This window comes from Pseudomonas sp. BE134, assembly GCF_031456105.1.
Classification (GTDB): domain Bacteria; phylum Pseudomonadota; class Gammaproteobacteria; order Pseudomonadales; family Pseudomonadaceae; genus Aquipseudomonas.
In genome coordinates, this window is the sequence record NZ_JAVDUA010000002.1 from 55,173 (window position 1) to 283,776 (window position 228,604).

Annotated in this window: 206 protein-coding genes, 1 other RNA gene and 7 pseudogenes (1 of these 214 running past the window's edge); 92 read left to right on the top strand and 122 right to left on the bottom strand. The window is 59.6% G+C overall.

Annotated features, from left to right (window positions below; all coding sequences use genetic code 11):
- Positions 1-16: 16 nt before the first annotated feature.
- Positions 17-397 (bottom strand): DUF423 domain-containing protein, encoded by a 381-nt coding sequence (locus J2Y56_RS02320; protein ID WP_007945513.1) that lies wholly within the window; start codon positions 395-397, stop codon positions 17-19.
- 74 nt (positions 398-471) lie between these two features.
- Between J2Y56_RS02320 and mtgA the strand changes: the two genes are divergently transcribed.
- Positions 472-1,194 carry a monofunctional biosynthetic peptidoglycan transglycosylase gene (gene mtgA / locus J2Y56_RS02325; RefSeq protein ID WP_007945514.1) on the top strand — a complete coding sequence of 241 codons (723 nt, stop codon included), beginning with the start codon at positions 472-474 and terminating at the stop codon, positions 1,192-1,194.
- A gap of 189 nt (positions 1,195-1,383) precedes the next feature.
- Here mtgA and rpoH read toward each other — a convergent pair whose 3' ends face one another.
- From rpoH to ftsY, 4 genes are all read right to left on the bottom strand, one after another.
- A complete protein-coding gene (gene rpoH, locus J2Y56_RS02335; protein ID WP_007897890.1) occupies positions 1,384-2,238 on the bottom strand; it encodes an RNA polymerase sigma factor RpoH in 855 nt (284 codons plus the stop codon).
- A gap of 114 nt (positions 2,239-2,352) precedes the next feature.
- On the bottom strand, positions 2,353-3,375 hold the full coding sequence (gene ftsX, locus J2Y56_RS02340) for a permease-like cell division protein FtsX (protein ID WP_007945515.1): 1,023 nt from the start codon (positions 3,373-3,375) through the stop codon (positions 2,353-2,355).
- Positions 3,372-4,043: a cell division ATP-binding protein FtsE gene (gene ftsE / locus J2Y56_RS02345; protein ID WP_007945516.1), complete on the bottom strand. Its 672-nt coding sequence runs from the start codon at positions 4,041-4,043 to the stop codon at positions 3,372-3,374. The genes ftsX and ftsE overlap by 4 nt, the downstream gene beginning before the upstream one ends.
- Complete coding sequence (gene ftsY, locus J2Y56_RS02350; RefSeq protein WP_310348449.1) at positions 4,040-5,629, bottom strand: signal recognition particle-docking protein FtsY; 1,590 nt, start codon at positions 5,627-5,629, stop codon at positions 4,040-4,042. Before ftsY ends, ftsE begins: the two co-directional genes overlap by 4 nt.
- A gap of 343 nt (positions 5,630-5,972) precedes the next feature.
- Here ftsY and J2Y56_RS02355 point away from each other — a divergent pair, with 343 nt between their 5' ends.
- The 6 genes from J2Y56_RS02355 to J2Y56_RS02380 all read left to right on the top strand — a co-directional run bounded on the left by J2Y56_RS02355 (position 5,973) and on the right by J2Y56_RS02380 (position 13,429).
- Positions 5,973-7,328 carry a pitrilysin family protein gene (locus J2Y56_RS02355; RefSeq protein WP_007945518.1) on the top strand — a complete coding sequence of 452 codons (1,356 nt, stop codon included), beginning with the start codon at positions 5,973-5,975 and terminating at the stop codon, positions 7,326-7,328.
- Complete coding sequence (locus J2Y56_RS02360; protein WP_310348450.1) at positions 7,321-8,811, top strand: pitrilysin family protein; 1,491 nt, start codon at positions 7,321-7,323, stop codon at positions 8,809-8,811. Before J2Y56_RS02355 ends, J2Y56_RS02360 begins: the two co-directional genes overlap by 8 nt.
- On the top strand, positions 8,811-9,419 hold the full coding sequence (rsmD, locus tag J2Y56_RS02365) for a 16S rRNA (guanine(966)-N(2))-methyltransferase RsmD (protein ID WP_007945521.1): 609 nt from the start codon (positions 8,811-8,813) through the stop codon (positions 9,417-9,419). The genes J2Y56_RS02360 and rsmD overlap by 1 nt, the downstream gene beginning before the upstream one ends.
- A gap of 124 nt (positions 9,420-9,543) precedes the next feature.
- The gene (locus tag J2Y56_RS02370; protein ID WP_310348458.1) at positions 9,544-10,881 is read left to right on the top strand and encodes a pitrilysin family protein; all 1,338 of its coding nucleotides are present in this window, start codon (positions 9,544-9,546) and stop codon (positions 10,879-10,881) included.
- Complete coding sequence (locus J2Y56_RS02375; RefSeq protein WP_310348460.1) at positions 10,878-12,356, top strand: pitrilysin family protein; 1,479 nt, start codon at positions 10,878-10,880, stop codon at positions 12,354-12,356. Before J2Y56_RS02370 ends, J2Y56_RS02375 begins: the two co-directional genes overlap by 4 nt.
- Positions 12,357-12,430: 74 nt before the next feature.
- Positions 12,431-13,429: a hydrolase gene (locus J2Y56_RS02380; RefSeq protein WP_007945524.1), complete on the top strand. Its 999-nt coding sequence runs from the start codon at positions 12,431-12,433 to the stop codon at positions 13,427-13,429.
- Positions 13,430-13,491: 62 nt separating this feature from the next.
- Here J2Y56_RS02380 and J2Y56_RS02385 read toward each other — a convergent pair whose 3' ends face one another.
- Positions 13,492-14,346: a sulfurtransferase gene (locus J2Y56_RS02385; RefSeq protein ID WP_007945525.1), complete on the bottom strand. Its 855-nt coding sequence runs from the start codon at positions 14,344-14,346 to the stop codon at positions 13,492-13,494.
- A 33-nt stretch (positions 14,347-14,379) separates the two neighbouring features.
- Complete coding sequence (locus J2Y56_RS02390; protein WP_007945526.1) at positions 14,380-15,051, bottom strand: TetR/AcrR family transcriptional regulator; 672 nt, start codon at positions 15,049-15,051, stop codon at positions 14,380-14,382.
- A 146-nt stretch (positions 15,052-15,197) separates the two neighbouring features.
- On the opposite strand from J2Y56_RS02390, the gene J2Y56_RS02395 reads away from it, so the two are divergent.
- The 5 genes from J2Y56_RS02395 to J2Y56_RS02415 all read left to right on the top strand — a co-directional run bounded on the left by J2Y56_RS02395 (position 15,198) and on the right by J2Y56_RS02415 (position 19,908).
- Positions 15,198-16,628, top strand: a complete 1,431-nt coding sequence (locus tag J2Y56_RS02395; protein ID WP_310333461.1) for a coniferyl aldehyde dehydrogenase — start codon at positions 15,198-15,200, stop codon at positions 16,626-16,628.
- Between the two features lie 28 nt (positions 16,629-16,656).
- Positions 16,657-17,202, top strand: a complete 546-nt coding sequence (locus J2Y56_RS02400) for a hypothetical protein (protein ID WP_007945528.1) — start codon at positions 16,657-16,659, stop codon at positions 17,200-17,202.
- Positions 17,203-17,326: 124 nt separating this feature from the next.
- Entirely contained in the window at positions 17,327-18,922 is a 1,596-nt protein-coding gene (locus J2Y56_RS02405; protein WP_310348465.1) for a GMC family oxidoreductase, read from the top strand.
- 115 nt (positions 18,923-19,037) lie between these two features.
- The gene (gene coaD, locus J2Y56_RS02410; RefSeq protein WP_007945531.1) at positions 19,038-19,517 is read left to right on the top strand and encodes a pantetheine-phosphate adenylyltransferase; all 480 of its coding nucleotides are present in this window, start codon (positions 19,038-19,040) and stop codon (positions 19,515-19,517) included.
- A gap of 139 nt (positions 19,518-19,656) precedes the next feature.
- Positions 19,657-19,908 (top strand): YfhL family 4Fe-4S dicluster ferredoxin, encoded by a 252-nt coding sequence (locus J2Y56_RS02415; RefSeq protein WP_007945532.1) that lies wholly within the window; start codon positions 19,657-19,659, stop codon positions 19,906-19,908.
- A gap of 122 nt (positions 19,909-20,030) precedes the next feature.
- Here J2Y56_RS02415 and mutM read toward each other — a convergent pair whose 3' ends face one another.
- Both mutM and J2Y56_RS02425 read right to left on the bottom strand, forming a co-directional pair.
- Positions 20,031-20,843, bottom strand: coding sequence for a bifunctional DNA-formamidopyrimidine glycosylase/DNA-(apurinic or apyrimidinic site) lyase (mutM, locus tag J2Y56_RS02420; protein ID WP_310348468.1), 813 nt, complete (start codon positions 20,841-20,843; stop codon positions 20,031-20,033).
- A 28-nt stretch (positions 20,844-20,871) separates the two neighbouring features.
- Complete coding sequence (locus tag J2Y56_RS02425; RefSeq protein ID WP_177323427.1) at positions 20,872-21,687, bottom strand: HDOD domain-containing protein; 816 nt, start codon at positions 21,685-21,687, stop codon at positions 20,872-20,874.
- A 230-nt stretch (positions 21,688-21,917) separates the two neighbouring features.
- On the opposite strand from J2Y56_RS02425, the gene J2Y56_RS02430 reads away from it, so the two are divergent.
- The 5 genes from J2Y56_RS02430 to ilvD all read left to right on the top strand — a co-directional run bounded on the left by J2Y56_RS02430 (position 21,918) and on the right by ilvD (position 28,896).
- Positions 21,918-23,114, top strand: coding sequence for a class I SAM-dependent rRNA methyltransferase (locus J2Y56_RS02430; RefSeq protein WP_007945535.1), 1,197 nt, complete (start codon positions 21,918-21,920; stop codon positions 23,112-23,114).
- Positions 23,115-23,538: 424 nt separating this feature from the next.
- Positions 23,539-24,618 carry a SagB family peptide dehydrogenase gene (locus J2Y56_RS02435; protein WP_007945536.1) on the top strand — a complete coding sequence of 360 codons (1,080 nt, stop codon included), beginning with the start codon at positions 23,539-23,541 and terminating at the stop codon, positions 24,616-24,618.
- The gene (locus J2Y56_RS02440) at positions 24,615-25,592 is read left to right on the top strand and encodes a diiron oxygenase (protein WP_007945537.1); all 978 of its coding nucleotides are present in this window, start codon (positions 24,615-24,617) and stop codon (positions 25,590-25,592) included. Before J2Y56_RS02435 ends, J2Y56_RS02440 begins: the two co-directional genes overlap by 4 nt.
- Complete coding sequence (locus J2Y56_RS02445) at positions 25,585-26,796, top strand: multidrug effflux MFS transporter (protein ID WP_310348472.1); 1,212 nt, start codon at positions 25,585-25,587, stop codon at positions 26,794-26,796. Before J2Y56_RS02440 ends, J2Y56_RS02445 begins: the two co-directional genes overlap by 8 nt.
- A 258-nt stretch (positions 26,797-27,054) precedes the next feature.
- Positions 27,055-28,896 (top strand): dihydroxy-acid dehydratase, encoded by a 1,842-nt coding sequence (ilvD, locus tag J2Y56_RS02450; RefSeq protein WP_007945541.1) that lies wholly within the window; start codon positions 27,055-27,057, stop codon positions 28,894-28,896.
- Between the two features lie 86 nt (positions 28,897-28,982).
- On the opposite strand, the gene J2Y56_RS02455 is transcribed toward ilvD, so the two are convergent.
- Positions 28,983-30,038 carry a haloacid dehalogenase-like hydrolase gene (locus J2Y56_RS02455; protein ID WP_310348651.1) on the bottom strand — a complete coding sequence of 352 codons (1,056 nt, stop codon included), beginning with the start codon at positions 30,036-30,038 and terminating at the stop codon, positions 28,983-28,985.
- Positions 30,039-30,295: 257 nt separating this feature from the next.
- Between J2Y56_RS02455 and J2Y56_RS02460 the strand changes: the two genes are divergently transcribed.
- Positions 30,296-31,687: an L-cystine transporter gene (locus J2Y56_RS02460; RefSeq protein WP_310348475.1), complete on the top strand. Its 1,392-nt coding sequence runs from the start codon at positions 30,296-30,298 to the stop codon at positions 31,685-31,687.
- A 122-nt stretch (positions 31,688-31,809) separates the two neighbouring features.
- Here the strand turns inward: J2Y56_RS02460 and J2Y56_RS02465 are convergent, their stop codons facing one another.
- Positions 31,810-32,322, bottom strand: coding sequence for a dihydrofolate reductase (locus tag J2Y56_RS02465; protein WP_007945544.1), 513 nt, complete (start codon positions 32,320-32,322; stop codon positions 31,810-31,812).
- Positions 32,323-32,407: 85 nt separating this feature from the next.
- On the opposite strand from J2Y56_RS02465, the gene J2Y56_RS02470 reads away from it, so the two are divergent.
- On the top strand, positions 32,408-33,787 hold the full coding sequence (locus tag J2Y56_RS02470) for a DUF2868 domain-containing protein (RefSeq protein ID WP_310333457.1): 1,380 nt from the start codon (positions 32,408-32,410) through the stop codon (positions 33,785-33,787).
- Positions 33,780-35,156: a GTPase/DUF3482 domain-containing protein gene (locus J2Y56_RS02475; RefSeq protein WP_310348477.1), complete on the top strand. Its 1,377-nt coding sequence runs from the start codon at positions 33,780-33,782 to the stop codon at positions 35,154-35,156. Before J2Y56_RS02470 ends, J2Y56_RS02475 begins: the two co-directional genes overlap by 8 nt.
- Positions 35,157-35,497: 341 nt before the next feature.
- Here the strand turns inward: J2Y56_RS02475 and J2Y56_RS02480 are convergent, their stop codons facing one another.
- The 8 genes from J2Y56_RS02480 to J2Y56_RS02515 all read right to left on the bottom strand — a co-directional run bounded on the left by J2Y56_RS02480 (position 35,498) and on the right by J2Y56_RS02515 (position 45,075).
- A complete protein-coding gene (locus J2Y56_RS02480) occupies positions 35,498-35,923 on the bottom strand; it encodes a hypothetical protein (protein WP_007945547.1) in 426 nt (141 codons plus the stop codon).
- A gap of 85 nt (positions 35,924-36,008) precedes the next feature.
- On the bottom strand, positions 36,009-36,575 hold the full coding sequence (locus tag J2Y56_RS02485) for a phosphonate degradation HD-domain oxygenase (protein ID WP_007945548.1): 567 nt from the start codon (positions 36,573-36,575) through the stop codon (positions 36,009-36,011).
- The gene (locus J2Y56_RS02490; protein ID WP_033049201.1) at positions 36,575-37,708 is read right to left on the bottom strand and encodes a TIGR03364 family FAD-dependent oxidoreductase; all 1,134 of its coding nucleotides are present in this window, start codon (positions 37,706-37,708) and stop codon (positions 36,575-36,577) included. Before J2Y56_RS02490 ends, J2Y56_RS02485 begins: the two co-directional genes overlap by 1 nt.
- A gap of 126 nt (positions 37,709-37,834) precedes the next feature.
- Positions 37,835-38,860: a putative 2-aminoethylphosphonate ABC transporter substrate-binding protein gene (locus J2Y56_RS02495; RefSeq protein WP_007945550.1), complete on the bottom strand. Its 1,026-nt coding sequence runs from the start codon at positions 38,858-38,860 to the stop codon at positions 37,835-37,837.
- Positions 38,861-38,911: 51 nt separating this feature from the next.
- On the bottom strand, positions 38,912-40,636 hold the full coding sequence (locus J2Y56_RS02500; protein ID WP_310333452.1) for a putative 2-aminoethylphosphonate ABC transporter permease subunit: 1,725 nt from the start codon (positions 40,634-40,636) through the stop codon (positions 38,912-38,914).
- Positions 40,636-41,712 (bottom strand): putative 2-aminoethylphosphonate ABC transporter ATP-binding protein, encoded by a 1,077-nt coding sequence (locus J2Y56_RS02505; protein WP_007945552.1) that lies wholly within the window; start codon positions 41,710-41,712, stop codon positions 40,636-40,638. The genes J2Y56_RS02500 and J2Y56_RS02505 overlap by 1 nt, the downstream gene beginning before the upstream one ends.
- A 221-nt stretch (positions 41,713-41,933) precedes the next feature.
- Positions 41,934-42,797, bottom strand: a complete 864-nt coding sequence (locus J2Y56_RS02510) for a LysR family transcriptional regulator (RefSeq protein WP_150781271.1) — start codon at positions 42,795-42,797, stop codon at positions 41,934-41,936.
- A 16-nt stretch (positions 42,798-42,813) separates the two neighbouring features.
- Complete coding sequence (locus J2Y56_RS02515; RefSeq protein ID WP_310348488.1) at positions 42,814-45,075, bottom strand: heavy metal translocating P-type ATPase; 2,262 nt, start codon at positions 45,073-45,075, stop codon at positions 42,814-42,816.
- A gap of 85 nt (positions 45,076-45,160) precedes the next feature.
- Here J2Y56_RS02515 and cadR point away from each other — a divergent pair, with 85 nt between their 5' ends.
- Positions 45,161-45,610 carry a Cd(II)/Pb(II)-responsive transcriptional regulator gene (cadR, locus tag J2Y56_RS02520; RefSeq protein ID WP_007945555.1) on the top strand — a complete coding sequence of 150 codons (450 nt, stop codon included), beginning with the start codon at positions 45,161-45,163 and terminating at the stop codon, positions 45,608-45,610.
- Positions 45,611-45,733: 123 nt separating this feature from the next.
- On the opposite strand, the gene J2Y56_RS02525 is transcribed toward cadR, so the two are convergent.
- The 3 genes from J2Y56_RS02525 to J2Y56_RS02535 all read right to left on the bottom strand — a co-directional run bounded on the left by J2Y56_RS02525 (position 45,734) and on the right by J2Y56_RS02535 (position 48,422).
- Complete coding sequence (locus tag J2Y56_RS02525; RefSeq protein WP_310348490.1) at positions 45,734-46,705, bottom strand: thymidylate synthase; 972 nt, start codon at positions 46,703-46,705, stop codon at positions 45,734-45,736.
- Positions 46,706-46,752: 47 nt separating this feature from the next.
- A complete protein-coding gene (gene lgt / locus J2Y56_RS02530) occupies positions 46,753-47,559 on the bottom strand; it encodes a prolipoprotein diacylglyceryl transferase (protein ID WP_007945558.1) in 807 nt (268 codons plus the stop codon).
- An 80-nt stretch (positions 47,560-47,639) separates the two neighbouring features.
- Positions 47,640-48,422 carry a sulfite exporter TauE/SafE family protein gene (locus J2Y56_RS02535; protein ID WP_007945559.1) on the bottom strand — a complete coding sequence of 261 codons (783 nt, stop codon included), beginning with the start codon at positions 48,420-48,422 and terminating at the stop codon, positions 47,640-47,642.
- 133 nt (positions 48,423-48,555) lie between these two features.
- On the opposite strand from J2Y56_RS02535, the gene J2Y56_RS02540 reads away from it, so the two are divergent.
- Positions 48,556-49,302, top strand: a complete 747-nt coding sequence (locus J2Y56_RS02540) for an NRDE family protein (RefSeq protein ID WP_310333448.1) — start codon at positions 48,556-48,558, stop codon at positions 49,300-49,302.
- Between the two features lie 114 nt (positions 49,303-49,416).
- On the opposite strand, the gene ptsP is transcribed toward J2Y56_RS02540, so the two are convergent.
- On the bottom strand, positions 49,417-51,696 hold the full coding sequence (gene ptsP / locus J2Y56_RS02545) for a phosphoenolpyruvate--protein phosphotransferase (RefSeq protein WP_007945561.1): 2,280 nt from the start codon (positions 51,694-51,696) through the stop codon (positions 49,417-49,419).
- A gap of 22 nt (positions 51,697-51,718) precedes the next feature.
- Entirely contained in the window at positions 51,719-52,198 is a 480-nt protein-coding gene (locus tag J2Y56_RS02550; protein WP_007945562.1) for an RNA pyrophosphohydrolase, read from the bottom strand.
- Positions 52,199-52,341: 143 nt separating this feature from the next.
- On the opposite strand from J2Y56_RS02550, the gene J2Y56_RS02555 reads away from it, so the two are divergent.
- The gene (locus tag J2Y56_RS02555; RefSeq protein WP_007945563.1) at positions 52,342-52,998 is read left to right on the top strand and encodes an HAD family phosphatase; all 657 of its coding nucleotides are present in this window, start codon (positions 52,342-52,344) and stop codon (positions 52,996-52,998) included.
- Positions 52,999-53,115: 117 nt separating this feature from the next.
- Here the strand turns inward: J2Y56_RS02555 and J2Y56_RS02560 are convergent, their stop codons facing one another.
- Together J2Y56_RS02560 and ilvA are read right to left on the bottom strand one after the other, a co-directional pair.
- Positions 53,116-53,541, bottom strand: a complete 426-nt coding sequence (locus J2Y56_RS02560; protein ID WP_310348494.1) for a DUF2269 family protein — start codon at positions 53,539-53,541, stop codon at positions 53,116-53,118.
- A 39-nt stretch (positions 53,542-53,580) separates the two neighbouring features.
- Positions 53,581-55,095 carry a threonine ammonia-lyase, biosynthetic gene (gene ilvA, locus J2Y56_RS02565; protein WP_007945566.1) on the bottom strand — a complete coding sequence of 505 codons (1,515 nt, stop codon included), beginning with the start codon at positions 55,093-55,095 and terminating at the stop codon, positions 53,581-53,583.
- 145 nt (positions 55,096-55,240) lie between these two features.
- Between ilvA and rpiA the strand changes: the two genes are divergently transcribed.
- Positions 55,241-55,915: a ribose-5-phosphate isomerase RpiA gene (rpiA, locus tag J2Y56_RS02570; RefSeq protein ID WP_007945567.1), complete on the top strand. Its 675-nt coding sequence runs from the start codon at positions 55,241-55,243 to the stop codon at positions 55,913-55,915.
- 157 nt (positions 55,916-56,072) lie between these two features.
- Here rpiA and J2Y56_RS02575 read toward each other — a convergent pair whose 3' ends face one another.
- The 4 genes from J2Y56_RS02575 to J2Y56_RS02590 form a co-directional block, all read right to left on the bottom strand.
- On the bottom strand, positions 56,073-56,990 hold the full coding sequence (locus J2Y56_RS02575) for an SdiA-regulated domain-containing protein (RefSeq protein ID WP_007945569.1): 918 nt from the start codon (positions 56,988-56,990) through the stop codon (positions 56,073-56,075).
- A 105-nt stretch (positions 56,991-57,095) separates the two neighbouring features.
- Positions 57,096-58,025 (bottom strand): SdiA-regulated domain-containing protein, encoded by a 930-nt coding sequence (locus tag J2Y56_RS02580; protein ID WP_007945570.1) that lies wholly within the window; start codon positions 58,023-58,025, stop codon positions 57,096-57,098.
- Between the two features lie 252 nt (positions 58,026-58,277).
- Positions 58,278-58,943, bottom strand: a complete 666-nt coding sequence (locus tag J2Y56_RS02585; protein WP_007945571.1) for a fumarylacetoacetate hydrolase family protein — start codon at positions 58,941-58,943, stop codon at positions 58,278-58,280.
- Positions 58,944-58,979: 36 nt separating this feature from the next.
- A complete protein-coding gene (locus J2Y56_RS02590) occupies positions 58,980-60,374 on the bottom strand; it encodes an FAD-binding oxidoreductase (RefSeq protein WP_033049202.1) in 1,395 nt (464 codons plus the stop codon).
- Positions 60,375-60,578: 204 nt separating this feature from the next.
- Between J2Y56_RS02590 and serA the strand changes: the two genes are divergently transcribed.
- Complete coding sequence (serA, locus tag J2Y56_RS02595) at positions 60,579-61,808, top strand: phosphoglycerate dehydrogenase (RefSeq protein ID WP_007945573.1); 1,230 nt, start codon at positions 60,579-60,581, stop codon at positions 61,806-61,808.
- A 116-nt stretch (positions 61,809-61,924) separates the two neighbouring features.
- On the opposite strand, the gene J2Y56_RS02600 is transcribed toward serA, so the two are convergent.
- Positions 61,925-62,350, bottom strand: coding sequence for a DUF4399 domain-containing protein (locus J2Y56_RS02600; RefSeq protein ID WP_310348499.1), 426 nt, complete (start codon positions 62,348-62,350; stop codon positions 61,925-61,927).
- Between the two features lie 135 nt (positions 62,351-62,485).
- Between J2Y56_RS02600 and J2Y56_RS02605 the strand changes: the two genes are divergently transcribed.
- Positions 62,486-63,070 (top strand): transporter substrate-binding domain-containing protein, encoded by a 585-nt coding sequence (locus J2Y56_RS02605; RefSeq protein WP_007945576.1) that lies wholly within the window; start codon positions 62,486-62,488, stop codon positions 63,068-63,070.
- Between the two features lie 123 nt (positions 63,071-63,193).
- On the opposite strand, the gene J2Y56_RS02610 is transcribed toward J2Y56_RS02605, so the two are convergent.
- Together J2Y56_RS02610 and J2Y56_RS02615 are read right to left on the bottom strand one after the other, a co-directional pair.
- Positions 63,194-63,679 (bottom strand): DUF523 domain-containing protein, encoded by a 486-nt coding sequence (locus J2Y56_RS02610; protein WP_310348500.1) that lies wholly within the window; start codon positions 63,677-63,679, stop codon positions 63,194-63,196.
- Positions 63,680-63,681: 2 nt separating this feature from the next.
- Complete coding sequence (locus J2Y56_RS02615; protein ID WP_310348502.1) at positions 63,682-64,314, bottom strand: 2OG-Fe(II) oxygenase; 633 nt, start codon at positions 64,312-64,314, stop codon at positions 63,682-63,684.
- A gap of 108 nt (positions 64,315-64,422) precedes the next feature.
- Here J2Y56_RS02615 and J2Y56_RS02620 point away from each other — a divergent pair, with 108 nt between their 5' ends.
- The gene (locus tag J2Y56_RS02620; RefSeq protein ID WP_007945579.1) at positions 64,423-65,175 is read left to right on the top strand and encodes a DUF2059 domain-containing protein; all 753 of its coding nucleotides are present in this window, start codon (positions 64,423-64,425) and stop codon (positions 65,173-65,175) included.
- 104 nt (positions 65,176-65,279) lie between these two features.
- Here the strand turns inward: J2Y56_RS02620 and J2Y56_RS02625 are convergent, their stop codons facing one another.
- Complete coding sequence (locus J2Y56_RS02625; RefSeq protein ID WP_310348504.1) at positions 65,280-66,227, bottom strand: alpha/beta hydrolase; 948 nt, start codon at positions 66,225-66,227, stop codon at positions 65,280-65,282.
- A gap of 97 nt (positions 66,228-66,324) precedes the next feature.
- Here J2Y56_RS02625 and J2Y56_RS02630 point away from each other — a divergent pair, with 97 nt between their 5' ends.
- Positions 66,325-66,903 (top strand): DUF6436 domain-containing protein, encoded by a 579-nt coding sequence (locus tag J2Y56_RS02630; protein ID WP_310333439.1) that lies wholly within the window; start codon positions 66,325-66,327, stop codon positions 66,901-66,903.
- Between the two features lie 103 nt (positions 66,904-67,006).
- On the top strand, positions 67,007-69,418 hold the full coding sequence (locus tag J2Y56_RS02635) for a penicillin acylase family protein (RefSeq protein ID WP_310333438.1): 2,412 nt from the start codon (positions 67,007-67,009) through the stop codon (positions 69,416-69,418).
- Positions 69,419-69,530: 112 nt separating this feature from the next.
- On the opposite strand, the gene J2Y56_RS02640 is transcribed toward J2Y56_RS02635, so the two are convergent.
- Complete coding sequence (locus J2Y56_RS02640; RefSeq protein WP_310348507.1) at positions 69,531-70,496, bottom strand: DJ-1/PfpI family protein; 966 nt, start codon at positions 70,494-70,496, stop codon at positions 69,531-69,533.
- Positions 70,497-71,037: 541 nt separating this feature from the next.
- Between J2Y56_RS02640 and J2Y56_RS02645 the strand changes: the two are divergent.
- A pseudogene (locus J2Y56_RS02645) lies at positions 71,038-71,151 on the top strand (phosphohydrolase); the annotation flags it as partial.
- 149 nt (positions 71,152-71,300) lie between these two features.
- Here the strand turns inward: J2Y56_RS02645 and J2Y56_RS02650 are convergent.
- From J2Y56_RS02650 to J2Y56_RS02685, 8 genes and pseudogenes are all read right to left on the bottom strand, one after another.
- Positions 71,301-72,191, bottom strand: a complete 891-nt coding sequence (locus tag J2Y56_RS02650; protein ID WP_007942484.1) for an ABC transporter permease subunit — start codon at positions 72,189-72,191, stop codon at positions 71,301-71,303.
- Positions 72,191-73,108: an ABC transporter permease subunit gene (locus J2Y56_RS02655; protein WP_007942483.1), complete on the bottom strand. Its 918-nt coding sequence runs from the start codon at positions 73,106-73,108 to the stop codon at positions 72,191-72,193. The genes J2Y56_RS02650 and J2Y56_RS02655 overlap by 1 nt, the downstream gene beginning before the upstream one ends.
- Entirely contained in the window at positions 73,105-74,247 is a 1,143-nt protein-coding gene (locus J2Y56_RS02660; protein ID WP_007942482.1) for an ABC transporter ATP-binding protein, read from the bottom strand. Before J2Y56_RS02660 ends, J2Y56_RS02655 begins: the two co-directional genes overlap by 4 nt.
- 73 nt (positions 74,248-74,320) lie before the next feature.
- Positions 74,321-75,418, bottom strand: coding sequence for a polyamine ABC transporter substrate-binding protein (locus J2Y56_RS02665; RefSeq protein WP_310348510.1), 1,098 nt, complete (start codon positions 75,416-75,418; stop codon positions 74,321-74,323).
- Positions 75,419-75,657: 239 nt separating this feature from the next.
- Positions 75,658-76,755, bottom strand: coding sequence for a polyamine ABC transporter substrate-binding protein (locus J2Y56_RS02670; protein ID WP_033048635.1), 1,098 nt, complete (start codon positions 76,753-76,755; stop codon positions 75,658-75,660).
- Positions 76,756-76,936: 181 nt separating this feature from the next.
- Entirely contained in the window at positions 76,937-78,301 is a 1,365-nt protein-coding gene (locus tag J2Y56_RS02675; protein ID WP_007942477.1) for an aspartate aminotransferase family protein, read from the bottom strand.
- Between the two features lie 59 nt (positions 78,302-78,360).
- The gene (locus J2Y56_RS02680) at positions 78,361-79,719 is read right to left on the bottom strand and encodes a glutamine synthetase family protein (protein WP_007942476.1); all 1,359 of its coding nucleotides are present in this window, start codon (positions 79,717-79,719) and stop codon (positions 78,361-78,363) included.
- Between the two features lie 125 nt (positions 79,720-79,844).
- A pseudogene (locus tag J2Y56_RS02685) lies at positions 79,845-80,111 on the bottom strand (gamma-glutamyl-gamma-aminobutyrate hydrolase family protein); the annotation flags it as partial.
- A gap of 278 nt (positions 80,112-80,389) precedes the next feature.
- Between J2Y56_RS02685 and J2Y56_RS02690 the strand changes: the two are divergent.
- Complete coding sequence (locus J2Y56_RS02690) at positions 80,390-81,766, top strand: glutamine synthetase family protein (RefSeq protein WP_007942475.1); 1,377 nt, start codon at positions 80,390-80,392, stop codon at positions 81,764-81,766.
- Between the two features lie 227 nt (positions 81,767-81,993).
- Complete coding sequence (locus J2Y56_RS02695) at positions 81,994-82,629, top strand: TetR/AcrR family transcriptional regulator (RefSeq protein WP_310333433.1); 636 nt, start codon at positions 81,994-81,996, stop codon at positions 82,627-82,629.
- A gap of 127 nt (positions 82,630-82,756) precedes the next feature.
- On the opposite strand, the gene J2Y56_RS02700 is transcribed toward J2Y56_RS02695, so the two are convergent.
- The 9 genes from J2Y56_RS02700 to J2Y56_RS02740 form a co-directional block, all read right to left on the bottom strand.
- Positions 82,757-82,972, bottom strand: a complete 216-nt coding sequence (locus J2Y56_RS02700) for a molybdopterin-binding protein (RefSeq protein ID WP_007942473.1) — start codon at positions 82,970-82,972, stop codon at positions 82,757-82,759.
- 46 nt (positions 82,973-83,018) lie between these two features.
- Positions 83,019-83,825: an aliphatic sulfonates ABC transporter ATP-binding protein gene (ssuB, locus tag J2Y56_RS02705; RefSeq protein WP_007942472.1), complete on the bottom strand. Its 807-nt coding sequence runs from the start codon at positions 83,823-83,825 to the stop codon at positions 83,019-83,021.
- Positions 83,822-84,604, bottom strand: a complete 783-nt coding sequence (gene ssuC, locus J2Y56_RS02710; protein ID WP_007942471.1) for an aliphatic sulfonate ABC transporter permease SsuC — start codon at positions 84,602-84,604, stop codon at positions 83,822-83,824. Before ssuC ends, ssuB begins: the two co-directional genes overlap by 4 nt.
- Before the next feature lie 8 nt (positions 84,605-84,612).
- Positions 84,613-85,761 (bottom strand): FMNH2-dependent alkanesulfonate monooxygenase, encoded by a 1,149-nt coding sequence (gene ssuD / locus J2Y56_RS02715; protein WP_077431082.1) that lies wholly within the window; start codon positions 85,759-85,761, stop codon positions 84,613-84,615.
- A 25-nt stretch (positions 85,762-85,786) separates the two neighbouring features.
- A complete protein-coding gene (locus tag J2Y56_RS02720; protein ID WP_310348513.1) occupies positions 85,787-86,767 on the bottom strand; it encodes a sulfonate ABC transporter substrate-binding protein in 981 nt (326 codons plus the stop codon).
- Between the two features lie 89 nt (positions 86,768-86,856).
- Positions 86,857-87,450 carry an NADPH-dependent FMN reductase gene (gene ssuE, locus J2Y56_RS02725; RefSeq protein ID WP_007942468.1) on the bottom strand — a complete coding sequence of 198 codons (594 nt, stop codon included), beginning with the start codon at positions 87,448-87,450 and terminating at the stop codon, positions 86,857-86,859.
- A gap of 307 nt (positions 87,451-87,757) precedes the next feature.
- Complete coding sequence (locus J2Y56_RS02730; protein WP_007942467.1) at positions 87,758-88,396, bottom strand: peroxiredoxin; 639 nt, start codon at positions 88,394-88,396, stop codon at positions 87,758-87,760.
- A 290-nt stretch (positions 88,397-88,686) separates the two neighbouring features.
- Positions 88,687-90,027, bottom strand: a complete 1,341-nt coding sequence (locus J2Y56_RS02735) for an OprD family porin (protein ID WP_007942465.1) — start codon at positions 90,025-90,027, stop codon at positions 88,687-88,689.
- Positions 90,028-90,434: 407 nt separating this feature from the next.
- The gene (locus J2Y56_RS02740; protein WP_007942464.1) at positions 90,435-91,763 is read right to left on the bottom strand and encodes an OprD family porin; all 1,329 of its coding nucleotides are present in this window, start codon (positions 91,761-91,763) and stop codon (positions 90,435-90,437) included.
- 362 nt (positions 91,764-92,125) lie between these two features.
- Here J2Y56_RS02740 and tauA point away from each other — a divergent pair, with 362 nt between their 5' ends.
- Complete coding sequence (tauA, locus tag J2Y56_RS02745; RefSeq protein ID WP_007942461.1) at positions 92,126-93,115, top strand: taurine ABC transporter substrate-binding protein; 990 nt, start codon at positions 92,126-92,128, stop codon at positions 93,113-93,115.
- A 122-nt stretch (positions 93,116-93,237) separates the two neighbouring features.
- Here tauA and argA read toward each other — a convergent pair whose 3' ends face one another.
- Entirely contained in the window at positions 93,238-94,536 is a 1,299-nt protein-coding gene (gene argA, locus J2Y56_RS02750; protein WP_007942459.1) for an amino-acid N-acetyltransferase, read from the bottom strand.
- A gap of 34 nt (positions 94,537-94,570) precedes the next feature.
- On the opposite strand from argA, the gene J2Y56_RS02755 reads away from it, so the two are divergent.
- Positions 94,571-94,816: a hypothetical protein gene (locus tag J2Y56_RS02755; RefSeq protein ID WP_007942458.1), complete on the top strand. Its 246-nt coding sequence runs from the start codon at positions 94,571-94,573 to the stop codon at positions 94,814-94,816.
- Here J2Y56_RS02755 and argE read toward each other — a convergent pair.
- Positions 94,809-95,960 carry an acetylornithine deacetylase gene (argE, locus tag J2Y56_RS02760; RefSeq protein ID WP_310348518.1) on the bottom strand — a complete coding sequence of 384 codons (1,152 nt, stop codon included), beginning with the start codon at positions 95,958-95,960 and terminating at the stop codon, positions 94,809-94,811. The two genes, J2Y56_RS02755 and argE, sit on opposite strands and share 8 nt — an antisense overlap.
- Positions 95,961-96,116: 156 nt before the next feature.
- On the opposite strand from argE, the gene J2Y56_RS02765 reads away from it, so the two are divergent.
- On the top strand, positions 96,117-97,484 hold the full coding sequence (locus J2Y56_RS02765) for a CYTH domain-containing protein (RefSeq protein WP_310348522.1): 1,368 nt from the start codon (positions 96,117-96,119) through the stop codon (positions 97,482-97,484).
- Between the two features lie 97 nt (positions 97,485-97,581).
- On the opposite strand, the gene J2Y56_RS02770 is transcribed toward J2Y56_RS02765, so the two are convergent.
- Positions 97,582-98,046: an Lrp/AsnC family transcriptional regulator gene (locus tag J2Y56_RS02770; protein WP_007942454.1), complete on the bottom strand. Its 465-nt coding sequence runs from the start codon at positions 98,044-98,046 to the stop codon at positions 97,582-97,584.
- 126 nt (positions 98,047-98,172) lie between these two features.
- Here J2Y56_RS02770 and J2Y56_RS02775 point away from each other — a divergent pair, with 126 nt between their 5' ends.
- The 3 genes from J2Y56_RS02775 to J2Y56_RS02785 all read left to right on the top strand — a co-directional run bounded on the left by J2Y56_RS02775 (position 98,173) and on the right by J2Y56_RS02785 (position 100,779).
- Positions 98,173-98,511 (top strand): hypothetical protein, encoded by a 339-nt coding sequence (locus J2Y56_RS02775; protein ID WP_310348524.1) that lies wholly within the window; start codon positions 98,173-98,175, stop codon positions 98,509-98,511.
- A gap of 89 nt (positions 98,512-98,600) precedes the next feature.
- A complete protein-coding gene (locus J2Y56_RS02780) occupies positions 98,601-100,385 on the top strand; it encodes an ATPase, T2SS/T4P/T4SS family (RefSeq protein ID WP_310348527.1) in 1,785 nt (594 codons plus the stop codon).
- Positions 100,386-100,458: 73 nt separating this feature from the next.
- A complete protein-coding gene (locus J2Y56_RS02785) occupies positions 100,459-100,779 on the top strand; it encodes a DUF2388 domain-containing protein (RefSeq protein ID WP_310333427.1) in 321 nt (106 codons plus the stop codon).
- Between the two features lie 176 nt (positions 100,780-100,955).
- Here the strand turns inward: J2Y56_RS02785 and gcvP are convergent, their stop codons facing one another.
- Positions 100,956-103,829, bottom strand: a complete 2,874-nt coding sequence (gene gcvP / locus J2Y56_RS02790; RefSeq protein ID WP_310333426.1) for an aminomethyl-transferring glycine dehydrogenase — start codon at positions 103,827-103,829, stop codon at positions 100,956-100,958.
- Between the two features lie 33 nt (positions 103,830-103,862).
- Here gcvP and J2Y56_RS02795 point away from each other — a divergent pair, with 33 nt between their 5' ends.
- Complete coding sequence (locus J2Y56_RS02795) at positions 103,863-105,122, top strand: DegT/DnrJ/EryC1/StrS family aminotransferase (RefSeq protein WP_405046838.1); 1,260 nt, start codon at positions 103,863-103,865, stop codon at positions 105,120-105,122.
- Positions 105,123-105,235: 113 nt separating this feature from the next.
- Here the strand turns inward: J2Y56_RS02795 and gcvH are convergent, their stop codons facing one another.
- The 9 genes from gcvH to J2Y56_RS02840 form a co-directional block, all read right to left on the bottom strand.
- On the bottom strand, positions 105,236-105,619 hold the full coding sequence (gcvH, locus tag J2Y56_RS02800; RefSeq protein WP_310333424.1) for a glycine cleavage system protein GcvH: 384 nt from the start codon (positions 105,617-105,619) through the stop codon (positions 105,236-105,238).
- A gap of 51 nt (positions 105,620-105,670) precedes the next feature.
- Positions 105,671-106,753, bottom strand: a complete 1,083-nt coding sequence (gcvT, locus tag J2Y56_RS02805; protein WP_007942445.1) for a glycine cleavage system aminomethyltransferase GcvT — start codon at positions 106,751-106,753, stop codon at positions 105,671-105,673.
- A gap of 156 nt (positions 106,754-106,909) precedes the next feature.
- A complete protein-coding gene (locus J2Y56_RS02810; protein ID WP_310348531.1) occupies positions 106,910-108,526 on the bottom strand; it encodes an iron ABC transporter permease in 1,617 nt (538 codons plus the stop codon).
- Between the two features lie 141 nt (positions 108,527-108,667).
- Positions 108,668-109,669 carry an extracellular solute-binding protein gene (locus J2Y56_RS02815; protein ID WP_007942443.1) on the bottom strand — a complete coding sequence of 334 codons (1,002 nt, stop codon included), beginning with the start codon at positions 109,667-109,669 and terminating at the stop codon, positions 108,668-108,670.
- Positions 109,670-109,832: 163 nt separating this feature from the next.
- A complete protein-coding gene (locus tag J2Y56_RS02820; protein ID WP_162830869.1) occupies positions 109,833-111,050 on the bottom strand; it encodes a 2-octaprenyl-3-methyl-6-methoxy-1,4-benzoquinol hydroxylase in 1,218 nt (405 codons plus the stop codon).
- Between the two features lie 9 nt (positions 111,051-111,059).
- Complete coding sequence (locus tag J2Y56_RS02825) at positions 111,060-111,269, bottom strand: hypothetical protein (RefSeq protein WP_081502720.1); 210 nt, start codon at positions 111,267-111,269, stop codon at positions 111,060-111,062.
- Positions 111,262-112,449 carry a 2-octaprenyl-6-methoxyphenyl hydroxylase gene (gene ubiH / locus J2Y56_RS02830; protein ID WP_310348535.1) on the bottom strand — a complete coding sequence of 396 codons (1,188 nt, stop codon included), beginning with the start codon at positions 112,447-112,449 and terminating at the stop codon, positions 111,262-111,264. The genes J2Y56_RS02825 and ubiH overlap by 8 nt, the downstream gene beginning before the upstream one ends.
- The gene (pepP, locus tag J2Y56_RS02835; RefSeq protein ID WP_150780111.1) at positions 112,446-113,780 is read right to left on the bottom strand and encodes a Xaa-Pro aminopeptidase; all 1,335 of its coding nucleotides are present in this window, start codon (positions 113,778-113,780) and stop codon (positions 112,446-112,448) included. Before pepP ends, ubiH begins: the two co-directional genes overlap by 4 nt.
- Positions 113,781-113,807: 27 nt before the next feature.
- Positions 113,808-114,368, bottom strand: a complete 561-nt coding sequence (locus tag J2Y56_RS02840) for a YecA family protein (protein ID WP_007942438.1) — start codon at positions 114,366-114,368, stop codon at positions 113,808-113,810.
- Between the two features lie 126 nt (positions 114,369-114,494).
- Here J2Y56_RS02840 and J2Y56_RS02845 point away from each other — a divergent pair, with 126 nt between their 5' ends.
- The 4 genes from J2Y56_RS02845 to J2Y56_RS02860 all read left to right on the top strand — a co-directional run bounded on the left by J2Y56_RS02845 (position 114,495) and on the right by J2Y56_RS02860 (position 115,919).
- Positions 114,495-114,704, top strand: a complete 210-nt coding sequence (locus J2Y56_RS02845; protein ID WP_007942437.1) for a TIGR02449 family protein — start codon at positions 114,495-114,497, stop codon at positions 114,702-114,704.
- Positions 114,701-115,018 carry a cell division protein ZapA gene (locus tag J2Y56_RS02850; RefSeq protein ID WP_007942435.1) on the top strand — a complete coding sequence of 106 codons (318 nt, stop codon included), beginning with the start codon at positions 114,701-114,703 and terminating at the stop codon, positions 115,016-115,018. The genes J2Y56_RS02845 and J2Y56_RS02850 overlap by 4 nt, the downstream gene beginning before the upstream one ends.
- 30 nt (positions 115,019-115,048) lie before the next feature.
- Positions 115,049-115,227: non-coding RNA, 6S RNA (gene ssrS, locus J2Y56_RS02855), on the top strand.
- Between the two features lie 86 nt (positions 115,228-115,313).
- Complete coding sequence (locus J2Y56_RS02860) at positions 115,314-115,919, top strand: 5-formyltetrahydrofolate cyclo-ligase (protein WP_310348540.1); 606 nt, start codon at positions 115,314-115,316, stop codon at positions 115,917-115,919.
- 35 nt (positions 115,920-115,954) lie between these two features.
- Here J2Y56_RS02860 and J2Y56_RS02865 read toward each other — a convergent pair whose 3' ends face one another.
- Positions 115,955-116,107, bottom strand: coding sequence for a hypothetical protein (locus J2Y56_RS02865; RefSeq protein WP_007942433.1), 153 nt, complete (start codon positions 116,105-116,107; stop codon positions 115,955-115,957).
- Between the two features lie 200 nt (positions 116,108-116,307).
- On the opposite strand from J2Y56_RS02865, the gene J2Y56_RS02870 reads away from it, so the two are divergent.
- Positions 116,308-116,760, top strand: coding sequence for an EVE domain-containing protein (locus J2Y56_RS02870; RefSeq protein ID WP_310348544.1), 453 nt, complete (start codon positions 116,308-116,310; stop codon positions 116,758-116,760).
- Between the two features lie 140 nt (positions 116,761-116,900).
- Here J2Y56_RS02870 and J2Y56_RS02875 read toward each other — a convergent pair whose 3' ends face one another.
- Entirely contained in the window at positions 116,901-117,308 is a 408-nt protein-coding gene (locus J2Y56_RS02875; protein ID WP_310348546.1) for a flagellar basal body-associated protein FliL, read from the bottom strand.
- A gap of 150 nt (positions 117,309-117,458) precedes the next feature.
- On the opposite strand from J2Y56_RS02875, the gene J2Y56_RS02880 reads away from it, so the two are divergent.
- A complete protein-coding gene (locus tag J2Y56_RS02880) occupies positions 117,459-118,436 on the top strand; it encodes an NADPH:quinone oxidoreductase family protein (protein WP_007942428.1) in 978 nt (325 codons plus the stop codon).
- Between the two features lie 51 nt (positions 118,437-118,487).
- Here J2Y56_RS02880 and J2Y56_RS02885 read toward each other — a convergent pair whose 3' ends face one another.
- Positions 118,488-119,102, bottom strand: a complete 615-nt coding sequence (locus J2Y56_RS02885) for an energy transducer TonB (RefSeq protein WP_310348548.1) — start codon at positions 119,100-119,102, stop codon at positions 118,488-118,490.
- Positions 119,103-119,429: 327 nt separating this feature from the next.
- Here J2Y56_RS02885 and glpT point away from each other — a divergent pair, with 327 nt between their 5' ends.
- Positions 119,430-120,782 carry a glycerol-3-phosphate transporter gene (gene glpT / locus J2Y56_RS02890; RefSeq protein WP_310348554.1) on the top strand — a complete coding sequence of 451 codons (1,353 nt, stop codon included), beginning with the start codon at positions 119,430-119,432 and terminating at the stop codon, positions 120,780-120,782.
- On the opposite strand, the gene J2Y56_RS02895 is transcribed toward glpT, so the two are convergent.
- The 7 genes from J2Y56_RS02895 to J2Y56_RS02925 form a co-directional block, all read right to left on the bottom strand.
- On the bottom strand, positions 120,755-121,426 hold the full coding sequence (locus tag J2Y56_RS02895; protein ID WP_310333417.1) for a gamma-glutamylcyclotransferase: 672 nt from the start codon (positions 121,424-121,426) through the stop codon (positions 120,755-120,757). The two genes, glpT and J2Y56_RS02895, sit on opposite strands and share 28 nt — an antisense overlap.
- A 221-nt stretch (positions 121,427-121,647) precedes the next feature.
- Positions 121,648-122,616, bottom strand: coding sequence for a CDP-6-deoxy-delta-3,4-glucoseen reductase (locus tag J2Y56_RS02900; protein ID WP_310348555.1), 969 nt, complete (start codon positions 122,614-122,616; stop codon positions 121,648-121,650).
- The gene (ubiD, locus tag J2Y56_RS02905; RefSeq protein ID WP_007942423.1) at positions 122,616-124,082 is read right to left on the bottom strand and encodes a 4-hydroxy-3-polyprenylbenzoate decarboxylase; all 1,467 of its coding nucleotides are present in this window, start codon (positions 124,080-124,082) and stop codon (positions 122,616-122,618) included. Before ubiD ends, J2Y56_RS02900 begins: the two co-directional genes overlap by 1 nt.
- A gap of 69 nt (positions 124,083-124,151) precedes the next feature.
- Complete coding sequence (locus tag J2Y56_RS02910; RefSeq protein WP_310348557.1) at positions 124,152-126,155, bottom strand: acyltransferase family protein; 2,004 nt, start codon at positions 126,153-126,155, stop codon at positions 124,152-124,154.
- Positions 126,156-126,341: 186 nt separating this feature from the next.
- Positions 126,342-127,601 (bottom strand): transcription termination factor Rho, encoded by a 1,260-nt coding sequence (gene rho, locus J2Y56_RS02915; RefSeq protein WP_007942421.1) that lies wholly within the window; start codon positions 127,599-127,601, stop codon positions 126,342-126,344.
- A 247-nt stretch (positions 127,602-127,848) separates the two neighbouring features.
- Positions 127,849-128,178 (bottom strand): thioredoxin TrxA, encoded by a 330-nt coding sequence (trxA, locus tag J2Y56_RS02920; RefSeq protein ID WP_003206727.1) that lies wholly within the window; start codon positions 128,176-128,178, stop codon positions 127,849-127,851.
- Between the two features lie 120 nt (positions 128,179-128,298).
- The gene (locus J2Y56_RS02925) at positions 128,299-129,006 is read right to left on the bottom strand and encodes a FadR/GntR family transcriptional regulator (RefSeq protein WP_310348561.1); all 708 of its coding nucleotides are present in this window, start codon (positions 129,004-129,006) and stop codon (positions 128,299-128,301) included.
- A 256-nt stretch (positions 129,007-129,262) separates the two neighbouring features.
- Here J2Y56_RS02925 and J2Y56_RS02930 point away from each other — a divergent pair, with 256 nt between their 5' ends.
- The 5 genes from J2Y56_RS02930 (at position 129,263) to ppx (ending at position 133,794) form a co-directional block, all read left to right on the top strand.
- Positions 129,263-130,048: a transporter substrate-binding domain-containing protein gene (locus tag J2Y56_RS02930; RefSeq protein WP_007942415.1), complete on the top strand. Its 786-nt coding sequence runs from the start codon at positions 129,263-129,265 to the stop codon at positions 130,046-130,048.
- Between the two features lie 22 nt (positions 130,049-130,070).
- Positions 130,071-130,739, top strand: coding sequence for an amino acid ABC transporter permease (locus tag J2Y56_RS02935; protein WP_007942414.1), 669 nt, complete (start codon positions 130,071-130,073; stop codon positions 130,737-130,739).
- Entirely contained in the window at positions 130,736-131,386 is a 651-nt protein-coding gene (locus J2Y56_RS02940; RefSeq protein ID WP_007942413.1) for an amino acid ABC transporter permease, read from the top strand. The genes J2Y56_RS02935 and J2Y56_RS02940 overlap by 4 nt, the downstream gene beginning before the upstream one ends.
- Positions 131,373-132,110, top strand: coding sequence for an amino acid ABC transporter ATP-binding protein (locus tag J2Y56_RS02945; protein WP_007942412.1), 738 nt, complete (start codon positions 131,373-131,375; stop codon positions 132,108-132,110). The genes J2Y56_RS02940 and J2Y56_RS02945 overlap by 14 nt, the downstream gene beginning before the upstream one ends.
- Before the next feature lie 181 nt (positions 132,111-132,291).
- Positions 132,292-133,794 carry an exopolyphosphatase gene (ppx, locus tag J2Y56_RS02950; RefSeq protein ID WP_310333412.1) on the top strand — a complete coding sequence of 501 codons (1,503 nt, stop codon included), beginning with the start codon at positions 132,292-132,294 and terminating at the stop codon, positions 133,792-133,794.
- A gap of 100 nt (positions 133,795-133,894) precedes the next feature.
- On the opposite strand, the gene ppk1 is transcribed toward ppx, so the two are convergent.
- On the bottom strand, positions 133,895-136,117 hold the full coding sequence (gene ppk1, locus J2Y56_RS02955) for a polyphosphate kinase 1 (RefSeq protein WP_007942408.1): 2,223 nt from the start codon (positions 136,115-136,117) through the stop codon (positions 133,895-133,897).
- A gap of 18 nt (positions 136,118-136,135) precedes the next feature.
- On the bottom strand, positions 136,136-137,149 hold the full coding sequence (gene hemB / locus J2Y56_RS02960; protein ID WP_007942407.1) for a porphobilinogen synthase: 1,014 nt from the start codon (positions 137,147-137,149) through the stop codon (positions 136,136-136,138).
- Positions 137,150-137,356: 207 nt separating this feature from the next.
- Between hemB and J2Y56_RS02965 the strand changes: the two genes are divergently transcribed.
- The gene (locus tag J2Y56_RS02965) at positions 137,357-137,989 is read left to right on the top strand and encodes a DedA family protein (protein WP_007942406.1); all 633 of its coding nucleotides are present in this window, start codon (positions 137,357-137,359) and stop codon (positions 137,987-137,989) included.
- Here the strand turns inward: J2Y56_RS02965 and J2Y56_RS02970 are convergent.
- Positions 137,970-138,804 (bottom strand): annotated as a pseudogene (locus J2Y56_RS02970) (sterol desaturase family protein); the annotation flags it as partial. The gene J2Y56_RS02965 and the pseudogene J2Y56_RS02970 overlap by 20 nt on opposite strands.
- Positions 138,805-138,931: 127 nt before the next feature.
- On the opposite strand from J2Y56_RS02970, the gene elbB reads away from it, so the two are divergent.
- Positions 138,932-139,600 (top strand): isoprenoid biosynthesis glyoxalase ElbB, encoded by a 669-nt coding sequence (gene elbB, locus J2Y56_RS02975; RefSeq protein WP_007942403.1) that lies wholly within the window; start codon positions 138,932-138,934, stop codon positions 139,598-139,600.
- A gap of 28 nt (positions 139,601-139,628) precedes the next feature.
- On the opposite strand, the gene J2Y56_RS02980 is transcribed toward elbB, so the two are convergent.
- From J2Y56_RS02980 to J2Y56_RS03000, 5 genes are all read right to left on the bottom strand, one after another.
- Positions 139,629-140,084, bottom strand: a complete 456-nt coding sequence (locus J2Y56_RS02980; protein WP_027926433.1) for a YaiI/YqxD family protein — start codon at positions 140,082-140,084, stop codon at positions 139,629-139,631.
- 107 nt (positions 140,085-140,191) lie between these two features.
- Positions 140,192-142,090 carry an FTR1 family protein gene (locus J2Y56_RS02985; RefSeq protein ID WP_310348563.1) on the bottom strand — a complete coding sequence of 633 codons (1,899 nt, stop codon included), beginning with the start codon at positions 142,088-142,090 and terminating at the stop codon, positions 140,192-140,194.
- Between the two features lie 150 nt (positions 142,091-142,240).
- The gene (locus J2Y56_RS02990; protein WP_310348565.1) at positions 142,241-142,873 is read right to left on the bottom strand and encodes a LysE family transporter; all 633 of its coding nucleotides are present in this window, start codon (positions 142,871-142,873) and stop codon (positions 142,241-142,243) included.
- A gap of 139 nt (positions 142,874-143,012) precedes the next feature.
- The gene (locus J2Y56_RS02995; protein WP_007942399.1) at positions 143,013-143,594 is read right to left on the bottom strand and encodes a mechanosensitive ion channel family protein; all 582 of its coding nucleotides are present in this window, start codon (positions 143,592-143,594) and stop codon (positions 143,013-143,015) included.
- A complete protein-coding gene (locus J2Y56_RS03000) occupies positions 143,594-145,504 on the bottom strand; it encodes an ATP-binding cassette domain-containing protein (RefSeq protein ID WP_310348566.1) in 1,911 nt (636 codons plus the stop codon). The genes J2Y56_RS02995 and J2Y56_RS03000 overlap by 1 nt, the downstream gene beginning before the upstream one ends.
- A gap of 50 nt (positions 145,505-145,554) precedes the next feature.
- Between J2Y56_RS03000 and J2Y56_RS03005 the strand changes: the two genes are divergently transcribed.
- A complete protein-coding gene (locus J2Y56_RS03005; protein ID WP_310348567.1) occupies positions 145,555-146,019 on the top strand; it encodes a TIGR02444 family protein in 465 nt (154 codons plus the stop codon).
- Here the strand turns inward: J2Y56_RS03005 and J2Y56_RS03010 are convergent.
- Complete coding sequence (locus J2Y56_RS03010; protein ID WP_310348568.1) at positions 146,016-147,125, bottom strand: AlgP family protein; 1,110 nt, start codon at positions 147,123-147,125, stop codon at positions 146,016-146,018. The two genes, J2Y56_RS03005 and J2Y56_RS03010, sit on opposite strands and share 4 nt — an antisense overlap.
- 192 nt (positions 147,126-147,317) lie before the next feature.
- Between J2Y56_RS03010 and J2Y56_RS03015 the strand changes: the two genes are divergently transcribed.
- Positions 147,318-147,983: an FKBP-type peptidyl-prolyl cis-trans isomerase gene (locus J2Y56_RS03015; RefSeq protein ID WP_310333408.1), complete on the top strand. Its 666-nt coding sequence runs from the start codon at positions 147,318-147,320 to the stop codon at positions 147,981-147,983.
- Between the two features lie 58 nt (positions 147,984-148,041).
- Here J2Y56_RS03015 and J2Y56_RS03020 read toward each other — a convergent pair whose 3' ends face one another.
- The 8 genes and pseudogenes from J2Y56_RS03020 to J2Y56_RS28400 all read right to left on the bottom strand — a co-directional run.
- On the bottom strand, positions 148,042-148,500 hold the full coding sequence (locus tag J2Y56_RS03020; RefSeq protein ID WP_033048628.1) for an Rsd/AlgQ family anti-sigma factor: 459 nt from the start codon (positions 148,498-148,500) through the stop codon (positions 148,042-148,044).
- A 177-nt stretch (positions 148,501-148,677) separates the two neighbouring features.
- On the bottom strand, positions 148,678-149,229 hold the full coding sequence (locus J2Y56_RS03025) for a disulfide bond formation protein B (protein ID WP_310348572.1): 552 nt from the start codon (positions 149,227-149,229) through the stop codon (positions 148,678-148,680).
- A gap of 415 nt (positions 149,230-149,644) precedes the next feature.
- Entirely contained in the window at positions 149,645-150,883 is a 1,239-nt protein-coding gene (locus J2Y56_RS03030) for a heme biosynthesis protein HemY (protein WP_310348574.1), read from the bottom strand.
- Positions 150,880-152,034, bottom strand: coding sequence for a uroporphyrinogen-III C-methyltransferase (locus tag J2Y56_RS03035; RefSeq protein ID WP_310348575.1), 1,155 nt, complete (start codon positions 152,032-152,034; stop codon positions 150,880-150,882). Before J2Y56_RS03035 ends, J2Y56_RS03030 begins: the two co-directional genes overlap by 4 nt.
- A gap of 16 nt (positions 152,035-152,050) precedes the next feature.
- Positions 152,051-152,818: a uroporphyrinogen-III synthase gene (locus J2Y56_RS03040; protein ID WP_310348578.1), complete on the bottom strand. Its 768-nt coding sequence runs from the start codon at positions 152,816-152,818 to the stop codon at positions 152,051-152,053.
- Entirely contained in the window at positions 152,815-153,756 is a 942-nt protein-coding gene (hemC, locus tag J2Y56_RS03045) for a hydroxymethylbilane synthase (RefSeq protein WP_007942386.1), read from the bottom strand. The genes J2Y56_RS03040 and hemC overlap by 4 nt, the downstream gene beginning before the upstream one ends.
- A gap of 137 nt (positions 153,757-153,893) precedes the next feature.
- Positions 153,894-154,640 carry a LytTR family DNA-binding domain-containing protein gene (locus tag J2Y56_RS03050; protein ID WP_007942384.1) on the bottom strand — a complete coding sequence of 249 codons (747 nt, stop codon included), beginning with the start codon at positions 154,638-154,640 and terminating at the stop codon, positions 153,894-153,896.
- Positions 154,637-154,753: pseudogene (locus tag J2Y56_RS28400) on the bottom strand (sensor histidine kinase); the annotation flags it as partial. The pseudogene J2Y56_RS28400 and the gene J2Y56_RS03050, both read right to left, overlap by 4 nt.
- A gap of 347 nt (positions 154,754-155,100) precedes the next feature.
- Here J2Y56_RS28400 and argH point away from each other — a divergent pair.
- A complete protein-coding gene (gene argH / locus J2Y56_RS03055) occupies positions 155,101-156,495 on the top strand; it encodes an argininosuccinate lyase (RefSeq protein ID WP_007942383.1) in 1,395 nt (464 codons plus the stop codon).
- A 104-nt stretch (positions 156,496-156,599) separates the two neighbouring features.
- Here argH and J2Y56_RS03060 read toward each other — a convergent pair whose 3' ends face one another.
- Positions 156,600-157,259: a glutathione S-transferase family protein gene (locus tag J2Y56_RS03060; RefSeq protein WP_007942382.1), complete on the bottom strand. Its 660-nt coding sequence runs from the start codon at positions 157,257-157,259 to the stop codon at positions 156,600-156,602.
- A gap of 124 nt (positions 157,260-157,383) precedes the next feature.
- Here J2Y56_RS03060 and J2Y56_RS03065 point away from each other — a divergent pair, with 124 nt between their 5' ends.
- From J2Y56_RS03065 to J2Y56_RS03075, 3 genes are all read left to right on the top strand, one after another.
- Entirely contained in the window at positions 157,384-157,668 is a 285-nt protein-coding gene (locus tag J2Y56_RS03065; protein ID WP_007894899.1) for a hypothetical protein, read from the top strand.
- A 217-nt stretch (positions 157,669-157,885) separates the two neighbouring features.
- A complete protein-coding gene (locus J2Y56_RS03070; protein WP_007942381.1) occupies positions 157,886-158,131 on the top strand; it encodes a TIGR02647 family protein in 246 nt (81 codons plus the stop codon).
- Positions 158,132-158,322: 191 nt separating this feature from the next.
- On the top strand, positions 158,323-161,166 hold the full coding sequence (locus J2Y56_RS03075; RefSeq protein ID WP_310348582.1) for a class I adenylate cyclase: 2,844 nt from the start codon (positions 158,323-158,325) through the stop codon (positions 161,164-161,166).
- Positions 161,167-161,172: 6 nt separating this feature from the next.
- Here the strand turns inward: J2Y56_RS03075 and rnk are convergent, their stop codons facing one another.
- The 3 genes from rnk to cyaY all read right to left on the bottom strand — a co-directional run bounded on the left by rnk (position 161,173) and on the right by cyaY (position 162,327).
- Entirely contained in the window at positions 161,173-161,583 is a 411-nt protein-coding gene (rnk, locus tag J2Y56_RS03080) for a nucleoside diphosphate kinase regulator (RefSeq protein WP_310348584.1), read from the bottom strand.
- A 188-nt stretch (positions 161,584-161,771) separates the two neighbouring features.
- Positions 161,772-161,990: a DUF1289 domain-containing protein gene (locus J2Y56_RS03085; RefSeq protein WP_310348585.1), complete on the bottom strand. Its 219-nt coding sequence runs from the start codon at positions 161,988-161,990 to the stop codon at positions 161,772-161,774.
- A 4-nt stretch (positions 161,991-161,994) separates the two neighbouring features.
- Positions 161,995-162,327: an iron donor protein CyaY gene (gene cyaY, locus J2Y56_RS03090; protein ID WP_310333403.1), complete on the bottom strand. Its 333-nt coding sequence runs from the start codon at positions 162,325-162,327 to the stop codon at positions 161,995-161,997.
- A 334-nt stretch (positions 162,328-162,661) separates the two neighbouring features.
- Here cyaY and J2Y56_RS03095 point away from each other — a divergent pair, with 334 nt between their 5' ends.
- Genes J2Y56_RS03095 through J2Y56_RS03120 form a run of 6 tightly spaced genes read left to right on the top strand, consistent with a single transcriptional unit; the run spans position 162,662 to position 167,281 of the window.
- Positions 162,662-162,847: an LPS translocon maturation chaperone LptM gene (locus J2Y56_RS03095; protein ID WP_007942377.1), complete on the top strand. Its 186-nt coding sequence runs from the start codon at positions 162,662-162,664 to the stop codon at positions 162,845-162,847.
- 9 nt (positions 162,848-162,856) lie between these two features.
- On the top strand, positions 162,857-164,104 hold the full coding sequence (gene lysA / locus J2Y56_RS03100; RefSeq protein WP_007942375.1) for a diaminopimelate decarboxylase: 1,248 nt from the start codon (positions 162,857-162,859) through the stop codon (positions 164,102-164,104).
- A 4-nt stretch (positions 164,105-164,108) separates the two neighbouring features.
- Positions 164,109-164,939, top strand: coding sequence for a diaminopimelate epimerase (gene dapF, locus J2Y56_RS03105; RefSeq protein WP_310348589.1), 831 nt, complete (start codon positions 164,109-164,111; stop codon positions 164,937-164,939).
- Positions 164,940-164,952: 13 nt separating this feature from the next.
- A complete protein-coding gene (locus J2Y56_RS03110) occupies positions 164,953-165,678 on the top strand; it encodes a DUF484 family protein (RefSeq protein WP_310348592.1) in 726 nt (241 codons plus the stop codon).
- 2 nt (positions 165,679-165,680) lie between these two features.
- Positions 165,681-166,580, top strand: coding sequence for a tyrosine recombinase XerC (xerC, locus tag J2Y56_RS03115; RefSeq protein WP_007942372.1), 900 nt, complete (start codon positions 165,681-165,683; stop codon positions 166,578-166,580).
- Positions 166,577-167,281, top strand: coding sequence for an HAD family hydrolase (locus J2Y56_RS03120; RefSeq protein WP_007942371.1), 705 nt, complete (start codon positions 166,577-166,579; stop codon positions 167,279-167,281). Before xerC ends, J2Y56_RS03120 begins: the two co-directional genes overlap by 4 nt.
- 108 nt (positions 167,282-167,389) lie before the next feature.
- Here J2Y56_RS03120 and sutA read toward each other — a convergent pair whose 3' ends face one another.
- The 4 genes from sutA to glnK all read right to left on the bottom strand — a co-directional run bounded on the left by sutA (position 167,390) and on the right by glnK (position 170,165).
- Positions 167,390-167,713 (bottom strand): transcriptional regulator SutA, encoded by a 324-nt coding sequence (gene sutA / locus J2Y56_RS03125; protein ID WP_007942370.1) that lies wholly within the window; start codon positions 167,711-167,713, stop codon positions 167,390-167,392.
- Between the two features lie 102 nt (positions 167,714-167,815).
- On the bottom strand, positions 167,816-168,241 hold the full coding sequence (locus tag J2Y56_RS03130) for a secondary thiamine-phosphate synthase enzyme YjbQ (protein ID WP_007942369.1): 426 nt from the start codon (positions 168,239-168,241) through the stop codon (positions 167,816-167,818).
- Positions 168,242-168,453: 212 nt separating this feature from the next.
- A complete protein-coding gene (locus J2Y56_RS03135; protein WP_007942367.1) occupies positions 168,454-169,791 on the bottom strand; it encodes an ammonium transporter in 1,338 nt (445 codons plus the stop codon).
- Between the two features lie 35 nt (positions 169,792-169,826).
- Positions 169,827-170,165 (bottom strand): P-II family nitrogen regulator, encoded by a 339-nt coding sequence (glnK, locus tag J2Y56_RS03140; RefSeq protein ID WP_002555808.1) that lies wholly within the window; start codon positions 170,163-170,165, stop codon positions 169,827-169,829.
- A 421-nt stretch (positions 170,166-170,586) separates the two neighbouring features.
- Between glnK and J2Y56_RS03145 the strand changes: the two genes are divergently transcribed.
- Entirely contained in the window at positions 170,587-170,847 is a 261-nt protein-coding gene (locus J2Y56_RS03145) for an accessory factor UbiK family protein (protein ID WP_007942366.1), read from the top strand.
- A gap of 218 nt (positions 170,848-171,065) precedes the next feature.
- Positions 171,066-171,758 (top strand): annotated as a pseudogene (locus tag J2Y56_RS03150) (ATP-binding protein); the annotation flags it as partial.
- A 6-nt stretch (positions 171,759-171,764) separates the two neighbouring features.
- Here the strand turns inward: J2Y56_RS03150 and J2Y56_RS03155 are convergent.
- Positions 171,765-172,976 (bottom strand): aldose 1-epimerase family protein, encoded by a 1,212-nt coding sequence (locus tag J2Y56_RS03155; RefSeq protein ID WP_310348595.1) that lies wholly within the window; start codon positions 172,974-172,976, stop codon positions 171,765-171,767.
- A 265-nt stretch (positions 172,977-173,241) separates the two neighbouring features.
- Between J2Y56_RS03155 and J2Y56_RS03160 the strand changes: the two genes are divergently transcribed.
- The 11 genes and pseudogenes from J2Y56_RS03160 (at position 173,242) to J2Y56_RS03210 (ending at position 189,739) form a co-directional block, all read left to right on the top strand.
- Positions 173,242-174,630: an SrfA family protein gene (locus J2Y56_RS03160; RefSeq protein ID WP_310348598.1), complete on the top strand. Its 1,389-nt coding sequence runs from the start codon at positions 173,242-173,244 to the stop codon at positions 174,628-174,630.
- 6 nt (positions 174,631-174,636) lie between these two features.
- Positions 174,637-177,702, top strand: coding sequence for a virulence factor SrfB (locus J2Y56_RS03165; protein ID WP_310348600.1), 3,066 nt, complete (start codon positions 174,637-174,639; stop codon positions 177,700-177,702).
- Complete coding sequence (locus tag J2Y56_RS03170) at positions 177,699-180,410, top strand: virulence factor SrfC family protein (protein ID WP_310348602.1); 2,712 nt, start codon at positions 177,699-177,701, stop codon at positions 180,408-180,410. Before J2Y56_RS03165 ends, J2Y56_RS03170 begins: the two co-directional genes overlap by 4 nt.
- A 3-nt stretch (positions 180,411-180,413) precedes the next feature.
- Positions 180,414-181,436, top strand: a complete 1,023-nt coding sequence (locus tag J2Y56_RS03175; protein WP_310348604.1) for a hypothetical protein — start codon at positions 180,414-180,416, stop codon at positions 181,434-181,436.
- 11 nt (positions 181,437-181,447) lie between these two features.
- The gene (locus tag J2Y56_RS03180) at positions 181,448-183,427 is read left to right on the top strand and encodes a vWA domain-containing protein (RefSeq protein WP_405046839.1); all 1,980 of its coding nucleotides are present in this window, start codon (positions 181,448-181,450) and stop codon (positions 183,425-183,427) included.
- Between the two features lie 85 nt (positions 183,428-183,512).
- Positions 183,513-184,139 (top strand): annotated as a pseudogene (locus J2Y56_RS03185) (ABC transporter ATP-binding protein); the annotation flags it as partial.
- A complete protein-coding gene (locus J2Y56_RS03190; protein WP_007942351.1) occupies positions 184,123-185,346 on the top strand; it encodes an ABC transporter permease in 1,224 nt (407 codons plus the stop codon). The pseudogene J2Y56_RS03185 and the gene J2Y56_RS03190, both read left to right, overlap by 17 nt.
- Positions 185,336-186,880: an SUMF1/EgtB/PvdO family nonheme iron enzyme gene (locus tag J2Y56_RS03195; RefSeq protein WP_007942350.1), complete on the top strand. Its 1,545-nt coding sequence runs from the start codon at positions 185,336-185,338 to the stop codon at positions 186,878-186,880. The genes J2Y56_RS03190 and J2Y56_RS03195 overlap by 11 nt, the downstream gene beginning before the upstream one ends.
- Positions 186,881-186,927: 47 nt before the next feature.
- Complete coding sequence (locus J2Y56_RS03200; RefSeq protein WP_310348609.1) at positions 186,928-187,659, top strand: hypothetical protein; 732 nt, start codon at positions 186,928-186,930, stop codon at positions 187,657-187,659.
- Between the two features lie 4 nt (positions 187,660-187,663).
- Positions 187,664-188,170, top strand: coding sequence for a hypothetical protein (locus J2Y56_RS03205; protein WP_033048626.1), 507 nt, complete (start codon positions 187,664-187,666; stop codon positions 188,168-188,170).
- Between the two features lie 57 nt (positions 188,171-188,227).
- Entirely contained in the window at positions 188,228-189,739 is a 1,512-nt protein-coding gene (locus J2Y56_RS03210) for a VWA domain-containing protein (RefSeq protein ID WP_310348613.1), read from the top strand.
- Between the two features lie 58 nt (positions 189,740-189,797).
- On the opposite strand, the gene J2Y56_RS03215 is transcribed toward J2Y56_RS03210, so the two are convergent.
- Together J2Y56_RS03215 and J2Y56_RS03220 are read right to left on the bottom strand one after the other, a co-directional pair.
- On the bottom strand, positions 189,798-191,774 hold the full coding sequence (locus tag J2Y56_RS03215; protein WP_310348615.1) for a methyl-accepting chemotaxis protein: 1,977 nt from the start codon (positions 191,772-191,774) through the stop codon (positions 189,798-189,800).
- A gap of 186 nt (positions 191,775-191,960) precedes the next feature.
- Positions 191,961-192,881, bottom strand: a complete 921-nt coding sequence (locus J2Y56_RS03220; protein ID WP_310333383.1) for a LysR substrate-binding domain-containing protein — start codon at positions 192,879-192,881, stop codon at positions 191,961-191,963.
- A 158-nt stretch (positions 192,882-193,039) separates the two neighbouring features.
- On the opposite strand from J2Y56_RS03220, the gene J2Y56_RS03225 reads away from it, so the two are divergent.
- Complete coding sequence (locus J2Y56_RS03225) at positions 193,040-194,437, top strand: NorM family multidrug efflux MATE transporter (protein ID WP_310333382.1); 1,398 nt, start codon at positions 193,040-193,042, stop codon at positions 194,435-194,437.
- 106 nt (positions 194,438-194,543) lie between these two features.
- Here the strand turns inward: J2Y56_RS03225 and J2Y56_RS03230 are convergent, their stop codons facing one another.
- Complete coding sequence (locus tag J2Y56_RS03230; RefSeq protein WP_310333381.1) at positions 194,544-196,217, bottom strand: bifunctional diguanylate cyclase/phosphodiesterase; 1,674 nt, start codon at positions 196,215-196,217, stop codon at positions 194,544-194,546.
- Between the two features lie 264 nt (positions 196,218-196,481).
- Between J2Y56_RS03230 and rep the strand changes: the two genes are divergently transcribed.
- On the top strand, positions 196,482-198,491 hold the full coding sequence (gene rep / locus J2Y56_RS03235) for a DNA helicase Rep (RefSeq protein WP_310348619.1): 2,010 nt from the start codon (positions 196,482-196,484) through the stop codon (positions 198,489-198,491).
- Positions 198,492-198,560: 69 nt separating this feature from the next.
- Positions 198,561-199,133: a xanthine phosphoribosyltransferase gene (locus tag J2Y56_RS03240; protein WP_027926370.1), complete on the top strand. Its 573-nt coding sequence runs from the start codon at positions 198,561-198,563 to the stop codon at positions 199,131-199,133.
- A gap of 127 nt (positions 199,134-199,260) precedes the next feature.
- Here J2Y56_RS03240 and J2Y56_RS03245 read toward each other — a convergent pair whose 3' ends face one another.
- The 7 genes from J2Y56_RS03245 to dadA all read right to left on the bottom strand — a co-directional run bounded on the left by J2Y56_RS03245 (position 199,261) and on the right by dadA (position 207,226).
- Positions 199,261-201,183, bottom strand: a complete 1,923-nt coding sequence (locus tag J2Y56_RS03245) for an acetyl-CoA hydrolase/transferase C-terminal domain-containing protein (protein ID WP_310348621.1) — start codon at positions 201,181-201,183, stop codon at positions 199,261-199,263.
- 179 nt (positions 201,184-201,362) lie between these two features.
- A complete protein-coding gene (gene ltrA / locus J2Y56_RS03250; protein WP_310348624.1) occupies positions 201,363-202,679 on the bottom strand; it encodes a group II intron reverse transcriptase/maturase in 1,317 nt (438 codons plus the stop codon).
- A 471-nt stretch (positions 202,680-203,150) separates the two neighbouring features.
- A complete protein-coding gene (locus J2Y56_RS03255; RefSeq protein ID WP_033049513.1) occupies positions 203,151-203,564 on the bottom strand; it encodes a cytochrome c5 family protein in 414 nt (137 codons plus the stop codon).
- A 184-nt stretch (positions 203,565-203,748) separates the two neighbouring features.
- A complete protein-coding gene (locus tag J2Y56_RS03260) occupies positions 203,749-204,297 on the bottom strand; it encodes a cupin domain-containing protein (protein WP_007947433.1) in 549 nt (182 codons plus the stop codon).
- Positions 204,298-204,425: 128 nt separating this feature from the next.
- A complete protein-coding gene (gene alr / locus J2Y56_RS03265) occupies positions 204,426-205,499 on the bottom strand; it encodes an alanine racemase (protein ID WP_007947434.1) in 1,074 nt (357 codons plus the stop codon).
- A 97-nt stretch (positions 205,500-205,596) separates the two neighbouring features.
- The gene (locus J2Y56_RS03270; RefSeq protein ID WP_150780172.1) at positions 205,597-205,950 is read right to left on the bottom strand and encodes a RidA family protein; all 354 of its coding nucleotides are present in this window, start codon (positions 205,948-205,950) and stop codon (positions 205,597-205,599) included.
- The gene (dadA, locus tag J2Y56_RS03275; protein ID WP_150780173.1) at positions 205,922-207,226 is read right to left on the bottom strand and encodes a D-amino acid dehydrogenase; all 1,305 of its coding nucleotides are present in this window, start codon (positions 207,224-207,226) and stop codon (positions 205,922-205,924) included. The genes J2Y56_RS03270 and dadA overlap by 29 nt, the downstream gene beginning before the upstream one ends.
- A gap of 156 nt (positions 207,227-207,382) precedes the next feature.
- On the opposite strand from dadA, the gene J2Y56_RS03280 reads away from it, so the two are divergent.
- Entirely contained in the window at positions 207,383-207,871 is a 489-nt protein-coding gene (locus J2Y56_RS03280; protein WP_003177284.1) for an Lrp/AsnC ligand binding domain-containing protein, read from the top strand.
- Positions 207,872-207,877: 6 nt separating this feature from the next.
- On the opposite strand, the gene J2Y56_RS03285 is transcribed toward J2Y56_RS03280, so the two are convergent.
- The gene (locus J2Y56_RS03285; protein ID WP_007947437.1) at positions 207,878-208,231 is read right to left on the bottom strand and encodes a YkgJ family cysteine cluster protein; all 354 of its coding nucleotides are present in this window, start codon (positions 208,229-208,231) and stop codon (positions 207,878-207,880) included.
- A 147-nt stretch (positions 208,232-208,378) separates the two neighbouring features.
- Between J2Y56_RS03285 and J2Y56_RS03290 the strand changes: the two genes are divergently transcribed.
- Entirely contained in the window at positions 208,379-209,692 is a 1,314-nt protein-coding gene (locus J2Y56_RS03290; protein WP_310348629.1) for an FAD-binding oxidoreductase, read from the top strand.
- Positions 209,693-209,818: 126 nt separating this feature from the next.
- On the opposite strand, the gene J2Y56_RS03295 is transcribed toward J2Y56_RS03290, so the two are convergent.
- Positions 209,819-210,064, bottom strand: a complete 246-nt coding sequence (locus J2Y56_RS03295) for a DUF1127 domain-containing protein (protein ID WP_150780175.1) — start codon at positions 210,062-210,064, stop codon at positions 209,819-209,821.
- Positions 210,065-210,243: 179 nt separating this feature from the next.
- Between J2Y56_RS03295 and J2Y56_RS03300 the strand changes: the two genes are divergently transcribed.
- Together J2Y56_RS03300 and J2Y56_RS03305 are read left to right on the top strand one after the other, a co-directional pair.
- Positions 210,244-211,665, top strand: a complete 1,422-nt coding sequence (locus J2Y56_RS03300; protein WP_007947440.1) for a PLP-dependent aminotransferase family protein — start codon at positions 210,244-210,246, stop codon at positions 211,663-211,665.
- A 60-nt stretch (positions 211,666-211,725) separates the two neighbouring features.
- Complete coding sequence (locus tag J2Y56_RS03305) at positions 211,726-213,294, top strand: phospholipase D family protein (protein WP_310348634.1); 1,569 nt, start codon at positions 211,726-211,728, stop codon at positions 213,292-213,294.
- Between the two features lie 131 nt (positions 213,295-213,425).
- Here J2Y56_RS03305 and J2Y56_RS03310 read toward each other — a convergent pair whose 3' ends face one another.
- Together J2Y56_RS03310 and J2Y56_RS03315 are read right to left on the bottom strand one after the other, a co-directional pair.
- Positions 213,426-214,568, bottom strand: a complete 1,143-nt coding sequence (locus J2Y56_RS03310; protein WP_007947442.1) for an MFS transporter — start codon at positions 214,566-214,568, stop codon at positions 213,426-213,428.
- Positions 214,569-214,745: 177 nt separating this feature from the next.
- Positions 214,746-216,239: an aldehyde dehydrogenase gene (locus J2Y56_RS03315; protein WP_007947443.1), complete on the bottom strand. Its 1,494-nt coding sequence runs from the start codon at positions 216,237-216,239 to the stop codon at positions 214,746-214,748.
- A 226-nt stretch (positions 216,240-216,465) separates the two neighbouring features.
- On the opposite strand from J2Y56_RS03315, the gene J2Y56_RS03320 reads away from it, so the two are divergent.
- Positions 216,466-216,828: a cupin domain-containing protein gene (locus J2Y56_RS03320; RefSeq protein WP_007947444.1), complete on the top strand. Its 363-nt coding sequence runs from the start codon at positions 216,466-216,468 to the stop codon at positions 216,826-216,828.
- Positions 216,829-217,005: 177 nt separating this feature from the next.
- Here J2Y56_RS03320 and rpmG read toward each other — a convergent pair whose 3' ends face one another.
- Entirely contained in the window at positions 217,006-217,161 is a 156-nt protein-coding gene (gene rpmG, locus J2Y56_RS03325) for a 50S ribosomal protein L33 (protein WP_007894709.1), read from the bottom strand.
- 11 nt (positions 217,162-217,172) lie between these two features.
- Positions 217,173-217,406 carry a 50S ribosomal protein L28 gene (gene rpmB, locus J2Y56_RS03330; RefSeq protein WP_007894701.1) on the bottom strand — a complete coding sequence of 78 codons (234 nt, stop codon included), beginning with the start codon at positions 217,404-217,406 and terminating at the stop codon, positions 217,173-217,175.
- Between the two features lie 445 nt (positions 217,407-217,851).
- Here rpmB and J2Y56_RS03335 point away from each other — a divergent pair, with 445 nt between their 5' ends.
- Positions 217,852-219,444, top strand: coding sequence for an ABC transporter substrate-binding protein (locus J2Y56_RS03335; RefSeq protein WP_310333372.1), 1,593 nt, complete (start codon positions 217,852-217,854; stop codon positions 219,442-219,444).
- Between the two features lie 73 nt (positions 219,445-219,517).
- Here the strand turns inward: J2Y56_RS03335 and radC are convergent, their stop codons facing one another.
- Positions 219,518-220,192, bottom strand: coding sequence for a DNA repair protein RadC (gene radC / locus J2Y56_RS03340; RefSeq protein ID WP_150780181.1), 675 nt, complete (start codon positions 220,190-220,192; stop codon positions 219,518-219,520).
- Between the two features lie 136 nt (positions 220,193-220,328).
- Between radC and coaBC the strand changes: the two genes are divergently transcribed.
- The 4 genes and pseudogenes from coaBC (at position 220,329) to argB (ending at position 224,542) form a co-directional block, all read left to right on the top strand.
- Positions 220,329-221,537 carry a bifunctional phosphopantothenoylcysteine decarboxylase/phosphopantothenate--cysteine ligase CoaBC gene (gene coaBC / locus J2Y56_RS03345; RefSeq protein WP_310348655.1) on the top strand — a complete coding sequence of 403 codons (1,209 nt, stop codon included), beginning with the start codon at positions 220,329-220,331 and terminating at the stop codon, positions 221,535-221,537.
- 5 nt (positions 221,538-221,542) lie between these two features.
- On the top strand, positions 221,543-221,998 hold the full coding sequence (gene dut / locus J2Y56_RS03350; protein ID WP_007943127.1) for a dUTP diphosphatase: 456 nt from the start codon (positions 221,543-221,545) through the stop codon (positions 221,996-221,998).
- 236 nt (positions 221,999-222,234) lie between these two features.
- Positions 222,235-223,611, top strand: a pseudogene (locus J2Y56_RS03355) (phosphomannomutase/phosphoglucomutase); the annotation flags it as partial.
- Positions 223,612-223,636: 25 nt separating this feature from the next.
- Entirely contained in the window at positions 223,637-224,542 is a 906-nt protein-coding gene (gene argB, locus J2Y56_RS03360) for an acetylglutamate kinase (RefSeq protein WP_007943125.1), read from the top strand.
- A 79-nt stretch (positions 224,543-224,621) separates the two neighbouring features.
- Here argB and pyrE read toward each other — a convergent pair whose 3' ends face one another.
- A complete protein-coding gene (pyrE, locus tag J2Y56_RS03365; protein WP_007943124.1) occupies positions 224,622-225,266 on the bottom strand; it encodes an orotate phosphoribosyltransferase in 645 nt (214 codons plus the stop codon).
- An 82-nt stretch (positions 225,267-225,348) separates the two neighbouring features.
- On the opposite strand from pyrE, the gene J2Y56_RS03370 reads away from it, so the two are divergent.
- Positions 225,349-226,128: an exodeoxyribonuclease III gene (locus J2Y56_RS03370; RefSeq protein ID WP_007934608.1), complete on the top strand. Its 780-nt coding sequence runs from the start codon at positions 225,349-225,351 to the stop codon at positions 226,126-226,128.
- Positions 226,129-226,231: 103 nt separating this feature from the next.
- On the opposite strand, the gene gltS is transcribed toward J2Y56_RS03370, so the two are convergent.
- The 3 genes from gltS to rph all read right to left on the bottom strand — a co-directional run.
- Entirely contained in the window at positions 226,232-227,440 is a 1,209-nt protein-coding gene (gene gltS, locus J2Y56_RS03375) for a sodium/glutamate symporter (protein WP_310348635.1), read from the bottom strand.
- Between the two features lie 396 nt (positions 227,441-227,836).
- Positions 227,837-228,205, bottom strand: a complete 369-nt coding sequence (locus J2Y56_RS03380; RefSeq protein WP_007943121.1) for a DUF4870 domain-containing protein — start codon at positions 228,203-228,205, stop codon at positions 227,837-227,839.
- 28 nt (positions 228,206-228,233) lie between these two features.
- On the bottom strand, positions 228,234-228,604 hold the 3' portion of the coding sequence (rph, locus tag J2Y56_RS03385; RefSeq protein ID WP_007943120.1) for a ribonuclease PH. 352 nt of this gene lie beyond the right edge of the window; only the last 371 of its 723 coding nucleotides appear in the window; the start codon falls outside the window, past its right edge — the gene reads right to left on this strand; the stop codon is at positions 228,234-228,236.

Genomic DNA, 228,604 nt, shown 5'->3' on the forward strand with positions numbered 1-228,604 from the left:
AGGTCAGCAACAAGCGTCAAGCGGTAAGCGGCAAGCGCCAGGCGGCAAGGCCCAGGCAAAGCCAGCCGATCAGGAATGCCAAACCACCAAAAGGTGTGACGATTCCGAGTTTGCTGACACCGGTCAGGGTCAGCAAGTACAGGCTGCCGGAGAACAGCAGGATACCAATGGCAAACGAGGCGCCTGCCCACGTGACCAGACGCCCTGGAATCTGCGTAGCCAGCAGCGCCACGCCCAGCAATGCCAGGGTGTGCACCAGTTGGTAGGTGACGCCCGTGTGGAAAATCGCCAGGTACTCGGGGGTCAGGCGGTTTTTCAGGCCATGAGCGGCGAACGCGCCGAGGGCAACGCCGGTGAAACCGAAGAAAGCGGCCAGCATCAAAAAGCCACGCAGCATGAAAAACTCCAGTCAGACTCGATCAACAGGGTCTGTATAATGGCCCGCTCAACGGGTTCGGCCAAGCCATCTCTATGCTGCGTATATATTTGCGTCGATTCACAAAGGCCGTGCTCTGGTTCGCCGGTGGCAGCGTATTGCTGGTGCTGATCTTTCGCTTTGTGCCGCCGCCGGGAACAGCGTTGATGGTCGAGCGCAAGATCGAATCCTGGTTCGACGGCGAGCCGATTGATCTGCAGCGCACCTGGAAGCCGTGGGATGAAATCTCCGACGACCTGAAACTCGCGGTGATTGCGGGTGAAGATCAGAAATTCCCGGAGCACTGGGGTTTTGACTTCCACGCGATTCAGGCGGCACTGGCTCACAACGAACTGGGCGGATCGATTCGCGGTGCCAGCACACTGAGCCAGCAAGTCTCGAAGAATCTGTTCCTGTGGTCTGGCCGCAGTTGGTTGCGCAAAGGTCTGGAGGCCTGGTTTACCGCGCTGATCGAAGTGATCTGGCCTAAGCAGCGGATTCTTGAGGTGTATCTCAACAGCGTTGAGTGGGATGACGGGGTGTTTGGGGCAGAGGCTGCGGCACGGCATCACTTCGGTGTGAGTGCTAAAAGTCTGAGCCGTCAGCAATCGAGCTTGCTGGCCGCCGTCTTGCCCAACCCGCGAGTGTGGAGCGCGAGCCATCCGACCAACTACGTCGCACGACGGGCCGGGTGGATTCGGCGGCAGATGAGTCAGTTGGGTGGGGAAAGCTATCTGGTTGGCCTCAACGATTCGCGCCGGGCACCTTGGTCCCAGTAACACCGCAAATCCCCTGTGGGAGCGAGCCTGCTCGCGAAAGCGGTGTATCAGTCAACATTTATGCTGAATGACACACCGCTTTCGCGAGCAAGCCCGCTCCCACATTAGTTTTGTGGTGTTGCAGAAAACCGGGCACAAACAAAAACGCCCCGATCAATGATCGGGGCGTTTTTTATGCCGGTTCGCAGGTTATGCCGCTATCGACAACTTGAGCTTGTTCATCGCGCTCTTCTCAAGCTGACGGATACGCTCGGCCGACACGTTGTACTTCTGCGCCAGATCGTGCAGCGTGGCTTTCTCTTCAGCCAACCAGCGCTGATAAAGGATGTCACGGCTGCGGTCGTCCAGCACTTCCAGTGCTTCGTGCAGGTTGTGGTTGGAGTTGTCGCTCCAGTCAGCATCTTCCAGTTGACGGGCCGGGTCGTACCGGTGGTCTTCCAGATAGTTGGCTGGCGACTGGAAAGCACTGTCGTCGTCCGCTTCCGCGGCCGGGTCGAAGGCCATGTCATGGCCGGTCAGGCGACTTTCCATCTCTCGCACTTCCCGCGGCTCTACGCCGAGGCTTTCCGCCACACGGTGGACTTCCTCGTTGTTCAACCACGCCAGACGCTTCTTCTGGCTGCGCAGGTTGAAGAACAACTTGCGCTGGGCCTTGGTGGTCGCGACTTTCACGATGCGCCAGTTGCGCAGGATAAACTCGTGGATTTCCGCCTTGATCCAGTGCACCGCGAACGAAACCAGACGCACACCCATTTCCGGGTTGAAGCGCTTGACCGCCTTCATCAGGCCGACGTTGCCTTCCTGGATCAGGTCAGCCTGAGCCAGGCCATAACCGGAATAGCTACGGGCGATATGTACGACAAAACGCAGGTGGGCGAGCACCATCTGCCGAGCCGCCCCCAAATCCTGCTCATAATAGAGACTCTCGGCCAGTTCACGCTCCTGCTCCGGCGTCAGCAATGGAATGCTGTTCACGGTGTGCACATAGGCCTCCAGGTTCGCACCCGGGACCAGAGCATATGCAGGTTGCAAAGAATTGGTCATACGAAAAAACCTCCCACTTTTACAAACTCGTGCAGTTCAGCACTGCGAAAATTGACCGGAAACCGAAAAACAAGTTCCCATAAACGCTGAAAGGTCAATACGAGCAAAATGATGCTACTTAGGCGCAAGCTCCCTCAGGTGGCGTGCGACTGCAATCCATGCACCGATATACCCCAACAGCACCGCGCCAAGCAAGAGAGACAGACCGTCGGCAACTGGCACTCCGGCCAGCGCAAAATCACTGCCGTACAAACCGGCCAGTCCAACCACGGCGTCGTTCAGCCAGTTCAAGCCAAACGCCAATACACCCCAGGACAGCATCCCCGCACCGAAGCCATAAAGCGCGCCCATGTACAAAAAGGGCCTGCGCACATAGCTGTCCGTGCCGCCGACGAGTTTAATCACTTCTATCTCTGTGCGGCGGTTTTCAATATGAAGACGAATGGTATTGCCTATCACCAAAAGTAATGCAGAAACCAGCAGCACGGTCAGACCGAAGACAAAACGGTCGCCCAGCTTGAGGATGGCGGCCAGACGCTCGACCCAGACTAGATCAAGTTGCGCCTGTTGTACCTTCGGCAGCTCGGAAAGTTTTTGTCTTAATGCTTCAAGCGCGAGCTTGTCGACCTCCTTCGGGGTCACCAGAACCACGCCCGGCAACGGGTTTTCCGGCAATTCCTTGAGCGCATCGCCCAAACCGGACTGCTGCTGAAATTCCTCCAGCGCTTGGTCGCGACCGACATATTGCGCATCAGCGACGCCTGGCATGCCTTTGATCTGCTCGCGCAGCGACTCGCCCTCAGCAGGGCTGGCCTCCAATTGCAGGTACAGGGAAATTTGCGCCGCACGCTGCCAGGAGCCGCCAAGCCGCTCGACGTTGCTCAGCAAAAGTGACAGGCCCATCGGCAAACTCAGCGCAACGGCCATCACCATGCAGGTGAAAAAACTGCCGATCGGCTGTTTTCCCAGGCGACGCAAGCTATCCAGAAGGCTCGCACGGTGGCTTTCGACCCAGGCGCGGAACAACGTGGCGAAGTCCGGGCCGTCGTCATCGTCGTGTTTTTTCTTCTGCGGTTGCGGATCGGCAGCTTTCGGGGCTACACGTTCGGAAACTTTGGGGCTGCGTGTCGCGCTCATTCGGCAGCCTCCCCGTCGCCAATCAATCGACCACGTTGCAGCGTCAGCATGCGGTGACGCATACGGGCGATCAGCGCCAGGTCGTGACTGGCGATCAGCACACTGGTGCCCAGGCGATTGATGTCTTCGAACACGCCCATGATTTCAGCGGCCAGACGCGGGTCGAGGTTACCGGTCGGTTCGTCCGCCAGCAGCAAGGCCGGCCGATGAACGATGGCGCGGGCGATGCCGACGCGCTGTTGCTGACCGGTGGACAAGTCACCCGGGTACAAATCGGTTTTGTCCGAAAGCGCCACGCGCTCAAGGGCCGAATCCACGCGTTTGACGATCTCGGCCTTCGACAGGCCAAGGATCTGCAAGGGTAGCGCAACGTTGTTGAACACCGTGCGATCGAACAACAACTGGTGATTCTGGAACACCACGCCGATCTGCCGGCGAAGATAAGGAATCTGCGCGCTGCTGATGGTCGCGAGGTCCTGGCCGGCCAACAGCAATTTGCCAGTGGTTGGACGCTCCATCGCCAGCAGCAGTCGCAACAAGGTGCTTTTACCTGCGCCGGAATGCCCGGTTACAAACAAGAATTCGCCCCGACGGACTCGAAAGCTCAGCTCATGCAAGCCGACGTGACCGTTCGGGTAGCGTTTACCGACCTGTTCGAAACGAATCATGAACGCTCCCGCTCGGCAAACAATGCCTGGACAAAGGGTTCTGCTTCAAAAGTACGCAAATCGTCGATGCCTTCACCGACGCCGATGTAGCGAATCGGCAGGCCAAACTGCTTGGCCAGGGCGAAAATCACCCCACCCTTGGCGGTGCCGTCGAGCTTGGTCAGCGCCAGGCCAGTCAGTTCGACGGTCTGGTTGAATTGTTTGGCCTGGTTGATGGCGTTCTGGCCGGTGCCGGCATCGAGTACCAATAGCACTTCGTGCGGCGCGTCGGCATCGAGCTTGCCGATGACCCGGCGAACTTTTTTCAGCTCTTCCATCAAGTTGTCTTTGGTGTGCAGACGACCGGCGGTGTCGGCAATCAGTACATCGATGCCACGGGCCTTGGCCGCCTGAACGGCGTCAAAGATAACCGATGCCGAGTCGGCGCCGGTGTGCTGGGCGATGACCGGGATCTTGTTGCGCTCACCCCAGACCTGCAATTGCTCGACCGCTGCTGCGCGGAAGGTGTCACCGGCCGCGAGCATGACTTTCTTGCCTTCGAGTTGCAGCTTCTTCGCCAGTTTGCCGATGGTGGTGGTCTTGCCGGCGCCGTTGACGCCCACCACGAGAATCACGAAGGGCTTATTCTGCGAGGTGATTTTCAGCGGTTGCTCGACTGGCTTGAGCATGGCGGCCAGTTCGGCTTGCAGGGATTTGTACAGTGCATCGGCATCGGCCAGTTCCTTGCGCGCGACCTTTTGGGTCAGGCGCTGGATAATGACTGACGTTGCTTCGACGCCAACGTCGGCGGTCAGCAGACGGGTTTCGAGGTCTTCAAGCAGTTCGTCATCGATGGCCTTTCTGCCCAGAAACAGGCTGGCCATGCCTTCACCGATGCTGGCGCTGGTCTTGGACAGGCCTTGCTTGAGGCGGGCGAAGAAACCGGTTTTGGATTCTTCTGTACGCGGCGGTTCGTCGGGCGTTTCGACGGATGCGACGACAGGTGCTGGTGCTGGTGCTTGCACAACCGGAGCAACCGGAGCAACCGGAGCAACCGGAGCAACCGGAGCAATGAAAGCAGGAACCACAGGTTCTGCAACAACCGGTTTAGGCTCGGCCACAACGACTGGCGCAGCAACCGGCTCAAGCTCAGCCACGACGACTGGCGCTACAACCGGTTCAGGCGCAGCCACCACGACTGGCGCTACAACCGGCTCAACCACATGAACCTGAACGGGCTCAGGCACAAACGCGGCCGGAGCAGGAATCGGCGGCGTAATGTGCGGCGCCAATTCATCTTCAACGAGTGCCACTGGCTCTTCGGCCACCGGCAGCGTCAACCAGGGTTCGGCAATCGGTGTCAGTGAGGCCTTGGCAACGACTTCGGCGACAGGATCAGGCTCGACAACGGGTTGCAGCGCCGGCTCGGCGATGGGCAACACAATTGGCGCGAGCTCTTCATCTATAACCGGCGCCGGCGTGGGCTCAGGAAGTGGCTGTGGCTGTTCGACGACGGGTTCCTGCGGCTTTTTGCGCAGCCATCCGAACAGGCTTTTCTTCTCGCCAGCCGCAGCTGGGGCTTTCTTGTCGTCGTTGGAACCAAACATGGAGGACGGCTATCTCACGGTAGCGACGCGCCAAAGGCGCCCCGGCAAATAAATATTCGATGCAGAACAGACTGCGATTGACCCAGCTTGTTCACGCGCAACATTTTGTCGAGGTGCAAATCGCAACTCAAAGGTCGACTAATTCGAAGGACTGGAACGGCATCGTCGGCGAAAACACAGAGTTTAGCTGTCAAACTCAAAGCGTGCGCCGCAAACCCAAACAACCTGCAGACCGATCAAAGGCCTGATAGGCGTGGCCGCCAGTAAAACGGACCGTTATCCTAGCACCCTCTCGCCCGCTGACGCTAAGACCAAGCGGGCAGCCCAACAGGTTTAAAAACGAATGAATGCTCTAGCCCGCCGCGCTGCAGGCCTGCTGCTCAGCACAGTTTGTCTGCCATTTTCAGCCTTCGCTGCCGACCCACAACCCACCCACGAATTCACTCTCGATAACGGCCTGAAGGTTATCGTGCGCGAAGACCATCGTGCGCCGGTGGTGGTTTCCCAGGTCTGGTACAAGGTCGGTTCCAGCTACGAAACACCGGGTCAGACCGGTCTTTCCCATGCCCTCGAACACATGATGTTCAAAGGCAGCGAGAAAGTCGGCCCCGGTGAAGCCTCGCTGATCCTGCGCGATCTCGGCGCTGAAGAGAACGCATTCACCAGCGACGACTTCACGGCTTACTATCAGGTGCTGGCCCGCGATCGTCTGGGTGTGGCCTTCGAACTGGAAGCAGACCGCATGGCCAGCCTGCGTTTGCCGGCTGACGAGTTCGCCCGCGAAATCGAAGTCATTAAAGAAGAACGTCGCCTGCGCACCGACGACAAGCCGATGTCCAAGGCCTACGAACGCTTCAAGGCGATGGCATACCCGGCCAGTGGTTACCACACGCCGACCATCGGCTGGATGGTCGACCTGGACCGCATGAAAGTCGAAGAACTGCGCCACTGGTATCAATCCTGGTACGCGCCGAACAACGCCACGCTGGTGGTGGTCGGTGACGTCACCCCGGACGAGGTCAAAGCCTTGGCCCAGCGTTACTTCGGCCCCATCGCCAAACGCGATGTTCCCCCGGCGAAAATTCCGCTGGAACTGGCCGAACCTGGCGAACGCCTCATCACCCTGCATGTGCAAACCCAATTGCCGAGCCTGATGCTGGGCTTCAACGTGCCGAGCATCGCCACCTCCGAAGACAAACGCTCGGTAAACGCCTTGCGCCTGATCTCGGCCCTGCTCGACGGCGGTTACAGCGGTCGCATCCCGACGCAACTGGAACGTGGTGAAGAACTGGTGTCTGGCGGCTCGTCAAGCTATGACGCCTACACCCGCGGCGACAGCCTGTTCACCTTGTCGGCTTCACCCAACACCCAGAAAAACAAAACCATGGCCCAGGCTGAAGCCGGTCTGTGGAAGCTACTCGAACAGCTGAAATCCACCCCACCGTCCGCCGAAGAGCTGGAACGCGTGAGGGCTCAAGTGATTGCCGGCCTGGTCTTCCAGCGCGACTCGATCACCAGCCAGGCCACTTCCATCGGCCAACTGGAAACGGTCGGCCTGTCGTGGAAGCTGATGGACACTGAACTTGCCGACCTGCAAAGCGTAACGCCGCAAGACATCCAGAATGCCGCCAAGCTGTATTTCACCCGCGAACGTCTCAGCGTCGCCCATGTACTGCCACTGGAGACGACTCATGAGTGAGCGTAAAAAACCACGTCTGGCCTTGGTCGGCTTGATCGCTGTCGCACTGATCGGCTCTGCGACTTTCTACCTGTCCCGAAGCAGTGACTCCAAGGCCAGCGAAGCACTGGACAAAGCCAAGTCCAGCCAGAAGCTGCAATCGCTGGCAGAACTTGACGGCAAGGCACCGAGCCACCGCGCCCTTGACGTACAGACCTGGACCACCGCCGAAGGCGCCAAGGTGATGTTCGTCGAAGCCCGCGAACTGCCGATGTTCGACATGCGCCTGATCTTCGCCGCCGGCAGCAGCCAGGATGGCGAGGCAGCGGGCCTTGCCATGTTGACCAACGCGATGCTCAACGAAGGGGTGGCCGGCAAAGATGCCGGCGCCATCGCCGAAGGCTTCGAAGGCCTGGGTGCTGACTTTGGCAACGGTGCGTTCAAAGACATGGCGCTGGTTTCCTTGCGTAGCCTCAGCGCCGCGGACAAGCGTGAGCCGGCCCTGAAGTTGTTCTCTGAAGTCATTGGCAAACCAACCTTCCCGGCCGACTCCTTTGCACGCATCAAGAACCAGATGCTTGCCGGTTTCGAATACCAGAAGCAAAACCCCGGCAAACTGGCGAGTCTGGAGCTGATGAACCGTTTGTACGGCGATCACCCTTACGCGCATGCCAGTGACGGTACGGCGAAATCCGTCCCGGCGATCACCCAGGCTCAGTTAAAGGCATTCCACGAGAAAGCCTATGCAGCTGGCAACGTGGTGATTGCACTGGTCGGTGACCTGTCCCGCGCCGAGGCCGAGGCGATTGCCGCGCAGGTCTCCAGCGCACTGCCAAAAGGCCCGGCACTGGCGAAGATCGCACCGCCGGAAGAACCCAAAGCCAGCGTCGGCCACATCGAGTTCCCGTCCAAGCAAACCAACCTGATGCTCGCGCAACTGGGCATCGACCGTGACGATCCAGACTACGCCGCCCTGTCCATGGGCAACCAGATCCTCGGCGGCGGTGGCTTCGGCACCCGCCTGATGAGCGAAGTGCGCGAGAAACGTGGCCTGGCATACGGCGTGTACTCGGGTTTCACCCCGATGCAGGCGCGCGGCCCGTTCATGATCAACCTGCAGACCCGCGCCGAAATGAGCGAAGGCACGCTGAAACTGGTGCAGGACGTGCTGGCCGACTACCTTAAAACCGGCCCGACACAAAAAGAACTCGATGACGCCAAGCGTGAACTGGCCGGCAGCTTCCCGCTGTCCACAGCCAGCAACGCCGATATCGTCGGCCAGTTGGGCGCCATGGGCTTCTACAACCTGCCGCTTAGCTATCTGGATGATTTCATGCGCCAGTCCCAGAGCCTGACCGTCGAACAAGTCAAAACCGCACTGAACAAACACTTGAGCACGGATAAAATGGTCATCGTCAGCGCTGGCCCGACCGTGCCACAAAAGCCGTTACCGGCCCCATCTGATAAACCTGCCGAGCAGCCGCTCGGGGTTCCGGAGCATTAATGGCCACGCGTCCAAAAAAACCTGTTCACAACGTTCATAACGGCGTGAATCAACTGCGCATCATTGGCGGCGAATGGGGCAGCCGAAAGCTGAGCTTCCCGGATGCCCCGGGCTTGCGCCCGACACCAGACCGGGTGCGTGAAACCCTGTTCAACTGGCTCGCGCCTTATGTCGCGGGCGCCAAGGTGCTGGACCCGTTCGCCGGCAGCGGCGCACTGTTTCTGGAAGCCCTGTCCCGTGGCGCCGCCATGGGCCAGGCGCTGGACGCCAGCAACATCGCGGTCGCCAGCATCAAGGAACATCTGGGCACACTGCGCTGCACCACCGGCCAGATCCAGACCGCCGATGCCCTGCGCTACCTGGAAACCCAGACAGCCACTGCCTACGACCTGGTGTTCCTCGACCCGCCGTTCAACCAGAACCTGTTGCCGAGCGTCTGCACCCTGCTGGAAGAGCGTCAGTGGCTGGCCGACGAGGCCTGGATCTACACTGAAAGCGAAAACGCGCCGTCGTCACTCGGTTTGCCAGGCAACTGGCGGCTGCACCGGGAGCAGAAATCCGGGCGGGTTTACTATGCGTTGTGGCAACGCAACCCGCTGGAGAGCTGAAACCGTCATAGCCCCATGGTCTGAAACAACGAATCAAGTGCGATAAATAGTTACCGCCAACAGCCTCGTCCAAATCTCCACAGTGGTTTACGCAATCCCCGTAAACCACTGAGGATAGACACGGATGAATATCTCACGCAGAAGGCTGCTGCTCTTTTCCTGGTTAGTGCCCTTCACGGCACTGGCCGAACCCGTACAACCGACGCACGAATTCACGTTGAACAACGGACTGAAAGTTGTGGTGCGCGAGGACCATCGCGCGCCCGTGGTGACCTCGCAACTCTGGATCAAGGTCGGCTCCAGCGATGAACCGCCAGGGCAATCCGGACTGTCCCACGCTCTGGAACACATGCTCTACAAAGGCAGCAGCAAGGTCTGCGCTGGCGAAGCTTCGGCCATACTGAACAGACTTGGCGCGTCGGAAAACGCGTTTACCGACAAGGATGTGACCACCTATCACCAGACTTTACAGCCCTATCAATTAGGCGTCGCTTTCGAGTTGATGGCCGACATGATGTCAACCGCCCTCCTGCGCGCCGAGGATTTCATTCCGGAACTGGCCGTCATTCAGGAAGAGCGCAGGTTGTACGAGGATGAGCCAAATGCGACCGCACAGGAACGTCTTACGAGCATCGCCTTACCTGCCAGCAGCTATGGCGCACCGGTCGTCGGCTGGATGCACGACTTGCAGCGCCTCAAAGTCGATGATCTGCATCATTGGTACCAGACCCGCTACGCACCCGCAAACGCCACGCTCATCATTGTCGGTGACGTCACACTGGAACAGGTAAAGACCCTCGCGGAGCGTTACTTCGGCGGACTTCCCGCCAAGACCTTTGTCACCACAAGAAAGTCGCTGGAACTGGCTGAACCCGGAGAGCGAAAAATCATCCTGCACCAGGCGATACCTGCGCCTCGATTGATAATGTCGTTCAACGTCCCGAGCCTGACCACCGCCGAAAACCGTCGCACCGCGCACGCGTTGCGGCTACTCGACACTTTGCTGGCCGGCTCGAACAGCGGGCGTCTGACTAAACAGCTGCAATTCACCGACAGGCTGTTCTCCAGCACTTCGTCCAATTACAACCCGCTGTATCGCGGCGACAGTCTTTTCACCCTCAACGCCCAACTCAACGCACCAAGCACCGTCAACCTTGATGAGGCACAAGCGCGGATCTGGGCGCTGCTCGACGAGCTCAAGGCCACACCGCCCGACAGCGTCGAACTGGAACGCGCCCGCACCCGACTGATCGCCCGGCAAATCTATGACCGCGATTCCATCACCAATCAGGGGTATCAACTCGGCGCGCTTGAGAGTATCGGGCAGTCCTGGCGACTGGTGGACGAGGATGCCAATGAACTGAAACAGGTGACCCCGGCAGACATTCAGCATGCCGCACAGACGTACCTGACCCGCCAACGCCTGAGCATCGCCCATGTCCTCGTGGAGAAAAACCCATGAATAAGTTCACCTGGGTGACACTATGGTTATTAGCACTGGCCGGCCTCCAAGGCAGCCTGGCGTTCGCCGACGCCGAACCGCAGCAAACCTCTGTTGTTCAACCCCCACGCCTGCAATCCCTGGCAGAGCTGGACGAGCAGGCAAAAACCTCTCGCCCCCTGAAAATCAACGGCTGGAAATCGCTGTTCGGCGGTAAGGTGTTGTTTATCCGCACCCCTGAGCTGCCGATGCTCGACCTGCATGTGAGTTTTCCTGCCGGCAGCACGCAAGATGGTGTGCACCCCGGCCTGGCGGCAGCAACGTTCAGCCTGCTCAATGAAGGCGTGCCGGGCAAGGACCTGCCAGCGATCCTGGAAACCTTTGATAGCCTCGGTGCAAAACTCGGTATGAGCATCGATCCGGACCGGGCCTCATTTTCCCTACGCACCCTGGCGGCCACAGAAAAGCGTGATCCGGCACTGTTGCTGTTTACCCAGATACTTGGCCAGCCCCTGCTGACCGACGAATCGTTGTCCAGCGTCAAAAAAGAACTGACCCATATCCTCAAGACCCAGCAGCAGGATCCCGCATCACAAATCACCCACGCCATGAATGAGCTGCTGATGCCGGGAAACCCGTACGCCCAACCGATTTACGGTACGGAAAAAAGTGTGGCCGCACTCTCCCGGGAACAGATCCAGGCGTTCCATCGACAAGCCTATACCGCGTCCAACGTATTAATCACATTGGTCGGGGACCTGACACTGGAACAAGCCCAAGCGATGAGTCTGCAAGTTTTCAACGCGCTGCCCGCCGGCTCCGAAATGGCAGGAGCGATGCCGATCTCGCGTCGACAGGGCGACACGAAGTCACGTCATATCGAGCACCCCCTGAGCCAGACGCACATCCAGCTGGGGCAGACGGGTGTGACACGACAGCATCCCGATTACTTGGCATTGTCCGTGGCCCACATGATTTTCGGTGGGCAAAACCCATCTTCCCGACTGATGAAGGAGCTCAGAGAGAAGCGCGGGCTGACCTATGCCGTGCAATTGCAGTCGACCTTTTGGAAGGGCGGCAGCGCTGCCGTCATCAGCCTGAAAACCAGTCCACAGTTCAGCGAGGGCGCAGTGAAGCTGGTGCAGTCAATGTATCGCGAGTACTTGCAAACGGGTCCGACCCAGCAGGAACTCGACGACACCCTGCGCCAGCTGCGCATCAGCACCGCGTTGAACAGCGCCAGCAACGCCCAGATTCTTTCCCGACTGGTCGCTATCAACCAGAACGACTTGCCACTTGACCTGAACTTCTCAGTCGAGCAAGCCCAAGGGTTGACCGTTGCACAAATCAAAGGAGCCTTGAACAAACACTTCGATGCGAACCAATGGTCGGTCGTGACAGTAGGTCCGACCGTGGAGCAACGGCCTTTGCCTCTGCCTGCCAGTGAGGTGCCACAGAGCATGTGTCGCGCCGAGACGGGGTTTGTGGCAAGTTAGTTTCTTTAGAAACAGGTGGCAGGGCCAAACGTATCAGCCCTGTCACCGACAGTTTTACCCTTTAGAGAAACATCGTGCTCCAGTCCAGTGAACGCTTCACCCCGGCCTTTGGCCTGGGCAACCCGCACTTGCAAACCTTGTGGGGACCGCTATGGCGCAAAACCACACATATTGAACGCGAGCGTGAACGCTTGTGGCTCGATGACGGCGACTTTCTCGACCTCGACTGGCATGGTCCACACAGCGCGACGGCACCGTTGGTGCTGGTGCTGCACGGGCTGACGGGGTCGTCGAATTCACCTTATGTGGCCGGTGTGCAAAAGGCACTCGCCGCCCAAGGCTGGGCCAGTGTCGCGCTGAACTGGCGCGGCTGTTCGGGCGAGCCGAACCTGTTGGCACGCAGCTACCATTCCGGTGCCAGTGAAGACCTCGCCGAAGCCATCAGGCACCTGCGGGCCAAACGCCCGTTAGCGCCGCTGTACGTAGTGGGCTATTCCCTGGGTGGCAATATTTTGCTCAAGCACCTGGGCGAATCAGGCAGTGACAGTGGCGTGGCCGGTGCGGTGGCCGTCTCGGTACCGTTTCGCCTCGACCACTGCGCCGATCGTATCGGCCTGGGTTTTTCCAGGGTCTACCAGGCGCATTTCATGCGCGAGATGCTCGCCTACATCAAGAACAAACAACGCCAGTTCCAGCATGACGGACGCGAAGAGGGCCTGGCGGCGTTGGCGGCGCTCGGTTCGCTGGAAAACATGCGCACCTTCTGGGATTTCGATGGCCGGGTCACGGCACCGTTAAATGGTTTTATCGATGCCGAGGATTACTATCGTCGCGCGTCGAGCCGTTATTTCCTGGGGGAGATTCGCACACCAACCCTGATCATTCAGGCGGCGGACGATCCCTTCGTCTTCCCCCACAGCCTGCCGCAAACCGACGAACTGTCTGCCTGCACGCAACTCGAGTTACAAACCAAAGGTGGGCATGTCGGCTTCGTCGATGGCTCGTTCAGGCAACCGGGTTATTACCTGGAACGGCGCATCCCGCAGTGGCTGGCCGCCGTGGGGCACAGGTAGCCGATCAGGGCAAGAAATGGGTACGACTGTGGGAGCGAGCCAGCTCCCACAGGGTTTAGCAATTACTCACCGGTGGCGATGCCACGCGCAGGATCGTTGATCCACTCGCTCCACGACCCGGCATACAACGAACCCAACGGATACCCCGCCAGGCACAGAGCGAACAGGTTATGGCAAGCCGTCACACCTGAACCGCAATACGCCACCAGATCGCTCGGCGAACGATCACCGAGTTTCGCGGTAAATCGCTGCTTGAGCTGATCGGCCGGGAGGAAGCACCCGTCACTCCCCAAGTTGTCGGTAAACGCCGCACATTGCGCCCCCGGAATGTGCCCGGCAATCGGATCGATCGGCTCCACTTCACCTTTGAAACGCGGCAAGGCACGGGCATCCAGCAAGGTCAGCGCAGGTTGGCCGAGACGCTGCTGAAGCTGCTGGGCGCTCAAGATCAACGCATTGTCAGGTGTTCCGGTGAAGGTGCCGCGTTTGTTGTCGCACGCATCCAGACTCAGCGGCAAACCTGCCGCGTGCCAGGCCTTGAGCCCGCCATCCAGAATAAACACGCCGTCACGCTTGCCCAGCCACGCCAGCAACCACCAGGCCCGCGCCGGGTAGGCACCCGGGCCGTCATCGTACAAAACCACCTCGCTATCAGCGTTGATGCCCCAGGCTTGCAGGCGTTCGATCAACGTTTCAGCGTCAGGCAGCGGATGACGCCCCGTCACGCCCTTGACCACCTGCCCACTCAAATCACGCTCAAGATCGGCAAACTTCGACCCGGCGATGTGCCCTTCGGCATAGCTGCGCTGGCCATAATCCGGGTCATCGAGGGCAAAACGACAATCCAGAATCACCAATCCCGGCTCATCCTTTTTCAGGTCCAGTGCTTGCGGGCTGATCAGTTGCGCAATGGGCATAGCGGGCTCCTGTGACTAAGTCGGTTTTTAATCCTACTGCACTTCTTCAAGGGCTTGGGCCAGCGGCACGTAAAACTCTTCGTACAGCGCGTTCACTGCATCGCGAGACTGATCCGTCACGAAACCGGCCTCAAGCACCAGCACCTGATACACGCCCCGTTTGATGGCTTGTTCACTCAGGTGATTGGAGTTTTCCCGCGTGGTGCACAGAAACCGCACCCAGGACGTCAGGATGATCCACGCGTTGAGCGTCAGGGACTCAATCTGCACCTTGTCCATTTGCAGGATGCCGGCTTCGACGAAAGCCGCGTAGATGTGCGTGCCATGGATCAGGCAACGCTGGGAAAACCGCCGATAACGGGCGGCGAGTTCCGGATCGCTGTCGAGCAAGTGTTCGAGATCACGGTGCAAAAACCGGTAGCGCCACATGGCCGCCAGCAGTTCCTGAAGGTAGAAGCGCTTGTCGTCCACCGTGGACGCACGCCCCTGAGGTGGGCGCAGGAAGCTGTCCACCAGGCTTTCGTACTCACTGAACAGCACGGCGATGATCGCCTGCTTGTTAGGGAAGTGGTAGTACAGGTTGCCTGGGGAAATTTCCATATGGGCAGCAATGTGGTTGGTGCTGATACTGCGCTCACCTTGCTGATTGAACAGCTCCAGGCTGTTCTGCACGATGCGCTCGCTGGTTTTGATCCGAGGGGCCATGGCTTGAGCTTAAATTCAGAGTGCGATGAGGGGCATCTTACGACCTATCGACGAGCGGATAAAACAACGCTGTTACAGGATGCCATTTGACTTTCTAGAGTATAGACTCTAAAAAGGCCTTCATAACAACTAATCCGGAGCCGACAATGACTGCTGACATCGCCTACCTTCAGAACCTGAATCAGCCTCTGGAAGAACTGCAAACGCTGTTCGACGCACAACGCGCCGCTTACGCCGCCAACCCGATGCCGCCGGCCGCCCAGCGCCAGCAATGGCTCAAAGCATTGCGCGACCTGTTGAACAGTGAACGTCAGGCGTTGATCGAGGCGATCAGCCAGGATTTCAGCCACCGCAGCGCCGATGAAACCCTGCTCGCCGAAATAATGCCCAGCCTGCACGGCATTCATTACGCCAGCCAGCGCCTCAAAGGCTGGATGAAGGACTCGCGGCGCAAGGTGGGCATCGCTTTTCAGCCGGCGGCGGCCAAAGTTGTCTACCAACCGTTGGGCGTGGTCGGCGTGATCGTGCCCTGGAACTATCCGCTGTACCTGGCCATCGGCCCGTTGGTGGGTGCGCTGTCGGCCGGTAATCGGGTGATGCTCAAGCTCAGCGAATCAACCCCGGCCACCGGTTTACTGCTCAAGGAGCTGCTCGCGCGGGTCTTCCCTCAAGACCTGGTCTGCGTCGTATTGGGAGAAGCCGATGTCGGCGTAGCGTTCTCTCGCCTGCCTTTCGATCATCTGCTGTTCACCGGTGCCACCAGCATCGGCAAACACGTGATGCGTGCGGCGGCCGAGAACCTCACCCCGGTGACCCTCGAACTCGGCGGCAAGTCCCCGGCCATCGTGTCCCAGGATGTGCCACTCAAAGACGCCGCCGAACGTATCGCCTTCGGCAAAACCCTGAACGCCGGGCAAACCTGCGTAGCCCCGGATTACGTACTGGTGCCGCAAGACCGTGTGGACGGTTTCATCGACGCTTATCGCCAGGTGATTCGCGGTTTTTATCCGACACTTACTGACAACCCGGACTACACCGCCATCATCAACGAGCGGCAACTGGCGCGTCTCAACGGCTACATCAGCGATGCCACCAGCAAAGGTGCGCAGTTGATTCCGCTGTTCGATCAGGGCCAGGGCCGGCGCATGAGTCACAGCCTGCTGCTCAACGTCACCGACGACATGACGGTGATGCAGGACGAAATCTTCGGCCCCCTGCTGCCCATCGTGCCGTACAAGAATCTGGACGAGGCGTTTGCCTACATCAACCAACGCCCTCGCCCACTGGCGCTGTATTACTTCGGCTACGACAAGCGCGAACAGAACCGCGTGCTCCACGAAACCCATTCCGGGGGTGTCTGCCTCAATGACACCCTGCTGCACGTCGCTCAGGACGACATGCCGTTTGGTGGCATCGGCGCCTCGGGCATGGGCCATTACCACGGCCACGAAGGCTTCCTGACCTTCAGCAAGGCCAAAGGTGTGTTGATCAAACAGCGCTTTAACGCATCGAAGCTGATCTACCCGCCGTACGGAAAGTCCATTCAGAAACTGATCCAGAAGCTGTTTATCCGCTAACGATCATCACCACCGGGTAACAACAATAATGAACCCAAGCTTGACCGACACACCCGCGCTGTCACGGCGCGGCCTGCTGAAATTCAGCCTCGGCGCGAGTGCATTTCTGGCCACGGCCGGATTGGGCGCGAGCCTCAGCGGCTGCTCGTCGAGCACTCCGGCGACCGGCTTCGCGATTCTGCGCAGCGGCGACCTGCTGTTTTTGCGCGCACTGATCCCGGTGATGCTCGAGGGCGCTGTCGCGGCCGAGAAAATGCCGGCATCGGTCGACCAGACCTTGCACAGCCTGGATAACAGCCTGAATCACCTGTCACCGGAAATGCTCAAGCTGACCCAGCAATTATTCGATGTGCTGGGGATGGCCGTGACTCGCGGACCGCTGACCGGGATCTGGGGTAGCTGGGAAAACGCCAACGCCAGTGAAGTCCGGCACTTCCTTGATCGATGGGAAAACAGCTCGTTGAGCTTGTTGCGCATGGGGCATAGCTCGTTACTGCAACTGGTGATGATGGCGTGGTACAGCCGGGCCGAATCGTGGGTGCATTGCGGGTATCCCGGACCGCCTACGGTCTGAAACCGAGTCGACCCATCGCGGGTAAGCCCGTTCCCACAGGGGATCGCGTCCCCCTGTGGGAGCGAGCCTGCTCGCGATGGCGCCCGGAAGAACACTCCAAAAATAACAACTAGAGAACCTGAGAATGCCTGTACCCGATCCGTTCCGAGAAGGCCTGTCCCGTGGCTGGAAAACCTACAATGGCTCGCAACTGACCCAAGACCTGACCCTCGAAGCGGACGTGGCGATCATCGGCAGCGGCGCTGGCGGCGGCACCACGGCTGAAATCCTCAGCGCGGCCGGCTACAAGGTGCTGCTGATCGAAGAAGGCCCGCTCAAGACCAGCAGCGACTTCAAGATGCTCGAAGACCAGGCCTACTCCAGCCTCTACCAGGAAGGTATCGGGCGCATGAGCAAGGATGGCGCGATCACCATCCTTCAGGGCCGGGCGGTGGGCGGCACCACGCTGATCAACTGGACGTCGAGCTTTCGCTCGCCAGCCCCGACGCTCGAACACTGGGCCAAGGAGCACGATGTCAAAGGCCACACGCCAGCCGAAATGGCGCCGTGGTTCGAGAAAATGGAACAACGTCTCGGCGTCGCACCGTGGATGGTGCCACCCAACGCCAACAACGACGTGATCCGCAAAGGCTGTGAAAAACTCGGCTACAGCTGGCACGTCATCCCGCGCAACGTGCGCGGTTGCTGGAACCTCGGCTATTGCGGCATGGGCTGCCCGACCAACGCCAAGCAATCGATGCTGGTCACGACCATTCCGGCAACGCTGGAAAAAGGCGGCGAGCTGTTGTATCTGACCCGCGCGGAAAAACTGTCGATCAAGGACGGCAAAGTCACCGGTTTGCACTGCGTGGCGATGGACGACCGTTGCGTCGCGCCGACCGGCCGCACGATCACGGTCAAGGCACGCCATTACGTCCTGGCCGGCGGCGGGATCAACAGCCCGGGGCTGCTCCTGCGTTCTGATGCACCGGATCCGCACAAGCGCCTGGGCAAACGCACGTTCCTGCATTTGGTAAACATGTCCGCCGGGCTGTTCGACGAGGTGATCAACCCGTTCTACGGCGCGCCGCAGTCAATCTATTCCGACCATTTCCAATGGCAGGACGGCGCTACCGGCAAGATGGCCTACAAACTCGAAGTCCCGCCGCTGCACCCGGCACTGGCGACAACCCTGCTCGGCGGTTTCGGCAAGGAAAACGCCCAGCACATGGAGCACCTGCCCCACACCCACGCCATGCTCGCGTTGCTGCGCGACGGGTTCCATCCCGACAGCCCCGGCGGCAGCGTCGAACTGCGCAGCGACAATACGCCAGTGCTCGACTATCAAGTCTCGCCCTATGTCTGGGACGGCTTGCGCCGAGCTTTCCACAGCATGGCCGAGATCCAGTTCGCCGGTGGCGCCAAAGCGGTGATGCCGATGCACGCCGATGCTCGCTACGTGAAAACCCTGGCCGAAGCGCGCACGCTGATCGATGGCTTGAGCCTTGAGTTGTACCGCACACGCTTGGGCAGCGCCCACGTGATGGGCGGTTGTGCGATGGGTGAAGACCCGAAAAACGCCGTCACCGACAGCCTCGGCCGTCATCACCAGCTCAGCAATCTGTCGGTCCATGATGGCTCGCTGTTTCCCACCAGCATTGGCGCAAACCCGCAACTGTCGATCTATGGGCTGACGGCGCAACTGGCCACTTCCCTGGCCGAACGTTTGAAAAACCCATGAAAAGGGAGAATATTCTTATCGTCTATAGTGCTTTCTTACCCAACAGGCGACTTGGCCGACCGGGAAGGCTGCGATACCATCCGACTCCCCAACGGACTCCCGCCAGGACGACGCGATGAACCGAGTGTTGTACCCAGGTACCTTCGACCCTATTACCAAGGGCCATGGCGACTTGGTCGAACGCGCCGCGCGCCTGTTCGATCATGTCATCATTGCCGTTGCCGCCAGCCCCAAGAAAAACCCGCTGTTTCCTCTGGAACAACGTGTGGAGCTGGCCCGCGAGGTCACTAAACATCTGCCGAACGTTGAAGTTGTCGGTTTCTCGACGCTGCTCGCCCACTTCGCCAAAGAGAAGAATGCCAACGTGTTCTTGCGTGGTTTGCGCGCGGTGTCGGACTTCGAATACGAATTCCAGCTGGCCAACATGAACCGCCAGCTGGCGCCGGATGTGGAAAGCCTTTTTCTCACACCGTCCGAGCGTTATTCGTTCATTTCCTCGACGCTGGTCCGTGAAATCGCAGCGCTTGGCGGCGATATCACCAAGTTCGTCCACCCTGCGGTGGCCGACGCCCTCACCGAACGTTTTAAGAAATAAAGCCGGGCACCGTCTGTAGGAGCTGGCGTAGCCTGCGATCCGCAAAACGTCGCGCCCGCGTGCACTGCGGGCGCCAATGCGGCACAATTGTGCGCATTGGTTTATTGCGCCCGGGCCTGCCGCCCTGGCTGGAGTTAGCATGTCCCTGATCATCACCGACGATTGCATCAACTGCGACGTCTGCGAACCCGAGTGCCCGAACGCCGCCATTTCCCAAGGCGAAGAGATCTACGTGATCGACCCGAACCTGTGCACGCAGTGTGTCGGCCACTACGACGAACCTCAGTGCCAGCAAGTGTGCCCGGTGGATTGCATTCCACTGGACGAAGCGCATCCAGAGACTGAAGACGAGTTGATGGAGAAGTACCGGAAGATTACCGGTAAGGCTTGAGATTTTTGCTGCCTGTCTTAGCTCCCACAGGGGATTTGTGAACGACGCAAGCCCAATGTGGGAGCGAGCCTGCTCGCGATGACGTCATCAGCCACGCCGAACATTTAACTGGTTACCGCGCTTCAGCTCTGACAGCGAGGACAAAAGACGCTCGCACGCTGCCCGAGTTTCACATCCCGCAGGTCTGTGCCGCAGACCTTGCAGGGCTGATGGCCTCGGCCGTACACGAACAGTTCCTGCTGGAAGTAACCCGGCTGACCGTCACCGCCGATAAAGTCGCGCAACGTGGTACCGCCGCGCTCGATGGCAGCGGCCAGGATGCGTTTGATCTCGATCGCCAGTTTCAAATAACGCGCCCGGGAAATGCTCTTGGCTTCGCGGCGCGGATCGATACCGGCGGCGAACAGCGCTTCGGTCGCGTAGATATTGCCGACGCCCACCACCACCGCGTTATCCATGATGAACGGCTTGACCGCCATGGAGCGCCCGCGAGACTGCTGGAACAAGCGCTCGCCGTCGAACAGGTCGGTCAACGGCTCCGGTCCCAGGCGAATCAGCAACTCGTGGTTATATGGGTCGAGACTCCAGAGCATCGCACCAAACCGACGCGGGTCGGTGTAGCGCAGCGCCAGGCCGGACTCCAGTTCGATGTCTACATGCTCATGCTTGGCCGCCGGCAGACCGGCTTCCACCAGCCGCAAATTCCCCGACATGCCCAAATGGCTGATCAGCGTGCCGACTTCGGCATTGATCAACAAGTACTTCGCACGCCGTTCCACCAGCACGATGCGCTGTCCGGAAAGCCGCACATCAAGGTCTTCCGGAATCGGCCAGCGCAAGCGCCGGTCCCGTACGATCACCCGGCTGACCCGTTGGCCTTCCAGGTGCGGCGCAATTCCGCGGCGGGTGGTTTCGACTTCTGGCAGTTCAGGCATGGGGCACTCGAATCAGGCTATCCAACGCTCAGCGATGAGTGCCAAGGTCACGAATCGTTTGCTTGAGCGTCTCGAAGTCATAGTCCGAGAGGCCGACATAATCGAGCACCAGATGCCCGATGCTGTTCCATTCGTGATCTTCGGCCTGGTTGCCCAATACCCGATAGGACGCACAAATGTGTTCGGCCATCTTCAGAATCGCCAGCAGGTTCTTGAGCTGGGCATTGCGCGACGACTCATCGCTGAAGATCGCCAACGCGTTATGGTGATTGGCGATAGCGGCGGTCACATGATCCGGCAGGCGCCAGGACTTGGCGGTGTAATATCCCACCACGGCATGGTTGGTATTGAACGCCCGGTTCTCGGTGTCCACCACCCGGCATTCGGCACTGGCGTTAGCATACGCCTGTTCCAGAACCGTCATGTATTGGGGGAAACGCTGAAGCATCAACGGCACACCGCAATCGTGGAACAACCCCAGGGCGTACGCTTCATCACCGGCCTGAGCGCCAATGCGCTTGGCCAGGGTCAGGCAGGTCATCGCCACGTCTTGAGCCGTGTCCCAGAAACGGTTCAAAGTGACAATGGTGTCGTCATTCATCTCGCCCTTGATCGACTGCGCGTTGATCAGGTTGATGATTGAGCGGCTGCCCAGCAGATTCACCGCACGCTGGATCGAGGCGATCTTGTTGCTCAAGCCGTAATACGGCGAGTTGACGATCTTCAGCAACGCGCCAGAGAGGCCCGGGTCTTGGGAGATCAGCTTCGCGATCACTTCCAGGTCCGGGTCGGGCATGTACTGCTCCATCTGCAAATCCACCATGATTTGCGGCTGGGCGGGCACGCTGATGCCTTGCAGGGACTGTTGAATCTGTTCGGTCGTCAGCTCTTGGGACATAGGTACACACTCTGGGCCAGGCGCAGATTCTAGCTTCTAAAAGTTGGATCCGACACCTTGGGCCACACATCTGCTGAAGTTTCATCCATCCCCACGGCTGTCACCGCATGTCTATCCGCCAAACCGTGGCCTTGCGCAACACGCTATACTCCCGCTCTTTTTTCCGGAGCGACGTCATGTCCCTGCCTAGCCTGCGCCTTAAAGCCAACGCCGACCGTCGCCTGCGAAACGGCCACTTGTGGGTCTACAGCAACGAAATCGATGTAGCCGCCACGCCTTTGCACGGTTTCAAGGCCGGTGACCAGGCGATCCTCGAAGCGGCTGGCGGCAAGCCGCTGGGCATCGTTGCCATGAGCCCGAACAACCTGATCTGCGCCCGCCTGTTGTCGCGCGACATCAAGTTGCCGCTGGACAAGTCGTTGCTCGTTCACCGCATCAACGTCGCCCTGTCGCTGCGCGATCGCCTGTTCGACAAGCCGTTCTATCGCCTGGTCTACGGTGACTCCGACCTGCTGCCAGGCCTGGTGGTCGACCGTTTCGGTGACATCCTGGTGGTGCAGATCGCTTCGGCGACCATGGAAGCCCATAAAGAAGACGTGATCGCCGCGTTGACCCAAGTGCTCAAGCCAAGCGGCATTCTGTTCAAGAATGACTCCGCCGCCCGTGATGCCGAAGGCCTCAACCGTTACGTCGAAACCGTGTTCGGCCTGGTGCCGGAGTGGGTGGCGCTGGAAGAAAACGGCGTCAAATTTGAAGCACCCGTCATGCAAGGCCAGAAAACCGGCTGGTTCTACGACCACCGCATGAACCGCGCACGCCTGGCCCCGTATGCCAAAGGCAAACGCGTATTGGACCTCTACAGCTATATCGGTGGCTGGGGTGTGCAAGCCGCCGCGTTTGGCGCCAGTGAAGTGTTCTGCGTCGACGCTTCCGCGTTCGCCCTCGACGGCGTCGAGCGTAACGCCGCGCTGAACGGTTTCGCCGACAAAATGACCTGCATCGAAGGCGACGTGTTCGAAGCCCTGAAAGAGCTGAAAGCCAGCGAAGAACGTTTCGACGTGATCGTGGCCGACCCTCCGGCATTCATCAAACGCAAGAAAGACATGAAGAACGGTGAAGGCGCCTACCGTCGCCTGAATGAGCAAGCCATGCGCCTGCTCAGCAAGGACGGCATCCTGGTGAGCGCTTCGTGCTCGATGCACCTGCCCGAAGACGACCTGCAAAACATCCTGCTGACCAGCGCCCGCCACCTGGACCGCAATATCCAGTTGCTGGAGCGTGGCGCTCAGGGCCCGGACCACCCGGTTCACCCTGCCATCGCCGAGACTCGCTACATCAAAAGCATCACCTGCCGCCTGCTGCCAAACAGCTGATCACGCCGGCTTGACGGGGAGCCGATCGGCTCCCAGTTCTATCATCCGACATTCAATGTCAAAACTTCCTACACTTGCAGCCCTTGAGACTTGCAGGACATTTCTCTGTGTTTTTTATTTTAGAGAATATGCCTTACAAAGTTTATTCAGCCCCTCGATTGATCCGACAAAATTACTAGAACTTTCCTACTCAATCTCTCCTTGATAAGGACTCATTAGCAACTATGATTGAGTTGTCACACAGGAGTGACGCTCACTATCAACGAAAAGGAGTTCCAAACATGAAAGCAATTACTCTGGAAGCTAACAACATCGCCAACCTGGCTTTTCTGGTTGCACCCAAAGCCCGCTAAGTAAATGAAGCGCTGGGGAGTGCCGGCTACCCAGCGTTCTCTATGGAAAATCCCAGAGTGAACCGCCTACCATGCAGATAAACCCTTATCTCTTCATGCTTCCTCGCACGCCTGGTCTAATAGTTTGGGATTACAAAAATCATAAACAGTATGAACTGGACCTTGAGCATTCAACCCGGCTTGCAGAACTCATCAACAAACCGAACAGATTCAATAATAGAAACAGCATAGATATACAACTTCTTGAAGCAGGAATACTCACCACATATACACCTCCTATAATTGAGTGGGGCTGGGATGACCTGTCGAAAATATTCCATATCGGCACCAAGAACATCCCCTGCCAACATACCCCGCAAGATATTCATGAATGGTCCAGAGAGTATCTGAACCATTGCAGCGAAGTCCTGGCCACAACGACCCCGGACACGCGACTGGCGGAAAGCCTGGCAGGCGAACTGATTACGCTGCCGAAACCTGCATGCCTGCCGCAAGGCTCTCTGGCAAATACCCTGATCAACCGGAAAACCTGCCGAACCTTCACCGGGGATTCCCTCTCACTTGAAGGGGTCAGCACACTGCTCTACTTGTCCCTGGGCTACTTGCGAGAACGGGAAGATGACGTCGATGAAAGCGTTGCCGAAGGACTTGGCGCCCGGCGTACCAGTCCATCCGGGGGTGGGTTGAACGCCTGTGAGGGGTTCCTTCTTGTACAAAATGTCAGCGGCCTGAAACCCGGGTTCTATGCCTACCATCCCACCGAACATGCGTTGAGCTTCGTCAACCCACTGCCAAGCAGGCCGTTGGGGCAACTGCTGTGCGGGCAACACTTCATCAATAACTTGCCAGTCGGGCTGTTCATCACCAGTCGATTCGACAAGCTGTGGTGGAAGTATGAACACTCGCGCGCCTATCGAATGGCCTACGTTGAAGCCGGGCATATTTCCCAGACCTTCCAGTTGGTGGCCACCTCACTCGGATTGAACACCTGGCTGACCGGTGCGCTGACGGACGATCAGGTCGAAACGCTGCTGGGTCTCAATGACAGCGCAGAACAGCCTTTGTTTTTTGTCGGTTGCGGCAAGAGCAACGGCGACGTGATGTGCAAGGAGCTCAAAGCGCTGCTGAGCCCTCAGGACTCGCAACCATGACCGGTCCACTGATTGACCAGTCATCGCTTCCCGCCAGCTGGGCCGAGCGTTTCACCCTCGGCGACTGGGATAACCGGGCCGCCGTGCGAACCAGCAGGCACACCTATGTATTACCGCAGGATGTTGAACAGCAGCTGGAAACCCGACACTGGTTTCCACCAGCCTTCCTGCCGTATCTGAATCACCCGGCAGTCAAAGAAGCCGGTCGGGCAATCTCGCATCGCCTGTCGGCCAATCATCTGGTGTATTTCCTCGACTACACCACCTTGCTCGAACACCGCATCGTCAACCGATCTGTCGAAACCATCGTCCATGGCGAACTCGGCGTGTGCGTACCCCAACGCATGAAAAAGGCCGCGCTGCAGCTGTACACCGACGAGGGGTATCACGCCTTGTTTTCCAATAACCTCGCCGAACAGGTTGTAGCTCACTACGGCTTGGTCGATCGACCGGTCATGCCGCAGCGAATCACCCGACTGAACACCCTGCTCGACCGCACACCCGACAGGTACAAGCCACTGGCCTGGTTTCTCACCGGTTTCGTTTCCGAGACGATCATCGCCAAGGATCTGCTCGACATCTGTCGTGACGCGTTGGTGTGCGGCGTTCAGGAAATGCTCAGGGACCACCTCGCCGACGAGGCACGGCACAGTCGCTATTTTTCCGAAGTCTTCCACCATCTATGGCTACACCTGAACAGCGCACAACGCCTGTTCTGCGCCGGACTGTTGCCAGAGATCATTCGGGTGTTCTTTGAGGTTGATGAGCGTTGGCTGCGGGCAAGCTTTCGCAGCGTCGGCCTCAGGGAGTCAGCCTGCGCGGACATCATCGAAGGGCTATCGGACGCACAAGCCTGCTTGCAACGCGCCCGTTCGGGCGCCAGCGCCACGCTGAGCGCCCTGAACAAATCCGGGTTTTTCGATCTGCCTTTCAACCGGCAACTCTTCACCAAGGCAGGGCTATTCGATGAATGAAGGAAACGATACAGCCCATGGTAAAAAACATCGGACCATGTTCATTCTGTTGATGACCATGACGCTGCTTGGGGTTTTCCCCCTCGATGTGGTACTGCCGTCTTTTCCCGATCTGGCTGACTACTTTCAGACCTCGCCATCCGCAATTGCCCTGTCTGTCAGCGTGTTCGTCATCGGTCTGGCATTGGCTGTGGTGCTGGTCGGGCCATTGTCGGATAGATGGGGCCGCAAGAAGCTGCTGCTGGGAGGCATTGCTATCGCGACAATTGGAGCGACTGGTTGCATGGTCGCCAGCGACTACCGCTGGTTTTTGTTCTTCCGCGTGATTCAGGCGATTGGCTGCGGATCATTTTCATTGTCACAGGCGCTGATACAAGACCTTTTTGCCGGTCGAGAACGCGAGCGCATCAGGATCTGGATGGTGACGGCTGGCGGAGTGTTCATTTCAATTTCGCCACTTCTGGGAACCTGGCTGCAATCGTGCTTTGGCTGGCAAGGCAGTTTTTATGTATTCATTGCACTGGCGGTTATTGCCTGGCTAGGCGCCTACCGGCTAATCAAGGAAATCCCGTCTGCCCACAGAGCGCTACACAAGGGATTTTTCAGTGCTTATTGGCGCCTGTGTTCGGATGTACGCTTCATGGGCTACTGGTTGATTTCGGCCCTGGGCTTCGCCTGTCATTTTTCGTTCATCGTTACTTCGCCCATCATTTTCATGGAACGTCTGGCGCTTTCGCCGTATGAGTTCGCCTGGACATTGTTGCTGTATGGCGTGGCCTATGTATTCGGCGGAGTATTAGCCAGCGTGCTACATCGATACCTGCAAGCCAACACCCAGATCATTATCGGCCTGGGCCTGATTGCGGTTTCAGGCGGGGTGATGCTGTGGCTGAATCGCCAGTTCGGTCTTTCTGCGGCGACGGTGTTGATCTCCATGCTGATTTGCACCATCGGCACCACCATTGCCAGGCCAATCGCCAACTCCAAAGCCATGAGTTTCTACCCGGAAAATGCCGGGGCCTCCACCTCGGTCGGGGGCATGCTGATTTTCATGTTCGGCGGTGTAACCAGCTCGGTAATCAATCTGATGCCCGAAAACCTGACCACGACTCTGGCTCTGGGCTTTCTGACACTGAGCATTGCCGGGCTTGGAGTGAACGCAGTGATCAATCACAAGACTCAACAGGCACTCAGTACCGGGTGAAACGTGCCAGTCGTCATTCCGCACGCTCCGTCTGCACTGGATCAACGCTTCCCGGCATTCCCTCCTGACGCCAGCCGTGTAGAATCGCGACATTCATCGCCAGTCATCCCCCGGCGGGTTTATGAGCTCAAGCTGAAGCGCGCGGCGATCCCGCAAAGTTATCGGCAACTTCCGGACACACGGCCATTTCTGAGTGTTCCAGACGTCAATAGAAGCTCACTTCCCTTTTGATACCTGATTAGCCGCCCGGAGTGCTTCATGCCTGATTACCGCTCGAAAACATCCACCCACGGCCGCAACATGGCCGGTGCCCGCGCACTGTGGCGCGCCACGGGGATGAAAGATGACGACTTCAAAAAGCCGATCATCGCCATTGCCAACTCGTTCACCCAGTTCGTACCGGGCCACGTCCACCTCAAGGACCTGGGCCAACTAGTCGCCCGCGAAATCGAACGCGCCGGTGGTGTTGCCAAAGAATTCAACACCATCGCAGTGGATGACGGCATTGCCATGGGCCACGACGGCATGCTGTATTCGCTGCCGAGTCGCGAAATCATCGCCGACTCCGTCGAGTACATGGTCAACGCCCACTGCGCCGACGCCATTGTCTGTATCTCCAACTGCGACAAGATCACCCCTGGCATGTTGATGGCGTCCCTGCGCCTGAACATCCCGGTGATCTTCGTCTCCGGCGGCCCGATGGAAGCCGGCAAGACCAAACTGGCCAGCCACGGTCTCGACCTCGTCGACGCCATGGTGATCGCCGCCGACTCCAGCGCTTCTGACGAGAAAGTTGCTGAGTACGAGCGCAGCGCGTGCCCGACGTGCGGTTCGTGCTCCGGCATGTTCACCGCCAACTCGATGAACTGCCTGGTCGAGGCCCTGGGCCTGGCATTGCCGGGCAACGGTTCGACCCTGGCCACCCACAGCGACCGCGAGCAATTGTTCCTGCAAGCCGGGCGCACCATTGTCGAGCTGTGCAAGCGTTACTACGGCGAAAACGACGAGTCGGTACTGCCGCGCAACATTGCCAACTTCAAGGCGTTCGAAAACGCCATGACGCTGGACATTGCCATGGGCGGCTCCACCAACACCATCCTGCACTTGCTGGCCGCGGCCCAGGAAGCCGAGATCGATTTCGACCTGCGCGACATCGACCGTCTGTCCCGTCACGTACCGCAACTGTGCAAAGTCGCGCCGAACATCCAGAAGTACCACATGGAAGACGTGCACCGTGCCGGCGGGATCTTCAGCATCCTCGGCTCGCTGGCCCGTGGCGGCCTGCTGCACACCGACCTGCCGACTGTGCACAGCAAGACGCTGGCCGAGGGCATCGCCAAGTGGGACATCACCCAGACCGACGACGAAGCCGTGCATCACTTCTTCAAGGCCGGCCCGGCAGGCATTCCGACGCAAACCGCGTTCAGCCAGTCGACCCGTTGGGAAACCCTGGACGACGACCGTGAAAACGGCTGCATCCGCAGTGTCGAGCACGCTTACTCGAAAGAAGGCGGCCTGGCCGTTCTCTACGGCAACATCGCGCTGGATGGCTGTGTGGTGAAAACCGCGGGCGTCGACGAATCGATCCACGTCTTCGAAGGCAACGCGAAGATCTTCGAAAGTCAGGACAGCGCCGTGCGCGGCATCCTTGCTGACGAAGTGAAGGCCGGCGACATCGTGATCATTCGTTACGAAGGCCCGAAAGGCGGCCCGGGCATGCAGGAAATGCTGTACCCGACTTCCTACCTGAAATCCAAAGGCCTGGGCAAAGCCTGCGCCCTGCTCACCGACGGCCGTTTCTCCGGCGGCACCTCGGGCTTGTCCATCGGCCACGCTTCGCCAGAAGCAGCGGCTGGCGGCGCAATTGGTCTGGTGCAGGACGGCGACAAAGTGCTGATCGACATTCCGAACCGCTCGATCAACCTGTTGATCAGCGACGAAGAAATGGCTGGGCGCCGTGCCGAGCAGGATCAGAAAGGCTGGAAGCCCGTGGAAAAACGTCCACGCAAGGTGACCACCGCACTGAAAGCCTACGCCCTGCTGGCGACCAGCGCCGACAAGGGTGCGGTGCGTAACAAGGCGATGCTCGACGGGCTGTAAGCGTCAATCGCAGAAATAAAAATGCCCCGCCAAGTGCGGGGCTGATCGTTCCCACGCTCCCGCGTGGGAACGATCAGCTTCAGTGCTTACTGAATCTCTTCCGGCTTGACGATCACCCAGTTCTTGTCCGCCGTGACTTCCAGCCCTTCCTGGGCCTGGACCGCAGCGTTCTTGGCCATCATGCCGTTAATCTGAGTCATGTATTTGTCTTTGCGGTTGACCCACAAGTGGATGCCGCCCTTTTTCACGTCGACGCTGTGGAACAGCATGTAACCGTCGCTGCTCGGGGTGTCGCCACCGACCAGCACCGGTTTTTTCCACTGATCGATGTAGGTCAGGATTGCCGCTTGTTTACCAGCCATCCAGGTCGCCGGGGTCCACAGGTACGGGGTCAATTCGAGGCCAAGGTTAGCCTTCTCGTCATACTTGCCCGCAGTGATCTGTTTGCGCGCGGTGGTCAGTTCGCCGGACTTCGGGTCCTTGAGCAACAAGCTCACGCCGATGACGTTCTGTGGTTTGACGTTGTAGCCGTACTTGGGATCGGAGGCGACCATACGCACCAACTCTTCAGAGGCGGCGGTCATCACGTAGACCTCGATGCCGTTCTCCATCAGTTTGTTGTACAACTCAGTCTGGCCGGTGAAGACTTTCGGCGGGTTAACGTCGAGTTTTTTGACGACGTCGCCTTCGTAATAAGTGGTGGGCACTGGTTTGCCGGACGCCATCAATTCGTCGACATAACCTTTGAGTTCCTTGAGCGTGAAACCAGAGAACACTTGGGCGACCCAGGGGTAGCACACCATGTCGTCGAGTTCGCAGAGGCGGTAGTAGTAGCTGAACAGACTTTCCTTGTGGTCGGCGGTGTCTTTGAACGGAATCAGTTTCAGAGAGGGGTCGAGTTTGTCGCGGGTGATCAGGCCCTTGTTTTCCATGAACGGCAGCAACGACTCTTCCAGGTCGTAGCGGTAACTGGTGTTGTCCATGTCGAACACCGCGTAGTTACCTTTGTTGGCGTTGGCGGCAATCATTGCGTCCAGCGCCTTGGCCTGATCGGCCGGCCAGTGTTTCAAGTCGGTGGCGAATACCTGGCCGGCAAGGCCCAGGCAAAGTGCGGCAGCCAGTAATTTCGGTACTAATTTCATCGACATGCTTCTCCTTATTAAACGTCCCTGAATTTGGAAGACATCCACGCTAACAAATAAGTGTGACACTCCTCGTCTGCCAGCGACCGCTACCGTACCCATCACGCCAACTGCATCCCTGACAGCGACACCGGCTTATTCCAAAAACGACAGACACCCTCTGTTTTTGATATTAATTCATTAGATATCAAGCTGTTAGGCTTGCCGGCTCGCGGCTGCCCCGGAAGGTAGCTGGCACATGTCTGATCGGAGTGTTTATGAATCTGCCGCTGATCCTCAATCTGCTGGTGTTCCTTGCCCTGCTGTTTGGCCTGGCACAAACCCGTCACTCCACCTGGAGCCTGGCGAAAAAAGTCCTGCTCGCGCTGGTGCTGGGCGTGGTGTTTGGTGTGGCGCTCCACACCGTTTACGGCACCGGCAATCCGGTATTGAAAGCCTCGATCAGCTGGTTCGATCTGGTGGGCAACGGTTACGTGCAGTTGCTGCAAATGATCGTGATTCCACTGGTGTTCGCCTCGATCCTCAGCGCCGTGGCCCGCCTGCACAACGCGTCGTCCCTGGGCAAGATCAGCTTCCTGACCATGGGCACACTGCTGTTCACCACCACCCTGGCGGCGTTGATCGGCATCGGTTTGACCAACCTGTTTGGCTTGACCGCTGAAGGCCTGGTGGCCGGCACTCAGGAACTGGCGCGCCTGCAAACCATCCAGTCCGACTATGCCGGCAAGGTCGCCGACCTCAACGTGCCGCAACTGCTGCTCTCATTCATTCCGCAAAACCCGTATGCCGATCTGGCTCGCGCCAAGCCGACCTCAATCATCAGCGTGGTTATTTTTGCAGCGTTCCTCGGGGTCGCTGCGCTGCAATTGCTGAAGGATGACATCGAGAAAGGTCAGAAAGTGATCAACGCCATCGACACCCTGCAAGCCTGGGTAATGCGTCTGGTGCGCCTGGTGATGAAACTCACCCCGTACGGTGTACTGGCGCTGATGACCAAAGTGGTCGCCGGCTCCAACCTCCAGGACATCATCAAGCTCGGCAGTTTTGTGGTGGTGTCCTACCTCGGTCTGGGCCTGATGTTTGTGGTTCACGGCGTGTTGGTGTCGGCGGCCGGGATCAACCCGCTGCGGTTCTTCCGCAAGGTCTGGCCGGTGCTGACGTTTGCCTTCACCAGCCGCTCCAGCGCCGCGACGATTCCGCTGAGCATCGAAGCGCAGACCAGCCGTTTGGGCATCCCTCAGTCCATCGCCAGTTTCGCCGCATCGTTCGGCGCAACCATTGGCCAGAATGGCTGTGCGGGCCTGTACCCGGCGATGTTGGCGGTGATGGTGGCGCCGACCGTGGGTATCAACCCGATGGACCCGCTGTGGATTGCAACGCTGGTGGCGATTGTGACGCTGAGCTCGGCCGGTGTAGCAGGCGTGGGCGGTGGCGCGACGTTTGCCGCACTGATCGTGCTGCCGGCGATGGGCTTGCCGGTGTCACTGGTGGCGTTGCTGATTTCGGTCGAGCCGCTGATTGATATGGGGCGTACGGCGCTGAATGTCAGTGGTTCGATGACGGCCGGGGCGATTACCAGCCAGATCATGCAGCAGACGGATAAAGAACTTCTGGGTGCGGATGAGCATTCGGAGTTGGTTCACGCTTAAATTCTTTAGCGTCTGATCTGGCCTCATCGCCAGCAGGCTGGCTCCCACAGGGGATTTGGGGGATTACACAATCTGTGTTTCACCTCAAACTCACTGTGGGAGCCAGCCTGCTGGCGATGCTTTTAGGCTTTTTCCCAGACTTCGAAATTGTACGCCGGCTTATCGCCTTCAGCCGGATTCGCCACATTCGACACCAGTTTCCACTGGTTCAAATCAAACTCCGGAAACCACGCATCCCCCTCCGGGCTCAGCGCCACGCGCGTCAGGTACAACCGGTCCGCCTGAGCCATCCCCTGCGCATACAACTGCGCGCCGCCAATCAGCATCAGTTCATCGACGCCCTGCTCTTTTGCCCAGGCTTCGGCGCGAACCACGGCGGCCTCCAGCGACGGATAGACTTCCGCGCCTTCCAGCACCAGATCGAGCTGACGGCTGACCACGATGTTCAACCGCCCCGGCAGCGGTCGTCCGAGGGAATCCCAGGTGTTGCGACCCATGATGATCGGCTTGCCGAGGGTGGTGGCCTTGAAGTATTTGAAGTCCCCCGGCAAGTGCCAGGGCATGCTGTTGTCGACGCCGATCACGCGGTTTTCACCGAGGGCTGCGATCAGGCTGAGGGGGAGTGATTTAGTCATGCCGACGAGGATACCAGAGCCATCCGTACCCCGATAAGCGCCACAGCGGTTATGCTCACAGCTCAATGGAGCGACGGGATGGCGCGTGACTGAACTGACTGGATTGCAAAACCTCTGGCTGACCGAAACCGTACGCCTGCGTGAAGAACACGCCGGCCCCCTGGAAGATCTGGAAGCCAACCGACTGGCCCGCAGCGCCGGCGGTGACCTGCCGACACGGATTCAACGTCGGGCCATTTGGCTGGCCGAACGCGATGGTTTGGCCAGCGCCCTCCAGCACTGGCTGCAAGGCGCGCGGTTGGCGCTGATCGTGCTGGCAGTGCTGGCGGTGGTCAGCGGCGCCGGTCTGGCCTTTGCCGCGATGGGCGACGGACAGTTCCCGGTGAACGTGTTCTGGGCCTTGGGCAGCCTGCTCGGGCTGAACCTGATTCTGTTGCTGAGCTGGGCGCTGGGCCTGCTCTTCGCCGGCGAACAGGGCGCCACCCTCGGGCGCTTATGGTTGTGGCTCAGCGAAAAACTCGCCCGCGATGCCAAAGCCGCACAACTCGCCCCGGCCCTGCTGTTGTTGCTACAACGACAGAAACTCAATCGCTGGGCCATCGGCACGTTGGTCAACGGCCTGTGGCTGCTGGCAATGCTCAGCGCCCTGGCGATTCTGCTGACGTTGATGGCCACCCGGCGCTACGGCTTCGTCTGGGAAACCACTATTTTGAGCGCTGACACTTTCGTCGCCATGACTCAGGCCCTCGGCGCGCTGCCGGCCTTGATCGGCTTCAGCGTACCCACCGTGGAGATGATCCGCGCCAGCGGCGACGCTGCGCTGAACATCGAAAGTGCCCGTCAGGCCTGGGCCGCCTGGCTGGTGGGTGTCCTGCTGATCTACGGGGTACTGCCGCGTCTGCTACTGATGTTGTTTTGCCAGTGGCGCTGGAAAACCGGCCAAGCGAAATTGCATCTGGACCTGAACCTGCCCGGCTATGCGCAACTGCGCGAACGATTGATGCCCACTAGCGAACGCCTGGGTATCAACGATGCAGCACCGGAGAAACTCCATCGTGTGGAAGGCGGTGTCACTGATCAGCAAAGCGACGGTGCCCTGCTGGTCGCCATCGAACTGGATGACCAACGCCCATGGCCGCCGCAACTGCCGAAAACCGTGGGCAACGCCGGCGTTCTCGACAGCCGTGAATCGCGCAATCGACTCCTCGAACAATTGAGCCGCTTTCCACCCGCGCGCCTGGCCATCGCTTGCGACCCACGTCGCTCGCCGGACCGTGGCAGCCTGGCGCTGATCGCCGAACTGGCGCGCAATGCCGCGGCCACCCGCGTCTGGCTGTTGCAAGCACCACCTGGCGAAGCGCTGGATGCCGAACGGCTGGGCGACTGGCATATAGCGCTGCAAAACCTGGAGCTGCCGTTCGCCGATTGCGCACCGCTGAACTGGCTGGAGAGCGGTCATGACTAATGCCTGGAAGGCACCGTTGAAGCTGGCCGTGGTCGGCCACACCAACGTCGGCAAAACTTCATTGCTGCGCACGTTAACCCGTGATGTCGGTTTCGGCGAAGTGTCCCATCGCCCCAGCACCACGCGCCACGTCGAAGGCGCGCGCTTGTCGGTGGATGGCGAGCCGTTACTCGACCTCTATGACACGCCCGGCCTGGAAGACGCCATCGCCCTGCTCGACTACCTCGAACGCCTGGAGCGTCCGGGCGAGCGCCTCGACGGCCCGGCACGCCTGGGCAGATTCCTTGAGGGCAGTGAAGCCCGGCAGCGCTTTGAGCAGGAAGCCAAAGTGTTGCGGCAACTGCTCACCTGCGACGCCGGCCTCTACGTGATCGATGCCCGCGAACCGGTGCTGGCCAAGTACCGCGACGAACTGGAAGTGCTGGCCAGTTGCGGCAAGCCGCTGCTACCGGTGCTGAATTTCGTCAGCAGCGCCAACCACCGCGAACCGGATTGGCGCGAAGCGTTGGCGCGTCTGGGCTTGCATGCCCTCGTGCGTTTCGACAGCGTCGCCCCGCCGGAAGATGGCGAACGTCGCCTCTATGAAAGCCTGGCCCTGTTGCTGGAAAACTCCCGTGAACAGCTTGAGCGATTGATCGCCGATCAACAGGCTCAGCGCCTGGCCCGTCAGCAAAGCGCGGGGCGGCTGATTGCCGAGTTGCTGATTGATTGCGCCGCCTGCCGGCGCAGCGTGGCCAGCGATGCGGAGCAGGAACAGCACGCCATCAGCGAACTGCACAAAGCCGTGCGCCAGCGCGAACAACGTTGCGTTGAGGCGCTGCTCAAGCTTTACGCGTTTCGCCCGCAAGATGCAGCGGCCAGTGATCTGCCGCTGCTCGATGGCCGTTGGGGCGATGATCTGTTCAACCCGGAAACCCTGAAACAGCTCGGTGTGCGGGTCGGCAGCGGGATCGCCGCCGGCGCAGCAGCCGGGGCCGGAGTCGACTTGCTGGTGGGCGGTCTGACCCTCGGTGCGGCAGCATTGGCCGGCGCGATTGCCGGCGGCGCACTGCAAACCGCGCGCAGCTATGGCAGTCGGTTAATGGGCAAGATCAAAGGCCAACGAGAGCTGACCATCGATGACAGCGTGCTGAGGCTGTTGGCATTGCGTCAGCGCCAACTGCTCCAGGCGCTGAACGCGCGCGGGCACGCGGCAATGGACAGCATTCAGGTCGCCACGCCGCAGGACAAGACCTGGCGCGAAGGCAAGTTGCCCGAAGCCCTGAACAAGGCTCGGGCGCATCCGCAGTGGTCCTCGCTCAACCCGCAGTCAAAGCTGAATCAGGGGGAAAGGCAGGAGCAGATTGAGGTGTTGGCGCAGCAGTTGTAGAGCTTGAGGCTTTGCGGTGATCCTGCTGATCCCTTCGCGGGCAAGCCCGCTCCCACAAGGGCAACGGTGAACTTGTGGGAGCGGGCTTGCCCTAATGCCAGTCAGTTAAGCCAAACCGCACTTTGTAGCAGCTGGCGAAGCCTGCGTTCGGCTGCGTAGCAGTCGTGAAACCTGAGTTTGCGGTCTTCCTGAAACACCGCATCGCCTGATTTCACGACTGCTGCGTCCGAACGCGGCCCGAGCCGAACGCAGGCTTCGCCAGCTGCTACGTACAGTGTTATGGCTTAACTGATCGGCATTAGGGCTTGCCCGCGATGGCCTTCATTCGGTCTAAAGCCCGATCACCACCAGCCAACTTTCAAAAACTCGCGCACCAATGCACTGACCCGGCTTCGATCCGTGCGATTCGCCCGGCCATCGTTGTCCACGTCTGTACTCAACACCACCGAGTACACCCCGTCGTTATCAAGGTCGTGAACAGCCGCTTTATAGGCAATTTGCGCCCCTTCATGGAAGTGCAGCCTCACCGTTTCGGGGGTGCCATCGGCGCTGGGGTTTTGCGAGAAGATGCGCAAATGCCGCACCTCGCTTTCGCCAGCGTTGTACCAGGCACATTTCAAATAGGTTGTGCCCAATCGCTTCAACCTGTGCAGGTCCGCTTGCGTGGCTTCGCGCTGTAGCTGTTCATCCTCATAAAAGTGGACGTGCAAGGTATCCGGCTGGCCTTGACCGCTTTGATCCTGTGCGATGACTTTGAGATAACGCATCCATGCGCTCCTGTCGAAAAGTTCAGCCTGGACCTGATCGACTCTACGGTCCATACCCCCAATTCGCTATCGCACGTGGGGCAAGTCAACACACTTCGCGGGACAACAGACCCGCAGCCTTGCGCTTCAAGATGTCGAGATCAGTGAGCGGCACGTGCGTTTCCTTGGCCAACTCATCCCACTGACGCATGCGCAAACTGACCTCACACAGAGGATCCTGCTCGAAGGCTTCAGCCTCGGCAGCATTCATAACGCCGCCCTGATATTCCAGCGTGCGCCGGCTGGCTTCGCTCAATCGTGCGTAGTACCCGGGTTCCTTCAACGTCAGATAACGCTTGGCCTGCACGTGGTATTCCACCAGTCGAGCCATGCGCTCGCTGAACCCAGCGCGGCGCAAGTAGTCGGCGCCCAGCCGTTCGTGGCTGACCACGCCGAAGCCGCCCATATTCTCGGCGCTTTCTTCGCAGATGTGCCCGATGTCATGGAAGAACGCGGCCAGCACCACTTCATCGTCGAAGCCTTCGGCCATCGCCCGTTGCGCGGCTTGGGACATATGTTCGACCTGTGACACCGGCTCGCCGATGTAGTCGCTGTCGCCAAAGCGTTCATACAGACCGAACACCTCGGCGATCACCTGTGCGGGGTTGCCCATCAACGCTCTCCCAACAAAGTCGCCACATTGCGTTCAGCCATCGCCGGTCCGACGCTCATGCCGACGCCAGTGTGCATCAGTACAACGCTCACACCCGGCATCGGTCGCAGTAAGGAGAATGGCCCCGGCCCCCGTGATCCATAAACACCCTGCCAGCGCTCAACCACTTGCACCTTGCAGCCCAACGTCTGCTCGGCCAATTCAATCATCCAGTCGTCCACTTGCTCGGCGTTGAACGGCGAGGGATCGCTGCCGTAGTGGTGAGAGTCGCCGATGATCAATTCGCCATAGGGTGTCGGGCTGATCAGCAAGTGAATACCGTTGTCATGCAGATGCGGCTCGTCTCGCAGAATCTGCGCCTGCACCGCCGCCGCTTCCGGCAGATCGGCAAAGGCGCCGTAGTGCACGCAACTCAAACCGGTGAGCAACGCATGTTGCAGATTGAGGTTGATCTGGGGGCGGGCGCGGAGCATTTGCAGGCGGCAGATTTGCGGGTTGAGCGCGGCAATCGGCTCGGCCAGCAACGTCTGATAATCGTGGCCGGAGCACACGATGATCTGCTCGGCGCTGAAGGTGCCGGCAGTGCTGTGCAAGCGGCCCGGCTCGACGTCGCGGACCAGCGTCGAAAAGTGAAAAGTGACGCCGAGTTCGCGGCGCAGGTAGTCGATCAACGCCGCAATCGCCTCGCGGGAATACAGTTGCTGATCGTCCATCCCGTGCAATGCAGCGCGGTGATGGCTGAACTGGCCGCCGTACAGATCACGCAATGCAGCACCGCGCAGCAGCTCGACGCGGTAACCGTGTTCCACAGCGCGGCCGGCGCAAAACGCCTCAAGCAGATGTTCTTCCGCTTCGGTGCGAGCGAACAGGTACGAACCGTTGCGCTTGAGTTGCAGGCCGGCGAGTTGCGCCCATTGGCCCCAGATCTCACGGCTAGCCTTGGCCAGTTCGAGCATCGGGCCCGGCGGCTGACCAGTAACGAGCGCCTGACCGAAGTTGCGCACCGAGGCGCCCAGGGGCGTTTCGCTGCGTTCGAAAACCGTGACGTTGAGACCGCGTCGGGCGGCGGCGTAAGCGTGGGACAGGCCGAGGATGCCGGCGCCGACGATCAGCATGTCGTTGTGTTGTGTCATGAAGTTACCCCAATGATCGTTCCCACGCTCCGCGTGGGCATGATTCCCGTGACGCTCTGCGTCACAGTGGACGCAGAGCGTCCATGGCTGCATTCCCACGCGGAGCGTGGGAACGATCGGTGTCAGTTACTTGGCAGCCACTTTCTCGGACTTGCCGTCATAGCGCTTGCGCCATTCGGTCAGGATCTCGTCGCGGTTTTTCGAGGCCCAGGCGAAGTCGTTCTTGATCAAGCGCTGCTCATAGTCAGCCGGCAATTCGGTCTGCGGTTTGGCGATACCTGGCTGAGCCAGCACAGCGAAGTTCTCTTTGTACAACTCCATCGCCGCCGGGCTTGCCGAGAAGTCAGCGAGTTTCTTCGCCGCGTCTTCATGCGGCGTGCCCTTGATCACGGCAGTCGCTTCGATCTCCCAGCCCAGGCCTTCTTTCGGCAGGATGATGTCCAGCGGCGCGCCCTGGCGCTTGAGCTGAACGGCGGGGTATTCAAAGGAAATACCGATCGGGAATTCGCCAGCAGCCGCCAGTTTGCAAGGCTTGGAGCCGGAGTGAACGTACTGGCCGATGTTCTGGTGCAAACCGTCCATGTACGCCCAGCCCTGCTGCTCGCCGAAGGTTTGCAGCCAGGCGCTGACATCGAGGAAACCGGTGCCGGACGAAGCCGGGTTGGGCATGACGATCTTGCCTTTGTACTCAGGCTTGGTCAGGTCCTGCCAGCTGACCGGTTTGGTCAGGCCCTGCTTCTCAGCTTCGACGGTGTTGAAGCAAATGGTCGCGGCCCAGACGTCCATGCCGACCCAGGCTGGCGGATTGGCGGGGTCGCGGTAGTTGCCACCGATTTTACCGAGGTCCTTCGGCGCGTAACTTTGCAGCATGCCTTGCTGGTCGAGAATCGCCAGGCTCGAAGCGGCCAGGCCCCAGACGGCGTCGGCTTGCGGGCGGGCTTTTTCGGCCAGCAGTTTGGCGGTGATGATGCCGGTGGAATCGCGCACCCACTTGATCTCGACGTCCGGGTTGGCCTTTTCGAAGGCTTCTTTGTAGGTCTTCAGTTGTTCGGCTTCGAGGGCGGTGTACACCGTCAACTCGGTTGGCGCCGCAAAGGCGTTCAGGCTGAAAGCAGTGAGGACAGCAGCGGCCAGGGCCATAGGCTTGAACATGATCTTTTCCTGTTTTTGAGTTGAAGGGCTTTCGGTTTTAGGAGCAGCGAATCAATTGCCGGGCGCCGTTTGCCGCCAGGCCTGGGAGCGACGCAACAAACCGCGCGAAGCCCAGGCCAGCAGCAGGGACACACCCGCAGAGGTGATCAGAATCAGGGTCGACATCGCTGCCGCACCGCCGACATTGCCGGCGTCATCCATGTTCAGCACCGCCACCGCCGCGAGGATGGTGTCGGGGCTGTAGAGGAAGATCGCTGCCGAGACGGTGGTCATGGCCGAGACGAACAGGTAGCGCACGATGTCCAGCAACGCCGGCAGGCAGATCGGCACGGTGACCCGCAGGTAGTGCCGATACAGCGGCGCCTTGAGCGACAGCGCGGCGGCTTCGAACTCAGCGTCGAGCTGACGCAACGCGGTGGTCGCGGTCATCTGCGCGGTGGTCAAATAGTGAGCAATGGTGCAGACCACCAGCAGGGTCATGGTCCCGTAGAGCACATGCAACGGGTTGCCGCTGAGGTTGAAAAAGAAGACATAACCCAGGCCCAGCACCAGACCCGGCACCGCCATCGGTACGAAACTGAGCATGCGCAAGCTCAGATTCAGTCCGCGCTGAGCTTTGGTTTTTTCCATCAGGTAAGCGCCGGTGAAGATCAGCACGCTGCCGATCAACGCTGTGCACAGGGCCATCTTCACGCTGTTGCCATAGGCCAGCCAGCCGCCACCCGCCGTGTCGTTGAACTGGTAATGGTTGAGCGACAGCGACAGGTTGTACGGCCAGAACTTGACCAGCGAGGAGAACACCGCCATGCCGAACACCAGCAGCAACGCCGCGCAGATCAGCAACACGATAGCCAGGTAGCAGCCGTCGCGCAGTTTCGAGGCCGCTGGTTTGAACACTTGGGCACGGCCGCTCATGGAGTCGCCATGACGTCGGCGCAACCACGCATCGACGCCGAAGCTGAACAGCGCCGGCAACAACAGGACCATGCCGATCAACGCGCCGCGACCGAACTGCTGCTGACCGACTACGGCCTTGTAGGCTTCCAGCGCCAGCACTTGATAGTCACCACCGACCACCACGGGCACACCGAAGTCGGTGATGGTCAGGGTGAACACCAGGCAGAACGCAGCGAACACGGCCTGACGGGTCGCCGGCCAGGTGATGCTGCGAAAGGCTTTGGCAGGACTGGCGCCCATGCTGGAGGCGGCATCGAACAGTCGCGCATCCGCCAGGGACAGCGCCGACAGAACAATCATCAAGGCATGTGGGAAGGTGTAGATCACCTCACCGAGCACAATGCCCCAAAAGCCGTAAATATTGTCCGAGAGCAGACCGCGCAATAGGCCCTGATTGCCGAACAGGTAAACCAGCGCAATACCCGGCAGCATCGACGGCGCCATCAATGGCAGCAGCGAAATCCCGCGCCAGATGCCCTTGCCGGGAATCAATGTGCGTTGCAGGGCGTAGGCAAACAGATAGGCCAGCGGTACGACAATCGCCGCGACACTGAGGGAAACCTTGAGGCTGTTACCCAGCAACCAGTGGAAATTCTCGCTGGTCACCAACTCCCGCGCGGCCACCAGACCACCACCCTGCCCGGCCTCCGAACTGAACCCGCGCCAGAAGATCGCCAGCAATGGCATCAACACGGCGACGCCGAGCAACACCAGCAACAGGACTTTGCCGCCGACCACGAACACCCGGTCGCCGATTTCAGCGCGGGAGGTCTGCCGGACCTGCTTGTGCGGTATCGGCAGCGCGAGGTTCGCGCTCATCAGGCAAACACCTGCAGGCTGCGCGGCGGCAAGGCGACCATGATCTGCTGGGCGCCGAGGCGCGGCATGGCTTCCGGCGCCAGTTCAGCCAACAACGGGTGACCCGGCAATTGGTCGAGTTCGAAACTCATGCGGCAACGGTTGCCGAGGAAAGTGATTTCGCGAACCTTGGCCGCAAACAGGTTTTCTTCATGCACCAGCGGGTTGACGTTGATCGCTTCCGGGCGGCAGAACAAACGGCCCGACGCAGTTTTCGCGCTGCCATCGGCCAGACGCATGTTCAGCCCGCCGACCTGGGCGTGGCTGTCGCTGCTGCGCTGGAACGGCAGCCAGTTGCCCTGGCCGACGAACTCCGCCACAAAGGGTGTTGCCGGACGGTCGTAGATTTCCTGCGGTGTGGCGTACTGCTCGACCTTGCCGTTGTTCATCACGGCGATGCGGTCGGCCATCAGCATGGCCTCGTCCTGATTGTGCGTGACCATCAGGGTGGTGATGCCGAGGTTGCGCTGCAATTGGCGCAACTCGGTGCACAGATGCTCGCGAACCCGGGCGTCGAGCGCCGACATCGGTTCGTCCAGCAGCAGTAACGAAGGCGCTGGTGCCAGGGCCCGCGCCAGGGCGACGCGTTGCTGTTGGCCACCAGACAGTTGGCCGGGGTACTTTTTCTCACTGCCGAGCAGGCCGACCAGTTCCAGCATCTGACCGACACGCTTGCGCACTTCGTCACGACCGCTGCCCGCGAGGCCGTAGGCAATGTTCGCTTCGACGGTGAGATTGGGGAACAGCGCGTAGGACTGGAAGAGAATGCCGTAGTCCCGCGCCTGAGGGGCCAGATGGGAAACGTCACGATCCCCCAGGTACAACTCACCGCTGTCCTGCTTTTCCAGACCGGCAATGCAGCGCAGCAAGGTGGTTTTGCCACAACCCGACGGGCCCAGCAGGCACACCAGCTCCCCCGCCGCCACGTCGAGGGAAACGTTATCCAGCGCGGTAAAGGCGCCAAAGCGTTTCTGCACGCCGCGCACCTTCATCGGGGCGCCGGGGTTGGTCAGGGCAGTTGCGATCGAATGGTTCATGGACAGGCCTCATCAAGCAGATGAAGGCCATCCTAGGGATGTAATGAGTCCGTCATGTGGCAGTGAGGCAAAAATGGCTGATAGTGGTATTCGAGGATTTTGGTTCACCGCTGATCGTTCCCACGCTCTGCGTGGGAATGCCTCTTCGGACGCTCCGCGTTCGGCTCTTGGGACGCAGAGCGTCCCGGGCTGCATTCCCACGCAAAGCGTGGGAACGATCATCAGGCCGGGGCCATTTCCTGCGCCAACCCGAGAAACGCCGCCGGCAGCCGCGCCCCTTTGCGCTCCTTGAGGCAATACAGGTACTCAGGAATCTGCGGCGCATTTTCGATGGTCAGCACCCGCAGTTGCGGATCGTGCGGTACTTCCTGCCGGGCAATGATGCTGATGCCGATGTTGCGCAGCACCGCCTCCCGGATCGATTCACGGCTGCCAATCTCCAGTAACGGCCCGAAACTCACCCCGGCGCTATCCAACAACTCTTCGGTCAATCGGCGAGTGGTCGAACCCGACTCCCGCATCAACAACGTATGCCCGGCCAGCGCACTGAGCGGCACATGGTCATGAACCGCCAACGGATGATTGCGATGCACGGCCAGCACCAGCGGATCGCTGCCGAGCACCCGGCGAATCAGTCGCGCATCGTCGAGCAATTGCGACGACGCCGCGACATCGACCCGATAATCCTCCAGCGCTTCGAGCACTTGCTGGGAGTTGCCGATTTCTACCGACACTTCCACCTGTGGCAAGCGCTCGCGGAAGGTCTTCACCAGATCAAGGATGTAATACGGCGCCGTGGCCGCGATGCGCAACGTGCCCTGGACCTGACCACTGTTGCGCAGGAAAAACTCTATGTCGGATTCCTGTTGTAACAACGCCTTGACCATCGGCAGCAGCCGCGCGCCTTCATCGCTGACGCTGAGGCGGCGGCCGCCCCGGTAGAACAGTTCAACCGAGTACTGGCTTTCCAGGTTGCGGATTTGCGTCGTCACCGTGGGCTGGCTCAGGCCGAGCTTTTTCGCCGCCAGGGTAATGCTGCCCAGGCGGGCCACCATGTAAAACGCCTTCAACTCGGCACTCAGCACACCCGTTCCTCATCGCTTATTTACGCAACAGGCGCAAACCGTTGAACACCACCAACAGGCTCACGCCCATGTCGGCAAACACCGCCATCCACATGGTGGCGATCCCGGCAAAGGTTACCCCAAGAAAGATCGCCTTGATGACCAAAGCGAGGGCGATGTTCTGTTTCAGGATGCTGGAGGTCTGCCGCGACAAGCGGATGAACGCCGGAATCTTGCGCAGATCGTCGTCCATCAGCGCGACATCGGCGGTTTCGATGGCGGTATCGGTGCCGGCGGCGGCCATGGCAAAACCGATTTCGGCCCGGGCCAGTGCCGGTGCGTCGTTGATGCCGTCACCCACCATGCCGACGTGATGGCCCTGTGCATAAAGGGCCTCGATGGCTTGCAGTTTGTCGGTTGGCAGCAGGTCGCCCTTGGCCTCGTCGATGCCGACTTGCGCGGCAATCGCCTGCGCGGTGTGGACGTTGTCGCCGGTAAGCATCAGGGTCTTGATGCCCAGTTCGTGCAATTGCTGGATCGCCTCGCGGCTGGAGTCCTTGACCGTGTCCGCCACGGCGAACAACGCCAACGGGCCTGATTTGTCGAGCAACAACACCACAGATTTGCCCTGTTTTTCCAGCGCGAACAGCTTCTCTTCCAGTGCCGGCGAGCAGAGTCTTAGTTCTTCAACCAGCCGATGATTGCCCAAGTGGTAAGTCTGGCCATTAATGTCGCCACGCACCCCGCGACCGGCCAGCGCTTCGAAGTTATCCACAACGAGTGGCGCGGATTGTTTATCCACAGCAGCATTGGCGATGGCGAGCGACACCGGGTGATCCGAACGACCGGCCAGCGCCGCCGCAATCGCCGGAGCGCTTTGATCGGCAGTCGGATCGAGGGACAAATAATCGGTCTGCACCGGTTTGCCGTGGGTGATCGTGCCGGTCTTGTCCAGAGCCAGGTAATCGAGCTTGTAACCGCCCTCCAGATAGACGCCGCCCTTCACCAGAATCCCTTTACGCGCTGCCGCCGCGAGACCGCTGACGATGGTTACCGGAGTGGAAATCACCAGCGCACACGGGCAAGCGACCACCAGTAACACCAGCGCACGGTAGATCCAGTCGAACCAGACTGCGCCCATGAACAGCGGTGGAATCACGGCCACCGCAAGGGCCAGGATGAATACCGTTGGCGTGTAGATTTTCGAGAAGCTGTCGACGAAACGCTGAGTTGGCGCCCGCGCGCCTTGCGCCTGTTCGACGGCATGGATGATCCGCGCCAGCGTCGAGTTGTTGGCCGCGGCGGTCACGGCAAATTCCAGAGACCCAGCCTGATTGATGGTTCCGGCGAACACTTTGTCTCCGAGCGTTTTTTCCACCGGCAGGCTTTCGCCAGTGATCGGCGCCTGATCGATGGTTGAGCTACCGGACACGACTTCACCGTCCAGACCAATCCGCTCACCGGGACGTACCCGCACCCGTGCACCGAGCTCGATGGTGTTGACGTCCTGCTCGACCCAGCGGCCATCGGCTTGCTGCACCGTGGCCTGTTCCGGGGTCATCTGCATCAAGCCGCTGATAGCATTGCGCGCACGGTCCAGGGATTTGGCCTCGATCAACTCGGCCACAGTGAACAGGAACATCACCATCGCCGCTTCCGGCCACTGCCCGATCAGGATCGCGCCGGTCACCGCGATGCTCATCAGCGCGTTGATGTTCAGGTTGAGGTTTTTAAGGGCAATCCAGCCCTTTTTGTACGTGCTCAGCCCGCCACTGAGAATCGAAACCAGCGCAATGATCGCCACCACCCAATTGGGCGCGGCATTAGTGAAGTGGATCACTTCGGCAGCCAGCGCCCCCACGCCGGACAGCGCCAGTGGCCACCACGGTTTTTTCTCCGGCGCTGGAGCGGGCGCTTCAATGCCTTCCTCCATCGGCTCGGCAACCATGCCCAGCGACTTGATCGCCTCGATGATCGGCGCGGTACTCGGCAGGTCGTGGGTCACGCCCAACACCCGGTTGATCAGGTTGAATTCCAGCTGCTGCACACCCGCGAGCTTGCCGAGTTTGTTCTGGATCAGCGTCTGCTCGGTCGGGCAGTCCATCGCGTCAATGCGGAAACTGCTCAGCCGTGCACCGGCCGTTGGCGTTTCACTCAACTTGATCAGCGACGGTGCCGCCACTTTGGCAGAACAGCAGGAATCACCGTGGCCGCCATGCTCATGCTTCTGCACAGGCTGCAGCTTGTGGCTGTGATCGTGCTCAGCCTTAGGGATGTGGGTGTGTTGGGAGTCGCTCATCAGGTCGCGTCCATAAAGGTGCCTGTTGCCAAGTAAAGCCCCTGTAGCCACTATAGGGTCAAGCACCTATTGGGAGATTGTCGTCATGAAGATCGGAGAACTGGCCCGACTCACCGACTGCGCCGTGGAAACCATCCGTTATTACGAGCGCGAAAACCTGCTGCCAGAACCGGCCCGCAGCGACGGCAACTACCGCGTCTACACCCAGGCCCACGCCGAACGCCTGACCTTCATCCGCAACTGCCGCACCCTCGACATGACGCTGGAAGAAATCCGTAGCTTGCTGGCCTTGCGCGACAGTCCGCAGGATCAGTGTGAAAGCGTGAATGCGCTGATCGACGAACACATCCACCATGTCAAGGCGCGGATCGATGGGTTACTGGCATTGCAGACACAGTTACTCGACCTGCGCCAACGCTGTGGCGAAGGGCCGGAGATTGATCAGTGCGGGATTTTGCAGCGGCTGGAAGTGAGTGGCGGGGTTGTGGCGACGGAGGTTGAGCATTCGCATGTCGGCCGCAGTCACGGCCATTAGCGTTCAATGATCGTTCCCACGCTCTGCGTGGGAATGAATCCCGTGACGCTCTGCGTCACAGTGGACGCGGAGCGTCCATAGAGGCATTCCCACGCGGAGCGTGGGAACGATCGAGACCGCGTATCAAACCGCCATCGGCGCGGTCATCGGCGCGTGGTGCTGATAACCCTCAAGCGAGAAATCGCCCGGCTCGATCAGCTCCAGCCACTCCGGCTGATAAACACCGGTCTTGGCAAACTCCGGCACACGATCACTGATCACCAGTTTCGGCATCGGGAACGGCTCGCGCTTGAGCTGTTCATTGAGCATGTTCAAGTGGTTTTCGTAGACGTGCGCGTCACCGATGAAATAGGTGAACCAGCGCGGCGTATAACCGGTCAGGCGACCGATCAGGCTCAGCAGTGCGGCGCCTTCGGTGAGGTTGAACGGCGTGCCCAGGCCCAGGTCGTTGGAGCGGATGTAAAGGGTCAGGGAAATTTCCTTGGTCTCGACATTCGGGTGGAACTGGTACAGCAGGTGGCACGGTGGCAAAGCCATTTCATCGAGCTGGGCGACGTTCCAGCCGTGGAACAGGATGCGGCGGCTGCCCGGGTCCTTGATGATGGTGTCGACGCACTGACGGATCTGGTCAATCGCCTTGTACAGCACCACATAAGCCTGACCGTCTTCTTCGCCTTCCGCGATCTGGCGGTAGCCCTGGCTCAGCGTCTGCTCGATGGCGGCCTGGTTGCTGACCGGGATCTGCTTGTACGCCGGCCACTTGCGCCATTGCACGCCGTAGATCTCGCCGAGGTCGTCTTCGCCCTGGCGGAACGGGTTGGCCAGCCATTGGGCATTTTCGTTGGCGTTCTGATCCCAGACCTTGCAGCCCAGCGCACGGAATTCGGCGGCGTTGTTTACCCCACGCAGAAAACCACACATCTCGCCGATGGCCGATTTAAAGGCCATCTTGCGGGTGGTGATCGCCGGGAACCCTTCCTTCAGGTCATACCGCAGCATCGCACCGGGAAAGCTGATGGTGTTCACGCCGGTGCGGTTGGCTTGCTTGGTGCCGTTCTTGATGACGTGGGCGACCAGTTCGAGATATTGCTTCATGAGTTACCTGTGTCCTTGAACCCGGGGCCCAAGCCCCGGGATCGAATTTATACTGCCGTCGCGGGTGCCGCCGGGGCGCGGTGATACGCCAGCCAGATCAGAAACAGCCCGCCGACTATCATCGGTACGCAGAGCACTTGACCCATGGTCAGCCAGTTCCAGGCCAGATAGCCCAGTTGCGCGTCCGGTACGCGGACGAATTCGACGATGAAGCGGAAGATGCCATAGAACAGCGCAAACATCCCGGACACCGCCATGGTTGGCCGCGGCTTGCGCGAAAATAGCCAGAGAATGGCGAACAGCGCCACGCCTTCGAGCGCGAACTGATACAGCTGCGACGGATGACGCGCCAGCTGTGCCGGATCGGTCGGGAAGACCATCGCCCATGGCACGTCAGTGGCCTTGCCCCACAACTCGGCGTTGATGAAGTTACCAATGCGTCCGGCACCCAGGCCAATCGGCACCATGGGCGCGACGAAGTCCATCAGCTGGAAGAACGACTTGTTGTTCTTTTTACCAAACCACAGCGCCGCCAGCATTACGCCGATGAAGCCGCCGTGGAACGACATACCGCCCTTCCACACTTCGAAAATCAGCGCCGGGCTCGCCAGGTAGGCGTGCAGATCGTAGAACAGCACATAACCCAGACGGCCGCCGACAATGACGCCCATCGACATCCAGAAGACCATGTCGGAGAGTTTCTCTTTGGTCCAGGTCGGGTCGAACCGGTTCAACCGGCGGGACGCCAGCAGCCAGGCGCCGCCAATGCCGATCAGGTACATCAAACCGTACCAGTGGATTTTCAGCGGACCGATGGCCAGGGCCACCGGATCGATCTGCGGGTAAGGCAGCATTGCGACTCCTCGTTAGAGTTGAAACCAAAATTCCCGGGCGACGCTGCCACCTCAGGATTAAGCCAGGATTGCGCTGTGCGTCAGAACAAGAAATTCAGGCCAACGCAGAACAGCAAAGCGGCAAACAGTCTTTTCAGCAACTTCGGCGACAGCCTGTGAGCCAGTCGCGCACCGAAGCGGGCGAAGACCATGCTGGTCAGGGCAATGCCCAACAGCGCCGGCAAATAAACAAAACCGAGACTATGGGCCGGCAACAATGGATCGTGCCAGCCCAGAATCATGAAACTTAATGCACTGGCCAATGCGATGGGCAGACCGCAGGCCGATGAGGTGGCCACCGCTTGCTGCATCGGCACACTGCGCCAGGTCAGAAACGGCACGGTCAATGAGCCACCGCCAATCCCGAAAATCGCCGAGGCCCAGCCAATCACGCTGCCGGCCACGGTCAGACCGAGTTTGCCCGGTACCGTTCGGCTGGCTTTGGGTTTGACATCCAGCGCCAGTTGCGCGGCGATGACCAGGGCGAATACGCCAATGATCTTTTGCAAGTTCGGGCCGGAGATCGCTTCGGCCGTCAGCGCGCCGAAACCGGCGCCGATCAGAATACCAACGGTCATCCAGACGAAAATCGGCCAACGCACCGCACCACGACGTTGGTGTTCGCGGACAGCGTTGATCGACGTAAAGATAATCGTCGCCAGGGACGTGCCGACCGCCAAGTGGGTCAGGATCGACGTGTCAAAGCCCTGCAAAGTGAAACTGAATACCAACACGGGGACGATGATGATCCCGCCACCCACCCCGAACAGCCCGGCCAACACGCCTGCGCAGGCGCCCAGCGCCAGATAGAGCAGAAATTCCATGCCTGCATCCTACTCTTCACCCAAAACCGGAGCGGCATGGTAACGGATGCATGGCCTCGGGCTCCACTGGATGGCGATGGATACCCGCGCGATGTCTGCGTAGAGTGGGCAAAAAACACACAAGGACCACCTTATGTGCCTGATTGTCTTCGCCTGGCGGCCCGGCCACGCCCAGCCCCTGATCGTGGCCGCCAACCGCGACGAATTCTATGCCCGCCCGAGCCTGCCGCTGGCGCAATGGCCCGAAGCGCCACAGGTGTATGCCGGCCGCGACCAGGAAGCCGGCGGCACCTGGCTCGGCATCGGTGCCAACGGGCGCTTCGCCGCATTGACCAACATCCGTGACCCGCATCAACCGCCGTCGCGCAAATCGCGGGGGGAGCTGGTGGCTGGATATTTGTTGGGCGACCAACCGATTGATGACTATTTGAACGACGTTGTCGCACGTTCGCTGGAATATGCCGGGTTTAATTTGTTGATCGGCAATGCCAACGAGCTGTGGCATTTCAATGCGCGGGAGTCCGAGGCAGTGATGCTGGCACCCGGGGTTTATGGGCTGTCGAATGCAGGGCTGAATACACCGTGGCCCAAATTGCTCAAGGCGCGGGCGGCGCTGGAAGAAGTGCTGGGGGATCCACAGCCTCAGGCTTTGCTGGCGTTACTGGCGGACTCGCAGGCGGCGCCGTTTGCCGAACTGCCAGACACCGGGGTTGGCCTGGCCACCGAGACGTTGTTGTCGAGTGTGTTTATTGCCAGCCAGAGTTATGGGACGCGGGCGAGTACGGCGCTGATTGTTCAGGCGGACGGGACGCGGCATATGGTCGAAAGGAGTTTCGGGCCGTATGGCGGGCATTTAGGGGAAGTGGAGATCAGGGTTTAGTTTTGTGTTGTCTGGACTGGCCCCATCGCGAGCAGGCTCGCTCCCACATTGGATTTGTGATCGACACATATCCCCTGTGGGAGCGAGCCTGCTCGCGATGAGGCCAGTGCTGGTTTAGAGGGTTTTGACCGAAGCCGGGTTGATCATCCGCGCCAACCCAAGATTCTTCAGCGCCAGTTGCAGCGAGCTGTGGATAACTTGCGGGTTGTCGATGGTCATCAGCTCCGCGAGCAAATCCTTGGCCTTGCTCAGGTTGATCTGACGCAGCATCCACTTCACTTTTGGCAGGTTGGTGGCGTTCATCGACAGGCTGTCAAAACCCATCGCCATCAACAACACCGCCGCTGCCGGGTCACCGGCCATTTCACCGCAGATGCTTACAGGCTTGCCTTCGGCATGGGCGTCACGCACCACGTTCTGCAACGCCTGAAGCACCGCCGGGTGCAGGTAGTCGTAAAGGTCGGCCACCCGTGGGTTGTTACGGTCCACGGCCAGCAGGTACTGGGTCAGGTCGTTGGAGCCGACCGACAGGAAGTCCACTTGCCGCGCCAGCTCCTTGGTCTGATACACCGCCGCCGGAATCTCGATCATCACGCCAATCGGCGGCATCGGCACGTCGGTGCCTTCGTCGCGGACTTCGCCCCAGGCCCGGTGGATCAGGTGCAGGGCTTCTTCGAGTTCGTGGGTGCCGGAGATCATCGGCAGCAGAATCCGCAGGTTGTTCAAGCCTTCGCTGGCCTTGAGCATGGCGCGGGTCTGGACCAGGAAAATTTCCGGGTGGTCGAGGGTGACGCGAATCCCGCGCCAGCCGAGGAACGGGTTGTCTTCCTTGATCGGGAAGTAAGACAACGCCTTGTCGCCGCCGATGTCCAGGCTGCGCATGGTGACCGGCTGCGGGTGGAACGCGGCGAGCTGCTCGCGGTAGATCGCCAACTGCTCCTTTTCGCTCGGAAACCTCTGGTTGATCATGAACGGCACTTCGGTGCGGTACAGACCCACCCCTTCAGCGCCGCGCTTCTGCGCCCGCGCCACGTCTGCCAGCAGGCCGGTGTTGACCCATAGCGGCATGCGGTGGCCATCAAGGGTCACGCACGGCAAATCGCGCAGTGCATCCAGCCCGAGGGCCAGTTGTTTTTCTTCCTCGACCACTTCGGCGAACTGCTTGCGCAGCACTTCGCTCGGGTTGGTGTAGACCTCGCCGTGGTAGCCGTCGACGATCATCTGGATGCCGTCGACTTTCGAATACGGCAAGTCGACCAGGCCCATCACCGTCGGGATACCCATGGCGCGCGCCAGGATGGCCACATGGGAGTTGCCGGAACCGAGTACCGATACCAGGCCAACCAGCTTGCCTTCGGGAACCTCGCCGAGCATCGCCGGCGTCAGTTCTTCGCTGACCAGAATGGTGTTGTCGGGATATACCAGGGTTTGCTGACGCTCTTCCTGCAAATAGGCGAGCAAGCGGCGACCGAGGTCTTTGACGTCCGAGGCGCGCTCACGCAGGTAGGCGTCGTCCATCAATTCGAAACGGTTGACGTGATCGGTGACCACCTGACGCAATGCGCCCTGGGCCCACTGACCGGTCTTGATCACGGTGGTGACTTCGTTGCCCAGCGCGGCATCGTCGAGCATCATCAGGTAGACGTCGAACAAGGCGCGCTCTTCCGGGCGCAACTGCGTAGCGAGCTTGGTCGACAGCGCGCGCATGTCGGCGCGCACGCCCTCGATGGCGGTCTTGAACAGCCCGAGCTCAGCTTCGATGTCGACGATGGTCTTGTCCGGCACCACGTCCAGATCGGCGGGAGGCAGCATGACCACCGCGGTACCGACCGCCGCACCCGGCGAACCCGGGACGCCGACGAACTTGGCTTCCTGAATGCCCTTGCCCTGACGACCCAGGCCCCGGATCGAACCGGTGGCTTCGGCGTGGGCGATTACGCCGGCGAGCTGCGCGCTCATGGTCACGAGGAAGGCTTCTTCGCCTTCATCGAACTGGCGGCGTTCTTTTTGCTGAATGACCAACACGCCGACGACGCGACGGTGGTGAATGATTGGTGCCCCGAGGAAGGAGGCGTAGCGCTCTTCACCGGTCTCGGCAAAGTAACGGTAGCGCGGGTGATCCGCGGCGTTTTCGAGGTTCAGGGGTTCTTCACGCGTGCCGACCAGGCCGACGAGACCTTCATTGGGTGCCATGCTGACTTTGCCGATCGAGCGCTTGTTCAAGCCCTCGGTGGCCATCAGCACGAAGCGGTTGGTCTCAGGGTCCAGCAGGTAGACCGAGCAGACCTGGCTGCCCATGGCCTCTTTGACGCGCAACACAATAATCCCCAACGCCGCCTTGAGATCCTTGGCGGAGTTAACTTCCTGGACGATCTTGCGCAGCGTATTGAGCATGGCTCGGGGTCGAACTCCGTCGTCAGTCGCGCGTTAAAAGGCGCGGGGCAAGCTCTTTGAGAGCGCGTCGATACACCTCGCGCTTGAATGTCACCACCTGGCCCAACGGATACCAATAGCTGACCCAGCGCCAGCCATCGAATTCCGGTTTACCGGTCAAATCCATCCGCACCCGCTGCTCGTTGGAGATCAGGCGCAGGAGAAACCATTTCTGTTTCTGGCCGATGCACAGCGGTTGGCTGTGGGTACGGACCAGACGTTGCGGCAAACGATAGCGCAACCAGCCCCGGGTGCAGGCGAGAATTTCAACATCTTCGCGCTCAAGACCCACTTCTTCATTCAACTCGCGGTACAAGGCGTCTTCCGGCGTCTCCTGGGGGTTGATCCCACCCTGAGGAAACTGCCACGCGTCTTGATTGATACGGCGAGCCCATAGCACCTGTCCGGCATCATTCGTGAGAATGATCCCGACATTGGGGCGGAAACCATCGGGGTCGATCACGGCAACAACCTCGCAAACGCATGTCGCCGCATTGTTCCACAAAGGTTGTGAAAGCAGCAACGCGCCGACCGACCTTATGTGCACTCTTGTGAAAAGTCCGTATTCTGGGCGCCTTTCTACAGACTTTTCAGCGAGTAACTGCAATGCGCCTGGCTTTATTCGACTTGGACAACACTCTTCTGGGCGGCGACAGTGACCACGCCTGGGGCGATTACCTGTGTGAGCGCGGCTTTCTCGACGCCGTTGCCTACAAGGCACGCAACGACGAGTTTTATCAGGACTACCTGGCTGGCAAGCTGGATAACGACGCTTACCTGAACTTCTGCCTGGAAGTCCTCGGCCGTACCGAGATGGCCGTGCTGGATCAATGGCACCTCGATTACATGCGTGATTGCATCGAGCCGATTGTGTTGCCGCAAGCCATCGAATTACTGGCCAAACACCGCGAAGCCGGCGACAAACTGGTGATCATCACCGCGACCAACCGCTTTGTGACCGGACCGATTGCCCAGCGCCTGGGTGTTGAGACCTTGATTGCCACCGAGTGCGAAATGGTCGATGGTCGATATACCGGGCGCAGTACCGATGTTCCGTGCTTCCGGGAAGGCAAGGTGACGCGATTAAATCGTTGGCTGGAAGAGACGGGGTACTCGCTGGAGGACAGCTATTTCTATAGCGACTCGATGAATGATCTGCCGTTGTTGGAGCAGGTTACACATGCGGTGGCGGTCGATCCTGATCAAAATCTGCGCGCTGAAGCCGAGAAACGTGGCTGGCCGGTGATTAGTCTGCGCGACTGATATCGCCTGTAGCAGCTGCCGAGGCACGAGGCTGCGTTGCGGTCAGCAGGACCGCCCATGGGGCCGCTTCGCAGCCCATCGCAGCCTCGTACCTCGGCAGCTGCTACAGATTCCGCGCTAAACAGGCTTGGCACCCATCAACCCAGCAATAGCGATAAAGCAGACAAAACTGAACAACGCCAAGGCGAAGGTAAATTTACCCACGCCCGCCGGTGCCTTGCGCAGCTTATTCAGGCGCACCAACAGCCAGAACCACGCCAGCGCCGCCACCGTATAAAGCACACTCGAAGCCAGCAACCACGTCTGCCCCAAAGACCAGCCCACCAGATGCACCATCCACCAACCCGTGAACGGCAGGCTCAGCAGCGCCAGGCCCATCAACAGCCAGATAAACACTCGCGGTCGCTGCAAGGTACGGCTCGTCGCCGTCGCGTCGCCATTGCGCCGCGTGCGCCAGACCCAGACCCCCAGGCCCAGCGCGCCGATCAGCAACACCACCGTTGCAAGCATGTGCGCCGCTTTCAGGGCCGTTAACGTTTCCATTGTCCGATTTCCTTATGACCTGCCCATCAGCGTAGCCACTCAGCCAAGAAACAGCTGATAAGCCGGATTGTCGCTTTCGTCCCAGTATGGGTAACCGATTTCTTCCAGCGCTGCCGGCACCAGATGACGTTCGTCATGTGGCACTTGCAGGCCCGCGACGACTCGACCATCCGCAGCGCCATGGTTGCGGTAGTGGAACATTGAGATGTTCCAGCGCCCGCCCAACTTATTGAGGAAGTTGAACAGCGCACCCGGACGCTCCGGGAATTCGAAGCGCAGGATCACTTCATCGACCACGTGGGCCGCACGACCGCCGACCATGTGGCGGATGTGCAGTTTGGCCAGTTCGTTGTCGGTCAGGTCCAGCACCGGGAAGCCTTGTTCGGTCAGGCTCGCCAGTAGCGCACTGCGCGGATCGGTTTCGGGGTGCGTCTGCACGCCCACGAAGATGTGCGCTTCGCTGCCGGTGTTGTAGCGGTAGTTGAATTCAGTGATCTGGCGCTTGCCGATGGCCTCGCAGAACGCCTTGAAGCTGCCCGGCTTCTCGGGAATGGTCACGGCGATGATTGCCTCGCGCCCCTCACCCAGCTCGGCGCGTTCGGCGACGTGGCGCAATCGGTCGAAGTTGACATTGGCGCCGGAGTCGATGGCCACAAAGGTGTGACCGGTGACGCCGTGTTGTTCGACGTATTTCTTGATCCCGGCCACACCCAGCGCGCCGGCCGGTTCAGTGATCGAGCGGGTATCGTCGTAGATATCCTTGATTGCCGCACAGATCTCGTCAGTGCTGACAGTGATCACTTCATCCACATATTCTTTGCAGATGTCGAAAGTGTGCTGGCCGATCTGCGCCACCGCAACGCCGTCAGCGAAGAGGCCCACGGTCGGTAAAACCACGCGCTCGCCTGCCGCCATGGCGGCTTGCAGGCAGTTGGAATCGTCCGGCTCGACGCCGATGATCTTGATTTCCGGGCGCAGGTATTTCACATAGGCCGCGATGCCGGCGATCAGCCCGCCGCCGCCCACCGGAACGAAAATCGCATCCAGACGCCCCGGGTGCTGGCGCAGAATCTCCATCGCCACCGTGCCCTGCCCGGCAATGGTGTGGGGATCGTCGTAAGGGTGGATGTAGACGTAGCCTTTTTCGTCGACCAGTTTCAGCGAGTAGGCCAAAGCCTCCGGGAACGAATCCCCGTGCAGCACCACTTTGCCGCCGCGTGAGCGCACGCCTTCGACTTTGATTTCCGGGGTGGTCTTGGGCATGACGATGGTCGCTTTCACGCCCAATACTTTCGCCGCCAGGGCCAAGCCTTGCGCATGATTGCCAGCCGAAGCCGTTACCACGCCGCGAGCGCGTTCTTCATCGCTCAACTGAGTCAGCTTGTTGTAAGCGCCGCGAATCTTGAACGAGAACACGGGCTGCAAGTCTTCGCGCTTGAGCCAGATACTGTTGCCCAGCCGCTCGGAGAGCTGGCGGGCAGTCTGCAATGGGGTTTCTACGGCAACGTCATAAACGCGCGAGGTGAGGATCTTTTTGACGTACTGTTCGAGCATCGGAAAGCATCACTGAGCGGGTTGGGCAGGGCCAAGGAGTCTAACCCGGCTTTCAGCTGTACGACCACACGAATACAGCGGTTTTAGCCCCGCTTAGGGCTATAATGCCGGCCTTTCGTTCCCTCCCCGGCATCTCGGAGCCCGCATGAACCAGGATCAACTCAAACAGGCAGTGGCTCAGGCCGCCGTCGACTTCATCCTCCCGAAACTCGACGACAAGAGCATCGTCGGGGTCGGCACCGGTTCCACTGCCAACTGCTTCATTGACGCCCTGGCCAAGCACAAAGGCGCGTTCGACGGCGCGGTCGCCAGCTCCGAAGCCACTGCCGCTCGCCTCAAGGGCCACGGCATTCCGGTGTATGAGCTGAACACCGTCAGCGACCTGGAGTTCTACGTCGACGGTGCCGATGAAAGCGACGAACACCTGAACCTGATCAAGGGCGGCGGCGCAGCCCTGACCCGCGAGAAGATTGTCGCCGCCGTGGCCAAGACTTTCATCTGCATCGCCGATGCCAGCAAACTGGTGCCGGTGCTCGGCGAGTTTCCGCTGCCGGTCGAAGTGATCCCGATGGCCCGCAGCCACGTAGCCCGCGAGCTGGTGAAGCTGGGCGGCGACCCGGTTTATCGCGAAGGCGTGCTGACCGACAACGGCAACATCATCCTCGACGTGTTCAACATGCAGATCACCAACCCGGTCGAACTGGAAAGCCAGATCAACGCGATTGTTGGCGTGGTCACCAACGGTCTGTTCGCGGCACGCCCGGCGGATCTACTGTTGTTGGGCACCGGCGAAGGCGTAAAAACCCTGCGCGCCAAATAAACCATATACAACACAAAACCTGTGGGAGCGAGCCTGCTCGCGATGGGGTCGTGTCAGTCGACAGAGATGTTGAATGGCAGACCGCTATCGCGAGCAGGCTCGCTCCCACAGTGGTTTTGCGGTGAACCCACTATCTGCGTATGGCACCGATCATGGGTCAAGGTTGTGTGGGTTTTTTGAAGACGTAGAACAGGTTCGGCTCGCTGACGAGGTACATCGTGCCATCGTCATCCATGGCGATGCCTTCCGCCTGCGGCACGGTCTTTTGCAGGCCCTGGCGCCCTTTTCTTAGTGACATTGTGCTCAACGGGCGCCCATCCACATCCAGCTCCAGAATCAACCGCGACTCGTCAGACAGCGCCAGCAAATGGCCGCTGCGCTCGTCGTATTGCAGACTCGACAGGTCTCGCACGAACATCCCGGCGTCGCGCCTGGGGTTGTTCACCACGTGTACGGTGTAGGACTTCTCCGGGTTGTAATGGGGGAAGCCCTTCACTTCGTAGATCAGCATCGGATCGCGCTCCTTGGCAACGAACAAGCGCTTGCCCACCGAATCGTAAGCCAACCCTTCAAATCCTTTGTTACGGGCCACGTGTACGCCAAGGGTCATCTGCTCGGCGTCCGCCCCATCGAGGAAGGTGGTGTCCTGCTCCAGATGAATCTTGATCAGTCGCTGCTCGCTCTCATCCGTGATGACGTAGGTGTCGGGACTGATAAATTCCACCGCCTCCGGGTCGCCGAAGCCAATCAACGCCACACGCCGCAAGATCTTGCCCTCCAGGGACAGCTCGATCAGCTCGGAGTTTTTGTTGGTGACGGTGAACAGGCTTTTGCGCACCGGATCGAACGTCAGCGCCGAGACGTTATCGTCCAGCCCGTCGATCACCCGTGCTTCGATGTCCACCCGATATTGATCCAGGCCGATGGATACACTGCTCTGCGGTTGCCAAAGGGTATAGAGATTGAACCAGGCCCGTTCGAACAGGCGCATGTATTGGGCGACGGCTACCAGCACGATCAGCGCAATCACCGACAGAATCAAAACGAGGGGTTTGGGACGGGCAAGTCGGCGCATTCAGGCAAGCTCGAAAACAAAAACAGGCGGATGAAATATCACGCCTGTATGAATTCAAGCTTAATGGCCAGTGGCTTTCGACGACAACTGCGCGATTGTTGCGGCCTAATTCTGCTTTTCGAAGCGATAGAACAGATTCGGCTCACTGACCATGTACAAGTTGCCCGCTTCGTCCATGGTCACGCCTTCGGCCCGTGGAATGGTTTTCTTCAGGCCATTAAAGCCGCTGAGCAAGGTCATGAAGCTGACCTGCTCGCCCTTCTCGTTCAGCTCCAACAACAAGTGGGAGTCGGCAGACAGCGCCAGGGTGTGGCCGGTACGCGGATCGATGGCCAGGGCCGACAGATTACGCATATCCAGTTTGTCACTGAGCAGTTTCTGCTTGTCGCCCTTTAACATCGGGCTACCGTCGCTTTTCCAGCTGAACAACGCTGGCGGGCGCTCCTCGCCGAGCAGGATCTGCTGATTGCGCGGGTCATAGACAATCGCTTCGAAGGCCTTGTTCTGGTCCTTCGAAGGGCCGAGGTCGTATTTCGGAAAGTCGGCGATGTTCAGCTCGCGAGTGTCGGCATCGACCTTGACGATGGACAGGATGTGCTCACGCTCATCAACAATGGCCAGCAGGCCATTGCCCAGCACGGTCACGCCTTCGGGGTTGCTCCAGCCCACCAGTGGCATCTTGCGCAACACCTCGCCCTGCAACGACAACTCGACCAGGAACGGATTTTTACCCATCACCGAAAACAGGGTTTTGGTTTGCGGATCGTAAGACAGGTCCGAGGCTTCGTCCTTTTCCATGCCCGGCAGCAGCTTGGCATCGATCACTGCCCGGTAATCCGGCAACCAGACGCTGGCCTGACGCTCGGCCTGGCTTTCGAAACGCTCATGTAACCAGAGCAGGCCGCGGTCATCCCAATGCATCGCAAAGGCAACGCCGTAGGCAATGGCAGCAACCAGTAACAGCCAGGAATACCAACGCAAGGCGAAGCGCGAACGGCGGGCAGTTTTGAAAGCAGGCAGCGGTGGGGTGGCCATTAAGGGATGCGTTCCAGAAATTCAGGCTAGGGGTAATAGCATAATTGGGACCGGCTCAGACGCCGCAAGCGCCGGAATTATCCAGAGAAAATGTGAAAAAAACGGGAAATGGCGGGATTACCTGAACCATGATCGTTCCCACGCTCTGCGTGGGAATGCATCCCGTGACGCTCCGCGTCACATCCAAAAATGGACGCAGAGCGTCCATGGCGGCATTCCCACGCAGAGCGTGGGAACGATCACCTGGGTAAATCAGCGCACGCTGCTGGTGAAGCGGCTTGCGCCTGGCAGTTCGATCACCAGCTCATCACCGACATTCAACGGACCAACACCCACCGGCGTGCCGGTCAGGATTACGTCGCCGGCCTGCAGCGAGAAGCAACCGGCCATGTGCTGGATCATCGGCACGATCGGGTTGAGCATCGCGCTGCTGTTGCCATCCTGACGCACTTCACCGTTGATGGTCAGGCGGATGCCGATGTCGGTCAGGTCAGCAAAGGTGCTGCCGGACACGAACGGGGCGATCACCGCCGCGCCGTCGAAAGACTTGGCGATTTCCCATGGCAAGCCTTTGGATTTCAGCTCGGCCTGCTTGTCACGCAGCGTCAGGTCCAGCGCCGGGGCGAAACCGGAGATCGCATCCAGCACTTCTTCGCGGCTTGGCTTGGTCGACAACGGTTTGCCGATCAACACGGCGATTTCCGCTTCGTAATGCACCGAGCCGCGCTCGGTTGGAATGGCAAAACCGCCTTCCAGCGGCACCACGCAACTGCCCGGCTTAATAAACAGCAGCGGTTCGGTAGGCACCGGGTTGTCCAGTTCCTTGGCGTGTTCGGCGTAGTTGCGGCCGATGCACACCACTTTCCCCAGCGGGAAATGAATACGCGTACCGTCGACATACTGGTGCTGATAGCTCATTACCGACTCCTGGTTCGTGCTCTTAACATTCGAAAATCAAACAGCAAAGATCTTGCCCGGGTTCATGATGCCGTTCGGGTCGAACACCGCTTTGACTGCTTTCATGTACTCGATCTCAACCGGGGAACGGCTGTAGGTCAAATAATCACGCTTGGTCATGCCCACGCCGTGTTCGGCGGAAATCGAACCGTTGTACTTCTCGACGGTTTCGAACACCCACTTGTTGACGGTCGCGCACTTGGCGAAGAACTCGTCCTTGCTCAGGTTATCCGGCTTGAGGATGTTCAAGTGCAGGTTGCCGTCACCAATGTGGCCGAACCAGACGATTTCGAAGTCCGGGTAATGTTCGCCGACGATCGCGTCGATTTCCTTGAGAAATGCCGGGACTTTCGACACGGTGACCGAAATGTCGTTTTTGTACGGCGTCCAGTGGGAAATGGTTTCGGAGATGTACTCGCGCAGCTTCCAGAGGTTCTGCAACTGGGTTTCGCTCTGGCTCATCACGCCGTCCAGTACCCAGCCCTGCTCGACGCAGTGCTCGAAGGTTTCCAGGGCGTGGTTGGCCACTTCTTCGGTGGTCGCTTCGAATTCCAGAAGCGCGTAGAACGGGCAATCGGTTTCGAAGGGGGCCGGGACATCTCCGCGCGCCATGACTTTGGCCAAGGCTTTATCGGAGAAGAATTCGAAGGCAGTCAGGTCGAGCTTGCTCTGGAACGCGTGCAATACCGGCATGATCGAGTCGAAATCGGTGGTACCAAGGACCATGGCGGTGAGGTTTTTCGGCGCACGGTCCAGACGCATGGTCGCTTCAACCACGAAACCGAGGGTCCCTTCAGCGCCGATGAACAGCTGGCGCATGTCGTAGCCGGTGGCGTTCTTGATCAGGTCGCGGTTCAGTTCCAGCAGGTCACCCTTGCCGGTCACGACTTTCATGCCTGCCACCCAGTTGCGGGTCATGCCGTAGCGAATGACCTTGATCCCGCCGGCATTGGTGCCGATATTGCCGCCAATCTGGCTTGAACCTGCCGAAGCGAAGTCCACCGGGTAGTACAGGCCTTTTTCTTCGGCGACGTTTTGCAAATGCTCGGTGACCACGCCCGGCTGACAAACGGCGGTGCGGTCAGTGAGGTTCACGTCGAGAATCTGGTTCATGTAGTCAAACGACACGACCACTTCGCCATTGGCGGCCACCGCAGCGGCGGAAAGCCCGGTACGACCGCCGGATGGCACCAGCGCCACCTTGTGTTCATTGGCCCAACGGACAATAGCCTGGACCTGCTCGGTGGTCTTCGGGAACACGATGGCGGTCGGGGCCGGGGCGAAATGCTTGGTCCAATCCTTACCGTAAGCATTCAGGGAGTCGGCATCGGTCAGCACCTTGCCAGGCTCAACCAGGGTCTTCAGCTCTTCAATCAAGGCGGGATTGGTCATCGACAGAACTCTCGAACAATTCATGGTCATCCTGAGAACGCTTCACGTCGCAGGAATGAGTGTTTAGCGGGGTGCATATGCTAGCATAACGACCCCGCAGCATAGTGCCCAACGGCCAATCTGCGGTGACGGCCTTTTTGCCGTCCGGGTCAGCGTCTGCTGGCTATTTCCTGCCATTTTTCTCCGGGATACAGGTTTACGCAGATGAGCAAGACTTCTCTCGATAAGAGCAAGATCAAGTTCCTTCTTCTCGAAGGCGTCCACCAATCGGCTGTCGACGTTCTCAAGTCGGCGGGCTACACCAGCATCGAGTACCTCACCGGTTCTCTGCCGGAAGCCCAGCTGAAGGAAAAGATCGCTGATGCGCACTTCATCGGCATTCGCTCCCGCACTCAACTGACCGAAGAGATTTTCGATCATGCGAAGAAGCTGGTCGCTGTCGGCTGTTTCTGCATCGGCACCAACCAGGTTGACCTGAACGCTGCTCGCGAACGCGGCATCGCGGTGTTCAACGCCCCGTACTCCAACACCCGCTCCGTTGCCGAGCTGGTACTGGCCGAAGCGATCCTGTTGCTGCGCGGCATCCCTGAGAAGAACGCTTCCTGCCACCGTGGCGGCTGGATCAAGAGCGCGGCCAACTCCTTCGAGATCCGTGGCAAGAAGCTGGGCATCGTCGGTTACGGCTCGATCGGTACTCAACTGTCGGTCCTGGCTGAAGGCCTGGGCATGCAGGTGTACTTCTACGACACCGTGACCAAGCTGCCACTGGGTAACGCCACCCAGGTCGGCAACCTGCACGAGCTGCTGGGCATGTCCGACATCGTCACCCTGCACGTTCCGGAAACCGCTGCGACCCAGTGGATGATCGGCGAGAAGGAAATCCGCGCCATCAAGAAGGGCGGCATCCTGATCAACGCCGCTCGCGGCACCGTGGTCGAACTGCAATCCCTGGCGGATGCGATCAAGGACAAGCACCTGATCGGCGCGGCCATCGACGTATTCCCGGTGGAGCCTCGCTCCAACGAAGAAGAGTTCGAAAGCCCGCTGCGTGGCCTGGACAATGTGATCCTGACCCCGCACATCGGTGGTTCCACCGCTGAAGCGCAAGCCAACATCGGTCTGGAAGTGGCAGAAAAACTGGTCAAGTACAGCGACAACGGTACCTCCGTATCGTCGGTGAACTTCCCGGAAGTGGCCCTGCCGGCTCACCCTGGCAAGCACCGTCTGCTGCACATCCACGAGAACATTCCGGGTGTGATGAGCGAGATCAACAAGGTCTTCGCCGAAAACGGTATCAACATCTCCGGTCAGTTCCTGCAGACCAACGAGAAAGTCGGCTACGTCGTTATCGACGTCGACGCCGACTACTCGGAAATCGCCCAAGAGAAACTGCAGCACATCAACGGCACCATTCGTTGCCGAGTGTTGTTCTAAAAGCAGCTATAAGCGGCAAGCTTCAAGCGGCAAGTGAGTTCGCTTTTGCTTTAACTTGAGGCTTATAGCTTGAAGCTTGTAGCTGTAAAAAAGGGAGCCCCGTGGGGCTCCCTTTTTTATTTAACATTGACGGTGATCTTCTCCGACACGATCGGTGGATCAAACGGCATGTGGTTGCTGTCGCCCAGCTCCAGCTGCAAGGTGTGCTTGCCCGGGGTCAGCGTTACTTCGCCCTGGGTTTGCGCATTGCCGAAGTGCATGTGGTTGGCATCTTTGGGGATCGGCACACCGGCGGCCGGCAGTTCATCGACATCGATCAGCAAGTGGTGATGGCCGGTGTTCTTGGTGGTGTCGCCCGCGGGCGCAAGCGCAATGTTCTCGACGGCGAACTTGACGACGACGGTTTGCGGAACCGTAGCATCGTCCTTGGGAGAAACGATGGATACTTCAGCACCGGCTGGGGCCGGCGTAGCAGCACTGGCCAGTACCGAAACACCCATTAGCAGGCCAGCCAAAGCAGCACGAGACATAAACGTTTTCATTCTCTTCTCCAGTTTTTCCGTAAAATCCGCGTGACCATGACAACTTCATGGTCAATCGTTGTCGAAGGCTCTCGACAACCATAGCAAAGCGATCCTGAATCAGAGCATCGCGATAATGAATTCAAAGGAGTGACCATGCGTTTTCTGCCTGGGCTGATCTGCTTGCTACCCCTTCTGAGCCCTTTGGCTCATGCCGAACTGATTGATGACATAAACGACCGCGGCGAACTGCGTATTGCGCTGGAGGCCAATACACCGCCCTTCAATTTCAAGGATGAAGGCAAACTCACCGGGTTCGAAGTCGAGCTGGGTCAACTGCTGGCCAGCGAACTCGATGTCCGGGCCGACTTCGTCGTCACCGATTCGGGCGATCTATTGACCGGCGTAGAAAGCGGCAAGTACGACGTCGCCATCAATCACATAGCAATGACCCCGGATCTGAAAGATCGTTTCGATTTCAGCGAGCCTTACATTCAAACCAATACGCAATTGCTCGCGCAGAAAGATGAACCGCGCTCAATGCTTCTGGTGCAGTCTTTGACAGCCGAGAAGCCAAACGCCGCCTCACCCGTGAGCCTGGCGATTCCGTTTCAGAAAGGTAACCCGGCGTTTCATGCCAGCCTGGAAAACGCGCTGCAGCGGATCAAGGACGATGGCCGGATGGCAGCGCTGGAGAAGAAGTGGTTTGCGGCGGATGCGAGCGTGGCGCCGAAACCATAATTTCAGGCTGAATGAACAACCCTGTGGGAGCGAGCCTGCTCGCGATAGCGGTAGGCCAGTCAACAAAGAGGTTGAATGTTAGTCCGCTATCGCGAGCAGGCTCGCTCCCACAGGGGTTCAGTGTCAGTCGAAAGAACCCAGTGCTGCCGCCGCTTCGGGCAACTCCAGTTCGCTGAACACCTGCACGCCATGGCGCTTGAGCAACGCCGCCGTCACACCTTCGCCACTGACCTTCACGCCACTGAAGCTTCCGTCATACGTCAGCAAATTCCCGCAGGACGGGCTGTTGGCCTTGAGCACGGCGATGCGAATGCCGTGCTTTTGCACCAACTCCAGTGCCTGACAAGCCCCCGACAGAAACTCGGCACTGACATCCTCGCCTTTGGTGGTGATCACACGGGCGTGACCATCCAGCACTTCACCACCCTGCCCGCCGGGAATTTCCGCCGCGGCCCTGGGCGTCGGCAAGCCGCCGGCCACCTCAGGGCACAACGGCACGACCCGGCCTTCATCCAGCCACTGCTGAAGCTGATCGAAAGGCCCGCTGGCCCCGCCGTCGTAACGGACGCGGTGGCCCAGCAAGCATCGGCTTACCAGAATCTTTTGCATGATCAGAACGGCTCGTTACCCCGACGCCGGAACCAGCCGGTCAAGGACAGGCGATCCCGGGTGGCGGGCAGGACTTCGTGGGGCACTTCGCCCGACAGGAACACCACCAGGCATCCGCCGGTGGGCACGACATCGTATTGAACGCCTTCATCCAGATACATGCGCAACTGACCGCCGTGCTCGGGCAGCCAGGCGTCATTGAGGTACACCACCGCCGACACCATGCGCCGGTCGTCATCGCGGAAACGGTCGACGTGCTTAAGGTAGAACGCGCCAGGCGGGTACAGCGCGAAATGGCTTTCGAAATCTTCCAGGCCCAGAAACAAACTGCGGTTCATCGCTTCGCGCAGGCTGTCCATCAATGCCAGGTAGCTGTCGCATGCTTCGGCCTGACCGGGATCAATCCACTGGATATGGTCGCCACGAATCCCCTCGCGAACCTCCGACGAAGGGCCTCGACCCACGGCGGCTGGGGCCAGTTCACCCTCGGCTGCACGTTTACGGCACTCAGCCGCCAGCGCTCGGGTCAGATCCTGAGGAAGGAAAATATTCTGTTGCGACCAGCCGCATGCAACCAGGTCGTCAACGATACGTAACAGCAGCGGGTGATCCGAGGGTATTTGCATGCCGCGCATAGTATTCCTGTGCCTGAAAATCCGACAGAGCCACGCAGCGGGTTGATACGAATTCTCGACAAGTGCGGATGCCGCACGGAGAATAGTCGGCTGCTGACAGGAGTCCCTATGCGCCGGTTGCTTTTTTCACTGTTGATGTTCTGCGTTTTGCCCGCTTGGGCAGACGGCCACGACCAGTTGTATAAAGTCGCCGGCTGGCCAGAGCAACGCGCGCATTTCAACGACGCGCTCACGGCCGCACAACAACGCTACGAGAGCAGCCTGCCACCTGCGGTGTTTCAAGCGTTGGTCACCAACAGCAATCAGCGTTTCGCTGCCCAGTCCGTCGATCAGCGCGCCGAAGCACAATTGCGCAAGAGCCTGGCCGACCCAAAACCTGCACTGACCTTCTTCCAATCGCCCTTGGGCAAAAAAGTCGTGGCTGCCGAACTGTTGGCAACCCGGCGCGACCAATTGGCGAAAAACGCCAAGGGCCTACCGAAGATGCAGGCCAGTGACAGCCGTCAACTGATCATCGGCCACCTGGCCCAGGCGCTGCCCGCTCGAGAGGCGGGGGCTGAAGTCAGTCTCGCGATTGCCGGCGTCGCGGCCGACAGCCTCAGTTCAATGATCCCCGGCCTGCTGGGTGGCGGTCAGGCGCAAGGGATGTTGAACGGCCAGCGTCAGCGCCTGATGGACCAGATCGGCAGCGACCTGAACAACACGTTGCTCTATGTCTATCGCGACCTCTCGGATGACGAACTGGAAGAGTTCGCCACGTTTGCCGAATCCACCGAGGGCCAGGCTTATTACCAGGCGGCGCTGGCGGCGATTCGGGCGGGGTTGGCGGTAGGGCAAAGCACTTCGAACCTCAGCCAATAATTTTCGGCGCATGTGAATACCCCTTCGCGAGCAGGCTCGCTCCCACAGTTGAAATGCATTCCTCTGTGGGAGTGAGCCTGCCCGCGATGAGGCCATCAAAGCCACTAAACATTCCGGCCTTTGATCCGCTTGGTCAAAAACCCGAAATACTCCTCGCGCATCACCAGCGTCTCATTCGCCAGATGATGCCGCGCCTGCGGCAACATCAACACCTGAGGCCGATCGAACTTGGCCTTCAATACCCCAAGGTTATGCTCCCAATCCACCGTCATGTCTGCCTGTCCCTGCACGATCAGCGGCCGGCGCGGGCTGTTGGGGGCGGCCTCGATTTGCTTGATCCAGCGCGCCAACGCCCCGACCCACGCCGTTGGCAGACGCTGCGGCTGCAAAGGATCAGCTTGCAGGAACGGCAAGAAATCAGGGTCGTTGGAGTTTTCGCTAAAGCGCCGGGCGATGGCTTTGACGAACGGTTTGAGCAGGTAATAACTGAGCTTTGACCAACCCCAGGCACGCGGCCTGACCAAGGGCGACAGCAGGATGACCTGGCCTTGCGCGGGGCTGTTCGCACCTTGATTGAGTACATGATCGATCACGATCGCCCCGCCCGTGCTCTGCCCGCACAGGTGCCACGGTTGCGGCAGATCGATGGACAACGCCTCGGCGAACAAGCCTTCCAACGTGTCCTGATACTCGGCGAATTCCTTGATGCTCGCTCGCTCGCCGCTGGACAGACCATGCCCCGGCAGGTCACAGGCAATCACGGCAAAACCCTGATCCAGCGCCCACTCGATCACATGGCGATAGAGCCCGGTGTGATCGTAGAACCCGTGGAACATAAACAACGTCGCCTTCGCCCGCTCCGGCAACCAGAACTGACTGACCAATTCATAGCCATCGATCTCGAAACGCCCCAGGCCTGCGCGCAGCGTACGACCCGGAAAATCCAGGCCGTAAAAGCGTTGATACGCCATGGCCTCGGTCGACAGCGCTTGCCGTTCGGCCAATGGCCGCAGGCTGGCGCGCAAATGATCGGGGGCAAAAGTGGCTGACATGAAGGATTCCAGAGCGTTAAACAGACTTTATAGGCCTGCGATATTCATCTGTCGCAGCAAGCATGGCAAGCTAGCCGGCCTTCGAGGATTCAAACCCATGCGTCCGGCCTACCGCACCCCACTGCTTGCCAGCCTGCTCGCCCTCGTGTGCGCCGGCGCTTTGTGGGCCGCGTATGACTGGTTTCAAGGGCGTTACTTGCGCGCGTTCAGCGAACACACTGCGGTGTTTTCCGGCGACCCTTTGCGTCTGCCCGCAGAACTCGCCGGCCCCGGCGCCATCCGCCTGGTGCACTTCTGGGATCCGGCCTGCCCATGCAACGTCGGCAATCAACAACACTTGAGCGAACTGGTTGAGCGCTATGTGCCCCAGGGCATCGAGTTTTACGCCGTGCAAAAACCCGGCAGTCATGGCCAGCTTCCCGCCACGCTGAGCCGCCTGAAAACCATCAATGTGCTGCCGGGCGCCGAACAGATTCCGGCCAGCCCGGCCGTGGCAATCTGGGACCGCAGCGGCAACCTGGCCTATTTCGGTCCGTATAGCGAAGGCCTGACCTGCAATTCGAACAACAGCTTCATCGAACCCATTCTGCAAGCGCTGAGCGAAGGGCGCGCGGTGAGCGCAACCCATACACTGGCCATCGGCTGTTACTGCCCTTGGCCGGTGGACGTGAAGTAAGGCATTCCAGACTTTTGCAGGACCGCGACGCCCGACACAGAAGGTCTGTGTTACATGTTTGCAGCCCACACGGGCGGCAATCCAACAAGAACAAGGAGTCACCATGAAACGCGTCCTGACCGTACTTGCCTCGCTGGTCGTCGTGCTCGCCATCGGGGTCGGCGGCTACGTATACAGCAAGCAGCCGACGCGCCAGGGCCAGGTGGAGTTGCAGCGCCTGCAAGGTTCGGTGACGGTGCGCTATGACGAGCGCGGCGTACCGCATATCCGCGCGGAAAACGAAGCGGACCTCTACCGCACCCTCGGCTATGTACAGGCCCAGGACCGCCTGTTCCAGATGGAGGCCATGCGGCGTCTGGCCCGTGGTGAACTGGCGGAAATCCTCGGCCCGAAACTGATCGACACCGACAAACTGTTCCGCAGCCTGCGCATCCGCGAACGTGCCGCGAGCTACGTGGCCGCGCTGGATCGGCAATCGCCGGCATGGAAGGGCCTGGAAGCCTATCTGGACGGCATCAATCAATATCAGGACACGCATGCGGCGCCCGCCGAGTTCGACGTGCTGGGCATCCACAAGCGCCCGTTCACGGCCGAAGACAGCATCAGCGTCGCCGGTTACATGGCGTACAGCTTTGCCGCAGCGTTTCGCACCGAACCCTTGCTGACGTTTGTGCGCGACCGATTGGGCGCCGACTACCTGAACATCTTCGAGCTCGACTGGCAGCCCAAAGGCGTGCTGGCCAAGGGGCCCTCCAAATCGGCATCGGCGCTGTCCGCCGCTGACTGGAAGGACCTGAACGCCCTCGCCCGCCTGAGCGAACAGGCGCTGGCCGACAATGGCCTGCCACAGTTCGAGGGCAGCAACGCCTGGGTGATTGCCGGCAACCGCACGAAAAGCGCCAAGCCACTGCTGGCAGGCGATCCGCATATTCGCTTTGCCGCGCCGGCAGTCTGGTACGAGGCGCAACTCTCGGCGCCGGGCTTTGAGCTCTACGGCCACCATCAGGCGTTGGTGCCGTTTGCATTTTTGGGCCACAACCAGGATTTCGGCTGGAGCCTGACCATGTTCCAGAATGACGATCTGGACCTGATCGCCGAGAAGACCAACCCGGACAACCCCAATCAGGTCTGGTATCACGGTAACTGGGTGGACATGGTCAACACCGAGCAGCAGATCGCCGTGAAGGGTCAGGAAGCGGTCAAGCTGACGCTGCGTCAATCGCCCCACGGCCCGATCATCAACGACGCACTCGGCACGGCGGCCGGCAAGACGCCGGTGGCCATGTGGTGGGCGTTCCTTGAAACACCGAACCCGATTCTCGAAGGCTTCTACCAGCTCAACCGCGCCGACACGCTGGCCAAGGCTCGCACCGCGGCCGCCAAGGTCCAGGCGCCGGGGTTGAACATTGTCTACGCCAACGCCAAGGGCGACATCGGCTGGTGGGCTTCGGCGCTGCTGCCTAAACGCGCGCCCGGGTCGAAGCCCGGTTTCATCCTCGACGGCAGCACCAATCAGGCGGACAAGGAAGGCTTCCACCCGTTCAGCGCCAACCCGCAGGAAGAAAACCCGGCACGCGGCTACATCGTCTCGGCCAACTTCCAGCCCCTGTCGCCGACCGGCATGGAAATTCCCGGCTACTACAACCTCGCCGATCGCGGTCAGCAGCTCAATCACCAGCTCAGCGACAAAAATGTGAAATGGGACATCGACGCCAGCAAGAAGCTGCAACTGGGCACCACCACTGCCTACGGTCCCCGTCTGTTGGCGCCATTGTTGCCGGTGATGCGTGAAGTCGTGAGCGATCCCGCCGAACTCAAACAGGTGGAACAATTGGCGCAATGGAAAGGCGACTACCCGCTCGACTCCACCAGCGCCACGCTGTTCAACCAGTTCCTGTTCAACTTGGCTGACGCAACGATGCACGATGAGCTGGGGAATGATTTCTTCGAGACCTTGCTCTCGACCCGGGTGATCGACGCCGCACTGCCACGGTTGGCTGCCACGCCTGATTCACCGTGGTGGGACAATCGCAACACCCTCGACAAGGAAACCCGGGGCGATACGGTCAAGGTGGCCTGGCAGGCAAGCATGGCCCACCTCAAGACCACCCTGGGTACGGATTCGGCGCAGTGGCAATGGGGAAAGGCGCATACCCTGACCCATGGCCATCCACTGGGCATGCAAAAACCGCTGGATCGGGTCTTCAACGTCGGGCCGTTCGCCGCACCCGGTACGCATGAAGTGCCGAACAACCTCTCGGCCAAAATCGGTCCGGCGCCCTGGCCAGTGACCTACGGCCCGTCGACGCGGCGTCTGGTCGACTTTGCCGACCCGGCTCACAGCCTCACCATCAACCCGGTCGGTCAGAGCGGCGTACCGTTCGACAGTCACTACGATGACCAAGCCGAGGCGTATGTCGAAGGGGTTTACTTTGAGGCGCATTTCAACGACGAAGAAGTCACGGCCAATACCCACAGCACGTTGAAGTTTTTGCCGGCGCGGGCTGCGCCCTAGATCTTCGGCGACTGGACGACCGCTTTCGCGAGCAGGCTCGCTCCCACATTGGATCGAGTCTGTCTGAGCAACTCGGTCATCTGTGGGAGCGAGCCTGCTCGCGAAGGGGCCTTCAAACCATTGCGGAAAAATTCCGCCTGAACTGCCACGGCGTCACCCCCAGCCTTCGATTGAAAACAGTACGCATGTGCTGGGCATCACGAAACCCACATTGATAAGCGACGGTCTTGAGCGGCGAATGCGTGCTCTCCAGCAGCACTCGCGCCGCGTCCACCCTCGCCCGCTCGACGAACTCCGCCGGGGTGATTTTTGCTTCCTTGGCAAACACCCGGGAAAAGTTGCGCGTGCTCATGTTGGCCGCATACGCCAGGTCAGCGAGGGCCAGGTCGCCGGTGAGGTTGGCCAACACATAGAGCTGAACCATCGCCACCACAGAAGTGGGTTCGGCGTGGGGCATGAGAAACGGGCTGAACTGAGATTGCCCGCCCGAACGCTGAGTGAACACCACCAGACGCTTGGCCACGTTTAGCGCAACGTCCGGCCCGTGGTCCCTGGCCAGTAAATACAACGACAAGTCGATCCCCGCGGTGACACCGGCCGAGGTATAGAGCTCGCCGTCCTGCACGTACAAGCGATCCGCCTCGACCCGGGTCGACGGACACATGTGTGCCAGCGCGGCAGCGTCGCCCCAGTGGGTCGTCACGGTTCGTCCATCCAGCAGTCCGGCCCGGGCGAGTATGAACGCGCCGTTGCAGATTGAGCCGAAGCGTTGCGCCCGGGCGCAGGCACCCCGCAGCCAGGCATCGAACGCGCCGCCAAAATCCATGAACGGCAACTGCGGCCCACCGGCCACCAGCAGCAAGTCATACGCCTCCAGCGCTTCACTGAAATGCGCGTGAGCATTGAGCGACAAACCGTTGGAACACGACATCACCCCGCGCCCGACGCCAATCACCTCCAATCGATAGTGGTCTTGCGGTTCGAGGAAGCGATTGGCTTCAGAAAACACATCCATGGGACCGGTGACGTCGAGGGACTGAACGCCGGAGAAGATCACGATGGCGATGGTTTTACTCATGGAAACAAACGCCCTCTATGGGTTGATGCCGCTGCTATGGCAAACACAAAACCTGTGGGAGCCGGGCTTGCCCTAATGCCAGTCAGTTAAGCCAAACCGCACTTTGTAGCAGCTGGCGAAGCCTGCGTTCGGCTCGGGCCGCGTTCGGACGTAGCAGTCGTGAAACCTGAGTTTGCGGTCTTCCTGAAACACCGCATCGCCTGATTTCACGACTGCTGCGTCCGAACGCGGCCCGAGCCGAACGCAGGCTTCGCCAGCTGCTACGTACAGTGTTATGGCTTAACTGATCGGCATTAGGGCTTGCCCGCGATGGCGGAGTGTCAGTCACCACACATGTCGGCTGGAAGACTGCCATCGCGGGCAAGCCCGGCTCCCACATGGACTGTGCACAACCTGCGACGTCATCAAACTTAGCCAATCCCCGCACAACAAGCGAGGTTGGCGCGATATGCAGGTTCATTGGCAAGGATCGCAGCCATGCGATCGATTGTCCGCTGTAAGGGTCAGGCACAGACTTTGTCCATCAGCGCCGCCACGGTGCAAGCCGGACACCACCTTCGGCACGGTGAATGCGGATGTGCTGGTGGACAGTCTGGCGGGGTTCAAGCCGATGAACTTCGTCGAGTTCATCCGCAAATCCCCTTGGTTGACATGAAGCCACAGGGGATTGGGGTTACTGATCGTTCCTACGCTCTGCGTGGGAATGCAGCCCGGGACGCTCCGCGTCCCATCCAGAGCCGAACGCGGAGCGTCCGAGGAAGCATTCCCACGCGGAGCGTGGGAACGATCAACCCAACATTGCGTTTAAGCCGCTTCCGGCGCCTGCGCGCGGCGCACGTCCGGTTGTTTCCAGGAGTCGGCAGCGCTTTCCTCGATGGCTTGCTGAATCGCACGCTTGCGGCTTTCTTCGGCGCGGCGGCTGAAGAACCAGACCAGGAAGGTCACGATCGACACCGCCAGCAGAATCAGGCTGGCCACGGCGTTGATCTCAGGCTTGACGCCCAGACGCACCGCCGAGAACACTTCCATCGGCAAGGTCGTGGAACCCGGCCCCGACACGAAGCTCGCCAGCACCAGGTCATCCAGCGACAGGGCGAACGACATCATGCCGCCCGCCGCCAGCGACGGTGCAATCATCGGGATGGTGATCAGGAAGAACACCTTCCACGGCCGTGCACCGAGGTCCATGGCCGCCTCTTCGATGGACAGGTCCAGCTCACGTAAACGTGCCGACACCACCACCGCCACATACGCCGCACAGAAGGTCGTATGCGCGATCCAGATAGTGATGATGCCGCGTTCCTGTGGCCAACCGATCATCTGCGCCATGGCCACGAACAGCAGCAACAGCGAAAGACCGGTGATCACTTCCGGCATCACCAGCGGCGCGGTCACCAAACCACCGAACAGCGTGCGACCCTTGAAGTGAGTGATACGGGTCAGCACGAACGCCGCCAGCGTACCGAGCGCGACCGCTGCAATCGCCGTATAGCAGGCAATTTCCAGCGAGCGCACCACCGAGCCCATCAGTTGCGTGTTATCGAGCAGGCCGACGTACCACTTGATCGACCAGCCGCCCCACACTGTCACCAGTTTCGAGGCGTTGAACGAATAGATCACCAGGATCAGCATCGGGGCGTAGATAAACAGCAGGCCGAATACCAGCATCAGGCTGGAGAATCTGAAGCGCTTCATTATTTGCCCTCCATTTCTTTGGCCTGACTACGGTTGAACAGGATGATCGGCACAATCAGGATCGCCAGCATCACCACCGCCAGGGCGGATGCCACCGGCCAGTCGCGGTTATTGAAGAACTCTTGCCACAGCACTTTACCGATCATCAGGGTTTCCGGACCGCCGAGCAGTTCCGGGATCACGAACTCGCCCACCACCGGAATGAACACCAGCATGCAGCCGGCGATGATGCCGTTCTTGGACAGCGGAATGGTGATCTTCCAGAAGCTGTTGAAGGTGCTCGAACCAAGGTCGGAGGCGGCTTCCAGCAAACTGTTGTCGTGCTTCACCAGGTTGGCGTAAAGCGGCAGGATCATGAACGGCAGATAGGAGTAAACGACACCAATGTAGACGGCGAGGTTGGTATTGAGGATCTGTAGTGGTTCATCAATCCAGCCCATGCTCATCAGGAAACCGTTGAGCAGACCGTTGTTGCTGAGGATGCCCATCCACGCATACACGCGGATCAGGATCGCGGTCCAGGTCGGCATCATGATCAGCAGCACCAGCACCGTTTGCATCTCTTTACGGGCACTGGCGATGGCGTAGGCCATGGGGTAACCGATCAGCAGGCAAAGGACGGTGCTGATCAGCGCCATCTTCAACGAGCCGAGGTAGGCTGCGATGTACAACTCGTCGTCGCCGAGCATCGCGTAGTTGCCGAGGTTGAGCAGCAACTGCAATTTCTGTTCGGCGAAGCTGTAGATTTCGGTGTACGGCGGAATGGCGACGTCGGCTTCGGCGAAGCTGATCTTCAAGACGATGAAGAACGGCAACATGAAGAACATGAACAGCCAGATGAACGGAACCCCGATGACCAACTGGCGGCCACCGGGAATTATTCGATTGAGGCGGCGTTTGAATTTGCGCATGTTCATGAGCGAAGTACCACGCCGCTGTCGTCTTCCCAGTACACGTAAACCTGGTCACCCCAGGTTGGACGCGCGCCACGGCGCTCGGCGTTGGCGACGAACGACTGGACGATCTTGCCGCTTGGCAATTCGACGTAGAACACCGAGTGACCGCCGAGGTAGGCAATGTCGTGCACCTTGCCGCTGGACCAGTTGTATTCGCAGGTCGGCTGCGTCGGCGTCACCAGCAGTTTTTCCGGACGGATCGCGTAGGTCACGGATTTGTCCTGCACCGAGGTGCTGATGCCGTGGCCCACATAGATCTGGCGGTCCAGGTCCTTGCAGGTGATGGTCGCGTGACCTTCGGCGTCGTCGATCACTTCACCGTCGAAGATGTTGACGTTGCCGATGAACTCGCAGACCAGGCGGCTGGTCGGAGTTTCGTAGATGTCGATCGGGCTGCCGATCTGGGCGATCCAGCCCAGGTGCATGATCGCGATGCGCTCGGCCATGGTCATGGCCTCTTCCTGGTCGTGGGTCACCATGACGCAGGTTACGCCGACGCGCTCGATGATCTCGACCAGCTCAAGCTGCATCTGCGAACGCAGCTTTTTGTCCAGCGCACCCATCGGTTCATCGAGCAGCAACAGCTTCGGTCGCTTGGCCAGCGAACGCGCCAGTGCCACACGTTGACGCTGGCCACCGGACAACTGATGCGGCTTGCGCTTGGCGAACTGGCTCATCTGCACCAGCTTGAGCATGTCGGCCACACGCGCGTCGACTTCAGACGCGGGCAACTTGTCCTGCTTGAGGCCGAACGCGATGTTCTGCGCCACGGTCATGTGCGGGAACAAGGCATATGACTGGAACATCATGTTGATCGGCCGCTCGTACGGCGGCATGTCGGTGATGTCGACGCCGTCGAGGAAAATGCGCCCTTCGGTCGGTCGTTCGAAGCCGGCAAGCATCCGCAGCAGAGTGGATTTGCCCGAACCCGAGCCGCCGAGCAGGGCGAAAATCTCGCCTTTCTTGATTTCCAGGGACACATCGTCCACGGCAATCGTCTCGTCGAACTTTTTCGTGACCCGGTCGATTTTGACCAACACCTGTTTAGGTGTCTGGTCGCCCTCGAGGGCTTTCTTATAGGCGCCGGAGGCAACTGCCATTTACGAAACTCCCAGAAAAAAAGAGTGCAGTTCGCTCAAGGTGAGCCAACCTTGGATAGTTTGAGCCCTGAAGCTATTTACCCGACTTGACCTTGGTCCAGCTGCGGGTCATCAAACGTTGAATGTTTGGTGGTAACTCGATTGACACGTAGGTCTTGTCGAGGACTGCTTGCGGTGGATAGACCGACTCGTCGGTGCGGATGGACTGTTCCATCAGTTTGTCCGAGCCGGGGTTGGGGTTCGCATAGCCAACAGAATCGCTGACCTGTGCGATCACCTCGGGTTTCAACAAATAGTTGATGAAGGCGTGTGCCTCTTTGACGTTGGCCGAATCCTTTGGAATCGCCAGCATGTCGAACCACAGCGCACCACCCTCTTTGGGAATGGTGTAGGCAACATTGACGCCTTTGCCGGCTTCTTCCGCACGGGCCTTGGCCTGGAACATGTCACCGGAGAAACCGATGGCGATGCAGATGTCGCCATTGGCCAGATCCGCGATGTACTTGGACGAATGGAAGTACGTCACATAAGGCCGCACCGCCAGCAACTTGGCTTCAGCTTTTTTGTAATCTTCGGGGTTGGTGCTGTTGGCGTTCAGGCCCATGTAGTTGAGGACCGTCGGCATCATTTCATCGGCAGAATCGAGGAACGCTACGCCACAGCTTTGGAGCTTCTTGATGTTCTCCGGTTCAAACAGCACGCTCCATGAATCGATCGAATCGACACCCAGCACCGCCTTGATCTTGTCGACGTTGTAACCGATGCCGTTAGTGCCCCACAGATAGGGCACTGCGTACTGATTACCCGGATCGTTTTGCTCCAGACGCTTGAGCAGCACCGGATCAAGGTTGGAATAGTTGGTCAGCTTGGACTTGTCGAGTTTCTGGAAAGCACCCGCCTTTATCTGCTTGCCGAGGAAGTGGTTGGACGGCACGACCACGTCGTAACCGGTACGCCCGGCCAGCAACTTGCCTTCGAGCGTTTCGTTGGAATCGAAGACGTCATAAACCGGCTTGATGCCGGTCTCTTTCTGGAAATCCGCCAGGGTGGTCGGGCCGATGTAATCCGACCAGTTATAAATATGCACAGTGCCGGCGGCCTGGACACTAACGGCAAGCGTCAGCCCGGCGCCAATCAGCATGGCATTGCGAAACAAAGAAAAAACTGGCAAGTGGAGGTCCTCTAAAATGAGTTGGGCTCAAGTTGCCCCGCGTTACATGACAGCCATGGCTGCCCGGCAACAAAACCGGCGCGCAACTTACCCTCGAAAAACCGTTCCAGCAAACTTTATGAAGTTCTGTGGCAGCTGCCGCAGGCTGCGTTCAACTGCGAAGCCTTTGTGCTGTTGAAAAAGCGGAGGCCCTTCGGACCTCAACGCAGCCTTCGGCAGCTGCTACAGAGTTTTACTTCTTATTTACCGGACTTGATCTTGGTCCAGCTGCGAGTCAGCAGACGCTGGGTCGCGGCCGGCAAGTCGGCAATTGCGTACAGCTTGGCGAGCACGTCCGCTGGCGGGTAGATGCCTGGATCGCTGGTGATGTCTTTATCAACCAACGGTGTGGCGGCCGCGTTTCCGTTCGGGAAGCGCACGGCGTTGGTGATTTCAGCCATGATTTCCGGCTTCTGCAGGAAGGTCATGAACTTGTAGGCGCCTTCGACGTTTTCGGCATCTTTAGGGATGGCGACCATGTCATAGAAGCTGCCAGCACCTTCTTTCGGAATGTTGTAGCTGACTTTCACCTTGTCACCGGCTTCAGCCGCGCGGGATTTGGCCTGGTAAATGTCACCCGAATAACCCACGGCTACGCAGATGTTGCCGTTGGCCAGGTCAGAGATGTACTTGGACGAGTGGAAGTAAGCGATCGAAGGACGGACCTTCATGATCAGCGCTTCGGCTTTGTCGATGTCTTCTTTCTTCTGGCTGTCGGTTGGCAGGCCCAGGTAGTGCAACGCCACCGGAATCATCTCGGTTGGCGAGTCCAGCAAGCTGATACCGCACGACTTCAGCTTGGCAGCGTTTTCAGGTTTGAAGATCAGGTCCCAGGAATCGGTCGGTGCGTCGGCACCCAGTGCAGCCTTGACCTTCTCGGCGTTGTAACCGATACCGATCGAACCCCACATGTACGGGAAGGCGTGTTCGTTGCCCGGGTCACTCACCGATACCGCTTTGAGCAGGTCAGGGTTCAGGTTTTTCCAGTTAGGCAGCTTGGACTTGTCCAGCTTCTGGTAAACACCGGCCTTGATTTGCTTGGCCAGGAAGTTGTTCGACGGCACGACGATGTCGTAACCGGACTTGCCGGCCAGCAACTTGGCTTCCAGGGTTTCGTTACTGTCGAAGACGTCGTAGACCACTTTGATGCCCGACTCGTCTTCGAACTTCTTGACGGTGTCCGGCGCGATGTAGTCGGACCAGTTGTAGACGTGAAGAACCTTGTCGTCCGCCTGAACTGCACCCGCCATCACGCCCATCAGGGACATGGCGAGAAGGGTCTTGCCAGCTATCTTCATACCTAATGCCTTCATCGGTAATGCTCCAATTTTTTCTTTTTAACCACGTGCTCAGCGGCCTGTTACTGGGCATCTGAAACAACCGGTAGTCTGGCAAGATCCAAGGCAGGCTTTCAAGGAAAGACCCTCCTTTGTTTGCTCTGAGCGAAATGTAACGTCACACCCGCTCAGAGCCTAGCACTTAGCCCTGCAGCGCACTCAGGGTCAGGTCCAGACACTTGCGTGCCTTGGCCACCAACTCATCGATTTCAGCCGGTGTAATCACCAGTGGCGGAGCAATGATCATGGTGTCGCCCACGGCGCGCATGATCAGGCCGTTGTCGAAGCAGAACTGGCGGCAAATCATGCCGACGCCCTTGCCTTCGTAACGTGTGCGAGTGGCTTTGTCCTGAACCAGTTCAATGGCCCCCAACAGACCGACCCCGCGCACTTCCCCCACCAGCGGGTGATCGTTCAGTTCCCGCAGACGCTTTTGCAAATAAGGTGCCGTTTCTGCATGAACGCGCTCGACAATTTTTTCTTCGCGCAGGATGCGGATGTTTTCCAGCGCCACCGCGGCGGCCACCGGGTGACCGGAGTACGTGAAACCGTGGTTGAAATCGCCGCCTTCGTTCAGCACCTCGACCACTTCGTCACGCACGATCAGACCACCCATAGGGATGTAGCCGGAGGTCAGGCCTTTGGCGATAGTCATCATGTCGGGCTTGAGGTCGTAGTAATCGGTACCAAACCACTCACCGGTGCGGCCAAAACCACAAATCACTTCGTCCGCCACGAACAAAATGTCGTATTTGGCGAGGATTTCCTTGATGCGCGGCCAGTAGGTGTCTGGCGGAATGATCACGCCGCCGGCACCCTGGATCGGCTCGGCAATAAAGGCACCGACGTTGTCCACGCCGACTTCCAGAATTTTCTCTTCCAGCTGATTGGCCGCCCAGACACCGAACTCTTCAGGCGTCATGTCACCGCCTTCGGTGAACCAGTACGGCTGTGCGATGTGGACGATGCCCGGAATCGGCAAGTCGCCTTGTTCGTGCATGTACGTCATGCCACCCAGGCTCGCGCCGGCCACGGTGGAACCGTGATAACCGTTCTTGCGGCTGATGATGACTTTCTTCTTCGGCTGGCCCTTGATTGCCCAGTAGTGACGAACCATACGCAGCATGGTGTCGTTGCCTTCCGAACCCGAACCGGTGAAGAACACATGGTTCATGCCTTCTGGTGCGATGTCGGCAATGGCCTTGGCCAGTTCCAGTACCGGCGGGTGAGCGGTCTGGAAGAACAGGTTGTAGTAAGGCAGTTCGCGCATTTGCTTGCTGGCGGCATCCGCCAGTTCATCACGACCGTAACCGATCGCTACGCACCACAGGCCGGCCATGCCGTCGAGGATCTTGTTGCCTTCGCTGTCCCACAGGTAAACGCCCTTGGCGTTCGTGATGATCCGCGGGCCTTTCTCTTTCAGCTGTTTGAAATCGCTGAACGGGGCCAGGTGGTGATCGTTGCTCAGGGTTTGCCATTCACGGGTTTGCGGATTATTGCTGGTCATACAAATCTCCTAAAAAAATCAGGTGAAAGCGCCGCCCGACGACGACGGCGCCCGGCGTATCAGACGGCGAATAGCAGGAACTCGCGCTCCCACGAACTGATCACGCGCTTGAAGTTTTCATGCTCGGCCCGCTTGACCGCGACGTAGCCAGTGATGAATTTTTTGCCCAGGTATTTCTCGATGGTCGCGCTGTTTTCCATGCGTTCCAGCGCGTCCTCGATGGTCAGCGGCAGGCGCAGGTTGCGGCGTTCATAGCCACGGCCCACCACCGGCGCGCTCGGGTTAAGGCCTTCGACCATGCCGATGTAGCCGCAGAGCAGGCTCGCGGCAATCGCCAGGTACGGGTTGGCGTCGGCGCCCGGCAGGCGGTTTTCCACCCGACGGTTTTGCGGCCCGGCATCCGGAACCCGCAGGCCCACGGTGCGATTTTCTTCGCCCCACTCCACGTTCACCGGTGCCGAGGTGTCCGGCAGGAAGCGGCGGAACGAGTTCACGTTAGGGGCGAACAACGGCAACAACTCGGGGATCAGTTTCTGCAAGCCACCGATGTGATGCAGGAACAGTTGGCTCATGCTTCCGTCTTCATTGGAGAAGACGTTCTTGCCGGTTTCGATGTCGATGATGCTCTGGTGCAAGTGCATCGCACTGCCCGGCTCGCCGGTCATGGGCTTGGCCATGAAAGTCGCCGCCACGTCATGCTTGAGCGCGGCTTCGCGCATGGTGCGTTTGAACACCAGGATCTGGTCGGCCAGGGACAAGGCATCGCCGTGACGGAAGTTGATTTCCATCTGCGCCGTGCCGTCCTCGTGGATCAACGTATCGAGGTCCAGCTCCTGCAATTCGCACCAGTCGTAGACGTCTTCGAACAGCGGGTCGAATTCGTTCGCCGCTTCAATCGAGAACGACTGACGACCGATTTCCGGACGCCCGGAACGGCCAACCGGGGGTTGCAGCGGGTAATCGGGGTCGTCGCTGCGCTTGGTCAGGTAGAACTCCATTTCCGGCGCCACGATGGGCTGCCAGCCGCGGTCGGAATAGAGTTTGAGGACCTTCTTGAGCACGTTGCGTGGCGACAGCTCGATCGGGTTGCCTTGCTTGTCGTAGGTATCGTGGATCACCTGGGCGGTCGGCTCGATGGCCCACGGCACGAGGAATACGGCGTTCTGGTCGGGGCGGCAGATCATGTCGATGTCGGCCGGGTCGAGCAGTTCGTAATAGATGTCGTCTTCGACATAGTCGCCGGTCACGGTCTGCAACAGAACGCTTTCAGGCAGGCGCATGCCTTTTTCAGCGATGAACTTGTTGGTCGGCGAGATCTTGCCACGGGTAATCCCGGTCAAGTCGGCGATCATGCATTCGACTTCTGTGATCTTGTGGTCTTTCAACCAATCGGTGAGCTGGTCGAGGTTGTTACTCATAAATGCCTCTAGGCGTTGAGTTTCCTGCCGCTTGCTTGCGTCAGGCAATGGTTGACGCATCGGCGTCGCGTTGAAACGGGTGTGTTCGTCAGGCTATCGTGATTTTTTCCGCATCGTGCAGCAAACGCCGGGCGTGCAGCATCACTAGCGATTGTCGGGCCGCTATTGTGAATCGGTTCTATATTGAATGAAGTAACCGTAATGGGGGTGCCATCAAGGCCGTCCAGAATATCGGACGGAGACAGTCTATCCGTCATGGATGACAGGATTACCGTCAGGTCCGCAGCCGCTGAGGGCACTGCGCGGACGCAGGTGTCGCCACTGATGTGATAAGCATGCAGACCGATCTGCGTAGAGCAGTCGGTGACGCCGATTAACGGCAGGCGAGACATGAAGCACCCCGGTATTATTGGTGTTATGGGTTTGAATCGAGCTTAGCCTTGTTCATTTTTTTACACAACACCCCCGTAAAAAATACAACACGCCCCGCTCAAGCCTGCGGTAGCCAAAGCGTTCAAAGGCATAAAAACGCCCCAAAGTGCCTCAAAAAAGCCTTACGAGCGCTTTTTTAGGGCAAAAAAGGCCTCGCTTGACTTCGGCATGCCGTTCGGGTTGACTGGAATCCGAAGAGATCAATGATTGATATTTTTAACAACAAAGGTGTTGCATCATGTCGGTACCCCCGCGTGCCGTTCAGCTTAACGAAGCGAACGCGTTCCTTAAGGAACATCCTGAGGTTCTGTACGTTGACCTTCTGATTGCGGATATGAATGGTGTGGTGCGCGGCAAGCGCATTGAACGCACCAGCCTCCACAAGGTTTACGAGAAAGGCATCAACCTGCCGGCCTCTCTATTTGCTCTGGATATCAATGGTTCGACGGTGGAAAGCACCGGCCTGGGCCTGGACATCGGTGATGCCGACCGAATCTGCTATCCAATCCCTGACACCCTGTGCAACGAGCCTTGGCAGAAGCGCCCTACCGCGCAACTGTTGATGACCATGCACGAAATCGAAGGTGACCCCTTCTTCGCGGATCCCCGTGAAGTCCTGCGTCAAGTGGTCGCCAAGTTCGACGAGATGGGTCTGACCATCTGCGCAGCCTTCGAACTGGAGTTCTACCTGATCGACCAGGAGAACGTGAACGGCCGTCCACAACCGCCACGCTCGCCAATCTCCGGCAAACGCCCGCATTCGACACAGGTCTATCTGATCGACGACCTCGACGAATACGTCGACTGCCTCCAGGACATTCTGGAAGGTGCGAAAGAGCAAGGCATCCCTGCCGACGCGATCGTCAAGGAAAGCGCCCCGGCGCAGTTCGAAGTCAACCTGCACCACGTGGCCGACCCGATCAAGGCCTGCGACTACGCAGTCTTGCTCAAGCGTCTGATCAAAAACATCGCCTACGACCATGAAATGGACACCACCTTCATGGCCAAGCCCTACCCGGGCCAGGCGGGCAACGGTCTGCACGTCCATATTTCGATTCTTGATAAAGATGGCAAAAATATTTTTGCCAGCGAGGATCCCGAGCAGAACGCCGCACTGCGTCACGCGATCGGCGGTGTGCTCGAGACCCTGCCGGCGCAGATGGCTTTCCTCTGCCCGAACGTCAACTCCTACCGTCGTTTCGGCGCGCAGTTCTACGTGCCGAACTCGCCATGCTGGGGACTGGACAACCGCACCGTGGCGATTCGCGTTCCGACCGGTTCCTCCGATGCCGTGCGCATCGAACACCGTGTTGCCGGCGCCGATGCCAACCCGTACCTGCTGATGGCTTCGGTCCTGGCAGGCGTGCATCACGGCCTGACCAACAAGATCGAGCCGGGCGCCCCCGTTGAAGGCAACTCCTACGAGCAGAACGAGCAAAGCCTGCCGAATAACCTGCGCGATGCATTGCGCGAGCTGGACGACAGCGAAGTCATGGCCAAGTACATCGATCCGAAGTACATCGATATCTTCGTGGCCTGCAAGGAAAGCGAGTTGGAGGAGTTCGAACACTCCATCTCCGACCTTGAGTACAACTGGTACCTGCATACCGTTTAAGCGGTTGCAGTAAAAAAGAACGCCGTCGACTGATAAGGCCGACGGCGTTTTTTTATGGCCGCCTGCGGCGGATCGCCAGCAGGCTAGCTCCCACAGGGATTACCTGGGTACACGGAATTTATGTTCACTGGAGATCAACTGTGGGAGCGAGCCTGCTCGCGATGGCGTCTTGGCAGACAACACACAACCCTGCTCGTACAATGCCCCCTGCCCCGCAGGAGACTTCAATGACCCGACTCGCCACCCCACGCAAACCCCGCGCCCGCAGCCAGGCGCGGATTGATTCGATTCTCGATGCTGCCCGCACGCTGCTGGCCGCCGAGGGCGTGGGCAGTCTGTCGATTTACAGTGTCGCCGAGCGCGCGGAGATTCCGCCCTCCTCCGTCTACCACTTCTTCGCCAGCGTACCGGCGCTGCTCGAAGCGCTGACCGCCGACGTCCACGCCGCGTTCCGCGCCTGCCTGCAAGCGCCTATCGATCATGAGGCGCTCTGCGGCTGGCGTGACCTGTCACGCCTGGTGGAGCAACGCATGCTCGCGATCTACAGCGAAGACGCCGCCGCCCGCCAGTTGATCCTCGCCCAGCATGGCCTGACCGAAGTCACCCAGGCCGACCGCCAGCACGACATCGAACTGGGCGACCTGATGCACAAGCTCTTCGATCACCACTTCGAATTGCCCAAGCTGCCAACCGACGTCGACGTATTTGCATTGGCCATGGAACTGGGCGACCGCGTCTACGCCCGCTCGGTGCAGCAACACGGGCAGATCACCCCGCGCATGGCCGAGGAAGGGATGCGGGTGTTTGATGCCTATTTAGGGCTGTACTTGCCGCCGTATTTGTCGAAGCGCGCCGCGCTATGATCGTTCCCACGCTCCGCGTGGGAATGCCTCAACGGACGCTCCGCGTTCGACCTTTGGGACGCTGAGCGTCCCGGGCTGCATTCCCACGCAGAGCGTGGGAATGATCTATGAAACACACATGCACGCCTTACAACTTGGCGATCGACACTTCAGTGGATTTCACGAACGCAATCACTTCACTGCCCACCACCAGTTCCAGCTCTTTGACCGAGCGCGTGGTGATCACCGAAGTGACGATGCCCGACGCAGTTTGCACGTCGATTTCCGACAGCACGTCACCCAGTACGATTTCCTTGATGGCGCCTTTGAATTGGTTGCGAACGTTAATGGCTTTGATGGTCATGTGATTTCTCCTGAGGTCGAAATGAGCTTGCAACTTGCCGCTGCTTCTAATGCGCCCAACGCAATTGCGTAGGCAAGGGTGATACGGGTTCCGGTTCCGGCGGTTCACCGGGCAGTGCGAGCACACGATTAAGCACTTGGGTTTCCAGCGCCGCCAGCCGATGCGAGCCGCGAACCCGAGGGCGCGGCAGCTCCACCAGCAGGTCGAGGCCGACTTCGCCCTCTTCGATCAGGATCACCCGATCGGCAATCGCCACCGCTTCACTGACGTCGTGGGTGACCAGCAACACGGTGAAGCCATGCTTCTGCCAGAGCCGTTCGATCAGTTGCTGCATTTCAATTCGGGTCAGGGCATCCAGCGCACCCAGCGGTTCGTCGAGCAACAGCAAACGCGGTTGATGGATCAGCGCGCGAGCCAGGGCCACACGCTGCTTCTGTCCGCCGGACAAGGCGGCAGGCCATTCATTGGCGCGATCAGCCAGACCGACGGACTCTAGCGCTTCCAGTGCTTGCGGCCGCCAGTTGCCCTTGAGCCCGAGGCCGACGTTGTCGATGACCTTTTTCCAGGGCAGCAAACGCGCTTCCTGAAACATCAAACGGGTGTCTTCTCGCGCGTCACTCAGCGGCGCAGCGCCAGCGAGCAATACACCGCCCGTGGGTTGGTCGAGACCGGCCAGCAGGCGCAGCAAGGTACTTTTTCCGCATCCGCTACGACCGACCACGGCGACAAACTGGCCCGCCGGAATGTGCAGATCGATCTCACGCAGCACTTGCCGCGAGCCAAAGGTTTTTTGCAGTTTGCGCACCACCAGCGGAATCCCGCGCAGCAGGCGTGGAGGTTGTTGAGCCGTCATGCCGCACCTCCTTTGGCAACCTGATAAGCCGGATGCCAGCGCAGCCACACACGCTCAAGACCACGGGCCGCGAGGTCGGCCAGCTTGCCGAGTACCGCGTACAGCAGAATCGCCAGTACCACCACATCAGTCTGCAAAAACTCCCGGGCATTCATCGCCAGATAACCGATACCGGAACTGGCGGAGATGGTTTCCGCGACGATCAGCGTCAGCCACATGAAGCCCAGTGCGAAACGCACGCCGACCAAAATTGAAGGCAACGCGCCCGGCAGAATCACCTGGCGAAACAGGCTGAAGCCGGACAAGCCATAACTGCGTGCCATCTCCACCAGTGCCGGGTCGACGTTGCGAATGCCGTGATAGGTGTTGAGGTAAATCGGGAACAACGTGCCCAGCGCAACCAGAAAAATCTTCGCCGACTCGTCGATGCCGAACCACAAAATCACCAGCGGAATCAGTGCCAGGTGCGGCACGTTGCGGATCATCTGCACCGAACTGTCGAGCAGGCGTTCGCCCCATTTCGACAGGCCGGTGATGAAGCCCAGCGCCAGACCGATACCGCCACCGATGGTGAAGCCCAGCGCGGCGCGCCAGCCGCTGATTGCCAAGTGCGTCCAGATTTCACCGCTGCTCACCAGGCTTACACCGGCTTCGATCACCGCGATGGGTGCCGGCAGAATCCGTGTCGACAACCAGCCTGCCGACACCGACAACTGCCACACCGCCAGCAGCAACACCGGCAACGCCCAGGGCGCGAGACTGTGGGTAATTTTCTTCATGGCGCGCCTCAGCTCTGGGACGCGGCTTTGGGAAGAATGTCGTTGGCCACCATTTCACCGAACGGGCTGACGTAACCTGCGCTTTTCGGCAACTCGGGACGCTCGATGTCGAGGTGCGGGAACAGCAATTCGGCTACGCGGTACGACTCTTCAAGGTGTGGATAACCGGAGAAGATGAAGGTGTCGATGCCCAAGTCCGCGTATTCCTTCACGCGAGCCGCCACGGTCGGACCGTCGCCAACCAATGCCGTACCGGCACCGCCACGCACCAGCCCGACACCGGCCCACAGGTTAGGGCTGACTTCCAGGTTGTCACGGCTGCCACCATGCAGGGCGGCCATGCGCTGCTGGCCGACGGAATCGAAGCGCGCCAGAGAAGCCTGAGCGCGGGCGATGGTGTCGTCGTCCAGGTGCGAGATCAGTTTGTCAGCCGCTTGCCACGCCTCGGCATTGGTCTCGCGAACGATCACATGCAGGCGGATACCGAAGCGCACGGTACGACCGAGCTTCGCGGCTTTGGCGCGCACTTGCTCGATCTTCTCGGCGACAGCGGCCGGTGGTTCGCCCCAGGTCAGGACCATTTCCACTTGCTCTGCCGCGAGATCCTGCGCCGCTTCCGACGAGCCGCCGAAGTACAGTGGCGGACGCGGTTGCTGGATCGGCGGATAGAGCAACTTCGCCCCTTTCACACTGATGTGCTGGCCGTCGTAATCAACGGTTTCGCCTTCCAGCACACGACGCCAGATGCGGGTGAATTCCACCGAGGCCTGATAGCGCTCTTCGTGGCTGAGGAACAAGCCATCGCCGGCCAGTTCTTCCGGATCACCGCCGGTCACCAGGTTAAACAGCGCACGCCCACCCGACAGACGATCCAGGGTCGCCGCCTGACGCGCTGCCACCGTCGGGGAAATGATCCCGGGGCGCAGGGCGACAAGGAATTTCAAACGCTGGGTCACCGGGATGAGCGATGCGGCCACCAGCCATGAGTCTTCGCAAGAGCGACCGGTAGGAATCAGCACGCCGCCGAAACCCAGACGATCCGCCGCTTGCGCGACTTGTTGCAGGTAACCGTGGTCGACGGCGCGAGCGCCTTCGGCGGTGCCAAGGTAATGGCCGTCGCCGTGGGTAGGCAGGAACCAGAAAATATTGAGGCTCATGGAGTGGTCTCCTAAGGGAATCGGATTACTGCGCTTTGGTTACTGAGCTTTGGGCAACAGTTGCCGGTGGCGTCCAGATCACGTCTTTGATGCTCAATTGCTTCGGAATCAGCTTGAGCTGATAGAAGCTGTCGGCGACTTTCTGTTGGGCGGCAACGACTTCAGGCGTGAGGAATATCGCGCCGAAGCCTTGGCGCTTCATTGAGGTCAGGGTGATGTCCGCTGGCAGACCGAGCAGGGGCGAAACCTGTTGAGTGACGTCTTCAGGATTGGCTTTGGCCCATTCACCGACTGCGCGCACTTCTTCGACAAGGGTCTTGATCACCTCGGGATTTTTCTGCGCGTAAGGCTTGGTGGCGAGGTAGAACTGATGGTTGTCGACGATGCCCTGGCCATCGCGCAGGGTGTGCGCTTGCAGTTGCTGTTCGGCGGCCGCCTGGTACGGATCCCAGATCACCCAGGCGTCGACGCTGCCACGCTCGAACGCGGCGCGGGCATCGGCCGGTGGCAGGAACACAGTCTGGATGTCGGTGTATTTGAGGCCGGCGTCTTCAAGCGCGCGGACCAGCAGGTAGTGAACGTTGGAGCCCTTGTTGAGCACGACTTTCTTGCCCTTGAGGTCCTTCACCGATTTGATCGGCGAGTCCTTCGGCACCAGGATTGCTTCGGCGTGCGGTGCAGGCGGTTCGTAGGCGACGTAGAGCAAATCGGCGCCGGCAGCCTGGGCAAATACTGGCGGGGTTTCACCCGTGACACCAAAGTCGATGGAGCCGACATTCAGGCCTTCGAGCAGTTGCGGGCCACCAGGGAATTCCGTCCATTGCACGTCCACGCCTTGGGCGGCGAGGCGTTTTTCCAATGTGCCTTTGGCTTTGAGCAGCACCAGGGTGCCGTACTTTTGATAACCGATTCGCAACGTCTCGGCTTGAGCTTGAGTAATGGCGCCGAAGGACACAGCCGCAACAAACAGAGCGACCAGACCACGACGCAAAATGACAGTGCGCATAGCGCTCTCCTTTTTGCAGTTGGGTTTTGGCTGCACCTGCTTGGCCGTTGGCGGCTGAGTAAGGTGAGTAGATCAATTTCGGGGGAGGCTTAAATGCTCCAGCGAGCACTCAACAAACGTTCATTCAACAGGTTTGGGTCGAGAGGTTTGGGTCGTCTCGCCATGGCGCTGAAAAACTGCTCCAGCGCTTCATTCAATCGTTGTGCAAGCTGCGGCGCCAATTGCGCCTGGGCGCTGCCTTCGCCGTAGGCGATCTGGCTGTCTTCGGCAAAAATTCCCTGCAGCATTTCCTGGGCTTTCAACGCCGACAGCACTGGCTTGAGCGCGTAATCCACCGCCAGCATGTGGGCGATGCTGCCGCCCGTGGCCATCGGCAACACGACTTTATGGTGGAGTGCTCGTTCGGGCAGCAGGTCCAGCACGGTTTTCAGTGCGCCCGAGAACGACGCCTTGTAAACCGGTGTGGCAATCAACAGGCCGTCGGCGTTTTCAATCTGTTGCAGCAGGTCGATGATCTTGGGGCTGTCAAAGCGTGCATGCAGCAAGTCTTCCGCCGGGAAGTCCCGAACCTGGTAACTCACCACTTCCACACCTTGCTCTTGTAACCAGCGTTGGGAGCGTTCCAGCAGCACCCCGGAACGGGAACGTTGGCTGGGACTGCCACCGAGTGAGACGACCAGCATTCAGATGATTCCTTGAACGGTGTTGGCGATTCGCGGTTTGCGATCTCGCTGTGATGAGGGAGACCTTAACAGGTGATTGTTATATCTATAAATCATATTTATTCATTTGGTTATTCGTTTTGGAGATATAAAAATCACTGAATTCCAGATGTAAAAAAAGGCCGTCGAAACGGCCTGAAATCCCCTGCTGCTTTTGTGGTGATCGTTCCCATGCTCCGCGTGGGAATGCAGCTCGTGACGCTCCGCGTCACTGGACGCGGAGCGTCCCTAGAGGCATTCCCACGCAGAGCGTGGGAACGATCAGTGGTTACCGGTTCGGTTGCGGCGTCAGGCGCAAATAGGGTTTCACCGCACGATAGCCCTTGGGAAAACGCTGCTTGATTTCATCCTCATCCTTGAGCGACGGCACGATCACCACTTCATCACCGTCCTGCCAGTTGGCCGGGGTGGCCACTTTGTAGTGGTCGGTGAGTTGCAGCGAATCGATCACCCGCAGAATTTCGTGGAAATTGCGGCCGGTGCTCGCCGGGTAAGTGATGGTCAGTCGAATCTTTTTATTCGGATCGATCACGAACAGCGAACGTACAGTCAGGGTGTCGTTGGCGTTGGGATGGATCAGGTCGTAAAGGTCCGACACCTTGCGATCGGCGTCGGCGAGGATCGGGAAGTTGACCAGGGTGCTCTGGGTTTCGTTGATGTCCTCGATCCACTTGTGGTGCGAGTCCACCGGGTCAACCGACAGGGCAATGGCTTTCACCCCGCGACTGGCAAACTCATCCTTGAGCCTGGCGGTGAACCCCAGTTCAGTAGTGCAGACCGGGGTGAAGTCCGCCGGATGGGAAAACAGCACGCCCCAGCTATCGCCCAGCCATTCGTGAAAACGGAGGGTGCCGGCGCTGGAATCCTGTTCAAAGTCGGGGGCGATGTCGCCCAGTCTGAGGCTCATGGTTCTGCTCCTGATGAGTGCTTGTTGAGCTCGACTGTGCCTGTATTTACGAATGATTAAAAAGAATAAATATCGATTTGTTTAGACCTATAACGAATATTAAAGATCTGTTCACTGGACGTGATCAGGCGACGAGACGAACATCGCCCACAAGGTTCGAGAAGGCCTTGAGTGCTGCAAAAGAGGGGAATTTCGAGGAGGGTTTACGGGGGTGAACCGCCTTGAAACACAAAAGCCCCGCCGGGCGTGATGCCGGGCGGGGCTTTTTTGTTTCGGTGACGCGAACGCTATTACAACAGCGGGATCGAGTAGCTGACGATCAGACGGTTTTCATCCTGGGTGCGAGTGTTCGGCAGGTCTGTACGCCAGGTCGCATTTTTCCAGGTAACGCCGAGGTTCTTCAGCGGGCCATCCTGAAGCACGTAAGCCACGGTCAGATCGCGTTCCCACTCGGAAGCGCCGTTGGCCGCCACGCCACCGCGAGCGTTAACGGTATCGATGTCGTCACCATGCAGGTAAACCATACCTGCCGTCAGGCCCGGTACGCCGACCTTGGCGAAGTCGAACGAGTAGCGTGCCTGCCAGGAGTGTTCACCGGCACGGGCGAATTTCTGGATTTGCGAGTCGGTGATGATATAGGCCGACGCTCCGTCACCCTGGTTCAGGTAAACGAAGTCGCTGCTACCGTTGCTGACCTGATAACCGCCACCGAAGGTATGACCGGCAACCGTGTACAGGAACAGGCCGCTGTACAGGTTGTTGTCGACCTTGCCTTTACCGTTCGGCGCGTTGTAGTTACCAGTGGAGTAGTACAACGGGTTGTGGCCGTTGGCACCATCATCAGTGCTGTTGAAATAACGCAAATCCGACTTCAACACGCCCGGGCCGATTGCCCAGTTGTGCACCAGACCCAGGAAGTGTTGCTTGTAGAACTCTTCCAGGTTGCCGTAGTAATACTGGGCCGTCAGGTCCTTGGTGATTTTGTAGTCGCCGCCGGCAAAGTTGAACTTGTTGCTGTCGCGGAAATTGGGACCACGGGTGTTCGCACCCGCAATCGACATCTGTTCGTTGTTGCTGGAGTTACGACCTTTAACGGCTTCGATCTGACCACCGATCAGCGTCAGGTCCTTGATGTCACCGGAAGAGAGCTGGCCACCCTGCCAGGTTTGCGGCAGCAAACGACCGTCGTTGGTCACGATGACCGGCAGTTTGGGTTGCAAGGTACCCAGCTTCAGTTCGGTCTGGGAGATCTTGGCTTTGGCAGTCACACCCAGGCTGGAGAAGTCATCAACCGGTTCGCCGTTGGACTTGGTTGGGAAAACAGTGCCACCGTAAGAAGTTGCAGTGGCGCCATTGGTGCCGCCGCCCGAATCCAGCTTCACGCCCAACAGGCCGATTGCATCAATACCGAAGCCGACAGGGCCTTGGGTATAACCGGAGATGAAACGCAGATCGAAGCCTTGGCCCCACTCTTCGTTTTTGTTCGGCCCAGTACCATCACGGTAATCGGTGTTGATGTAGAAGTTACGCAGCCCCAGGGTGGCTTTGCTGTCTTCGATGAAACCGGCGGCGCTTGCTTGTTGCGCCAGAACCCCAACAGCCACAGCCATGGCCAAGGTGGACTTGTTCATTGTTTCGCTCCTCATTTCTAATGCTTGTGGTCCTGGCCCCGGGTCTAGCGCCCTGGATCCTGAGACACGCAATTTTTGCCGAGCCGTCTAGCCCGGTCGTTTTGGCGATGCAGAATACAGCGCCATAAAGCCAAAAAGAATTTTGTGTTTCTTTTTAATTCCGTTTAGGCATATGCCTGTGCAGCACAGATTCGAGGTATCGGCATAAACGCCCATTCCTTGACCTGCTCTACTGACGGGAATCAATGTGTTGAAGCCGAGCCTCAAGCTGAGTACCGGACCGGACTTACTTTAGGGGTTTGCAGAAAAAACCAAAAAGAATAAAAAATAAGCACAACAGATGTTATTGGAATATAGGAAGACAAAAAAAAGCCTCGCCACAAGGCGAGGCTCTTTTTGAAGGCTTATTACAAGAAGCTGTAGGTGTAGTTGAAGATCACACGGGTCTGGTCCTGGTCAGCGATGTTGATTTCGCTGCCACGGTAGACACCATTACGCAACGTCACACCCAGACCTTTGAGGGCGCCTTGCTGAATGGTGTAGTCGATCCGCATATCGCGCTCCCACTCAGACGCATCAGGGCCGGTGCCGTTCAGAGCTTTGATGTTTTCGCCGTGCAGGTAGGCGATCGAGGTTTTCAGGCCCGGGACACCCAGCGCCGCGAAATCATAGGAGTACTGGCCGAAGGTGGTGTTTTCACCGGCACGGACAAAGCCGTTGATCATGGAGTCGGTGAACAGGTAGAAGCTGGCACCGCCCTCCCCCTGGTTACGCCCGTTGCTGTTAACCACTTGGGCCTGGTTCAGGTAGACGAAACCACCGTCATCGTTGACGCGTTGATGGCCGAGCAGAAATGCGTTGCCACCCAGGGTATAGGTGAACATACCGCTCCAGGTTTTGTTATCGACCTCGCCTGGAGTCTTGGCGAAACCACCGTTGTTATTGAAGATATAACCCGCATCACCGTTCTTGCCATTGGAGCTGCTGTCGAAGTAGCGGAAATCCGTCTTGAACGACTGCTTGGCATCGATCGTCCAGACGTGAACCATCCCCAGGAAATCCTGCTTGTAGTAATCCTTCAGTTCCGAGTGGTAGTACTGCAGGGTCAGGTCTTTGGTGGCCTTCCAGTCAACACCGCCGTAACGGAACTGGTTGCTGTCCTGAGTACCGCCCGCCACGGCCAGGCCGCTGGAGTCTGAAGAGGCACGACCCGTCGCGTGTTCTAACTGACCTACGTTGAAGGTAAAGTTGTCGATATCTTTCGAGGAGAGGGTGCCACCTTCAAAGGTCTGTGGCAGCAGGCGGCTGTCGTTCGCGACCAAAATCGGCATGTTCGGTTGCAGAGCGCCGCCCAGGTGAGCTTCGGTCTTTGAGATGCGCGCCTTGACGTTGGCCGCCCCGCGGCTCCATTCGTTCACCGCCGAACCATCGCTGTCGCTTGGGACGAAGCTGTTGTTATCCGGGTGATGACCCTTGCCACCATCCAGGTGGATACCGACCATCGCCTGGGCGTCGATACCGAAGCCGATCGTACCCGGAGTGAAACCGGACAAGTAATCGAACTTGAAGCCTTGAGCGCTCTCTCTCTGGTCCGCACCGCCGTCACGGTTATCGTTGTTGAAATACATGGTTCGAGAACTGACGGAAAGCTTGCTGTCTTCGATGAAACCTGCGGCGCCTGCCTGCTGCGCCAAAACCCCTACGGCCACGGCCAGGGCCAAGGTGGACTTGTTCATTGTCTAACTCCTCTCGTTTCTAATTCTTGTGTTCCTGGCCTCGGTTCAACGACCGAAGATCCTAAGATGCGCGATTAGCGCCAGAGCGTGACCCACAAGTCAATCGTAACCATGTGTGTCTACGACCATGGTCTAATCCCCCGTTTTTTGGTCAATGTTGGTCATGAGCTCGTCATAATTCTGCAAAGAACTAGCTCGCCCGTTTCTCATACTTTTTTGGAATTTAGCTCTGTATCACTCGCCGCCACGGAATAGAGCCCCCAGCTCATAAGCTAATTACCAAATGTTATTTATTGGATGTTTTTTAGATCGTTTAGCGTTTGAAGCAATTCGGAAACAATCCCCCACCGAAAGGCGACGCCATGACGACCAGACGCGAACTATCCAGCCTATTTGTTACAGTTTGTGTGTCCCTGATATTTTCTCATTCCGCTCAAGCGGCCAACCTGACTGTGGGTTATCAAACCGGCATCGACCCCAGCAAAGTCCCCCAGGCGGATGGCACTTACGAGCAAACCATAGGCCAGAAAATTGACTGGCGCCGATTCAACAGCGGCCCTGAAGTGGTGACCGCCATCGCGTCCGGTGACGTGCAGATTGGTAACCTCGGCTCCAGTCCTTTGGCCGCAGCCGCCTCGCGCAATCTGCCAATAGTCGCGTTCATCGTGTCTGCCCAGATCAATGCAGCTGAAGCCCTCGTAGTACGCAACGGGAGCGGCATCGACAAACCGCAAGATCTGATCGGCAAAACCATCGCCACCCCCTTCGTCTCAACCTCTCACTACAGTTTGCTCGGCGCGCTGAAGCACTGGGGACTGGACGCCTCGAAAGTCAAAGTGGTGAATTTGCAACCGGCGGAAATCGCAGCAGCATGGAAACGTGGTGATATTGATGGCGCGTTTGTCTGGTCACCGGCGCTGGGGGAAATTCGCAAGACAGGCAAGACATTGACGGATGCCGCGCAGGTCGGTCAATGGGGGGCGCCGACGTTTGAAGTCTGGGTTGCGCGTAAGGATTACGCCGAGAAACATCCAGAGGTGGTGGCCAAATTTGCCAAGGTCACCCTGGACTCCTTCGCCGACTACGCCGCGCATAAAGACAGTTGGACAGCCGATTCGGTACCCGTGCAGAAAATCGCCAAATTGACCGGTGCCAATGCCGCCGATGTACCGGAGTTGTTGGCCGGCTCTGCGTTCCCGGATGCCAAGGCCCAGCAGACCGCGGCGCTACTGGAGGGCGGTACGGCCAAGGCGATTGGCGAGACGGCGAAGTTCTTGAAGGAGCAAGGGAAGGTTGAAACTGTGCTGCCGGATTATTCGGCGTATGTCAGTGCGAAGTTTGTGGCTGAGTGATGATCGTTCCCACGCTCTGCGTGGGAATGTAGCCCGGGACGCTCCGCGTCCCCTCTAGAGCCGAACGCGGAGCGTCCGTTGAGGCATTCCCACGCAGAGCGTGGGAACGATCATGTTCGCCTTCAAAGGGTCTTTTCGAAGATCTTGGAATTACGCTGATAGTTGTACAGCGAAGCCCGCGCCGACGGCAGGCGTTCGACGCTGCTCGGCACAAACCCGCGTTCGCGGAACCAGTGCGCGGTACGGGTCGTCAGCACGAACAGGGTTTTCAAACCCTGGGCCCGGGCACGGGTTTCGATGCGTTCCAGCAGTTCATCACCGCGCCCGCCATGGCGGTATTCCGGGTTCACCGCCAGGCACGCCAACTCCCCGGCGTCCGAATCAGCAATCTGATACAGCGCCGCACAGGCGATGATCATGCCTTCGCGTTCGACCACGCTGAACTGCTCGATCTCACGCTCCAGCACTTCGCGGGAGCGACGCACCAGAATCCCCTGCTCTTCCAGCGGGCTGATCAAATCCAGCAAACCGCCAACATCCTCAATCGCCGCTTCGCGCACAATTTCAAATTGCTCCTGCGCCACCAGCGTACCGCCACCGTCGCGGGTGAACAGCTCGGTCAGCAGCGCACCGTCTTCGGCATAGCTGACAATATGGCTGCGCGCCACGCCGCCCCGGCATGCTTCAGCCGCTGCATCCAACAGCTCGGCCTGATAATTGCTGCCCAGTCGCTGCAAATGTGCCGGTACTTGTTGCGGGCGCAATTCACGCACCAGACGACCGTTTTCATCGATCAAGCCCATATCGGCGCCGAACAGCAGCAATTTGTCCGCGCTCAGGTCGATGGCCGCACGCGTGGCGACGTCTTCGCAGGCGAGGTTGAAGATCTCACCGGTCGGCGAGTAACCCAGGGGCGACAACAGCACGATGGAGCGCTCGTCCAGCAGGCGATTGATACCTTTGCGGTCGACCCGACGCACTTCGCCGGTGTGGTGATAATCCACGCCTTCGAGCACACCAATCGGGCGTGCCGTGACCAGATTGCCGCTGGCCACCCGCAGGCGCGATCCCTGCATCGGCGATGAGGCCATGTCCATGGACAGGCGCGCTTCAATGGCGATACGCAGCTGGCCGACCGCATCGATCACACACTCCAGCGTCGCGGCATCGGTGATGCGCATGCCGTGATGGTAATGCGGAGTCAGGCCACGCGCGGCGAGGCGGGTTTCAATTTGCGGACGGGAACCGTGAACCAGCACCAGCCGTACGCCAAGGCTGTGCAACAACACCAGGTCGTGGACGATATTGCCGAAATTCGGGTGTTCCACCCCATCGCCGGGGAGCATGACGACAAAGGTGCAATCGCGGTGGGCATTGATGTAAGGCGAAGCGTGACGAAGCCAATTAACGTAGTCGGGCATGAACCTGGGCCTGTAAATAAATAGCAGCCAAAAAATGGGCGACACTGAAAACGCACAGCGGGCTGATGGTTATCGTCGGAACAGGCTTGGCGACACGCGCGCTCTCCTCATGGATACGGGTTTGAACATCGGCAATTTATACGTGAAAACACAGAACCTGTGGGAGCGAGCTTGCTCCGGGCGGCGTTCCGACGATGGCGGCATCACCGTCGACGATGATGTTGAATGTTATGGCCTCATCGCGAGCAGCCTCGCTCCCACATTGATTTTGCTCAACTAGCCGGTGTCAGGCAGTAATGTTCAATCAGCTGACGTAATAGATGCACCGTAGGCTGCAAACGTGACATTTCGAGATATTCCCCCGGCTGATGGGCGCAGGCGATATCACCCGGGCCAAGCACCAGCGTCTCGCAGCCAAGTTGCTGAAGATAAGGTGCTTCGGTGCCGAACGCCACTGCTTCGGCGCGATGGCCAGTGAGCTTCTCGGCAACCCGGACCAATTCAGCATCCTCGGCCTGTTCGAAAGGGGGTACTTCGGGGAACAACGGCGCGTAATCGATTTTCACCTGATGCCGTTCGGCAACCGGTTTGAGCCGCTGCAGAATCTCCGCACGCAGGGCTTTGGGGTCCATGCCCGGCAACGGTCGCAGGTCGAACTCCAGCGAGCATTGCCCGCAGATACGGTTGGGGTTATCGCCCCCATGGATGCAGCCGAAGTTCATGGTCGGCGTCGGCACGCCAAACTGCGGGTTGCGAAATTCGCGCTGCCACAACAGGCGCAGACCGCGTAATTCGCCGATGGCATCGTGCATGGCCTCAAGGGCGCTATGGCCCAGGCTCGGGTCCGAGGAATGGCCGCTCTGACCGAGAATATCGATGCGCTCCATCATGATGCCTTTGTGCATGCGGATCGGCTTCAAGCCGGTCGGCTCGCCAATGACCGCCGCGCGGCCCAATGGACGTCCGGCTGCGGCCAGGGCGCGAGCACCGGACATTGAGCTCTCTTCATCGCAGGTGACAAGGATCAGCAGCGGCTGCTTGAATGGCTGATCGAGCAGCGGTATCACCGCTTCGATGGCCAGGGCGAAAAAGCCCTTCATGTCGCAGCTGCCCAGACCAACCCAACGACCATCCACTTCGGTGAGTTTCAGCGGATCGGTCTGCCACAACGCGCCGTCGAACGGCACCGTGTCACTGTGACCGGCGAGCACCAGGCCACCAGGCCCCGAACCAAAACTGGCGAGCAGGTTGAACTTGCCGGGGCTGACCTGCTGGATATCGCAGATAAAACCCAGATCACCCAGCCACGTCGCCAGCAAATCGATCACCGGGCGGTTGGTCTGATCCAGGCTCGGTTGGGTACAACTGACCGACGGTGCAGCGATCAGCGCAGCGAACTGATCTTTCATGGATGGCAAAGGCATCGCTGACTCCAACTCCCGAATTGAAGTCCATCATAGAACCATCCGGCGACAGGAATAAACCGTCGCGGCGCGTAGGAACGCTCACTCCTGTACACTGCACGACCTTGGCAGCCACACATTCCCCCGGCTGCGCTCCCGATCCTGGATTTTCCGGCCATGCAGAAAGAAACCGAAATCAAGCTCCGCGTCAGCCGCGAAACCCTCGCTGCTCTGCGCGAGCACCCGCTCCTGAAAAAACGCAACAAAAGTGGCTGGGAACGCCGTGAGTTGATGAATCAGTACTTCGACACGCCTGAGCGCGACCTGGCCCGCGCCAAGGTTGCCCTGCGCCTGCGCCGCGATGGCGAAGAAGTGATTCAGACGCTCAAGACCCGCGGCCAAAGCGTCGCCGGCTTGTCCGAGCGTAACGAATACGACTGGAACCTGCCCAAAGCCAAACTCGACGTAAAGAAACTCGACGGCGAATGCTGGCCTGAAGCACTGGCCGAACTGGACAAGAAAACCCTCAAGCCGATCTTCACCACTGACTTCGTTCGCGAACGCGCTGAAATCGCCTGGGGCCGTGGCAAGACCAAAGTGGTCATCGAAGCCGCGCTGGACCTGGGCCACGTGATCGTTGGCAAGCAGAAAGAAGAAATCTGCGAACTGGAACTGGAATTGCGCGAAGGCGAGCCGGCTGCCCTGCTGGAACTGGCCGCCGAACTGGCCGCGACCCTGGCCCTGATGCCGTGTGACATCAGCAAGGCCGAGCGCGGATATCGTTTGTACGACGCCAACAGCTATTCGCTGAGCCTGCCGGCGCCACAAATCGCCGCCGAAACGCCGCTGGATGATGCCTTCGCCGCGCTTAGCTGGCATTTGCTGGGCAGCAGCCAGCGTCTGGCCGAGCAATATCGCTTCAACGGCCACTGGCGCCTGTTGCAGGACTGGGTCGAAAACCTCGCTGAATTGCGTGCACTGCTCAGTAGCCTGGGCCAGGCCGCGCCACGCCAGTCGACGCACGATCTGCGCATTGCGCTGGATGCGTTGCTGGAAGACTGGCGTCCGATGGTGCAAGCCGGTAACGAGGACGAAGACGTGCGCAAAGCCGCGCCGGAGCAATTCCTCGAAGAACTGGAGGATCCGCGTTGGGGCCTGTTCTCGCTGAACACCTCACGCTGGTTGCTGGCCCGCACCTGGGCCGCCGATCGCAACGTTCGTGGCAACCGCCAGGGCGCGGCACAACTGGGCAGCTGGTTGCCGCGTTTGTTGGGTGAAGAAGCGACCTCCCTGCAATTGCAGCGTTATCAGCAACAACCGGAAGACCTAGCCGAGCAACTGCCGCGCATCGAACGCATCCAGGCCTGGCTGCACCATGCCCGTCACGTGCTGGACATCCCGGAAATGGATCGCCTGTACGGTGAATTGAAACAGCTGGCGCAACTGGCCAACGAGCCGATCACCGATGAATCGCTGGATGCGCGTAAGCAGCAGGCGATTGCCGTGTATCAGAATCGTGCCTGGAAAATGCTGCTGCGTATGTAATACCGCCATCGCGAGCAGGCTCGCTCCCACTTTGGAATGCATTCCCCTGTGGGAGCGAGCCTGCTCGCGATGAGGCCAGCACATTCACCGCAAAACCTCAGACCGGCAAACTCGTCGTAGACTTGATTTCCGACAGCGCCACAATCGAGTTCACTTCCTGTATCCCGGGCACCATCGACAGTTTCTCGAAGAAAAACCGCTCATACGCCTCAATGTCCGCCGTGACAATCCGCAGCAAGAAATCCACTGAACCCATCAGCACATAACACTCCAGCACTTCGGGAAACCCGCGAATCGCCTCGGTGAACTCTGTGAAGTTCGAACGCCCGTGGGCGTTAAGTTTGATCTCGGCAAAGATCTGCGTGTTCAGCCCGATCTTCTTGCGATCCAGCAACGTCACCTGCGCGCGAATGATCCCCTCTTCTTTCATCCGCTGAATCCGCCGCCAGCACGGCGACTGCGACAGCCCCACCTGTTCGGCGATCTGAGCGCTGGAGAGCGAAGCGTCCTCTTGCAGCAACGCGAGAATCTTGCGGTCGTAGCCATCCAGCTCGCTTTGCATAGAAAAACCTTCAATCGTTAATTTATTGAATTACACGATTCGATTAATCGTCAATAAGCCCAATCATAGATAAGAAATGCCCCACACCGAATGTAAAAATTCCTCCAGTGTTTTTGGAGCCTGACCATGCCGCCACTTGAAGCCGTCCACACCTTGTCCACCCGCGCCGATGTCTGGAACGTCAGCAACACCCACTGCCGTGTTCACTATCAATTGCTCGCCGAAGCGGAACCGGACCTGCTGTGCCGGGCGCTGAATCTGTTCGCCTTGCAGTTTCTGACGCCACAACAGGTCAACGTGCAGCGCCAGGACGACTTGCTGTCGATCGAGATCGTCATGGACGGCCTCAGCTGGCATCGCGCCCAAGTGATTGCGGAAAAACTTCGTAACCTGATCAGCGTCTGCTCGGTCGAGCTGCAAGCGGCTGATGCGGCGTGGGATGAGCCGGCCCAGGCGGCGGGCTGAAAAACCTCGACACGGCTTTGTCCGGTAGTGGCCCAACGGTCGACAGGTCCGCGACTATCCTTTGCGGATTGTGTTCATGAGGAGCCCGCATGTCCGTTCAACTTGCCATTCAGGACCGCTGGCTGGATCTCAATGATTTGCTGCGCGAACTGGTCGCCCAAGGCTTTATCAGCCATGACTCGGCCGAGCACGCGCTCAATGCTCGCCGCCGCCACACCGCCAATGGCCAACTGCACCCGCTGGAATTCATTGCCAGCCAACACCTCGACGATCTCAGTCGTCCCGGCAAACACCTGGATCTGGAAAGCCTGACCTTGTGGTTGTCGCAACAGGCCGGTCAGCCGTACTTGCGCATCGATCCGCTGAAGATCAACGTCGCGGCCATTACGCCGTTGATGTCCTATGCCTTTGCCCAGCGCCACAAGATACTCGCGGTGTCCATCGACCGCGACGCGGTGACCGTGGCCAGCGCCCAGCCCTACGTCAAAGGCTGGGAAGCCGACCTGACCCACGTTTTGAAACTGCCGATCAAACGGGTCGTGGCCAACCCTGTCGATATCCAGCGCTTTAGCGTCGAGTTTTTCCGGTTGGCCAAATCGGTCAGCGGCGCGACCAGCGCCGATCAGCAGAGCAGTACCCTGGGCAATTTCGAGCAGTTGCTCAACCTCGGCGCCAGCGACCAGGAGCCGGACGCCAATGACGCGCACATCGTCAACATTGTTGACTGGCTGTTTCAGTACGCCTTCCAGCAGCGCGCCAGCGATATCCACATCGAGCCCCGGCGCGAGCAAGGCACGGTGCGCTTTCGCATCGACGGTGTGTTGCACAACGTCTATCAATTCCCGCCACAGGTCACGATGGCCATCGTCAGTCGCCTGAAGAGTCTCGGGCGGATGAACGTCGCTGAAAAACGCAAACCCCAGGACGGCCGGGTGAAAACCAAGACCCCGGACGGCGGAGAAGTCGAGTTGCGGTTGTCGACATTACCGACGGCATTCGGCGAAAAAATGGTCATGCGGATTTTCGACCCGGAAGTCCTGCTCAAGGATTTCGACCAGCTAGGGTTTTCTGCCGAGGACCTGCGCCGCTGGCAAGACATGACCCGTCAGCCCAACGGCATCATTCTGGTCACCGGGCCGACCGGTTCGGGCAAGACCACCACGCTCTACACCACACTAAAGAAACTGGCGACGCCCGAGGTCAACCTCTGCACCATCGAAGACCCGATTGAGATGGTCGAGCCCGCATTCAACCAGATGCAGGTCCAGCACAACATCGAACTGACCTTCGCCGCCGGCGTGCGCGCGTTGATGCGACAAGACCCGGACATCATCATGATCGGCGAGATTCGCGACCTCGAAACCGCCGAAATGGCAATTCAGGCGGCGCTCACCGGCCACTTGGTGCTCTCGACGTTGCACACCAACGATGCGCCGAGCGCAATCAGTCGCCTGCTGGAACTCGGCGTGCCGCACTACCTGATCAAAGCCACGGTGCTGGGCGTCATGGCCCAGCGTCTGGTGCGCACCTTGTGTCCCCACTGCAAGGCACCGCTGACGTTGGGTGAAGATGACTGGCAAACCCTGACCAAACCGTGGCAAGCGCCCTTGCCCACCAACGCCCAACGTGCCATCGGCTGCCTGGAATGTCGCGACACCGGCTATCACGGCCGCGCCGGGGTGTACGAAATCATGCAACTGACTGATGGCGTCAAGGCGTTGATCAATCCGGACACCGACTTGCTGGCGATCCGGCGTCAGGCGTTCAAGGAAGGCATGCGTAGCTTGCGGCTGTCGGGGGCACAGAAAGTGGCGGCGGGTTTGACCACGATTGAAGAGGTGCTGCGAGTGACGCCGCAGAGCGAGCAAAAGTAAACGCGCTCGCCCATGGAACTCGATTGGGGGTTGGCTATCCAAGGCCGCAGTCAACCCAGTGGAGTCACCCATCATGCGTTTCAAACTTGCTGTCGCCACCGTCGCGCTGCTGTCTCTTCCAGTCGGTAGCGCGATGGCCGATGACAGCTTTTGGCAAAATGTCCTCACCTCCGGTGCAACCACCGCCTCGACCTACCTGACGTCCAAGGACAACAAAATGGTCGTCGCCGCCCAGGACGATGCCAGCAGCTTCGTCGCCAGTGACGGCGGCATTCGCGGCCCCTACCTGGAAGCGGCGATGAACAAAGTCCGCGCCGACAACCCGGGCTTGCAGGCCACGGACATGGAACTGGCGAATGCGATTCTGGCGAAGAATGCTGTCGCTTCGGAATAAGTTCGCAGGTACCAAAATGCCGCTCAATTGAGCGGCATTTTTTGCCCTACAAATCATTCCCTGTGGGAGCGAGCCTGCTCGCGAAGGCGGTGTAACAGGCAACATCGATGTCGACTGACACGCCCTCTTCGCGAGCAGGCTCGCTCCCACAGGTGGATGTGTATGTGTTCGGAAGTTCAGCGGTAATCATCCACCGGGACACACGCGCAAAACAGGTTTCTATCGCCGTAGACGTTATCGACCCGGTTCACCACCGGCCAATATTTGTGCAGCTTGGTGTGCGCATCCGGCGTCACCGCCTGCTCGATGCTGTACGACCGCTCCCATACCCCGGTGATGTCCGCCAATGTGTGTGGCGAACGCTTCAGCGGATTGTCCTCGGCCGGCCAATTGCCGTTTTCCACCTCGCTGATTTCCGCACGGATGCTCAGCATCGCCCCGATAAACCGGTCCAGCTCGGCCTTCGATTCACTTTCTGTCGGCTCGACCATCAAGGTCCCCGGTACGGGAAACGACATGGTCGGCGCATGGAAACCATAATCCATCAGGCGCTTGGCAACGTCTTCTTCGCTGATGCCGGTCAGCGCTTTCAGCGGCCGCAGGTCGAGGATGCATTCGTGAGCCACTCGGTCATTGCGCCCGCTGTAGAGCACCGGGAATGCTCCAGATAAATGCTGCGCCAGGTAGTTCGCGGCAAGGATCGCCACTTCGCTCGCGTCCGCCAGTTGCGGCCCCATCATCGCGATATACATCCAGCTGATCGGCAAAATGCTTGCACTGCCCCAAGGCGCCGCGCTCACCGCGCCGTTCTGCGGCAACGGCCCGTCGATGGGCACCACCGGGTGATTGGCCACGAACGGCGCCAGGTGCGCCCGCACACCAATCGGCCCCATGCCCGGCCCGCCGCCGCCATGGGGGATGCAAAACGTTTTGTGCAGGTTCATGTGTGAGACGTCGGCGCCAATGTCCGCCGGCCGAGCTAGTCCGACCTGGGCATTGAGGTTGGCGCCATCCATGTACACCTGACCACCGTGACTGTGGATAACTTCACAGATCTCGCTGATGCCTTCTTCGTAGACGCCGTGGGTCGACGGATAAGTCGCCATCAGGCACGCGAGCTTGTCCCCCGCCTCCGAGGCTTTTTGCTTGAGGTCATCCAGATCGACGTTGCCTGCGTCGTCGCATTCGACAATCACCACGCGCATCCCGGCCATTTGCGCCGAGGCCGGGTTGGTGCCGTGGGCCGAGGACGGAATCAGGCAGAGATCCCGCTCCCCTTGATGACGGCTCTCGTGGTATTTGCGGATCGCCAGCAATCCGGCGTATTCGCCTTGGGCGCCGGAGTTGGGTTGCATGCAAATCGCATCGAAACCAGTGATCGCGCAGAGCCAGCGCTCCAGTTCTTCGATCATCAGCGAATAACCCACAGCCTGTTCCTTCGGCACGAACGGGTGCAGGTTGGCGAACTGCGGCCAGGTAATGGGGATCATCTCGCTGGTGGCATTGAGCTTCATGGTGCAGGAGCCCAGCGGGATCATTGACTGGTTGAGGGCAAGGTCCTTGTTCTCCAGTTGCTTGAGGTAGCGCAGCATCTCGGTTTCGCTGTGGTGCGCATTGAACACCGGGTGGCGCAGATAAGGTGAAGTGCGCAGCAGCCCGTCAGGAATGCCGGAAGCCAGCGCTTCAGCGTCCAGCTCGTCGATATTCAGGCCATGACTGGCCCCGAGGAACACATCGAACAGCTTCGCAACGGTCGTCTCGTCCGAGGTTTCGTCGAGGCTCAATCCCAACTGCCCTCGCCCCAGAATCCGCAAATTGATCTGCGCCGCTTGAGCGCTTTCGATGATCGCGGTCTGGGTGCCGCCAACTTCCAGGGTCAGGGTGTCGAAGAAGTGCTTGTTGAGGCGGCTGACGCCATGACGCTCAAGACCGGCGGCGAGGATGCAGGTCAAGCGGTGCACACGCTGGGCAATGCGCTTGAGCCCTTCAGGGCCGTGGTAGACAGCGTAAAAACTGGCGATGTTGGCCAGCAGCACCTGAGCGGTGCAAATGTTCGAGTTGGCCTTTTCCCGGCGGATATGTTGCTCGCGGGTTTGCAGGGCCATGCGCAAGGCAACATTGCCGCGAGCATCTTTGGACACACCGATTATCCGTCCCGGAATCGCCCGTTTGTATTCATCGCGGCTGGCAAAAAACGCCGCGTGCGGTCCGCCGTAGCCCATGGGCACGCCGAAACGTTGGGATGAGCCGAAGACCACATCGGCGCCCAATTCCCCCGGCGGCGTTAGCAATAACAGGCTCAGCAGGTCAGTGGCGACGCACGCCAGGGCTTGCTGCGCGTGCAGATGATCAATCACTGGCCGCAGATCACTGATCTCACCGTGGGTGTCGGGGTATTGCAGCAGGGCACCAAAAACCTGGTGCTGTTTCAAGTTATCCACTGAGTCGATGATCAGCTCGAACCCGAACCCTTCGGCCCGGGTCTGCACCACGGAAATGGTCTGCGGATGACAGTGCTCGTCGACGAAAAACAGATTGCTTCTGGATTTGGCGACACGCTTGGCCAGCGCCATGGCTTCCGCTGCTGCCGTGGCTTCATCCAGCAGCGAAGCATTTGCCAGTTCCAGGCCGGTGAGGTCGATGGTCAGTTGCTGGAAGTTCAGCAGCGCTTCGAGCCGCCCTTGGGCAATCTCTGGCTGATAAGGCGTGTAGGCGGTGTACCAACCGGGATTTTCCAGCACGTTGCGCACAATCACGGTTGGCGTGAGGGTGCCGTGGTAGCCCATGCCGATGAGGCTGGTCCAGACCTGGTTTTGCTCGGCGTAGCCGCGCAGTTTGGCCAGCGCGGCTTGTTCATCGAGGGCGGGCGGCAGGTCGAGCGGCCGGTTCAGCCGGATTCCCGGCGGCACCGTCTGCTCGATCAGTTCGACCCGGCTGCCGAGGCCGAGGCTGTCGAGCATCGCCTGCTGCTCGGCGGCATCAGGCCCGAGATGGCGGCGCAGAAAGGCATTAGGGTCGCGTAACTGACTCAAGGACGGCAACTGGGACATGACGGGCTCTCTCTGGACTGGCGCTCAGCGTCGATGCAACACGGTCAAACCAGCATAGCAGCCGATATCCGAGCGGATGGCTTGGCGCCGACGAGCATTGCGGACATCATGCTCGGCATCCGCCCACTGTCCGCTGAACAGGTGCCTGAATTTATGAGCCAACTGCCGTTCCTGCCGTTCTCCAAACCGACCATCGATGAGGCCACGATCGCAGCGGTCGGCGACGTGTTGCGCTCGGGCTGGATTACCAGCGGCCCCAAGGTCCAGGCCTTTGAGCAACAGCTTTCGGCGTATTTTGGCGGGCGCCCGGTGCTCACCTTTAACTCCGGCACCTGCACCATGGAAATCGCCTTGCGCGTGGCCGGGATCGGGCCTGGCGATGAAGTGATCACCACGCCGATTTCCTGGGTGGCCACCGCCAACGTCATTCTGGAGGTTGGCGCCACCCCGGTATTTGCCGACATTGACCCGATCACCCGCAACATCGACCTGGACCAGCTGGAAGCGGCAATCACCCCGCAGACCAAAGCGATCATTCCGGTGTACCTCGCCGGGTTGCCGCTGGACATGAGCCGGTTGTATGCGATCGCGAAAAAACACGGATTGCGGATTGTCGAAGACGCCGCACAAGCCTTGGGCTCGAGCTGGAACGGTCAGCGCATTGGCTCGACCGGTGATTTCGTGTCCTTCAGCTTCCAGGCAAACAAAAACGTCACCTCTTCAGAAGGTGGCTGCCTGGTGCTGAACAACGATGAGGAAGTGCGACTGGCGCAGAAGTACCGTTTGCAAGGCGTCACCCGCAGCGGCTTCGACGGTCTGGATGTCGATGTGTTGGGCGGCAAGTTCAACATGACTGATGTCGCGGCAGCCATTGGCCTGGGGCAGTTTGCTCACATCGAAGCGATCACAGCTCATCGCCGCGAACTGGCCAGGCACTATTTCGCGTGTTTTGGTGAGGATTTCGAATCGTTGTACGGGGCTCAACTGCCCCCGGCGGATTTCGAGAACAGCAACTGGCATTTGTTCCAACTGGTGTTGCCGGAGCGCAGGGATGGCCAGCCGGCACGGGCGACTTTCATGGAGCAGATGCAGGCATTGGGCGTCGGTATCGGCTATCACTACCCGCCGATTCACTTGCTGAGCCTTTACCGCGAGCGCGGTTTCAAGGAAGGCATGTTCCCGGTCGCCGAGCGAGTCGGCCGCCTGATTGTCTCGTTGCCGATGTTCACGGCCATGAGCAAAGCGGATGTCGAGCGAGCAGTGGCAGCGGTCAAAGCTGTTCTGAAGCCTTAAACACCTGTGGGAGCGAGCTTGCTCGCGATTGCGGTGTAACAGTCACAGGGATGTCGACTGATGAACCGCTATCGCGAGCAAGCTCGCTCCCACAGGGATTCGCAGGTCGAGGATTACTCGCCGATGGCAGCCTTGTAACCGGCGGCGTCGAGCAGCTTTTCCAGGTCAGCGGTGTTGCTTGGCTTGAGCTTGAAGATCCACGCGCCGTACGGGTCGGTGTTGAGCAGTTCCGGGTTGGCGCTCAATTCTTCGTTGATCGCAATCACTTCACCGGCAATCGGGGAGTAGATATCGGAGGCGGCTTTAACCGACTCAACCACACCGGCTTGATCTTCGGCAGCAAACACGTTGCCAACTTCAGTCAGCTCCACGAACACCACATCACCCAGCGCTTCCTGCGCGTGATCGCTAATGCCCACGGTGACGGTGCCGTCGGCTTCCAGGCGGGCCCATTCGTGACTTTCGGCAAAACGCAGGTCGGCAGGAATATCGCTCATGTTCTGTGTCCTCAAGAAAAATGTCAGCGGTTTCAGTCCGCCAAAAAAAGGTTAGATCAAGGTTTTGCCATGGCGTACGAAGGTTGGCTTGACCACTCGGACCGGGTACCACTTGCCACGGATTTCCACTTCCGCGCGGTCGGCAGTTGCCATCGGCAAGCGCGCCAGTGCTATCGACTTGCTTAGCGTAGGAGAGAAACTACCACTGGTGATCTCCCCTTCGCCAACATTGGCAATGCGGACCACTTGATGAGCGCGCAAAACCCCTCGCTCCTCAAGGACCAGCCCTACCAATTTGTGCTGCACGCCACCGGCCCGCTCGGCTTCCAGGGCCGTGCGCCCGATGAACTGACGAGTGGCCGGTTCCCAGGCAATGCTCCAGGCCATATTAGAAGCCAACGGCGATACATCCTGATGAATGTCCTGACCGTACAGGTTCATGCCGGCTTCAACCCGCAAGGTATCCCGCGCCCCCAGGCCGATGGGGGAAATACCCGCGCCGACCAGATCGTTGAAAAAACCCGGGGCCTGATCGGCCGGCATGACGATTTCCAGACCGTCTTCGCCGGTGTAACCCGTCCGTGCGATGAACCAGTCACCTTCTGGCTGGCCTTCGAACGGCTTGAGTAACTGGATCAGATTGCTGCGGGCCTGGGACACCAGTTCGCAGACTTTGTGCCGGGCCTGAGGGCCTTGAATGGCCAGCATCGCCAGCTCTGCACGCTCATTGAGCCGCACATCGAAACCATCGAGGTGAGCCTGCATCCAGGCGAGATCTTGATTGCGGGTGGAGGCGTTGACCACCAGACGATAACCATCGTCGAGACGATATACGATCATGTCGTCGACGATACCGCCGCGCTCATTGAGCATCGCGCTGTACAAGGCACGGCCGGGGCTATGCAGACGCTCGACATCATTGGTCAGCAAGTGCTGGAGCCAGGCCTTGGCCTGGGGGCCGCTGATATCGATCACGGTCATGTGGGATACATCGAAAACCCCGCAATCGCGGCGCACCTGATGGTGTTCCTCGACTTGCGAGCCGTAATGCAAAGGCATATCCCAACCGCCAAAATCGACCATCTTCGCGCCGAGAGCGAGATGAAGGTCATACAGAGGCGTACGCTGTCCCATGGGTTTCTCCTTCCGGGCGTGGCGAGGGTGCGGACCGGTGCTGCACGAGGTGAAAACCTTGAAATAGAAGGCTCCCAGCCGATTTCAGTCACCGGGTCTGTCAGACGGACCGCACCGAATGCCGCGCATTGTAGCCGCAAGGTGTAGGACTGGCACCTAGCTGTTTCGATGCGCCGAACGTCGGATCAATCCGATGACCGGTAACAGCCCGACCAATACCAGAGTCAGCGCCGGCAAAGACGCCCTCGCCCACTCACCTTCACTGGTCATTTCAAAGATCCGAACGGCCAGCGTGTCCCAACCAAACGGCCGCATCAGCAGGGTCGCGGGCATTTCCTTGAGCACATCGACAAATACCAGCAACGCGGCGCTCAACGTACCCGGCAACAACAGGGGCAGATACACCTTGAAAAACAGTCGCGGCCCACTGACGCCAAGACTACGTGCTGCTTCGGGCAAAGATGGCCGTATACGCGCCAGGCTGCTTTCCAGTGGCCCGTAAGCCACCGCAATGAAACGCACCAGATAAGCCAGCAACAACGCCGACAAACTGCCCAGCAGCAAAGGTTTACCGGCACCACCAATCCAACCGGACAACGGGATGACCAGCTCGCGATCCAGGTAACTGAACGCCAGCATGATCGAAACCGCCAACACCGAACCCGGTAAAGCGTAGCCGAGATTCGCCAGGCCAACGCCGGAGCGGATCGCCCGGGTCGGTGCCAGACGTCGGGCAAACGCCAGCACCAAAGCAACGCTGACCGTGATAAACGCCGCCATGCCGCCCAGGTACAAGGTGTGGAGGATCAGCCCGGTGTAACGTTCGTCCAGATCCAATCGCCCGCGCTGCCAGAACCACACCACTAGTTGCAGAACCGGGATGACGAACGCACAGGCGAACACCAGGCCGCACCAGCTCATCGCCGCCAGCGCCTTGACCCCGCGCAGGTGATACAGCGCCTTGACCCGCGGCCGTTCGTTGCTCGCGCGGTTGGCCCCGCGAGCACGGCGCTCGCCATACAGCACCACCATCACCACCAACAGCAACAGGCTGGCCAGTTGTGCTGCCGTGGAAAGACTGAAGAATCCGTACCAGGTTTTGTAGATGGCGGTGGTGAACGTGTCGAAGTTGAACACCGACACCGCACCGAAATCGGCCAGGGTTTCCATCAGTGCCAACGCCACCCCCGCGCCGATGGCCGGGCGCGCCATCGGCAAGGCCACTCGCCAGAACGCCTGCCACGGAGATTGGCCGAGCACCCGGGCCGCTTCCATCAGGCCTTTGCCCTGAGCGAGGAACGCGGTCCGGGCCAGAAGATAGACGTAGGGATAGAAAACCAGCACCAGCACGAGAATGACACCGCCGGTGGAGCGTACGCGCGGCAGCCTCAGGCCGCTGCCAAACCATTCGCGCATCAGGGTTTGCACGGGGCCGGCGAAATCCAGCAGGCCGACGAAGACAAACGCCAGCACGTAGGCCGGAATCGCAAACGGCAGCATCAGCGCCCAGTCCAGCCAGCGCCGACCGGGAAACTCACAGAGGCTGGTGAGCCAGGCAAGGCTGACGCCCAGCAGGGTGACACCGACACCGACACCGAGTATCAGGGTCAGGGTGTTGCCCAAAAGGCGCGGCATCTGCGTGTCCCAGAGGTGGGACCAGATCTGTTGATCGATGGTTTGCCATGACAGCAGTAAAACACTGAGGGGCAACAGGACCAGCGCAGCGATGGCGAAGACCAGGGGATACCAGCGGCGTTGGGCGGGGTGGGCCAAGGAAAGTTCTCAGGGGTGTGAGTCGATAGAAATGATTGCGCCCACGCTCTGCGTGGGCACACATTTTGTCACGCTTCGACGCGGAGCGTCGGGGGATGCATTCCCACGCAGAGCGTGGGAACGATCACATCAGCAGCCTGGTCAGTTCCAGCCAGCGCGGTCCATCATGCGGATCGCTTCAGCCTGACGCTTGCCCGCCACTTCCACCGGCAAAGTGTCGGCAACGAATTTGCCCCAGGCCGCGACCTCTTCCGAAGGTGCAACCGCCGGGTTGGCCGGGAATTCCTGATTCACGTCGGCGAAGATTTTCTGCGCTTCAGGGGTGGTCATCCATTCCACCAGCGCCTTGGCTGCTTCGGGATGCGGAGCGTGTTTGGTCAGGCCGATACCTGACAGGTTGACGTGCACACCGCGATCAGCCTGGTTCGGCCAGAACAGCTTCACGCCCAGGTCGGGCTTTTGCTTGTGCAGGCGACCGTAGTAGTAGGTGTTGACGATACCCACATCGCACTGACCCGCATTGATCGCTTCCAGTACCGCAACGTCATCCGAGAACACGTCGGTGGACAGGTTGCTCACCCAGCCCTTGAGGATTTTCTCGGTTTTTTCGGCGCCGTGGACCTCGATCATGGTGGCCGTCAGGGACTGGTTGTAGACCTTCTTCGCCGTGCGCAGGCACAGGCGTCCTTCCCAGTTTTTGTCGGCCAGAGCTTCATAGGTGGTCAGCTCGCCCGGCTTCACTCGATCCGTGGAGTAAGCGATCGTCCGCGCCCGCAGGCTCAGGCCAGTCCAGGCATGGGAGGACGCGCGGTATTGCTGCGGAATATTGGCATCGACCACTGGGGAAGTGAACGGCTGCAAGATGCCCATTTGTTCGGCCTGCCACAGGTTACCGGCATCGACGGTCAGCAACAGGTCGGCGGTGGCGTTCTCGCCCTCGGCCTTGATCCGCTGCATCAGGGGCGCTTCCTTGTCGGTGATGAACTTCACCTTCACCCCGGTTTTGGCGGTGTAGGCATCGAAGACCGGTTTGATCAGCTCATCGATACGCGAGGAGTAAACCACCACCTCATCAGCAGCCTGGGCGGCGGTGCTGCCAATCAGGGTCAGGGCGAGTGCGGTCAGTAGACGCTTCGGCAACATGGGAGCGATCTCTCGATGAAAAATTGAGGGCAAATGATAAGGAATCACATTTAGCATCTCAATCGATCAGTTTGTGGAGGAGTTACCAGATGTTGCACTGCTTGGATTTTATGGTGAACGTTCCTGCCTGCTCGCGATGAGGCCATCAGCGGCAACGAAAATGTCAGGCCTTGGCCAGAGCTGGCAAATCCCCGGTCAACCCAAGGGCCTCGCGCACAAACAGCGCCTTGGCCTCAGGCATCTGCTCAACCATCTTCAATCCGGCATTACGCAACCAGCGCACCGGCAACGGATCCGCCTGGAACAACCGCTCAAACCCTTCCATCGCTGCCATCAGCGCCAGATTGTGGGGCATGCGCCGACGTTCGTAACGGCTCAGCACTTTGACATCAGCCAAGCGTTCGCCACGTTCAGCGGCTTGCAGCAGAACTTCCGCCAGCACAGCGGCATCCAGGAAGCCAAGGTTCACACCCTGCCCGGCCAGCGGGTGAATGGTGTGCGCCGCGTCGCCGATCAGCGCCAGGCCTTCGGCTACATAACGCTTGGCGTGACGCTGACGAAGCGGCACGCACAGTCGCGGGTCAGCGCTGAGCACGGTGCCGAGTCGGCCTTCGAAGGCGCGTTCAAGCTCGCGGCAGAAGCTGTCGTCGTCCAGCGCCATCAAGCGTTCGGCTTCACTCGGCGTGGTCGACCAGACGATTGAACACCAGTCCTGCTGACCATCGCGCTCCAGCGGCAAAAACGCCAGCGGACCGTTGTCGGTGAAGCGCTGCCAGGCCGTCATTTGATGCGCCTTGGAACTGTGCACGCTGGTGACAATCGCATGGTGCATATAGTCCCACTCGCGCGTCGCCATACCGGTCAGGCGCCGAACGGCCGAGTTGGCACCGTCAGCCGCAATCACCAACGGTGCGCGCAACGTACGGCCGTCGGCCAGGGTCAGCAGCCAGTCATCACCCGAGCGGCGCATCTGCTCAAGGCGTGCATTGGCCAGCATCCCGAGGTCGCAGTCGTGCAGGCGGTCGAGCAAGGCATCCTGAACCACACGGTTCTCGACGATGTGCCCAAGCACCTCGGCATGCACACTGGTCGCCGCGAAATGGATCTGCCCGGTGCCGCTGCCGTCCCAGACGTGCATGTCGGTGTAAGGGCTGCTGCGTCGTTTGACGATGCCGTCCCACACGCCCAGGCGTTCGAGAATCCGCTGGCTGGCCGCCGACAAGGCACTCACCCGCGGTTCGAACGGCGCCTGGCCATCGAAGGGTTTGACGCTCAGGGGGCTGCCGTCCAGCAACAGGACTTCCAGCCCGCTGTCCTGCAACGCCAGCGCCAAGGCGCTGCCGACCATTCCGGCCCCGACAATCAGCAGATCTGCGCGCATGTCCATGCTTTAAGCCTGTCTCGCTTGCGGCTTGAGCCGCACGTAAAGGGTTTTTTCGACCCGCGCCACCAAGGTGCAGGCGCCGTCGTGAATATCGACCCGAAAATCATCGCTGATGTGCCGCACCCGAACGCCTGCGCCCAGGAACGACTGGGAAAAGGACCCGAACCAACGCATCAACCGCGCTTTGCCGAATCTGCTCGTTAGCCACTCAAGCATCGGGACGCGTACCCAATCCCATGGCCTGCCGGGCAAACCAGCGTTTGGCCGGCGGCAACAGATCGAGACCGAGCAAACCGAGGTTGCGCCCCAGCGACACCAGCGGCTGGGTGCTGCCGAACAAACGGGTGACCTGATCGGAAAAGCCCACGGTCAGGTTTTGATCCAGACGCTGGCGCTCGCGGTAAGCCTGCAAGGTGGCAAAATCGCCCGGCCCGGTCTCGCTGGTCAGCAAAGCATCAGCCAGGGCCTGGGCATCGCGCAGCGACAGGTTGAAACCTTGTCCGGCAATGGGGTGCAGGCTGTGAGCCGCGTTGCCGAGTATCGCCAGATGCGGACGCACCTGCTCTTCGGCTTCGATCAGCGTCAGCGGGTAAAGATGCCGCGCACCGACCTGTTTGAGAGTGCCGAGGCGATAACCGAACACCCCCTGCAACTCGCTGAGGAAGCTCTTTTCATCGAGCGCCGCCAGTCGTTGCGCGTCCATGCCCCGACGAGTCCAGACCAACGCGCAGCGGTTTTCCGGCAGCGGCAACAACGCCATCGGGCCATCGTCGGTGAATCGTTCGAAGGCCATGCCGTTGTGCGCTTCGCTCGGGGTGATGTTGGCGATCAGCGCGCTCTGGTTATAGGGACGCTTCTTGATGCCAATCCCCAGTTGCTCGCGCAGGCCCGAACGGCCGCCATCGGCGAGCACCGCAAGGTCGCATTCCAGAGTGGTTTCGTCATTGAGGGTCAGTCGGTAGCCGTCGGTCAGCGGTTCCATGCGCGTGACTTCCGCCGGGCATCGCCAGGTGACCACGTCCTTGTCCAGACCTTGCCAGAGGCATTGGCCGAGCCAGGCGTTTTCCACCACATAACCGAGCGCCGGAACGCCCTCTTCCATCGCCGATAACCGGGCAGTGGAAAAACGTCCACGGTCGGACACATGTATCTGCTTGATCGGCTCGGCGCGGCGGGAGATTTCCTGCCATACGCCCAACCGTTGATAAATCTGTTTGGCACCGTAGGACAGCGCCGAGGAGCGGGCGTCATAGCTCGGCTGATAGGTATCGCCTGGAGCGAATGGCTCAATCAGGACGATCTTCCAGCCGCGCGCCTTGGCCCCGGCCTGCAACGCCATCGCGAGACTGGCGCCGACCAGGCCGCCACCGATGATTGCCAGATTGACCCGGCTCACGCTGCTTGCGTCCGCGCTTGCGCCATCAAGGCCTCAATGTCGGCGACCGTTTTCGGTACGTCTCTGGTCAAAATTTCACAACCGGTTTTGGTCACCACCACGTCGTCCTCGATGCGTACGCCAATGCCGCGCCATTTCTTTGCCACGTTCTGGTTGTCCGGGGAAATGTAGATCCCCGGCTCCACCGTCAGCGCCATGCCGACTTCCAGCACACGCCATTCGCCGCCGACCTTGTACTCACCGACGTCATGCACATCCATCCCCAACCAGTGGCCGGCGCGGTGCATGTAAAAGGCCTTATAGGCTTCGCTGGCGATCAATTCGTCGACGTCGCCCTGCAACAGGCCCAGCTTCACCAGCCCGGCAGTAATGACTTTAACCGTGGCTTCGTGGGCCTGATTCCAGTGTTTGTTCGGGGCGATTTCGGCGAAGGCGGCTTCTTGCGAGGCCAGCACCAACTCGTAGATCGCTTTCTGTTCCGGTGAATACTTGCCGTTGACCGGCCAGGTGCGAGTGATGTCGCTGGCGTAGCAGTCAATTTCGCAACCGGCGTCGATCAGCACCAGATCACCGTCCTTGAGCACCGCGTCATTCTGCTGGTAATGCAGGATGCAACTGTTGCGCCCCGCGGCGACGATCGAACCGTAGGCCGGCATCTTGGCGCCGCCCTTGCGAAATTCGTAATCGAGCTCGGCTTCAAGGCTGAACTCGTGCAGCCCGGCCCGGCTGGCCTGCATCGCGCGGATGTGCGCCCGGGCGGAAATCCGTGCGGCTTCGCGCATCACCTTCACTTCTGCCGCCGATTTATACAGGCGCATGTCGTGAAGCAGATGATCCAGGGCAACATATTCATTCGGCGGCTGGGCACCGAGGTGCGCTTTAGAGCGGATCACGTTGATCCAGTCCATCAGGTGCCGGTCGAACTCAGGATTGCTGCCCATGGCCGAATACACCCGGTCGCGCCCTTCAATCAGGCCCGGCAGGATGTCGTCGATGTCAGTGATGGGGAAAGCGTCGTCGGCACCGAAGTCGCGGATTGCGCCTTCCTGGCCGGCGCGCAAACCGTCCCACAACTCTCGTTCAGCGTTGCGCTCACGGCAGAACAGGATGTATTCGCCATGCGCGCGCCCCGGCATCAACACGAGAACGGCCTGAGGCTCTGGAAAACCGCTGAGGTACTGGAAATCGCTGTCTTGACGGTAGACGTGCTCGACGTCGCGGTTGCGGATGGCTACTGCGGCGGCGGGCAGGATCGCGATGCTGTTGGGTTCCATCTGCGCCATCAAGGCCTTGCGGCGACGGCTGTATTCCGGTTTCGGGATATGAATCATGGGCAGATGGCTTTTCCTGGATCGCGATTAATGCAACGACGGTTTGGCAGCTGGCGGCACGTCTGCTTTTTTGGTTTCGGAGAACAGCAGCAGCGGAGCGACGCGCAGGTACTCCATGACTTCCATGTAATCGCTTTCGCCGTCTTCGGACTCTTCCAGGGCATCTTGCACCTGGGAAATGGCTGCCAGGTCCTGCAACACTTCGGTGGCCTCGGAGCTGAGCATGCTGCTGTCCCGGCAGTTCAAGCCGAAACCGCTGAGGAAGCCCTGGCACCATTGGCCCAGTGCGACGGCACGGTCAGCCAGCGGTGCGTCATCGGTCGGCAGCAGCAGAACGACGGTCACGTCGTCACCGGTGAGCTCGCCCTTGACCATCGCCTGCAAGCCGATCAAAGCGTTGCGGACGTTGTCTTGCGGCTCGCTTTCCAGCAGCTCGGCGGCATCTATCAGCCACTCTTCGGCAGTGAAGCCGGCACCGGCGCAGCTGCGGCCGAGTAACAGGCCATGCAGTTCGGCAGGCGAGACGTTATGACCGCTGGAAGTCAGCAGGGTGGCAAAGGCTTGGTACGGGGAATTCTGAATGGTCATGGGCAGCTAGGCGCCAGACGGCGCTATGTCTAGAATGAAGGCCTTGTATCCTACATCGACAGACTCGCCAAGACTATTAAAGGCTGTCCGCCAGTTACCCCCCATCAGACACTCTATGTGGACACTATGGAAGACACCGACCTGCAAGCGCTGATGGCCAGACTCGAACTGCTAATTAGTCGAGTCGAGCAACTTAAGAGCCAAAACGGACTCTTACTAGCTCAGGAAAAGACCTGGCGCGAGGAACGCGCGCACCTCATTGAAAAAAACGAAATCGCCCGGCGTAAGGTCGAATCGATGATTTCGCGCCTCAAGGCCCTGGAGCAAGACTCATGAGTTCAAGCAATAGCGTCACCGTGCAGATCCTCGACAAAGAATACTCGATCATTTGCCCCCAGGAAGAGCGCAGCAACCTGGTGAGCGCCGCCCGCTACCTGGACGGCAAGATGCGCGAAATCCGCAGCAGCGGCAAAGTCATCGGCGCCGACCGCATTGCCGTCATGGCCGCGCTGAACATCACGCACGACCTGCTGCACAAGGAAGAAAGGCCGGACGTACAGGCCAGCGGCTCGACTCGCGAACAGGTTCGCGACCTGCTGGACCGCGTCGATCTGGTGCTCGCCACCGATCCGGACGTCACCAAGGGCTGATTCGTCGAACCGCTTGGGTTATACTCGCATCACTCCCTGGGGTGCTTGCCAGTTGACCACGTCCCTGAGCCGATTCGCACTACCCTGGAGGTTGCACGTTGGGCTGGTGTGCATGTCCGCTAGACGGAAAGCCTTAAAGCCTACTGCATCTTCCACCTTGAACTTTCGGGTTCAAGGGCTAAGTCAGCAGCGGTTCATCCGGGGAGCCTGATTCCAGTCCGATGCCGGTTTAATCACCGGCATCGGCTTTTTTACGGGTACGCTTTACGTACTCGTCCTGTCGAAGCCTGAATCCATGACCGAACCTGCGCTGCTTCCACGCCCGCAACTTCGACGCATGCTACGCAAGGCCCGCCGCGCACTGACTCCCAGTCAGCAGCGCCAGGCTGCTCGCGGGCTGTACAAGCAACTGGCCCAGCAGCCGTTGTTCCGCCGTGCCAGACACATCTCCCTGTACCTGCCGACCGACGGTGAAATCGACCCGCGCGTACTGCTGCGTGCCGCTCAGCGCCGGGGCAAGGCGACGTATCTGCCGGTGCTCAGTGCCTGGCCGCGAACCAAAATGGTGTTCCAGCGAATTCGTCCCGGCGAAAAACTCAAACCCAACCGTTTTCATATTCTCGAACCTCGGGCCAACCTTGCCCGGCAACGCAAGGTTTGGGCGCTGGATCTCGTGCTGTTGCCATTGGTTGGATTTGACGATGTCGGCGGGCGGCTCGGAATGGGCGGCGGTTTTTACGACCGTAGCCTGGCCTACCTGGCGCGCCGCAAAACCTGGCGCAAACCTACGCTGCTGGGACTGGCCCATGAGTGTCAGAAAGTCGAACGCTTGGCTCAGGCGAGCTGGGATGTACCGCTGCAAGGAACGGTGACAGACAAGGCGTGGTATTTCGCAGGCTAGACGCCACTGCAATCAGCGGCGTCCAAAAGACAGGTTTAGCGTTTAAATGCCGACGGCTGCTGTTGCTGGGCGATTTCGATTGGCGCGTCAGTCTTGTTGTTCCACAGGCTTTGGGCATAACCGGTGGTTACGACGCCGAGGCCGAACAAAATGACCAGAATCCATAGTAAATCCGGTTTGCGTTTCATCGATTGCCCCCCAAAGGCACATCAACACGATGACAGCAGCGGTTCCGTTGTAGGTGTAGGCCGTGCAGCAGCGTCAAGCTAAGAAGGCCGGCATTTTGCGACAACGTGATCTGACACGCAAACGTTGACGTCAACCGACTGTCGGTTTGTCATAAAATGGCCTCACAACCTCTCCACTGATCTCGCAAGGAGCAAAAAACATGGCCTATTGGCTGATGAAATCCGAGCCCGACGAACTCTCGATCAAAGGCCTGGAGAAGCTTGGCCGAGCGCGCTGGGACGGGGTTCGCAACTATCAGGCGCGTAATTTTTTGCGGTCCATGGCGGTGGGCGACGAGTTTTTCTTCTATCACTCCAGCTGCCCGGAGCCGGGAATTGCCGGGATTGGAAAAATTATCGAAGCGGCGTACCCGGACCCGACGGCGCTGGAGCCGGAGAGTCATTACTACGATCCAAAGGCCACGGCAGACAAAAACGCCTGGAGCGCGATTGATGTTGCGCATGTCGAGACGTTTGCCAGGGTGTTGAAGCTGGATTATTTGAAGCAGCAGACGGCGTTGGCGCAGATGCCATTGGTGCAGAAGGGCTCGCGGTTGTCGGTGATGCCTGTCACGGCGGAGCAGTGGGCGGCGGTTATCGCGCTCAAGCCTTGAGCCTTGTAGCTGCTGCACGAATGCTATCGCGAGCAGGCTCGCTCCCACACTGGACCTGCATTCACTGAAGATCCCCTGTGGGAGCGGCGGTGCGACGATTCGACTTGCCCGCGATGAGGCCGGATCAGACAACAGAAGTCTTATTGAATGATCAGGTTGTTGAACAGCAAATCCTCAACCACAGGCTTGCCGGTTTCGTCGTTCATCACCTGCTGAGTCTGCTTCAACGCCTCCTGACGCAGCTTTTCCTTGGCGTCGACGTTGCTCATCGTTTCGGTCGTCTGCTGAGCAAACAACGCCACCAGCTGATTACGGATCAGCGGCTCGTTGGCTTTCACCGCTTTGGCGGCATCCTCACCGGTCACGCGCAAGGCCACATCAGCCTTGTAGACCTTGAGCTTGGGCGTACCGTCCAGCCCGTAGTTGCCCACGAATGGCGGGCTGAGGGTGATGTAATTGACCTTCGGAGCTTCACCTTCTTTGGCTTCTTCGGCCATCGCTGCCACAGGCAGAGACAGGGCCAGCAACAACATGATCCACGCTTTCACAATTCGCTCCTTATCCGGTTTGCGGCCAAGCATAACGACCCGCCGCTCAAGCACAAGCTTATGGCTGACTATCAGGGTCGGGCATGCTCGTTGACCCAATGACTCACACACCTACACTTATCGGCCATCACTCCAAAAGGAATAGCCCTGATGAAAGCCGTGCTGTGCAAAGCCTTCGGCCCTGCCGAATCGCTGGTGCTGGAAGACGTCGCCAGTCCTGTTGCCAAGAAGAATGAAATCCTGCTGGACGTGCACGCTGCCGGGGTGAATTTCCCGGACACGCTGATCATCGAGGGCAAATACCAGTTCAAGCCACCCTTTCCGTTTTCCCCGGGCGGTGAAGCGGCTGGCGTGGTCAGTGCCGTGGGCGAAAAGGTCAGCCATCTGAAGGTCGGTGACCGTGTCATGGCTCTGACCGGCTGGGGCAGCTTCGCCGAACAGATCGCCGTGCCAGGCTATAACGTGCTGCCGATCCCACCCTCGATGGACTTCAACACCGCCGCCGCTTTCAGCATGACCTACGGCACCTCGATGCATGCCCTCAAGCAGCGGGCAAACCTGCAACCCGGCGAAACCTTGCTGGTGCTCGGTGCTTCCGGCGGCGTGGGTCTGGCCGCCGTGGAAATCGGCAAAGCCATGGGCGCCCGCGTGATCGCCGCCGCCAGTAGCGCCGAAAAACTTGCGGTGGCCAAGGCTGCCGGCGCCGATGAGCTGATCAACTACAGCGAAACCAGCCTCAAGGACGAGATCAAGCGCATGACCGACGGCCAGGGCGCCGACGTGATCTACGACCCGGTCGGCGGTGACCTGTTTGACCAGGCCGTGCGCGCCATCGCCTGGAACGGCCGCCTGCTGGTGGTCGGCTTTGCCAGCGGACGCATTCCGGAATTTCCGGTAAACCTGGCGCTACTCAAAGGTGCCGCCGTCGTCGGTGTGTTCTGGGGTTCCTTTGCCCAACGCCAGCCGCAAGACAACGCGGCGAACTTCCAGCAACTGTTTGGCTGGTTTGCCGAGGGCAAGTTGAAGCCGCTGGTATCGCAGGTATATCCGCTGAGCAATGCGGCGCAGGCGATCAATGATCTTGGCCAGCGCAAGGCGGTCGGGAAAGTGGTGGTTCAGGTTCGCTGAGCGTGAAGGTGCGGTCTGGATAGTCCCAGACCGCATTTTTATTGGCGGGGGTTAAAACAACTTCCGAACATCCTCCGGCAACAGATTCACGTACTTGCGAACCGGACTCGCCCGGCACTCCCTGACGATGTTCGGCACCCGCTTGTTCAACGTGGCAATCAACGCCAAGCGCTGCTCATTCTGCAACTGTGTCGCATTGAAGACGTTCGACAGATAAGCACGAGTGTAGTCAAACACCACTGCGTCGACCCACGCGGACTCCGGAAAATCGGCCAACATTTCGTTGAAGTCACGGCACTTCAACTGTTTCAGCCATTGGTTCGCATGTATGGGCATGTCGTGATCCAGCCTGAAAACCATTGGGGCAGTCACTTCCATCTCTGAGGGCAGATCGCCTTCGACTGTCCACGCTTTGAAGCGCCACTGCTCAATGGCGTTGCGGCTCGCTTCCGCCAGATCAGGATGGTCGCTTTGCAAAATGCGTACTTTGCTGACCGAGCCATCGGCATACACCGTAAAACTGACCCGGACCGCTCCTGTAACCCCTTTTCTAAATAGCTCGCGGGGATATAACGGCTTCGGATTGTGTTCGGGAGTCAATACCACCTCACCAGCCCACACACCGACAGTCGCAACCAACAAAATCGCAAACACCAACCACCGCATAACCCCTCCCCTTCGCCGCTGAAATACCAAACCCGGTACCAGCAAAAAGGTTAAGGCTCATTAACCTGAAACAGAACGCCGTCGCATCCCAATCCAACGCAGGAAATTTCCCAAAGCCTCGTCCTGCCCCGGACTGAAATGCGTCGTTTAAAGCTGCGCAAGACGTTTCCCACACCGCCCTTCACTTATGCCTGTACGACATGTTCGTAAAGGAACAAACAATTACCCACATTTCCGCTTTTTTGCCAATGCGAACCGGTGCTATTTTCGGTAACGAAACTGTAACATTCGCATCCGCAGTCAAAACAAGAAATCTGGAGCTCTTGAATGTTTGCTTTCTTTCGCCCTGCCGCACATCAGGCTCCTTTGCCTGAAGAAAAAATAGACGACACCTACAAACGCCTTCGCTGGCAGATTTTCGCCGGGATTTTCATTGGGTATGCGGGTTATTACCTGCTGCGCAAGAACTTCACCCTCGCGTTCCCGGACCTGATTGCCCAAGGCTACACAAAGGGTCAGCTGGGCGTGGCCATGTCGGCAATTGCCATCGCCTATGGTCTGTCCAAGTTTCTGATGGGCATCGTGTCCGACCGCTCCAACCCGCGTTACTTCCTGCCTTTTGGCCTGGTGGTCTCCGCCGGAGTAATGTTCGTGTTCGGTTTCGCACCGTGGGCAACGTCCAGCGTGACCATGATGTTCATCCTGTTGTTCATCAACGGCTGGGCGCAAGGCATGGGTTGGCCGCCTAGCGGACGAACCATGGTGCATTGGTGGTCGCAGAAAGAACGCGGTCAGGTGGTATCGGTATGGAACACCGCGCATAACGTTGGCGGTGGTTTGATCGGCCCGCTGGCGATTCTCGGCATGGGCTGGTTCAACGACTGGCACAGCAAGTTCTACGTACCGGCCGCTGTGGCGCTGCTGGTGGCCGTGTTTGCTTTCATTGTGATGCGCGATACACCGCAATCGAACGGCCTGCCGCCCATTGAGAAATACAAAAACGATTATCCGGAAGGCTACGACGCCAGCCACGAAGAGGAATTCAGCGTCAAGGACATTTTCGTCAAATACGTGCTGCGCAACAAAATGCTCTGGTTCATCGCCCTGGCAAACGTCTTCGTCTACCTGCTGCGCTACGGCATCCTGGATTGGGCGCCGACCTACCTCAAAGAGGTCAAGCACTTCGATTTCGACAAGACGTCGTGGGCTTACTTCCTGTATGAGTGGGCAGGCATTCCCGGCACATTGTTGTGCGGCTGGATGTCGGACAAGATCTTCCGCGGCAACCGTGGACTGACCGGCATGGTGTTCATGGCACTGGTGACTGTTGCAACGATCGTGTACTGGCTGAATCCGCCGGGCAACCCGATGGTCGACATGATCTCGCTGTTCGCGATTGGCTTCCTGATCTATGGCCCGGTGATGCTGGTCGGCTTGCAAGCGCTGGAACTGGTGCCGAAGAAAGCCGCAGGGACGGCTGCTGGTTTTACCGGCCTGTTTGGTTATCTGGGTGGTTCAGTCGCGGCCAGCGCCCTGATGGGCTACACCGTGGACTATTTTGGCTGGGATGGCGGTTTCATTCTGTTGGTCGCCGCTTGTTTGCTGGCGATGGCATTTCTTGCCCCCACACTGGGGCACAAACAAACCGCCAGTCAGACCCGCGAAGCAGCGATCGCCTGATCAGACTTTGATTTGCAGCGCTTGAGCCGCGCCTCCAGATTTCGGTCTGGCATGGCGTGGCTACGCAGGGCGTGCGCCGTTTGCTCGACATAATCGCGAGTGCTGCCGTATCGCCCGCTAGCACTTTCGAACACCTGGCTCAGCACATGATCCGGCAAGTTGCCGGCATAGCTGGGCAGGTGCCGCTCCAGGACAAACCCCAATGCCTGAACCTGGTTTCCGTCTTCGAGACGGCAGTTGAGCCAGTGTGGCCGATAGGAGGGGACTGGCATTTCGCGCTGCCACAGCGCGTAAAGCGAGGATTCAAGTTGTTCTTCGGGCAAACGATAAGCGAAACCGCTGCAAGAGCCGCCACGATCCAGACCAAACACCAGGCCAGGCATTTCAGGTGTGCCGCGATGCTCGTGAGACCACAGGTACAAACCGCGATGGTAACCATGCACCCGACCGCGAACACGCTCTACCGCCGTGCACTCTGGACGCCAGATCAATGAACCGTAAGCGAACAACCAGACAGGCCCGCCCTTGTGGCGCGCCATGGTCGACTGCATCGAGCCGAGCAACTGCTCGTGCGTAAGCTGCGGCCCCAAGTCGAGCCGCGGAGGGTAAGCCAGATTCAAAAAAGCAGATTCTATGGCGCTCATGGCGAATAGCGTTCAGCTCCCCGCGGGTGATGAATTACTTAATAGAACGCACCGCTGTAACAATAAGGCACATAAGTTTTAAGGCAATTTAGGTGCCATGGCACAGTTATTAAATTATTGCCTTAAACAAATATAACCTACCGGTATTTATATAAGTTTATAAATACCATTCGGCTATATGAGGAGTTATATCGGATAAAACTGCGGATCAAGATCGCGGATCAAGATCGCGGCGCGTACGCAAATACATCCGCACGCATCTGATGAGCATCCATTCCGGCTTCAACCAGCGCATCCAGCGTGCCGTAGACCATGGCCGGTGAGCCGCTGGCATAGACATGCAAGGATCTCAGATCCGGGAAATCCTCACACACCGCCTCGTGCAGCATCCCGCACCGCCCTTCCCAACCGCATTGATCACTGACGACCTTGTGCAGGAACAGATTAGGCAGCTTCAGCCATTCATCCCAATGCTCAATCTGGTAAAAGTCTTCAGGACGGCGCACGCCCCAGTACAGGTGAACCGGATACTTGAAGCCCGTGGCGCGGCAGTGCTCGATCAGGCTGTGGATCTGTCCCATGCCGGTGCCTGCTGCGATCAACACCAGTGGGCCGTCCGGCAATTCCGCCAGATGGGTATCGCCAAATGGCAGTTCAACTCGCACCATCGGATTGCGCTGAAGCTGGCTGATCAGGTTTAACGCACTGCTTTCGCGCGCCAATACATGGATTTCCAGGTCACGCCCGCCATGGGGGGCGGACGCCAGAGAGAATGCGGATTTTTCGCCGCTTTCACGCTCGATCATCAGGTACTGGCCCGCGTGATAACGCGGCGGCTTGCCGGCCGGTGCGCGCAGGCGCACGCGCCAGGTGTCGCCGTCGACGTCCCTGCATTCAATGACCTGACACGACACGCTGCGCACCGGTAGTTCTCCCAGCGCGAGCACGCCATCCCACAGCACGATGCAGTCTTCCAGCGGCTCTGCTATGCAAGTGTAGAACTCGCCATGGTCGCGCACATTACCGGCTTGTTCGACCCGCCCTTCCACAAGCAACGCCGCGCAGACATGGCAATTACCATTGCGGCAGCTTTGCGGGCATTCAAAGCCCAGGCGCCTGGCACCATCGAGAATCCGCTCGCCGGGCAGAATCTCAAGCACTGCTCCGGAGGGCTGCAAGGTTACACGCATCAATCTATTCCTAACTGATTCCAGATGGCATCGATCCGTTGGGTCACGGCGTCGTCCTTGACGATCACCCGACCCCACTCGCGAGTGGTTTCGCCCGGCCATTTATGTGTGGCATCGAGCCCCATTTTCGATCCCAGGCCTGAGACCGGCGACGCGAAGTCGAGGTAGTCGATCGGCGTGTTGTCGATCATCACCGTGTCGCGCTTGGGGTCCATGCGCGTGGTGATGGCCCAGATCACGTCGTTCCAGTCCCGCGCGTTAATGTCGTCATCGGTGACGATAACGAACTTGGTGTACATGAACTGTCGCAAAAACGACCAGACACCGAGCATTACCCGCTTGGCGTGGCCCGGATACGACTTCTTCATGGTCACGATGGCCATGCGGTACGAGCAGCCTTCCGGCGGCAGGTAGAAGTCAGTGATTTCCGGGAATTGCTTTTGCAGGATCGGCACGAACACTTCGTTCAGTGCCACGCCGAGAATCGCCGGCTCATCCGGTGGACGGCCGGTGTAGGTGCTGTGGTAGATCGGCTTGATCCGGTGGGTGATGCGCTCGACGGTGAACACCGGGAAGCTGTCGACTTCGTTGTAATAACCGGTGTGGTCGCCATACGGACCTTCGTCGGCCATTTCACCCGGATGGATCACGCCTTCAAGGATGATCTCGGCAGTGGCAGGGACTTGCAAGTCATTGCCACGGCATTTCACCAATTCGGTGCGATTGCCGCGCAGCAGACCGGCGAATGCGTATTCGGAAAGACTGTCCGGTACCGGCGTTACGGCACCGAGAATGGTCGCCGGGTCAGCGCCCAACGCCACGGACACAGGGAATGGCTGACCAGGATGCTTCTCGCACCACTCGCGATAATCCAGCGCACCGCCACGGTGACTCAGCCAGCGCATGATGACCTTGTTGCGGCCGATCACTTGCTGACGGTAGATGCCGAGGTTCTGGCGATCCTTGTTCGGACCTTTGGTGACGGTCAGGCCCCAGGTGATCAGCGGGCCGACGTCGCCCGGCCAGCAGGTCTGCACCGGCAGCATGGCGAGGTCGACGTCGTCGCCTTCGATGACCACTTCCTGGCAAACCGCGTCTTTGACGACTTTCGGCGCCATGGCGATGATCTTGCGGAAGATTGGCAGCTTCGACCAGGCGTCTTTCAAGCCCTTCGGAGGCTCGGGTTCTTTGAGGAAGGCCAGCAGCTTGCCTATCTCACGCAGCTCACTGACTGCCTCGGCACCCATGCCCATCGCGACCCGCTCGGGAGTGCCAAACAGGTTGCCCAGCACCGGAATATCGTAGCCGGTAGGGTTTTCGAACAGCAACGCCGGGCCTTTCGCCCGCAGAGTGCGATCACAGACTTCGGTCATCTCCAGCACTGGAGAGACGGGGATCTGGATGCGTTTCAACTCTCCGCGCTGCTCAAGCTGCTGCACGAAATCCCGAAGATCCTTGAATTTCATTAACGGTGGCACCCCTAAAATAGGCGTACATCCTACCTGCTCTGCCGTTCGCTGGCAGCTTATCGCTGCTTACCTGGCTGCATTTGGGTCACCATTACCCAGAGTTGCCCGTGCGTGCAAGCGCTTGAACAACGGCTCAAGCACCGGCGCGATGAACCGTGCACCGACTTCGGACAAGTGATTGTCGTCGACGTACATCGAATGACCATCGAGTTCGGTGCGGCAAAGCCCTTCGTCATCGCACAGCAGCGGCGCCGGATCAACAACGGTCACCCCGGTATTGGCTGTCGCAATTTGTGCAAACAACTGACTGATGAAAGCCTGGCGCTTGAAGTGTTCGGCCACCGCGAGCCCCACGTCATCGGTTGGACGATTCATCATCGCCAAGCGGCTGAGACGGTAAGGTGGGCTGAACGGTTGCAGCGGCACTTCCTTGACCAGCCAGACGCGATGCCCGCCGCCGCGCAGTTGTCGCACGGTTGCCTGTAATCCGTCGGTCAGTTGTTGTTCGGCGTTCGCCCGGTCATAACGGCCATGGGAATCGCGCAACACATGCCCAAGGTCACCTTTCGCATCGCCATAGAGATACAGGCTCCAGTGCGCGACCAACACCACATCGCCCACCGACTGCAGCTTCATGGCCTGCTCGACCCGGCGATTGAACCGTGCACACTGCGGATCGTGTTCCAGCCCTTCAACCGGAATGCAGCCCGTAGCACTGGCCAGAATCACGCTGACACCGTACTTCTGCGCACCGTCGTCGAATACCGGAATCAACGCCGTGGCATGACTGTCGCCCCAGACCAGCGCCTTTGAAACGTCTGGTGCTGGCATCCCGTAATGACAAAAGAGCTTGTCGTCCGGGGTTTGATCATTGGCCACGCAGCGCATCAGCTCCGGGCGCCACTCTTTCCCTTTGGCATACTGCAAGGCTTGATCGGACAGGCGCGAGGGCAAACCATCGGTCCAGCGCAACGCTTGGCCGGCCAGCCCCAACACCAACACCCCCATCCCCGCTGCGAGCAGAATCTGCCGACGCCCCGCCAACAGCCGGCGCTCGCGCAACGGCGTCTCGACGAATCGCCACGACAGATAACCCAGCACCAGACTGAGCAGAATCAACCCTGAGATATCAAACGGGCCAGGCTCGTCGACGCTGGCATAACTGGAGAAAACGAAGACCGGCCAGTGCCACAGGTACCACGAATAGGAAATCAGCCCGAACCCGACCAGCACACGACTGGCGAGCAAGCGACCGACCAGGGTTTGCCGATGGCCGTTGGCCAGGATCAGCGCGACTACACCCAGGGTCGGCAGCAAGGCGGCTGCACCAGGGAATGGTGTGCTTTTGTCATAGCAGAACACGGCCGTCAGAATCAGCCCGGCTCCGGTCAAGCTCAACAGTTGCGCCCCGATGGGCGTCAGGCGCCAGCCCGTTCGCGGCGCGATCGCCAGCATGGCGCCGGCCAACAGCTCCCAGGCACGCATTGGTAACAGGAAAAAGGCTTTTTCAGGGTGATGGGCAACGGCCCAGACACTGAGCCCGAATGACACCAGCAACACACCAAACAGGGCCAGGCGCCAATGTTTCAGGCGACTCGACAGCACCGTCAGGAGCAGCGGAAAGACAATATAAAACTGTTCTTCAACCGCCAGCGACCATGTATGCAGCAAAGGCTTGAGATCGGAGGCGACGTCAAAATAACCGTCCTGACGCATAAACAGGATGTTGGAAACGAACATCACCTGATAGCGCACCGAGCGGCCCAGCTCTTCGTAATCCGCGGGCGCCAACAGGAACCAGCCCACCACCAGCACCGCGACAATCATCACAAACAGCGCTGGCAGAATCCGCCGGGCACGGCGCCCCCAGAAATCGACAAAGCTGAAACGCCCGGCCTGCCGCTGATTCCAGATGATCGAGGTGATCAGGAAGCCGGAAATCACGAAAAAGATATCTACACCAACGAATCCGCCGGTAAATCCAGGAACGCCAAAATGGAACAACACCACCGCAATAACGGCGATTGCCCGCAAGCCGTCGATATCCCTTCGGTAAGCAAGAGTGCTCATAAACTCGAATGCCAGTCAGTTGATTATTGTTTGAACAGCTTCTGTCCGTGGCGCAAGGGCTAGACAGCGTTTCTGTATCGAATGAGTGCTTCCCAAGGGACCGTAGCTGATCACAAACCTTCCATTTTCAACACAAAAAAAATGGCACCCTCGAGGGGCGCCATTTTTCAACTCAAACGAGCCGTCTTACTTGCGCTTCATCGACAAGAAGAACTCGTCGTTGGTCTTGGTCGTTTTCAGCTTGTCGACCAGGAACTCGATGGCAGCGATCTCGTCCATCGGGTGCAGCAGCTTGCGCAGGATCCACATGCGCTGCAACTCGTCGTCGGCGGTCAACAACTCTTCGCGGCGTGTGCCGGAACGGTTGATGTTGATGGCCGGGAAGACGCGTTTTTCAGCGATACGACGGTCCAGAGGCAGTTCCATGTTGCCGGTGCCTTTGAATTCTTCGTAGATCACTTCGTCCATCTTCGAGCCGGTTTCAACCAGCGCGGTGGCGATAATGGTCAGCGAGCCGCCTTCTTCGATGTTCCGTGCGGCGCCGAAGAAACGTTTCGGTTTCTCCAGGGCGTGGGCATCGACACCACCGGTCAGTACCTTGCCGGAGCTCGGGATCACGGTGTTGTAGGCACGGGCCAGACGGGTGATGGAGTCGAGCAGGATCACCACGTCTTTCTTGTGTTCGACCAGGCGCTTGGCCTTCTCGATCACCATTTCGGCAACCTGCACGTGGCGGGTTGGCGGCTCGTCGAACGTCGAGGCAACCACTTCGCCGCGCACGGTGCGCTGCATTTCGGTTACTTCTTCCGGACGTTCGTCGATCAGCAAGACGATCAGATGAACTTCCGGGTTGTTGCGTGCGATGTTCGCTGCAATGTTCTGCAGCATGATGGTCTTACCGGCTTTCGGCGGTGCAACGATCAGACCGCGCTGGCCTTTGCCGATCGGAGCGCACAGGTCGATGACACGACCGGTCAAGTCTTCGGTGGAACCGTTACCGGCTTCCATCTTCATGCGCACAGTCGGGAACAGCGGGGTCAGGTTCTCGAAGAGAATCTTGTTTTTCGCGTTCTCGGGACGATCGTAGTTGATCGTATCAACCTTGAGCAGCGCGAAATAACGCTCGCCTTCCTTTGGAGGGCGGATCTTGCCAACGATGGTGTCACCGGTGCGCAAGTTAAAGCGACGGATCTGGCTTGGCGAGACGTAAATATCGTCCGGGCCGGCAAGATAGGAAGCGTCAGCGGAGCGCAGGAAGCCGAAGCCGTCCTGGAGAATCTCCAGCACGCCATCACCGGAGATTTCCTCGCCGCTTTTCGCGTGCTTTTTGAGCAGGGAGAAAATCACGTCCTGCTTGCGCGAACGGGCCATATTTTCTATGCCCATCTGTTCGGCCAATTCGAGCAGTTCGGTAATCGGCTTTTGCTTGAGTTCAGTCAGATTCATATAGGAATGACGTAATCATTTATGGAGGGGGGAAATTAAGCTTTTGGCTTAATGAGGCCGCGCCGCAGAGAAGGCGACAGGATCGCGTACTTATTCGAAAAGGAGTGCGTCGGCGACGGCTAGCAGGGGGCAATGGAGAAACCAGTGCGGGGCCGAATGTAACACCTGCGTTTCGGAGCGTCTAGCCCTGAATAACGAAAAGGCCCCGCGATGTGCGGGGCCTTTTTGATGACGCTTAAATCAACGCTTAGATGTTGGCGTCGAGGAAAGCAGCCAGCTGCGACTTGGACAGCGCGCCGACCTTGGTCGCTTCAACGTTGCCGTTCTTGAACAGCATCAGCGTCGGGATACCACGCACGCCATGCTTGGCCGGTGTTTCCTGGTTTTCGTCGATGTTCAGCTTGGCAACGGTCAGCTTGCCTTTGTAGGTTTCAGCAATTTCGTCCAGAACAGGAGCGATCATTTTGCAAGGGCCGCACCATTCAGCCCAGTAGTCGACCAGTACAGCGCCTTCGGCCTTGAGTACGTCGGCCTCGAAGCTAGCGTCGCTAACGTGTTTGATAAGATCGCTGCTCATGGAAGTCTCCAGGTTGTAAGCAAAAAAACGTGGCCCATCATAGCCGCCCTTCCCTCGTTCAGGAAGGTGCAGATGATTGAGTCTCGCTATGGTGGTCCATGAGTTTGGGTATAGCTCAGGTCACAGGGTGGCGGGAGCGACGAAGGTAATTCCCGTACGCAGCGCCGCGTTTCGTACATGTTCGTGCATGGCCTTCTGCGCAGCCCCGGATGCCCGGCGGGTCAGCGCGCGGAGGATTTTACGGTGTTCCTGCCAGGTTTCCAGGGCCCGCTCAGCCCGGATGAACGGTAACTTCTGGCTCTCCAGAAAGATCTCGGCGCTGGCGGTCAGGATGCTCAGCATCGCCTGATTCCCGCTGGCCAGCAGGATGCGTTGGTGGAACTCGAAATCCAGCCTCGCTGCAGCCTCGAAGTCGCCGACCTTCAACTCGATGCGCATCGCTGCGACGTTGTCTTCCAGCGCATCGAGCTCTTGAGTGCTCAGGGTCACTGCCGCCAAACCGGCGGCAAAGCCTTCCAGGGCATAACGCAACTGGAAAATATCCAGTGGTGAGGCCTGGGCAGCGAACGGCCAACTCACTGTGGGCTCGCCACGCGGCAGGTCCACCGGCGCCTGCACGAATACGCCTTTGCCTGGCTGGATACTGATCACCCCCAGCGCACTCAGCGACGACAATGCCTCACGCAATGACGCCCGACTGACCCCCAGCTGCACCGCCAGGTCCCGTTGCGAGGGCAAGGCATCGCCCGGCCCGAATCCATGCTCGGTGATCAGTTTACGAATGGCTTGCAGTGCCACTTCAGGAACCGCACGGGAGATCGAATTCATGGTTTTTTCAAACGAACCAGGCCAATGAGCGATCAGTTGTAAAGCTAATCGCAGCGCCCGGCAAGTCGTGCCCCATGGGGGTTCGGTCGTTTGCGGCGATGCGCTATCGGGGTGCGAAACAGGACCTGACTGTTCAGACCAGTAAGACCGAACAATGCCAGTAAACCCGCGGCCTGCGCCCCTAAAACCGACTCTTGGCATGGCCCATGCTCTGTCGATCCGCAGAATTCACTTCTCGCCGATCCGGAGATTTGCCATGACCCAGCGTTACAGCGCCCTCCTTGCCGCCCTGTTTGCCAGCCTGATGCTGAGCCAGGCGCCCGCCCACGCCGACGGTCTGGAGGATGTGGTCAAACGCGGCGTTCTCAAAGTCGCCGTGCCGCAGGACTTCCCACCGTTCGGCTCGGTCGGCCCGGACATGAAACCGCGCGGACTGGACATCGATACCGCAAAACTGCTGGCCGACCAGCTCAAGGTCAACCTCGAACTGACCCCGGTCAACAGCACCAACCGCATCCCGTTCCTGACGACCGGCAAGGTGGACCTGGTGATCTCCAGTCTCGGCAAGAACCCCGAGCGCGAAAAAGTCATCGATTTCTCCAGCGCCTACGCCCCTTTCTACCTCGCGGTGTTCGGCCCGCCAGACGCCGACATCAAAAGCCTGGACGACCTCAAGGGCAAAACCATCAGCGTCACCCGTGGCGCCATCGAAGACATCGAACTGACCAAAGTGGCCCCCGAAGGCGTGACCATCAAGCGTTTCGAAGACAACAACTCGACCATTGCCGCCTACCTCGCAGGCCAGGTTGACTTGATTGCCAGCGGCAACGTGGTGATGGTGGCGATCAGCGAGAAAAACCCGAAACGTGTGCCCGCGCTGAAAGTGAAGCTCAAGGATTCGCCGGTCTACGTTGGCGTAAACAAGAACGAGGCCGCGCTGCTGGGCAAGGTCAATCAGATCCTCGCCACCGCCAAGACCGATGGCGCGCTGGAGAAAAATTCCCAAACCTGGCTGAAAGAACCGTTGCCGGCCGATCTCTGATTTTCGCCAAAGGAGACCGAGCATGGCTTATCAGTTCGACTTTCTGCCGGTGGTTCACAACACCGACCTGTTGCTGCGCGGGGCGCTGTTCACCCTTGAGCTGACGGCGGTCGGTGCCGTGCTTGGCGTGGGGCTTGGCATCGTCGGGGCGCTGGTGCGGGCGTGGAACATTCGACCGTTCTCGGCGATTTTCGGGGTTTACGTCGAGCTGATCCGCAACACGCCGTTTCTGGTGCAGTTGTTTTTCATCTTCTTCGGATTGCCATCCCTGGGCGTGCAGATTTCAGAATGGCAGGCCGCGGTGCTGGCGATGGTGATCAACCTCGGCGCCTATTCCACCGAGATCATTCGTGCGGGCATCCAGGCGATTCCCCGGGGGCAGCTTGAAGCCGCAGCCGCCTTGGCGATGAACCGCTTTGAAGCGTTCCGCCATGTGGTCCTGCTGCCGGCCCTGGGCAAAGTATGGCCGGCGCTGAGCAGCCAGATCATCATCGTCATGCTCGGTTCGGCCGTCTGCTCGCAGATTGCGACCGAAGAACTGAGTTTCGCCGCCAACTTCATTCAATCGCGCAACTTCCGCGCCTTTGAAACCTATGCCCTGACCACCCTGCTCTATTTGTGCATGGCGCTGTTGATCCGCCAATTGCTGAACTGGATCGGTCGTCGCTACATCGCCAGGAGCAGCCAATGAGTGATTTCACCTTTTGGGACGTCGTGCGCAACTTGCTCACAGGCCTGCAATGGACCCTGGCGCTGTCGCTGGTGGCGTTTATCGGCGGTGGGTTGATCGGCTTGCTGATCCTGGTCATGCGCATTTCGAAAAAATCCCTGCCGCGAAGCTTCGCTCGCACTTACATCGAACTGTTCCAGGGCACGCCGCTGTTGATGCAGCTGTTTCTGGTGTTCTTCGGTGTGGCGCTGGCCGGCGTGGACATCTCGCCATGGATGGCCGCTGCGGTTGCCCTGACGCTGTTTACCAGCGCGTATCTGGCGGAGATCTGGCGCGGTTGCGTCGAATCGATCCCCAACGGTCAGTGGGAAGCTTCATCAAGCCTTGCGCTCAATCCGCTGGAGCAGCTGCGTTACGTGATCCTGCCGCAAGCGTTGCGAATCGCCGTGGCGCCGACCGTGGGCTTTTCGGTGCAAGTGGTCAAAGGCACCGCCGTGACTTCCATCATTGGTTTCACCGAACTGACCAAGACCGGCGGCATGCTTGCCAACGCCACCTTCGAACCCTTCATGGTGTATGGCCTGGTTGCCCTCGGTTACTTCCTGCTCTGCTACCCCTTGTCCCTCAGCGCGCGCTACCTGGAAAGGAGACTGCATGCCTCTGCTTAGAATTTCCGCCCTGCATAAATATTACGGCGATCACCACGTGCTCAAAGGCATCGACTTGAGCGTCGAGGAAGGCCAGGTGGTGGCGATCATCGGCCGCAGCGGCTCGGGCAAATCCACGTTGTTGCGCACGCTCAATGGCCTGGAGTCAATCAACGACGGCGTGATCGAAGTGGACGGCGAATACCTTGACGCCGCCCGTGCTGACTTGCGCAGCCTGCGGCAGAAAGTCGGCATGGTGTTCCAGCAGTTCAACCTGTTCCCACACCTGACCGTTGGCGAGAACGTCATGCTCGCGCCGCAAGTGGTGCAGAAAGTACCGAAAGCCAAAGCGGCTGAACTGGCGAGGGAGATGCTGGAGCGCGTAGGGCTGGGGGAAAAGTTTGACGCCTTCCCCGACCGGCTGTCCGGCGGGCAACAACAGCGGGTGGCCATTGCCCGGGCGCTGGCGATGTCGCCCAAAGTGCTGCTGTGCGATGAGATTACCTCGGCGCTGGACCCGGAGTTGGTCAATGAAGTGCTGAGTGTGGTTCGGCAACTGGCCAGGGACGGGATGACGCTGATCATGGTCACCCACGAAATGCGCTTTGCCCGGGAGGTTGGGGATAAGGTGGTGTTCATGCACCAGGGCAAGGTGCATGAAGTAGGGGATCCTAAAGTGCTGTTCGCCCATCCGCAGACGGCGGAGTTGGCGAATTTTATCGGGACGGTCGAACACGCCACCTGATCGGTTCCATGCTCCGCGTGGGAATGCCTCAACGGACGCTCCGCGTCCGCTTTTGGGACGCAGAGCGTCCCGGGCTGCATGCCCACGCGGAGCATGGGAACGATCGGCTTTGAACACTGCGCGTTGGCGCCAGCCGTTGATCGTGGCAGGATGTCGAGGTTATCGACCGAGACCCCTGACCATGCCGCAATCCCAAGCGAAGAATCTGTCCCTGATCGCCGCAATCGACCTGGGCTCCAACAGCTTTCACATGGTCGTGGCCAAGGCCCAGAACGGCGAGATCCGCATTCTCGAGCGTCTCGGGGAGAAGGTTCAGCTGGCCGCCGGCATCGACGAAGAGCGCCATCTCAGCGAAGAATCCATGCAACGCGGGCTCGACTGCCTCAAGCGTTTTGCCCAACTGATCAACGGTATGCCCACAGGCGCCGTGCGCATCGTCGGCACCAACGCCCTGCGTGAGGCCCGTAACCGCTCCGAATTCATCCACCGCGCCGAAGAAATCCTCGGCCACCCGGTAGAAGTCATCTCCGGCCGTGAAGAAGCGCGCCTGATCTACCTTGGCGTGTCCCACACCCTCGCCGACACCCCGGGCAAACGCCTGGTGGCCGACATCGGCGGCGGCAGTACCGAATTCATCATCGGCCAACGCTTCGAGCCGCTGCTGCGCGAAAGTTTGCAAATGGGCTGCGTCAGCTACACCCAACGTTATTTCAAGGACGGCAAGATCACCCCGGCCCGCTACGCCCAGGCGTACACCGCGGCACGGCTGGAGATCATGAGCATTGAACACGCCCTGCACCGCCTGACCTGGGATGAAGCCATCGGCTCCTCGGGCACCATCCGCGCCATTGGCCTGGCACTGAAGGCCGGCGGTCACGGCACTGGCGAGGTGAATGCCGAAGGCCTGGCCTGGCTCAAGCGCAAGCTGATCAAACTCGGCGATGTCGAGAAAATCGACTTCGAGGGCATCAAGCCCGACCGCCGGGCCATTTTCCCGGCGGGCCTGGCAATTCTCGAAGCGATTTTCGACGCCCTCGAACTCCAGCGCATGGACCACTGCGAAGGCGCCCTGCGTGAAGGCGTGCTCTACGACCTGCTGGGTCGTCATCATCACGAAGACGTCCGTGAACGCACGCTCAGCTCGCTGATGGAGCGTTATCACGTCGATCAGGAACAAGCGGTGCGGGTCGAACGCAAGGCGCTGCATGCCTTCGATCAAGTTGCCAGGGACTGGGATCTGGAAGACGGCGTCTGGCGTGAATTGCTCGGCTGGGCCGCCAAGGTCCACGAAGTGGGCCTGGACATCGCGCACTATCAGTACCACAAGCATGGCGCCTACCTGATCGAGCACTCGGACCTGGCCGGATTCTCCCGCGAGGACCAGCTAATGCTGGCCCTGTTGGTGCGTGGCCACCGACGCAATATTCCCAAGGACAAATTCGCCGAGTTCGGCGATGACGGCATCAAGCTGATTCGTCTGTGCGTATTGCTGCGTTTTGCGATCCTGTTCCATCACATCCGCGGCACCCAGCAAATGCCTCAGGTCGAACTGCGCGCCAATGGCAACAGCCTGGAAGTGCTGTTCCCGGATCAATGGCTGGACGACAACCAATTGACCCAGGCCGACTTCGCCATCGAAGCCGAATGGCTCACCCGCGTCGACATCGTGCTGAACGCTCGCTGAAACTGAAAAGGCCTTCTTCGGAAGGCCTTTTTTATGCTCGCGATTAAGCAAGCGACACAATCCCCTGTGGGAGCAAGCTCGCTCCCACAAGTTTTGCGTGTTAACGCACCGTCAGGATCGGACTACCCAATCGCTCCAGCAGTGTGGCCTGGGCACTGCGCGGGTTCTGGTTGCCAGTCGGCGTGTTACGGACGTAACGACCGTCCGACTGCAGGCTCCAGCTATGGGTGTTATCGGTGAGATACAGCTCCAGCTCTTTTTTGACCCGCACAATCAGCTTGCGACCTTCCACCGGGAAGCAGGTCTCGACGCGCTTGTCGAGGTTGCGCTCCATCCAGTCGGCACTGGAGAGGAACATCTGTTCGTCGCCGCCATTGAGGAAGTAGAAGACCCGTGTGTGCTCCAGGAAGCGACCGATGATCGAGCGCACATGGATATTGTGCGAGACCCCGGCGATGCCTGGACGCAGGCAGCACATGCCGCGCACGACCAGGTCGATACGCACCCCGGACTGACTGGCCTTGTACAGCGCACGGATGATCTTCGGATCGGTCAGCGAGTTGAACTTGCCAATGATATGCGCCGGTTTGCCGTCGAGGGCGAACTGGGTCTCCCGGGCAATCATGTCCAGCATGCCCTTCTTCAGCGTGAACGGCGCGTGCAGCAGCTTCTTCATGCGCAGGGTTTTACCCATGCCGATCAACTGGCTGAACAGTTTGCCGACGTCTTCGCACAAGGCGTCATCGGAGGTCAGCAGGCTGTAGTCGGTGTAAAGACGCGCGTTGCCGGCGTGATAGTTGCCCGTGCCCAAGTGTGCGTACCGGACGATTTCGCCCGCTTCGCGACGCAGAATCAGCATCATCTTGGCGTGGGTCTTGAAGCCGACCACGCCGTAGATCACCACCGCACCGGCCGCTTGCAGGCGGCTGGCCAGTTGCAGGTTGGATTCTTCGTCGAACCGCGCTCGCAATTCGATCACCGCCGTGACCTCTTTGCCGTTACGCGCCGCATCCACCAGCGCATCGACGATTTCCGAGTTGGCGCCAGAACGATACAGCGTCTGACGTACGGCCAGCACGTGCGGGTCCTTGGCGGCCTGACGCAGCAGGTCGACCACCGGGGTAAACGATTCGAACGGGTGCAGCAGCAAAATGTCCTGCTTGCTGATCACACTGAAAATGTTCTCGCTGTTTTGCAGCAGTTTCGGGATCTGCGGCGTGAACGGCAGGTATTGCAGCTCGCGCTGGCTGTCCAGGCCGGTGATGCTGAACAGACGCGTCAGGTTCACCGGGCCGTTGACCTGATACAGCTCGGACTCGCTCAAGTTGAATTGCTTGAGCAGGTAGTCGGACAGGTGTTTCGGGCAGGTGTCAGCCACTTCCAGACGCACCGCATCCCCGTAACGACGCGAGAACAGTTCGCCGCGCAGTGCACGGGCCAGGTCTTCGACGTCCTCGGAATCAAGTGCCAGGTCGGCGTTACGGGTCAGACGGAACTGGTAGCAGCCTTTGACCTTCATGCCCTGGAACAGGTCATCGGCGTGGGCGTGGATCATCGACGACAGGAACACATAGTTGTCGCCCGCACCGCCGACTTCTTCCGGCACCTTGATGACTCGCGGTAGCAGGCGCGGCGCCGGGATAATCGCCAGACCGGAATCGCGACCGAAGGCGTCGATACCTTCGAGCTCGACGATGAAGTTCAGGCTCTTGTTCACCAGCAACGGGAACGGGTGCGTCGGATCGAGACCGATCGGGGTGATGATCGGCGCGATCTCGTCGCGGAAATAACGGCGAACCCAAGTCTTGAGCTTGGTGGTCCAGTGCCGACGACGAATGAAGCGGACCTGATGTTTTTCCAGTTCCGGCAGCAGAATGTCGTTGAGGATCGCGTACTGGCGGTCAACATGACCGTGCACCAGTTCGCTGATGCGGGCCAGGGCCTGATGTGGTTGCAGACCATCGGCGCCAGCTTGTTCACGAGCGAAGGTGATCTGCTTCTTCAGGCCGGCCACACGAATTTCGAAGAACTCGTCCAGGTTGCTGGAGAAGATCAGCAGAAACTTCAGCCGCTCCAGCAAGGGGTAGGACTCATCGAGCGCCTGTTCCAGCACGCGGATGTTGAACTGCAGTTGCGAGAGCTCGCGATGGATGTACAGGCTGCTGTCATCCAGTCCGGGAATGGAAATCGCCGGGGTCGGGGCTACGGTTTCGGCCACCACCGCGGGCGGAGCGGGCTCCAGCTCCGGCGGGGTTTCGGCGATTTGCTCGACCACAGGTTGAGCCTCTTTTACAGCAACTTCAGTGAGTCCTTCGGTATTCATGGAATGTTCCTGTGAGGGCTATTTTTGCTCTCGTAACAATTGAGCGGCACGGACGGCGAAGTAAGTCAGGATGCCATCGGCGCCTGCTCGTTTAAAAGCGGTCAGGGATTCGAGAATAACCCCTTCGCTCAACCAGCCATTCTGGATCGCCGCCATGTGCATGGCATATTCGCCGCTGACTTGATAAACAAACGTCGGCACTTTGAATTCTTCTTTGACCCGGTAAAGGATGTCCAGATACGGCATCCCTGGCTTGACCATGACCATGTCCGCGCCTTCTGACAAGTCTGCCGCCACTTCGTGCAGGGCTTCGTTGCTGTTGGCCGGGTCCATCTGATAACTGGCCTTGTTGGCCTTGCCCAGGTTCAGCGCCGAACCGACCGCGTCGCGGAACGGACCATAGTAGGCGCTGGCGTATTTTGCCGAATAGGCCATGATCCGCACGTTGACGTGATCGGCCAGTTCCAGGGCTTCGCGGATCGCCTGAATGCGGCCGTCCATCATGTCGGATGGGGCCACCACCTGGGCGCCGGCTTCGGCGTGGGACAGGGCCTGCCTGACCAGCGCATCGACGGTAATGTCGTTCTGCACATAGCCGTCTTCGTCGATGATGCCGTCCTGACCGTGAGTGGTAAACGGGTCCAGGGCAACGTCGGTGATGACGCCCAGCTCAGGGAACTGCGCCCTGAGTGCGCGGGTCGCGCGCTGGGCAATACCGTTCGGGTTCCAGGCTTCGGCGGCATCCAGCGTCTTGAGCTCAGGCGGCGTGACCGGGAACAGCGCCAATGCCGGAATCCCCAGCTCGACCCACTTCGCGGCTTCTTCCAGCAACAAATCGATGGTCAGGCGTTCGACGCCCGGCATCGAGGCCACCGCTTCGCGGCGGTTTTCACCGTCCAGGACGAACACCGGCAGGATCAGGTCATCGACGCTCAGAACGGTCTCACGGACCAGTCGACGCGAAAAATCATCACGACGGTTGCGGCGCAGGCGGGTGGCTGGAAACAAACGGTTGGCGGGGGTAAAGCTCACGGCAGACTCCTGAGCTCGCGCTGGCGGGCGAGCGTGACAGTTATAAGCGATCATTATGACTAACGCATTACAGTTATGTGCACCCTGTGACAGGTAGTCGCATTCCATTGTCCTTGTAGGAAATGTTCACGTCGAGACACATTTGGACACTTTCATGAATGTGCACGGCAGGTTAGGCTGCGCGTTCATTTCGCCAGCATCCAGACAATGCTCCAACAATTTCTGCACGACTTTGGCTACTTTGCCCTGTTTCTCGGCACGTTCTTCGAAGGCGAAACCATTCTTGTGCTCGCGGGCTTCCTCGCGTTCCGCGGATACATGGACATCAATTGGGTGGTGGTCGTGGCGTTCTTCGGCAGTTATGCCGGTGATCAGCTGTGGTACTTCATGGGGCGCAAGCACGGTCGCAAATTGCTGGCGCGCAAACCGCGCTGGCAGATGATGGGTGATCGGGCGCTGGAGCACATTCGCAGGCACCCGGACATCTGGGTGCTCAGCTTCCGCTTTGTCTACGGTTTGCGCACGGTGATGCCGGTGGCCATCGGCCTGTCGGGCTATCCACCGGGACGTTATCTGTTGCTGAACGGGATTGGTGCGGCGATCTGGGCGACCGCACTGGCAGCGGCGGCTTATCACTTTGGCGCCGTGCTGGAGGGTATGCTCGGCAGCGTCAAGAAGTACGAACTGTGGGTGCTCGGTGCCTTGTTGGTACTGGGCCTGGGCCTGTGGGCGCGTCGACGTTTCAAGAATGCCCGTCTGGCGAAGAAAGTCTACGCCGACGAGCAAGCCCTGAAAGCCGCACGGGTCAATGTCGAAGCGCCTAAGACGCCAGGCGAGTGAAGCGGTTTCTGCAACAGTAGAGACCGATAACGCTGAACAGGCTATAACTGAGCAGGCCGATCCAGCCCAGCGCGCTGGCCGGCCACAGCCCGACCACCGGCGCCAGCCACACCGGCGGCACATTCGATGCCAGCCGCAGCAGCTCTAGCTTCAACGCCCAAGAACGACTCTCCAGGGCCACGCCCAACGTAAACAGCCCCAGCGCCACCACAATCCAACCGAGCACCAACGCGGCGGTTGGCAGGCTGCGCTCCAGATTCATCAAATAGCTACCCAGCGCGATGTAGGCGCAAAACTGCAGCACCACATACAGTTGTTGACGGCTGTCCAGCGGCACCTCGAATTTACGGAAAAGACTCAAGTCAGGCTTTGCTCGTCGGGTATCTGGCTGCCACATCCGCCGGTCGCCAACCGGTGCGCATGAACCAGATCCGCAGCTTGTCCCATTTGCTCTCGGCACGCCGCGCGTCTTCCCACAACTGCACATAGAACTGCACGTTGGCCCACAACGGATTCCAGCTCGCCAACGGCGTGGTCACGCCAAAAATCACCGGTTCATTGTCGTCTTCTTCCTGAAACGAGCCAAATAGACGGTCCCAAATAATGAACACCCCACCGTAGTTGCGATCCATGTAGAGAGCGTTCTGCGCATGGTGGGCACGATGATTGGAAGGCGTCACGAAGAACCCTTCGAACCAGCCGAGTTTGGGGATGTGTTGGGTATGCACCCAGAACTGATACAGCAGATTCAGTGCTGCGACGCTGACAAACACCAGCACCGGCACGCCGAGCACAGCCATCGGCAGGTAGAAAATAATGAAGTCCATGACGCGCCCTGATCGGAATCTTGAGGACAGAGGCTAGGTGTAACCGCGTATTAACCCTATGGCAACGAGCGTCAAATTAGTGGACATTTAACGCCATGAATCTGGAGAACAACCCATGAGCAAAAAAATTGCAGTGATCCTTTCCGGCTGCGGCGTGTACGACGGCGCCGAGATCCACGAAAGCGTGATTACCCTGCTGAGGCTGGACCAGCGTGGCGCTCAGGTACAGTGCTTTGCCCCGAACATCGCGCAATTGCATGTGATCAATCACCTGACTGGTGAGGAAATGCCCGAGTCGCGCAATGTCTTGGTGGAATCGGCGCGGATCGCCCGGGGCAACATCAAGGATATTCGCGAGGCCGATGTCGACGAATTTGATGCGTTGATCGTTCCCGGTGGATTTGGCTCGGCCAAAAATCTGTCGAACTTCGCCATCGAAGGCGCCGGTTGCACCGTGCAACCCGATGTCCTGGCATTGACCGAAGCCTTCGCCGAAGCAGGCAAGCCAGTCGGCTTGATGTGCATCTCGCCGGCACTGGCGGCGAAGATTTATGGCCCGGGGGTGAACTGCACCATCGGCAACGACGCCGAGACCGCCGCAGCCATGAACAAAATGGGCGCGACCCACACCGATTGCGCCGTGACCGAAATCGTCGAAGACCGGGCGCGCAAACTGGTGAGTACACCGGCGTACATGTTGGCGCAGAGCATCAGCGAAGCAGCGTCCGGCATCAACAAAATGGTCGACCGCGTTCTTGAGTTAACCCACGAAAACGACGCCTGACCCGGTTCAAAATGTGGGAGCGCAAGGCTCAGGGTTTGCGGGTCAGCCGGGTAAGTATCCGGTCCAGCGCATTGGCAAACGCCTGCTTCTCTCGTTCGCCAAACGGTGCCGGCCCACCACCCATCTGCCCCTGTTCCCGCAGGTCAGTGAACAGATTTCGCACTGCGAGCCGGTCGCCCATGTTCTGCGCATCGAATTCCTTGCCTCGCGGGTCCAGCGCAGCCACGCCCTTCTTCACCAGGCGGTCCGCCAGCGGCACGTCGCTACAAATCACCAGTTCACCCGGCACCGCGTGTTCCACCAGATAATCATCGGCGGCGTCCGGGCCGCTCGGCACGACGATCAACTTCACCAGTGCCAGCCCCGGCTTGATCTGCGGCTGCCCCGCCACCAGCACCACTTCGTACTGACGCTTGAGGGCGAACTTCACCACCAGATCCTTGGCCGCCCGAGGGCAGGCGTCGGCGTCGATCCAGACACGCATCATGTTTTCCTCTTCCAAAAAAAATCGCGAACAGGCTCGCCCCCACAGGTTATACGCCATCCTGTGGGAGCGAGCCTGCTCGCGATTGTGAGCGCAGCGAATGCTGTTTAAGAAACCTGCACCCGCTGCTTCTCGGCCAGCCAACTACGGCCATACAGCACAACAATCGCAATGATCGCCACCGCCTGAGCACTCAGCGAATACGCATCGGCATGAATGCCCAGCCAGTCAAATTCGAAGAACGGCACCGGTCGGGTGCCGAAGATCCCGGCTTCTTGCAACGCTTTCACACCATGCCCGGCGAACACCACCGACAGCGCGCACAGCAGACCGGCGTTGATGCTGAAGAACAACGACAGCGGCAATTTCGCCGAACCGCGCAGGATGACCCACGCCAGGCCCACCAACATCACCAGCGCCGTGGCGCCGCCGACCAACACGGCGTTGTGCCCCGCAGGCCCGGCCTGCAACCACAGGGTTTCGTAGAACAGAATCACTTCGAACAGCTCGCGATACACCGAGAAGAACGCCAGGATCGCAAAGCCGAAACGCCCGCCACCACCCACCAGGCTGCTTTTGATGTAATCCTGCCACGCCGCCGCATGGCGACGGTCGTGCATCCATACCCCCAGCCAGAGCACCATGACGGAGGCAAACAGCGCCGTCGCGCCTTCCAGCAACTCACGCTGCGAGCCACTGACATCGATCACGTATGCCGCCAGCGCCCAGGTCGCCAGACCGGCCACCAGCGCCAGGCCCCAACCGACGTTGACGCTGCGAACAGCCGACTGTTGGCCGGTGTTGCGCAGGAAGGCCAGGATCGCCGCCAGCACCAAAATGGCTTCCAGACCTTCACGCAGCAAAATCAGCAAACCGGAGATGAAGCTCAGGGACCAGCTCAGGCCATCGCTGCCCAACAGGCCTGCGGATTCCTTCAACTTGGCCTTGGCCGTGTCTAGACGCTGCTGGACCTGGGCCACCGGCAAACCGTCCTGCAATGATTGACGGTAGGCCATCAACGATTTTTCAGTGTCTTTGCGCACGTTGGCATCGACATTGTCGAGGGAGCTTTCGACCAGTTCGAAGCCTTCCAGATACGCGGCGACAGACAGGTCATAGGCCTGATCGTGATCGCCGGCACGGTAGGCGGCGATGCTCTTGTCCAGGGTAGCGGCGGTGTAATCGAGCAATTGCGCCGGGCCACGCTTGACCTGCGGCGGTTGCGCCCGCTGCGCACGGAACGTGGCGGCGGCTTGTGGGCCATCAGCAGTCAGCACTTCCGCCGGTGTCTGACGCCCGAGGTCGGCAATGTTGTAGGTCGTGGCGGATTTTGCAGCGGCTGGATCAGCGCTGAAACTGGCGATGTAGGTCGCCAGGTCCCAGCGCTGACGATCGTCAAGCTGATCAGCGAAGGCCGGCATGTCGGTGCCTTCGATACCCTGGCCCAAGGTGCTGTAGAGCGCGTAGAGGCTCAGATGATCCAGGCGTGTCGCATCACGCAGATTGGACGGTGGCGGCGTCAGACCCACCCCCGCCGGGCCGTCACCAGCCCCCGCATCACCGTGGCACACTGAACAATGCTGGGCATACAGCGGCCCACCACGGGTGGGATCCGGGGTAATGATCGGTGTCTGACTGACTTCAAAGGTCACAGCCAGTTTCGCCCCCAGTTGCCGAGCCTGACGGGCCACCTCCGTACCGTCCTGACGGGCCGCGACGGCACTGGCCAGCGAGCTGACGCCCTGCTCCAGCCCGGCTTTCTCTGGCTTGGCCGGCATCGCACCGATCAGGCCTTGCAAGGTTTTGATGGATTCCAGCTGCCCGCGGTATTCGGACTCATCGATCACCTTGCCCGCTTGCACGGTTTGCGGGTAATCCGCGCTGATGTAATCGAGCAAATGCAGCGCTTGCGGCGCGCCTTCCACGGTGTCGGCCAGCAGATTGGAACTGCATAAGGCAAACAACGGAAGTACCAGCCAGGCCAGAAAACGGGACGGGGCAGTCATGAATGAATCTCAATTGGTAATACGAAGTAACACATTGTTCCCTCCCAATGACTTTCACTCAAGCTTTGTTCGCGCGCGCCGGGGTATCTGTGCTTGTCCGGACATGAAAAAGGCGACCTCAAGGGTCACCTTTTTTATACCTGGGTGCTTTTAAACGGCGGCTTTGCGCAACGTCGCCATGAACGCCGCCGCGCCGATGAACAGCCCGGCAAAGGTGCGGTTCATGCGTTTTTGCTGCGCGGGTGTGCGCAACAGGCGCAGCACCTTTGAGGCCAGCCCGGTGTAACCGGCCATGACGATCAGGTCGACGCAGACCATGGTCACGCCGATGATCAGGTACTGGGCCAGCAACGGTGCATGCGGGTCAATAAACTGCGGCAACACCGCGAGCATGAACACCAGCGCCTTGGGGTTGCTGATGTTGACCAGAAAACCCCGGAACACCAACGCCATCGGTTTGCCAATCTGACGCACTGCCGCGTCATCGCTCATGTCGCTGGGCAACGCGCGCCATTGCTTGATGGCCAGGTACACCAGATACGCCACGCCAAACCATTTGATCGCATAGAAGGCGGAGGCTGAAGCCGTGAGGATCGCGCCCACACCGGCGCCGACAATCGCGATTTGCACCGCCAGGCCCAATTGCAGGCCCAGGGCATTCCAGTAACCGCGCCAGAAACCGTACTGCAAACCGCTGGACATCGACGCAATGGCGCCAGCACCGGGAGAAAAACTGATCACCCAGCAGGCGGCAAAAAACGCCAGCCATGTTTGAAGCTCCATTGCACACCTCGACTCAGACTCGTGACAGACGCCTAAGCTAATGCGGGTTTGGGTTGGTGACTACCAATTTTTTGCCGGATGTTGCGGCTGCCGACCAGCGTTTACAGCCTTAGACCGCCATCGTCGGGCAGCAGAAGGCCTACTTTCCAAACCCGTTGGAAGGGAAAACATCCGTCCCGCGCCAGCGGCGAACCGAGCGCTGGAAGAACAGGCTGTTAGGCACCTGAACCATGGCACTGCCGGTGCCGAGTTCTTCCGCTTCGATCAACGTGGTGTAAAGCAGATTGATCGCCACCACCCGACCTTTGACGCCGGGCTTGTCGGTGGTGTCCACCAACTCGACCACGTCGCCGAGGCGAAACGGGCCGACTGTGAAAATCAGGATCGCGCACAGCAGGTTGGAGAGCACGCTCCACATAGCGAAGAACGCGACCGCCGCCACCGCGACGAAGCCAGACAGCGCGGTCCAGAGCACCGTGGCCGACACCCCGAGGCGCTCCAGCACGAAAATCAACGCACTGCCCATGATCAGCCAGCGCAGTCCACCTCGCAGCGGCATCAGCAACTGCGGCGGAAACGGATAACGCTCGCCCAGCCGGTTCAGGCCCTTGGCAACAAAGCGCTGGGCTAAATAACCGGCCAGCAGAATCAGCAGGATCTGTAAGACGAGCCAGAGGGGATCGATCCACACCGCCGGCAACGGCAGCTTGAACGCCTCCATCAAGACAGCGCCTCCAGCTCCGCCTGCATGCTTTCCAGCAGTTCCAGCGCTTCCATCCAGGCTTCTTCCAGTTCGGCTTCGCGCACCTTCAGCCTGGCCTGTTCGGCCAGCAGATCGCGCAAGTCGTTCTTGCGCGCCGGTTCGTAGATATCACTGTCGCCAAGGCTGGCATCGATCTTCGCCAGCTTCTCGTGCAGCTTGCCCAGTTCGGCTTCCAGCTTGTCAGCCTCACGTTTGTGCGGCGCCAGTTGCTGACGCAGCGCAGCAGCGGCCTGGCGCTGGGCTTTCTTGTCGGTCTTGTCCGGATTGACCGGGGTGTTGCTGACGGGTGCGTTGCGCTGACGATAATCGACCAGCCAACGGGCGTAGTCTTCCAGGTCACCGTCAAATTCCTCGACCTTGCCGTCCGCCACCAGATAGAAATTGTCCGTGGTGCTTTTGAGCAAATGACGATCGTGGGAAACCACCAGAACTGCACCACTGAACTCCTGAAGCGCCATGGTCAGCGCCAGACGCATTTCCAGGTCCAGGTGGTTGGTCGGTTCGTCGAGCAGCAGCAGGTTCGGCCGATCCCAAGCGATCAACGCCAGGGCCAGACGGGCCTTTTCGCCACCGGAGAAATTCAGCACTGGCTCATCAATGCGCGCACCACGGAAGTCAAAACCACCGAGGAAGTCGCGCAGGGTCTGCTCACGCTCGGTCGGGGCCAGACGCTGCAAGTGCAGCAACGGGCTGGCCTTGGCATCGAGAGAGTCCAGTTGATGCTGGGCGAAGTAACCGACGACGGTGTTCTCACCACGGGTCAGGCGACCCGCCAATGGCTCAAGCTCACCGGCGAGGTTTTTGATCAGGGTCGATTTACCGGCGCCGTTCGGGCCGAGCAAACCAATGCGCGCACCAGGGGTCAGTTGAAGCTTGACCTTCTCCAGCACGGCTTTGTCGCCGTAACCCAAACGGGCATCGGACAGGTCGATCAGCGGGCTGGAGATTTTCTGCGATTCACGGAAAACGAAATCGAACGGCGAATCGACGTGGGCGGCGGACAGCTCTTCCATCCGCTCCAGCGCCTTGATCCGGCTCTGGGCCTGACGGGCCTTGGTGGCCTGGGCCTTGAATCGGGCAATGTAGCTTTCCATATGCGCACGTTGCGCCTGCTGCTTCTCGTACGCCTGCTGTTGCTGGGCCAGACGTTCAGCGCGGGCGCGTTCGAAAGCGCTATAGCCACCGCGATACAGCGTGATCTTGCGTTGATCGACGTGGGCCACGTGATCGACCACGGCATCGAGGAAGTCCCGGTCGTGGGAAATCAGCAACAAAGTGCCCGGGTAACTTTTGAGCCACTCTTCAAGCCAGATGATGGCGTCGAGGTCCAAGTGGTTGGTCGGTTCATCGAGCAGCAACAGGTCCGAGGGACACATCAATGCCTGCGCCAGGTTCAGACGCATCCGCCAGCCACCAGAGAAATCTCCTACCGGGCGATCCATCTGCTCGTTGGTGAATCCAAGGCCGGCCAGCAGCTTGCGGGCCCGAGCGTCGGCGGTGTAACCGTCGGCACTGTCGAGTTCCGAGTGCAGGCGGGCCTGAGCGGCACCGTCATGCGCCGCTTCGGCTGCGGCGAGGTCGCGTTGCACCTCACGCAGGCGAAGGTCGCCATCGAGCACGTAGTCGACCGCCAGGCGTTCGAGCGTCTCGATTTCCTGACGCATGTGGGAGATGCGCCAGTCGGCCGGCAGGAAGCAGTCACCCGAGTCCGGGTGCAGTTCGCCCCGGATCAAGGCGAACAGGCTCGATTTGCCGGCGCCGTTGGCACCGATGAGGCCGGCTTTATGGCCGGCGTGCAGGGTCAGCTCGGCGTCTTCTAGCAGACGTTGCGGGCCACGCTGTAAAGTCAGGTTCTGAAGTCGAATCATAATGGCGGCGGAGTCTACCAGCTTCGCTCGCAACTGGCGCGAGTAGCACTATGTCCTCTGACCTGTGGAGCTTTTCCCTGACGACTTACGCCCGTCCTGGCGTTGAACGCGCTTGCCTGCAATTGCAGTCGGCAGGCGTCAATGTGTGTTTGCTGCTCTGTGGATCGTGGCTGGGACAACGTGGCGTCACCTGCAATGAACAGCGATTACAGCGGCTGCGCATCGTGGCACAACCTTGGGATGCGGATGTCGTGCAACCGCTGCGCGCATTGCGTATGCAATGGAAAGACTGCGCGACTGAGGATGCAGAACTGAAAAAGTTGCGCGAACAAGTGAAGGCCCTGGAGCTGGAAGCCGAGCGGCATCTGCTGTTGCGACTGGAGCGATCGGCACAAAACTGGCCGCAGGGTGAGGCGACCGATCTAACGGCCTGGCTGGAAGGTGTAGCGGCAGGCGCCGCCAACCTGGACCGCGACGCGCTGCATCAGCTGCGCGTCGCGGTAACCGGCACTTAGGAAGCGCTGGTTGGGGTGGTTGCTGCGATTGATGCGGCGGCCGGCGTTGGCGCTGGCGTGGCTGTCGAAGTGGCAGCTGCTAGAGCAGACGTCGCTACCGGAGCCGGGTTGGCTGTCTTGGCAACTGGCGCGGCGGCCGGCTTGGCAACGGCAGGTTTTGCAGCAGCAGGCTTGGCTGCTGGTTTTGCAGCAGCAGGCTTGGCTGCTGGTTTTGCAGCCGGTTTTGCAGCAGCTGGCTTAGCGGCTGGTTTCGCTGCGGCTGGTTTGGCGGCAGTGGCTGGCTTGGCGGCAGCTGCGGGTTTCGCGGCAGCAGTTCTGACAGCCGGTTTAGCGGCAGGTTTGGCTGCAGGTTTTACAGCCGGTTTAGCAGCTGGCTTGGCTGCAGCTTTTACAGCCGGTTTAGCAGCTGGTTTGGCTGCAGCTTTTACAGCCGGTTTAGCAGCGGCGGTTTTCGCAGCGGCTGGCTTGGCAGCAGGTTTCGCAGCGGCTGTTTTAGCCGCAGGTTTTGCAGCGGGTTTGGCAGCGGGCGATTTTGCAGCCGGTTTGGCCGCAGCAGTTCTCGCAGCGGCTGGCTTGGCGGCAGGTTTCGCAGCAGCTGTTTTAGCAGCAGGTTTCACCGCAGCCTTGGCAGCAGGTTTAGCCGGTGCTTTTGCAGCAGCTGGCTTGGCAGCGGCTTTATTGGCAGGTGCCGCAGCAGGTTTGGCCGCACGCAGAGACAATGCCTTGCTGACAGCCTCTTGCACACGACCGACGCCCTGGGCCAGTTTCAGGCTTTCTTGAGCATCGCGCTTGAGTTGCAGAATGTAGCCGCGGGTTTCCGATTGACGATCCTTGAGGGCATCGAGCAATTCCTCAAGCTCACTCACCGCGCCCTTGGCTTTCGCTTGTGCCTTGGCCTTACCGGCCGCCGCAGCATCCTGCAATTTGGTACGGGACTTGTGCAATTTTTCCTGCGCTTTTCCGCGCTGCTTTTCCAGTTTGGCGAGCAGTTTTTCAGCATCAGCCAAGGCTTGGGAACAAGCGTTTTCCAAATGCTCGAGCAGGCTGCCCGACAGTTGTTGGAGTAAGTGCAATGGGGTATTTACAGGCTTCTTGGTGGCCGACATGGTTTACCTCCTGGCTGACGTGGGTGCGGCTCATACTAGACCTCTGCTGCTACCGCCGCTAGGGCATGTTGACAGTATCGAATGCGCTGCGTTGCAACGGATAGAAAATCTTCTGCGCTTGCGCAAAACCAGTTCACCTTTGTGCGCATTCACACTGGCATAATCCACCGCATCTCAGGCCGGAGAGTGCCCATGTCGCGCTACCTTTTTTTATCGCTGTGCGTGTTTTTTTCGGTGGCTCAGGCCGACGAAAAAACTGCCGCAAATAACGCTCACGACCTTGCCTACAGTCTGGGGGCGAGCCTCGGCGAACGCTTGCGCCAGGAAGTTCCCGACCTGCAACTCCAGGCACTGCTGGAAGGCTTGCAGCAAGCGTATCAAGGCAAGCCACTGGCATTGAAAGACGAGCAGATCGACCAGATCCTGGCCGAGCATGAAGCGCAAATCGCCGAGCAACCGGCGCTGCCGCAAAGCGAAGCCGCGCTCGAAAAAGAGCAGCGCTTTCTTACCGGGGAAAAAGCCAAACCGGGCGTTCGCGAATTGGCGGATGGAGTATTGCTGACGGAGCTGACACCTGGTAAAGGAGCCAAGGCTGGCCCTGACGGCAAGGTCCAGGTTTTGTACGTCGGGCGTCTGCCCGATGGCACAGTGTTCGATCAGAACAGTCAGCCGCAGTGGTTCAGTCTCGACAGCGTGATCAGCGGCTGGCGCAGCGCGCTGCAAAACATGCCGGTCGGTGCGAAATGGCGCCTGGTGATTCCATCGTCTCAGGCCTATGGCGCGGAAGGTGCCGGCGACCTGATCGCACCGTTCACACCGCTGGTATTTGAAGTCGAATTGCGCGGCGCCACCAGCTGAATTGCGGACACAAAAAACGGCGCGCATAGCGCACCGTTTTTAGGTTGCAGGAAGAGATTCAGGCCTGAACCGAATCTTCTTCCTTGTGAGCCGTGTGCAACACTTCGATCAGGCAATCTTCCAGCTCGAAGCGTTCGTGCAACAGGCCGCCCAATTCCTTGAATTTCTCCGCGACGCACTTGCCTGCATCACACAGGTCATTGAACGCCAGCAGCTTCTCGGTGATGACATCGATGCGCGGGTAGAGGGTCTCGGCCAGTTCCAGACCACGCTTGTCGTTGAAAGCCTTGGCCTCCCCCGTCAACTGCTCGTAGATCTCGAAGTGTCCGGCAGACACGTAATCGACCAGCACGCCGCAGAACTCCTGCAACGGCTTGCGGTTTTCGCCGAGAGCTTCTGGCTTGGCGCCGAGAGCATCATAGGATCGAACCAGCTCGTGACGTTCCTGCAACCAACGATCGATCAGCAGATGTACTCCACCCCAACGTTCCTGAGCATTCTGACAACTTTCGAGCATGGTGATCTCTCTTCCCTTGTGGGTCATGCTGCCCTACACCTGTCGCACACTTGAAGGTCAAGTACCGGTCAGGCAGAGCGCCATCGAGCAACATAATTCCAATGACACGTGCGGGCCAGATTATGCCCGCGCGGCTGTGGCTTCAAGGTACGCAGCAGATAAAGTTCATACAAGTGTTTAATCGCTCAATTGCACCCGGTGCGACGACTCGCCGCTGAGCGGTCGCTCACACGCAAGCCAGACGATGTGCAACAACTGATAAATTCCCAAAATCGTCATCGCAACAAAGAACAGAAGACTCCACTCCGGTACGCTCAGGTCAAACAACGTCCAGGCAATCTCGGCACAATCGGCATCCCCTTGGAACATCTGCGTGACTTGGCATAACCAGGGCATGTTCTCGTACGCCGCGTCCAGGTTGGGCGGGCACGTCAAAAGCTGATGCAAAGGATCACTCTGCAACAAAATCTGCCGCCACGCCGTAATCGTGCCCGCGAGGCTGCAGAAAAATCCGAGCAACCAATACAGGAATGATCCAAAACGCCCGGGTCCCTGCACGGAGGCGGTCAGGCTGATACCCGTTAGCAACGCCAGGCAAAACCGCTGCAAAAGGCACAAGTCGCAGGGCCTGAGACCGACCGCATATTCCAGGTAAAAGGAAACACCCAAGGCCAGGGAGCCGGTAATGAAAATCATGAAAAACAAGGAGCGTGAGCAGGCCAAAGACATGGCTTTTCCGTACCAGTAGAGACAGGTGGTTACGGTAGAGGAAAGCGCGCCAGCCTTTCAAGGCAGGCCGGCACGGACACTTCACCAGAAGCGTAGGGATTTCCCGACAGCATCGAGAGGATTTGATGTAGTCCTCTGTAGGACGAAGCCGACCAGGGACTACAAAGCTAAACACGCGACGAATTTCGAGCGCCAGAGAACGCCTCTCCGCCCTTGTAGATACCGTCTTGAACCTCACCGGGCAATCGCGTTTTGTCAGGCAAATCCCAGACGCAGCCTCGCGTTGCTCGTCAGCTGCTACGGGGAGGGTGGTGAGTCAGAGATAGTTGAGGGGACTTGTAGCAGCTGTCGAGCAACGCGAGGCTGCGTTCGCAAGCAGCCGGACGCAGGCTGTGCCAGCTGCTACAAACCAGCTTCAGGCGTGAGCCAGCGCCGGAAGCGGTGCCGCCAGCAGGCGCTCATCGAGCATGCCCAGGCCTTCCTGAAACAGCTGATTACTGCGCTCCGTGTCACCCAGTTGCGCCAGCAATCGCGCCAATTCGGCACAGGCTTCCGGATTGCGCTGCACCCGCAGGCTGCTTTCCAGATAATCTCGCGCCTTGCCCCACAAACTGTTTTGCAGACACAAGCGGCCCAGTGTCAACAACAGGCTTGGGTCGCCCGGATGACCTTTGAGCCAGCCCTCGGCATTCTGTAGCTGCCGAGCCGGATCGCTCCCGCGAACCAGCCCATACAGGCGCGCCAGATGACTGTCGTAATTGCGCTTGAGGGCCGTGCGCAACACCTCCTCTGCCTCGACCTGCGCGCCAAGTTGCCGCAGCTGCTCGGCATAGGCCAGCACCAGTTGAGGCTCCTGACGCTGAGCCGAGGTGAGCTGCTGCCAGGCGCGATTGAGCGATTGCAAACCGACCTTGCCGTCCTCTTCCTGATGCGCCGCCAGAGACAGGTTTTCACCCCACGCACGGCGCTCCAGTTCGGCCAGTTCGGCAGGCGGCAAGACTTTATCCTTGCGCAGCTCGGGCAACAGGCGGATCACTGCCGACCAGTCACCCCGCTGCTGAAGCAGGCGCTGTAACTGGCGCAACGTCTGGGCGTTATGGGGGTGACGTTCATGCATGACCTGAAGCGTTGCCAAGGCGCTGTCGGTGTCGCCACGGTCGGTCTGCAATTGTGCGTGGTTCAAGGCAATCGCCAATTCGGCCTGCGGCTGGCGTTCGAGGGCACGTTCCAGCAAGTTGTCGCTTTCTTCGTAATGACCTTGTTCGTTTGCGGCACGAGCAGCGCCCAGGTAATAGAGCAATGGCTGGCGCTCGGCTTCGGCAGCCCGCTGCAGATGACGCTGCGCACTGGCCCAGCGACCTTCCGCCAAATCCAGCTGACCGTGCTCGATCGCCACTTGCACCCGACGGCTGCGATTACGGCGCGACCAGGGATTGACCACGCCGCTGGAGGTCATCACCAGTTCAACCAACACCTTGATGCCCCAGAACACCAGCCACAATACCGCGACCAACGCCAGGGTCGCCCACAGGCTCGACTCGTAACGAAAGCTCTTGTAGGCAACCAGCACGTAACCGGCATGCTCGGCAATCGCCAATCCCAGCGCGGCAGCAGCGGCAATCACCAGGAACACGATCACATAGAGGCGTTTCATGGCGTTGCCTCCTGAGCGTTACCTGCGGCCGGTTTATCCATTGGTTTGATCGAGTCTTCGGCGTTTACATTACGCCGCTCCAGATAACCCTGGACCGCGCTTAACGTGGCGGTCAAATCCGGCGTCACGACGGTGACCCGCTGCTTGCTCAAGTCACCCACCTGCTCGAGCATCACTTTGCTTTGTGGGTTGTCCGGGTTGAAATTACCGGTCAGTACATCCCGCGCCTCCGCCAATGCCTGGGAGTAAACCGCTGCCTGGCCATTGAGCGCGGCCCATTGCGCCTGTTCCAGTGCGAGGCTCAGGGCCAGACGCACCTGGCTCAGGCTCTGCCCGGCCAATAGTGGCCTGACATTTTTGTCGGCGTTGAAGTCAATGCGGATGTAGTGGGAGATCTGATCCCACCACTGCGCCCAACGACTGGCTCCGTCGCCATCGGCGGTCAGGCCCAGCAGCGAATCCCCCCGATCCTTGTACTCGGGCGCCAGCTCGGTGAGGTCGATCACCTGATCACGCAGAGCGCCCAGCCGCAGGAACAACCCGGTGCGATCCGGCTGCTCGGTGCTGCGCAACGCCACCAGGGTTTTGGCCACTTGCTCGCGAGCGGCGAAGGACCCTGGATCGTTCTGCTCACGAAGAATGTCGTCGGCACCCTGCACCAGCGCCTGGGCGCTGCTGATGTCCTGCAATGCAGACAAACGCAGGCTGGCCAGACGCAGCAAGTGCTCGGCCTCGGCCAGACGCCAATCCTTGCGGCTGGCGCCGAGGATGGTTTCCAGACGCTGGTTCAGGCGCTGTTGATCGCCCTGCAACTGTGCCACCAGACGGGCGCGCGCTTCGAGTTCATCGACGGCAGGCAGCTGCTCCAAGCGGGCGCTAATGCGCTGTTCATTGAGCTTGAGGCTTTGCGCCTGATCGTTCAACGCCTGCACCTGAGCCAGTTGCTGCTGGTTATTGGCCTGCAGGTGACGCACCTGCCAGACGCCCCAGCCACCCACTGCAATACCGGCAGCGCCGAGCAACAGCGCAACGATTGCCAGCCCATTGCCTCGGCGCTGCACGGCGGCAGGCGGCGCAGTTTCATCCGGAGTTTCAACCCGTGCATCGAGCACTGGCTGGACGTCATCTTTAGGCAAGGCAGTTTCGCTCACGTATCCATCCTTTGCATTAGAGAACGGGTTCGGGATGCTCCCGTAACGCCGTCAGCAAAGCCGCGGCACTGGCACCGCGACAATCCACAACTGTTTGGGCCCCGGCAGCACGTGCCAGCTCGGCGACCCTGGGGCTTGGAACAAACAACGGCAACCGCGCCAATTGAGGCCAGGCAGCGCCGGCCAGTTGATGCAGATGCTCAAAACCTTGCCCACTGCTGACCACCAGCCCGTTCAAGCGTTCCGCTTCGATCCGGTCAGGCAGTGCCGCCAGCGGGTAACGAGGCAGGCCGCGACGGTACAACTCCAGATACTCGACACTAGCACCAAGCTCGCGCAAACGCTCAGCCAAGAGCTCGCGCCCGCCCTCCCCGCGCATGATCAATACTCGCCGATCGGGCTGGGTGATCGCCTCGCGCAACTGCGCAAGCTCAAGCAATGCTTCGCTGTCATCGCCTTCGGCTGGACAGGTTACGTCCAGCCCGCCATCTTCAAGGATTTGCGCAGTGGCGGCGCCCACACTGAACCACTTCAGCGCAGGGGGTTGCGGCCAATACCGGCCGAGCAGTTCGACACCGGCTCGGGCCGCGGGTTTACTGACCACAATCACCGCGCAAAAGCGATCCAGCCTCTGAATCACCGCACACATTGTGTCAGAGACAGGAATGGGCTCGATTTCCAAAAGCGGCAAGCTGCTGCTGAAAACCCCCGCTTGCGCAAGAATTTCGCCCAGTGCTGCGGACTCATCCGCAGGGCGCGTGAGCAGCAAGCGCCAACCCGTCACTCGTGTCCCGCCTCGCCATAAACTGCTTTCAGAATATCGTCAGCGCCCTGGCTCAAAAGATCCTCGGCCACTTGCACGCCCAGGGCCTCGGCGTCGGCGCGTGGTGCGCGGGCCTCGGCACTGAGCAACAGACCGCCACTAGGATCACCGACCAGACCACGCAACCAGATCTGCTCGCCTTCGAGCACGGCGTAGCAGGCGATCGGTACCTGGCAACCACCATTCAAATGTTTGTTGAGCGCACGTTCGGCGGTCACGCGAGTGGCGGTGTCCTGATGATGCAACGGCGCCAGCAAGGCATGAATTTCGCTGTCCGCCGTGCGGCATTCGATGCCCACCGCGCCCTGCCCACCTGCCGGAAGGCTGTCGTCGACACTGATCGCCGAGGTAATACGATCTTCGAAGCCCAGACGAATCAGGCCAGCAGAGGCGAGAATGATGGCGTCGTATTCACCGGCGTCGAGCTTGGCCAGGCGCGTATTGACGTTGCCGCGCAGGAAGCGGATTTCCAGGTCCGGCCGACGGGTCAGCAACTGGGCCTGACGGCGCAGGCTGGAGGTGCCGACGATGCTGCCTTTTGGCAGCTCATCCAGACTGGCGTAGGTGTTGGAAACGAACGCATCGCGCGGGTCTTCGCGCTCGCAGATGCAAAACAGGCCGAGGCCTTCGGGGAAGTCCATCGGCACGTCTTTCATGGAGTGCACAGCGATGTCGGCTTCGTTTTCGAGCAGTGCGGTTTCCAGTTCTTTGACGAACAGGCCCTTGCCGCCGATTTTCGACAGCGGTGAGTCCAGCAGCTTGTCGCCGCGACTGACCATGGGCACCAACGTGACGAGCAGACCGGGATGGGCCTCTTCCAGACGGGCTTTGACATACTCGGCCTGCCATAGGGCCAGAGCACTTTTGCGGGTGGCGATGCGGATTTCGCGAGTGGACATGGATCAATCCGTACTGAATAGATACGGCGGATAATAACAGCTCAGCCAAATCCACTTTGACTTGTATCAGAGACTGCGTGGCCTCCCTGGCCTCGATGTCCTGCAAGCGGGTGTAAAATTCGCCGCTGAATGACGGTTTAAAGCTGCTGCATCATCTTGCGCACGCCGGCCACATGCCGTCGGCTGACAATCAATGCGTCACCGTTCAAGCCTTTAAGGAACAGCTGGAAATGCCCCAGAGGCGTGCGCTGCAGACGTTCGATGCGCTCGCGGGCGACCAGAGCGTTGCGGTGGATACGCACGAATCGATCGCCAAACTCATCCTCAAGGGCCTTTAACGGCTCATCCAGCAACACTTCGCCGCCTTCGTGGCGCAAGGTCACGTATTTGTGATCGGCAATGAAGTACACCACCTGATCCAACGGGATCAGCTCGATGCCCTTGCGGGTTCGGGCGCTGATGTGGCTACGGGGACCGCTGCCACTTTCAGCGGCGGGGCGTGTCAGGGCGGCGAGCTGGATACGATTGGGTCGCTCGGCTTTCTTTAATGCTTCGTGAAGATGTTCAGTACGCACAGGTTTCACCACATAGCCTACGGCGCTGGCCTGTAAGGCTTCCACGGCAAATTCATCGGGTCCTGCACAAAACACCACCGCGGGCGGAGTTTCGCGTTCGCACAATCGCGCAGCCACTTGCAGGCCATCGAGGCCTGGCATGCGGATATCGAGCAGCACGATATCCGGCTTGTGGCTGTCGATCAGTGCCAACGCCTCTTCGCCGTTCGTGGCGCTGGGCTCCAGGACACTATATCCCTCGAGTTCACCGACCATTCGGCTAAGGCGCTCGCGGGCCAGGGGTTCGTCATCAACGATCAGGACATTCATATTGCGCTGGATTCCTGCGTGAGTCTCGCACAAGGATAGCGTAGACAGGTGAAGTGACGTCCGTCACCGCGATCCACGCTAAGACTAGCGCGAGGTCCAAAAAGTGCCGCAAAATCGGCGGCTAAATTTTCAACTGCCGCGTGATTGGAGGCTCTGGCCCGCGTTGGCGAGGGATTCCCGCAGGGTTTGCCGATACACAATATGATCACCCTCTCTTCTTATAGTCGGTTGTCGCGCCAAGAAGTGCGCGGATCCTACTGTCCAACTGTAGACGGTTGCCGGGACGATATTGCTCAATTGAAAAATATCGTTGCGCAATTTTCCCAAAGACTCATCTTGAGTATGGACCGCGGCATCAGAAAAAAACCTGTCGACCAGTGTCAGCGACAGGATTGGCAACCCTGTTATTATCCGCCACAGCTTTCTACGTCACTTTTCTCCAGCCGATACGAGCGAATTCATGAGCACTGACAAGACCAATCAGTCCTGGGGCGGCCGCTTCAGTGAACCCGTCGACGCCTTCGTCGCCCGCTTCACCGCCTCCGTCACTTTCGACCAGCGCCTGTATCGCCACGACATCATGGGTTCGATCGCCCACGCCACCATGCTGGCCAAGGTCGGCGTACTGACCGATGCCGAACGCGACAGCATCATCGATGGCCTGAACACCATCCAGGGTGAAATCGAGGCTGGCCAGTTCGACTGGCGCATCGACCTCGAAGACGTGCACATGAACATCGAGGCGCGCCTGACCGACCGCATTGGCGTCACCGGCAAAAAATTGCACACCGGCCGCAGCCGTAACGACCAGGTTGCCACCGATATCCGCCTGTGGCTGCGTGACGAGATCGACCTGATCCTGAATGAAATCACCCGCCTGCAAAAAGGCTTGCTGGAGCAGGCCGAGCGCGAAGCCGGCAGCATCATGCCCGGCTTCACCCACCTGCAAACCGCGCAGCCCGTGACCTTCGGGCACCACATGCTGGCCTGGTTCGAAATGCTCAGCCGCGACTACGAGCGTCTGGTCGACTGCCGCAAGCGCACCAACCGCATGCCATTGGGCAGCGCTGCGCTGGCCGGTACCACCTACCCGATCGACCGCGAATACACTGCGCAGTTGCTGGGCTTCGACGCCGTCGGCGGCAACTCGCTGGACAACGTTTCCGATCGTGACTTCGCCATCGAGTTCTGCTCGGCGGCAAGCATTGCGATGATGCACCTGTCGCGCTTCTCGGAAGAGCTGGTGCTGTGGACCAGTGCGCAGTTCCAGTTTATCGATCTGCCGGATCGTTTTTGCACCGGCAGTTCGATCATGCCGCAAAAGAAGAATCCTGACGTGCCGGAACTGGTTCGCGGTAAATCCGGCCGTGTCTTCGGCGCCCTGATGGGCCTGCTGACCTTGATGAAGGGCCAGCCTTTGGCCTACAACAAGGACAACCAGGAAGACAAAGAGCCGCTGTTCGATGCCGCCGATACCCTGCGCGATTCATTACGGGCCTTTGCCGACATGATCCCGGCGATCAAACCCAAGCACGCGATGATGCGCGAAGCCGCGCTGCGCGGTTTCTCCACCGCCACCGACCTGGCCGACTACCTGGTGCGCCGCGGCCTGCCGTTCCGTGACTGCCACGAAATCGTTGGCCATGCGGTGAAATACGGCGTGGAAAGCGGCAAGGATCTGGCGGAAATGAGCCTGGAAGAACTGCGCAAATTCAGCGACCAGATCGATCAGGACGTGTTTGCCGTGCTGACCCTGGAAGGCTCGGTCAATGCCCGCGATCATATCGGCGGTACGGCGCCAGCGCAGGTCAAACTGGCAGTGGTTCGCGGCCAGGCGTTGCTCGCCAGCCGCTAAAAGCTTCGCGGGCAAGCCCGCTCCCACAGAGTCCGGTGTGTTCAACACTTTCCACTGTGGGAGCGGGCTTGCCCGCGATGACTGACTACAGAACACTACAAAACCTACTTCTTGGACGCGATCATCGCCATAAACGCTGGCATCGCCGCTTCCTTGTCCGCCGCAATCTTCTGCACATGGGGATTCTGCTCAAGCCGCTGCAACAGCGCTTTGGCCGCCGGCATTTCTGCCAACAAATCGACTCCAAACAGCTTCTGCCCCACGGCACACGCCAACGGCACGCTGTACAGGAAATACAAATCGGCAATGCTCAGACTATCGCCCGCGACATAAGGCGCGAACTTGCCGTGCCGCGCCAATGACGCGAACCCCAGCAGCAACTCGGACTTGGTCCTCTCCTTGATCGCCTCTGGCACCGGCGTGCCGAAAAACGCCTCGCCGTAGCACATGCGTCCCGGCAACTCTATGTACAGCTCGATTTCCTTGGCCAGCGCCAGCACCTGGCCACGCTCGAAAGGGTCGCCTGGCAACAGCGGCGTGCCTTTCTGGCTTTGCTCAATGTACTCAAGAATGATGGCGGTTTCATTAACGAAACCCTGTTCGACGCCCAGCACTGGCACCTTGCCGCGCGGGCTGATGGCCAGCGCTTCTGGGCTCGGGCCAGGGTAAAACAGCACTTCTTCGAACGGCAGTCCCTTCTCCAGCAGTGCCAGTTTCACCATGTTGTAGTAGTTGCTGACAGAGAATCCATAAAGCTTAAGCATCACAAAGCCTCCAGGCCGTGCGGGGTTGGCAGTCCTGGTTTATAGAACGCCCCAGCGTTTCTTGCCAGCAGCATCACAGCGCTGAATGCAGGTAAACTGGCGACCTTAACTTGAGGAGCCTGCCATGAGCGAGCCAACTGATATCGAAATCGACGAAGAAGAGTTCGCCGAAAACACCCTGATCGAAGCCATCGAAAACCAGATCGAAAGCGACAACCCGCCAGCCGCCAAGGCGACCTTCAACAAGCTCACGCTGGTCGGTTACGAGCGTGAAGAAATCCTCAACCTGATGGCCCATGTTTTAGCGGTAGAAATCGACGCAATCCTCGAAGAAGACCGCGCGTTCAATACCGAATGGTACGAAACCGCTCTGCGTGCGCTACCCGAATTGCCGCCGGAAAAGAAGTAAGCAAAATGGATGGGAGACAGGCTTCAACACAAATTGTCACCCATCATTCCTGCCTTCCCCCAGACCCTGACTACACTGGAACGCACCCCGCTGCCGAACCACTGCCGGGGAATGCTTCCCGAGGTGAAAAAACCCTGATGCAGGCACTGGACATGCCGCACAAGTGGGCTCACCTTAGGGGCGCTGTCGTCTAATTCCTAGAAAGTCTGGAGTCCTTATGTCGCTTACCCCTGAGTTGGTTGCCGAACTGGAAATCCTCGCACTCTTCAACCTGGACAGTTCCCAGGAAGGTTTGAAAATTCATCAGACCGCTGCCCCGAAAGCCATTGCCGCCGCCCAACGCCTGTTTGAAAAGGAACTGATCGACCAGCCCGATGGCGGTTACCTGACCAGCCTGGGGCGTGATGCCGCACAAAATGTGCAGACTCTGCTGACCATACTGAGCGTCGAAGAAACAGCCTGAAGATCACCACATCGCCCACGGGAACCCCTGCAACCGGGTTTTCCGCGGGCACACCCTGTGACCTTCGCACCCGCGCGATAAAAATCTGACGTCAAAAAACGAATTCAGCTTAAGAGTGGCAGGCCCGAGGCGCTAAACTGCCTCCATCCGCCGACCCCACTTCCGAGCCTCGCGAGCCGGTTTGAGCTGACATGACCCGCACCCATGAAATCCGCCCCGATCTGGACGAGGGAATCGACCGCAAGGTTCTCAGTCAACTGCGTGCACGCTTTCTAAAGCTCAATGAAGGTCGCATGGCCCGGGCCATGGAAGGTTTGTCGACCCGCCAGCAAACGGTACTGACGCTGCTACCGCTGTTTTTCCACGTTAATCACCCGTTATTGCCGGGGTATGTATCCGGCAGCACACCGGCCGGGCTGTCGAACTTCGAGCCGGATGCCAACGCCCTCGCGGAAGCGCAACGCCTGACCCGCTCGTTTTCCTACAAACCGCGCCACGGCAGCAATCCGCCGCGACCGATCCACGGCCTGTTCTTGATGGGCAGCCTTGGCACGCTGGCTCAAGCCGATCAAAGCGACATGGACGTTTGGGTCTGCCATGCGCCGGACCTCAACGAAAGCGAACTCGCGGAGCTGCGTAAAAAGTGCCAGCTGCTGGAAGTCTGGGCTGCCAGCCAGGGTGCCGAGGCGCATTTCTTCCTGATCGACCCGACGCGCTTCGTGCTTGGTGAGCGCGATAACCAGTTGAGTTCCGAAGACTGCGGCACTACCCAGCACTACCTGCTGCTGGACGAGTTCTACCGCACCGCCATCTGGCTGGCGGGCCGCACACCGATCTGGTGGCTGGTACCGGTCTACGAAGAATCAGCGTACGACCGATACACCCACACGCTCCTGTCCAAACGCTTCATCCGCGCCGACGAAAGCCTGGACCTGGGGCATCTGGCCTACATCCCTCCCGGCGAATTCATCGGCGCCGGGCTCTGGCAGTTGTTCAAGGGCATCGAGTCGCCCTACAAGTCGGTGCTCAAGCTGCTGCTGACCGAGGTCTACGCCAGCGAACACCCGAAGGTTCATTGCCTGAGCCTGCGTTTCAAGCAAGCCGTGTTCGCCAATCAACTGGACCTCGACGAATTGGACCCTTACGTAGTGGTCTACCGCCGTATCGAGGAATACCTTAAGGCCCAGGGCGAACCGGAGCGGCTGGAATTGGTGCGTCGAGCGCTGTACCTGAAGGTCAATCGCAAACTCACCGGTAACAGCCGCACCCAGAGCTGGCAACGATCATTGCTTGAGCGCTTGGCCCGGGAATGGGGTTGGGATCAGCGACAACTGGCGCTGCTCGATAGCCGCAGCCAGTGGAAAGTGCGCCAGGTCAGCGCTGAACGCCGCGCCTTGGTCAACGAACTGAACCACAGCTATCGCTTCCTGACCCAGTTCGCCCGCACTGAACGCACCGTCAGCCTGATCAACAAACGCGACCTCAACGTGTTAGGTCGACGGCTGTATGCAGCCTTTGAGCGCAAGGCCGACAAGGTCGAGTTCATCAACCCGGGCATCGCCCCGGACCTGGCCGAAGACACGCTGACGCTGGTGCAGGCGCCCAACAAGAAAGAGCCGGGGCAAACCCAATGGGGCTTGTACAACGGCAGCCTGACCGCTCAGGAGTGGGAGCATTTCGCGCCGCTAAAACGCAGCCGCCAACTGCTCGAATTACTCACCTGGTGCCACCGCAATGGCGTGATCGACAGCAGCACGCGGCTCGCCCTGCACCCCGGCACCAGCGACCTGAGCGAGTTCGAACTATTCAACCTGCTCGGCAGCCTGCAACAGAGCATCGCCCTGCCCTTGTCCACCGTCGCAGAGGAGGCTTTGCTGCGCCCCAGCGTACCGAGCGAAGTGTTGATTCTGGTAAACGTCGGCGTCGATCCGCTCAAACACCATCGCGACCTGAACATCCTGATGACCACCGAGCGCACCGACTCACTGAGCTATGCCGGGGTCCGCGAAAACCTGGTGCTGACGCTGGATCAGGTCACACTCAACAGCTGGAACGAAGTGCTGGTCAGCCGCTTCGACGGCGCCCACGCCCTGCTCGACTGCCTGTGCGCTTACCTCAACAATCTGCCGAGCGGGCCACAGCAGCCCAGGCTACGGGTGCGTTGCTTCTGCCATAACCGTGCGCAGTTCATTGCAAGACGGGTAGAAGAGGTGATCGATGCCGCGCAAAACCTGCTACTGAGCAACCTCAATCACCGCTACCTGATACAGGTCCAACAGCACTATCACGTTCTGGAATTGGTGCCGGGGCAGGTTAATCATGTCGCCATTGCCACGTTGCCTGCGCTGATCGATTACCTGGGGAAGGAGCAGACAGGGTACAGCCCGCTGCACCTGGACCCGATGGCGCTGGAAGACCACGACCTCGCGCTGATCCTGCCGATGGGCCAGCCCGAGTGCATTCAGGTGTTCTACAGAATCTTTGAGGATCAGGCCGATCTGTATGTCCTGGACGAGTTGAATGCGCTGTGGCAGCAACGCTTGCCCTATCACGACGAACACAGTCTGTTGGTGCCACTGCAACGCTTTCTGCAATCGATCCAGTACCGGCGTGATGCCTTGTTGCCAATGGACGCCGCGCAGCCCTTGAGCCTGGACACGTTGTACTACCAACTGCTGCCGTCCGGCCCAGGGCGAGCACGCCGAGTCGAAGCGCGACCGGCGCCGCAAACGCCGGTCAACAAACCGTTCTACGACGTACAGGCAATCATCGGTAAAGCCGCACCGGACAAGGTGCAGGTGACGTTGTATTGCAATCAACGAGAGTTTTCGGAGCTGGAACATGGCGACCAACTGTTCAGCGTGGTCGCACAAGAAATCGTTGAGCAGCGTCGCGAAACCGAACGCTATCGCTGCTATATCACCGACCTGGACCTCTCGGGCCTGCTCGGTGACAGTCAGAGTTCCAGCAATCTGTACCTGCGATACAAGGCCGACCTGGAGCGCTCGTTAAACGAGGCGCTCGAACAGGTCTGAGGGGCGTTATTCCGGGAAGTCGCCGCCATGGGCAGGTTGTGATTCGACTTCCAGCAACGTCAGCTTGAGGGTCTTGCCGCCCGGTGCCGGCCAGTCGATGTGCTGACCGACCTTGAGACCCAGCAGCGCACTGCCGACTGGCGCCAGAATGGAAATCCTGCCTTCGTCAGCGTTGGCATCCTTGGGATAAACCAGCGTCAGGTGGTAGTCCTTGCCACTTCTTTCTTCACGGCAATGCACGCGGGAGTTCATGGTCACGACATCGGCAGGCACTTCGTCGTGACCGACCACGGTATCGGCGCGATCGAGTTCGGTTTGCAGCGCGATAACGCCCGGCAGCGTGTCATCCAGGCTTTCGATCAGGCGTTCCAGACGTTGTACGTCCAGACGAGTAAGGGTGATGGAAGGTGCGGTCATGATTGAGGCAGACTCCTTTCTTCTGCACAGAAAAAGCAAAACCCCGCCAGAAGAAGACGGGGTTTTAACGAGCCTCGATGGGTTGAGGCGTTTCCGGACACTATCACAGCTCAATAAATATACAAGTGAGGCGCGACTAAGGTACTGACAGGAGGGAATTGTCAGCCGGGCTCCCCCAGGGCGATGCGTCAGATGCAGGTTTTGCGCTTGGCAGCCTGCGCACAAATAACGCGCCGGCGCTCATCATCCGCCGAGCGCCATTCGCGGATATCTTCGACATGACGAAAACACCCGAGGCAGACTTTCTGCTCGTCCAGCCGGCACACACCGCTGCACGGCGAGGGCACCGCCGGGCTGACATTGCTGTAGAGCGGTTTAGGCGCGCGGATGGGGAAAGGCTGGGTCACGATTTCACAGACCTTCGAAATCCAGATCGGCGTCAGCCTGCTGCTTGACGATGCGCTCAAGCATCTCGCCCAGTTGCTCATCGCTCTTGTCGCACATCCAGCGCTTGCTCTCTTCGTCGTAGTCGAAGTGGAAGCCGCCAGACACAGCCGCCAACCACAGCTGACGCAGCGGCTCCTGACGGCTGAAAATCAACTGGCTGCCGTTTTCGAACTTGACGGTGAGCACACCGGCCGAGCTCTCCAGATCGATATCCAGGTCACACTCGTCGAAAACATCTTCCAGCGTCTGCTGGGTGGCATCGACCAGATCGTGGAAACGGGCTTCGGTCAAACTCATTGCGGCAACCTCAAAAAGTGTCTGTTCACGCTCAAGCGCCGCAAGATACGGGCGAGCCCCGGTGATTGCAAAGGATAACGATCATGGGCCCTTCCTGCAGACCTGGAAACCTGTGGGAGCGAGCCTGCTCGCGATGAGGCCATCATATTCAAGATCTTTGTAGACTGACACTCCGCCATCGCGAGCAGGCTCGCTCCCACAGGGGTTGCAGTATTCCGCCCGAGGCTGATCAGCAAAGAGCCAAGCCCCGCCGGACGGGTGCTCCATCGCATAGGCAAGCTGTCGGGTGGCCGGTATACTCCGGCGCAATTAATGCATTTTCAAGGATTTCGCCATGAAGCGCCTGATCTCGTCCTTTGCTGCGCTCGCTTCGCTCGTCGCTTTTGCCTGCTTGTTATCGGCCTGCGGTCAAAAAGGCCCGCTGTACCTGCCTGATGAAGACATGGATCCTGTCGAGCAGGCCAAGTCGTCGCAGCAGCAGCCTGCATCCAAAGCACACAAGCACGACGTCTACCAATAAGGGAACGCCATGGACGCTTTTAATTACCGTGGCGGGGAGCTGTTCGCCGAAGGTGTGGCCTTGTCTGCCATTGCCGAACGTTTCGGCACACCGACCTACGTCTACTCCCGCGCGCACATCGAAGCTCAGTACCTGGCTTACGCCGATGCGCTGGCCGGCATGCCGCATCTGGTTTGCTTTGCGGTCAAGGCCAACTCCAACCTGGGTGTGCTGAATGTCCTGGCGCGTTTGGGTGCTGGTTTTGACATCGTCTCCCGTGGCGAGCTGGAACGTGTTCTGGCCGCTGGCGGCAGCGCCGACAAGATCGTGTTCTCCGGTGTCGGCAAGACCCGTGACGACATGCGTCGCGCCCTGGAAGTCGGCGTGCACTGCTTTAACGTCGAATCAACCGATGAGCTGGAACGCCTGCAAGTGGTTGCCGCCGAGCTGGGTGTTCGCGCGCCGATCTCGCTGCGCGTGAACCCGGACGTTGATGCCGGCACGCACCCGTACATTTCCACCGGTCTCAAAGAGAACAAGTTTGGCATTGCCATTGCTGACGCGGAAGACGTGTACGTCCGTGCCGCGCAGCTGCCAAACCTGGAAATCCTCGGCGTCGATTGTCACATCGGTTCGCAACTGACCACGCTGCCGCCGTTCATCGATGCCCTCGACCGCCTGTTGGGCCTGGTCGACCGCCTCGGCGATTGCGGCATCTACCTGCGCCACATCGATCTCGGTGGTGGTTTGGGTGTGCGCTACCGCGATGAAGAGCCACCACTGGCTGGCGACTACATCAAGGCCGTGCGCGAGCGTCTCGACGGTCGCGACCTGGCGCTGGTGTTCGAACCGGGTCGCTTCATCGTGGCCAACGCCGGCGTGTTGCTGACGCAGGTCGAGTACCTCAAGCACACCGAACACAAAGACTTCGCCATCGTCGATGCGGCCATGAACGACTTGATCCGCCCGGCGCTGTATCAGGCCTGGATGGACGTCACCGCTGTGCGCCCTCGAGATACGGCGGCTCGTGCCTACGACATCGTCGGCCCGATCTGTGAAACCGGAGACTTCCTGGCCAAGGACCGTCAGCTGGCCCTGGAAGAAGGCGACCTGCTGGCCGTGCATTCGGCTGGCGCTTATGGGTTTGTCATGAGTTCCAACTACAACACCCGCGGCCGCGCCGCTGAAGTGTTGGTGGACGGTGATCAGGCAGTTGAAGTGCGTCGCCGTGAGACGGTAGCCGAGTTGTTTGCTGGCGAAAGCCTGCTGCCGGAGTAACCCCATGCTGCTGCGTTTTACCAAGATGCACGGCCTGGGCAATGACTTCATGGTCCTCGACCTGGTCAGCCAGCACGCGCATATTCTGCCCAAGCACGCCAAGCAATGGGGCGACCGGCACACCGGTATCGGTTTCGACCAGTTGCTGATCGTCGAAGCGCCGAGCAACCCGGACGTGGATTTTCGTTATCGGATCTTCAACTCCGACGGCTCCGAAGTGGAACAGTGCGGCAACGGTGCGCGCTGTTTCGCCCGCTTCGTGCTCGACAAGCGCCTGACCGCAAAACGGCAGATTCGCGTCGAAACCAAAAGCGGCATCATCGAGCTCGATGTGCGTAGCGATGGCCAGATCAGTGTCAACATGGGTGCGCCGCGCCTGGTGCCGGCCGACATTCCGTTTGCGGCCCCGGAACAGGCCCTGAGCTATCCGGTTGACGTCGATGGCACGTCGGTCGAACTGGCTGCTGTGTCCATGGGCAACCCCCATGCCGTGCTGCGGGTCAGCGACATCAACAATGCACCGGTGCATGAACTGGGTCCGAAAATCGAACACCACCCGCGCTTCCCGGCGCGGGTCAATGTCGGTTTTCTTCAGGTCATCGACCGCAGTCGTGCGCAGTTGCGCGTCTGGGAACGTGGTGCCGGGGAAACCCAGGCCTGCGGAACCGGCGCCTGCGCAGCCGCAGTGGCCGCGATCAGCCAGGGGTGGATGGATTCGCCGCTATTGATCGACCTGCCTGGCGGGCGCTTGTCCATTGAGTGGGCAGGCCCTGGCCAACCGGTCATGATGACTGGCCCGGCAGTACGCGTATATGAAGGACAAGTGCGTCTTTGAGTGAGCGAAATCCATGACCGATAAGCCCCAGGCTCCCGCCCTGCACACCGACGAAGCCCCTAGCGAAAGCCTTGAGGCGGCGGCGATTGCCGCGTACCTGGAGGCTCATCCGGATTTCTTCGTCGAACACGAAGAACTGCTCCCGGCCATGCGCATTCCGCACCGGCGCGGTGACACCGTGTCCTTGGTCGAGCGCCAGATGACCATCCTGCGCGACCGCAATATCGAGCTGCGTCATCGTCTCTCGCACTTGATGGACGTGGCCCGCGACAACGACCGCCTCTTCGATAAAACCCGCCGCCTGATTCTCGCGCTGATGGACGCCACCTGCCTGGAAGATGTAGTGATCAGTGTCGAAGACAGCTTGCGCCAGGACTTCCAGGTGCCCTTTGTCAGTCTGATCCTGCTGGGTGACAACCCGATGCCGGTGGGCCGCTGGGTCACTCACGCCGAGGCGCAAACGGCCATCGGCGGCTTGCTGACGGAAGACAAAAGCGTCAGCGGCAGCCTGCGTGAACACGAACTGGATTTCCTGTTCGGCGAAGAACAGCGCAAGCAGATCGGCTCCACCGCTGTCGTCGCGATCAGTCACCAAGGCATTCACGGCATCCTTGCCATCGCCAGCCGTGATCCGCAGCACTACAAAAGCTCGGTCGGCACTCTGTTCCTGAGCTACATCGCCGAGGTCATGGGCCGCGTGCTGCCACGGGTCAACAGCTCCCTGCGCTCGGTACGCTGACCATGGAACGGCAACTGGACGCTTACTGCGAACACCTGCGCAGTGAGCGACAGGTGTCGCCTCACACGCTGTACGCCTACCGCCGCGATCTCGACAAAGTGCTGGGCTGGTGCGTCAAACAGAACATCGACAGCTGGGCCGCACTGGATATCCAGCGCCTGCGCAGCCTGATCGCCCGCCTGCATTCCCAAGGTCAATCGTCCCGCAGCCTGGCGCGGTTGCTATCGGCGGTGCGCGGGCTTTATCACTATCTGAATCGCGAAGGTCTTTGCGACCACGACCCGGCCAATGGCCTGGCGCCACCCAAGGGTGAGCGCCGCCTGCCGAAAACCCTCGACACCGACCGTGCGCTGCAACTGCTGGAAGGGGCGGTGGAAGATGATTTCCTGGCGCGGCGTGATCAGGCGATTCTGGAGCTGTTCTATTCATCGGGATTGCGTCTTTCGGAGCTGACCGGGCTCAATCTGGATCAACTGGACCTGGCCGACGGCATGGTTCAAGTTCTGGGCAAGGGCAGCAAGACCCGTCTGCTGCCGGTCGGTAAAAAAGCACGCGAAGCGCTGGAACTCTGGTTGCCGCTACGGGCCATGACCAACCCGGCGGACGACGCCGTGTTTGTCAGCCAGCAAGGCCGGCGCCTCGGCCCACGGGCCATTCAGGTTCGGGTCAAGGCTGCGGGAGAGCGTGAGCTGGGGCAAAACCTGCACCCGCATATGCTTCGGCATTCCTTTGCCAGCCATTTACTGGAATCTTCGCAAGACTTGCGCGCGGTGCAGGAACTGCTCGGCCACTCAGACATCAAGACCACCCAGATCTACACCCACCTGGACTTCCAGCACCTGGCCACGGTTTACGACAGCGCTCATCCACGGGCCAAACGCATTAAGGGCGATGACTCATGACCATCCAATTGATCACCTTCGACCTCGACGACACCCTGTGGGACACCGCCCCGGTGATCCTCAGCGCCGAAGCCGTCCTGCGTGAATGGCTGACCGAGCACGCGCCGAACCTTGGGGGCGTGCCGGTAGAACATTTGTGGACCATTCGGGAGCGAATCCTGAGCAGCGAACCGGGGCTCAAACATCGCATCAGCGCATTGCGCCGTCGGGTGCTGTTCCATGCGCTGGAAGAGGCGGGCTACGACCATAACCAGGCAAACGATCTCGCCGACAAAAGCTTTGAAGTGTTTTTGCATGCGCGGCATCAGATCGAAGTGTTCCCTGAAGTCGAGCCGACCCTGATAACACTGGCCAAGCACTACGCCTTGGGCGTGGTCACCAACGGCAATGCCGACGTGCGCCGGTTAGGGCTGGCGGATTACTTCAAGTTTGCCCTGTGCGCCGAAGATATCGGCATCGCCAAACCTGATGCGCGCCTGTTTCATGAGGCGTTGCAACGGGGTGGGGCGACGCCCGAGACGGCCGTGCATATTGGCGATCATCCGGGTGACGACATTGCCGGGGCGCAGCAAGCAGGGTTGCGGGCGGTCTGGTTTAACCCGCAAGGCAAGGTGTGGGAAGCTGATCGCCTGCCTGACGCGGAGATTCGTAGCCTGACCGAATTGCCGGCATTGTTGGCCCTCTGGAATTCCCAACACTGACTTTGAATTCACACCCCCCCTGTGGGAGCGGTGCAAGTCAGATTTTTGTACCACCCATGAAAAAGCCCGCGGCGACGGCGGGCTTTTTCAGAAAGCAAGGGCAGTCGCTTAGATAGGCCGGCTGCCGTACTTGTTATCAGGCTTCTTGGGAGGATCGGCGACCACGTTGGCCTCCACTTCCTGCACCTTGCCGCCCTTGGCCAAAAACTCTTCCATGGCCCGCGCGAGTGCATCGCGTTCCTTGTTCTTGGCTTCAACGCTCGGCAGTTCGTCGACCGATACCGCTGCCTTGGCTTTGCCCTTGGCGGTCGGAACGGGCGCTTCACCACCATCGTCTTCAGCGACGTCTTCGGCCGCTGCTTCCAGACCTTCTTCGGTTTCGTCGTCGTCGCCTACTTCGAGGTCGTCGTTTTCCAGATCATCGTCGCTCATGTTCTACCTCATGACTTGCGAAAAGCAGATTAGTTATAGCCCAGCTTCACCGTCTGTCGACAGTCGCCGGAAAAAATTCAATAACCGCTGGTGACCAGCGGTTCATGCCTCTTCACCGTGTACGGTGGCGAGGACTTTACGGGCACCGCCAAAATCACGGTGCTCGCCCAGATAAACACCTTGCCAGGTCCCCAGCGCCAGTCGGCCTGCCGAGATCGGCAAACTGAGCTGACAGCCAAGCACGCTGGCCTTGAAGTGCGCCGGGAGGTCGTCCAGGCCTTCGTCGTTATGCTCATAGCCGTCTGTTCCTTGTGGGACCAGACGATTGAAAAACCGTTCGAAGTCACGACGTACCGCCGGATCGGCGTTCTCGTTGATGGTCAACGACGCCGAGGTATGCTGCAGCCACAGATGCAACAGACCAACCCGACACGCCTTGAGTTCAGGCAGGCCGGCGAGTAACTCGTCCGTTACCAGATGAAAGCCCCGGGGCCTTGCCCGCAGGGTAATCAGAGTCTGTTGCCACATACAGTTCTCCGCACGTTCGGGGCGCATTCTAGCGCGCTCTGGGAAAAAACAAAGGCCCTAATATTCCTTCAATCATGTAAGCCATCGGCCGCAGAAAAACGCCCGTCGTAAACGCCCCTGAACGTGTACGAAAAAACCTTTCAGCAGTTCCTTCACTGACAAACGCCAGACAAAAAAATGCCCGGCAAGCCGGGCAAATTTTTGTGCGCGTCTTACACGTTGTAGCCGCGTTCGTTATGAAGTGCCAGGTCGATGCCGACCGCCTCTTCTTCTTCCGAGATCCGCAGGCCCATGACGGCGTCCAAGACCTTGAGAATGACGTAGGTGGCGATCGCGGTGTAGATCACCGTGAAGCCCACGCCTTTGCACTGGATCCAGACCTGTGCGGCAATGTCGGTGACGGTGCCGAAACCACCCATGGACGGTGCAGCGAACACACCCGTCAGGATCGCGCCGAGGATACCGCCGATACCGTGCACGCCGAAAGCGTCCAGGGAATCGTCATAACCGAGTTTGCGTTTGAGGGTCGTGGCGCAGAAGAAGCACACCACGCCGGCTGCCAGGCCAATGACCAGCGCGCCCATCGGGCCCACGGTGCCAGCCGCTGGCGTGACGGCTACCAGACCGGCAACAACACCTGAGGCGATGCCCAGTGCACTTGGTTTGCCATGAGTGACCCACTCGGCGAGCATCCAGCCCAGTGCAGCAGCGGCTGTTGCGATCTGGGTCACCAGCATCGCCATACCGGCCGTGCCGTTGGCCGCCGCAGCGGAACCGGCGTTGAAGCCGAACCAGCCGACCCACAACATCGCGGCGCCCATCAGGGTGTAACCGAGGTTGTGCGGAGCCATCGGGGTGGTCGGGAAGCCTTTGCGCTTGCCCAGTACCAGGCAGGCAATCAGGCCGGCCACACCGGCGTTGATGTGCACCACGGTGCCGCCGGCGAAGTCGAGCACGCCCCAGTCCCACATCAGGCCGCCGTTACCGGACCAGACCATGTGCGCAATCGGTGCGTAAACCAGAGTGAACCACACGCCCATGAAGACCAGCATGGCGGAGAACTTCATCCGCTCGGCGAAGGCACCGACGATCAGCGCTGGGGTGATGATGGCGAAGGTCATCTGGAAGGTGATGAACACCGCCTCAGGGAACAGCGCCGCAGGGCCGGTCAGGCTCGATGGCGTGACACCGGCGAGGAATGCCTTGCCCATGCCGCCGACGAAGGAGTTGAAGTTGACGACGCCCTGCTCCATGCCAGTCGTGTCGAACGCGATGCTGTAGCCATAAATGACCCACAGGACGCTGATCAGACCGGTAATGGCGAAGCACTGCATCATCACGGAAAGAATGTTTTTGGACCGAACCATGCCGCCATAGAACAGCGCGAGACCAGGAATGGTCATGAACAGCACGAGGGCTGTCGAGGTCATCATCCAGGCGGTATCGCCGGAGTTCAGGACTGGGGCTGCCACTTCGTCTGCCGCCAAAGCCAGGCCGGGCATTACGAGGGACAACAGGGCTCCTAGCCCTGCGAATTTACGCAGAGTCATATTGTTTTCTCCTGGGGCGTTGGGTTTGTGGCGGCTTAGATTGCGTCGGTATCGGTTTCGCCGGTACGGATGCGAATCGCCTGTTCCAGATTGACCACGAAGATCTTGCCGTCACCGATCTTGCCGGTGTTGGCCGCCTTGGTTATCGCCTCGATAACCCGATCCAGATCCTTGTCGTCAATGGCGACATCGATCTTCACCTTTGGCAGAAAATCGACCACGTATTCCGCGCCGCGATACAGCTCGGTGTGACCCTTCTGCCGACCGAAGCCTTTGACTTCAGTAACGGTAATGCCCTGCACGCCGATCTCGGACAACGACTCGCGCACGTCGTCCAGTTTGAACGGCTTGATGATGGCAGTGACTAGCTTCATGAAAACTCTCTCCCGAATTGGTGGACTTGCCCCAGGAAAACAAACCCGTCTCAAGTCTAAGCGCAGTGCCTGGCTTTGTAACGCATCGTCGGCCTTGAATGCCCGTCCGATTCCAGCTAACCACTCCGTACGAAACACTTCCCCCCGTTTCGCCTGGCGCACTGCATTCGACACAGCGACTGCATCAGTGCATGGGTTGATTGTCACTAAGCAGAAAGCTTGCCATCTCGACAAAACCCACTGAATTCAATCCCTTGGCCAATACCGCAGTCCGCCACCCTGATTTACCCGAGAACTAACGCACAACAACAGTGCGCCGCCGTCCGTCCGCATGCGCGAAAAACGTGCGCCACCTGGCTACCGGAATTGACTATAGACACTGCGTGATACACTGCCCGCCAATGTTTCCAGGACCTTTCCCATGCTCGCGCCCAAAGACTTCCTAGACGCCCTGACGGGCACCGCCTCCCGCCTCTTCAGCGGCGATACCCCGCTGCCGAAAAGCGAAATCGAAAGCCAGTTCAAGGCATTGCTGCAGAGCGGCTTCAGCAAGCTCGACCTGGTGAGCCGGGAAGAGTTTGATAGCCAGATGGTTGTGCTGGCTCGCACCCGCGCACGGTTGGAGAGTCTTGAGGCGAAGGTGGCGGAGCTGGAAGCGAAGCTGAATCCGCCTGCCGAGTAACACCGCGATTCCACAGTGAAGTCCAATCCACTGTGGGAACCCAATCTACTGTGGGAGCGAGCCTGCTCGCGATAAGGTCGGAACGACCTTCAGATTTACCTGTAGGAGTTGCCGAGGGCTGCGAGCTTTTGATCTTCAGCCCGCAACAGTCCCGGCAACGTCCTACAAGAAAACCACCGCCGTCCGATTGCGCCGCAATGCCTCCGGTTTCTATGCTCACCCAACCCCACCACTCCGCTTCCGGGCCGGCATTGGTCGGCGGCGGCTCGAAACCGCAACCCGGCGAAATAACCCTCGCCCATCATGGCGTTCTATTTCTCGACGAACTTCCGGAATTCGATCGCAAGCTGGAGGTTTTGAGAGAGCCGCTGGAATCCGGTCACATCGTGATTTCCCGCGCCAAGGACCGTGTCCGCTTCCCGGCCCGTTTCCAATTAGTGGCCGCGATGAACCCGTGCCCCTGTGGATATCTTGGCGAACCCAGCGGCAAATGCAGTTGTACACCGGATATGGTCCAGCGTTACCGCAACAAACTGTCGGGACCGCTGCTGGATCGGATCGACCTGCACCTGACCGTCGCGCGGGAAGCCACGTCGTTGAATCCTGCGCTCAAACCCGGTGATAACACCGCCACTGCTGCGGTGCTGGTTGCCAACGCCCGGGAGCGGCAACATAAACGCCAAGGCTGCGCCAACGCATTCCTTGATTTGCCAGGACTGCGCCGTCACTGCAAGTTATCCACAACCGACGAAGCCTGGCTGGAAACCGCCTGCGAGCGTTTGACCTTGTCACTCAGGTCAGCCCATCGACTGCTCAAGGTCGCACGCACGTTGGCAGACCTTGAACAGGTCGATGGCATCACCCGCGAACATCTGGCTGAGGCATTGCAGTATCGGCCAAGCACAAACTGACCAGAGTCACTCCTTGGTGAGATCAACTAACGGCGCCTGCCGAACTTCAGTCTCCCGCCCACCTTGAATATCACTCACCCGCTTCAACGCCTTATCCACAGCCCCCTTATCCGCGAGCAAGCTGTACTTGATCTGAAACTGCTTCTGCTCTTTAACCCCAATCGTCGGCACCAAACCGAGTGGCCGCTGATACCGGCGGTTATAGGAAAAACTCGTCCCGGGCTCCAACCCCGTCACATATCCCTGCCCTTGCGTATCCGTGTTCTTCCACAACGAGAACACGGGCAACTGCTGAGTATTAAACCCAACCGACACCCCAAGGCTGCCTGCCTTGTTATGCAGCACGGTCAACGTGTCACCTTTGGCATCGCCATAAGGCACAACGTTGTAAACCGTTTCGTCATAGTCCTTGGTCGGCGCGCGATAGGTTTGCCAATCCGCCAGATCCCCTTTGGCCTTGTCGTTGAACGGCGACACCTGCTTCACCGGCGCAGCAAATCGGGCGCCCTGCTCAAGGAACGGCGTACTGAAGTTACTGTGGTAAAGCGCTTGGTATTCCTTCGGATAATCACCGTTGTTGGTCAGGGTGTCATTGAGGGTAAACGCTACGCTACCGGGCTCGGTGACCAGTTCGGTCATCACCGAGAAATCGACTTTCTTGAACGCCTGCTCTTTGAGTTCGCCGCGCAGGCTGATCGCGTAAGGCGGTTTTTCATCGATATGCAGGGTAACTTTGCTGGCCGGGATGTTGGCGGCGCGGCCATGCAGGGTCAGCAGTTCGCCGTTGTCCATGCCAGGATGACCGACCCATTCGTAGCCGCAGCGAGTGACGAGCTCGTTGAAGCCTTCCAGCCAGCCCAGGCCGCCACGACCGTTGAGCTCGATGAAGGACGGATTGACCACGTCCTTGACCGGCGAATCCCAGCCCATGCGCACATGACCGACCGACGCCTGCAGGACGTTCATACCACGAGTCGGCACTACCGAGAGTTTCATCGTGCCGTTATCGATGTCGACGATGCTGACGCCCTCTTGCCGACCGCCGTGCAAGGTACGAAGGCTCACTGAGAAGGGTTGGTCAGTCTTCACACCCAGTTGCTGGCTAGTGATCTGCCAGTTTTGTGCGGCTTTGTCGCTGTCGAGCAGGACGTAATCCCAGGCCATGGCGTGGGAGGCGGACAACGCGCCAAGGGCGACGACGAGTTTGAGTGGGGTCATGGGGAAAGCCTTTCTTGGAGTTGTGCATTTTTATAGCGCTGATGAAACGATTCAGCAAGCTTAAAAAACGTACTCCCGAGCGAACCCAACCCAATTAAATTTGACCTCATGCAACCTCCGCACGCTTACGTTAGTCTCATGAGGTTTAAACCTCCGGCAGATTGACGGCGATATCATGATGACATTAAGGTCGCCCGCTAACTGCAGGAGCAGGTACAGACAGTTTTGTCTGTCATTTTTGCGCAACGGATCGTATGGAGTTTGAATGCGCGGGGCACTATTACGCAGCGGTAAGAGCGGGTCATTCACTGCCCTCGGCGAAACAGGTCAACCGGTCTACCGGGCAGCCCTTCAATTGCGCGAAGCCATTCGCCGCAAGAACCCCGATTTGGTCGATCATCTGGCCATCCCTCAAAGCGATGAACTCGGCAACCAGATCGATTGGTACAGCGCCCTCGACGGCGATGTGATCCCGTGGAGCAGCGCGACCGAAGAAGAACGCGCCCCTGCCCGCCGCCAACTTGAAGCCCTCAAGACCGCGCTGGAGGAATTGAGCCAGCGTTTCCTGAGCACTGAATCCGGCGAACAGCAGCAAGGCGACAAAGCCGTGTTCGGCAAGTTGCTCAAGCGCGTGATTCATATCCCTGACGAAAACTTCGTTTACCTGGTGCAAGGCAAACCGGTGCTGACCTTTTGGGGTTTCGAGCACGCCGGTACCGACCTCAATCGCGATCCCCTGCACTGCCTCTATCAGACGCCGGCCCCCGTGGTCGAAGCGCCTGTTGTTGCGCCCGTCGCACCGGTGGTTGCCCGTCCGTGGTGGCGGCACTGGTGGTGGCTGTTGCTGCTGCCGCTCCTGCTGTTGCTTTTGTGGCTATTGCTCGGCCTGCGCGGTTGCGTCCCGCTTCCGTTGGTGGCGGTAGACCTGTTGCCCAAGGGCGTCGTGCCGGTGGAAAAACAGCTGGAAGAGCCACCACTGACTGGCAATGTCAGGACGTTGAATGGCGTGCCGGTGACAGGCACCGTTATCGGCTCCACCACAGGAACCGGCACCGCCGTGACCGGAACACAGGGTTTGGAAACGCCCGGCGTCGAGGGTAACGAGGCTGACGCGGCACCCGCCGACGTGTCCAAGGACCCTTCCACAACCCCTTCCACAGACCCAGCCAAAGACCCGGCTGCCGAATCCCCAACCGCGCCACCCGAAAACAAAACCGCGCCGCCGGATGTCACATCGCCCGAGGCCGAAAAATCCGCCGCCGCAAAAGCCGGCCCTCCCCTGAGCATTCCGCCAGACGCCGCCGACGGTGCCGCCAAGTTTCTCGACGGACAGTACAACGCAGGCGCCGGGATACAGGACCGCCGGACCGGCAAACCGCTGCGTCTGGAGTACCAGCTCAAGGACGGTAAGGGCCAAGTCACCGTACACCAGGCCGACGGTTCGAAATGCAGCGGGCCGGTAAGCGCTACCATGAAGGGTGGGAGCCTGGCCATCGACAGCCAAGGCCAGGCCGTGTGCGGCGATGGCAGCACTTACGAGATGCCCAAGGTCAACTGCCGCCCAGGGGCGACCACGGTCGCGGACTGCACTGGCGGTTACGGAACAGAACAATTCCCCATGTCCATGCGGCAAGCGGCCGAAAAAACGGAATAACCCGACATGTTGCCTGAAGTCACTCAATTCGAAGACACCGTCACGCTGGTCAGCGACACCGGCATCCAGTTCATGGATTTCGCCCTGCGCCTGGATCCCCGCAAGGAACCGGCGGGCGAGTTTGCACCGATGATCAGTGGGCTGATCTGCCGCCTGGCGTACAACCAAGAGAAAGACTTCTTTTTCTACGAGCCCGAACCGGAAAAGGTCGAAAAAGCCAAACCTGCGTTCAGCGTCGACATGAAAAGCAGTCTCGATTTGCTCGACGGCATCTGGCTGCCGACCCCGTTTTTCCGCTTCATGCCGCCCCATCGCTTCGATGAGGGCCCTACGAACTGGTCGCGCATGCGTCTGGTGAAACTGGCGACACCCGACATCGACGGTAACACCCACCGCCTGACGATGGCGTTCGACAGCCGCGTGATGCCCAAGCGTGACGGCACGGCTTACCTGGCGCCAAACGAAGAAGACATCAGTTCCGGCGTGTCTTTCAAACTGGCGACCAAGGCCAGCGAAACCCGCTGGTTCCTGGCGCAGCCGTGGGTCAACGAGTGGCTGCTGGAAGTGTTCAACGAGGGCAATGCCCACCGTTCGCGCGCAGAGCTGGACACCGATATCCGCGCCAGCTATCACCTGGCGCACTACCTCAACTTGCTCAGCCTGCTGAGTACGCCGTCAGCCGCCCAGCAGTCGACGGCCCGGGCGAAAGTTGAAATCCCCGAACTCAAAGTGGTCGCCAACGACAGCAATGGCCTGGTCAAACCGATTCCGGTGGACCTGGTGCTGGACGTCGGCAACTCGCGCACCTGCGGCATCCTGATCGAAAACCACGGCCAGGCCGGCTCCGGGCTGAAGCAGAACTACGTGCTGGAACTGCGCGACCTGATCACCCCCGAACACACCTACAACCTGCCGTTCGAAAGCCGCGTGGAATTCGCCCAGGCGTACTTCGGCAAGGACCACTGCTCGGTCAAGAGCGGCCGTCACGATGCGTTCCAATGGGCGACGATTGCCCGTGTCGGCAATGAAGCCAGCCGTCTGGCCAGCCGTCGCCGTGGCACCGAAGGTTCCACGGGCCTGTCCAGCCCGAAACGCTATCTGTGGGACGAAAACGCCTATGGCCACGGCTGGCGTTTCAACTGCTCGTACATCAAGACCGACAACGAGCCGTACGCTACCGCCGCGCCGTTCTCGCACCTGATTAACGAAACCGGCGAGGCGCTGTACAGCCTCGAAGAAGACGATCGTTTGCCAGTGTTCATGCCGCGATATTCACGCAGCTCGCTGATGACCTTCATGCTCGCCGAAGTACTGGCCCAGGCGCTGTCACAAATCAACAGCCCGGCCCAGCGCTCGCGTCAGGGTCACACCCGCGTGCCGCGCCAGCTCAACAGCATCACCTTGACCGTGCCGCCGGGCATGCCGCAGGCCGAGCGCAGCATCCTCAACGAACGCATGCTGCAAGCCATCGGCCTGGTGTGGAAAAGCCTCGGCTGGCATGCCGGCGAGGAAGATCCACATCAGGATCAGGCCGTCAGCCCGCGCACGCCGATTCCGAGTATCCGCGTGGAATGGGACGAAGCGTCCTGCGGCCAGTTGGTGTACCTGTACACCGAGGTCAACGAGAATTTTGCCGGTCACCCGGAAGAGTTTTTCGACACCATCGCCCGGCCGGACAAGACCGACCGCCAACGCATCACCCTCGCGACCATCGACATCGGCGGCGGCACCACCGACCTGGTGATCACCGACTATCGCCTCGACCGCGCGGGCAATACCGGCAGCGGCAGCAACGTGCACATCGTGCCCGAGCAGCGCTTTCGCGATGGTTTCAAAGTGGCCGGCGACGACATCCTGCTGGACGTGATTCAGGACTTCGTCCTGCCGAGTTTCGAAAAAGCCTTGCAGAACGCTGGCGTGAAAGCCGCGGATTCGCTGATGTCACGGCTGTGTGGCGATGAATCGGTCAGCGCCCAGGACATGATCCTGCGCCAGCAATTGAACCTGCAGGTGTTCGCACCGCTGGGCCTGGCGCTGCTCAAGGCGTACGAGCATTACGATCCGCAGGTCCCGCAAGAAGTAACACCGCAAAGTTATCGACAACTACTCGGTGACAACGCGATCAGCAAAACCGTGCTCGACTACGTCAACGCCGCCGTGCGCCGCGATGTCGGCGGTCAGAGTGCTTTCGACCTGTATGCCGCGCCGATCAGCTTCGACCTGCAAAAGCTCCACGCCGCGTTCCTCAACGATCAGATCAACATCACCAAGATCCTGGGTGCGCTGTGTGAAGTGGTCGCGCATTACCCGTGTGATGTCTTGTTGCTGACCGGCCGTCCTTCGCGCCTGCCCGGCATCCAGGCGTTCATTCGCAAGGTATTGCCGCTGCCACCGGGGCGCATTCTGGCGCTGCAAAACTACCGCACCGGAGGCTGGTACCCGTTCCACAAGAACGGCCGGATCGACGACCCGAAAAGCACCGCCTCGGTCGGCGCCATGCTCTGCCTGTTGTGCGCCAACCACAGCGTGCCGAACTTCTACTTCCGTGCGTCGGCGCTCAAGCCGTATTCGACGGTCAAGCACATCGGCGTCATCGACCTGAACAACGTGATCAAGGATGCGGACGTGCTGTACCGCGACATCCAGTCCGAGGACTACAAAATCAAGCTGCCGGAAATCGGCGTTGGCGATGCCGCCGACACGCCGCAACTGGAAATGCGCGGCGATCTGCGCCTCGGTTTCCGCCAGTTGGCCACCGACCGCTGGGCCGCCTCGCCGTTGTACACCTTGCGGTTCACCAAGGCCGGTCGGGAGAAGTTTTCCCGGGCAATCGGTGAAAACGGCAGCGCGCCGCTGCTCAAGGTGCGGTTCGAGGTCAAGCCGGCGGACAAATACACGCGCAAGCAGGATCTGGTGAGCGACCGCCTCTCGGTTCGCGACATCGAATCCAACAGCAACAACGTCAACTTCAACCCGCGCAGCGACCTCGAGCTGGAACTCAACACCATGCTCGACGCCGGCCTGAGCGAGACCAAGTACTGGCTCGACAGTGGAAGTGTGAAACGCAAATGAAAGACCTGACCCCCGATCAAACTCAGCTCTCTGCCAGTTGGGCCGCTGTTTATGAAGGCGCCGGTCAGGCGCTGGACTGGATTGACCAGACGCGCGGCAATGCGCCGCGCCTGGACAGCGAAGCCGACAACCTCAACATCCGCCTGCACCGCGCCCGCAATCTGGCGCAGAGCCTCGGTCGCGTCGCCTGCACGCCGATGACCATTGGCTTTTTCGGCTTGTCCCAGGCCGGCAAGTCCTACCTGATTTCGGCCCTCGCCGCCGGTCAGAACGGCAAACTGGAAACCGAGTTCGGCGACCACCGCCTGGACTTCATCAAGCACATCAACCCGGTGGGTGGTGGCAAGGAAGCCACCGGCCTGGTGACGCGTTTCAGCCGTCGGGCGACGGAAAGTCAGGACAAGGACTTCCCGGTAGAACTCACGCTGTTCAAGGAAATCGAGCTGGCAAAGATTCTCGCCAACGCCTGGTTCAAGGATTTTGACCTTGAGCGGATTTCCTACGAGATCGACGAAGAGCGCATCCAGCGCGCACTCAAACCGTTCGAAGGCCGCGAAAGCGGCCCGATGCAAGCGGGCGTCAACGCCGACGATCTGGTGTCGCTGTGGGATTACCTGCGCGACAACTTCCGCAACTCGGTGAAGAAGCTTGAGCACCTGTACTGGCCCAAAGCGTTGCAACTGGCGCCACGCCTGAATTTCCAGGAACGGGCCGAGCTGTTTTCGATCCTCTGGGGTGAGCAACGCGAGTTGACCCGCGTGTACCAGCAACTGGCCGGCGCGCTGCACAAGCTGGGCCTGCCCGAGACCGTGTTCGCGCCGTTGAAGGCCTTGGTGAGTTTCGAAGACGACAGCTACAGCCAGCGCGACAGCATCATGAACGTCGACATCCTCGAACGCTTCGGCAGCCCGCTGGATTTACCGATCGAAGTTCGACCGCTGGTGGGCGATCGCCTGCAAAACAGTCAGGCGATTGCAGTCGCGCAACTGGCGGCACTGACCGCCGAAATGACCTTCCGCCTGATCGAAGCGCCGGTGGATGACATCGTCAATCAGGTCGACTTGCTGGACTTCCCCGGTTATCGCGGACGCCAGAAACTGCACGAGATCGCCGATTCCACCGACCCGCAATCCACCGCCAAGGACAACTCCGTTTCCCAGCTGATCCTGCGCGGCAAGGTCGCCTATCTGTTCGAACGCTATACCGACAACCAGGAAATGAACGCGCTTGTAGTCTGCACAGGCACGACCAAGCAGAGCGATGTCAACGACGTGGGCCCGGTGCTGACCCGCTGGATCGAAAAAACCCAGGGCGCCGACTCGGCCGCTCGCAGCAAACGCGACACCGGTCTGATCTGGGCGCTGACCATGCTCGACCTGCGTATTACCAACTCCCTGAGCCTGACACCCGATCAGTACGACGAGAGCTGGAACGGCATGGTCAAGCTGACCATGCTGGAGCGCTTCGGCAGCTTGAGCTGGATGAATGATTGGGCCGGCACGCCGTTCCAGAACACCTATCTGGTGCGCAAACCGCGTATGGACGCTGCATTCATCGGGCAAGACGCGACCGGTGCGGAGACCGGCCTCAACGCCATCTATCAAGACCGTGTCGACGCACTGGGTTCCAGCTTTGCCAGCAACGCCCTGGTGTGCAAACACATCAAGAACCCGGCCAACGCCTGGGCAGAAATGCTGCGCAACGATGACGGTGGCATCAGCCACTTCAGCGGCAGTTTCAAAGGTGTGGCCAATATCGAATTCAAATTGCAGCGCATCCGCGAGCAATTGAGCGAATGCCTCGAAGGCCTGACCACTCACGGCCTCAGCACTTGGTACCACGCTGACGACGACAGCGCCGCAGCCGCCAAGAAAGCCAAGGCGCAAATGATTCTGACGGGCCTGGGGCGTCGTCCGGCGGTGCTCGGTGAGTTGATCGATCAACTCGACATTCCGAGCGAAGAGGTGCGCGACCTGTACCTCAGCGGCGTGTACGAAACCGATGACGGGCCGGCCGCGAAAGACGAGCCGATCGCCCCGACACCGAGCCAGAGCCTGTATGGCAACGACGCCGGTTTCGATTTCGATTTCAGTGACGACCTCAGCCACGAAGCACCGGTCAGCAGCAAAACCGGCGCCCCGGCGCCCGAGTTGCAAAGCAACGAGCACCGCTTTGCCAAAGCGGCCTTCAAGGCCTGGATCGCACATCTGCGTGAACTGACCACCCGGCAGAGCCTGCTCAACCTGCTGGGGCTGGAAAAGGCCTTGCTGGAAGCGGTGGTCGATGAGCTGATCACCGCCGGTTATCGCCAGGACTTGCCGGGGCAACTGAGCCGCGCCGTCCTCAAACGAGCACAAAGCGGCGCGCGGCGCGACCAATTGGTCGAGCGCCAGGTGCTGGAAGTGCAACGGGTGCTGCGCGATTTCGTGTCCTGGTTCGGCTACCTCCAGAAACCGGTGAGCGAGCGTCCGAACAGCCGCGCCGGTACCAAGGCGCCATTGTTTTCGTTCTACACCGACATTGGCCCGGGACAAGTCCCGGTGCTGCCAGCGCAACCGGCGAATCAGGCACAGCGGTATCTGGGCGACTGGCTCTCGGGCCTGGCCTACATCACGCAGGACAATGCCGGCCATGGTGCCGGACGTGAAATCACCCCTGAACAGAACGAACGGCTGGGCCAAGTGCTCACAGCCTTCGCAGCGAGATAAGCAATGCCCATTCGTGTCGACCTGCTCGCGTTAGAGCCCAATTTGCCTGGCCAGGCCCGCCTCACTGTGAAGAAATGGCAGGGTGGCGAGGAACAGCTGGAGTTTTCCCTTCAGCGTAACCAGGACGGTTTTTACCTCCAGGACCACAAGGCCTGGAGCAACAATCCATTCTGGTTCAAGGTCTCGCGTTTCAACGTGACGGCCAACGGCGAAGCCCTGGAAACGCAGGTCGGTCCGGAGGTGGTCGACCCGCTGCTGGAAGGCGGCGCCAACGCGCAATTCCAGATCGAACTGCGTGAACAGAACCACGGTCATGCCGACAAAGGCGTGGTTCGCCCTGGCGTTGGCGTGCTGCCGTCCATGGCCGGCGGCCAGACGCGCTCGACCTACGGCGGCACTGAACTGACAGCGCCGAGCGTACCGGCGCCGGACATCCCGGAAATTCCGGACATGCCTGAACTGGTCCTGTCCACCGCCGAGCCAGAACTGGAGTTGGAGTCGGTGCTCACCGAGACCGACTACACGCCGCCTCCCCCGCCAGTGAAGAAAAGCAACAAAGGCCTGATCGGCCTGTTGATTGTGGTGTTGTTGCTGGCAGCGGGCGCCGGATTCTGGTTCTACAAACGCACCCCGGCCCCTGCGGTTGCAGCCACTTCCGCCGCACCCGCGGGCGCCGATGCTCAAGCCTGTACCCTCGACAGCATGAACAGCCTGCCCGAGTTGACCTTCGTCCAGACCTGCATCAAGGCGGCACCCGACAGCGCCAGGTTGCTGGAGATCATCAACCAGGCCAAGGCCAGTAAACACTGTGGCGTCGCCCAACGTCTGTACGCCAACCGTGCCCAGGCCGGTGACGCGCTGATCGCCAACGCCTATGCCCGTGAATACGACCCTAAATACCTGAAGGCCAGCGAGTGCTTCCCGGCCGCGGACAACGCCACCGCCGCCTACTGGTATGAAACCATCCTTCTTCAGGACCCGAACAACGCCGAAGCCAAGCAGCGCTTCGAGGAGTTGCAGAAGTGATGCGTTCCCCCATGAGTCGATTCCTGCTGAGCGGTGCGGCCTTGCTCGCGCTGTGCATCAGCCCGCTGTCCCAGGCCGATGACAAACCGCTGATCCAGGCTGGTAAAAAGACCCTGTTCCAACGCGTGCTGACCACCCCGGGCTGCAAAATCAGCCCGACGGCGGGTGGTGCCGAAGGTGACGCACAACCGGTCTTCAGCCGCTTCTATGTGTACGAACGTGCGCAAGCGAAGAACGCCGAATGGCTGAAAGTCGGCCCCGACAGTTATGGCAAAACCATTGGCTGGCTGCCGGCCAGCTGCACCACCGACTGGAAGATGCAGCTGACGCTGGCGTTCACCAACCCGGCCAACCGCGACCGGCTGTTGTTCTTCAAGGACCGCGCCACCGTCGAAGGCATCCTTGATGCGCCGGACCCGGTCAGCAAAGTCGCGCCGCTGCGGGCCACGCTGAAAAAGGGCCAGCAAGCACCGGGCGTACTGGCTGAAGAACCTGAATACTTCGTCGACCTGCAAAAGCAGTTCTACCTGCTGCCGGTGCTCAGTGGCGAAGAAGTCATGACCGAAAGCGGTTTCCGCACGCGCCTGCTCAACGTCGCCTCCGTCAGCAAGCCGGATGACAAGAACGCCAAGGCCGGTGCTGGAAGCAGCGCTGCCGGCAGCAAGGAAGCCGAAGAGAAAAAGGCCAACCAGCTGAAGGAATTCAGTGCGGCCGTGGTGTTTGTCATCGACTCGACGATCTCGATGGACCCCTACATCGACCGCACCCGCGAGGCGATCCGCAAGGTTTACCAGAAGATCGAAGCGCAGAATCTCGGCAAGCAGGTCAAATTCGGCCTGGTGGCTTTCCGCTCCAACACCCAGGCGGTGCCGGGGCTGGAATACACCACCAAGATGTACGCCGACCCTACCAAGGTGAAAGACAGCGCCGACTTTTTCGCCAAAATCGCCGACCTCAAGCAGGCTACCGTGTCGAGCAGCAGCTTCGATGAAGACTCGTTTGCCGGCGTCATGGAGAGCATCGACAAGGTCGACTGGAACCAGTTCGGCGCACGCTACGTGGTGCTGATCACGGATGCTGGCGCCATCGAAGGCGACGACAAGCTGTCGAAGACCGGTTTGAGCGCCGCACAGGTGCGTATGGAAGCCGCCAACCCGGGTGTGGCGATTTACACCCTGCACCTGAAAACCCCGGCCGGCGCCAAGGACCACGCCAAGGCCGAGGCCCAATACCAGAACCTGTCGACCTACCCGGGCACCAACACCTCGCTGTACTACCCGGTGAACGCTGGCGATGTGCAAGAGTTCGGGCGCAAGGTTGACGCCTTGGCCGGGGCGATCACGACACAAGTGAAAGCCGCCTACATGGGCGAAGACGCCATCGGCAGCGCGGCGAACGCCAAACAGGACCCGGCCGAGAAGAAAATGCTCGAAGACGCGGCGCTGATCGGCCACGCCATGCAACTCGCCTATCTCGGCGAGAAGACCAACAGCAAGGCCCCGCCGGTGTTCAAGGCATGGATCACTGACCGCGACCTGATCAAGCAGAACATCCCGACCACCGACGTGCGGGTGCTGCTGACCAAATCCCAGCTCAGCGACTTGAGCGACGTGATGAAGCAGATTCTCGATGCCGCCAACGAAGGCCTGATTTCGCCAACGGAAATGTTCGATCGCCTGCGTTCCGTGGCGGCGACCATGGGCGCCGATCCCAATCAGCTCAAGCAGAACAGCAACGCCAAACTGGCGGACATGGGCGTCCTCGGCGAGTACCTCGAAGACCTGCCTTATCACAGTGAAGTGCTGAACCTGGATGAAGAGACCTGGAAGAGCTGGGACGGTCTGGCGCAAGAGAAATTCATCCGCACGCTGAACACCAAACTGCGGCATTACCAGCGTTACAACGCCGATGTCGACCGTTGGGTAGCGTTGGCCAAAGACAGTGATGCGCGGGATAACGTCTACCCCGTACCACTGGAAATGATGCCTTAACGAGACGCCCATGCTTGATATCAAGAACCTGCTGGTGCGCCGTGGTGAAGGCGCACAGGCTCATCACGTGCGATTGCCGCACTTGCAGGTTGGCGCCGGGGAAATCCTCGCCATCACCGGCGAAAGCGGCAGTGGCAAAAGCACGTTGCTCGAAGCCATCGGCCTGTTGCTCGCGCCGGTGGAACTCGAGCGCTTTCGGCTGGGCGCGGCGCACGCTCAGGATATCGCCCATCTGTTGGCGACTGACGACCAGCCTGCTCTGGCAGCGGTGCGTTCACGGCATTTGGGATTCATTTTGCAGAGCGGCGGCTTGCTGCCATTCCTGAGCGTGCGGGACAACATCAGCCTGCCGCGCCGCTTGCTCGGGATGCCGGCGAAGAGCGAGCACATCGACCACGCCGTTGACGTGTTGCGCCTGCAAGGATTGCTGGATAAACAACCACAGGCCTTGTCGATCGGTGAACGCCAGCGCGTGGCCTGCGTTCGGGCAATTGCCCATGAACCGTTGCTGCTGTTGGCCGACGAGCCGACCGCCGCGCTCGACCCTCACAGTGCCCGGCGTTTGTTCGAGTTGCTGCTGAGCCTGGTGTCGAGCATGGGCCTGAGTGCACTCGTTGTGTCCCATGACTGGGCCTTGCTGAAGGATTTCGGTTTGCCGCGACTCGGCGCTATCAGCCGCCAGGGAGAGACTCTGTTTGAACCGATGGACTGATCGCTTGCACCTGCTGGGATCACTGGCGCTGCAAGACCTCTGGCACGACCGCAAGGTCTCGCTGTGCATCGCCGCGTCCCTGGTGGCGGTGATTGCGCCGTTGTTGTTGCTGTTCGGGCTCAAACACGGGGTGGTCAGCCAGCTGCAGGACGAACTGCTGCGCGACCCGCGCAACCTTGAAGTGAAGATGCTCAGCAACGGCAACTACGACACAGCCTGGATCGAGCGTTTGCGCCAGCGCCCCGAGACCGGTTTTGCCCTCGGCCAAACCCGCTCGCTCAATACCCAGGCTGATCTGCTGATCGGCATGCAACGGTTTGTCGAAGGCGCGGAAATCATCGCCACCGAGCCGGGCGACCCACTACTGAACCTGGCGTCACTCAACCCCGTCGGCAATCAAGTGATCCTCAGCGCCAGCGCAGCACAACGCTTGCAGGCCAAGGCTGGCGACAGCGTGCAACTGCGTGCCATGCGTCGCCTGGACGGTGTCAATGAACGCGGCGAGATGACGCTGACGGTACTGGCCGTGCTCGACGCTGCCCGCTTCGGTCGTGCGGCCGGGTTTGTCGCCCCGCCGCTGCTGCTGGATCTGGAGCGCTTTCGCGACGGTTATCAGGTCAGTGGGTTCGGCGTTGACACCGGCAAGCCTCAGGGTAATCTGCAACCGTTGTATGCCCGCGCCCGCGTCTATGCGCGCGACATTGATCAGGTCGCACCGCTGGAACACTGGCTCAACGAACAACATATCGAAACCTCCAGCCGACTGGCCGACATCGACAACGTCAAAGCCATCAACCATGTGCTGGGGCTGATCTTCGGTGTAATCGCCATGGCGGCGTTGATCGGCTGCGTGGCGTCGATGGTCGGCGCGTTCCTGGCCAACATCGACCGTAAACGCAAAAGCCTGGCGGTCCTGCGCCTGCTGGGTTTCAAACGCCGGGCCGTTGGCGGTTTCGTGGTCCTGCAAGCGCTGGTGCTGAGCCTTGCCGGCTACATTGGTGGGTTGGGGTTTTATGCGGTGGGCAGCCATTTGTTCGACTACCTGCTCGGCAGCAGCCAGACCACCGGCACCTTCGTTTGCCACATCACCGCCTGGCACGGCGTTGCCGCCCTGCTCCTGACCTTCCTGGTCGCTGCATTGGTGGCCGCGATCGGCGCCCTGCGAGCGATCAACATCCAACCTGCGGAGAGTCTGCGTGAGCTATAAACGTTTTGGCTTGCTGTTGCCCCTGAGCCTCGGCTACGTGCTCGACGCCTCGGCGGCGGGCTGGGAAGAGAAGTATTACAACCCGATGCCAGACGCCGCCGACGTGGTGCTGCCGATGCCCTGCGAAGGCTCGATGGTGTTTCGCAAGGTGTTCATTCCGGTCGCCGGTCCGCTGGATGACTACCCGATCAACATCGGTCAGGACGGCGCGGAATACGGCTACGTCGAACAGACCCGTCCAACCTTTATCGCCGGCAGCTTTACCGGGGCCAAGAACGACAAATCCCGCTACTACCTGATGGCCAAGTACGAGATGAGTCAGTTGCAATACGCCGCGCTGACCGAAGCCACCTGCCCCACCGCCGCCACCAAGATGCGCTTGCCGCAAACGGCGGTGAGCTGGGTGCAAGCCATCGACGTCGCCGACAAATACAACCTGTGGCTGCGCAAAAACGCCGCCGGCAAGCTGCCCAAGGAAGACGGCGCGCAAGGCTTCCTGCGCCTGCCGACCGAGGTCGAATGGGAGTTCGCCGCGCGCGGTGGGCTGGAAGTCGGTGCCGCTGAATTCCGCGACACGCACTACCCGATGCCGGAAGGCATCAACGCCTATGAGTGGTTCGCCGGGGCGCAATCGTCCAATGGCAAAGTGCAATTGTCCGGTTTGCAAAAGCCCAATCCGCTGGGCCTGCATGACATGCTCGGGAACGTCGACGAAATGATGTTCGAGCCGTTTCGCCTGAACAAACTCGACCGCCAGCACGGTCAGGCCGGTGGCTACGTCGTCCGTGGCGGCAACTACCTGACCGCGCAGGCCGACCTGCATACGGCATTGCGTAAGGAAGAGCCGTATTACAATGCCGAAGGCCAGGTAAAAAACAAAACCACCGGCCTGCGACTGGTGCTGGTCTCCCCGACCCTTACCTCTCGCGAGCGGGTCGCCAGCATCGAAGACAGCTGGAAGAAACTCGGTACCGGCAGCAAGGAAGCGGAATCCGCCGACAAAGGCACGGTTCAATCCCTGAACAGCCTGGCCTCGGGTGTCGAAGACAAAGCGCTCAAGGATAAGCTCAAGGCCTTGGAAAACCAGCTGCGCGCCAGCAACCAGCAGCAGGAAGAAACCCGCGACCAAGCAATCCGTGCCAGCCTCAACCTCGGTGCATTCCTGTGCACCAAGATGCTCGACGATGGCCAGTACGTGGACTTCCTGCAAAAGAACTACAAGCTCAATTGCGAAGCCGCGGACAAAGACGCCAGTTGCGACATGCGTAAAGGCAAGCTCGAAGAGCAAAAGGATCGCCTGCACAAACTCAGCCGTTACTACGCCAGCAGCCTGGTGGAATCGGCTACCTTGTACGGCCAGCCACTGCTTGAAACGCAAGTCCCGGTGATGGAAGAAATCATCAGCCGCAACAAACAGCTGCAAGATCTGAAACCTTACTTGCGCACCCACTGGGCCAATCAGAAGGCGTTCCTGCAAAAGCAGAAAATCGACACTGAAGCCTGGCTGACCAGCTGCAAAACCGTCACTCAATAACTCACCTTAATAACAACGCGTCAACACCGTTACGTAGGAGTTTCACCATGTCGCGCAGCCTTTGGACTCGCTTCAAGCTACAGATCGCTTTCGTAGTCGCCGGCAGCCTGCTAATGACCGGTTGCGCCAACACCGGCAGCTCCATGCTCGGCGAAGGCGACGGTGCCGACCCGCGCCTGACCCAGGGCAATGACGCAGAGTTCTTCAGCAAATCCGGATACCAGGCCTGCGCCGTCGGCGCCGGTGTCGGCATCCTCGCTTGCGCGCTGTCCAACAGCAGCAACAAAACCGTGTGCGTCATCGCCGCCGGTATTACCGCGTGTGGCGTGGCCATGGGCGCGAACTATTACCTGGATCAACGTCGTGCCGAATACGCCGACACCACCACCCGTCTGGCGAAGATGAACAGCGACGTCGAACAAGACACGCAGAAGGTGATCGCCCGTACCGAGACCGCTCAACAAGTGATCAAAGATGACCAGGCGCAAATCGCCCAGATCAAAAAGGACATCGCCAACAAAAAAGTCAACAAGAGCCAGGCACAGGCGCAAATCGCCGGGATCGATTCGGACATCGCGCGCCTGCGTAAAGACCTGGCCAACATGCGTACCAAAGTCACCGAGTACAGCAAAGTGGCAGACGCCGAGCGCTCACAAGGCACCAGCGCCGAGATCAGGCAGGTGGACATGAACATTCAGAGGATGAACCAGAAAGTCGTCAGCCTGCAGAAGGAAGTCGATGCTCTGTACAGCCAACGTTCCGCAATCACACTGGGTTAAGCACATGACGCTACAAAAACTGGTGGTCATCACTGCCGTCCTGACCTTGAGCGGTTGCGCAACCAACCCGGGCGAGTGCGATGCGACCAATCGCGACAGCAGCATGCTGACCAAGATGAACTGCGACTACTCCGGTGGTTACAGCGAACAGGTCAAGCAGAAGGAGCTGGCCCTAAGCGAGTCCCGGCAGCAAAACGCAATGTTCCATCAGGTGTACGAGAACATTCAGGCCCAGCAGCTCAGCACCAAGACCGATCTGGCCAGCCAGCAGAAATCCCAGGCGGCGCTGAATCAGTCGCTGGCGCAACTGCTGACCTCGCTCAAGGCCCGGCGCGGCAATGAAGCCCAGGTGCAGAAGCAGATCGCCGACCTCGAGAAGCAGCTCAAGGCTTCCCAAGCGGCGCCAACGACCAAATCAACGCCCGCGACGCTGGCGGCCAAGCAGCAAGAGCTGAAGGCGTTGCAGAAGAAGGTCAATCAGCTGCAATTCAGCCTCGGCTACGAAGAGTAACTTTTCACCCCGCAGGGCATCCCGACGGATGCCTGCACTTTTTCAGGAATCGTCGTCATGCAGCGGGTCATCAGGGATGCGCAAGCCACATCGGAGGGGATGAGTGCGCTGCAAGCCAAAGTCGCCCTCATCCAGAAACACTTTCCGCCGACCGTCGCCAGTCTGTTTGCTATCCCGCGGATGGGCAGCGGCGACGTGCTGGAATGGTGGACCGAACTGGGCGGCCAACCCACGCCCTATGCCGACCTCAACGAGGACGCGCAGCGACGCTTGCTGGAAACCTATGAAGTGCGTCAGACGTCCCTCGGACAGTTGGCGGATGAACTGCAAAAACGCGGTCAACCGACGGAAGCGGATGACCTGCGCAGCCTGCTCGGCGCGCCTGAGCTGGACAAACTCTACAGCCTCAACGGTGAGCCGTTGGTGGTGCGCTGGAACCTGCGTCCGCCCAAACCGATCGTGCCGCCAGTGGTTCCGGTGGTGCCGGTCGTACCACCTTCGCGCCGTGGCTGGTGGATCGCGGCAGCCTTGCTCGCGCTGCTGTTGCTGCTTCTGGCACTCTGGCTCTGGTGGTTCCTGCACCGTGAGCCCGTGGTCGTGGCTCCACCTGTAGCGCCTGTGGCACCGGTGGTAGCGCCAGTTGAGAAACCGGTTGAGAAACCGGTCGAGCCTGTCCCCGAGCCTGTCGTGGAACCGGAACCGGAACCGGAACCGAAACCTGTTCCGGCACCAGAACCCATACCAGAACCGGTACCGGAGCCCAAGCCGGTACCGCCGCCAAAACCGGCACCGGAACCCAAGCCGGTCCCGCCACCAAAACCGGTTCCACCGCCAAAACCGGTAGTGGCTGCCCCACCTCCACCTCCAGCCCCGCCACCAGCCCCGACGCTGGACAACTTCGCATGCCGTAAAAATGCGCCGGCCGCGGAGGTCCCGCAATTCGTGGTGGTGCTCGACACCTCGGGTTCGATGAACTTGAACATCAGGTCAGTGAAAGCCGACGAGGACTGGTTCTACGGTGGTGGTGACCTCAACAAGCTCCTGGACCCGAATCGCTACATGCGTCTCACCGCCAAACCCAGCCGCATGGACGTCGCCAAGGACTCGCTGGCCGGCATGATCAACGGGCTGGACCCGAAGATCGACACACGTCTGATCACCTTCGCCGGCTGCGAAAGAACACCGGACCGGGGTGTGTTCAAGTTCGGCGACCGCCCGCGACTGATCAACGGGATTCGAGGTCTGGCTCCCGACGACGGCACACCGCTGGCCGACAGCCTGGCCCACGCGGCGAGTACCGTCGACGGGCGCAATAACGATGCGGTTATCGTGATGTTTGTCGACGGAGAAGACGGCTGCGGGCAGGACGTTTGCGCAGTATCTCGTCGAATCGCCAGACAACAACCCCGCCTGCGCGTCAACGTGGTGAAAATCGGTGTTGGCGGCACGTCACGCTGCATCGCTGAAAACACCGGCGGCCGGGTTTACAACAGCACCAATGCGGCTGAACTGGGCAGCCTGTTGAAACAGGCGAGCAAGGAAGTATCCAGCAGTGCCAAGTGCGATTAGCTTGGGGACTGATCCGCAATTGAGGTGAGCCCATCGCGATAGCTATTTCAAAGGCGCCTCAACGAAACCGGTCAACCTCATGCCGCAAGCCCGCCGCCAGGCTTTCCAGCTCCTTGGCAGTCACGGCCAGGTTCGACACCACTTCACGCTGCTCACTGTTCGCCAGTGCAATACTTTGCAGGTTGCTGCTGAGCAACGTCGCCGTACTGCTTTGCTCTTGGGTCGCGGTGGTGATCGCCGCAAATTGCTGACCGGCGGAACGGCTCTGCTCGTCAATCCGCGCCAGGGCCGAGGCCACATTGGCGTTACGCGCCAACCCTTCCTGCATCAGCACATTGCCCTGTTCCATGGTGCTGATGGCGTTGCCGGTTTCTTGCTGGATGCTGCTGATCATTCCGGAAATTTCGTCAGTGGCCTGACGAGTACGCGACGCCAGGTTACGCACTTCATCGGCCACCACCGCAAAACCACGGCCCTGCTCACCAGCACGGGCCGCTTCGATGGCGGCGTTCAGTGCCAGCAGGTTGGTCTGCTCGGCAATCGATGTAATCACCCCGACGATACCGCCGATTTCCTGGGAACGCTGGCCCAGGGTATTGATCACGGTCGCGGTGCTGTTCAGCGCGCCAGCAATTTGCTCAAGCGACGACGACGCTTCGTCCATCGAGGTACGACCGATCCGGGTTTGTTGTGCGTTTTCCTGAGCCAGGCGCTCGGTGTTGCCCATGTTGTCGGCGATGTTCAGGGACGTGGCGCTGAACTCCTCCACGGCGCCGGCCATGCTGGTGATTTCGCCGGACTGCTGTTCCATTCCTTCGTAAGCGCCACCGGACAGACCCGACAATGCCTTGGCACGACTGTTGACCTCGACCGAGGCTTTTCGGATGTGCTCGACCATGGTCGACAGGGCCTGGCTCATCTGATTGAAAGCGCGGGCCAGTTGACCGATCTCATCGTTGCTCGCCACGTTCAGGCGCACGCTCAAATCACCGGCGCCCAAGGCTTCGGCCTGACGTACCAGATCACCCAGCGGCGCGAGTTTGCTGCGCAGTAACCAGACCGCCGAACCGACCGCGATCAACATCGCCAGCAAACTGCCGATGGCCAATTGAATGCCGACACTCCAGGTCACCGCACGGATTTCAGCTTTTGGCATGCTCGCCACGACCGACCATGGACCGCCATCGAACGGAACGGCCACGCTGAAGAAATCTTCGGCTTTGTCGCTCCAGAAATCGCCTTTGCCCGGCGCTTTCGCCAGACCGGCAATCGCCGGAGTCGCTTGATCCAGTGCTTGCACACCCGCAGGTGGTACCAGCCATTTGCTTTGTTCATCCAGCAACGCCAGCGAACCGGTCTGGCCGATGCGGAAGCGTTTGAGGTTGGCGAACTGAGCGTTCTGCGCATCGGTGTAATCGAATCCTACGAACAGCACGGCAATCACCTTGCCGCCGCCATCGCGTACGGGTGTGTACTGCGTCATGTAGGAACGGTCAAAGAGCAAGGCGCGACCGACGTAGCTCTGCCCCGCCATCAAGCGTGCATAAGCCGGGTTAGCATGATCGAGCAGCGTGCCGATGGCGCGGTTGCCGTCCTGTTTGGTCACGGAGGTGCTGACCCGGATAAAGTCTTCGCCGCTGCGCACGAACAACGTCGCCACGCCAGCGGTCATCTGCTTGAACCCGTCCACTTCCTCGAAGTTGTTGTTCAACACGTCGCTGCCCAGATGCAAGCCCGGTGTTTGCACACCCGCCACCGTCACCGGTTCCTCCGGGTGCAGGCTCAACCCGGTACTGAAACGCTTCTCGAACAGACCGCTCAGACGCTGGGTGCTTTCACGCAAGGTGCCGTGAAAGGTGCTCAACTGATCGGCCAGAAGCCGGGCTTCACTGGCCAGATGCTCTTCGCGGGTGGCGAGGTTGGCGGTGTCCAGCGAGCGCAGGGCGAACACGGTACTGCCAGTGATGACAATTGCCAGAATAACGGCAAGCGCAAGTCCAAGCTGTGAGGCGATCCGGGCACGGGGTTGAGACATGACAGCTCCTGGCCGAACGGCCTGACCCGGTTTGATCGGCTCAACGCTCAGCAAATGTTCTAGTAATGGGCAAAAACGGCGAACCCGTACGAAGGTTCCACTTGCAGATTTTCGGCGGTTGAACCGAATACTTGAGTAATTAACCGGGATATAGCTCAAGGCCTCTATTGCTTGAGCTCTATCGATTCAGCGCAGGTGCTCCACCGCCGGTAGATCCATGGCCCAAACCTCTCCCAACAGGAAATCGCTGAGCCGGCGCAAACGTTCACCTCCGGGGCGGGTTTTCGGCCAGACCAAGTAGTAATTCTCACCGCTGGCGACCGCCGTCGGCCACGGCAAACTCAGACGCCCCTGCGCCACATCCTCCGCCACCATCAACAAATCGCCCATGGACACGCCATAGCCTCGGGCGGCGGCGATCATGCCCAGCTCCAGGGTGTCGAACACCTGACCACCCTTGAGCGAAACCTGATCGGTCAGGCCCATGCGTTCCAGCCAGCTGCGCCAGTCACGTCGATCGGGCGTTGGGTGCAAGAGTTCGGTGCTGGCCAGGCGCGCGACGTCCCACGGCTGATCGTTCAGCAGATTCGGCGCGCCCACGGGAATCAGCTCTTCCGGAAACAACAAAGTGGCCTCCCAGTCCGGCGGGAAATGCCCGGTGCCGAGGATCACCGCGCAATCGAACGGCTCCTGATTGAAGTCCACCGAGTCGATGTCCATCCAGGCGCTGGTCAGCTGCACTTCATTGCCCGCTTGCAGGTGCCGGAAGCGGCTCAGCCGCGCCAGCAACCAGCGCATGGTCAGGGTCGACGGGGCTTTCATGCGCAGGGTGTCGTCTTCGGCGCGCAAGGTATTGCAGGCGCGCTCCAGGGCAGTGAAGCCGTCACGAATGCCCGGCAGGATCAACCGTGCCGACTCGGTCAGTTGCAAGTTGCGCCCGCTGCGGTGAAACAACCGGCAGGCAAAATGCTCTTCGAGCGTACGGATGTGGCGACTGACCGCGCTCTGGGTGATCGACAGCTCCTCGGCTGCGCGGGTAAACGAGCTGTGCCGCGCTGCCGCTTCAAATGCACGCAAGGCATATAAGGGAGGAAGACGACGAGACATGAGGAAAGCTCCTATAGCGCAATCCGGCTACCGTAGCAGAAACTCTTCAGCATGAGTCTTACTCATGCGACCCATCCTTTTTATCCCTTTGTGCAAACCCCGTGAAGCGCCGAGAATCGACGCTTTCCTGTTCTCTTTGATAATCGAGCGTGATGATCATGAAGCATCCAGCGCGTATTGAACTCCGGGCCATTCTGCGGCTGGCGGGGCCGTTGATTGCCTCGCAGTTGGCGCACATGCTGATGGTCCTCACCGACACATTGATGATGGCACGCCTGAGTCCCGAAGCACTGGCCGGCGGCAGTCTGGGCGCGGCGACCTACTCGTTTGTAGCGTTCTTTTGCATAGGCGTTATCGCCGCCGTTGGCACTCTGGTATCCATCCGTCAGGGCGCGGGCGATACCGTCGGCGCTGCGCGGCTGACCCAGGCCGGACTGTGGCTGGCGTGGTTGATGGCGCTGGTGGCCGGGCTGTTGTTGTGGAACCTCAAACCGGTGTTGCTGCTGTTCGGTCAGACAGAAAGCAACGTACAAGCGGCCGGGCAGTTTCTGCTGATTCTGCCGTTCGCCCTCCCCGGTTACCTGAGTTTCATGGCCCTGCGCGGTTTTACCAGCGCCATTGGCCGCGCCACGCCGGTCATGGTGATCAGCCTTGGCGGCACCGTGGCCAACTTCCTGCTCAACTATGCGTTGATCACCGGGATGTTCGGCCTGCCGAAACTCGGCCTGATGGGCATCGGGCTGGTGACGGCGATTGTCGCCAACCTGATGGCATTGGCGCTGGCGCTGCACATTCGTCGGCATCCGGCGTATGACGCCTATCCCTTGCGCCAGGGCCTGTCACGGCCAAACCGCCAGTACTTGAAAGAGCTGTGGCGTCTTGGCCTGCCGATTGGCGGCACGTATGCGGTGGAGGTCGGGTTGTTTGCGTTCGCCGCGCTGTGCATGGGCACCATGGGCAGCACGCAACTGGGGGCTCACCAGATCGCCCTGCAAATCGTATCGGTCGCGTTCATGATTCCGGCGGGGCTTTCTTACGCGATCACCATGCGGATCGGCCAGCATTATGGCGCCGGGCAGTTGCTGGATGCGCGACTGGCCGGACGAGTCGGCATTGCCTTCGGCGCGGCGGCGATGCTGGGTTTTGCGATGGTTTTCTGGCTGTTGCCAAATCAGTTGATCGGCTTGTTCCTGGATCACAACGACCCGGCGTTTCGCCCGGTCATTGAACTGGCCGTGAACCTGTTGGCGGTGGCGGCCTGGTTCGAACTGTTCGACGGTACACAAACCATCGCAATGGGCTGCATACGCGGGCTCAAGGACGCCAAGACCACATTCCTGGTCGGCTTGGGTTGCTACTGGCTGATTGGCGCACCGGCCGCGTGGTGGATGGCCTTTCATATGCACTGGGGGGCGACGGGCGTCTGGTGGGGGTTGGCGCTTGGGCTGGCGTGCGCGGCGGTGAGTCTGACGCTGGCGTTTGAATGGAAGATGAAGCGGATGATTCGGCGAGAGCCAACGTTGCAGCAGCGGTTCCAGGTCCCCCAGCCAGAATGAGATCCCCTGTGTGCGAGCCTGCTCGCGAAGGGGCCGTGTCAGTCGACCTCTACGTTGACTGACGCTCCGCCTTCGCGAGCAGGCTCGCTCCCACATTGGTTTGTGGTTAATTCACCACTTCTAGCATCGGCTGCTGGCGACTGTCGAAGGTCAGATATTTAACCAACTCCGCCAGCGGCAACGGCTTGCTGATCAGATAACCCTGCACCTGATCGCAGCCAAACCCACGCAACAAATCCAGCTGTTCCGCTGTTTCGACCCCCTCAGCAACCACCTCAAGATTGAGGTTGTGCGCCAGGTTGATCATCGCGTGGACCAGTTTGCGATTCTCTTCACGCTCTTCCATGCCGCCGACAAAACTCTTGTCGACCTTGAGCAGCGCAATTGGCAGGCTGTTGAGGTGCACGAAGGACGAGAACCCGGTGCCGAAGTCATCCAGCGAGAAGCGCACGCCCAGGCGTCCGAGGGCGTCCATGGTTTGCTTGACCAGATCGCTGCGGCGCATCACGGCAGTTTCGGTCAGTTCGAACTCCAGCCACTGCGCTTCGACGCCGCGTTCGGCAATCAACCGGCTCAACGTGGAGAGCAATTGGCTGTCCTGGAATTGGCGGAATGACAGGTTTATCGCCATGTGCAACGCTGGCAAACCCAGTTCGCGCAAAGCTTGCATGTCCCGCAGCGCCCGGGAAATCACCCAGTAACCCAGCGGCACGATCAAACCGCTTTGCTCGGCCAGCGGGACGAATTCGCTCGGTGGCAACAAACCGCGCTCGGCATGGCGCCAGCGCACCAAGGCTTCGAGACCGACGATCTGGCCGTCGGCAAGGTTCAGCCGCGGCTGGTAATGCAGTTCCAGTTCGTCACGGCGCAAGGCCCGGCGCAGCTCGCTTTCTAGGTCGGCCATGCTGCGGGCATTGCGGTTGATCCGTTCGTTAAAGATATGAAAAGTGCAGCCTTGCGTGCTCTTGGCTTGCTGCATCGCGATGTGCGCGTGCCACATCAGCGGGTCGGCGCCGGCCTGAGCCCGGGCGTGGGCAATGCCCAGACTGGAACCGATCAACAGGCTTTCACCGTCGACCCAGTACGGTTCAGCCAGCGCCTCGGTGATGCGTTCGGCCATCCACTCGGCGCGCTGAGGCGCACGGCGGGTGTCGATCAGCAAGGCAAATTCATCACTGCCCAGGCGCGCCAGTTGATCGCCGGCCTCAAGCTGGCTTTTCAACCGTGCGACCACTTGCAGAATCAAGCGGTCGCCGGCCTGGTGGCCGAGGGCATCGTTGGCGTGACGGAAGTTGTCGAGATCAAGGTGACCAAGGGCCAGGCCGCGGCCGTCGTTTTCCGCCAGACGCGCTGCCAGCAGGGTCTGAAATCCCTGGCGGTTGGCAATGCCGGTCAACGGATCTTGCTCGGCCAGGCGCTGCAAAGTGTTTTCCAGCAGGCCACGCTCCCGCACATGCCGCAGGCACCGGCGCAGCATGCCGGCATCGAGCAGATCTCGCACCAGCCAGTCACTCACGCCATCGGGCGTCACCAGGGGCTCATGCTCGACCAGTAACACCGTCGGTAAATTGCAACGGCCAGGCAGCGGCTGAAGTCCAGGAACAGTCAATAACACCGCGTTGCGGTTGTCATCGAACAAACTGCTGACCGAGTCCCAGCTCGGCGCGCAGATGAGCACGGCCGAGCTCCCCATCGGAGCCAGACACTCACGCAACAACGCTACCCACGCTGGCTCTTCGGCCAGTAGCAGCAAACGCAAGGGTTCGACAGGCGTAGACAAGCTGACTCCCTAGACTCTGCAAGGATGTAGGCGGCTGGCATTATGCCGCGCCGGTTACCAATGACCAAATGACATCGGTTATCAAACGCGCAATTGTGTCTGGAATCCGAACATTAGCCGCACATTCACCGCGCATCCTGCTTGAAAGTATCTAAACCGGCAATTAGAGAAAGCATGTTGCGTCACAAGTCGGACAGAGCAGCACAATTCGCTGAGCCTGTTAAAATGCCGGCCCATTTCACAAAATGACTCCCTGAATTCTGTATGTCCCGACTCAATCCCCGGCAGCAAGAAGCCGTGAGCTACGTCGGCGGCCCTCTTTTGGTGCTCGCCGGCGCAGGCTCCGGCAAGACCAGTGTGATCACGCGCAAGATCGCGCACCTGATCCAGAGTTGCGGCATCCGCGCCCAGTACATTGTCGCCATGACCTTTACCAACAAGGCGGCGCGCGAGATGAAGGAACGGGTGGGTACCCTGCTCAAGGGCGGCGAAGGCCGTGGCCTGACGGTGTGCACCTTCCACAACCTGGGCCTGAACATCATCCGCAAAGAACACGTACGGCTGGGCTACAAACCGGGCTTTTCGATCTTTGACGAGACTGACGTCAAAGCCTTGATGACCGACATCATGCAAAAGGAATACGCAGGCGACGACGGCGTCGACGAGATCAAGAACATGATCGGTTCGTGGAAAAACGACCTGATCCTGCCCGCCGAAGCCCTGGAAAATGCGCGCAACCCCAAAGAACAAACCGCCGCCATCGTCTACACCCACTACCAGCGAACGCTCAAGGCGTTCAACGCGGTGGACTTCGACGACCTGATCCTGCTGCCGGTGAAGCTGTTCCAGGAACACGCCGACATCCTCGAAAAGTGGCAGAACAAAGTCCGCTACCTGCTGGTGGACGAATACCAGGACACCAACGCCAGTCAGTATTTGCTGGTGAAATTGCTGATCGGCACGCGAAACCAATTCACCGTGGTGGGCGACGATGACCAGTCGATCTACGCCTGGCGTGGCGCGCGTCCAGAAAACCTGATGCTGCTCAAGGACGATTACCCGTCCCTGAAAGTTGTCATGCTGGAGCAAAACTACCGTTCCACCAGCCGCATCCTGCGTTGCGCCAACGTGCTGATCTCGAACAACCCGCACGAATTCGAGAAGCAGCTGTGGAGCGAGATGGGCCACGGCGACGAGATTCGCGTGATCCGCTGCCGCAACGAAGACGCCGAAGCCGAGCGCGTGGCCGTCGAACTGCTGACCCTGCACCTGCGCACAGACCGGCCGTACAGCGATTTCGCGATCCTGTATCGCGGTAACTACCAGGCCAAGCTGATTGAGTTGAAGCTGCAGCACCACCAGATTCCGTATCGCCTGTCCGGCGGCAACAGCTTTTTCGGGCGTCAGGAAGTGAAAGACCTGATGGCCTACTTCCGTCTGATCGTGAACCCGGACGATGACAACGCCTTCCTGCGGGTGATCAACGTCCCACGCCGGGAAATCGGCTCGACCACGCTGGAGAAGCTCGGCAACTACGCAACCGAACGCAAAATCTCGATGTACGCCGCCACCGACGAAATTGGCCTGGGCGAGCATCTGGACACGCGCTTCACCGATCGCCTGTCGCGCTTCAAGCGCTTTATGGACAGGGTCCGCGAGCAATGCGCCGGCGAAGACCCGATCTCGGCGCTGCGCAGCATGGTCATGGACATCGACTACGAGAACTGGCTGCGCACCAACAGCTCCAGCGACAAGGCGGCCGATTACCGCATGGGGAACGTCTGGTTCCTGATCGAGGCGTTGAAAAACACCCTGGAGAAAGACGAAGAAGGCGAGATGACCGTCGAAGACGCCATCGGCAAACTTGTCCTGCGCGACATGCTGGAACGTCAGCAGGAAGAGGAAGACGGCGCCGAAGGTGTGCAGATGATGACGCTGCACGCCTCCAAAGGCCTGGAATTCCCGTACGTATTCATCATGGGCATGGAAGAGGAAATCCTCCCGCACCGCTCCAGCATCGAAGCCGACACCATCGAGGAAGAACGCCGTCTGGCCTACGTCGGGATTACCCGAGCGCGTCAGACACTGGCCTTCACCTTCGCTGCCAAGCGCAAGCAATACGGCGAGATCATCGACTGCGCGCCAAGCCGCTTCCTCGATGAGCTACCGCCGGACGATCTGGCCTGGGAAGGTAATGACGACACCCCCGTTGAAGTCAAAGCCGTTCGCGGAAATACCGCATTGGCAGATATACGGGCGATGTTAAAGCGCTAGAATTGCCTACTTTTTAACCGAACACTATTTACAAGCTAGACGCACATGGCGTCAGTAGAGGAAAGCTTCATGGAAGCACTGCACCAGAAAATTCGCGAACAAGGCATCGTGCTTTCCGATCAGGTCCTGAAAGTCGACGCCTTTCTGAACCACCAGATCGACCCGGCGCTGATGAAGCTGATTGGCGACGAGTTCGCTGCACTGTTCAAGGACTCGGGCATCACCAAGATCGTCACCATCGAAGCCTCGGGCATCGCACCGGCGATCATGACCGGTCTGAACCTCGGCGTACCGGTGATCTTCGCCCGCAAGCAGCAGTCCCTGACCCTGACTGAAAACCTGCTGTCGGCGACCGTTTACTCATTCACCAAGAAAACCGAAAGCACCGTGGCGATCTCCCCGCGCCACCTGACCAGCAGCGACCGTGTGCTGATCATCGATGACTTCCTGGCCAACGGTAAGGCGTCGCAAGCGCTGATCTCGATCATCAAACAGGCCGGCGCCACCGTGGCCGGTTTGGGAATCGTGATCGAAAAGTCGTTCCAGGGTGGTCGTGCGGAACTGGATGCGCAGGGTTATCGCGTGGAATCCCTGGCTCGCGTGCAATCGCTGGCCGGCGGCGTCGTGACCTTCATCGAATAGCCAGCAGCGCCGCATTTCCCTGTGGGAGCCAGCCTGCTGGCGATGGCGTCGTGTCAGTCAACATCTTCATGACTGACAGACGCCCATCGCCAGCAGGCTGGCTCCCACCGTTGTTTTGTGTTGGCTGTTATTGCGTGGTGGCCTTGAGGCCGGTGAGCAGTAGCCGCTGCAACAAATCTTCCTTCAATCCCTCAGGATTGGTCAGTTGCATCCGCTCCAGATGCTCGGGAAACATCGAAGCCTCTGGCGCATCCAGCGCTGCTTTCCCCAACTCCAGAATCTCGGCCAGTTTGAACTTGCTCTTCAGCCAGTTCAGCGCCCGCAACACGTCGCGTTCCACCTCGGTGAAATCACAGCCCAGCGGATATTCCGGAAACAGGTGTGGGTGCCGCGCCTGAATCGCCTGTAAACGCTCTGGACTGTTATCGGCAAAGCGTGGATCGATGCAAAAATCTTTGGGCAACTTACCCACGCTCTGCGCTTGCTCGATCAACCCCGACTGAAACCGTGAATCGCTAATATTGAGCAACGCCTCGATCACCGCCGCATCGGTCTTGCCACGCAAGTCGGCGATGCCGTATTCGGTGACCACAATGTCCCGCAGATGCCTTGGGATCGTGCAGTGGCCGTACTCCCAGACAATGTTCGAGCTGACCTCCCCGCCCGCCTCGCGCCAGCTGCGCAGCAACAGTATCGAACGCGCGCCTTCCAGTGCATGGCCCTGGGCGACGAAGTTGTATTGCCCGCCCACGCCGCTGAGCACCCGCCCGTCTTGCAGCTGATCGGCCACGCCGGCACCAAGCAAGGTCATGATGAACACGGTGTTGATGAAGCGCGCATCGAGGCGCTGCAAACGCTTGAGCTCTTCCTGACCGTACAGCTCGTTGATGTAGCTGATGCGGGTCATGTTGAATTCGAGGCGCTTGCTTTGCGGCAGCTCCCTCAAGCGCTCGTAGAAGCTACGCGGCCCGAGGAAAAAACCGCCGTGGACCGAGATGCCATCGGTTTGCGCGGCTTCATCGAGGGTGCCGGCGTTCGCCTGTTGCTGAGTCGGCACATCCGGGTAGACCTTGCGCCGCACGATCCCGGCGTCGGACAGCACCAGCAAGCCGTTGACGAACATTTCGCTGCAACCGTACAGGCCTTTGGCGAACGGTTCGAGGCCGCCTTCGCGGTCGATCAACTGCGCCCACTGACTGAGATTCACATCCGCCAGCAACGCCTTGTATCCGACATTGTCATCCTGCCGCGCCAGCAACGCAGCGGTCAGCGCATCGCCCATGGCGCCGATGCCAATTTGCAATGTGCCGCCATCGCGCACCAGCGCACTGGCGTGCAGGCCTATGAAGTGGTCCTGGAAGCCCACCGGCATGTTCGGCGTGGAAAACAGCGTGGTGCTGTCCTTCTCGTGGATCAGCAGGTCGAAGGTGTCGATGCCGATTTCGGCGTCGCCGGGCATGTAGGGCAAGTCGTTGTGCACCTGGCCCACCAGCAGGATGGTCTCCCCCGCCGCCCGGCGTTTGGCGATCATCGGGAACAGGTCGAGGGTGATGTCCGGGTTGCAGCTCAGGCTCAGACGATCCGGGTGCTCGGGGTGGCTGGCCACCAGCTGTGCGACCAGGTTCAAACCGGCGGCGTTGATGTCCCGCGCGGCGTGGCTGTAGTTGCTGCTGACGTAATCCTGTTGGGCCGATGCACTATGCAGCAGACTCCCCGGCTGCATGAAAAATTGCTGGATGTGAATGTTCGGCGGCAGATTGTCTTTATGCAGGCCCTCCAGAAAATCCAGTTCCGGATAGTCACCGAACACCCGTTCGATAAAAGGCTCAAGAAAGCGCTTCTGCAAACCATCGCCCAAGGCAGGGCGGCCCAGGCACAGTGCGGTGTAGATCGTCAGCCGCCGCTCCGGCAATAGCGCAATACGCTGGTACAGCGCGTTGACGAAGTGGTTGGGTTTGCCCAGGCCGAGGGGCAGTCCCATGTGGATATGCGCCGGCAGGCGTGCCAACACGTCATCCACCGCTTGCTCGATAGAACACAGCTGCACCATCTGATCCTCCCTTGACATTCCGTGAATAGGGGTTGGACCGAGCTTGCCGGGTCTTTGCTGCAATGAACAGTCTCAGGCACAAATCGCAGGCATCGGCATAGGGGGCGACCTTCACAGGCCGCTCCCCTGCCACACCACCCGGCATGCGGGTCCGCACCGGGCGGTTCGAGAGATTGAGGTTATGAAAGACGCACTAATCCCAGCCTGTCGAACCACGCAATAGTAAGCACGCGATTCAGCGCAAGACGACTGTTATGCCACCAGCGAGAGGTGTTCCCTGCCACCTTCTGCGCCACTTGGTTACTCGCGCCAAGTGCTCGCAGCTCACGGTACGTCGTCGTTCCACGCTTCCATTGTTTTAGTTGGATCGCTCGCAGTCGATGTCGCAGCCATTCGTCCAGCTCGCGCCAGACGGCAGGGGTTTGCGACAGTCCGAAGTAAGCTTTCCAGCCCAAAATGTAAGGTCGCAGCTCATCGGCAATCTGCTGCAAGCCACGGCCACACGAGCGCCGGGTGTACCAGCGTATTCGTTGCTTGAATTGCTTCAGCGCTTTATAGGACACAGCTCGTTTGACGTCGCCGCGGGCCGACCAGAACTCGTAGCCCAGAAACTTACGACCAAATGCGCTCGTCACTGCACTTTTACTTTCGTTAACGCTCAAGTGAAGCTTTTCATAAAGGCGCCTCAGCAAGGTCATCACTCGGAGCCCTGCTTTATGACTGCGAACATACACATTCGCATCATCGGCATAGCGCACAAAACAATGACCTCGACGCTCAAGCTCACGATCCACCTCGTCCAGCAGCACATTCGCCAGAAACGGCGACAACGGACCGCCTTGCGGCGCCCCGCAACGGCTTTTCTCGACCACTCCATTGATCATCGTCCCAGCGTCCAGATAAGTCCGAATCAGTCGGATAACCGCCCGATCCAGAATCCGTTTGCGTAAACGGTCCATCAAGATGTCGTGATCGACTCGGTCGAAAAACTTCTCCAGATCAACGTCCACCACCACTTCGCGCCCAGAAGATACGTAGCGCTGGGCCGCCAAAACGGCGTCCTGCGCACGACGCCCCGGACGAAAGCCGTAACTGTGCTCACTGAAAGTGGGATCGACTAGCGGCTGCACAATTTGCAGCAACGCTTGCTGGATCAAACGGTCAGTGACCGTCGGGATACCCAACTCGCGTTCGCCGCCGTCAGGTTTGGGGATTACTACGCGCTTTACCGGACCGGGCCGGTAGGCACCTGAAAGAAGCTGCTCACGAATCTTCGGCCATTGGCTCAGAAGGTGTTCGGCGGTCCGTTCAATATCCAGACCATCGACTCCCGCTGCACCTTTGTTGGCCTTGACCCGCTTCCATGCCCGCTTCAGGTTTTCTCTCGCAAAGGCCCGCTCCAGCAGCCCTTGCCCTGCGTTATCGGATTCATCTTGCGGGCGATTGACCTCGTCGCTGACAGGACTTCTCACGGCTTCACCGCTCGTTATCTCCATCCGCCCCGCGTTCGGCAGGCATCTGACTTCCGGTCTTTCGCATCAACATGGCCTATAGCGCTTTCTCTCGTTCGGCCCTTCGTCAAAAAAAAGACTACTACGGCCTCTGCTGACTTCTCGCTCCGACTGGCGCCGTCGCCCTTTCAGGCATAAAGCGAGATCTCCCCAGGTAAGAACGCAATCCTTCACCACACAACCGCCGGATTTACGCAGCCTGATCCTTGACCACAAGAGCTTCGCGGTTTTGTGCCCGCTCGCCCTGATCGGCTTCGCCTTTCATCCGGTTCTTGTACATCGGCTCATGGCTTCGATTCACGCTTCCTCCCCACACTCGGTCGCCCTAGTGCAGTTGCGCTTCACTTCGTTCGCTGTGGTCAGCTTACGGCGGGACTCACACCCGCAAGATTGCGCCCATGCTGGGCGCACACAAAAAAAACCGCTCGAAAGCGGTTTTTTGCTGAAGACGTGGGCTTATTTCAGGCCGGACATCTTCTGGATGGCGCCTTTGAGGTCGGCGTCGGAGCAATCGGCGCAAGTGCCTTTAGGCGGCATCGCGTTGATACCGGTAATGGCTTTGGCCAGGATGCCGTCGAGACCGCCCTGGTGATCGGCACGTTCCTTCCAGGCTGCGGTGTCACCGATTTTCGGTGCGCCCAGCAGGCCGGAGCCGTGGCAAGCGTTGCAATGTTTTGCAATCACTGAGTCAGGGGTTTTGGCATCTCCACCACCCGCAGAAACAGCAACTTCCATCCCCTTGCACTCTTTGCCCTGAACACAAACCTGGCCGACTGGCTCAAGGCGTTTGGCAATATCGTCGTTCGTCGCAGCTTGAGCGCTGACAGCCCAAAGGGCCAATACGGTTGCTGGTACAGCCAGCATTTTCATAATTAGGTTCACGCGTTCACCCTCAATGGTGGCTAGTCACGCCTACGGCCACGGTTCGCAGGCGGGCGCAAGTATAGCGGTAAGCCCGCCACACTGAAACAACCCCAAAGTCGAAGGGGTCTTATGCAACAGTGGAAAAACTCCCCCGGGTGTCTCGGCCTGACTGGCAAAGCGCCTTCTTTTCCTAGAAATTCGCCGGTGTCGCTGCGCTGATTAGTCGCGCTGGCGCATCGAACGGATTTCGAAAACGATGCGGCTTGGTACTTTCAAAGTAGTAGCTATCGCCGGCTTCGAGCACAAAAGTTTCCAGCCCGACCACCAGTTCCAGTCGACCCTCCACCAAAATGCCGGTTTCCTCGCCCTCATGGGTGAGCATCTCGTCACCGGTGTCGGCGCCTGGCGGGTAGATTTCATTCAGAAAAGCGATAGCCCGGCTCGGATGCGCCCGGCCGACCAGTTTCATGGTCACGGCGCCGTCGGAAATGTCGATCAGCTCGTTGGCCTTGTAGACGATCTGCGTCGGTTTTTCCTGCAGGATTTCTTCAGAAAAGAACTCGACCATGGACATGGGAATCCCGCCCAGTACTTTGCGCAGCGAACTGATCGAGGGACTGACGCTGTTCTTCTCGATCATCGAAATCGTGCTGTTGGTCACACCCGCGCGCTTGGCGAGCTCACGCTGCGAAAGGCCTTTGAGCTTACGGATGGATTGCAGTCGTTCACCGACGTCCAATGCTAGCGCCTCCAGGGATTCAGGTTGTTGGAATATTGAGCGTTATCATGGCGACAGCGTTCAGTATTTACAACACTTGGGCCTGAATCCTGTGGAGTGACGCGACTTTCGGTTTCGACCGCAGGCTGTCAGCCCTCGGAATAGAGCAGTGGCACCCGGCGCAGGTTGCAGAAAATCTGATAAGGAATCGTGTCCGCTGCCGCCGCCACTTCGCTGGCGAGGATGTTTTTGCCCCATAACTCGACAGTCGAACCGAGGCCGGCTTGCGGCACATCGGTCAGGTCGATGCAGAGCATGTCCATCGACACCCGGCCGATCAACTGGCTGCGTTGTCCGGCGACCATGACCGGCGTACCGGTCGGCGCGTGACGCGGATACCCGTCGGCATAGCCCATGGCGACCACGCCAACGCGCATCGGCTTGGGTGTGATAAACCGGGCGCCGTAACCGATCGGCTCGCCGGCCGGCAGCTCACGCACGCAAATCACTTTCGATTCCAGGGTCATCACCGGATGCAGGCGAGCGGCCACGGTGTTGGCTTCTTCGAACGGCGTCGCGCCATACAGCATGATGCCAGGGCGAACCCAATCACTCGGGATCTGCGGCCAACCCAGCACGGCTGGCGAATTGCGCAAGCTGACTTCCGCCGACAAGCCTTTACGCGCGGCTTCGAATACCGCGACCTGCTCAGCGCTGGACTGTTCGTGCAGTTCATCGGCCCGGGCGAAGTGGCTCATCAGCACAACTTTCGCGACCTTTCCGCTGGCCAGGAGCCGTTGGTAGGCCTCCTGATAATCCTTTGGATGCAGGCCGACACGGTGCATGCCTGAATCGAGCTTGAGCCAGACGGTGATTGGCTTGCTCAGCGTGGCCTTTTCAATGGCTTCGAGTTGCCACAGCGAGTGCACCACGCACCAGAAATCGTGCTCGACGATCAGCGACAACTCATCAGCTTCGAAGAACCCTTCGAGCAGCAATACCGGCTCCCGAATACCCGCCGCACGCAACTCCAACGCCTCTTCGATACAGGCCACGGCAAAACCGTCAGCCTCGGCTTCCAGCGCCTGGGCGCAACGCACCGCGCCATGGCCGTAGGCATCGGCCTTGATCACCGCAAGGGCCTTGGCCCCGGTGATTTCACGGGCGATCCGGTAGTTGTGACGCAGGGCTTGAAGGTCGATCAGGGCACGGGCTGGACGCATGGCGGCAGACTTCTAGGCGGTCATGGGAATAAAAAACCGGCGCTGGCTGGCGGCGTGAACCGCCAACAGCACCGGCAGAGGGATCTTGCTGAATCTTTTACGGCAGAGCGGCGACAACCGACAGCTCGACCAGAATTTCTGGCTCACACAGCTTCGATTCAACGGTCGCACGTGCCGGGGCCACGCCTTTTGGCAGCCACTTGTCCCAGACGGCGTTCATGCCTTCGAAGTGTGCATCAATGTCTTTCAGGTAAATCGTCACCGACAACAGGTTGTTCTTGTCGGTGCCCGCCAGATCGAGCAAACGCTCGATGTTGGCGAGGGTTTCACGGGTCTGCTGCTCAATCCCGGCGCTCATGTCATCGCCGACCTGCCCCGCCAGATACACGGTGCCGTTGTGGCTGACGATCTGACTCATGCGCTCATTGGTGAGCTGGCGCTGGATTGCCATGTTTTGCGGACTCCTGGGTCTTGCTGCCGTAACGGGAAATATCGAGGCCTTCGGCGCTGATCTGCGGCGCTTTCTTCGCTATCAGGTCCGCCAGCAAACGACCGGAGCCACAGGCCATGGTCCAGCCGAGCGTGCCGTGACCGGTGTTCAGAAACAGATTCTTGAACGGTGTCGCGCCAACGATCGGCGTGCCGTCCGGAGTGGTCGGACGCAAGCCGGTCCAGAAACTGGCCTGGGCCAGATCGCCGCCCTGAGGATAAAGGTCGTTGACGATCATCTCCAGGGTTTCGCGCCGACGCGGGTTCAGCGACAGGTCAAAACCGGCGATTTCAGCCATGCCGCCGACGCGGATGCGGTTGTCGAAACGGGTGATCGCGACCTTGTAGGTCTCGTCGAGAATGGTCGAGGTCGGGGCCATTGCCGGGTTGGTGATCGGCACAGTCAGTGAGTAACCCTTGAGCGGGTACACCGGCGCCTTGATACCCAGCGGCTTGAGCAGTTGCGGCGAGTAGCTGCCGAGTGCCAGGACGTAGCGGTCAGCGGTTTCCAGCTTGCCGTCGATCCACACGCCGTTGATGCGATCACCGGCGTAATCGAGCTTCTGAATATCCTGGCCGAAGCGGAACTCCACGCCGAGTTTCACCGCCATTTCGGCCAAGCGAGTGGTGAAGATCTGGCAGTCGCCGGTCTGGTCGTTCGGCAGGCGCAGGGCACCGGCGAGGATGTCGGTGACGGCGGCCAGCGCCGGTTCAACGCGGGCGATGCCGGCGCGGTCGAGCAGTTCAAACGGAACACCGGACTCTTTGAGCACCGCGATGTCTTTCGCGGCGCCGTCCAGTTGAGCCTGGGTGCGGAACAGTTGGGTCGTGCCAAGGCTACGGCCTTCGTAGGCGATGCCGGTTTCGGCGCGCAATTCGTCGAGGCAGTCACGGCTGTACTCGGAGAGGCGGACCATGCGTTCCTTGTTCACCGCGTAACGGCTGGCGGTGCAGTTGCGCAGCATCTGCGCCATCCACAAGTACTGATCGATGTCGGCAGTGGCCTTGATCGCCAACGGTGCGTGGCGCTGCAACAGCCACTTGATAGCCTTGAGCGGCACACCCGGCGCCGCCCACGGCGAGGCATAACCTGGCGAAACCTGCCCGGCGTTGGCGAAACTGGTCTCCATGGCAGCGGCCGGCTGACGGTCCACGACCACTACTTCAAACCCGGCCCGAGCCAGATAGTAAGCACTGGCGGTACCGATGACGCCGCTACCCAAGACCATAACGCGCATTTTATATCCCTCATCGCGGCATACCGCTGACGTGTGTTGTATTCAAACAGTGATGTGCGCAGTGTAAAAAAGATTAGCCAGTGTTTTTCACTATATAAGCAGCTATATTTGGCGACAATTCTCGGCAAAAACCCTTTTCACGGAGGCGCATCCCCTATGCGTACCAACACTCAGACCAAGCGAGAACTGGACAAGATCGACCGCAACATCCTGCGGATCCTGCAAGCGGACGGACGCATCTCCTTCACGGAGCTGGGGGAAAAGGTCGGGCTCTCCACCACGCCGTGCACTGAGCGGGTGCGGCGCCTGGAGCGGGAAGGGATCATCATGGGCTACAACGCCCGGCTCAATCCGCAGCATTTGAAAGGTAGTCTGCTGGTGTTCGTCGAGATCAGTCTTGACTACAAATCCGGCGATACCTTCGAAGAGTTTCGACGCGCGGTGCTGAAACTGCCGCACGTACTGGAATGTCACCTGGTATCAGGGGACTTCGACTATCTGGTGAAAGCGCGGATTTCCGAGATGGCCTCGTACCGCAAGTTGCTGGGGGACATCCTGCTCAAGTTGCCGCATGTACGCGAATCCAAGAGCTACATCGTGATGGAAGAGGTGAAAGAGAGCTTGAGTTTGCCGATTCCGGATTGATAGTTCCTAAACCAAGACCTGCCGGGTGGAGGCCATGTACTCATGAATCTGCTTCTCCACCCGAGGATGAATCAACTCCACCGGCCCCCGCCCATTCGGGCAGGGCAAGGTCTTGGTAGTGCCAAACAACCGACAAATCAGCGGGCGCTCGTCATACACCGTGCAACCGTTGGGCCCCAGGTGCACGCAATTGAGCTCATCCATCGCCGCATCCTGCTCGGCGCGGGTCTTGCGCGGCAGGCGCGACATTTCTTCCGGCGAGGTGGTCACCGGCCCACAGCAGTCATGGCAGCCGGGCACGCACTCGAACGAGGGGATCTGCTGTCGTAGCGTGCGGATTTTCTGGCTGTTGCAGCTCATTGAAGCAGTGACCAAAAGCGGAATAGAGCGCGATTCTGAAGCAAAGGCGCCAATCCATACAGCGCAAGCCGACCAATGTTGCCCGCATCAGAAGGTCCGGCTTATGCTCCGTCAAATTTTCCAGACGCCAGAATCGGAAACACGCACATGAACGCCGGTGCCCAGCAATCCGTTCCAATACACCAGCACATCGCCTCCTATTACGCCGCCAGCAGCCTGGCGCAGCCCGACTATCCGGTGCTCAGAGGTGATCTGGTAGCGGATGTGTGCGTGGTCGGCGGCGGGTTCTCCGGGCTCAACACAGCGCTTGAACTGGCTGAACGTGGCTTGACTGTCATCCTGCTCGAAGCCCGAAAAATCGGCTGGGGCGCCAGCGGGCGCAATGGCGGGCAATTGATTCGGGGCGTCGGTCATGGCCTCGATCAATTCGCCAATGTGATTGGCGCAGACGGCGTGCGCCAGATGAAACTCATGGGCCTTGAGGCGGTGGAAATCGTCCGCCAGCGCGTCGCACGTTTTCAGATCCCCTGCGACCTGACCTGGGGCTACTGCGACCTGGCAAACAAGCCGCGCGAACTCGATGGCTTCGCCGAAGACGCCGAAGAGCTGCGCAGTCTCGGTTACCGTTATGAAACCCGCCTGCTGCAAGCCAATGAAATGCACTCGGTGTTGGGTTCCGACCGTTACGTCGGCGGTTTGATCGACATGGGCTCGGGGCATCTGCATCCGCTGAACCTGGCGCTGGGCGAAGCGGCGGCGGCCGAGGAAATGGGGGCGATACTGTTCGAACAATCGGCGGTCACCCGCATCGATTACGGCCCCGAGATCAAAGTCCACACAGCCCAAGGCTCGGTCCGCGCGAAGACTCTGGTGCTAGGCTGCAACGCCTACCTCAACGAACTCAATTCCGAGCTCAGCGGCAAAGTGCTGCCTGCCGGCAGTTACATCATTGCCACCGAGCCCTTGAGTAAAGAACAGGCGCACGCCTTGCTGCCGCAGAACATGGCGGTCTGCGATCAGCGGGTGGCACTGGATTACTACCGGCTCTCGGCGGACCGACGCTTGCTGTTTGGTGGCGCCTGTCATTATTCAGGCCGCGATCCGAAAGACATCGCCGCGTACATGCGACCGAAGATGCTCGAAGTGTTCCCGCAATTGGGCGAGGTGAAGATCGACTATCAATGGGGCGGAATGATCGGCATCGGCGCCAACCGGCTGCCGCAGATCGGCCGGCTTAAAGACCAGCCGAATGTGTATTACGCCCAGGCCTATTCCGGTCACGGGGTGAATGCCACGCATCTGGCGGGCAAGTTGCTGGCCGAGGCGATCAGTGGGCAGCAGAGTGGCGGGTTTGATCTGTTTGCCAAGGTGCCACACATCACCTTCCCGGGCGGGAAGCATTTGCGCTCGCCGCTATTGGCGTTGGGGATGCTTTGGCATCGGCTTAAAGAGTTGGTCTGAAAGGTATTCGGTGCCTGTTCCGGCTCCATCGCGAGCAGGCTCACTCCTACAGGGGATTTGTGAACGACACAGATCAACTGTGGGAGCGAGCCTGCTCGCGAATGGCCCGGGAGAACACCACAAAAATCAGATCCTCCAGAAAGGCTTAAGCCCCTCCTCCCGCGCCTGTTCCCGCGTCAGTCCCACATCCCTGAGCTGCTCCGGCGTCAGCGCCAGCAACGCCTTGCGCGTATGCAGACGATGCCAGAACAGACCCCAGTGACTCAGGCCGGACGGCGCGTTGCGCAGCTGCGCCTCACGTGCACCGTTTTCCTGCCCTCTCACCAGTTCCTGACTGTGTAACGTCAGCCGCACATCGCTCAAGCCGTTCATTTTGATTGCTCCTGTTTACTTGGGTAGCCAGAGCTTTCATGATGCGTGGACGACGAAAAGCGATACAGATTCAACTAGAAAGAATTAACTCCATACAGATTTTGCGTTTTAGCGTCTGAATCCTGATTTTTGCCTCGATCTGTATTGGTTTACGGAATCACCCATACCGAGACTGCACCATGACCCTTTACGTCAACCTCGCCGAATTGCTCGGCACGCGTATCGAACAGGGCTTCTACCGCCCCGGTGACCGGCTGCCCTCGGTGCGGGCGCTGAGTGTCGAACATGGCGTCAGCCTGAGCACCGTGCAGCAGGCCTATCGCGTGCTGGAAGACAGTGGTCTGGCAACGCCGAAACCCAAGTCGGGCTACTTCGTGCCGGTGGGTCGCGATCTGCCGGAGCTGCCAGCCATTGGCCGCCCGGCCCAGCGACCGGTGGATATTTCGCAGTGGGATCAAGTACTGGAGCTGATTCGCGCGGTGCCGCGCAAAGATGTGGTGCAACTGGGTCGCGGCATGCCGGACATCACCACCCCGACCATGAAGCCGCTGCTGCGCAACCTCGCACGTATCAGCCGCCGGCAAGACATGCCCGGTCTGTATTACGACAACATCCACGGCACCCTCGAACTGCGCGAACAGATCGCGCGCTTGATGCTCGATTCCGGGTGCCAGTTAAGCGCCAGCGATCTGGTGGTCACGACCGGCTGCCATGAAGCGCTGTCCACCAGCATCCGGGCGATCTGCGAGCCGGGGGACATTGTGGCCGTGGACTCGCCGAGCTTTCACGGCGCCATGCAGACCCTCAAGGGGTTGGGCATGAAGGCGCTGGAAATCCCTACCGACCCGCTCACCGGCATCAGCCTCGATGCGCTGGAACTGGCCCTGGAACAGTGGCCGATCAAAGTCATACAGTTGACCCCCAACTGCAACAACCCGCTGGGCTACATCATGCCAGAGTCGCGCAAACGCGCGTTGTTGACACTCGCACAGCGTTTCGATGTGGCGATTATCGAGGACGATGTGTATGGCGAACTGGCCTACACCTATCCGCGCCCACGCACGATCAAATCCTTCGACGAAGACGGTCGTGTCCTGCTCTGCAGTTCTTTTTCCAAGACGTTGGCCCCCGGATTACGCATCGGCTGGGTAGCGCCCGGCCGGTATCTGGAACGGGTGCTGCACATGAAATACATCAGCACCGGCTCCACCGCGCCACAACCGCAGATTGCGATTGCCGAATTTCTCAAGTCCGGGCATTTCGAGCCACATTTGCGACGGATGCGCACGCAATACCAGCGCAATCGCGACGTGATGATCGACTGGATCACGCGCTACTTCCCAGCCGGCACTCGCGCCAGTCGCCCACAAGGCAGCTTCATGTTGTGGGTTGAGCTGCCAGAAGGCTTCGACACCTTGAAACTGAATCGCGCCCTGCATGATCAGGGCGTACAGATTGCTGTTGGCAGCATCTTTTCCGCATCGGGCAAGTACCGCAACTGCCTGCGCATGAACTACGCTGCCAAGCCAACGCCGCAGATCGAAGAAGCGGTGCGCAAGGTCGGTGCCGCGGCCATCAAGCTTTTAGCGGAAACTGACTGACTTTTCTCGGGAAACCCGCGTCCATATGCCGCCTATTGCCGCCAATCGGAACGATCCCACTTGAGAGTCAGACAACCCCTGCTTTCTCTTCTGCTATTCGCCTCGCTCCTCAGCGGCTGCGCCAGCGTTGACGTTCAGCGCCAGCCGAGTCAGACGCTGCCCGCCAGCGACTCGGCGTTTGGCCGGTCGGTCCAGGCGCAGGCCGCGCCGCATGAGGGCCGGTCGGGTTTTCGCCTGCTGTCCGACAGCACCGAAGCCTTCACCGCCCGCGCCGAACTGATCCGCAATGCGCAAAGCAGCCTCGATTTGCAGTACTACATCGTGCATGACGGTATCAGCACGCGGATGCTGGTGGAGGAACTGCTCAAAGCCGCTGATCGCTGCGTGCGCGTCAGGGTGTTGCTGGACGACACCACCAGCGATGGCCAGGACCTGCTCATCGCCACCCTCGCTGCCCACCCGCACATCCAGATTCGCGTGTTCAACCCGTTGCACCTGGGGCGAAGCACCGGTGTGACGCGCACCATGGGCCGCCTGTTCAACCTGTCGCAGCAACACCGGCGCATGCATAACAAGCTGTGGCTGGCGGACAACAGCATGGCGATCGTTGGTGGGCGTAATCTGGGCGACGAGTATTTCGATGCCGAGCCCAACCTGAACTTCACCGACATCGACATGCTCGGCGTCGGCCCGATAGCCGAACAACTCGGGCACAGTTTTGATCAGTACTGGAACAGCGCGCTGAGCAAGCCGATCGAACAATTCCTGTCCAGCAAACCGACGGCCGGGGACCTGCAAAACACCCGAGCCCGCCTGGAGGCATCGCTCGCTGAGACGCGCAAACAGAACCATGCGCTGTATCAGCAACTGATGACCTTCAAGACGCACCCGCGCCTGGACATCTGGCGTCGAGAATTGATCTGGGCCCGGGGGCAGGCGTTGTGGGACGCACCGAGCAAGGTGCTGGCAGACGGCGAGCCGGACCCGCACTTGTTGCTGACCACGCAACTGGCGCCCGAGCTCAACGGCGTGAGCAAAGAGCTGATCATGACCTCGGCCTACTTCGTCCCCGGCCAGCCGGGCCTGGTGTACCTGACCGGGCGCGCCGACGCCGGGGTATCCGTGAGTTTGCTGACCAACTCACTGGAAGCCACCGACGTACCCGCTGTGCACGGCGGTTATGCGCCGTATCGCAAGGCGCTGCTGGAACACGGCGTGAAGTTGTTCGAACTGCGGCGCCAACCGGGTGAAGGCGGAGGCAGTGGGCCGCACTTTTTCGGACGCTCCGGCTCCCAAGGCTCCGACTCCAGCCTGCACAGCAAGGCGATGATCTTCGACCAGCAAAAGTCCTTCGTTGGCTCGTTCAATTTCGATCCGCGCTCGGTGCTGTGGAACACCGAAGTCGGGGTGCTGGTGGACAGTCCCGAGCTGGCCGCGCATGTGCGCGACCTGGCGATGCAGGGCATGGCGCCAACGCTGAGTTATGAGGCGAAGCTGGAGGATGGCAAGGTGGTTTGGGTCACCGAAGACGACGGCAAGTTACATACCTTGACCAGGGAACCGGGGAGCTGGTGGCGACGGTTTAATGCGTGGATGAGCACCACGGTCGGCCTGGAGCGGATGTTGTAGCAGCTGGCGAAGCCTGCGTTCGGCTGCGCAGCAGTCGCAAAATCATACACCGCGATCTTTCAGATAGACCGCGTAGGCCGGGTTTACGACTGCTGCGCAGCCGAACGCAGGCTTCGCCAGCTGCTACATATCTAAGCGGGTTGCACCGTACCGAACGCGCCTTGGCGCGATAGCAGAATCACCAGCCCCAACGCCCCTGCCGCCATCAACAACGGCAACGCATGCCCGCTGATCCATTGGCTACCCGCCCCAGCCGCCAATGGCCCGACCAGACAACCGATTCCCCATAGCTGCGCGACATGGGCATTGGCGCGCACCAGCGCATCGTCACGGTAACGTTCGCCGATCAGAATCAGTGACAAGGTAAACAAGCCGCCAGCACTGGCGCCAAACAGCACCCACAACGGCCAGATCAGCAGCGTGTCGATCAACAACGGGATCGCCAGGCTCGACAGCAGCAAGACTACTGCGCAACCCGTAAACAGGGTGCGCCGAGACAAGCGATCCGCCAGCGCACCAATCGGCAATTGCAGCAACGCATCACCGACCACCACGGTACTGACCATCGCCAAGGCGATTTCCGTGGTGAAGCCCTGACGCAGGCAATACACCGGCAACAAGGTCAGGATCATCGCCTCGAATGCGGCGAATAACGACACCGCCCAGGCAATCGCCGGCAGACCACGGCAGAAAACCCACAAATCGCCAAACGTCACGCCACTCGCTTCGCTGGTGGGTGCCCCGCTGCGCCCCAACAACAGCAACGGTGCCGTCATCAGCAAGCCGACGCCTACCCAAAATCCATAATCGTGTTCAGTCCCCAGAACACCCAGCAGCACAGGCCCGGCGAGCTGGCTCAGGGCATAGCTGCAGCCATACAGCGCCACCAGCCGCCCGCGCCACTGTTCGACCACAAGCTGATTGATCCAGCTTTCACCGAGGATGAACACCAGCGTCAGGATCACTCCGATCATCAGCCGCAAAACCAGCCAGATCGGGTAACTCGGCAACAGCGCCAGCAAGCCGATGGACAACGCCCCGGCCCACAGGCACAGCCGCATGAGATTGGCTGTGCCCAGGCGCGCGGCCAGATGACTGGAGATTTTCGCCCCCAGCAACACGCCAATGGCCGGCATCGCGGCCATTACGCCGATGGCGAATGAACCGTAGCCCCAGCTTTCCAGGCGAAACGACACCAGCGGCATACTGACGCCCAGGGCCAGGCCGACACTCAAGACAGACGCCAATACGGCGAAATAAGTCGCCCAACGCATGTTCCACGCTCCTGTGGATTTTTATGTACAACACAAAACAGTGTGGGAGCGAGCCTGCTCGCGATGACGGAGCAACATTCAACACTGATGTCGATTGTTATACCGCTATCGCGAGCAGGCTCGCTCCCACAGGGGATCTTCGTTATGCCGGGCCCCGGTCTGGGGGCCCGCTACAGATTACAACTTGATCCAGGTCGCCTTCAGTTCGGTGTACTTGTCGAACGCGTGCAGCGACTTGTCACGGCCGTTACCGGACTGCTTGAAGCCACCGAACGGCGCGGTCATGTCGCCGCCATCGTACTGGTTGACCCAGACGCTACCCGCACGCAGCGCGCGGGCCGTCAGGTGAGCCTTGGAGATGTCCTTGGTCCACACCGCTGCAGCGAGGCCGTAAGGCGTGTCATTGGCAATCGCAACGGCTTCTTCGGCGGTGTCGAAAGCGATAACCGACAACACCGGGCCAAAGATTTCTTCCTGGGCGATTTTCATCGCGTTGCTCACGCCGTCGAAAATCGTTGGCTCAACGTAAGTGCCACCGGTTTCTTGAAGCGTGCGCTTGCCACCGACCACCAGTTTGGCGCCGTCGGCATGGCCCGACTCGATGTAGGACAGCACAGTGTTCATCTGCTGGGTATCGACCAGCGCGCCGACGTTTGTCGCCGGGTCCAGCGGGTTGCCCGGCTTCCAGGTTTTCAGGGCCTCGATCACCAACGGCAGGAATTTATCCTTGATCGAACGCTCGACCAGCAGACGCGAACCGGCGGTGCAGACTTCGCCCTGGTTGAAGGCGATAGCGCCGGCAGCGGCTTCGGCGGCGGCTTGCAGGTCCGGGGCATCGGCGAACACGATGTTCGGGCTCTTGCCGCCGGCTTCGAGCCAGACGCGTTTCATGTTCGACTCGCCTGAGTAGATCAGCAGCTGCTTGGCGATCTTGGTGGAGCCGGTGAACACCAGCGTATCGACATCGTTGTGCAGGGCCAGGGCCTTGCCGACGGTGTGACCGTAACCCGGCAGCACATTCAGCACGCCTTTCGGAATGCCGGCTTCAACAGCCAATGCCGCGATGCGGATAGCCGTCAGCGGGGATTTTTCGGACGGCTTGAGGATCACCGAGTTACCGGTGGACAGCGCCGGGCCGAGTTTCCAGCAAGCCATCATCAACGGGAAGTTCCACGGCACGATGGCGCCAACGACACCAACCGGCTCGCGGGTCACCAGACCCAGTTGATCGTGCGGGGTGGCCGCGACTTCGTCGTAGATCTTGTCGATGGCTTCGCCGCTCCAGCTCAGGGCTTGCGCCGCGCCGGGAACGTCGATGTACAGGGAGTCGCTGATCGGCTTGCCCATGTCCAGGGTTTCAAGCAGCGCCAGTTCTTCGGCGTTCTGTTTCAACAGGCCGGCGAAACGGATCATGGTGGCTTTGCGTTTGGTCGGCGCCAGGCGCGACCAGACGCCGGAATTAAAGGTGGCGCGGGCGTTTTCAACAGCGCGCTGGGCGTCGGCGGCGTCACAGCTGGCAATCTTGCCCAGCAGACGGCCATCGACCGGGCTGATGCACTCGAAGGTCTCAGCGGAGACAGCATCGGTGTATTCACCATTGATGTAGGCACGGCCTTCGATCTTCAGATCGCGAGCCCGTTGTTCCCAGTCGGCACGAGTCAGGGTGGTCATTCGAGTGTCCTCCTCTTATTGAATACGAACGCTGCGCGGTCTTCGCGGGCGCTGTCAGGAATTCTGCCCGGCCAGCCTGCTTTTCGGCCCAAGGCAACTGTCACCCTAAACCAGCGGCAGGTGAAGTTTCAATATATTTGACACAAGACCGGCAAACCGCCTTGCGATGTTCATTTTAATAAACATAGACTTTGGTCTTTTCAGGCAATCACGGGAAATTACAACAATGAATATCCAGGATGTCGTCGACTTCAGCCAGGCCACCACCGCGCCCGAGCGCTATCGGCCGGACCCGGTGAAAGTCCTCAAGGGCGATCCCGAACAAGCGGTGTATAACCATTACAACAGCCCGTGCGGGCAATTGAATGCTGGCGTTTGGGAAGGCGAAATCGGGCAATGGACCGTGAATTTCACCGAGCACGAGTACTGCGAGATCGTGCAGGGGGTTTCGGTGCTGCGCGACAACGACGGCAATAGCAAAACCCTGCGCGCAGGTGACCGCTTTGTGATTCCTGCCGGGTTCCAGGGCTCTTGGGAAGTGCTGGAGCCGTGCCGCAAGATTTATGTGGCGTTTGAGCAGAAGGTCTGAGGAATTAAGCTGTCTGAGCCGACGCTTTCGCGAACAGGCACGCTCCCACATGGGCACGCGAAACCTGTGGGAGCGAGCCTGCTCGCGATGAGGCCCTGACAGGCACCACAAAACTCAAGCAACAAAAAAGGCCCGTATCTCGCGATACGGGCCTTTTTCGTAAGAGGGTAAAATCAATTACTTGATTTTGCCTTCTTTGTAGATCACGTGCTTGCGAACAACCGGATCAAATTTCTTGATCTCGATTTTGTCCGGGGTAGTACGCTTGTTCTTGTCGGTAGTGTAGAAGTGACCAGTACCGGCGCTCGAAATCAAACGAATCAATTCACGCATGATTAGCTCCCTTAGATCTTGCCGGCTTTGCGGATTTCGGCCAGCACGACAGTGATGCCACGCTTGTCGATGATACGCATGCCTTTGGCAGATACGCGCAGACGCACGAAACGTTTCTCTTCTTCAACCCAGAAGCGGTGATGCTGCAGGTTCGGCAGGAAACGACGACGGGTTTTGTTGTTTGCGTGGGAAATGTTATTCCCAGTCACCGGACCCTTACCGGTAACTTGACATACTCTCGACATGCCTCAGCCCTCTAAAACCACATGCCCAACCCGGCATGGGTTGGCCGCTTAATCTCTCAGTCATTTGGCGCCAGGCGCCGCGTTTCTTTAGAGGTCTTACCGGCTACACCTACAGTGAAGGAACCGGGCCCCTAGAAAAGAGCGCTGCTTTATACCAGAAAGACTGGAGAGCAACAACATTCCGTGTGCACGGACTTCATAAAAACCCCGTTTTTCGGGCCACGAGTGCCTTGGATAAAGGCTATCGTCGATAAAGACCACTCGTCGCAGAAAATCGGCCAACCCGCCGAATCAGGATTTTTTCAGCCCGTGCCCACTGAAAACAATCCCACATAGTCCCCTTAAAATGAAAAAGGGGATAGTCATTTGCAAAAGAGCCTACTAGGGTAAGGCTTTTCCAGACTGCACTTGCAGATGGGCCTTCGATCTGTAAAGGAATCCGACCATGCGCCTCGCTGCCCTACCCCTCTTGCTCGCCCCAATGCTGCTGGGTCCACAGGCCATGGCCGCGGCCCTGACGGTCTGCACCGAGGCCAGCCCCGAAGGGTTCGACGTGGTGCAATACAACTCGCTGACCACCACCAACGCCTCGGCCGACGTGCTGATGAACCGCTTGGTGGACTTCGATACTGCCAGCGGCAAAGTGGTCCCCAGCCTTGCGGACAGTTGGGAAGTCTCACCCGACGGCCTGACATACGTATTCAAACTGCATCCGCAGGTGCCATTCCATCGCACCGAATACTTCAGCCCGACGCGCAATCTGACCGCCCAAGACGTGATCTTCAGCTTCGAGCGCATGCTCGACCCGGCCAACCCGTGGCACAAAGTCGCCCAGAGCGGCTTCCCGCACGCACAATCGATGCAATTGCCCGTGCTGATCAAGAAGATCGATGCACTGGACCCGATGACCGTACGTTTCACCCTCGATCACCCGGACTCGACCTTCCTCGCCACCCTGAGCATGGGGTTCGCCTCGATTTATTCCGCCGAGTATGCCGACAAACTGATGAAGGCCGGCACGGCGGAAAAACTCAACAGCCAGCCAATCGGTACCGGCCCGTTCGTGTTCACGCGTTTCCAGAAAGACGCGTCGATTCGCTACAAGGCCAACCCGGACTACTTTGGCGGCAAGCCCTCGGTGGACCCGTTGATCTTCGCGATCACGCCCGACGCCAACGTGCGCTTACAGAGATTGCGTCGCGATGAGTGCCAGATCGCCCTGTCGCCCAAGCCTCTGGACGTACAGGAAGCACTGAAAGAGCCAGAGCTTCTTAACGTGGAAAAAACCGACGCGTTCATGACCGCTTTCGTCGGCATCAACAGCCAGCATCCTCCACTGGACAAGCCGGAAGTGCGCCAGGCGATCAACCTCGCCTTCGACAAGGCCAACTACGTCAAAGCCGTGTTCGAAGACACCGCCGAGCCCGCCAAAGGCCCGTACCCACCGAACACCTGGAGCTACGACAAAAGCTTGCCGGGTTACCCGCACGACGTGGCGAAGGCCAAGGCGTTGATGGCCAAGGCCGGCCTCAAGGACGGGTTCCAGACCACCATCTGGACCCGCCCTACTGGCAGCACGCTGAACCCCAACCCGAGCCTCGGCGCTCAACTGCTGCAGTCCGACCTCGCGCAAATCGGTATTCAGGCCGAGATCCGCGTCATCGAGTGGGGCGAGTTGATCCGCCGCGCCAAGGCCGGCGAGCATGATTTGCTGTTCATGGGCTGGGCCGGCGACAACGGCGACCCGGACAACTTCCTCACGCCGCAGTTTTCCTGCGCAGCGCTCAAGTCCGGCACCAACTTCGCCCGTTATTGCAATCAGGACCTGGACAAGCTGATCAGTGCCGGCAAGACCACCGGCGAGCAAGGCGTGCGCACCAAGCTCTATGAGCAGGCACAGGCACAGATCCAGCAGCAGGCGCTGTGGCTGCCGCTGGCGCACCCGACGGCGTTTGCGCTGACGCGCAAGGATGTCCAGGGGTATGCCGTCAGCCCGTTTGGCCGTCAGGATTACTCCAAGGTCAGCGTCAAGCCATAAGCTGCAGCCTCAAGCTAGAGCTGCCCGCGCACGGCTCTAGCTTGAAGCTTGACGCTTGAGACTTACTGCTGCCCTACATCCACCCGTACTCGGCCATGGACAGCGGATCGCCATCCCCGATGATGAAATGGTCAAGCACCCGCACATCGATCAGGCCCAGTGCCTCTTGCAGGCGCTTGGTCAGCAGACGATCGGCCTGACTGGGGTCGGAGTTTCCCGACGGATGGTTATGACAGAGGATCAACGCTGCGGCGTTATGGGCCAGAGCTCGCTTGACCACTTGGCGTGGATATACGCTGGCGTTGTCGATGGAGCCGCGAAACAGCACTTCAAAGGTCAGCACTTGATGTTTGGAATCCAAAAAAAGACAGCCGAACACTTCGTGGGGCTCGTGGCGCAACATCGATTTCAGGTAGTCCCGAACGGCCTGTGGATTTTCCAGCGCTGATTTTTGACGAGCCCGCTCGGCCAAATGCCGCCGGCCCATTTCCTGCGCTGCTTGCAACTGGGCGAATTTCGCTGGCCCGAGCCCCAGCTGCCTGCTGAACGCTACCTGATCGGCCTCAAGCAATGAGCGCAAACTGCCAAACTGATTCAACAGGTGTCGAGCCAGGTCCACCGCGCTTTTACCCGACACGCCGGTCCGTAAAAAAATCGCCAGCAATTCTGCATCTGAAAGACTTGCCGAGCCCAACTCAAGCAACCTTTCCCGCGGCCGCTCCGCCGCCGGCCAATCACGAATACTCATAGCACCTCCCTGGTATGTGGGCGCCGCTGTTCCGTAGCGGTCGCTGTGATATCGTAGCCCATCTTTTTTGCTGGCGATTTCATCCCTGGGGAGGGGGTCTCGCCATGCAGTCATCAACGAAATGAAAGGCAGACCTATGCAGCGGCTGTATCGGAAACGCATCGTTCTGGGCGTCGGCGGCGGCATTGCTGCCTACAAGAGCGCCGACCTGGTTCGCCGCCTGATCGACCAGGGCGCCGAAGTGCGCGTGGTCATGACCCGTGGCGGCAGCGAGTTCATCACCCCGCTGACCATGCAGGCCTTGTCCGGGCACCCGGTTCACCTCGACTTGCTGGACCCGGCGGCAGAAGCTGCCATGGGCCACATCGAGCTGGCCAAATGGGCTGATCTGGTGCTGATCGCCCCCGCCACCGCGGACCTGATCGCCCGCCTGGCCCAAGGCATCGCCGACGACCTGCTAACCACCCTGGTGCTGGCCACCGACGCCGTGGTCGCTGTCGCCCCGGCGATGAACCAGGCCATGTGGCGCGATCCGGCGACCCAGGCCAACCTGCAAACCCTCGAAAGCCGCGCCATCAAAGCCTTCGGCCCGGCCTCCGGCAGCCAGGCCTGCGGCGACGTCGGCCTGGGGCGCATGCTCGAAGCCGTCGATCTCGCCCAGTGCGCGGCGGATTGCTTCCAGCGCCAGGCGCTGACCGGCAAGCACGTACTGATTACCGCCGGGCCGACCCAGGAAAACATCGATCCGGTGCGTTACATCACCAACCACAGCTCCGGAAAAATGGGTTTCGCCCTGGCCGAAGCCGCGGTGGAAGCCGGCGCCCGCGTGACCCTGATCACCGGCCCGGTGCACCTGCCAACGCCGGATCGCGTCACGCGCATCGACGTGGTCAGTGCCCGCGACATGCTCGCCGCCTGCGAAGCCGCGATTCCTTGCGACCTGTTCATCGCCTCGGCAGCAGTCGCGGACTACCGCCCGGAAGTCGTCGCCCCACAGAAACTCAAGAAAGACCCTACGAACGGCGACGGCCTGTTGCTACAGATGGTGCGCAACCCGGACATCCTGGCCACCATCGCCACGCGCCCCGACCGTCCGTTCAGTGTCGGTTTCGCCGCCGAAACCGAACACCTGCTCGACTACGCTGCCCGCAAGTTGAAAGACAAGAACCTCGATTTGATCGTCGCCAACGACGTCGCCAATCCAAGCATTGGCTTCAACAGCGAAGAAAATGCCTGCAGCGTGATCGACCGTGAGCTTCACGCCACACTTTTCGCCCAGACCAGCAAGAGCAAGATTGCTCGCCAGCTGATCACTTTTATCGCCGAACGTCTGAACCAGGTTTAATTTACATGCACGCTTTGCAAGCCAAGATCCTCGACCCCCGCATCGGTACCGAATTCCCGCTGCCGCAATACGCCACACCAGGCTCCGCTGGCCTCGACCTGCGGGCCATGCTGGAAAAAGACATCGTGATCAAGCCGGGTGAAACCGTGCTGATCCCGACCGGACTGTCGGTTTACATCGGTGATCCAGGTTTGGCCGCGCTGATCCTTCCGCGCTCCGGTTTAGGGCATAAACACGGCATCGTGCTGGGCAATCTGGTCGGATTGATCGACTCCGATTACCAGGGCCCGCTGATGGTGTCCTGCTGGAACCGCGGCCAGACTGACTTCAACATGGTGGTCGGTGAGCGTCTGGCACAGTTGGTGCTGGTGCCGGTGGTGCAAGCGCATTTCGAGATGGTCGAAGAGTTCGTCGAAACCCAGCGCGGTACGGGTGGTTTCGGGCATTCCGGCAGCCATTGATGATTCATTTTGGGAGCGAGCCTGCTCGCTCCCACAGGTTTGTTGCTGAGGTGTCACAGGCTTCATTTGGAAATTTTTATTGCCTGAGTTAGTGGAGTGGCCTTTTCGCACCACGAACTCTGCGTGGAAAACGCCGTCATACCCTTCAGTTTGAGCCGGCCGACGCGTACCAAGCAGGCCTGTCCAGTCACTTTCGAGATGGAGCATTCCTACAGATGAACACCCCCGCCCAAGTCGCACCCAAGTTTCCCGACAGCATCTTTCGCGCGTATGACATACGCGGCACCGTCCCGGAATTCCTGAACGCTGAAACCGCTTACTGGCTCGGTCGCGCCATTGGCGCCCAAAGCCTGGCTCAGGACGAACCGAACGTTTCCGTTGGTCGCGACGGCCGCCTGTCCGGCCCGGAACTGGTCGAACAGCTGATCAAAGGCCTTGCCGATGCCGGCTGCCACGTCAGCGACGTCGGTCTGGTGCCAACGCCGGCGCTGTACTACGCCGCCAATGTGCTAGCCGGTAAATCCGGGGTAATGCTCACCGGTAGCCATAACCCGTCGAACTACAACGGTTTCAAGATCGTCATCGCCGGCGACACCTTGGCCAACGAACAGATCCAGGCCCTGCACGACCGTCTCAAGACCAACAACCTGAGCAGCGGCGAGGGCAGCATCACCCGGGTCGAAATCCTCGACCGCTACAACACTGAAATCGTCCAGGACATCAAACTGGCCCGTCGCCTGAAAGTTGTAGTCGACTGCGGCAACGGTGCGGCCGGCGTGATCGCCCCGCAACTGATCGAAGCGCTGAACTGCGAAGTCATCCCGCTGTTCTGCGACGTCGACGGCAACTTCCCGAACCACCACCCGGACCCGGGCAAGCCTGAGAACCTCGTCGACCTGATCGCCAAGGTCAAGGAAACCAACGCCGACCTCGGCCTGGCCTTCGATGGCGATGGCGACCGTGTCGGCGTCGTGACCAACACCGGCAGCATCGTCTACCCGGACCGCTTGCTGATGCTGTTTGCCCGTGATGTTGTGGCGCGCAACCCTGACGCGGAAATCATTTTCGACGTCAAATGCACGCGACGCCTGATTCCGCTGATCAAGGAATACGGCGGTCGGCCGCTAATGTGGAAGACCGGTCACTCGTTGATCAAAAAGAAAATGAAACAATCCGGCGCGCTGTTGGCCGGTGAAATGAGCGGGCATATCTTCTTCAAGGAACGCTGGTTCGGTTTCGACGACGGCATTTACAGCGCCGCACGTCTGCTGGAAATCCTCAGCAAGGAAAAATCCACCGCGGAAGAGCTGTTTGCGACCTTCCCGAACGATATTTCTACGCCTGAAATCAATATCCATGTGACCGAAGAGAGCAAATTCAGCATCATTGATGCACTGCACGATGCGACGTGGGGCGAAGGCGCTGACCTGACCACCATCGACGGCGTGCGAGTCGACTACGCCAAAGGCTGGGGCCTGGTGCGCGCCTCCAACACCACACCGGTGCTGGTGCTGCGCTTCGAGGCCGATGATGAGGCTGAATTGCAGCGCATCAAGGACGTGTTCCATGCCCAGCTGAAACGTGTTGCACCTGACCTCCAACTACCGTTTTGATTTAACGATGCACCCGGAGCCCTGAATGACCCTCGAACGCGAAGCCGCCGCCAACACCGCCAAGGTCCTGTCCGAAGCGCTGCCTTACATTCGCCGCTATGTCGGCAAGACGCTGGTGATCAAATACGGCGGCAACGCGATGGAAAGCGAGGAGCTGAAAACCGGCTTCGCGCGCGACATCGTGCTGATGAAAGCCGTGGGCATCAACCCGGTAGTGGTTCACGGTGGCGGCCCGCAAATCGGCGACCTGCTCAAGCGCCTGTCGATCGAGAGCCACTTTGTCGACGGGATGCGCGTTACCGATTCCGCGACCATGGACGTGGTGGAAATGGTCCTCGGCGGCCAGGTCAACAAAGACATCGTCAACCTGATCAACCGTCACGGCGGTAGCGCCATCGGCCTGACTGGTAAAGACGCCGAGCTGATTCGTGCGAAGAAGCTCACTGTCACCCGCCAGACCCCGGAGATGACCCAACCGGAAATCATCGACATCGGCCATGTTGGCGAAGTGGTCGGCATCAACACCGACCTGCTGAACCTGCTGGTAAAAGGCGATTTCATTCCGGTGATCGCGCCCATCGGTGTCGGTGCCAACGGCGAGTCGTACAACATCAACGCTGACCTGGTGGCCGGTAAAGTCGCCGAAGCACTGAAAGCTGAAAAGCTGATGCTGCTGACCAACATCGCCGGGCTGATGGACAAGTCGGGCACCGTGCTGACCGGCCTGACCACCCAGCAGGTGGACGAACTGATCGCCGATGGCACCATTTACGGCGGCATGCTGCCGAAGATTCGTTGCGCGCTGGAAGCGGTTCAGGGCGGCGTTGGTAGCTCGTTGATCATTGATGGCCGGGTGCCGAATGCGATTCTGCTGGAAATCTTCACCGATACCGGTGTGGGTACTTTGATCAGTAATCGCAAGCGGCCTTAAGCAGCACATACAAAAAGACCCCGCTCAGCCTGGCTGAGCGGGGTCTTTTTTTGCCTGTATTCCCTGTGGGAGATTGCGGTTACACGCCGAACTGGGCGCGGTACGCCTCTACGGCTGGTAAATGCTGCTTGAGCTGCGGATCGTCCGCCAGGAATTCGAGCACCTGGTTCAGCGAAACGATGCTGATTACCGGAATCCCGAAATCACGCTCCACTTCCTGAATCGCCGACAATTCACCGTTGCCACGCTCCTGACGGTTCAGAGCGATCAGCACGCCTTTGGCCTTGGCGCCGTCCTGGGAAGCGATGATCTGCATTACTTCACGAATCGCGGTGCCTGCGGTGATCACGTCGTCGATGATCAGCACGTCGCCGGTCAGTGGTGCGCCGACCAGGCTGCCGCCTTCGCCATGGGCCTTGGCTTCCTTGCGGTTGAAGCACCAAGGCAAATCGCGCTCGTGATGTTCGGCCAGGGCCACGGCGGTGGTCGCTGCTAACGGGATGCCTTTGTAGGCTGGGCCGAACAGCACGTCGAACGATATACCGCTCTCGACGATGGCTGCCGCATAGAAACGCCCCAGCTGCGCAAGGGCCGAGCCCGTGTTGAACAAGCCGGCATTGAAGAAGTAAGGACTGGTACGCCCGGACTTCAGGGTGAACTCACCGAAGCGCAAAACGCCGCGATCGATGGCAAAACGAATGAAATCGCGCTGATACGCTTGCATGAAAAAAACCCCAAATACCACGGATTTAGCTAATTAGGTTGACGCCGTGTATCATACACGCACGTGATTTTTGGGGCCATTTATGCGGATCATCAGTGTGAACGTCAATGGTATTCAGGCTGCAGTCGAGCGTGGTTTGCTCAGTTGGCTGCAAGCACAGAATGCCGACGTCATCTGCCTGCAGGACACCCGCGCCTCCGCCTTTGAACTGGACGATCCAGCCTTCCAACTGGATGGCTACTTCCTTTATGCCTGCGAAGCCGAAGTTCCTGCCCAAGGTGGCGTGGCTTTGTATTCGCGGTTGCAACCGAAGGCCGTCATCAGCGGTCTCGGCTTCGAGACGGCCGACCGCTACGGGCGCTACCTGCAAGCCGATTTTGACAAGGTCAGCATCGCGACCTTGCTGCTCCCTTCGGGGCAGAACGGCGATGAAGACTTGAACCAGAAGTTCAAGCTAATGGACGACTTCGCCCGTTATCTGGATAAACAGCGACGCAAACGTCGCGAGTACATTTATTGTGGCTCGCTGTACGTGGCGCAACAGAAGCTGGATATCAAGAACTGGCGCGACAGCCAGCAATCCCCGGGCTTCCTGGCGCCTGAACGCGCCTGGATGGACGAGATTGTCGGCAATATGGGGTATGTCGATGCCCTGCGCGAAGTCAGCCGCGAAGGCGACCAGTACAGCTGGTGGCCGGATAACGAACAGGCTGAGATGCTCAACCTGGGCTGGCGTTTCGACTACCAGTTGCTGACCCCGGGCCTGCGCCGCTTTGTTCGCAGCGCACGCCTGCCACGTCAACCACGGTTCTCGCAGCATGCGCCACTGATCGTGGATTACGACTGGACGCTGACTATCTAAGCGCTGTGTCGCTGTCGACCGAAAAAATGCCCGTATCGCAAGTTACGGGCATTTTTTATGCGCCAGTCAAAGGTGGGAACGCTCACTGAATGTGGCGCGCACCTCAAACAGCGACAAAGAACGGCAGCGCAAGGTACAACTTGATCACGATGACATTAATGATGTCGATGAAGAAAGCCCCCACCATTGGCACCACCAGGAACGCTATCTGCGAAGGTCCGTAGCGCTGTGTCACCGCTTGCATGTTCGCGATGGCCGTTGGCGTGGCACCCAGCCCGAAACCACAGTGCCCGGCCGCCAGTACCGCCGCATCGTAGTTACTACCCATGACCCTGAACGTCACGAAAATCGCAAACAGCGCCATGACCAACGTTTGCACCGCCAGAATGATGAAGAACGGTAAAGCCAGAGAGGCCAGATCCCACAGCTTGAGTGACATCAGAGCGATCGCCAGAAACAGCGACAAGCTGACATTTCCCAGCACCGAGACTTCACGTTCAAACACCTGATACAAGCCGAGCGCCGAAAGCCCGTTGCGTAAAACCACCCCCACGAACAAGACGCAAACGAAGGTCGGCAACTCAAATGCGGTCCCTTGCAGCAAGCCATTCAGAAGATTGCCGGCCATTAGACTTACAGCGATCAGAGCGAGGGTCTCGATAAACGAAAATGGCGAAATCGAGCGCTCTTTGTTCGGCTGTTCAAAACCTTTTGGCAACCGCGGTGCTTCCTGGCTGTGGCAGCCGGGCACCTGAACACGCTTGATCAGCAGGCGCGCAACCGGACCACCAATCAAACCACCCAACACCAGGCCAAACGTCGCAGAAGCAATCGCAAGCTCAGAGGCGGAAGCCAAACCGTATTTCTCCCTGAATACCGCTCCCCATGCTGCGCCCGTACCGTGGCCGCCCGCCAAGGTGATCGAGCCCGTCAGTAGCCCCATCAATGGATCGAGCCCCAGCATTTTTGCGAGGCCAATGCCCATGGCATTCTGCACCACCAGAAGTCCGGTGACCGCCAGTAGGAATATCCCCACGACACGACCGCCCTTCTTCAGGCTGGCGAAGTCTGCACTCAAGCCGATGGTGGCGAAAAACGCCAACATCAAGGGAGTTTGCAGTGAAGTGTCGAAGCGGACTTCAATCTCCAGGGTTCGCAATACCAAGAGAACCAAGGCAACCACAAGGCCGCCGGCGACAGGTTCGGGGATATTGTAATTGCGCAGAAAACCAACACGTGTAACAAGACCGCGCCCCAGCAAAAGCACTAAGGAGGCAGCCACAAGCGTTCCATAAAAATCGAGCTGAAACATTGGGATTATTCTTGGATATATATTCAGAGGCGAACTTTTTACCTGGGCAGGCCTCTTGAATCGGCTGAAGTTCTCAACACTGATTGCATTTAAATTCAAGGACCTTCGATGGCCTGAATAAATCGAAATATTTCTGGAGGAATATTACTTAGGGCAACTTTATCAATCGCCAAGCCCCATTGCCAAGGACATAGCCAGTGTTGAGGCACTGCAGTTGTGACTAAAGATGTAAGAGCGATAGTTAATAAATACTTGTGACATCTGGTGATCGTAGATATCACCGACGGTACAGGCCGGGCAAATTAATTGTATTGCAAAAATACAAATGCCCTGACAAGTCAGGGCATTTGTTTTAGAGCGTGGATTGCTGAAACTTCCAATGTGGAAACCAGTTCGTTACTTGATCAGCCGCCAGGTGAACGGATACCGATAAGGAAAACCTTCATTGGCCTTCACACCCGCAATAATCGTCAGCACCAACGCGCCAATCGCCACCAGACCCAACAGGAAGAACCCGACAATCACCACCATCAGCAGGAAGCAGATGGCGGAGGCTATGGCGACGGTGATCTGAAAGTTCAGCGCCTCTTTACCTTGAGCATCAACGAACGGATCCATCTCGCGCTTCAACTGCCACAGAATCAGCGGGCCGATCAGCGTTCCGAACGGAATCCAGATCCCCAGCAAGGCGGACAAGTGACAAAACATCGCCCACTGCCGAGCTTCTTTGCTCGGGGTGGGAAGTACTTGCTGCTCATCACTCATAACGTCCTCCTTGTGTGGTTCCATCCGGTCAGTCGGCCAGTGCAGCCTTCTGCAGGTCGAAGATTTCGCTCATGCCTTTCTTCGCCAGCTCCAGCATGGCGTTCAGCTCTTCCGGCTGGAACGGCGCACCTTCGGCAGTGCCCTGGACTTCGATGAAACCGCCGGTGCTGGTCATCACCACGTTCAGGTCGGTCTCGGCAGCCGAGTCTTCCAGGTAGTCGAGGTCAAGCACAGGCTCGCCCTGGTACATGCCCACGGAAACGGCAGCGATCATTTGCTTCAACGGGTCGCCGCCTTTGAGGCCGCCACGCTTCTTGATCACTTTCAAGGCATCGACCAGGGCAACCATCGCGCCAGTGATGGAAGCCGTGCGGGTGCCGCCGTCAGCCTGGATCACGT

Coding starts and splice junctions, on each gene's coding strand:
- J2Y56_RS02525 (WP_310348490.1), bottom strand. CDS start 46,705: ATGAAGCAATATCTCGAACTGGTCGCCCACGTCATCAAGAACGGCACC.
- J2Y56_RS02640 (WP_310348507.1), bottom strand. CDS start 70,496: ATGAGTAAAACCATCGCCATCGTGATCTTCTCCGGCGTTCAGTCCCTC.
- ppx (WP_310333412.1), top strand. CDS start 132,292: ATGCCGCAATCCCAAGCGAAGAATCTGTCCCTGATCGCCGCAATCGAC.
- J2Y56_RS02585 (WP_007945571.1), bottom strand. CDS start 58,943: ATGAGCTATCAGCACCAGTATGTCGACGGTACGCGTATTCATTTCCCG.
- argE (WP_310348518.1), bottom strand. CDS start 95,960: ATGCCTTTGCCATCCATGAAAGATCAGTTCGCTGCGCTGATCGCTGCA.
- J2Y56_RS02620 (WP_007945579.1), top strand. CDS start 64,423: ATGCGCCGGTTGCTTTTTTCACTGTTGATGTTCTGCGTTTTGCCCGCT.
- J2Y56_RS03220 (WP_310333383.1), bottom strand. CDS start 192,881: ATGTCTCGTCGTCTTCCTCCCTTATATGCCTTGCGTGCATTTGAAGCG.
- J2Y56_RS02475 (WP_310348477.1), top strand. CDS start 33,780: ATGACTAATGCCTGGAAGGCACCGTTGAAGCTGGCCGTGGTCGGCCAC.
- J2Y56_RS02865 (WP_007942433.1), bottom strand. CDS start 116,107: ATGAAACGCAAACCGGATTTACTATGGATTCTGGTCATTTTGTTCGGC.
- J2Y56_RS02675 (WP_007942477.1), bottom strand. CDS start 78,301: ATGACCAGCAATAATCCGCAAACCCGTGAATGGCAAACCCTGAGCAAC.
- dut (WP_007943127.1), top strand. CDS start 221,543: ATGCACGCTTTGCAAGCCAAGATCCTCGACCCCCGCATCGGTACCGAA.
- J2Y56_RS02615 (WP_310348502.1), bottom strand. CDS start 64,314: ATGCGCGGCATGCAAATACCCTCGGATCACCCGCTGCTGTTACGTATC.
- hemC (WP_007942386.1), bottom strand. CDS start 153,756: ATGTCCACTCGCGAAATCCGCATCGCCACCCGCAAAAGTGCTCTGGCC.
- J2Y56_RS03285 (WP_007947437.1), bottom strand. CDS start 208,231: ATGAGCTGCAACAGCCAGAAAATCCGCACGCTACGACAGCAGATCCCC.
- rpoH (WP_007897890.1), bottom strand. CDS start 2,238: ATGACCAATTCTTTGCAACCTGCATATGCTCTGGTCCCGGGTGCGAAC.
- J2Y56_RS03205 (WP_033048626.1), top strand. CDS start 187,664: ATGACGCTACAAAAACTGGTGGTCATCACTGCCGTCCTGACCTTGAGC.
- J2Y56_RS03070 (WP_007942381.1), top strand. CDS start 157,886: ATGTCGCTTACCCCTGAGTTGGTTGCCGAACTGGAAATCCTCGCACTC.
- J2Y56_RS02870 (WP_310348544.1), top strand. CDS start 116,308: ATGGCCTATTGGCTGATGAAATCCGAGCCCGACGAACTCTCGATCAAA.
- J2Y56_RS02370 (WP_310348458.1), top strand. CDS start 9,544: ATGAATATCTCACGCAGAAGGCTGCTGCTCTTTTCCTGGTTAGTGCCC.
- J2Y56_RS03300 (WP_007947440.1), top strand. CDS start 210,244: ATGACCCTTTACGTCAACCTCGCCGAATTGCTCGGCACGCGTATCGAA.
- J2Y56_RS02670 (WP_033048635.1), bottom strand. CDS start 76,755: ATGAAGATAGCTGGCAAGACCCTTCTCGCCATGTCCCTGATGGGCGTG.
- J2Y56_RS02680 (WP_007942476.1), bottom strand. CDS start 79,719: ATGAGTAACAACCTCGACCAGCTCACCGATTGGTTGAAAGACCACAAG.
- J2Y56_RS02995 (WP_007942399.1), bottom strand. CDS start 143,594: ATGGAGGCGTTCAAGCTGCCGTTGCCGGCGGTGTGGATCGATCCCCTC.
- lysA (WP_007942375.1), top strand. CDS start 162,857: ATGGACGCTTTTAATTACCGTGGCGGGGAGCTGTTCGCCGAAGGTGTG.
- J2Y56_RS02480 (WP_007945547.1), bottom strand. CDS start 35,923: ATGCGTTATCTCAAAGTCATCGCACAGGATCAAAGCGGTCAAGGCCAG.
- dapF (WP_310348589.1), top strand. CDS start 164,109: ATGCTGCTGCGTTTTACCAAGATGCACGGCCTGGGCAATGACTTCATG.
- J2Y56_RS02415 (WP_007945532.1), top strand. CDS start 19,657: ATGTCCCTGATCATCACCGACGATTGCATCAACTGCGACGTCTGCGAA.
- J2Y56_RS02840 (WP_007942438.1), bottom strand. CDS start 114,368: ATGACCATTCAGAATTCCCCGTACCAAGCCTTTGCCACCCTGCTGACT.
- J2Y56_RS02395 (WP_310333461.1), top strand. CDS start 15,198: ATGACTGCTGACATCGCCTACCTTCAGAACCTGAATCAGCCTCTGGAA.
- J2Y56_RS03010 (WP_310348568.1), bottom strand. CDS start 147,125: ATGTCGGCCACCAAGAAGCCTGTAAATACCCCATTGCACTTACTCCAA.
- J2Y56_RS02700 (WP_007942473.1), bottom strand. CDS start 82,972: ATGACCATCAAAGCCATTAACGTTCGCAACCAATTCAAAGGCGCCATC.
- rho (WP_007942421.1), bottom strand. CDS start 127,601: ATGAATCTGACTGAACTCAAGCAAAAGCCGATTACCGAACTGCTCGAA.
- ptsP (WP_007945561.1), bottom strand. CDS start 51,696: ATGCTCAATACGCTGCGCAAGATCGTCCAGGAAGTTAACTCCGCCAAG.
- J2Y56_RS03380 (WP_007943121.1), bottom strand. CDS start 228,205: ATGAGTGATGAGCAGCAAGTACTTCCCACCCCGAGCAAAGAAGCTCGG.
- J2Y56_RS02600 (WP_310348499.1), bottom strand. CDS start 62,350: ATGAAAACGTTTATGTCTCGTGCTGCTTTGGCTGGCCTGCTAATGGGT.
- J2Y56_RS02820 (WP_162830869.1), bottom strand. CDS start 111,050: ATGCGCGCAGATCTGCTGATTGTCGGGGCCGGAATGGTCGGCAGCGCC.
- J2Y56_RS02445 (WP_310348472.1), top strand. CDS start 25,585: ATGAATGAAGGAAACGATACAGCCCATGGTAAAAAACATCGGACCATG.
- J2Y56_RS02815 (WP_007942443.1), bottom strand. CDS start 109,669: ATGTTGCCGAAGCGTCTACTGACCGCACTCGCCCTGACCCTGATTGGC.
- J2Y56_RS03210 (WP_310348613.1), top strand. CDS start 188,228: ATGCAGCGGGTCATCAGGGATGCGCAAGCCACATCGGAGGGGATGAGT.
- J2Y56_RS02655 (WP_007942483.1), bottom strand. CDS start 73,108: ATGAACATGCGCAAATTCAAACGCCGCCTCAATCGAATAATTCCCGGT.
- J2Y56_RS02560 (WP_310348494.1), bottom strand. CDS start 53,541: ATGGAAACGTTAACGGCCCTGAAAGCGGCGCACATGCTTGCAACGGTG.
- glpT (WP_310348554.1), top strand. CDS start 119,430: ATGTTTGCTTTCTTTCGCCCTGCCGCACATCAGGCTCCTTTGCCTGAA.
- J2Y56_RS02755 (WP_007942458.1), top strand. CDS start 94,571: ATGGGCGACACTGAAAACGCACAGCGGGCTGATGGTTATCGTCGGAAC.
- ssuB (WP_007942472.1), bottom strand. CDS start 83,825: ATGACGGCTCAACAACCTCCACGCCTGCTGCGCGGGATTCCGCTGGTG.
- J2Y56_RS03215 (WP_310348615.1), bottom strand. CDS start 191,774: ATGTCTCAACCCCGTGCCCGGATCGCCTCACAGCTTGGACTTGCGCTT.
- J2Y56_RS03015 (WP_310333408.1), top strand. CDS start 147,318: ATGTCGCGCTACCTTTTTTTATCGCTGTGCGTGTTTTTTTCGGTGGCT.
- J2Y56_RS02590 (WP_033049202.1), bottom strand. CDS start 60,374: ATGACCAATCCCGCCTTGATTGAAGAGCTGAAGACCCTGGTTGAGCCT.
- ftsY (WP_310348449.1), bottom strand. CDS start 5,629: ATGTTTGGTTCCAACGACGACAAGAAAGCCCCAGCTGCGGCTGGCGAG.
- J2Y56_RS02985 (WP_310348563.1), bottom strand. CDS start 142,090: ATGACTGCCCCGTCCCGTTTTCTGGCCTGGCTGGTACTTCCGTTGTTT.
- radC (WP_150780181.1), bottom strand. CDS start 220,192: ATGAGTATTCGTGATTGGCCGGCGGCGGAGCGGCCGCGGGAAAGGTTG.
- coaD (WP_007945531.1), top strand. CDS start 19,038: ATGAACCGAGTGTTGTACCCAGGTACCTTCGACCCTATTACCAAGGGC.
- J2Y56_RS03000 (WP_310348566.1), bottom strand. CDS start 145,504: ATGATTCGACTTCAGAACCTGACTTTACAGCGTGGCCCGCAACGTCTG.
- J2Y56_RS02845 (WP_007942437.1), top strand. CDS start 114,495: ATGGAAGACACCGACCTGCAAGCGCTGATGGCCAGACTCGAACTGCTA.
- J2Y56_RS02735 (WP_007942465.1), bottom strand. CDS start 90,027: ATGAACAAGTCCACCTTGGCCATGGCTGTGGCTGTTGGGGTTCTGGCG.
- J2Y56_RS02435 (WP_007945536.1), top strand. CDS start 23,539: ATGCAGATAAACCCTTATCTCTTCATGCTTCCTCGCACGCCTGGTCTA.
- J2Y56_RS03110 (WP_310348592.1), top strand. CDS start 164,953: ATGACCGATAAGCCCCAGGCTCCCGCCCTGCACACCGACGAAGCCCCT.
- J2Y56_RS02945 (WP_007942412.1), top strand. CDS start 131,373: ATGCCTCTGCTTAGAATTTCCGCCCTGCATAAATATTACGGCGATCAC.
- J2Y56_RS02765 (WP_310348522.1), top strand. CDS start 96,117: ATGCAGAAAGAAACCGAAATCAAGCTCCGCGTCAGCCGCGAAACCCTC.
- J2Y56_RS03075 (WP_310348582.1), top strand. CDS start 158,323: ATGACCCGCACCCATGAAATCCGCCCCGATCTGGACGAGGGAATCGAC.
- rpmB (WP_007894701.1), bottom strand. CDS start 217,406: ATGTCGAGAGTATGTCAAGTTACCGGTAAGGGTCCGGTGACTGGGAAT.
- J2Y56_RS03255 (WP_033049513.1), bottom strand. CDS start 203,564: ATGAAAATGCTGGCTGTACCAGCAACCGTATTGGCCCTTTGGGCTGTC.
- J2Y56_RS02485 (WP_007945548.1), bottom strand. CDS start 36,575: ATGGGCAACCCCGCACAGGTGATCGCCGAGGTGTTCGGTCTGTATGAA.
- rsmD (WP_007945521.1), top strand. CDS start 8,811: ATGGCCACGCGTCCAAAAAAACCTGTTCACAACGTTCATAACGGCGTG.
- J2Y56_RS02465 (WP_007945544.1), bottom strand. CDS start 32,322: ATGACTAAATCACTCCCCCTCAGCCTGATCGCAGCCCTCGGTGAAAAC.
- J2Y56_RS03060 (WP_007942382.1), bottom strand. CDS start 157,259: ATGCTTAAGCTTTATGGATTCTCTGTCAGCAACTACTACAACATGGTG.
- ssuC (WP_007942471.1), bottom strand. CDS start 84,604: ATGAAGAAAATTACCCACAGTCTCGCGCCCTGGGCGTTGCCGGTGTTG.
- J2Y56_RS03225 (WP_310333382.1), top strand. CDS start 193,040: ATGAAGCATCCAGCGCGTATTGAACTCCGGGCCATTCTGCGGCTGGCG.
- J2Y56_RS02860 (WP_310348540.1), top strand. CDS start 115,314: ATGACCGAACCTGCGCTGCTTCCACGCCCGCAACTTCGACGCATGCTA.
- ltrA (WP_310348624.1), bottom strand. CDS start 202,679: ATGGAGATAACGAGCGGTGAAGCCGTGAGAAGTCCTGTCAGCGACGAG.
- J2Y56_RS02940 (WP_007942413.1), top strand. CDS start 130,736: ATGAGTGATTTCACCTTTTGGGACGTCGTGCGCAACTTGCTCACAGGC.
- J2Y56_RS03120 (WP_007942371.1), top strand. CDS start 166,577: ATGACCATCCAATTGATCACCTTCGACCTCGACGACACCCTGTGGGAC.
- J2Y56_RS02405 (WP_310348465.1), top strand. CDS start 17,327: ATGCCTGTACCCGATCCGTTCCGAGAAGGCCTGTCCCGTGGCTGGAAA.
- J2Y56_RS02580 (WP_007945570.1), bottom strand. CDS start 58,025: ATGGCCACCCCACCGCTGCCTGCTTTCAAAACTGCCCGCCGTTCGCGC.
- J2Y56_RS02895 (WP_310333417.1), bottom strand. CDS start 121,426: ATGAGCGCCATAGAATCTGCTTTTTTGAATCTGGCTTACCCTCCGCGG.
- argB (WP_007943125.1), top strand. CDS start 223,637: ATGACCCTCGAACGCGAAGCCGCCGCCAACACCGCCAAGGTCCTGTCC.
- gcvP (WP_310333426.1), bottom strand. CDS start 103,829: ATGTCCCAGTTGCCGTCCTTGAGTCAGTTACGCGACCCTAATGCCTTT.
- J2Y56_RS03135 (WP_007942367.1), bottom strand. CDS start 169,791: ATGACTCTGCGTAAATTCGCAGGGCTAGGAGCCCTGTTGTCCCTCGTA.
- J2Y56_RS02575 (WP_007945569.1), bottom strand. CDS start 56,990: ATGCGCCGACTTGCCCGTCCCAAACCCCTCGTTTTGATTCTGTCGGTG.
- J2Y56_RS02660 (WP_007942482.1), bottom strand. CDS start 74,247: ATGGCAGTTGCCTCCGGCGCCTATAAGAAAGCCCTCGAGGGCGACCAG.
- lgt (WP_007945558.1), bottom strand. CDS start 47,559: ATGCTGCCTTACCCGCAGATCGATCCGGTGGCCCTGGCCATCGGTCCG.
- sutA (WP_007942370.1), bottom strand. CDS start 167,713: ATGAGCGACGATGATCTGGAAAACGACGACCTCGAAGTAGGCGACGAC.
- J2Y56_RS02900 (WP_310348555.1), bottom strand. CDS start 122,616: ATGCGTGTAACCTTGCAGCCCTCCGGAGCAGTGCTTGAGATTCTGCCC.
- J2Y56_RS02885 (WP_310348548.1), bottom strand. CDS start 119,102: ATGCGGTGGTTGGTGTTTGCGATTTTGTTGGTTGCGACTGTCGGTGTG.
- J2Y56_RS02385 (WP_007945525.1), bottom strand. CDS start 14,346: ATGCCCATTGCGCAACTGATCAGCCCGCAAGCACTGGACCTGAAAAAG.
- ppk1 (WP_007942408.1), bottom strand. CDS start 136,117: ATGAATACCGAAGGACTCACTGAAGTTGCTGTAAAAGAGGCTCAACCT.
- J2Y56_RS02360 (WP_310348450.1), top strand. CDS start 7,321: ATGAGTGAGCGTAAAAAACCACGTCTGGCCTTGGTCGGCTTGATCGCT.
- J2Y56_RS03320 (WP_007947444.1), top strand. CDS start 216,466: ATGAATATCCAGGATGTCGTCGACTTCAGCCAGGCCACCACCGCGCCC.
- ftsX (WP_007945515.1), bottom strand. CDS start 3,375: ATGAGCGCGACACGCAGCCCCAAAGTTTCCGAACGTGTAGCCCCGAAA.
- J2Y56_RS03280 (WP_003177284.1), top strand. CDS start 207,383: ATGCGTACCAACACTCAGACCAAGCGAGAACTGGACAAGATCGACCGC.
- J2Y56_RS03065 (WP_007894899.1), top strand. CDS start 157,384: ATGAGCGAGCCAACTGATATCGAAATCGACGAAGAAGAGTTCGCCGAA.
- J2Y56_RS03245 (WP_310348621.1), bottom strand. CDS start 201,183: ATGGTGCAGCTGTGTTCTATCGAGCAAGCGGTGGATGACGTGTTGGCA.
- J2Y56_RS02375 (WP_310348460.1), top strand. CDS start 10,878: ATGAATAAGTTCACCTGGGTGACACTATGGTTATTAGCACTGGCCGGC.
- ubiD (WP_007942423.1), bottom strand. CDS start 124,082: ATGAAATTCAAGGATCTTCGGGATTTCGTGCAGCAGCTTGAGCAGCGC.
- rnk (WP_310348584.1), bottom strand. CDS start 161,583: ATGACCGCACCTTCCATCACCCTTACTCGTCTGGACGTACAACGTCTG.
- J2Y56_RS02740 (WP_007942464.1), bottom strand. CDS start 91,763: ATGAACAAGTCCACCTTGGCCCTGGCCGTGGCCGTAGGGGTTTTGGCG.
- J2Y56_RS02455 (WP_310348651.1), bottom strand. CDS start 30,038: ATGAAATTAGTACCGAAATTACTGGCTGCCGCACTTTGCCTGGGCCTT.
- J2Y56_RS02400 (WP_007945528.1), top strand. CDS start 16,657: ATGAACCCAAGCTTGACCGACACACCCGCGCTGTCACGGCGCGGCCTG.
- J2Y56_RS02635 (WP_310333438.1), top strand. CDS start 67,007: ATGAAACGCGTCCTGACCGTACTTGCCTCGCTGGTCGTCGTGCTCGCC.
- argH (WP_007942383.1), top strand. CDS start 155,101: ATGAGCACTGACAAGACCAATCAGTCCTGGGGCGGCCGCTTCAGTGAA.
- J2Y56_RS02785 (WP_310333427.1), top strand. CDS start 100,459: ATGCGTTTCAAACTTGCTGTCGCCACCGTCGCGCTGCTGTCTCTTCCA.
- dadA (WP_150780173.1), bottom strand. CDS start 207,226: ATGCGCGTTATGGTCTTGGGTAGCGGCGTCATCGGTACCGCCAGTGCT.
- J2Y56_RS02390 (WP_007945526.1), bottom strand. CDS start 15,051: ATGGCCCCTCGGATCAAAACCAGCGAGCGCATCGTGCAGAACAGCCTG.
- J2Y56_RS02795 (WP_405046838.1), top strand. CDS start 103,863: ATGCAACACGGTCAAACCAGCATAGCAGCCGATATCCGAGCGGATGGC.
- gcvT (WP_007942445.1), bottom strand. CDS start 106,753: ATGGGACAGCGTACGCCTCTGTATGACCTTCATCTCGCTCTCGGCGCG.
- serA (WP_007945573.1), top strand. CDS start 60,579: ATGAGCAAGACTTCTCTCGATAAGAGCAAGATCAAGTTCCTTCTTCTC.
- alr (WP_007947434.1), bottom strand. CDS start 205,499: ATGCGTCCAGCCCGTGCCCTGATCGACCTTCAAGCCCTGCGTCACAAC.
- J2Y56_RS02495 (WP_007945550.1), bottom strand. CDS start 38,860: ATGTTCAAGCCTATGGCCCTGGCCGCTGCTGTCCTCACTGCTTTCAGC.
- J2Y56_RS02850 (WP_007942435.1), top strand. CDS start 114,701: ATGAGTTCAAGCAATAGCGTCACCGTGCAGATCCTCGACAAAGAATAC.
- J2Y56_RS03240 (WP_027926370.1), top strand. CDS start 198,561: ATGGAAGCACTGCACCAGAAAATTCGCGAACAAGGCATCGTGCTTTCC.
- J2Y56_RS02630 (WP_310333439.1), top strand. CDS start 66,325: ATGCGTCCGGCCTACCGCACCCCACTGCTTGCCAGCCTGCTCGCCCTC.
- elbB (WP_007942403.1), top strand. CDS start 138,932: ATGAGCAAAAAAATTGCAGTGATCCTTTCCGGCTGCGGCGTGTACGAC.
- J2Y56_RS02625 (WP_310348504.1), bottom strand. CDS start 66,227: ATGTCAGCCACTTTTGCCCCCGATCATTTGCGCGCCAGCCTGCGGCCA.
- J2Y56_RS03030 (WP_310348574.1), bottom strand. CDS start 150,883: ATGAAACGCCTCTATGTGATCGTGTTCCTGGTGATTGCCGCTGCTGCC.
- J2Y56_RS03095 (WP_007942377.1), top strand. CDS start 162,662: ATGAAGCGCCTGATCTCGTCCTTTGCTGCGCTCGCTTCGCTCGTCGCT.
- J2Y56_RS02320 (WP_007945513.1), bottom strand. CDS start 397: ATGCTGCGTGGCTTTTTGATGCTGGCCGCTTTCTTCGGTTTCACCGGC.
- J2Y56_RS03145 (WP_007942366.1), top strand. CDS start 170,587: ATGCTCGCGCCCAAAGACTTCCTAGACGCCCTGACGGGCACCGCCTCC.
- J2Y56_RS02770 (WP_007942454.1), bottom strand. CDS start 98,046: ATGCAAAGCGAGCTGGATGGCTACGACCGCAAGATTCTCGCGTTGCTG.
- J2Y56_RS03025 (WP_310348572.1), bottom strand. CDS start 149,229: ATGTCTTTGGCCTGCTCACGCTCCTTGTTTTTCATGATTTTCATTACC.
- J2Y56_RS02780 (WP_310348527.1), top strand. CDS start 98,601: ATGTCCGTTCAACTTGCCATTCAGGACCGCTGGCTGGATCTCAATGAT.
- J2Y56_RS02720 (WP_310348513.1), bottom strand. CDS start 86,767: ATGCGCACTGTCATTTTGCGTCGTGGTCTGGTCGCTCTGTTTGTTGCG.
- J2Y56_RS03175 (WP_310348604.1), top strand. CDS start 180,414: ATGCCCATTCGTGTCGACCTGCTCGCGTTAGAGCCCAATTTGCCTGGC.
- ilvD (WP_007945541.1), top strand. CDS start 27,055: ATGCCTGATTACCGCTCGAAAACATCCACCCACGGCCGCAACATGGCC.
- J2Y56_RS03290 (WP_310348629.1), top strand. CDS start 208,379: ATGAACGCCGGTGCCCAGCAATCCGTTCCAATACACCAGCACATCGCC.
- J2Y56_RS02730 (WP_007942467.1), bottom strand. CDS start 88,396: ATGAGCCTCAGACTGGGCGACATCGCCCCCGACTTTGAACAGGATTCC.
- J2Y56_RS02775 (WP_310348524.1), top strand. CDS start 98,173: ATGCCGCCACTTGAAGCCGTCCACACCTTGTCCACCCGCGCCGATGTC.
- J2Y56_RS03160 (WP_310348598.1), top strand. CDS start 173,242: ATGCGCGGGGCACTATTACGCAGCGGTAAGAGCGGGTCATTCACTGCC.
- mutM (WP_310348468.1), bottom strand. CDS start 20,843: ATGCCTGAACTGCCAGAAGTCGAAACCACCCGCCGCGGAATTGCGCCG.
- gltS (WP_310348635.1), bottom strand. CDS start 227,440: ATGTTTCAGCTCGATTTTTATGGAACGCTTGTGGCTGCCTCCTTAGTG.
- J2Y56_RS02880 (WP_007942428.1), top strand. CDS start 117,459: ATGAAAGCCGTGCTGTGCAAAGCCTTCGGCCCTGCCGAATCGCTGGTG.
- J2Y56_RS02650 (WP_007942484.1), bottom strand. CDS start 72,191: ATGAAGCGCTTCAGATTCTCCAGCCTGATGCTGGTATTCGGCCTGCTG.
- J2Y56_RS03005 (WP_310348567.1), top strand. CDS start 145,555: ATGTCCTCTGACCTGTGGAGCTTTTCCCTGACGACTTACGCCCGTCCT.
- tauA (WP_007942461.1), top strand. CDS start 92,126: ATGACGACCAGACGCGAACTATCCAGCCTATTTGTTACAGTTTGTGTG.
- J2Y56_RS03200 (WP_310348609.1), top strand. CDS start 186,928: ATGTCGCGCAGCCTTTGGACTCGCTTCAAGCTACAGATCGCTTTCGTA.
- J2Y56_RS02925 (WP_310348561.1), bottom strand. CDS start 129,006: ATGAATTCGATCTCCCGTGCGGTTCCTGAAGTGGCACTGCAAGCCATT.
- ssuE (WP_007942468.1), bottom strand. CDS start 87,450: ATGCTGGTCGTCTCACTCGGTGGCAGTCCCAGCCAACGTTCCCGTTCC.
- argA (WP_007942459.1), bottom strand. CDS start 94,536: ATGCCCGACTACGTTAATTGGCTTCGTCACGCTTCGCCTTACATCAAT.
- J2Y56_RS02610 (WP_310348500.1), bottom strand. CDS start 63,679: ATGCAAAAGATTCTGGTAAGCCGATGCTTGCTGGGCCACCGCGTCCGT.
- J2Y56_RS02355 (WP_007945518.1), top strand. CDS start 5,973: ATGAATGCTCTAGCCCGCCGCGCTGCAGGCCTGCTGCTCAGCACAGTT.
- J2Y56_RS02965 (WP_007942406.1), top strand. CDS start 137,357: ATGCTCCAACAATTTCTGCACGACTTTGGCTACTTTGCCCTGTTTCTC.
- rpiA (WP_007945567.1), top strand. CDS start 55,241: ATGAACCAGGATCAACTCAAACAGGCAGTGGCTCAGGCCGCCGTCGAC.
- J2Y56_RS02515 (WP_310348488.1), bottom strand. CDS start 45,075: ATGAGCGACTCCCAACACACCCACATCCCTAAGGCTGAGCACGATCAC.
- J2Y56_RS03370 (WP_007934608.1), top strand. CDS start 225,349: ATGCGGATCATCAGTGTGAACGTCAATGGTATTCAGGCTGCAGTCGAG.
- ssuD (WP_077431082.1), bottom strand. CDS start 85,761: ATGAGCCTCAATATTTTCTGGTTCCTGCCTACCCACGGCGACGGCCAT.
- J2Y56_RS03050 (WP_007942384.1), bottom strand. CDS start 154,640: ATGAATGTCCTGATCGTTGATGACGAACCCCTGGCCCGCGAGCGCCTT.
- J2Y56_RS02825 (WP_081502720.1), bottom strand. CDS start 111,269: ATGCTTGAGTGGCTAACGAGCAGATTCGGCAAAGCGCGGTTGATGCGT.
- J2Y56_RS02460 (WP_310348475.1), top strand. CDS start 30,296: ATGAATCTGCCGCTGATCCTCAATCTGCTGGTGTTCCTTGCCCTGCTG.
- J2Y56_RS02440 (WP_007945537.1), top strand. CDS start 24,615: ATGACCGGTCCACTGATTGACCAGTCATCGCTTCCCGCCAGCTGGGCC.
- ftsE (WP_007945516.1), bottom strand. CDS start 4,043: ATGATTCGTTTCGAACAGGTCGGTAAACGCTACCCGAACGGTCACGTC.
- glnK (WP_002555808.1), bottom strand. CDS start 170,165: ATGAAGCTAGTCACTGCCATCATCAAGCCGTTCAAACTGGACGACGTG.
- J2Y56_RS02695 (WP_310333433.1), top strand. CDS start 81,994: ATGACCCGACTCGCCACCCCACGCAAACCCCGCGCCCGCAGCCAGGCG.
- J2Y56_RS02990 (WP_310348565.1), bottom strand. CDS start 142,873: ATGGAGCTTCAAACATGGCTGGCGTTTTTTGCCGCCTGCTGGGTGATC.
- J2Y56_RS03335 (WP_310333372.1), top strand. CDS start 217,852: ATGCGCCTCGCTGCCCTACCCCTCTTGCTCGCCCCAATGCTGCTGGGT.
- J2Y56_RS02980 (WP_027926433.1), bottom strand. CDS start 140,084: ATGCGTGTCTGGATCGACGCCGACGCCTGCCCTCGGGCGGCCAAGGAT.
- J2Y56_RS03020 (WP_033048628.1), bottom strand. CDS start 148,500: ATGCTCGAAAGTTGTCAGAATGCTCAGGAACGTTGGGGTGGAGTACAT.
- mtgA (WP_007945514.1), top strand. CDS start 472: ATGCTGCGTATATATTTGCGTCGATTCACAAAGGCCGTGCTCTGGTTC.
- cadR (WP_007945555.1), top strand. CDS start 45,161: ATGAAGATCGGAGAACTGGCCCGACTCACCGACTGCGCCGTGGAAACC.
- J2Y56_RS03155 (WP_310348595.1), bottom strand. CDS start 172,976: ATGACCCCACTCAAACTCGTCGTCGCCCTTGGCGCGTTGTCCGCCTCC.
- J2Y56_RS02430 (WP_007945535.1), top strand. CDS start 21,918: ATGTCCCTGCCTAGCCTGCGCCTTAAAGCCAACGCCGACCGTCGCCTG.
- gcvH (WP_310333424.1), bottom strand. CDS start 105,619: ATGAGCGATATTCCTGCCGACCTGCGTTTTGCCGAAAGTCACGAATGG.
- J2Y56_RS03170 (WP_310348602.1), top strand. CDS start 177,699: ATGAAAGACCTGACCCCCGATCAAACTCAGCTCTCTGCCAGTTGGGCC.
- pyrE (WP_007943124.1), bottom strand. CDS start 225,266: ATGCAAGCGTATCAGCGCGATTTCATTCGTTTTGCCATCGATCGCGGC.
- J2Y56_RS02490 (WP_033049201.1), bottom strand. CDS start 37,708: ATGACACAACACAACGACATGCTGATCGTCGGCGCCGGCATCCTCGGC.
- J2Y56_RS03180 (WP_405046839.1), top strand. CDS start 181,448: ATGAGTCGATTCCTGCTGAGCGGTGCGGCCTTGCTCGCGCTGTGCATC.
- J2Y56_RS03165 (WP_310348600.1), top strand. CDS start 174,637: ATGTTGCCTGAAGTCACTCAATTCGAAGACACCGTCACGCTGGTCAGC.
- J2Y56_RS02505 (WP_007945552.1), bottom strand. CDS start 41,712: ATGAACCATTCGATCGCAACTGCCCTGACCAACCCCGGCGCCCCGATG.
- cyaY (WP_310333403.1), bottom strand. CDS start 162,327: ATGAGTTTGACCGAAGCCCGTTTCCACGATCTGGTCGATGCCACCCAG.
- xerC (WP_007942372.1), top strand. CDS start 165,681: ATGGAACGGCAACTGGACGCTTACTGCGAACACCTGCGCAGTGAGCGA.
- J2Y56_RS02930 (WP_007942415.1), top strand. CDS start 129,263: ATGACCCAGCGTTACAGCGCCCTCCTTGCCGCCCTGTTTGCCAGCCTG.
- J2Y56_RS03130 (WP_007942369.1), bottom strand. CDS start 168,241: ATGTGGCAACAGACTCTGATTACCCTGCGGGCAAGGCCCCGGGGCTTT.
- pepP (WP_150780111.1), bottom strand. CDS start 113,780: ATGATTCATATCCCGAAACCGGAATACAGCCGTCGCCGCAAGGCCTTG.
- J2Y56_RS02910 (WP_310348557.1), bottom strand. CDS start 126,155: ATGAGCACTCTTGCTTACCGAAGGGATATCGACGGCTTGCGGGCAATC.
- J2Y56_RS02605 (WP_007945576.1), top strand. CDS start 62,486: ATGCGTTTTCTGCCTGGGCTGATCTGCTTGCTACCCCTTCTGAGCCCT.
- J2Y56_RS02555 (WP_007945563.1), top strand. CDS start 52,342: ATGCGCCTGGCTTTATTCGACTTGGACAACACTCTTCTGGGCGGCGAC.
- J2Y56_RS02540 (WP_310333448.1), top strand. CDS start 48,556: ATGTGCCTGATTGTCTTCGCCTGGCGGCCCGGCCACGCCCAGCCCCTG.
- rep (WP_310348619.1), top strand. CDS start 196,482: ATGTCCCGACTCAATCCCCGGCAGCAAGAAGCCGTGAGCTACGTCGGC.
- J2Y56_RS02935 (WP_007942414.1), top strand. CDS start 130,071: ATGGCTTATCAGTTCGACTTTCTGCCGGTGGTTCACAACACCGACCTG.
- trxA (WP_003206727.1), bottom strand. CDS start 128,178: ATGAGCAGCGATCTTATCAAACACGTTAGCGACGCTAGCTTCGAGGCC.
- J2Y56_RS03310 (WP_007947442.1), bottom strand. CDS start 214,568: ATGCGTTGGGCGACTTATTTCGCCGTATTGGCGTCTGTCTTGAGTGTC.
- J2Y56_RS02690 (WP_007942475.1), top strand. CDS start 80,390: ATGTCGGTACCCCCGCGTGCCGTTCAGCTTAACGAAGCGAACGCGTTC.
- ilvA (WP_007945566.1), bottom strand. CDS start 55,095: ATGCTCGAACAGTACGTCAAAAAGATCCTCACCTCGCGCGTTTATGAC.
- coaBC (WP_310348655.1), top strand. CDS start 220,329: ATGCAGCGGCTGTATCGGAAACGCATCGTTCTGGGCGTCGGCGGCGGC.
- J2Y56_RS03295 (WP_150780175.1), bottom strand. CDS start 210,064: ATGAACGGCTTGAGCGATGTGCGGCTGACGTTACACAGTCAGGAACTG.
- rpmG (WP_007894709.1), bottom strand. CDS start 217,161: ATGCGTGAATTGATTCGTTTGATTTCGAGCGCCGGTACTGGTCACTTC.
- J2Y56_RS02535 (WP_007945559.1), bottom strand. CDS start 48,422: ATGGAATTTCTGCTCTATCTGGCGCTGGGCGCCTGCGCAGGCGTGTTG.
- J2Y56_RS03270 (WP_150780172.1), bottom strand. CDS start 205,950: ATGGCAATCCAGCGCCAGCTCACCAATGAGCGCATGAGTCAGATCGTC.
- J2Y56_RS02500 (WP_310333452.1), bottom strand. CDS start 40,636: ATGAGCGCGAACCTCGCGCTGCCGATACCGCACAAGCAGGTCCGGCAG.
- J2Y56_RS03315 (WP_007947443.1), bottom strand. CDS start 216,239: ATGACCACCCTGACTCGTGCCGACTGGGAACAACGGGCTCGCGATCTG.